This is a genomic window from uncultured Jannaschia sp. (genome assembly GCF_947494025.1).
GTDB lineage: Bacteria > Pseudomonadota > Alphaproteobacteria > Rhodobacterales > Rhodobacteraceae > Jannaschia.
Window position 1 is genome coordinate 1 of the sequence record NZ_CANLTQ010000004.1, and the last position, 224,947, is coordinate 224,947.

Here is a 224,947-nt window from a genome sequence, read left to right on the forward strand (position 1 = left end):
CATGGTTCTATAGAACCGTCCTGACATACTCGACGCCGGCCGGCTCCAGGGGCGGGGGCATCCACCACATCAGTTCACTTCTCATCTCGGGGCTGCCGGTGACCATGATGTGGTGGTTCTGGCTCAGATGCCACAACCTTGCTGCGGCCGTCCGATCATCCATCACGTCCACATCGGACCAGTCCCGCAGGCTTGAGCGGTCGGCCGTGCCGATCCGCAGTGCAAGAAGCTGAGCATCATCTTTCGCCCTCCGTATACGACAGGCGCCGAGATTTCCCTGGCCGTCGAGGATCACTTCGACCCGAGCAATGGTTTCCGGCATAAGCGTGCAGTCCGCGATGACCGAGTGCTTGCGCACGCGTGACTGCATGATTCGAAGCCCGAAATCCGCGCTGTCGAGCAGCTGTTTCAAGCGCGCCATGTCCCTGTAGATGTAGTGCTCGCCAACTGTCGTGTGGGAGACATGCCCGATGATCTTCTGGACGTTGTCTTCGCTGACTCCGGCGGCCCACAGGGCGGACGAGAAGGTTTTTCTAAGGGCATAGAAATCCTGGCTCGTGTCGTCGATGCCGAGCCCAATAAGCACGGTCCGTATCCTCCCTCCGAAAATCGAGCCCGGGTCGCTCGGCTTCGCGTTGACGATCTCGGGGAACAGGTAGGCGTCGGAGCGCCCGAGCCGCATGATCCAGTCCAGAAAACCGAGATCGATCAGCATCTGGGAGATCGGGACGATCCGCGTCGCGTCTTGCGTCTTCCCCCGCTGGTCGGCATCCCAGCACAGCCGCAGGCAATGGACCCCGTTCTTGAGAACCAGATCCCTTCGCCGCAGTTGCAGCACCTCGGTCACACGGGTGCCCATGGTCAACAGAACCAGAGGGACCCAGTAGAGCGCGTCGCGCGCGAGAAACTTGCCGGGCATGGCGCGGCGACCCCTTAAAGATCCGCGGTAGAGTGGCGAAGTTAGAAGCGTTTTCAGGTGCGCATCGTCCCAGCGATCGCGCTCCTTGGGCTGGGTGGCGCGCAGCAAGACCGGATTTTCTTTCTGGCGCTCCTCGGTGTCGCGCGCCACGAGACGGTCGAGGGTCCGGTATCCCATGATCTTGGTTTTGCCGGTGTAGCCAAGTTCCCTTTCCGCTGCGCGAAGGATTCTGTGTATGCCATCCAGATGGCGCTTCAGGTTGGTGACCGTCACCCTCGGAACGAGGAGGTCGTTCACACGGGCCCGCCGGTCGGCTTCCGAGAGGTCCGGATCGGCGGCAAGTTCGTCGAAGACGTGCTGGTCTCGCTCGTCGGCCTCGCGGATCTCGTCGAGCTTCGACTTGATCGCCCCCCCATCGGATGTGAACCTGTTCTTGCCATGCGCCTTGCCGTGTGCCTTCGGCAGCCGACTGAGGGTCCGCATCAGGTCGGGAAGCTGTCCTTCGAGATCGTCGAGCGGGACGTCGCCGAGAAACTCCGCCACCAGGCGCCCGGTGGTTTCGGTTTTCTTCCGCATCTCGGGCGTCGCGTGTTCACAAGCGGCCCTGACACCGTCCGACAGCCGGATGAGCGGGGCGACCTCGCCGTTCGGCTTGGTGGCGACGCCATGCCGGCGCAGCGTTTCGGCAACGGCAATCCGAGGATCTTCGCCGAGTTCGTGCACTTCGAGCTCGGCCTCGCGCAGCTTTACCAAGGCCGACGTCGCCGAGCGCGCGAGGGCCAGTGGCGTTGGGCCCGCGACGGGGACACCGAGCGTGTCGGCGGCCCCCTCCCCACGAGCTTCGACCTGCGTGAAGGACCTCTGTCGGATCTCATCGCGCGGGGACTGAAGGCCATCGTGAAGCGCCCGGATCGGGCACTCCGGATCTGGCGAGGGCGCGTCGGCATCGGCGATAATCCGCGCCGCTTCCTTGCGCACCAGCTCGCCACGATGCGCCCGGCATCTGCGTTGGGTTGACCGAGCCGTTCGTGCTTCACCTGCGCTTCCAGATCGGTGATGGCCGATACCAGCCGGACACCGCGCCGGTGCGCGACGCCGGGGTCTGAGGTTCGCAGTGAGAAGGCCCAGAACCCCGGGGCGCCTTCATGCACGAGCTCTGTTAACGCCCACTTTCTGAAATGGAAAAAGCGGCCGCGGAGCTGGATGCAGTAGCCGGTTCCGGCACGCCGCGCGCGGCGTCGGACAGGGGGCGCGGACGACCGCGTGCGACGGGCTTATGATACAGGCTGTGATACACACCGGGAGGGGGTGTGGCTACTCGAGCCCGATGAACAGGGACATTTGTTGATTTCAATGGGTTTTTTTGCGGTCATTGGCTGGGGTGGTAGGATTCGAACCTACGGTACACGGTACCAAAAACCGCTGCCTTACCACTTGGCTACACCCCAACCGTGCGGCGTGGGATAGGCGAGGTGGAAAAGCGTCGCAAGTCAAAAATCCACGTTTCTTCGCCCGTGTCGCGGCCCGTCACTGCGCATTCCGATCCGAGTGGCGTGCGGCGCGGACGAGGGCGAGGATGTCTTTCGCGGCGGTCGGTATGTTCGTCCCCGGACCGAAGATCGCGGCGACGCCTGCTTCCTTCAGGAACGCGTAGTCCTGCTGCGGGATGACGCCGCCGCAGACCACGAGGATCTCGTCCGCCTCCTGCGCGCGCAGCGCCTCGACGAGCTTCGGCGCAAGGGTCCGATGGCCCGCGGCCTGCGACGAGATGCCGATCACATGGACGTCGTTGTCGATCGCGTCCTGCGCGGCCTCTTCCGGCGTCTGGAAAAGCGGGCCGACATCGACGTCGAATCCGATATCGGCGAAGGCGGTGGCGATGACCTTTGCACCGCGGTCATGGCCGTCCTGCCCCATCTTGACGACGAGCATGCGGGGGCGCCGCCCCTCCTCCTCCGCGAAGGCCTCGACGTCGCGCTGGATCGCGGCGAAAGCTTCGTCGCCCTCGTACGCCGCGCCGTAGATGCCGGCGAGGGTCTTCACCTCGGCCCGATGGCGGCCAAAAACCTCCTCCATCGCGAGACTGATCTCACCCACCGTGGCGCGATGGCGCGCGGCCTCGACCGCCGCCTCGAGGAGGTTGCCCCCCTCGGTCGCCCGCCTCCGAAGCTCAGATAGCGCCGCGTCGCAGGCGGCCCGGTCGCGCGAGGCACGGATGCGCTCGAGCCGCGCGACCTGTCCGGCCCGGACCCGGTCGTTGTCGATGGCGAGGATGTCGATCGCCTCCTCGGTCTCCCGGCGGTACTTGTTGACGCCGACGATGACGTCCTCGCCGCGGTCGATCTTGGCTTGCCGCGTGGCCGCGCTCCGCTCGATGCGGAGCTTCGGCATGCCCGAGGCGACGGCCTTGGTCATCCCGCCCATCTCCTCGACCTCCTCGATCAGCGCCCAGGCCGCCTCGGCCAGATCGTGGGTCAGCCGCTCGACGTAGTAGGATCCGGCAAGCGGATCGACGACGTTGGTCACGCCCGTCTCCTCCTGCAGGATGAGCTGCGTGTTCCGCGCAATCCGGCTCGACGTCTCCGAGGGGAGCGCCATCGCCTCGTCGAAGGAGTTCGTGTGCAGCGACTGCGTACCGCCGAGAACCGCGGACAGCGCCTCGTAGGCGGTGCGGACGACGTTGTTGTAGGGATCCTGCTCCTGCAGGCTGACGCCCGAGGTCTGGCAATGGGTGCGCAGCATCGAAGATTTCGGGTTCCTCGGCTCGAATTCCTGCATGATTCGGTCCCACAGCAGGCGCGCGGCGCGTAGCTTGGCTGCTTCCATGAAGAAGTTCATACCGATCGCGAAGAAGAAGCTGAGCCGTCCGGCGAAACGGTCCACATCCATGCCGCGCGCGATCGCCGTGCGGACGTATTCGCGTCCGTCGGCCAGCGTGAAGGCCAGTTCCTGCACGAGGTCGGCGCCGGCTTCCTGCATGTGGTAGCCGGAGATCGAGATCGAGTTGAAGCGCGGCATCTCCTCGGCGGTGTACTCGATGATGTCCGCCACGATCCGCATCGAGGGTTCGGGCGGATAGACATATGTGTTGCGGACCATGAACTCCTTGAGGATGTCGTTCTGGATCGTCCCCGAGAGCCTGGACCGGTCCACGCCCTGCTCCTCGCCCGCGACGATGAAGGCCGCGAGGATCGGGATCACCGCGCCGTTCATCGTCATCGAGACCGACACCTCGTCCAGCGGAATGTCATCGAAGAGGATCTTCATGTCCTCGACCGAATCGATGGCGACACCGGCCTTGCCCACGTCGCCCACGACGCGCGGGTGGTCGCTGTCGTAGCCGCGATGGGTGGCGAGGTCGAAGGCGACCGAGACGCCCTGCTGGCCTGAGGCGAGGGCCCGGCGGTAGAAGGCGTTCGATTCCTCGGCGGTCGAAAAGCCGGCATATTGGCGTATCGTCCAGGGCCGGCCGGCATACATGGTCGCCTTCACGCCGCGCAGATACGGCGCCTCGCCCGGCAGGCTGCCGAGATGATCGAGCCCGGCGAGATCGTCCGGCACGTAGATCGGCGCGACCCCGATCCCTTCCAGCGTCCGCCAGGTAAGGTCCTCCGGCGTGCGGCCCTTCAGTTCGGTGGCGGCCAGCCGTGCCCATTCGGCCTTTGCGTCGGATCGTGTCATTCGCAGGTCCCCCCTGTCTGTCCGGTTGTTCCGACACGCCCGCGCCTGGAATGGGTCACATCCGTGGCATCGTCCGGATCGGTCCTTCGCAGACCGCCATTTTGTCCTATATTCCTAGTGTAACGGACGAAAGGTCGAGATGCGCAAGCTGTTCACTCTCCTCGCCGCCATGTCCCTCGCTCCCGGGGCCTGGGCGGCGGATGCCGGCTCCCTCGAAGCGGCCTGGCTTGCGGATCCCTCGCGCATCTTCGAAGCGGAAGGCGTCGATCTGGCCGAGTTGCAATGGCTGGCGCGACCGGTGGTCGTCTTCGCCAATTCGGCACGCGACCCGAACTTCATCGAGCAGATGGAGGAGATCGAAGCGCGCATGGCCCAGCTCGTGGAGCGCGACGTGATCGTCGTCGTGGACACCGATCCCGAAGCGCGCACCGCGCTGCGCGACAAGCTGCGCCCGCGGGGCTTCATGATGGTGCTGATCGGCAAGGACGGACAGGTGAAGCTACGCAAGCCCCTGCCCTGGTCTGTCCGCGAAATTTCCCGGTCGATCGACAAGATGCCGACGCGCCGCCGCGAGCGTCACGGGAGTGGATAGTTGCGAAAATCAACGAAGCACCCCATATTATGGTCAAGGGCAATCAAGGGGCCTTCGATGGAACGCGACGAAGACATTCCGCTCATGCCGATCCCGGGCCTTCCGGGCCGATCCGGTCCGAGACCGGGTTATTGATCGGCAGACGGCGCTTTCCGGCGCCCGACGTGGCGGCAAAGCGTTCCGCCGCCTCCGGCCCCGCATCCGCGTAGATGCGGATCAGCTTCAGGACATATTGCCCCATGGCGAAGGCACGGAGCCGCATTGCCATGAAATCCTCGTAGAGCGCGATCCGGCGATCCGCGGGCAGGCGCGCGTAGCTCTCTCCCCGCATATCCTGCGCTAGCGCCATGATGGCGGCGATGTAGCTGTAGAACGCCACGATCGCGTCGATCGTCTGACGCGGCAGCACCTCGATGTCGGGAATCAGCGCGGTGAAGACGCGGTCGTGCACCTCGTGGGGGACGAAGGGCACGAAGTCCGGATCGGCGCGCATCCGGGCGATCAGGTCCGCCGCGTCCTCTTCCGCCCGTCCCTCGCCGTAGAAGACCGACAGCGTGTTCTGGATTTCCGCGAAGAGCGCCTTGTGGACGTCCCGCGTGCGCGAGCGGCGCTGCCGCCGGGCCTCCGCCCTTTCCCGCGCGCCGTTCACGATCCAGCCGAGCGCCACCACTCCGCCCGCGATCACCGCCTGCCAGATGCGCGGGTCGATCGTGTCGATCAGGCTCGAGGCGTCCACCTCATTCGAACTCCAGGATCACGTCGTCGACCGCGAGGCTGTCGCCCGGCGCCGCGTTGACCTTGGACACGACACCCTTGCGCTCGGCCCGGAGGACGTTCTCCATCTTCATTGCCTCGACGACGGCGAGCGCCTGACCCTGCTGCACCTCGTCGCCCTCGGCCACGTCGATCCGCACGATCAGGCCCGGCATCGGGCAGAGCAGCATCCTGGATGTGTCCGCCTCCGCCTTGACGGGCATGAGCGCAGCGAGTGCCGCCTGCCGCGGTGTGCGGACATGGACGGTCAGGTCGGCGCCCCGCGTCCGGATGCGGAACCCGTGCGTGATCTTTCCAACCTTCAGAACGAGCGCCTGTCCCCCGACGGACAGGCGCGCAAGCGGCTGGCCCGGTGTCCAGTCGCTCTCGACCCGCAGCACCTCCTCGCCGATCCGGACATCCGCCCCGTGCCGGTCAGCCTCGATCACGGCTTCGAGACGCGTCGTCCCTTCGGGTCCTGCCAGCGTCACGACCCAGTCGGCGCCGACCTTGCGCTCATGATTGTCCATCCGCCCCGAGACGCGGGTACGCCGAATTTCGGCAACTCGGTGCATCGCGGCGCAGGCGGCAGCGATCCGGGTCAGATGCTCCGGCGGCAGCGTCGCGCCCCCGAAGCCGTCGGGATATTCCTCGGCGATGAAGGCGGTCGTGATCTCCCCCGAGACGAAGCGGGGATGGTCCATCACCGCGGACAGGAACGGCAGGTTGTGGCCGATTCCCTCGACCTCGAACCCGTCAAGCGCGTCGCGCATCGCCTCGATCGCCCCGGCACGGTCCGGCGCCCAGGTGCAGAGTTTGGCGATCATGGGGTCGTAGAACATGCTGATCTCGCCGCCCTCGAAGACGCCGGTGTCGTTGCGGACCTTGAGCGCGTCCCCCGCGACCTCCTGGGGCGGGCGATACCGGGTCAGACGTCCGATCGACGGCAGGAACTCGCGGTACGGATCCTCCGCGTAAAGACGGCTCTCGATGGCCCAGCCGTTCAGGGTGATGTCGTCCTGTCCGATCGACAGCCGTTCGCCGTTCGCGACACGGATCATCTGCTCCACGAGGTCCACGCCGGTCACGAGCTCCGTCACCGGATGCTCCACCTGCAGGCGCGTGTTCATCTCGAGGAAGTAGAAATTGCGGTCGCCGTCCACGATGAACTCGACCGTGCCGGCGGAGGTGTAGCCCACGGCCTGCGCGAGCGAGAGAGCCTGCGCGCCCATCGACGCTCGGGTTCCGGCGTCGAGAAAGGGCGACGGCGCCTCCTCGACGACCTTCTGGTTGCGCCGCTGGATCGAGCATTCCCGCTCGCCCAGATAGACGCCGTTGCCGTGGCTGTCGCACAGGACCTGGATTTCGATATGCCGGGGCTGGGTGACGAACTTCTCGATGAACATGCGGTCGTCGCCGAAGCTCGACGCGGCCTCGTTCTTCGAAGCCTGGAAGCCCTCGCGGACCTCGTCCTCGGACCAGGCGATCCGCATTCCCTTTCCCCCGCCCCCGGCACTGGCCTTGAGCATGACCGGATAGCCGATCTCGCCCGATATGCGAACGGCCTCGTCCCCGTCCGCGACAAGCCCCATATGGCCCGGCACGGTGGAGACACCGGCCTCCGCGGCGATCCGCTTGGACGTGATCTTGTCGCCCATCGCCTCGATCGCACCGACCGGCGGGCCGATGAAGGCCACCCCCTCGGCGTCGAGCGCCTGCGCGAAGCGCGGGTTCTCCGATAGAAAGCCATAGCCCGGATGCACAGCCTGCGCCCCGGTCGCGCGGATCGCCTCCATGATCCGGTCGATGACGATGTAGGACTGGTTGGCCGGGGCGGGCCCGATATGCACCGCCTCGTCCGCCATACGGACATGCAGTGCGTTCCGGTCCGCGTCGGAAAAGACCGCCACCGTCCGTATGCCCATGCGCCGCGCGGTCTTGATGACACGACAGGCGATCTCGCCCCTGTTGGCGATCAGGATCTTGTCGAACATTGTCCCCCCGGGCTTGATCGTATGCACCTCAAAACAGAAAGGGCCGCCCGGTCGCAAGACCGGACAGCCCTTCGATCGCTCCGTTGCCCCCGTGCGTCGGGGCGGGCGCTCAGAAGTCGTTCGACAGGGCGCCGCCGGCCGCGCCGATCGCACCGCCCGCGAGGCAGTCGCCATCGCTGAGAATCTCGCCGGCCGCGCACCCGACGGCGCCGCCGATCGCGGCGCGTTCGAAGTCGCTTCCCTGCTGGCAAGCCGACAGGCCGGCGACGAGAGCGAGGGCGGGAATGATGAATTTGCGGTGCATGGTGGTCCTCCGTTCAGGTTGCAAGGTGCGAACGCGGCGAGGTCCGGGCCGGTTCCGGACATGGTCGATCCCTAGTAGCCGCGGTTCAGGGTTGCGAAGTCGTCCGCAAGCGCCCCCACGAGGACGCCCGCGACCGCCCCGCCCGCGACGCTGCCACTGATCGCGGAGGCCCCGAGCGCACCGACGACGGCCCCGCCAAGCGCGCGCTCGCCATCGGTTCCATAGCAACCGGAAAGGGCCAGAACGACGGCGATTCCGCCGGCCCGGGCGATGAGGGTCTGCATTGTCCCGCTCCTGCGTCTTGTCTTCCTGTTCCCGGGCACGGCCATCGCTTCGCCCTCATGTTGCGGGACGAGTGCTATAAGGTTCCGGACCGGGGCGCCACCTCGTGGTTCCGCCTATGTCTCGACAGGATGAGGTGTGCATCCGGAGTCCGAACGGTGATGCGCTCTCACGACACGTTGGTTGCGATGATGAAGTCGATTCCACCCGGACGTATCGGAGCCATCCAAGGAGCATAAACGGACGTCTTACTCGAGATCGTCCATATCCGGCATGTCGAATTCTTCGTCACCCTCGAAGAGTTCGGGAAATCCCGCCGTCGCGCGGTTCAGATCCACGCGCAGCCTTGCCTCATAATCCGTGGGGTCGAACGGATCGTCCACGGCAACGACCTCCCGACCGAAAAGCCAGGAAAGCCGCCCGGCATCGAGATTGCCGCGCTCGAACGGTCGGTCCTCGAAATGATCGATCAAGGCAGTCAGGAACGCCCGGTCGGCGGCGCGGTCGACGGCTTTGCGATCGCGGTATCGTTCGCGTCGTGTAATCGGCGTCGCACCCTTCGGGTTGGCGCGGCGTATGACGAATTGCAGATCGGTGCCCGGCAGACGGCCCGGGAATCCGCGATGCTTCAACACGTGGCATCTCCATGGCGACGGCGGATCGAACAGCGACGCCCTCGCACGAAGAAGCCGACACGGCGCAAGCGCACGATGCCGGCTTCGATCTGATGCGAACGTCCGGAACGGAACCGTTCCGAATGCGCGCCGCCTCAGTACTTCGTGGTGACGGGTTCCGGCTCAACGGGAACGTAAACCACCTCCTGTTGCTCTTCGGTACGGCCCGAACAGGCCGCGATCGCAGCAGTGAGGCCCAGAACGGCGACGAGGTTGACGGCTTTGCGCATGAATATCTCCTGTCTCTCTACCGGGGCGGGTGAATTGATGGTCGCCCCTCGGTCCTGAACACGTTTCACGTCCCCGGAGTTCCCGCAATCGTGATCTTTCGCGAACGGGCGCGACCGTTGCCGTGGCGGCAGACAACCGCCAGTCCCAAGTCTCCCGGACGCCGTTGCAATGACCGTCCATCCGGGGTGGAACGCGAAAGGCGCCGCGCTCAACTGTTCCGCAGAGCGTCGATCAATTCGTCCTTCGTCATGTCGGAACGGCCCTCGATCCCGACTTCCTGCGCCCGTCCGTAGAGGTCGTCCTTGGACCATTCCTCGTAGGACGGCGACTTGCCTCCCTTCTTGGAAGGATGCATCTCCTCGTTCGCTTTCGCATTGGCGATCCGGGCGGCCTTCTGCTCGGACGCGCCCTGATCCCGCAAGGCTTCGTAGGTCTCGTCGTCCTTGATGTTCGGTCCGTGATCCTTGGTCATGGTTCGGCCCTCCGTTCGATGCGCGGCTTGCCGACGGAACCCACGACCGGCCCCGGGTGTTCCCGGCCGGCCTACAGCGGAATGGTATCGTGCTTTCGCCAGGGCCGGTCCTGCCGCTTCGTACGCAGGCTCGCGAAGGCACGGGCGATCCGCTTGCGCGACATGGCAGGCACGATCACCTCATCAATGAACCCTTTTTCCGCGGCGACGAAAGGATTTGCGAAGCGGTCTTCATAATCCTTCGTTCGCGCGGCGATCTTTTCCGGATCGTCGAGTTCCGAACGGTAAAGGATTTCCACCGCGCCCCTCGCGCCCATGACCGCGATCTCCGCTGTGGGCCAGGCATAGTTGAAATCGCCGCGCAGATGCTTGGACGCCATGACGTCGTAGGCTCCGCCATAGGCCTTGCGCGTGATGAGCGTCACCTTCGGCACCGTCGCCTCCCCGTAGGCGAAGAGAAGTTTCGCCCCGTGCTTGATGACTCCGCCGTATTCCTGCGCGGTTCCGGGCAGGAAGCCCGGGACATCCACGAGCGTCAGCAGCGGGATCGAGAACGCATCGCAGAACCGCACGAACTTCGCCGCCTTGCGGCTTGAATCGATGTCGAGACAGCCGGCCAGCACCATCGGCTGGTTCGCGACGACGCCGATCGTGCGCCCTTCGATCCGGATGAAGCCGGTGAGGATGTTGCGCGCGAATTCGGATTGCAGCTCGAAGAAGTCGCCCTCGTCGGCGAGCTTCCCGACCAGCTCGGCCATGTCGTAGGGGGCGTTCGGGTTGTCCGGGATCAGCGTGTCGAGACTTTCCTCCACCCTGTTCGGATCGTCGAAGAACGGGCGGACGGGCGGGATCTCCCGGTTCGAGAGCGGCAGGAAATCCACCAGCCGCCGCGTCTCGGCGAGCGCCTCGACATCGTTCTCGAAAGCCAGGTCGGCCACGCCGGATCGCTTGGTATGTGTGCTCGCCCCGCCCAGCTCCTCGGCCGTGACGACCTCGTTCGTCACCGTCTTCACGACGTCCGGGCCGGTCACGAACATGTAGCTCGAATCGCGGACCATGAAGATGAAATCAGTCATCGCGGGCGAATAGACGGCCCCCCCGGCGCAGGGCCCCATGATCACGCTGATCTGCGGAATCACGCCGGACGCGTCGACGTTGCGCTGGAACACCTCGGCATAGCCCGCGAGCGAAGCCACGCCTTCCTGGATGCGCGCCCCGCCAGAATCGTTGAGCCCGATGACCGGCGCACCGTTCTGCAGCGCCATGTCCTGAATCTTGCATATCTTCTGCGCGTGTGTCTCTGACAGCGAGCCGCCGAAAACCGTGAAATCCTGTGAAAAAACGTAAACGAGGCGACCGTTGACCGTGCCCCAGCCGGTCACCACCCCGTCGCCCGAGGGGCGGTCCTCGGCCATGCCGAAATCCGTCGCGCGATGGGCCACGAACATGTCGAACTCCTCGAAGCTGCCGGCGTCGAGCAGCAGCTCGATCCGCTCCCGCGCCGTGAGCTTGCCTTTGGCGTGCTGCGCGGCCACCCGCCGCTCGCCGCCGCCCGCTTGTGCCCGTGCGCGACGGGATGCCAGTTCCTCTAGGATGTCCTTCATGCGTATTCCTTTCCCTTGCCGCCCTGCTTAGCCCGCGATACCCGCGTCGGGAAGCCCGGCACGGGAGGCCGAGCATTCGCGTGTCACGCCGAATGCACATACGGGTGTGCGCAGGCGGCACTACCCCCTGCCGGGGGCGGGCTATAACGCCCATTCATGGCCATACTGACAGAGCAGCCCCTTCCGCCGGTGCGACATACGCGGACGCCCCCCCATATCCTCACGCTCGTCGCTCTGGTCAGCGTTTCCACGCTTGCCATGAACGTGTTCCTGCCTTCGCTCCCGGCGATGGCGGAATATTTTCAGGCCGATTACAATGTCGTGGCCCGTGCCGTGGTCCTGTTCCTCGGCGTGAACGCGATCTTGCAGGTCTTCATCGGGCCGATCTCCGATCGCTACGGGCGACGCCCGGTCATCCTCGTCGGGATCGCCCTGTTCATGCTCGCGACGTTGGGATGCATCTTCGCGCCGAACGTCGAGACCTTCCTCGCCTTCCGCATGGCGCAGGCCTGCGTCGTGGTCGCAATGGTCCTCGCCCGCGCGATCGTCCGCGACCTTTACGCACAGGATCGCGCGGCCTCCATGCTCGGCTACGTGACGATGGGGATGGCCGTCGTGCCGATGATCTCACCCGCGATCGGGGGCTGGCTCGACGCGCATTACGGCTGGCATTCGAATTTCTGGCTCATGCTCGCGGTCGGCGCGGCGCTCTGGCTCGTCACGTGGTTCGACTTGGGCGAGACGGCGCCGATGTCGGGCGGCTCCTTCCGGAGCCAGGTGCGGCAATATCCCGAATTGGTCACCTCGCGGCGGTTCTGGGGCTATTGCCTCGCCGCCGCTTTCGCGTCCGGCGCCTTTTTTGCCTATCTCGGCGGGGCGCCGTATGTCGGCAGTGTCGTTTACGGCATGCCGCCCGAGACGCTGGGACTGTTCTTTGGCGCTCCGGCGGTGGGCTACATGATCGGCAACGGGATATCGGGACGGTTCTCGCAATCGGCGGGCGTGGACCGAATGATCTTGATCGGGGCCATTGGACAGGCATCGGGCCTTGGCATGCTCCTCGTGCTGACGCTTCTCGGTTTCATCTCGCATTGGGTGTTCTTCGGCTTCATCACCTTCGTCGGGCTGGGCAACGGCCTCGTGATTCCGAACGCGACGGCGGGAATGCTTTCCGTACGCCCGCATCTCGCCGGAACGGCCTCGGGCCTCGGCGGCGCGATCATGATCGGCGGCGGCGCCGTGCTGGCGGAGGTCGCCGGGCATATCCTTCCGCTCGGCGGCGGCGCCCTGCCCCTGATCGCGCTGATGGCCTTGTCCGGCTGGGCCGCGATCGCGTCGATCGTCGTCACCATCCGCCGCAACCGGCAGATCGCCTCCTGACAGGCGTATCGTCCAGGCCGCCGACCGCCCCGGCTTCGATACGACTTGTCGCAGGCCCGCCGGTGCGCGATCATCGGCACGACCCTCAGAGGAGATCCCATGGAACTGACCGGAACCCGAACCATCCGCGCCCCGCGCGAGACCGTCTGGGCGCGGTTGAACGATGCTGAAACGCTGAAGGCTTGCATTCCCGGCTGCGAGGAACTGACTGGCTCCCCCGAGGACGGGTTCGAGGCGGTCGTGAAGCAAAAGGTCGGACCCGTGAAGGCGACGTTCAAAGGGACGGTGACGCTGAGCGACGTGAACCCGCCGGAAAGCTACCGCATTTCCGGCGAGGGCAAGGGCGGCGTCGCGGGCTTCGCCAAGGGCGGCGCGGATGTGAGGCTCGCCGACGTGCCCGAAGGGACCGAGCTCAGCTACGCGGTCGACGCCAAGGTCGGCGGCAAGATCGCGCAGCTCGGCTCGCGCCTGATCGACAGCTTCGCCTCCAAGATGGCGGATTCGTTCTTCGAGAACTTCAAGGATCGCGTCGAGGGCGAGAGCGTCGCGCCGCAGGATCCGGTCACTTGATTCGAAGCGCGTCGCGCAAGCGTCTGTAGAAAAACGAATTACCTCACGGGCCGCCAGCCGGCGGTCCGCGCTTCCGCCTCGGAACAGAACCACCGCTCGCCCTTGCTTTCGGCGATACGCGTGTTCGCGTAAAACCGGCTGCCCGGCAAATGATAGATTTGCCCGTTCTCGCTGATGTTGCCCTTGATCTCACATCCGTCCGGCGCGGTATCGGACGTGCTCGTTCGCTGCTGCCCGCGCATCGCCGCGCGCCAGACGCTCGGATCGTCCATTTCGTAGGCCCAGAGGCCGCGCGAAAGGAGCGCGGCTTCCTTCTCCTCCTCTGCGTAGGTCGTGTCGCTGCGATAGGTTCGCGCGAGGCCCGTGCGGACGAGCTCGGCGCCGATATCGACCCCGCCTGCCCGGCAGGTGGCGAGGACGCGATCGTAACGGTCCCGCCCCTCCACCTCGCAGGTCGCGGCGCGGCCGGAGAAAAGCTCCACCGCGCCCTCGGTCGCAAGCGCCCCGCAATCGACACCTTCGCCCGACACGGCCCGGCAGGTCTGGCCCATTTCGGCAGCGTCGATACCGACGAGCCGGATGTTGGCCGCGGCGCCGATATCGATTGTGTCGGCGTCGATGACGCGGACCGGCCCCCGCAGGGTTTCGGCGGCGAGTGGTGTGGCGAAGGTCAGGCAGAAGAGAAGCGTTCGGATCATGCCGAACCAATGCACGATCATCTGTGCCGGTTGCGAACGGAATAAGGCGAAATCGCCGGAATTGTTTCTAGAACTTCGCCGCGCTCGAGGGCGGCGTAATCTCGCGCTTGCGCCGCGACTCCCGCCACGCGATGAACGTCACCGACAGGATGATGATTGCGGCGCCGACGATCACCCACAGGTCGGGCGATTCGTCGAAGAAGGCCCAGCCCAACAGCACCGCCCAGATAAGTTGCAGGAACGTCGCCGGTTGCGTGATCGAGACCGGAGCAGCCGCGAAGGCCCGCGTCATGCTGTAATGCCCGGCCGTGGCGAAGACCGCGACGACGCCCATCCAGAATACTTCCGTCATCGTCGGCGTCACCCATACCGCCACGGCGAAAGGCAAGAGCCCCAGCGTCGTGAAGAGCGACAGCATCGCGACGACGATCATGGCCGGGTACCGGTCGGACATCGGTTTTGCCAGAAGGTAGGAGGCACCGAACAGTACGGCCGTCACCAGCATGGTCAGATGGCCCGTCTCGATCTCGCGCAGCCCGGGCCGCAGGATGATCACCGTCCCGGCCAGCGCGGCGAACACCGCAAAGAGCCGCGGCCAGGCGAGCCGTTCGCCCAGAAACAGCGCCGCGCCGAGCGTGACATAGACGGGATTCAGGTAATTCATCGCCGTCACTTCGGCGATGGAGATCTGCGTCATGGAGTAGAACCAGCACATCACTCCCACCGCGTGGACGAGCCCGCGCGCGGCGAAGAATCCGACCTGTCGCGCCGGCATCCGCGCCGTCAGGAGCGTGCGCGTCATGGGCACGAGGAAGACGAACCCGATGAGATAGCGCAGGAACGCGGATTCCGCGGCCGGGAGATTTGCGCCCGCGAACTTCACGACCGCTGTGACCATGACGAACAAGACACCCGTCAGAAGCATCCAGAGGATGCCTTGCAAAGGTCTGGACGGCCGGTTCATCCACCTGCCTTGTACCGGACGCAACCCGGCCGCAAGATCCCGTCCCGGCATCCCGGCGGACGATCAGGTGGAAAGCAGGCTTGCGGCAATCGTCCACATCACGAGAGCGATCCCCGCGTCGAGCGCGCGCCATGCCGCAGGTCGTGCGAAGACCGGCCGCAGGAACGCCGCGCCGTAGCCCAGCGTGAAGAAAAAGACGAAGGACGCGGTCATCGCCCCAAGCGCGAAGAGTGCTGGCGCGTCCGTTTGCGTCGAGACACCGCCGAGCAGGACCAGCGTGTCGAGATAAACATGCGGGTTGAGCCAGGTGAGCGCGAGACAGGTCGCGACCGCCCGGCGAAGCCCGCCGGCCGCCGCGCCCGGATCGAGATGCCCGCCGCCCCGCCAGGCCGCCCAAGCCGCCCGCGTGCCATAGAAGATCAGAAAGGCCGCTCCGCCCCAGCGGAAGAGCGGGACGATCCACGGCGCCCCGGTCACCATCGCCCCGAACCCCGCCACCCCGGCCGCGATCAGCACCGCGTCCGACAGCGCGCAAGCCAGCACGATCGGCAGGACATGCTCCCCGCGCAGCCCCTGCCGCAGGACGAAGGCGTTCTGCGCGCCGATGGCGAGGATGAGCGAAAGGCCGAGCCCGAACCCGGCGACGAGGGAGGTCACGTCCGACCGTGCGGGATGCTCACTGAAGCTGCGCCATCACCTCGTCGCTCGCCTCGAAATTAGCCGTAACGCTTTGCACGTCATCGTCGTCCTCCAGCGCGTCGAGCAGCTTCATCAGCGTCTGCATCCCCTCGAGGTCGAGCTCGGTCGTGGTCGTCGGGCGCCACACGAGCTTGGCCGAGTCGCTTTCGCCGAGTTGTTCCTCGAGCGCGGAGGAGACGGCGGCCAGATCGGTGTCCGCGCACCAGACGACGTGGCTTTCCTCGTCGGACTCGACATCCTCGGCCCCCGCCTCGATCGCCGCCATCAGGACGTCGTCCGCATCGCCCGCGGCGGCGGGATAGACAACCTGGCCCTTGCGGTCGAACATGAAGCCGACGGAACCGGTCTCGCCGAGGTTGCCGCCGTTCTTGGAGAAGGTGGAGCGCACGGAGGAGGCGGTGCGGTTGCGGTTGTCGGTCATCGCCTCCACGATCACGGCGACGCCGCCCGGACCGTAGCCCTCGTAGCGGATCTCGTCGTAGTTCTCGCCCTCGCCGCCGGACGCCTTGGCAATCGCGCGCTGGATCACGTCCTTCGGGACGGACTGACCCTTGGCCTCCTTCACCGCGAGGCGCAGCCGCGGGTTCTTGTCAGGATCGGGGTCGCCCATCTTGGCAGCCACGGTGATCTCCTTGGAGAGCTTGGAGAAGAGCTTGGCGCGAATCTTGTCCTGGCGGCCCTTGCGGTGCTGGATGTTCGCCCATTTGGAATGGCCCGCCATCGGGGGTGCCTCCGGTCTGTTCTGAATGATGTCTCGGTCGCGACGCTATAGCGGCTCGCCCCCGGCCCGCGCAATCCCGGCCCCGTTCGCGTTGCCCCGTTAGCGTTGCCCCGTTCGCGTTGCGTTGTGGCGTGCGATGCCATTAGAGGGGCCGGACGCTTGCGGGGCCCCAGATGACGACCGACCAGATCATCCTCTTCGCGCTCTTCGGCGGCGTGTTCGTGTTCCTGCTCTGGGGACGCCTCCGCTACGACATCGTCGCGTTCTCGGCGCTGCTCCTCGGCGTCGTGCTGGGCGTGGTCCCGAAGGAGGAGGCCTTCGCGGGGTTCGGCCATCCGGCGACCATCGTCGTCGCGCTCGTTCTGATCGTCTCCGCAGGCCTTGTACGCTCCGGGGCGGTCCTGCTCATCACCCGCACCATGATCGACGCGGGCCGCGGTATCGGCAGCCACATCTCCATCCTAGGCGGCATCGGCGCCGTGCTTTCGGCGTTCATGAACAACGTGGCCGCGCTCGCGCTCCTGATGCCCGTGGACATCGCGACCGCACGAAAGGCCGGCCGCCTGCCGAGCGCCACCCTAATGCCGCTCAGCTTCGCCACGATCCTCGGCGGGATGATCACGCTGATCGGCACGCCTCCCAACATCGTCATCGCGGGCATACGACAGGACCGTCTGGGCGAGAGTTTCGCGATGTTCGACTTCGCCCCCGTGGGCATCGTCACGGCCGCGGCGGGCCTCCTTTTCGTGGCGGCGTTCGGCTGGCGGCTCATTCCGGGCACGGGCGAGGCGCAGGGCGGCGGCGAGAAAGACCTGACCCGCTACGTGGCCGAGCTCACCGTGCCGAAGGAACACCCCCGGATCGGCAAGCCCGTCTCGGATTTCAACGACGTGGCGGAGGAGACGGGCGTCCATATCATCGGACTGATCCGCGACGGCCGGCGCATGTTCGGCAGCGCACGCCATGTCGGGCTGGAGGCCGGGGATTCGCTTCTTCTCGAGGCGGAGCCCTCGGCGCTCGACGAGTTCCGCGCCTCCGAGGATCTAGACTTCTCCGACGACCGGCGGATGACCCTGCTCGAGGCGGCCGAACAGGGATTGAGCCTCGTGGAGGTGGTCGTCACCGAGAACAGCCGTATCAATGGCCGGACCGCGCAGGCGATCGGGATGACCTGGCGACAGCGGACGGTGCTCATGGGCATTTCCCGCAAGGGCCGGCGCATCACCGAACGGGTGCGCGGCACCCCGGTCCGCGGCGGGGACATCCTTCTTCTCCTCACACCGACGGAGCAGGTCGAGGAGGTGGTGACCTGGCTCGGCGCGCTACCGCTGGCCGACCGGGGCCTTGCCGTGACGGAGAACAGAAAGATCTGGCCGGCCGTCGCGCTGTTCCTCGTGGCCGTCCTCGGCGCGAGCTTCGGTCTTGTCGACCTGACGGTCGCGCTCGGCGCGGTGGTGCTGGGCTATGCGCTGACGCGGATCGTGCCGCTGCACGAGATCTATAGCCATGTCGAATGGCCCGTCGTCGTATTGCTGGGCTCGATGATCCCGCTCGGCGCGGCGCTCGAATCCTCGGGTGGAACGGAGCTGATCGCGGGATGGCTGAACGGCGCGACCACGGGACAGCCCGCCTGGGTCGCGCTGCTTCTGCTGATGGTCGTGACGATGATCCTGTCGGCGATCCTCAACAACACCGCCACCGCCATCGTGGCGGCCCCCGTGGGGATCGAGATGGCCGCCGCGCTCGACGTCGATCCCGACAGCTTCTTGATCGCCGTGGCCGTGGCCGCCTCCTGCGCGTTCCTCACGCCGATCGGACACAAGAACAACACGCTGATCCTCGGGCCGGGGGGCTACAGGTTCGGCGATTACTGGCGGATGGGTTTGCCTCTGACGGTGGTGATCCTGGTCGTGGCGCTGCCGGCGACGCTTTTCTTCTGGCCGTTGCGCTAGAGGCGACGGCCGGGACCCTCGGCGGGGATATTCGGGAAGCGAAGACGGAGGCGCGCCGACGGATGCGCTTGCCCCTTCTTCGAGCGCGGCGCATGAACGCGCCATGGCTTTCCTGCGATTTACCATCCTCGGCTGCGGGTCCTCCGGCGGCGTGCCCCGGCTCGGCGGTCACTGGGGTGATTGCGACCCCGGCGATCCGCGCAACCGCCGCCGACGCTGCTCGCTTCTCGTGGAACGGATCGGCGATGCGGGAACCACGCGCGTCCTGATCGACACGTCGCCCGACATGCGTCAACAGCTTCTGGACGCGGAGATCGGCACGCTCGACGGCGTCGTCTGGACGCACAGCCACGCCGATCACGTGCACGGGCTCGACGATCTGCGGATGATCGTCTTCAACCGTCGGCGGCTGCTCGACGTCTGGGCCGACGCCGACACGTTCGCGGCCCTGCAGATGCGGTTCGGCTATGCGTTCGAGACGCCGGACGGGTCGAGCTATCCGCCGATCCTCGCGCGGCACGAGTTGGCCGGGCCGATCGAGATCGAAGGCGCGGGCGGAACGATCGCCTTGGCCCCGATCCCGGTGGAACACGGGGACATCCAGGCGCTCGGGATCAAGATCGGCGGGTTGTGCTACATGCCCGACGTGTCCGCCATTCCCGAAGCGGCGATCCCGCTTCTGGCGGATCTCGACATCTGGATTCTCGACGCGTTGCGGCGCAGTCCGCACCCGACCCATTTCAGCCTGAGCGAGGCGCTCGACTGGTTCGCGCATCTCCGGCCCGCGCGCGGGATCCTGACGAACATGCATGTCGATCTCGACTGGGCCACGGTCGAGGCGGAGACGTCTGCGCATGTGACGCCGGCCCATGACGGAATGGTGCTGGAACTGCCGTGCTAGACGTCCTGGCCGTCACGGTCCCCGTCTTTCTGATCATCGGCGCAGGCTACCTGTCCGTCTGGCGAAAGGTTTTCAAACAGGGCCACGTCGATGGGCTGATGGTCTTCACCCAGCACTTCGCCATTCCCTGCCTGCTGTTTCTCGCGATGGTCGACCTCGATCTAGCCGAGGTGTTCGACTGGCGACTCCTCGTGGCCTACTATTCGGGCTCGCTGGTCAGCTTCGCGGCCGGGGTGCTCGGCACCGTATTCTGGCTCAAGCGGGGCGGCGAGGATGCGGTGGCTGTCGGGTTCGCGGCGATGTTCGCCAATACCGTCCTGCTGGGCCTGCCCATCGCGGAGCGGGCGTTCGGAACGGAAAGCCTCGGGTCGATCTACGCGATCATCGCGCTCCACGCGGCCTTCTGCTACTTTGTCGGCGTCACAGGGATGGAACTCGCGCAGGGCGGCGGACAGGGTCCGCTTGGCGCCGCGCGGGCGGTCGGCTGGTCGATGACGCATAATCCGCTGATGCTGGGCATCGCGCTCGGCCTCCTCGTGAACCTGACCGGGTTGCCGATTCCCGACCCCGCACTCGAAGCGGTACGCCTCGTCGCGCGCGCCGCCTTGCCGGCCGCGCTCTTCGGTCTCGGCGGGGTATTGGTGCAATACCGGCCTGAAGGCGACGCGCGCGGCATCCTCCTCGTCTGCGGTATCGCGCTGATCCTGCATCCGGTCTGGACCTACGGCGCCGGGCGCGCGCTCGGCCTCGAGACGGAGCAGTTCCGGGCCGCGGTGATCACCGCCGCCATGGCGCCCGGCGTGAACTCCTACCTGTTCGCCGCCATGCACGGCCGCGCGATCCGGATCGCCGCATCCTCTGTCCTGCTCGCGACGGCCGTCTCGGTCCTTACCGTGTCGGCCTGGCTTCTGGTACTCTGAGACGACGGCTCCGGCGATCGTGCCGGAGCCGGGTCGGACCTTGCCATCGATACCCGTGGATCAGCCGTCCACGGCGGCGGGCCAGACCGGCGCGCGCTGCTGGGCGAAGTAGTCCTTGTCGAGTTCCCACGCGACGAAGAGCGGCACCTCCTCGCCGTCGGTCGGCGCCCCGTTCCAGTCGGGACGCTGTACCGGCCGCATCGAAGCTTGCAGGCCGCTGCAGAACGGCTGCCGGGCGAGCCATTGCCGCATGTCCTCGCGCTTGCGGCTCGAATGGAACGGGCCCCAATCGGCGGCCACGCCGCGCATCCCGCGGGAAATCACGTCGTCGCGCGGGACCGTGACGTTCATGATCCGCACGGCGCAGGCCATGTTCAGCGCGCCGTCCTTCAATGCCGCGCCGGACCGCGCCTTGCAGCCGTAACCACGGGCCGTCGCCGGAAGGATCTGGACGAGACCGTACCAAAGTCCGCCACCGCCCACGGCCGTGGGCCGGTAGGTGCTTTCGTGCTTGGACAGCGTCGAGAGGAGCCCGGCCCAGAACGCCTTGCGGCCCCATTCGTCGGCCTCCGGATAGGCCGGACACCACTCGCCGATGTCGCGCGGGACGGTCTCGATCAGGCGGGCGCCCTGCGTGTCGAGCGCGTGCATCACGGCCCGGGTCCAGCGGCCGGAGCCGTTCACGTGATCCCAACGCAGATCGGGCAGTTCGACCGTCGCGGCGCGCGGCGCGGGACGATCCGATTCCCCCGGCGCGAGAGACGGACCGGCCCCTGGCGTCAAAGCGGACATGGTGCTCGGCACCGTCGTGAGGACGCGCTGCGACGCGGGCTCCGCGCTCGCCGGTCCGGACAGAATGGGACCGAAAGCGGCCAACACGCCCGCCATCAGCGCGCGCTTCAAAGGTTTCGTCATGAAGTTCCCCCGAACGTTCATCTATGGACGCCGCGAAGGCCGTGCGAAGGATCGCGGCGGGCATCGCGGTTTCGCGCCACCCCTTGTCCGAACTCCGATGGCAGTCGGAACGGACACCGGTCGGATAGCATCGTCCGGCCCTTGCGCAAATCTCCGCCCCCGGATCGCCCTCCGATCGGCGATCTCCCGCCTTCGACCTGCCGTCTTGCCCCGCCTCCGGACCGGCCCTAAACCCGGTTGCGACCCGACCAGCCGACCGGAGGCCCCCATGCTCGACCTGACCTACGACACGCCGAAACCCCGCGTGATCGCGGGGGAGACCGATGATTGGGAGGTGGTGATCGGCATGGAGGTCCACGCCCAGGTCGCCTCGAACGCCAAGCTCTTCTCCGGCGCCTCGACCCGCTTCGGCGCGGAGCCGAATTCGAACGTGGCCTTCGTGGATGCCGGGATGCCGGGCATGCTGCCGGTCATCAACGAGTTCTGCGTGGCGCAGGCGGTGCGGACGGGCCTCGGCCTCAAGGCGGCGATCAACCTGCGCTCGGCCTTCGACCGGAAGAACTATTTCTACCCCGACCTGCCGCAAGGTTACCAGATCAGCCAACTCTACCACCCGATCGTCGGCGAGGGCGAGGTGCTGGTGGAGATGGGCGACGGCACGGCCCGCATCGTCCGCATCGAGCGCATCCACCTCGAACAGGATGCAGGCAAGTCGATCCACGACATGGATCCGACCATGTCCTTCGTGGATCTGAACCGCACCGGGGTCGCGCTGATGGAGATCGTCTCCCGCCCCGACATCCGCGGGCCGGAGGAAGCCGCGGCCTACGTCACCAAGCTGCGCCAGATCATGCGCTATCTGGGAACCTGCGACGGCAACATGCAGAACGGCAACCTGCGCGCCGATGTGAACGTATCGATTTGCCGCCCCGGCGCCTACGAGCGCTACCAGGAGACGCAGGACTTCGGCCATCTCGGCACGCGTTGCGAGATCAAGAACATGAACTCGCTGCGCTTCATCCAGCAGGCGATCGAGGTCGAGGCGCGGCGCCAGATCGCCATCGTGGAGGCCGGCGGCAAGGTCGTGCAGGAGACGCGGCTTTACGACGTGGAGCGGGGCGAAACGCGCTCGATGCGTTCCAAGGAGGAGGCGCACGATTATCGCTACTTCCCCGATCCGGACCTCTTGCCGCTCGAACTCGAGCAGGAGTGGGTGGACGATATCGCCGCCGCCCTGCCCGAGTTGCCGGACGCGAAGAAGGCCCGCTTCATGGAGGCGTTCGGCCTGTCGGACTACGATGCCGGCGTGCTGACCGCGGACACCGCGAACGCCGCGTTTTTCGAGGAGGTCGTGGCCGCGTCCGGCAACGGCAAGGTTTCGGCAAACTGGGTCATCAACGATCTGTTCGGACGGCTGAAGAAGGACGATGCCGGGATCGAGGCGAGCCCGGTGAGCCCTGCGCAGCTTGGCGGGATCATCGCGCTGATCGAGCGGGGCGACATCTCCGGCAAGATCGCCAAGGATGTCTTCGAGATCGTCTATACCGAAGGCGGCGACCCGGCGGAGATCGTCGAGGCGCGCGGCATGAAGCAGGTCACCGATACCGGGGCGATCGAAGCCGCGGTGGACGAGATCATCGCCGCCAACGCGGCGCAGGTCGAGAAGGCGCGCGCCAATCCCAAGCTTGCGGGCTGGTTCGTGGGTCAGGTGATGAAGGCCACCGGCGGCAAGGCGAACCCCAAGGCGGTCAACGAGATCGTGAGCGCGAAGCTCGGGCTCTAGTCCCGACCCCAGCGCCTTCCGACCCGCGAACGGTCAGGAGACGTCGTCGAGATCGAGCGAGAGCGCATGGATCCGCGTCATCACGTCGCCCAAAGCGGCGTGGACCATCCGGTGCCGGGTCAATCGGGACTTGCCCGCGAACGCGCCGGCGGCCATCGCGACATGCCAGTGGCTCTCGCCGGAGCCGTCGTCGCCGGCATGTCCGCTGTGTTTCGCGCTTTCGTTGCTCACGGCCAGACGTTCGGGGGCGAACGCGTCGTTCAGACGCGCCTCGATGATCGACTGCATCCGCATGAATAATCCTTCCGAAAGGTCTTCCCTCTGACGGCGCTATGGCTAAACTCTGGCGCCTCAGGCCGGAAGGGGTGCAGATGACCAAAAGTAACCCGTTCAACTTCGACATGCGCGTCTCCACCGCGAAGAAGCGCAACCCGCGCGGACGGCGGGGCATGTCGGGCGCGGTCGAGACCTCCACCCGCGTGTGCGATCACGAGGGCTGCGAGGAGATGGGAAAGTTCCGCGCGCCCAAGAGCCGGGATTCCACGGACGACTACTACTGGTTCTGCAGGGATCACGTGCGCGAGTACAACGCGAAGTGGTCCTTTTTCGACGGCGCGACCGAGGCCGAGCTCCAGCGGCAATCCGAAAAGGACGCGCAGACCCGTCCCTTCCGCAAGTCGGTCGAGGAACGCGCCTGGGCGCGCCTCGGGATCGAGGATGCGCATCAGGTCCTCGGCGGCAACGCCACGCGCAATCCCGGCCGCGGCGTGGTCGGGCGCAAGCTGCCGCCCACCGAGCGCAAGGCGCTCGAAATCCTCGAGGCCAAGGACGATTGGGACAAGGCCTCGATCCGCAAGGCCTACAAGGGCCTCATCAAGGTGCTGCATCCCGACATGAACGGCGGCGACCGCAGCCAGGAGGAGCAGCTCGCCGAGGTCGTCTGGGCCTGGGACCAGCTCAAGGACAGTCGTAACTTCAAATGACGCGTTCGTCCCGTTCGGCCTTCCAGGCCCTGAGTTCCGCCACGCGCGGATCAAGGGGCGCGGGACGGTAGGGCGACGCCCCCTCCGGATCGTGCGCCCAGCGGTGACGCGCGGCCTCGCTCACTTCCTCCCAGAAACCGACCGGATCGCGCGGACGCCCGAACCGGCGCAGGACCTGCGCGAACAGGCCGCCCCTCGGCGGATCGGAGCTGACAAGGCGGCCGAGCGGATCACCCTCCGCCGCGATCCTGCTTCGCACCAGCGGATCGAACCCAAGGCCCGCATCCTCCGCCCCGTCGATGATCCAGTCGAGCGCGACCGCGCTCTGATCCCTGATCGCGCCGCCCCCGCCGACGGCGCCGTGGTCGCCGGGAAAGTATTCCTGCCGGTAGGGCCGCCCCTCGCGATCCGCATTCAACTCGTCGAGATTGTCCCACAGGGTCGGACGGAATGGCCGCCGGCGTTCGTCGATGGCGACGGCGTGCCGGGCGGCCCGCACCATGGGGCCGAGCGTGGTGTTGTGGAACGCGTAGCGCCGATGGATCACCGTTCCGGGGGTCAACACGCCCGGAATGCCCAGCGCGCCCACCGTATCCCAGACCCCGAGATAGGCGATGTCGAATGGGATCGCCTGATCCGCTCCGAACTTCGCGTAAACGGAGGCATCCGTCGGATCGGTCATGATCCAGGGCGAATGGAGGGCGCGCCATTCGGCGTTGCGCATCTGGCCGCGTGACGCGCTCCCGTGCCGCCGTCCGGTGTAGCGGGCGACGGCCTCGGGAAGACGGGTCAGAGCGTCCCGGCTCAGAAGACCGGTGAAGCGGATGAATCCGACGAGCGACCGCGCGGTGAAGGCCCCGCGCGAGAAGCCGAAGACATGGATTGCGTCGCCCGGCTCGTAAAGGAAGACGAGATGGCGATAGGCCTCGACGACATTGTCGAGAAGCCCCAGGCCGAGCAACCCGCCCAGCACGCGATCGCTCGTCCGGGCAAGCCACGTCACGCCGCGCCGCCCTGAACCGACGCCCTCGACATAGATCGGAACCTGCGCCTGCCCGTCGTCGCCCTGCGGCGCGACCGCTTGCGCGAGACGGACCACATTGGTCGGATGCGGATGTTCGGCGACGTTCCAGGTGCCGTCGCAAAGGATGACGATGCGCTTCATGCACGTGACCATACCACGCGTCGACGCGAAACACCCCCGGCCCACCATTGGGACCGGAGGCGTTCGTTTCGGGCGTCCGATCCCATGGGGGCGGATCGGCGGCCCGTCAGCCCGTCTGGCGGACAGGGCAGATGCAGCGCGAAATCACTGCTGCGGCAGGAGAACGCGGTCGATCACGTGGATGACGCCGTTCGATTGCTGCACGTTGGCGATGGTGACCGTGGCGGTGCGGCCATTCTCGTCGGTTAGCATGATCTCATCGCCTTCGTAGGTCGCCTGCAGGGTGCAGCCGCCGACGGTCGGGACCGGATGCGTGCCGCCGTCGTCGTCGATCATGCCGCGGATCGCCATGGCGTCGGCATCGGCCGCCACGACGTGGCAGGAAAGGATTTGCGCGAGTTGCGCCTTGTTCTCGGGCATCATCAGCTGCTCGAGCGTCTCGTCGGAGATCATGTCGAAGGCGTCGTTCGTCGGTGCGAAGACGGTGAACGGACCTTCGCCCGACAGCGTCTCGACCAGACCGGCGGCCTGCACGGCGGCCACGAGCGTGGTGTGATCGGCGGAGTTCGCAGCGTTCTCGACGATGTTCATGTCGGCCATCATCGGCGCGCCGCCCACCATCGGGTTCTCGGTCGTCGTGTCCTGGGCGAAGGCGGCGCCGGACAGGGTCAGCGCCGCGGTGGCGGCAAGTGCGATGTAGTTCATTTCGGTCTCTCCCGTTGGGATCGTGGGGCCGGGCGTCCTCGCCTCGGTTGCTCACAGTCACGGGATTCTCCGCCGCAAAGTTTCACACGTCGCGGCGGAAACGATTCATATCTCGAAAAGCGGCTCGGCCGCCAATATCTCGCCGGTCGGCTGTCCGGTGGGCGAGCCGCCCTCGGGTTCGTCGGAGACCGCGAAGACCACGCCCACGTCCAGACCCTCGGGGCGCGGGATATCGATCTGCCCGCTTTCGGGCACGAGTCCGAGCGAGACGGGATCCGCATCGCCCGCGATCAGCCAGAGCTCGAGGGACCTGCCCGGCGCGGCGGCACCCTCCTGCAGGATGATGCGCAGCGTATCCTCATCCGCCCCGGCGGCGACGAGCAGTCCCGCCTGCGGGGCCGCGAGGTCGACATGGAGAGTCGGATCGAAGGGATCGGCCGGCTGCAACAGGAAGAACGCCGCAGCGAGGGCCGCGACGGGCACGCCGACGATTGCGCCCCACCCCGCCCAGCCGCGCCGGGATTCGTGCGGGAACAGGCGCGCCTCGATCTGCCGTTTCAGCCGCGCGGGCGGCACCTTCTCCTCGGTTCCGAGAAGCGTCGCGAGGTCGGCCGCCCATTCCGCGTGCAGCGCCCGGAGCCGCGGCTCCTGCGAGAGCCGCCGCTCAAGTGCTGCGGCATCGTCGCGATCCAGAAGGCCCAGCACGTATTCGCCGACGAGGGCGACGTCATCATCGTTGGGACGTTCGGGAGGGCGGTCGGGCGCGTCGATCATCGGGAGATACACTCCCGCAGCGTGATCAGGCTTCGACGAAGCCAGGTCCGCATCGTGTTGAGCGGCACGTCGAAACGCGTGGCGAGTTCCGCATAGGTCTGGCCCAGCAGATAGGCACCGCGAACGGCCTCGGATCGCTGCGCCTCGAGTTCGCCCAGGCATTGAGCAACCCGCTTGGCCTGACCCCTGGCCACGGCATGCGCCTCAGGGCCCGGCGCGGCGTCGCGCAGGGTGTCGTCCGCGGGCATATCGACGCGACCGCTTTCACGGCGGCGGGATCGCAGGATGTCGATGCAGTGATTGCGCGCGACCGTCGCCATCCAGGTGATGGGCGACAAACCGTTGACCCGATACCGGTCGGCGTTGTTCCAGATCTTGACGTATATGTCCTGCACGGCGTCTTCGGCCTCTCCGCGATCACCGAGGACACGCAGCGCGATCCCGAACAGTTTCGCCGACGTTGCGTCGTAGAGCCGGCCGAACGCGTCACTGTCCCCGATCGCCGCGCTGGCGAGCCAGCGCTCGATCTCATCCAATGTAGCCAAGAATCCCTCCGAGCGACCTCGGAGACCGGCAGGAGCCACCCCCGCCTTTCCCTTGCGGTCCCCTCCCTTATGTTGCATCCGAACACGCGGCTGCAAGGAGAGTAACGAGATGGCGGATGGCGGTCTGGAGATGAAGTTGAAGCCGACCCGGGACGTCTCCGTCCGGGAGGCGTTCGGGATAGACTCGGACATGACGATCAAGGGGTTCGAGGATCCGGGAGAGCGCACGCCGGCGATCGACACGACCTACAAGTTCGACCCCGACACCACGCTCGCCATCCTCGCGGGTTTCGGCTGGAACCGCCGGGTAATGATCCAGGGCTACCACGGCACTGGCAAGTCCACCCATATCGAACAAGTCGCCGCCCGGCTCAACTGGCCCTGCGTGCGCGTCAACCTCGACAGCCACATCTCCCGCATCGACCTGATCGGCAAGGACGCGATCCGGTTGCGCGACGGGGTGCAGGTGACCGAGTTCCACGAGGGGATCCTTCCCTGGGCGTTGCGCAACCCGGTGGCGATCGTGTTCGACGAGTACGATGCCGGTCGCGCCGACGTGATGTTCGTGATCCAGCGCGTCTTGGAGCATGACGGCAAGCTGACGCTGATGGACCAGAACGAGATCATCACGCCGCACCCGTCCTTCCGCCTTTTCGCGACGGCGAACACGGTGGGCCTCGGCGATACGACGGGCCTCTACCACGGCACGCAGCAGATCAACCAGGCGCAGATGGACCGCTGGTCGATGGTGGCGACGCTGAACTACCTCAGCCACGACGCGGAGACGATGATCGTGCTGGCGAAGAACCCGCATTACAACAACGAGAAGGGCCGCCAGACCGTGTCGCGCATGGTCACCGTCGCCGACCTGACCCGGACCGCCTTCATGAACGGCGACCTGTCCACCCTCATGTCGCCGCGCACGGTGCTGGCCTGGGCTCAGAACGCGGAGATCTTCCGTGACATCGGCTATGCGTTCCGGCTGACGTTCCTGAACAAGTGCGACGAGCTGGAGCGGCAGACGGTCGCGGAGTTCTACCAGCGCTGCTTCGACGAGGAATTGCCCGAGAGTGCCGCAAGCCTGTCGCTCGGCTGATCCGCCTTCGACAGTTCGCGTAGCTCGGGTGCAGGAACAGATTCTGCACGGCTCGCATGACCGAACCGTTTCGATGGACGCGTCGTGCGAGGCTGGACGTGCGCTGGAAACGCTTGCGGAAGCCAGTGGCGAGTGGAAACGCGTTTCGGCTCTGACCTTATGGACCGGACGGTTGCAGCCCGGTTCAACGAGACCGGCCGTTCAGGCCGTCGCTTCGGAAGGACCGGGATGCGAATTGGACCCGATCCGCATGCCGTCGCCGACGCGACGTCCCCCTGTCTAAGTGTTCGGCAGGCCCGATCGCTCCGCGTGTGATCCTCGCGAACGACACGGGCGAGATGCGGTACGAAGACGATGTCGAACGGGCATGTCGCTCCTCGCTCCGGACACAGGTGGCCGGTCGCAGGCAGCCGCGGTTTCACCAGGGAACGCCGCGACGCCCCCTGAGACAGACCCTTCCGTAGTTCGACGGGGCAAGCCGATTTAGTTTGCGGACAGCCAAAAAAAAGGCGGCCCGAGGGCCGCCCTTCGCATCCTGCCGCGAACGATCAATTTCCGGCGGGTTCCGTCGTTTCTTCCGTTGCGGCATCGCCGGCCGGGGCCATTCCGGCATCGCCCGCAGGCGCCATTCCGGTGCTGTCTGCCGGAGCCATCCCGCCGGTACCGGTCGTGCCCATCGTGTCGGCCGCCGGCTGGTTCGCCGCGGCTTCCTGGTCTTCCATGCTGACGAATTCAGGGGCGGCTTCGAGATCCTCGCGCGTGGCAGCGGTCTGCAGGCGGGTCTCGCCGTTCTCGTCCGTCATCACTTCAAGCTGCCCCATCTCGATCGCCACGGCCTTCTCACCAAGGCCGAGGAAGCCGCCCACGCCGATCACCACACCCTCGACGGTGCCGTCGAGGTTCACGATCATGTCGCTGATGTCACCGATGGACTCGCCGTCCATCGAATGGACGGGGCTTCCCATCAGGTCGCTGGCGAGGGCGGTGTTCTCGCCCTGCATGACGATCTGCCCCTCGACAGGCTGCGCGGGCTCCTCCATCTCGGCCGTCTCGCCCGTCTCGGTCGTGCCCTCGATCTCGACGGGGACGGTCTCGGTCGTGGTATCGTCCATCGTGCCTTCGGTGGCCGGCTCCATGTCGGTGCTGTCCTCCGCGGGAGGCGTCGCGGTCGTGTCCTGCGCGTAGACGGCCGCCGGGCCTGTTGCCAGCATGGCGATAAGGGCGAGCCGGCTGATTCCCATAGTATTGGACATGTCGGGTACTCCTGATCCAAATCCTGTTCACAGCGTCGCGCCAAGATCTTTGCGGAATGTCCTCCCGCGTGACGCCGGTACGATGCGGTACAATCTGAACGACGCTGGCCCCCGATCCGTTCCCGCGACCTGTGCGATCGGCTCGGCCCCCGTGTACAAAGCGCGACGCCAGGATCAGCCGCGCGTGGCGATCCGGTTCAGGAGCAGGTCGATATGGAGCCGCGCGTTGTAGGCGTAATCGCGATAGGCCAGCGGGAGCTTGAGTCGCGCGATCTCGCCGTCGATCTCGCGCAGCTCCGTCCGCAGATCCTCGAGCTGTGCGGCGTCCGTCGCCCGCGCCGCCTCCGCCTCGATCCGACGGATCCGGGCGTAGTGCCGGAACACCCGGGAGCGGACGCGGAATGCGTAGAGACCCGGCAACGCGCGGAGCAGCGGCAGGAGCAGAAACACGATCGGCAGGAGCAGGATCGCGAAGCGGTTGATCTGTGCGACGATCCAGTAGGGCAGGATGTCGGCGAACACGGACGGCCCGTCGGCGAGAAGGTCGCGCGCATAGCTGTCCTGTGGCAGCGCCGTCTCGTCCATCGACGGATAGGTGCCCGCCGGGGTCAGCACGTCGCCCGGCCCGTGGAGGCGGATCGCGGCCTCCACGATGCGATCCACCGCGGCCGGATGCAGACCGGGCAACGCCACGATGCGCGCGACAAGGCCAAGCAGGCGCAGATCCTCGGCCGGCAGGGGCGGATCGAGCGAGAAGGTGCCCGAGGGGACATCGACGATCCGCGCCTGCTCCATCCGCCGCGACAAGGCCGCGACATGCGCCAGCGGCAGAAGCGTCACGCCCGGATCGGCGAGGATGGGCTGGAGATAGGGCGCGGAGAGCGGAGCGACGAAGACGGCCACGTCCGCCTCCCCCGCCGCGAGCGCCCGCGCGGCGTCCGCGCCCCCGAGCGGAAGCAGCGCGTTGTCCGCCTCCGGCACGCCCGCCGCCGCGAGGAGACCGCGCACCGCCGCGCGCGTTCCCGACCCCTCCCCGCCCGCCGCGATGCGCAACCCGGCCCATTCCGCCACGTTGCGGGGGATCGGGACGGGCCGATCCGCGACCGATGCGCCGGCCGCATCCCCGCCTGACGGATTCACGCGCGCGAAGACGAGAAGCGGCTCCGTGAAGACCGCGCCCAGCGTCTCGACGGTGGCGTCCGGCTCGATCCCGCCCTGCAGAAGCGCCGCGTCGACCGCGCCCCGCGCCAGCAATTCGGCGTTCTCGACCGATCCGGCCGTGGCCACGAGGTCGAGCGTGATGCCGTCCCGGGCCAGAATGTCACGATATCGCTCGGCGATGCGCCAGTACCCGTTGCCCTCCACCCCTGCGGCGAAGCGCACGCGGTCCGGCGGCGGCAAGTCGCGCGCGAACCAGAGTGTGACGCCGAGAACGCCCACCACGAGAAGCGCATAGCCGAGAATACGGATCATGGTCGGATCGAACGTCGCATCACGCCCGGGATAAGGCCGCCTTCCGGGCGTTCGCGCAACCCTCGCGCCGTGCGACGCCTTGCCTTTCGACCCCACGGGCGCAATCTAGCCGGTATGAGCAAGCCAACCGACAATCCCGCCGATCCGTTCAAGAAGGCGCTGGCCGAAGCCACCAAGACTATGGCGGACGATTCCGAACTGTCCGTCACCTTCTCGGTCGATCCGCCGGGGCGGACCGGCGACAGCATCCGCCTGCCGCAGGTGAGTCGGCGGATGACGCGGGACGAGGTGCTGCTCGCGCGCGGCACGGCGGACGCCTTCGCGCTCCGCCACCGCCATCACGACGCCGGTGTGAACGCCCGCTACATGCCGCAGGGCAACATGGCGCGCGACCTTTACGACGCGATGGAGACGGCACGTTGCGAAGCGGTGGGCGCGCGGGCCATGCCCGGCACCGCCGGCAACATCGACGCCAAGATCGGCGTGGAGGCGGCGCGCAAGGGTTATGCCGACGTGTCGGACAAGGCGCAGATCCCGCTCGCCACCGCGGCCGGCTACTGGATCCGGCAGATGGCCACCGGCCGCGACCTGCCGCGAGGGGCGGACAACGCGTTCGAGCTCTGGCGCGGCTATATCGAGGAGCAGACCGGCGACCGGCTCGACAACCTGCAGGACGTGCTGGCCGACCAGCGCGCCTTCGCCCGCCTCGCCCGGCAGCTGATCGAGGATCTGGGCTATGGCGATCAGCTCGGCGACGACCCCGACCAGGAGGACGAGAACGAGGAGGAGGACGGCCAGGCCGAGGAGGAGGAACCCGATTCCACCGGCAACGAAGAGGAGGAGGACGAGGCCGACGCCTCGCCCGAGCAGAGCCAGGACCAGCAGGACGATCCGAGCCAGGCCGAGGTGTCGATGGACGACATGGCCGACCAGGAGGCCGGCGAGGAAGCGGAGATGCCCGAGGCCGACGAGTCGGCCGAGCCGCCCCCGCCGCCACCCGTCTCCGACGCCGATCCGAACTACACCGTTTTCTCCGACCGGAACGACGAGATCGTCATGGCCGGGGAGCTGGCCGAGGTGGCCGAGCTCGAGCGCCTTCGCGCCTATCTCGACCAGCAGCTCGAACCGCTCAAGGGCGCGGTCTCCCGGCTCGCCAACAAGCTGCAACGGCGGCTGCAGGCGCAGCAGAACCGCTCCTGGGAGTTCGATCTGGAGGAAGGCATTCTCGATGCCGGACGCCTCGCCCGCGTCGTCGCCAACCCGACCACGCCGCTCAGCTTCAAGATGGAGCGCGACACCGAGTTCCGCGACACCTGCGTGACGCTGCTTCTCGACAATTCCGGCTCCATGCGTGGGAGGCCCATCTCCATCGCGGCGATCTGCGCCGACGTGCTGGCCCGGACGCTGGAGCGCTGCGGCGTGAAGGTGGAGATCCTGGGCTTCACGACCCGCGCGTGGAAAGGCGGAACCGCGCGCGAGGAATGGCTGAAGGCCGGTCGTCCCGCCGCGCCGGGGCGTCTGAACGACCTGCGCCATATCGTCTACAAGTCCGCCGACGCGCCCTGGCGGCGGGTGCGACCCAATCTCGGCCTGATGATGAAAGAGGGCCTGCTGAAGGAGAACATCGACGGCGAGGCGCTTGAATGGGCGCATCGCCGCGCGGTCGCGCGGCACGAGGCGCGCAAGATCCTGATGGTGATCTCCGATGGCGCACCGGTCGACGATTCCACGCTTTCGGTGAACCCGGCGAACTATCTGGAGAAACACCTGCGCGACGTGATCGCGATGATCGAGAAACGCCGCGCGGTAGAGCTTTTGGCCATCGGGATCGGGCACGACGTCACCCGGTATTACGACCGCGCGGTCACCATCACCGACGTGGATCAACTCGCCGGTGCCATGACCGAGCAACTCGCCGCCCTCTTCGACGCCGATCCGCGGGCCCGTGCCCGCGTCATGGGGATGCGCCGGGCCTCCTGACGCCTTCTTCCTGGCGTCAATACTCCGGGGCGCGCGAGGGGCCGGTCCTCGCTCCACCCCGAGCGGTGGATCCCTGTGATCCATGATCGAATGACGGCGGGTCACCGTTGCCGACCGTCCCCGAATGGTGCGGTTTTGCGCATCCCTCGATGCGCCGTAGTCGCACGGTCCCCGCGCGCTCCCCGGATCATCGTGCCCCGCGGGCTTTCGCCTGTTCCGGCCTGCGACTATGCCGGGCGCGAAGGAGACCGCCCATGTTCCAGAGTTTCGACGTCACCGCCCGCCCCGATGCCGCTCCGCCGCGTGTGGCGCGGCTCCGCGCGTGGATGGCGGAGGAGCGGCTGGATGCCTTTCTCGTCCCCCGTACCGATGCCTGGCAAGGCGAGTACGTCGCGCCTCGCGACGAGCGGCTGGCCTGGATCACGGGGTTCACGGGGTCGGCGGGCTTCGCGGCGATCCTTGCCGACCGCGCCGCGATCTTCACCGACGGACGCTACACCGTGCAGGTCGCCGCGCAGACCGACCCCGACACGTTCGAAACCGTGGACTGGCCCGCGACCGGACTGGCCGACTGGCTTCCCGACGCGCTGCCGGAGGGGGGACGCGTGGGCTTCGACCCGATGCTCCACCCCGTTCGCGAAATCGCGAAGCTGCGCGAACTCGACGGGGTGGAGATGGTGCCGGTGGCGAACGGCGTCGACAGGATCTGGGAGGATCGTCCCGCCGCCCCCGCAGCGCCGATGCGGCCCTATCCCGACGCACTGGCGGGGCGCACGGCCGCGGAGAAGCGCGCGCAGATCGGTACGGCGATCGAGGCGGCAAGCGCGCAGCAGTTCGTGACCAACCAACCCGACGCGATTGCCTGGCTCCTCAACATCCGTGGCGGCGACATCGCGCGCATGCCCGTCGCGCAGGCCTTCGCGGTGATCCATGCCGACGGATCGGTCGACCTGATCTGCGATCCCGCCAAGACCGGACCGGTGGCCGACCACCTCGGCAGCGAGGTCCGCGTCGTGCCGCTGGACGACCTGATCCCGCTGCTCGAGTCCCTCGCCGGCCCGACCGGCTTCGACCCCGCCGCCTGCACCGTGGCGATGCACGCGACCCTGCGCGAACCGCTGGAAATGGATGACCCGGTCGCGCTCCCGAAGGCCCGCAAGACGGACGCCGAGATCGCGGCCACGCGGGAGGCGCATCTGCGCGACGGGGCGGCGATGGTCCGGTTCCTGCACTGGCTCGACACGGAGCGCGCGCCCGGGACGACGGAGATCGACGTGGTCCGCGCGCTGGAGCGTTTCCGCCGCGATACGGATGCGCTGCGCGACATCAGTTTCGACACGATCGCGGGATCCGGCCCGAACGGCGCCATCGTCCACTACCGCGTCAACGAAGAGACGAACCGGGTCCTCGACACCGACAATGTTCTCCTTGTCGATTCCGGCGGACAGTACGAGGACGGCACGACCGACGTGACCCGGACGATCCCCCTCGGCCGGCCACCCAAGGCGGTCGCCCATGCCTTCACCCGCGTCCTGCAAGGCATGATCGCCGTCAGCCGCGTACGCGTCCCGAAAGGCGTGACCGGGGCCAATCTCGACGCCCTCGCCCGCGCGCCGCTCTGGGCCGAGCACCGGGACTACGACCACGGCACCGGACACGGCGTCGGCGTCTATCTCGGCGTCCACGAAGGCCCGGCGCGGATCAGCCGGGCGAGCCACGTCCCGCTCGAGCCGGGCATGATCCTGTCGAACGAGCCGGGCTACTACCGTGCGGGCGAATACGGCATCCGGATCGAGAACCTCGTCACGGTCGTGGCGGCCGAGCGTCCCGACGGCGGCGACGCGCGGGCGATGCGGGCCTTCGAGACGCTGACCTTCGTGCCCATCGACCGCCGCCTCGTCCTCTCCCCGCTCCTCTCGTCCGACGAGCGCGCCTGGATCGACGGCTACCACGCCGAGGTCCTTTGTCGGATCGGGCCGCGTCTCGACGCCGGACCCCGGGCCTGGCTCGCGGCGATGTGCGCGCCGCTCTGAGGCTTTCCAGCATCCGGTACGCAGGATAGGGTCCGCGCGAAACGTGAGGAGACATCGCGAATGACCAAGATCGACGTGACACCGGCGACCGGCAACTGGACCGTCCGGACGGAAGACGGCATCCTCGTGGAAAGCCGCAACGCCCTGGCGCTCCGCGAGGGCGACCGCGCGCCGGTCATCTATTTCCCCCGGGCCGACGTCGCCATGGCGCTTCTGGAACGGACCGGGACGGAAACCGAATGCCCGTTCAAGGGAACGGCGAACTACTACGCCTTCGTCGGCCAGTCGGCCCGCATCCCCGACGTGGCCTGGACCTACGAGAACGTCGAGAACGCGGATGCCAAGGCGATCGAGGGACATCTCGCGTTCTACGGAGACAAGGTGACGGTCGAGCAGATCTGATCCCGCCGCGCCTCGGGCGGCTCCCCCATCGCTGAAACCAACGGCGCGCCCTCCTCGGGCGCGCCGGGTTCGTCAGCCCCGGCGGGTCCAGGGCGCGCTCGACCGCACCCATCACGACCCGCGCCTGCCCATGCTCCACCGCCGTCCGGTGCCGCTCGCCGAGACCGACCCGCGCTCGCGCGCCGGAGGTCCGCCGCGCAGGCGCGACCATCGCGTTCGAAAGCCGCTTCGCTTCCGCGATCTCCGCCCCGGTTCACCATCAGGATTGCGTAGTCGTTGCGGTCGCCCGCATTACCCAGGATCGACCTGCCCGACCGGCTCGCAGGTGCGGTGCCGCATCGGCTGAAGGGGCGTGTGGTTCTTCAGCTGCGCGGCCCAGCGACAATCGCGCCCGCCCCGGTTTGCGGCGATCCCTCGAATCACGCGGCTTCCGCAGAAACGCCGGTCCCCGGTACCGTGGGATGTCAGGAGAAGGTGTGCCTCAGGTCGGCCTGCATCGTCTGCCGCGTTCAGGATGCGGATGGCGGCAACGCCCGCATATCAAATCCGCGCCTCGAGGCCCATCTGGACAGCGAGGGATCACCCGCCGATCGCCCCTCGCGCACCCCGATCCGGTCGCGCATCACGCCGCAACGGACGACCGTGGTCACCGACGCGCAAATGGAGGTGATGCCGCCGAGCGGGACATCGGCGCCGGGATCGGTAGGCGACGGCGTCGGGGGCATCTCGGGTTGTCGGATTCCGGCCCCGTGCAGGCGGAGATCGCTCTTCCCCGTCGATAGCCGTTCGCCTAGCATTCATGGCAATTCGTCGAGCGTGTCGTTCGGGATCATCGATCCTCCCCTTCGGCGCCGTGCCCGCGCGAGGGGCGTGAGAAGGAGAAGGATTGACCGACGCGCCCTCCCGCAAGGCGAATCCGTCCCGGCCGGCGGGCACGACCCTCGCCACGCTGCGCCGCTCCTGGCGGATGATCCGTCAGCAGGGGCCTTCCAAGGTCCAGTTCTGGTTCATCGCCCTCGTCGTCGGCATCGCATCGGGCTACGCCGCGGTCGCGTTCATGCTGTCGATCGAGTGGCTGCAAACGCACCTGTACGGCACCGACGATCCCCGCCGCCTGCACAGCTTCGCGCGGACGATGCCGTGGTTCCGCGTTCTGATCCTGCCGGCGATCGGCGGGCTGATCGTCGGCTGGCTGCTGACGCGCTTCACGCCGGACGCGCGGGTCCGGGGCCCGGCCGAGGTGATCCAGGCCTCCGCGATGAAGGAGGGCCGGGTGGAGCGGCGTGCGGGCCTTGCCTCGGTCGCGGCCTCGCTCATCACATTGTCGGCGGGCGGCTCCTCGGGGCGGGAGGGGCCGGTCGTCCACATGGTCGGCATGATCGCGGGCTGGGTGTCGAACCGCTTGAACGCCGACGGGATCACGGGACGCGACCTCCTCGGCTGTGCGGTGGCCGCGGGCGTCGCGACGAGCTTCAACGCGCCGCTCGCCGGGGCGCTCTTCGCGATGGAGGTCGTGCTGCGGCACTTCGCCGTCCATGCCTTCGCGCCGATCACCATCGCCGCCGTCTCCGGCGCGGTCATCAGCCGCATCCATTTCGGAGACCGGACGGAGTTCGCGCTTCCGCAGGAGGGAGCGCTCGCCTTCTACCTCGAGCTTCCGGCGTTCCTGCTGCTCGGGATCGTCGCCGCGTTCGTCGCGGTCGCGCTGATGCGCTCGGTCTTCGTGGCCGAGGACGTGGCGACGCGCTGGCAGGCCCGGCTGGGGTTGCCGCCGATGCTGCGCCCGGCCGTCGCGGGGCTAATGCTCGGTATCACGGCCATCTTCTTTCCCCATATCATCGGCGTCGGCTACGAGACGACCTCGGCCGCGCTGTCCGGGCACCTCACGCTTGCCGATGCGATCATCTTCACCGTCGTGAAGGTCGCCGCCACGAGCATTACCATGGGCGGACGCATGGGCGGCGGCATCTTCTCGCCCGCGCTGATGGTCGGCGCGCTGACCGGACTCGCCTTCGGAGGCATGGCCACGGCCTTCCTTCCCGATATCTCCGGATCGGAGACGCTTTACGCACTCGCGGGGATGGGGGCGGTGGCGGGCGCGGTGCTGGGCGCGCCGATCTCGACCACGCTCATCGTGTTCGAAATGACGGGTGACTGGCAGACGGGGATCGCGGTGATGACGGCCGTCTCCGTCGCCTCCGCGTTGTCGGGGCGTCTCGTCTCCCGGTCGTTCTTTCTGACGCAGCTCGAACGGCGCGACATCCATCTCGCCGACGGACCGCAACGCTACCTGCTGGCGATGTTCAAGGTGTCGGCGGTGATGAAATCGCCCGAACACGCCAAGGCCCCGTCCGAAGACCGGGTCCGGCGGGCCCTGAACGAAGGTCTGTTCGTCTCCCCCGGCGACACGCTCGAGGCGGCGATGCCGCTCTTCGAGACGTCGGGAGCGGACTTCCTCGTCGTGGTCCGCGCGGAAGACAAGGCCGAGACGCCCGACATCGTCGGCGTGATCCTCCACATCGACGCGCTCCGCGCCTTCAATCGTGCGCTGGCGGCCACGGCGAAGGAGGAGCATTCCTGATCCGGGAGGTCAGCGATCCCCGTCGTCGATCAGCGGGTCGACGATGTCCGCGCCCTCCACCCGGTTCGAGTTCACCCTGGTCGCGACGCGATGCCGCGCCAGCCGCCGTTCCGGCGCGGCGCGCATCAGCGTCGCCGCGCCGTGCCCCGCCTCGCCCAGCCAGAGCGACCAGTCGTCCGGGTGAAGCGTGACCGGCTCCCGGTGATGGATCTCCGACATTGCCGTGCCGGCGGCGCAGGTGACGATGGCGCAGCTGGGCAGATCCTCCGGGCCCCAATCCTGCCAAAGCCCGGCGAAGGCCAGCGCCCCGCCCTCGCGCGGATGAAAATACCACGGAAGCCGCTGCCCGTCCGCTTTTGTCCATTCGAAGAACCCCGTCGCGGGGATGAGGCAGCGCCGCGCGCGGATCGCGGCGCGGAAGGCGGGTTTCTCCGCCACCGTCTCGGCGCGCGCGTTGATCAGAAGCGGGCCGTCCGTCGGGCTCTTGTACCAGTGCGGAAGGAACCCTCAGCGCATCGGCCGCAGCCGCCGCCCCGCGTCGCCTGCCGTTACGACCGGCACTTGCGTCGTGGGGCAGACATTGTAGCGCGGCCCTTCCGGCAGATCGTTCGACGGCACGGCGGCGAAGAGGTCCACCATCGCCCCGTGCGGCAGCGTCAGGGCATAACGGCCGCACATCGCCCGCCCCTCATCGCGCGTCGAGCGGAAACTCGAGCTCCACGCGGTGCCCGCGCTCCATCGCCGCGACGTGCAGATACCCGTCGAGCTGCGAAGCCGACGCCTCCATGATCCGCTGTCCGAGACCGGCGCCCGCATTCGCGCTGCCGACGCCGTCGTCCTCGCAGGACAACCGGTACCGCCCGTCGCCTTCCGCCGTTCCGTGCAGGACGACGCGACCGGTGCGGCCGTCGGGAAACGCATGCTTGCACGCGTTCGAGATGAGCTCGTTGACCAGGACGCCCAACGCCGAAGCCCGCTTGTTCAGAAGCTCCAGCGGTTCGAGATCGACGTCGATCTCGATGTTCGGCGGCGCTATGTTCTCCAGATAGGAGACGACGCGACGCAGATAGTTCGAGATCTCGATGGGGGCATCCGGATTGTCCGCCTGGTAGAGGTCGCTGTGCAGCTCGACCATGACGTTGATGCGCTGCTCCACCTCCAGAAGCGCCGCGCGGACTTCCTCGCTCGCACGTCGCGCCGTCATCCGCGTCATCGCGGCGACACCCGCGAGGCTGTTCTTGACGCGGTGATCGACCTCCCGCCGCATCGCATCCTGCTGGCGCAGCGCCTCGTGCAGCTCCAGCCGCTGCATCACCTGGTCGGCGAGGATGCGCAGGGCGCGGCGTTCTGAATCGCCGAGCCGTCGCGGCCGGTGATCGAGCACGCAGAGCGTTCCCAGCACGACGCCGGTGCGCGTCTTGATCTGCGCGCCAGCATAGAACAGCATCGGCGCGTCCGGATCGGTGACCAGCGGGTTGTCCTGCGTCCGCATGTCCAGCCGGGTGTCCGGTATCTCCAGGATCTCGTCCTGCAGGATGGCATGACTGCAGATCGAGGATTCGAGGCCCGTCCCGTCAAAGGCGATCCCGCACCGCGTCTCGAACCTCTGGTCGTCGGCATGGACGATGGAAACCATCGCGACCGGGCAATGGCAGGTCTGAGCAGCCAGCTCGACGATGCCCTCGAACGCACCACGGTTCGAATGCGTGTCGAGCTCGTACCGGCGCAGGGCGGCAAGGCGTTCAGGCTGGTTGATCGGCTTCTGGGCCAGCATGCAGATCTCCCCGGTGGCAACGCACGGGACGGACCGCGGAACCGGACGCCCGGCGCGGTCTGCACTCCTGCGGTATCGTTCGCGGCATGTAGGATGCGTCGCGATCCCATGTAAAGGCGGCTCCACGCGTCACGTGGAGCCGACCTCATCGCCCCCGGTTTCGTATCCGGGCCGGTGGCGTCGTGTTTACTTGACGGTAATCCGGTCGTCGGTCGTCGGCGTGTAAGGCCCCTGCCCGGCCAGGTACTCGGCCAGCACCTCCGCGACGTCGGGTCCGTAGTCGTACGCATCGGCCGCATCGGTGAACATGGCATAGCCGTCGCCACCGTTGCGGACGTAGTTGTTCGACACGACGCCGTACATTTTCTCGGGGTCGATCGGCTCGCCATCCACCATCACGTCGCTGATACGGCTCCCGGGCTCGGCGTCCGGATCGAAGGCAAAGGACATGCCCGCGACCTGCGGAAAGCGGCCCGCGCCCTCCTCGATCTGGCTCACGCCGTTCTCCAGCGCCTTCACCAGGGTCGCGCCATCGACGCGAAACGTCGACAGCGTATTCTGGAATGGCAGAACGGTGAGCACCTCGCCCATCGTGACCTCGCCGGCGTCGATCGAGGCGCGGATACCGCCACCGTTCTGGATCGCGACGTCGATCCCCTGATCCTTCACGCGGTCGAGCATCGCCTCGGCGATCAGCACGCCCATCTCGCAGACCTCCGCCCGGCAGGTTTCGCGACCGCCGTCGATTGGCGCCTCGCTCTGCGCGACGACCTCGTTGCGGATTTCATCGAGCGGCAACGCCATCTCCCGAATCCGGGCAACGGTGGCGTCGTCTTCCAGGATGGTGCTGTCGATGATGATCGGCTGCCCCATGGCGGCGATGATCTCGCCGTTGTCGTCGAAGACCACGTCGAGCGCGCCAAGGAACTTGCCGTAGGCATAGGCCTGCACGATGGCGGTCCTATCGACCATTGTCGGATAGGGCCCCTCCGCCCCCTCCATGTCACCCAGCAGCGTGTTCGTATGACCGCCGACGATCACGTCGACACCGGTCGTGTTCGCCGCGACCGCCTTGTCGGTCTCGTAGCCGGAATGGCTCAGCACGACGATCTTGTTCACGCCGTCCTCGGTCAACCGGTCGACCTCCGCCTGCACCGCCTCCGACGGGTCGGTGAAGGTCACGTTCGGCCCGGGGCTGGCGAGTTCGTGGGTGTCCTGCGGTGTCAGGCCGATCAACCCGATCCGCTCGCCCCCCTTCTCGATCACCACCGATTTCTGGATCGCGTCCGCGAGCTCGGGCTCCCGGCTCACGTCGGCGTTCGACATCAGGATCGGAAAATCGAGCGCGTCCACGAACTCCCGCAGCACCTTCGGGCCGTCATCGAATTCATGATTGCCGACGGTCATCGCGTCGTAGCCGAGCTTGTTCATCATCTCGGCCGACATGGCACCCTTGTAATAGCTGTAGAACAGCGTTCCCTGGAACTGATCGCCGCCATCCACGAGGATGTAGTTCCCCGTATCCGCCTTGGCGTCCGCGATCGCGTTCACGAGTCGAGCCGTTCCGCCAAAGCATTCGCCGGCTTCGTTCTCCTCGGCCGCGCAGGGACCGTCATAGGCGCTGATCGGCTCGAATCGGGCATGGAAGTCGTTGGTGTGCAGGATCGTGAGTTCGTATTCGGCCTTCGCGAGGGTTGTGGTCGCGGCGACGATCGCGGTCGCGGTGAGAAGTCGGTTCATTTTGTCGATACCCCCTGAATGGTTCCGCGCGATGGTGCGCGGCTCGCATGGGCATGTCAAAGGCATATGACGCGACGCGGTCTTGACGCAGAGGGGCAGCCACGCCATCGGAGGGCGATGATCTACAAGCTCTTCCGCACCCCGGAATGGAACGCGTTGCAGGCCGACGGCACCACGCTCGGCGCGCCGGTCGACGTGGACGACGGCTACATCCATTTCTCCACCGCCGCGCAGGTGGCGGAGACGGCGGCAAAGCATTTCGCGGGCGTCGAGGGTCTCTGGCTCGCTGCGGTCGAGGAGGCGGCGGTCCGCGACAACCTGCGCTGGGAGGTGTCGCGCGGCGGCGCGGAGTTCCCCCATCTGTACGCCCCCCTCCGCCACGACCAGGTCGCCTGGGCGAAACCCTTGCCGCTGGACGAGGACGGTCACCACGTCTTTCCGGACGACCTCGAATGATCGAACGGGCGGCGCTCGCGGCGCTCCATCGCCTGGACCCGGAACGCGCCCATACGCTTGCCCTCGCTGCCCTCCGCGCCGGGCTCGGTCCCCGCTCCGGGCCCGTCACGACGCCGCGTCTGGCGACGCGCCTCGCCGGCCTCGACCTGCCGAACCCCGTCGGGCTCGCCGCGGGATTCGACAAGAACGCGACCGCGCTCGGTGCCATCGCCCGTTGCGGCTTCGGCTTCTTCGAGGCCGGTGCCGTCACCCCCCGCCCGCAGGCCGGCAATCCCCGGCCACGTCTTTTCCGCCTGACCGAGGACCGGGGCGCGATCAACCGGTTCGGCTTCAGCAACGAAGGGCTCGAAATCGTGGCCGGGCGCCTGCGCCGCCGGCCGAAGGGCGCCGTGATCGGGATAAATGTCGGCGCCAACAAGGACAGCGCGGATCGTGCCGGCGACTTCGCCCGCGTGATCGAGGTCTGCGGGCCGCATGTCGATTTCGCCACCGTTAACGTCAGCAGTCCCAACACCGAGCGCCTGCGGGACCTGCAGGGGGCGGAGGCGCTCGCCGCGCTGCTCGCGGGCGTGCTCGCGACGCGCGACGCCCTGCCCCGCCGGATCCCCGTCTTCCTGAAGATCGCACCCGATCTCGACGCGTCCGCCCTCGCGGCGCTCGCGGCCGCCGCCACGGGCGTCGACGCGATCGTCGCGACCAACACCACCCTCGCGCGCGAAGGTCTCGTCTCGCGCCATGCCAGCGAGACCGGGGGCCTGTCCGGCCAGCCGCTCTTCGATCGCTCGACGCGCATCCTCGCCCGCCTGTCGGCACTGACCGACCTGCCGCTCGTCGGCGTAGGCGGCGTGGCCACTGCGGAGCAGGCCTATGCGAAGATCCGCGCCGGCGCCTCGGCGGTGCAGATCTACACCGCGCTCGTCTTCGAAGGGATCGGCCTGCCCACCCAAATCGCGCGCGATCTCGACGCCCTGCTCGCACGCGACGGCTTCGCGAATGTCGCCGAGGCGGTCGGCATCGATCGCGACCGCTGGCTCTGACCGGGACTCACGTCTTTGCTTCGCAAATATCCCGGGGGTCCGGGGGCCGGCCCCCGGCCGTCGCGGCGCGCACCAGCGCCGGGTAGCGCAACCCCAGCGTGATCCCGCGCACCGCGAAGGAGATCATCAGCGCCGCCCAGAGCCCGTGGTTGCCGAACACCGGGACGAGCGCGGCGAAGGCCGCGACGTAGCAGGCGGCGCTCATAAGCATCATGTTGCGCATGTCGCGCGTCCGCGTGGCCCCGATGAAGATGCCGTCGAGCATCCAAGCCGCGAACCCGACGAGCGGCGCCGCAACCATCCACGGCAGGAAGTCCCGCGCCGCCCCGCGCACGTCCGGCGCCGTCGTCATGACGTCGACGAGCGTGCCGCCGAACGCCGCGAAGGCGAGCGCCAGCGCGGCCACCGTTCCAAGCCCCCAGACGCTGCACATCGCCACCGCCCGCCGCAGCCGCGGCCGGTCGCCCGCACCGAAAAAGCGCCCGACCAGCGCCTCCACCGCGAAGGCGAAGCCGTCGAGCGCGTAGGACGTGATGTAGAGGAACTGCAGCAGCACCTGGTTCGCGGCGAGCGCCACCGTGCCGAACAGCCCGCCGCCCAGCAGAAAGGAGGTGAACGTCGCTTGCAGGAGGACCGACCGGATCAGGATATCGGTGTTCACCGCGATCATCCGCCGGAGGCGGACGGCGTCGAAGATCTGCGCCCGGTCCCGCCAGGCGGCATCGGTGAACGCACTACGGCATAGCCAAAGCGCCAGCGTCAGGCCCGCCCATTCCGACAGGAACGTGGCCCAGGCCACACCCGCCACCCCGAAGCCCAGACCGAGCACGAACCACAGATCGAGAAGGATGTTCGCGCCGTTCATCGCGACCTGCACGACGAGCACCGCCCCCGTCCGTTCCTGCGCGATGAGCCAGCCGGTCAGGCCGTAGATCGCGATGGCCGCGGGGGCCGACCAGATGCGGATGCCCATGTAGTCGCGGGCCAGCGCCTCCGTCTTGGGACTCGTGGGCGCGAGGCGGAACGCGCCGGCGAAGATCGCCCATTGCAGCGCGATCAGGGCGCCGCCCGCCACCCCCGCGATGAGCAGCGCGCGGGTGAGGAGTGCGATGAGTTCCGCGCGATCGCCCGCGCCGAGCGCCTGCGCGGCGAGGCCCGTCGTGCCCATCCGCAGAAAACCGAAAATCCAGTAGACCGAGGAAAGGATGATCGCCCCCGCCCCCACCGCCGCGATCGGGGCGGCCTCGCCCAGTTGACCGACGACGCCGGTATCGACGGCGCCGAGGATCGGCACGGTCGCGTTCGACAGCACCACGGGGATCGCCACGCGAAGGATGCGGCGATGCGTCAGATCCTGCGCGTCGCCCGCGCTCATTCGCGCGTCGGCATGAGGAAATGCCCCGTCGCCTGCGCGAAGAGCCGGTCGCGGTTGTCCTGCCAGCCCCCCACATGGACGCTGGCGTAGCGGCGCCCCGAACGGTTGACCCGTGCCCGCGCATAGGCGTCGCGCGGCAGGCCCGGCCGGAGGTAGTCCACCGAGAAGTCGATCGTCTTCGGCAGATGCGCGGGTGCCCCCTGTGCCAGTCCGCCCATGTCGAGCCGCCCGCGTTCCATGTCGTCCCAGAGCATCGCCCAGGACAGCGTCATCATCGCCGTGACTTCGAGGAACGCAGCCGTCGCGCCGCCGTGAAGTGCCGGCAGCAGGGGGTTGCCGACGAGCTTCTCGTCGTAATGCAGCACGCCGGTCAGCTCGTCCCCGCGCCGATCGAAGGTGATCCCGAGGAACCGGATATAGGGCACGCCTTCGACCAGCGCTCGGAGCGCCGCGTCGCGCCGCTGCTTGACCACCTGTACGGGCTCGGGCGGCCTCATTCCCCGGAGGCCCGTTCCAGCGTGAAGGCGCCGTTCGCCACCGCGACCGGTCCCTTGTCCGACGCCTCGTCGCAGGCCTCCGCGCGCACGAAGGCAACGCTGCGCGTGACGTGATGGCAGATCGCGCGGGCGGTGATGCGCTGCCGGGGCTCGGCCGCGCGCATGTAGTCGATGCGCAGGTCCATCGTCGCGGTCGTCAGCGCCCCGGTCGGGTGCGACATGACCGCCGCGCCGCCGCAGGTATCCATCAGCGCGGATATTGCGCCGCCGTGGATCACCCCGGTCCGGGGGTCGCCGACAAGGGCCTCCGACCAGGGCATCGACATCGTCACGCTCCCCCCGCCCGCGGCCTCGACCTCCATGCCAAGGGCCCGGCAATGCGGAAGGGCCGCGATGAACTGCCGCGCCGCCTCTGTCGCCCTGTCGTCATGTCCGCTCATCTGCGGAGCCATGCCGCGAAGCCCCGGAAGCCGCAACCCCGTCCGATGGACAGGCGGGCGGCGAACGTGCGATCATCGGAGCCGGAGGTGCGGTATGGCGGAACGGCTCGATTTCAAGGCGATGTGCGCCCGGTTCGACGTGACGCCACGGACGCTTCGACATTACGAATATATCGAGCTTCTGGCGCCCGCGCGGGTCGGACGGACCCGGTATTACGGGCCGCGGGAGATCGCCCGGATGACGCTGATCCTGCGCGGCCGCAAGTTCGGCTTCTCCCTCGAGGAGATCCGCCAATGGCTCGCGCTCTACGACGCCGACCCCGAAGGGACCACGCAGAAGCAGGCTTGGATCGACCTCGCCGACCGGCAGCTCGACGAGCTTCTGGAGCGCAGGCGCCATCTGGAGGCCGCTATCGCCGAGCTGACCAGCCTGCGAGACGGCGTGCGGGACGAGCTCGGGAATCGGTCCTGATCCATCCTGCGGAGACAATCGGCCGAAGCGAGCGTCTCTGTCGCGTCGATGGGTAAAAATGAACTAAAAACCGCCGGTCCTGGCCCAAAGTTGACGTAACGTCCACATTACGTAAGCGTCAAACGGTCCTGTATCGAATTCCTCGAATTTGAACCTCATCCGTATTTTGGGTGGGCTATAACGAGGGAAGTTATTATGGCAGAAGAATTTCTTACCATCCGCCAGATGTGCGACGCATTCGACGTCACGCCGCGGACGCTGCGTTTTTACGAGCAGAAGGAGTTGCTGTTCCCCCGTCGCGAGGGTCAGAAGCGGTGGTTCACCCGCCGCGACCGGGCGCGTCTGAAGCTCATCCTGCGCGGCAAACGGTTCGGCTTCTCGCTTGAGGAAATCCGGCAGCTTCTCGACCTTTATGACCTCGGCGACAGCCAGTACACGCAGATTTCCCGCGCCCACGAGATCGGAAGCGAGCGGCTGACCGCGATGAAGAAGCAGCGCGACGAGCTCGACGCCGCGATCAGTGAATTGTCCGAACAGCTCCGCTGGGGCGAGAAGATGCTGAACCAACTGCAATCCCGGCAGATCGTCTGAACCGACGAGCCCCGGGATCGCGCAACCGCAAACGCGATCGAGGAGACGCAGAATGCCAACCTACACCGCGCCCACGAAGGACATCCAGTTCGTCCTGCACGACGTTCTCGGCATCAGCCGGCAGGACGTGCCGGGCTACGCCGATCTCGACCGGGACTTCACCGGCGCGATCCTCGAGACGGTGGGGCAGCTCGCCAGCGAGGTGATCGCGCCGCTCAACATGGTGGGCGACCGGCAGGGCTGCCGGCTGGAAAACGGGGTCGTGCGCACGCCGGACGGCTTCCGCGCCGCCTTCGACCAGCTCCGCGACGGCGGCTGGACCGCGCTCGACGCGCCCGAGGCCTATGGCGGCCAGGGCCTGCCCTACATCACCTACACGATGGTGGGCGAAATCCTGTCGGCGGCGAACATGGCCTTCAACATGTATTACGGCCTGACCCACGGCGCGGCCTCGGCCATCGCCGTGCACGGGACGGAGGCGCAGAAGGCGCTCTGGCTGCCGAAGATGTACGGCTGCCAATGGACCGGCACCATGAACCTGACCGAGCCGCATGCCGGCACCGATCTGGGCCTGATGCGCACCCGGGCCGAGCCGCAGGCGGACGGCACCTACAGGATCACCGGGCAGAAGATCTTCATTTCCGCGGGCGATCACGACATGGCCGAGAACATCGTCCATCTCGTCCTCGCCAAGATCCCCGGCGGGCCGGACGGCACCAGGGGCATCTCGCTCTTCATCGTGCCGAAATTCGTCGTGAAAGCGGACGGCACGCTCGGCGCGCGTAACGGCGTCTCCGTCGGCAAGCTCGAGGAGAAGATGGGGATCCACGGCAACTCGACCTGCGTGATGAATTACGACGGCGCGACGGGCTATCTGCTGGGCGAGACGCACAAGGGCATGCGCGCGATGTTCACGATGATGAACGAGGCCCGGCTCGGCGTCGGCCTGCAGGGCTACGCGCAGGCGGACGTGGCCTACCAGAACGCGCTGGCCTATGCCGTCGACCGGCTGCAAGGGCGCGACGTGACCGGCGCAAGGAATCCGGGCGGGCCGGCCGATCCGCTGATCGTGCATCCCGACATCCGCCGCAACCTGATGGACCAGAAGAGCTTCGTCGAGGGCGCCCGCGCCTTCACCTTCTGGAGCGCCATGCTGATCGACCGTGCGCAGGAGGGCGGCGACAAGGCCGCGGACGGGCTGGTCTCGCTCCTCACGCCGGTCGTGAAGGGGTTCCTTACCGACAAGGGCTTCGAGAACGCCACGGCCGCGCAGCAGATTTATGGGGGTCACGGCTATATCGAGGAATGGGGCATGTCGCAGTTCGCCCGCGACGCCCGCATCGCGATGATCTACGAGGGCGCGAACGGGGTGCAGGCGCTCGACCTCGTGGGCCGCAAGCTCGCCACCGATGGCGGCCGCAACGTGATGGCGTTCTTCGAGATCGTGAAGACCTTCGTCCGCGAGAACGCGGAGGACGAGCCGTTCAGGACCGGCTTCCTCGACCCGCTCAAGGCCGCCTCGAAAGACCTGCAGGAGGCGGCGACCTTCTTCATGCAGGAGGGAATGAAGAACCCCAACGCGGCGCTGTCGGGTTCGTACGATTTCATGCACCTCTTCGGTCATGTCTGCCTGGGGCTGATGTGGGCCCGAATGGCGAAGGCCGCCGACGCGGCGCTGGAGCAGGACGGCGCCGACCGCGACTTTCTCGCGGCCAAGATCGCGACGGGTCGGTACTACATGGCCCGCCAGCTGCCGGCGACGGCCATGCACCTTGCACGCATCAAGACCGGGGCGGATACCATCATGGCCCTCGATTCGACAGCGTTCTGAACGAAGCGCGAAACGCCGGCGACCCGGATTGCCGGGGGCCGGAGCACATGGAGCTGCATATGTCTCAAGCACGATCGCAATTACCTGACGTGAATGCCGAAATGTCGGAGGTAGGCTATCGCCGGCTTCGGCAGTTCGTCGAGGAAACGGGGCTCGAACAGGGCGACGCGCTGTCGTTCCTGTTCGAGGCATTCGACGTCGTCACGCATCACGAGGCGCTTCGCCACCGCCTCGGTCTCTACAAGGCGGTGACGAATGCGTCGTCCGCCCGTGATCCACGGTAACCGACCGACACATCCCGTGACGCTTGCACGCCGCGCGGATTGCTCCATCCTGAGCACATATCGGCCGGGCGACAGGTCCGTCCGGACGCCGCACCGAAAGGAGGTTCGATGACGATCAGGCTGCATTGCTTCGGCGAAAGCGGGAACAGCTACAAGGCGGCCCTCGCCCTGGAGCTGTCCGGTCTCGACTGGGAGCCGGTCTTCGTCGACTTCTTCAACGGGGCGGCGCGGCAGGAGGCCTTTCGCGGCGCGAACGTGATGGGCGAGGCACCGCTCCTCGTTGACGGCGCGTTCCGGTTGAGCCAGTCGGGCGCGATCCAGCAATGGATCACGGACCGGACGGGACGCTTCGGCGGCACGGACGCGGAGCGCTACGAGGTTCTCCGCTGGGTGCTGTGGGACAACCACAAGCTTTCGAGCGTCGCCGGGGTCACACGGTTCTTGATGAACTTCCTGCCCGAGGCGAAGCGCCCGGCCGAGGTGATCGCGTTCCAGCAGGGTCGCCTCCGTGGCGCGTTCGACGTTCTGAACGCGCATCTGACGGATCGCGACTGGATCGTCGGCCGTAACGTCACGAATGCGGATCTGAGCTGCTGCGGTTATCTCTACTACCCGGAACCCTTCGGCTTCGACCGGACGGAGTGGCCCGCCATCGACGCCTGGCTCGACCGGATCGCCGCCCTGCCCGGTTGGAAGCCCCCCTACGACCTGATGCCCGGTCGCCCCTCCGACCGTGGCCTATGAGGAAGCTCGCATGACAGACGCCTTTATCTACGACGCCGTCCGCACGCCCCGCGGCAAGGGCCGCCCCGACGGCAGCCTTCATGAGGTCACGGCCGTCCGCCTGTCGGCGACGGTTCTCGACGCCCTCAAGACGCGCGCGGGCTTCGAGGGGCATGCCGTGGAGGACGTGATCTGGGGCAACGCCACGCAGGTCATGGAACAGGGCGGATGCCTCGCGCGGACCGCGGTTCTTGCCTCCGACCTCGACGAGCGCATCCCGGGGCTCAGCATCAACCGCTTCTGCGCCTCCGGCATGGAAGCGGTGAACCTCGCGGCGAACCAGATCCGCGCGGGTGCCGGCGACGGCTACATCGCCGGCGGCGTCGAGTGCATGAGCCGCGTGCCGATGGGCAGCGACGGCGCCGCCATCGCCGTCGATCCGAGCGTGGCGATGGAGACCTATTTCGTCCCCCAGGGCATCAGCGCCGACATCATCGCCACCGAATACGGGATCAGCCGCGACGACGCGGACACCTATGCGGTCGAGAGCCAGCGCCGGGCCGCCATGGCCTGGGAGGAGGGCCGGTTCGATCGCTCCATGCTGACCGTGCGCGACGTGAACGGGCTGCCGATCCTCGCGCGCGACGAGTACATGCGGCCGGGCACCGACATGCAGTCGCTCGGCGCGCTCAACCCCGCCTTCCAGGCGATGGGCGAGACCATGCCCGGCTTCGACAAGATCGCGCTCCTGAAATACCCGCATCTCGAACGGATCAACCACATTCACCACGCCGGCAATTCCTCGGGCATCGTCGATGGCGCCGCGGGCGTCCTCGTCGGCTCGAAGGCGTTCGGCGAAAGATGGGGGCTCATCCCCCGGGCCCGTATTCGCGCCACCGCCAAGATCGGCTCCGATCCGACGATCATGCTGACGGGACCGGTTCCCGCGACCGAGAAGATCCTCGCCGACAGCGGCATGAAGATCGGCGACATCGACCTCTTCGAGGTGAACGAGGCGTTCTCCTCCGTGGTGCTGCGATACATGCAGGCCTTCGGCGTCGATCACGACCGCCTCAACGTCAATGGCGGGGCCATCGCGATGGGCCATCCGCTCGGCGCCTCGGGCGCGGTCATCATCGGCACGCTTCTCGACGAGCTGGAGCGGTCCGATAAGGAGTTGGGGCTCGCCACCCTCTGCGTGGCGAGCGGCATGGGCGCGGCCACCATTCTCGAACGCGTTTGATGCCGGAGGCGGCCGAGATCTATCAGCGGCTTGCCGATGCCACGTCCCGGGCCGCATGGGACCGGGACTTCGACGCGCTCGGGCAGCTCACGGATTACCCCTACACCTTCACCAGCGACCGTGGCACCCGCGTCACCCATACCTTCGAGGAGTTCCGGGCCGACGTGGAGGCGTTCCGCCAGAGCCTCGCGACGCTCGGCGCGACGGCCTACCATCGCGTGTGCCTGAAGGCGGAATACGTCGAGGGCAGCCCAGACCGGATCGATGGAACGCATCGCAGCTACGTGCTGCGCGGCGGAAGCTACCTGGTCGACCCCTACGAGTGCGCGATGGAACTGGTCCGCCGGAACGGCCTGTGGCTCACGCGGCGCATCTCGCTCATCACCTTCGACGAGCGGGTCCAGGACTTCATGCCCCAGCGCTATTTCGGACGCTTCGACGCGCTCGAAGCGGGCAAGCCGGCGCAAGGCCACGGCAAAGGAGACGAAAGATGACGGATTTCACCTGGTCCAGGGACGACGACGGCATCGCCACGATCGTCTGGGACGTCGCGGACAAGTCGATGAACGTGCTGAGCCTGGAGGGCTGGGACGCGCTCGAGAGCTGCTTCGACGCGGCGCTGGCCGATGCGGAGGTGCGCGGCATCGTGATCACGTCGGCCAAGGACAGCTTCGCCGGCGGCATGGATCTCAACGTCATCGCGCGCATGAAGGCCGAAGCGGGCGACGCGCCGGCGCAGGGCCTGATGGACGGTCTGATGCGCTGCCACGGTATCCTGCGCAAGATCGAGCGCGCAGGGATGGACCCGAAGACGCTGAAGGGCGGCAAGCCGGTGGCCTGCGTCCTTCCGGGCACCGCCCTCGGCATCGGATTCGAAATCCCCCTCGCCTGCCACCGCGTCTTCGCCGCCGACAATCCGAAGGCGAAGATCGGCCTGCCCGAGATCATGGTCGGCATCTTCCCCGGCATGGGCGGCACGACGCGGCTCGTGCGCAAGCTCGGCGCGATGGGCGCCTCGCCCTTTCTGCTCGAGGGCAAGCTCAGCGACCCGAAGAAGGCGCGCGCGGCGGGCCTTGTCGACGGAGTGTCGGACGACCCGATGGGCGATGCGCGCGCCTGGATCCTTTCCGCGAAGGATGCCGACCTCGTGAAGCCCTGGGACCAGAAGGGCTACAAGATGCCCGGCGGCACGCCCTATCACCCGGCGGGCTTCATGACCTTCGTCGGTGCCTCCGCGATGGTGAACGGCCGCACGCAAGGTGCCTTCCCGGCCGCGAAGGCGCTGCTGTCGGCGGTCTACGAGGGTGCGATGGTGCCCTTCGACACGGCGCTCAGGATCGAGGCACGGTGGTTCGCCCACGTCCTGATGAATCCCTCCTCGGAGGCGATGATCCGGTCGCTCTTCATCAACAAGGAGGCGCTGGAGAAAGGCGCGAACCGACCGGAGGCGCCCGACCAGCGGGTCGCGAAGCTCGGCGTTCTCGGCGCGGGCATGATGGGCGCGGGCATCGCCTATGTCGCGGCGAATGCCGGGATCGAGGTCGTCCTGATCGACCGGGAGCAGGCCGCCGCCGACAGCGGCAGGGCCTACTCCGAAGGGCTGCTCGACAAGGGCATCTCCCGCAAGAAGGTGTCGGAGGAGAAGAAGGCGGAGGTGCTGGCCCGCATCCATGCCACCACCGGCCTCGACGCGCTCGCCGGCTGCGACCTCGTGATCGAGGCGGTGTTCGAGGACGCGGACGTCAAGGCGGAGATGACCCGCGCGGTAGAGGCCGTGGTCGGCCCGGACTGCATCGTTGCCACCAACACCTCCACCCTGCCGATCACCGAGCTCGCCCGCGCGAGCGCCCGGCCCGGGCAGTTCATCGGCATCCATTTCTTCTCGCCCGTCGACAAGATGATGCTGGTCGAGATCATCAAGGGCACGGAGACCGGCGACCGCGCCGTCGCCAAGGCGCTCGATTTCGTCCGCCAGATCCGCAAGACGCCGATCGTGGTGAACGACGCGCGCTTCTTCTACGCCAATCGCTGCATCATCCCCTATATCAACGAGGGCATCCGCATGGTCGCGGAGGGCGTCGCGCCGGCGCTGATCGAGAACGCGGCCAAGCAGCTGGGCTTCCCGCTCGGGCCGCTGCAACTCGTCGACGAGACCTCGATCGACCTCGGCGTGAAGATCGCGAAGGCGACGCGCGCGGCGATGGGTGACGCCTATCCCGACGGCGCGGTGGACGAGGTGCTTTTCGCCATGGCCGATGCCGGGCGCCTGGGCCGCAAGGCGAAGGCGGGCTTCTACAGCTACGACGAGGCGGGCAAGCGGCAGGGCTTCTGGTCGAAGCTCGACGCGCGCTACCCGGTCGCGGAGGCGCAGCCGGACCTGCACGAGGTGCAGAACCGGCTGATGCTGGTGCAGGTGCTCGAGGCGGTCCGCGCGCTGGAGGACGGCGTGCTCGAGGACATCCGCGAGGGTGACGTGGGCGCGATCCTCGGCTGGGGCTTCGCGCCCTGGTCCGGCGGACCGTTTTCCTGGCTCGACATCGTCGGCGCGGAATGGGCGGTCGCGACCTGCGACGCGCTTGCCGAGCGGCATGGCCCCCGTTTCACAACGCCGGACCGGCTGCGCCGCATGGCGGCGGAGGGCGCGCGCTTCTACGCCGCCACGGGCCCGAAGGCCGCCTGAGCGATCAGCGGAGGGTCCGCAGCCGCGGCTCCCCCTCCGCGTTCATTGCCATGTATGCGGCGCGGGCCGCGTCACGCTCGACGATTGCGGCGTCGCCGGCCTGTATCTCGCAGGCGACGCCCTCCGCCACCACCACCACCGGGCGACCGAAATCCAGAATCGTGTAGTGCAAATCGGCGATCGGCCGCTCCACGATCAGGCCGCGCAATCCCACGAGGTCGCGGATGCTCACGGAGATCTCGGGCATGCCAGCGACGCGCTCCACCGTCGGCCCGTCGAGCACCACGCGCTGCGCCGGAGACAGGCGAAGCGGCCCCGGATTGCCGAGCGACCCCACGGGAACGCGGACGGGCCAGTCGTCCCGCCGGTAGATCAGGTCGAGGCGTCGCATGATCGTCCGCTCGATCCGCGCGATCTCCAGCGGTCCCGCCGTCGTGCGCACGCGGTCGCCGACCTCCAGCATCTCCACGTTGCGCATGTCGTCGGCGGTGGCGACGCGCGTGCCGATCAGAAAGGCGCAGGGCGCGTGATCGTCGCGACCGGCGGCGGACATGCTTCGCTTGGAGGGGACAGGCTTGGCCATACGCTGCTCTCGCACGGACGCGGGCGGAACGGCAAGAGCCGCCCCGCGCGCCAGGCGGCCTGCCCGAGGCCGGGATCCGGCAAAATGTCAGCCTTCCCCGAACCGGTAGCCGAAGCGGGCGATATCCTCCGCGCAGATGTCGGCAACTTGCGCGCGCGTCTCCGCGCCGTAGGCCGCACGCCAATCCGCAGGCCGGTCGGATCGATTGACGTGCGGCAGGTCGAGGCGGAAGCCGAGCAGCGCCTCGAACGGCACGAGGTCGGTCGGCAGATGCTCGATCCGGATAAAGATCGGCGCCGTCCCACCCGCCACGTAGCGGGTATAGGGAGTGCGGCGGACGGCCTCCGCCACGGTCGGGTGCGCGACGAAGCCGGCGAAGTCCGTGTCGCGCGCCACCGCGACCGCCGGATGGTCGAAATCCTGCCCCCGCGACCAATGGTAGTAGCTCACCATCCGTGCCCAGGGATTGCGGACCAGCATGACCGGACGCAATGCGTCCATCACCGCGTCGGGGAGGAGGCCCCGGGCATCGGCGAGGGTCGAATGCTTCCACACCCGCCCCGCGGCGCGCGCGCCCTTCACGCGCCCGCGGCGGCGAACGGCCTTCGGCGTGTCGCCGATCAGGATGTCGTCCGCCATCGCCCGTGCTTCCAGCGCCAGTGCCATCGAGGTCCCGCCGGTCTTCGGTGCATGGACGAAGGCGTATCCGCGTCCGGGCGACAGGATCACGCGACCCGCGCCCGCCGGCCCCGAACCACGATCAGCGAACCCGCCGTGGCGATCAGCCCGAGGCCGAGGATCGAGACGGGCGAAAGCGCCTCGCCCCAGAGCAGCAGGCCGAACAGCGCAGAAAAGCCGAGTACCGAATATTCGAAGACCGACACGAGCGATGCCTCGGCCAGCTGGTAGCCGCGCGTGACGCAGACGACGGCGAACAGGCTCCCTCCCGCCTGCAGGACGCACCACGCGAGCACGTTCGCGTCCGGCCAGACCCAACCCCGCGCGAGGAACCCGTCGCCCGGCCCGAGCGCCGCGATCGCAGCCAGTCCCAGAAGCCCCCAGAGCCCCTGCGCGGTGAACGAGCCCAGCGCGACGACCAGCGCCGATTCAGCGCCGAGCCATTCGCGCGTCGCGATCGCGCCCATCGCGTAGAACGCGCCGCCGAGCACCGGCACGAAGACCAGCGGCTCGATCCTCGCCGGATCGGGCGAGAGCACCATCACCACGCCCGCGAAGCCGAGAGCCACCGCCGCGATGCGGACGGGGCCGACCCGCAGGCCGAACATCGCGACCGAAAGGATCAGCACCCAGATCGGCGCGGTGAAGAGCCCGGCCGCCGCCTGCGCCACCGGCAGAAAGCCCAGCGCGCCGAAATAGATCATCAGCGCCGTCGCCATGATCCCCGACCGCAGGAGGAGGCCGCGCCAGTTCGACACGCGCAGCCGCCGGCCCGAAAGCGCCAGCCATCCACCGACGAGGATCCAGATCATCGCCGTGCGGACGACGTGGAAGGTCCACAAGCTCGACGTTTCCGCGATGATCCGGATGAACTGGTCGATGAAGCCGATGGTGAGCGTCGAGGTCAGGATGAAGCCGGCCGCGGCGACGGGTCTGTTTTCCATGTGCGCCCTTGTCCTGCTCCGCCGCGTCGGCGCAGTATTGCGACCCGGACGAGGAGGAGCAACGGCCCGATGCGCCGCATTGACGACAGACAGCGACGCGCCGCGAGGTCCGGTTGACCGCACTCCACGGCATCGAACGTCTCGAGACGACGGGGCTCTGGCGCCCCGATGCGGGGGCCGACCGGCGGGAGGTCTACGTCACGCTGGGCGAGGCGGAACTGGTCCTGCAGGATTTCGGCGGCACCGCGCTGAGTCACTGGTCCCTGCCCGCGCTCGTCCGCCGCAATCCCCGCGAGGCGCCCGCCCTCTACGCGCCCCACGAAGAGGCCGGCGAGGATCTGGAGATCGCCGAGCCCGAAATGATCGCCGCGCTCGACCGTGTCGTCTCCGCCGTCGAGATGGGGCGCCGCCGGCCCGGCGCGCTCCGCCGGGCGCTCGTCGGACTGGCGGTCGGCGTCGCGCTCGGCGCGCTGGCGATCTGGCTGCCGGGCGCGCTCCGGCGGCATGCGGCGAACATCATTCCGCCGGCGCAGGCGCGGGACATCGGCGACCGGATGCTCGACGTGCTTGCCCGACGCGCGGGCCCGGCCTGCAGCTCGATCCCCGGAAACGAGGCGCTCGCGAGGCTTCGCCAGCGTCTGGCGCCGACGCGGCCGCTCCGGCTCGCCGTGCTGCGCGATCTCGAAGTGCCCGCGCTGGCGTTGCCCGGCGATCTGATCGTCCTGTCGAACCGCATCCTCGAAGCCCGCGACGATCCGGACGTCGCGGCGGGACATCTCCTGGCCGCGATCCTGACGACGCGGACCCAGGCGCCCCTGAACGGCGTCCTGCAGGATCTCGGCCTCGGCGATCTGCTCCGTCTGCTGGCCTCGGGGCGCGTTCCCGACCGGGCCATCGCCGGCCATGTCTCCGAACGTGCCGCCAGGCCGCCCGCCTTGCCGCCGGAAGAGCGGCTCCGCGCCGGCTTCGACGCGGCCCAGCTCGCCTGGACGCCCTGGGCCGGAGCGACGGGGCGGGCGACGACCGGCGCGGCCCCCTCCGACATGCCGCCTTCGCTCGAGGACACCGTCTGGCTCGCCCTGCGCGACATCTGCCGCTGAGATCAGTGCCGCACCGTCTCGACGGGCTCGACGGTGAAGAAGAAATCGGGCGGATGGTCCGCGAACGTCACCGCGTCCGGCACGGAACCAGGCCCGGCGAGGAAGACGTTCGCGCCGAAATGCGCGTGCATCCGGCTCAGCCGGTCGAGCCGCGGGCCCGTGATCTCCGCCAGAAACGCCGCGTTCGCCGGAACCGCTTTCAGCGCGGCGATCCGCGCCCGGTGCGCCCGGACGCAGGCGTCGTGGGCGGCCGCCACGCCCGGCAGCGCACGAAGCTCCGCGATCCCGTCCGCGAGCGCCGCCGCATGGGCCTGCATCCGCAGATCCCGCTCGGCGTTGTTGTTCATCCGGAACCAATAGCCGAGCCCCTGATCGCGTTCGACATGGTTCACCCGGCCCCGGTCGCGCTTCACGAGAAAGCTTTCGGCGTCGCGCACGGCATAATGCTTCAGCGTCACCAGATCGTAGCCATAGGTCTCCGCCGTGGAGCGCCAGCTGTTGCGCAGCATCTCCCGCGGCATTGGTCGTCCGGACCCGTTGACCCAGTCCACCTGCCGCCAGAGGTCGGGACGCAGGCCCTTCGGCCGATGCACCCCCATCTTGCGGAAGATCGCGTTGCGGCGGAACAGCGTCTTGAACCCCCAGGCCTGATGCGGCTTGCGGCAGAATTCCGGCGCGCAGGCGGTGAAGCGTTGCGTCACGGGGACGTCCTCGAAGGTCGCGCGTCCGTCGTTCCCGAACAGCCGCCACGTCATCGAGATCATGTTCGCGTCGCCCACGGCGGCATAGAGATCCGCGAGCCGCCCCTGGCCCGCATGCACGTCGATGAACTCGTCCACGTCCATGCAGATCGCCCAGCCCGCACGGGCCAGGATCGCCTCCTCCTCCGCGGCGGCGAGCGCGGCATGCTGCGGCTTGAGGCCGGTGCCGGGGAACGGGTTGTCGCGTCGCGTGACGATGCCGGCGGCCGCGAGCGCGTCGAGCAACTCGACCGTCCCGTCGGTGCAGTCGTTGGTGTAGATCAGGATGTCGTCCACGCCGATGCCGCGATGATGGGCGATCCATTCGAGGATGAACGGCCCCTCGTTGCGCATGCAGGTCACGATCGCCGTCCGGCCCGGAAGCGCGGCGGGCAGGCGAGGCACCGGGGCGGCGGAGACCGGGGGCAGGACGGGGTCGTGGCCGAACCGCTCCCGCGACAGGTGCAGAAGCGCGTCGCTCCGCACCAGCCCGGATTTCGGCGCGAGCGGCCGGTCCCCCGCCTCGTTGCAGCGGAGCGCCATCGCGCGGTGGAACGCGGCCGCCCCGCCGGTGTCGGATTGCAGACGTCCGATCCGCGTCAGCCGGAACGGCGCGTCGGCCGGCAGCCGCGCGGGCGCGGCGATCCAGCGGCGGTGGCCGCCCGCTGTATCGAAGAGCGTGCAGACGTGGTCGCCGAACCCGACGGCGCGGCCCTTTCGCAAGCGCCACGGATAGATGCGTCGGCCGTGAAGCGGCAGGATTCCGGCCTCCGTCGCGTCGATCCGCGCGAAGGCGCCCCGCCCCGGCGGCGCGGGCGCGAGCAGGTCCGAGACATCGAGGAACGCGACCGCCCGCGCCGCCGTCAGGAACCGCCAGCGCAGCGCCTCGAGCACGACGAGCTCCGCCAGCGGGGCGGTCCACGGGTCCGGCGCGGGCACGTCCATGCGGTCCTTGCCGGGGGCGTCGGGCGCCTGCAGCGGATGCCGCTCGCTCGCCTCCGCGCCGCCGAGCGGGACGGGCGAGGTGACAACGATCACGCGGGTCAGCCCCGCGACCGGCCGGTCCGACAGGGCCGCCCCCAACGCGGGAGCCAGCGGCGACTCCCCCGGGCGGGTCCGGTCGAGGATCAGAGCCGCGTCCGCCCCCTGCCCGGCATGCCAGTCGAGCCAGTCGCGGACATTCCGCACGCTTTCCCCGTTGCGACAGCCCAGCATCACGCGGAGCCCCGCGAACAGATCGGGCTCGGGCGCGGCGACCGGAACGCGCGCCTCGCAGCCCGCAACCGGCACGGCAACTTCCGTGCCGCCCGCGACGCGCGCCATGACCGAGCCGTTTACCGAGACGAGCGCCCCGTCGATCCGCACGGGGTCGAGCCCGCGCCCGAGGAACACGCGCGCACCGTCCGGGTCGCCCACGGCGTCGAGCACCGTCACGTCGCCGACGACGCGGCCGTTCAGGATCCGGGTTTCAAACATACGCCCGAGCCATCCCCAGAAGCGCCCGGCCGAGCCGTGGGGACGGCGCGAGCGAGCCGCCCGCAAGCACGAGCCGCCCGCAAAGCCGCAAGCCGTCTTCCGTCGCGAGCACGCGGTCGCGCGTCGCCCGGTGCCAGTCGCGCGCCGCCGCCTCGGCCGCCGCCACGCCCGGGAGGTCGCGCAGCCGCGACGCCTCGGCACGCATCACCGGCAGTTGCGGTCCGATCATCCCGCAGGTCGTCTGGTTGAAGTTCCGCTCCACCCAGTATTCGAGCCCCGGCACCTTGCCCGTGTGGTTCGGCAGTCCCCGCGCGCGCTTGAGCAGGAACTCGTGGATCGAGCGGACCGCGTAGTGATTGAGCTGCACCCGCCGTCCCTCCGGCGCCATCCCGCCGCGCCAGAGGAGGATGCGCTTCGGATCGGCCGACAGCGCGTCGTCGCGACCCCCCGTGTCGTCGAAGAAGACGGGCGGCGCGGATTGACGGGGCCGGTGGATGCCGAAGCCGGTGAAGGGTCCGGCCCGGCGGAAAAGCGTCTTGAAGAAGCTGGCCAGCGCCGGATAGGCGAGGCCGGGCGGCGCGGCGCGGTCGAAGCGCTCGGGCACGGACCCCGTCCCCGCCTCGAGCCGTCCCGCCGAGCCGAAGAGCCGCCAGGGCAGCGCGATCGCCTCCGCCCCCGGCATTCCGCCGACGAGTTCGGGAAGCGTCGCGGCGCCGTCGAGCGCCACGAACTCGTCCACGTCAAGATGCAGAAGCCAGTCCGCGCCCGTGCAGACCTCGTGCGTCCAGGCCGCCGCCATCGCGCGCCATTGCGGCGCGGGCCCGTCCCTGCCCAGCACGTCCCCCTGTGGCACGTGCACGACACCGACGGGGGCCAGCGCGTCGAGGAGCGCCCCGGTTCCGTCGCGGCAATCGTTGGTGAAGGCCAGCACACGACCGACGCCCAATGCGCGCAGATGGGCGAGCCAGTCCACGACATAGGGCCCCTCGTCGCGCAAACAGGTGACGACGGCGATGGACGTGGAAGACGGATCGGGCATCGGCCCCCGGGGGATCGGTCGGATGCGGCCGTTAATGAATCGTCAACCTTGCCGAAAGGTTAACGACGAAGCCAAGGGTTGAGAATGTCCTGACGGCGCCTCAGACCGGCGCGGGCGGCGTCGTTTCGAACCGGACGTCGTCGCCGAGCGGGGCCACGAAAAGGCGGCGCACGCCGTCCACGTCGGTCACGTAGACTTCCGCCCGCGGGCCGCTGCCGCCCAGCGGCGCCTCGATGGTGAAGCGCTCGGGCCGGGGCGCGGGCTTGTAGGCGACGGTAAAGGGCAGCGCGTAGCCGCAATCGGTGGTGACCCCTGACCAGTTGCCGGTCACGCCCTCCGGCCGTTCGGCCGAGCAGCGGGTGCCATCCGAGAGCCTGAGCGTCACGCGGGCGGCGTCCGCCGTCGCGCGCGTCACCCGCACCTCCCCCTCGGGCACGTCGAACATGTCCTCGCCACGCGGGAGCCCGAGCGTCTGGCAAGCGCAGAGGGCGAGGGGCAGAAGGAACAGAATGCGCATCGAAGCCTCCGCGGGGATCGGGTCAGAGCGGCCAGATCAGCGGGATCAGGGCCGACGAGAGGAGCGCCACGACCACGTTCATGCCGATTCCCACCCGTGCGAAATCGGTAAACCGATATCCGCCCGGACCATAGACCAGCATGTTCGTCTGATAGCCGATGGGTGTCGAAAAGGCACAGCTCGCCCCGACCATGACCGCGACGACGAGCCCGCGCGGATCGACGCCCAGCGTGTCGCCCAGCGCGATGGCGATGGGCGTGACGACGACGGCGACGGCGTTGTTGGACACGAGTTCGGTCAGCGTCGAGGTCAGCGCGAAGACGGCGAACACGAGGAGCGGGGCCGGCAGATTGCCGAGGAACGGCGCGATCGCGCCCACGATCATCTCCACCGCGCCCGACGCCTCGAGCGCGGCGCCAACGGCGAGCATCGCGAAGATCATCGCCAGCAGACGGCCGTCCACGAAGCCGAAGGCCTCGTCGGCATCGACCGAACGCGTCAGCAGGACGATCACCGCGCCCATGACGGCGAGCGCGAAGATCGGCGCGAGGCCCAGCGCCGAAAGCGCGACGATCCCCGCGACCACGGCCACGGGGATCCAGCCGCGTTCGCGCCGAAAGGCCTTTTCGCGCGGCTGGTTCACCTCCACGAGGTTCAGATCCTGGCTGAGCCGGTGGATGTCCTCGGCCGCGCCTTCCAGAAGAAGCGTGTCGCCCACCCGCACCGTCACGTCGTCGAGCTGCCCCGAGATGTTGCGGTCGCGGCGGTGCAGCGCCAGCGGATAGACGCCGTAGCGCCGCCGGAGGCGCAGGTCGCCGAGTCGCCGTCCGACCATCCGCGCGTCGGGCGTGATGAGAACCTCCACCGTCGTCGTCTCTACCGCCCCGACCTGATCCAGGCGCTTCAGGTCCGGGTTCCGCTGCAGCGTCAGCAGCTCCGCGATCTCGGTGCGCAGGATCACCCGGTCGCCGAGCTGGAGGACGACGCCCTTCAGGTTGCGCCGCAGCGAGGCGTCGCCCCGCACGACGTCGATCAGCCGCACGCCCTCGCGCTTGAAGAGCTGCACATCGGTCGCCTCCCGACCGATCAGGTTCGATTCCGGCGGGATCACGGCCTCGGCGAAGAACTTGGCGGCGCGGCGCTGGCCCAGCATGGCGGCCATCGAGCTCCGCTCCGGCAGGAGGTGGCGGCCGACGAGATACAGATAGGCCATGCCCGCCAGAGCGACCGGAACGGCCAGTATCGAAACCTCGAAGATGGAAAACGGCGCGAGCCCGCGCGTGCGCGCGACGCCGTCCACGAGAAGGTTCGTCGAGGTCCCGATGAGCGTGATCGTGCCGCCGAGGATCGAGGCATAGGAGAGCGGGATCAGGAGCTTCGACGGCGCGAGCTTCATGGTCCGGGCGAGCTGCACGAAGACCGGGATCATCACCACGACGACCGGCGTGTTGGCCACAAAGGCCGAGGCGATCAGCACCACGCCAAGCAGCATGCCGATCGCGAGGCGCGGACGCTGCCCCACCTGCCCCTCCGCGAAGCGCGTGAACCAGTCGAGCGCGCCGGTCCGCACCAGCGCGCCCATCAGGAGGAACATCGCGGCGATGGTCCAGGGCGCCGGGTTCGCGAGTACCGCCACGCCCGCTTCGTAGGGCAGGATGCCGAGCAGCAGCAGGACCACGGCGCCCGCCATCGCCACCACCTCGGTCGGATAGGTCTCGCGCACGAACAGGCCGAGCATGGCGAGGAGGACGGCGATCGTCACCCAGGCCTGCATGGCCTGGGGGATCTCGATCCACGTCACAGGGCGGGCCCCGATTGCGACAGCCGCCCGCCCTGGCGCACCTGGACGACCTCGCGGGCGAGGCCCGTCGCGTCGTCGGTCTCCACGAAGAGGCCGCAAAGCGTCGCCTCGCCGTTCGCCGGCTCGAAGCGTTCGCGCGACATGCCGGTCACGAAGCGGCGCATGGGCTCCGTCTTTTCCATCCCGATCACCGAATCGTAGTCGCCGCACATCCCCGCGTCGGACTGGAAGGCGGTGCCTTGCGCGAGAATCCCGGCGTCGGCGGTGGGCACATGGGTATGGGTGCCGACCACGACGCTGGCGCGGCCGTCGCACCAATGACCCATCGCCATCTTTTCGGACGTGGCCTCGCAATGCATGTCCACCAGCGTCGCCTGCACCGCGCGACCGAGCGGATGGGCCTTCAGCACCGGCTCCACGGCGGAAAACGGATCGTCGTAGGGGCGCGACATGAAGACCTGCCCCAGCACCTGCATCACGAGGAGCTTGCGCCCCGCCACGTCGAAGACGCGCCAGCCGCGACCGGGCGCGGCCTTGGCGTAGTTGATCGGACGCAGGATGCGGGGCTCGTGCTCGACGGCCTGCATCATGTCCTTCTGGTCGAAGGCATGGTCGCCCAGCGTGACGACGTCCGCCCCCGCCTCGAACAGGCCCTTCGCCTGCGCGGCGTTGAGGCCGCGCCCGGAGGAGGCGTTCTCGCCGTTGACGACGACCGCGTCGAGGCGCCAGCCGACACGGAGCGCGGGCAGTCGTTCGGTGATGGCGCGCCGGCCCGCGCGGCCCATGACGTCGCCGAGAAAGAGAATTCGCATGGGCCGGGGTTACGCGGGGCGACCGCGGCGTGCAACGGCGATGCGGCGTCGATCCGGGGTCCGGCGCCCGCCGGGCCATTGCAGCCGGACACCGCGCCGCGTATCCCTGTTCCCGATACGGAGGGACGCTCATGACCACCGCAGTTTTCATCGACGGCGAGGCCGGCACGACCGGCCTCCGGATCCGCGACCGGCTGTCCGCGCGGGGAGACATCCGCCTGATTTCGCTGGGCGAGGCGAACCGAAAGGACGAGATCGCCCGCCGCGACGCCTACGCGGAGGCCGACGTGGCGATCCTGTGTCTGCCCGACGACGCCGCGCGGCAGGCGGTGATGATCTCCGGTGGCACGCGCCTCATCGACGCCTCCACCGCGCACCGGGTGAACGCCGAATGGACCTACGGGATGCCCGAATTGCCGGACCAGCGCGCGCGCATCCGCACGGCGCAATGGGTCGCCAATGTCGGCTGCTACGCGACGGGTGCCATCGCCATGCTGCGGCCGCTGACCGATGCCCGGATCGTGGCGCACGACCACGGCGCCGTGCTGACCGGAATCTCGGGCTACACCGGGGGCGGCAAGTCGCTGATCGCCGAATACGAGCGCGGCGAGGCGCCCGACTACTACCTTTACGCGCTCAAGCAGGGGCACAAGCACCTTCCGGAGATCATGAAATACGGCGGATTGACGCGCCGTCCGCTGTTCCAGCCCGCGGTCGGGCGGTTCGCGCAGGGCATGGCGGTGCAGCTTCACCTGCATGCCGACCTCCTGCCCGGCGGCGTTCCCGGACATGCCCGGATCGAGGCGGCGCTCCGCGAGGCCTACCGCGACGAGCCGTTCGTGAGCGTCGCGAGCGCGGACGAGCGGATCGACCCGCAGGCGATGAACGGAACGAACCGCATGGTCCTTTACGTCAATGGCGACGGAACGGGACGGGTCACGGTGATCGCCGTGCTCGACAACCTCGGCAAGGGGGCTTCGGGAACGGCGGTGCAGAACCTGAACCTGATGATCGGCGCGGAGGAGGGCGCGGGCCTCGATCCGGTCTGAGCGCAACCGCATCTTAACCCTCCGGGGGGCATGACGAATCGACTGTCACACCCTACGGGATCCGCGCCTTGTCCGACTTCGCCTTTCCCTCGCTCGACGCCCGGCCGCGGCTGACCAAGCGCCAGAAGGCGGCCGTTCTCGTCCATCTGCTGATTTCGGGCGGCGTCGATTCCGGCCTCCGGGAACTGCCGCCGGAGCAGCAGCGCGCCATCGTCCGCGAGATGGCCCGACTGCGCTTCGTGGACCGCGAAACGCTGGCCGAGGTCGTGCAGGAATTCGCCGCCGAGCTCGACAGCATCGGCCTGCACTTCCCCCGCGACCTTGCCGCCGTGGTCGAGACGATCGGCGGGCACCTTTCCTTCGATGTGGTCGAGTCCCTCGCCGCGGAGATCGGACCGGACGCACCCGCGGGCAACGGACCCTGGGCGGTGATCGGGGAGCTCGACGTGCCGTCGCTCCTTGCCTTCGCGGAGGGCGAATCCGACGAGGTCTGCGCGATCGTGATGTCGAAGCTGCCCTCGGCACGGGCCGCGGAACTCATGGCGGAACTTCCTCCCGAGCGCGCCGAAGCCGTGGCCGCCGCCTTCGCACGGACCGAGGACGTGACCCCCGGCGCCGTGGGCCGGATCGGCATGGCGCTCGGCCGCGAGAACGCCAGCCGCGTCGCCCCGGCCTTCGAGACGGATTCGGTGCTCCGTGTGGCCGGCATCCTCAACGTCGCGACGTCGCGGGTCCGCAACGCGGTGCTCGAAAGCCTCGACGCGAGCGACGCCGCCTTCGCGGCGCGGGTGCGCAAGGCCGTCTTCAGCTTCGAGAACATCCCGGAACGGATCGAGTCCCGCAGCATGCCGAAGATCCTCAAGGAGGTCGACGCGCTGGTGGTGGTCAAGGCGCTTTCCGGGCTGTCCGACGAGATGCGCGAGGTCGGGACCTTCATCCTCGGAACGATCTCCAGCCGTCTGGCCGATCAGTTCCGCGACCAGATCGCCGAGGCCGGCACGATCCCGGCGGACGAATCCGAGGCGGCCCGATCCGAGCTCGTGGCGGCGATCCGCCGACTGGAGGACGCCGGCGAGATCACGTTCCTGACGGGGGACTGATCGCGCCGAATGCGGGGGTCGCTGGTCCCCGCGTCGGCCGGGCCCTAGATAGGGGCTCATGGTTCTCGAATTTCGCGACGAAGGCATCTACTGCCCCGCCGGCCGCTTCCACATCGATCCCTGGCGGCCGGTGGACCGGGCCCTGGTCACGCACGGGCATGCCGACCACGCCTATGAGGGACACCGGCACTACCTCGCCACGCACGCGGCCGCGCCGGTGATGCGGCACCGTCTGGGCGAGATCGACCTCGAGGGCGTGGCCTATGGCGAAGTGCGCGACATCCACGGCGTCCGCGTGAGCTTCCACCCGGCCGGGCACGTCCCCGGGAGCGCCCAGATCCGGATCGAGCACCGGGGCGAGGTCTGGGTCGTCTCCGGCGATTACAAGACCACGCCGGACGGGCTGAGCGAGCCGTGGGAGCCGGTGCGCTGCGACGCCTTCATCACCGAATGCACCTTCGGCCTGCCGGTCTTCGATTGGCTGACCGACGCCGAGCTCGCGGCGCAGATCGACGATTGGTGGCGGGCCAACCGGGCGACCGGGCGGCATTCGGCGATCGGCGCCTATGCGCTCGGCAAGGCGCAGCGGGTCATGACCATGGTCGATGCCTCGATTGGCCCGATCCTGACCCACGGCGCGGTCGAGAACACCAACGCCGTCCTCCGCCGGCAGGGCGTGGCGCTGCCCGACACGATCCGGATGACGCCCGAGACCGACCTGAAGGCGCATCCCGGCGCGCTGGTCGTGGCGCCGCCGTCGGCGCTCGCCGGGCCGTGGCTCCGGCGGTTCGGTCCCGTCTCCACCGCGATCGCCTCGGGTTGGATGGCGCTGCGCGGGGTGCGGCGGCGGCGGGCGGCCGACCGGGGCTTCGTCGTCAGCGACCACGCCGACTGGGCCGGGCTCAACATGGCCGTGCGCGAGACCGGGGCGGAGCGCGTCTTCGCCACCCACGGCTACACGGCCGTGTTCCGGCAATGGCTGGAGGAGCAGGGCTACGACGCGCAGATCGTTTCGACCGAATACGGCGACGAATTGCTCGAGACCGAGGAAGCGGAGGTGTGATCTCCGGCGCCCGCTTCGACCGGATGCGCCGCGTCACCGCGCCCTGGGTAGAGCGGCCGTTCTTCGCACTGGCCCTGCCCTTCCGGCTCCAACGACGGATCTTCGAGATCGCCAACCGGCTCCTGCGCGCGCGCGTTGCGCTGCGGATCGAATGGCGGGAGGCGGGCGGCATCCGCTGCCGCGTGGCGATCCCCGACGGCGCGACGGGCCGGGCGGTCTGGCTCCACGGCGGGGGCTTCGTGATGGGTTCGCCCGAAAGCCACGCGGGCCTGACCGACCGCTTCGCCGCGAGCGCGGGGCTGGAAGTCTGGGTGCCGGATTACCGGCTCGCCCCCGAGCATCCCTTTCCCGCCGCGCCCGACGATTGCCTCGCCGCGCTCCGCGCCGTCCCGAGGCCCTATCACCTGTTGGGCGACAGCGCCGGGGCGACGCTCGCGCTCGCGGCCCTGCAGGATCTTCTGCCCGACGCCGCGCCGCAAAGCCTCACCCTGATCTCGCCGGGCGCGAACCTGATCCCCGTGCGCGAGGTCCACGACCATTCCGAGATGGTCTTTTCCGGTCCCGCCCTGCGGCGGTTCCAGCGCGCCTATGTCGGCACGGCCGATCCGAACGCTCCACGCGTCTCGCCGCTCTTCGGCCATTATCGGGGGGCGCCGCGCACGCTGATCGAGCTGAGCCGCGGCGAGTTCCTCGAGGTGGACGGGCATCGCCTGGCGGCGCGCATGCGCGAGGACGGGGTGCCGGTCACGGTGCATGTCGAGCCGGACGTGCCGCACGACTACCACCTTTTCGCCGGGCGTTCCGCCGCGGCCGACCGCGCGCTTCACCGGATCGCCGCGCATCTGCGCGGGGCGGATGCGGCATGAAACGCTTCGCCGACCTCTTCACCGCGCTCGACCGGACGACCAGGACGCTGGCCAAGACCGCCGCGCTGACCGCCTATTTCGAGGAGGCGCCGGATGCCGACCGTCTCTGGACCATCGCGCTCCTGTCGGGGCGGCGGCCGAAACGGACGGTGAACGCGACGCGCCTGTCGGAATGGGCGGCGGAAGTGGCGGGGCTGCCGATGTGGCTCTTCCAGGCGAGCTACGACGTCGTGGGCGACCTCGCGGAGACGATCCACCTCGTCCTGCCCGACGCGGAGGCCGCGCCGGACCGGAGCCTGTCCGAGTGGATCGCCGACATCCGCGCCCTTGCCGCGCAGCCGGAGCCCGATCGGAAGGCCTGGATCCTCCGGTCCTGGACCGAGCTCGACGGCGCGGAGCGCTTCGTCTTCAACAAGCTCATCACCGGCGGCTTCCGTGTCGGGGTCAGCCAGAAGCTGATGACCCGCGCGCTGTCGAGGGCCACGGGGGTCGAGGAGGCCGAGCTCGCCCACCGCCTGATGGGAAACTGGACGCCCGAGACGACAAGCTATGCCGCGCTCATCACCGCGCCCGATCCCGAGGCCGATCTGAGCCGCCCCTACCCGTTCTGTCTCGCCTACGGGTTGGAGGGCGGCCCGGCGGAGCTGGGACCGGCGGAGGACTGGATCGCCGAATGGAAATGGGACGGCATCCGTGGCCAGCTCATCCTGCGCGGCGGGCAGCACCACCTCTGGAGCCGCGGGGAAGAGTTGATGACCGACCGCTTCCCGGAATTCGCGCGCGCGGCCGACTTCCTGCCGGACGGGACCGTGCTCGACGGCGAGATCCTGGCCTGGGACGCGGAGACGCGGCGGCCGATGGGTTTCTCGGCCTTGCAGACCCGGATCGGCCGCAAGACCGTGTCGAGGAAGGTGTTGGCGGAGGCGCCGGTCATCCTGCGCACTTACGACCTTCTGGAAGAGGATGGCGCCGACCTCCGCGCCCTGCCCTTCGCGGAGCGGCGCGCGCGGTTCGTGGCGCTCATCGCCGCTCTGCCGCCCGAGGCGCCTGTGGCGCTTTCCCCTGTCGTGGACTTCGCCGCTTGGGACACGCTCGCCCCGATCCGGGAGACGGCGCGGGCGGCACAGGCCGAGGGGCTGATGCTGAAGCGCAAGACCGCGCCCTATCATGTGGGCCGCAAGAAAGGCGACTGGTGGAAGTGGAAGCTCGACCCGCTAACCATCGACGCGGTGATGGTCTATGCGCAGGCGGGTCACGGACGGCGGGCGAACCTGTATACCGACTTCACCTTCGCCGTCTGGAAGGGCGAAGAGCTCGTCCCCTTCACCAAGGCCTATTCCGGCCTGACGGATGCCGAGTTCCGCCGCATCACCCACTGGGTCCGACGCAACACGCTGGCGCGGTTCGGCCCGGTGCGGCAGGTGCCGCCGGAGCATGTCTTCGAGATCGGCTTCGAGGGTATCCAGAAATCCACCCGCCACAAGTCCGGCGTCGCCCTCCGCTTCCCGCGCATGCTGCGCTGGCGCGACGACAAGCCGGTGGCGGAGGCCAACACCCATGCGGACCTGCTGCAAATGCTGGAGCAGTACGGATGAGGCCAACGGGAGACGTCCGACGCCTCGAAGCCCTGTTCGGCTCCGGGACACGCCGGGCAGCCCGACGCCATAGCGGAGCGCCGTTTCATGTCGGCACGCCGAACGGGCTGCAAGCGTCAATCGCGCCGCCTCAGGCCGTCTTGCGCAGGGGCGCCTGACGACCGGCGCGCCAGGCGCGGCAGGCATCGCCGAACGCCTCGAAGAGCGGACGGGAAACCGGATCGAGCGCGGCGTTCCATTCAGGGTGCCATTGCACCGCGAGGGCGAAGCCCGGCGCGTCCGCGATGTCGATGGCCTCGGGCGTGCCGTCGGGCGCGCGGCCGTCGATGACGACGCGCGGCCCCGGCTCGTCGATCCCCTGTCCGTGCAGCGTGTTCGTCATCACCCTGGCCGACCCCATGAGCCGCGCGAAGGGCCCGCCGACGGTGAAGGTCACCTCGTGGCGCAGCGCGAACTTCTCCTCGATCGTTCCGTCGGGGGGCATCCGGTGGTTGTCGCGGCCCGGCAGTTCCCGGATCTCGGGGTGCAGCGTCGAGCCGAAGGCCACCGCGACCTCCTGAAACCCGCGGCACAGGCCCAGGACCGGCTGCCCCCGCGCCACGGCCGCGCGGATAAGCGGCAGCGCGACGCGGTCCCGGTCGCGGTCGAACGCGCCGTGCGCCTCCGTCTCGGGATGACCGTATTCCTCGGGGTGGACGTTGGGCCGGCCGCCGGTGAACAGGAAGCCGTCGAAGGTCTCCAGCAACTCCTCGACATGCGAGACCGCCGGATCGGCCGGAAAGCAGACCGCCATGCAATCCGAGACCTTCGCCACCGCTTCGGTGTTCATGGTCCCGTTCGCATGGGCGGGGTACTGGTCGTTGATCAGGATGTAGTTCGAGATGATGCCGACGATCGGACGCATGAAGACCCTCCTGTTGGTCCTACATTAGTCGTCATGCCACGGTCACGAAAGGTTGCGTCGGGCACAGGTCCGACGGCACCACCGCACGAAGGGCTTAGGCCTCGCCGACGAGTCCCGCCTTCTCGAGCCCGGCGAGCCCCGCCTCCGCATCGTTGTCGGAGGTGTCGCCCGTCACGCCGATCGCGCCGATCACGGCGCCCTTGTTGTCGCGTACGAGGATGCCGCCGGGAACCGGGACCACGCGCCCGTCGAAGGCGCCGTTCATCGCCGCCATGAAGTAGGCCTGGCTCTCCGCCCGCTCCATCTGCGCCCGGCCCGCCATGCCGAGCATGACCGCGCCGTAGGCCTTGCCGAAGGCGACCTGGAACCGTCCCGGAGCGGCGCCGTCCTGCCGCTCGAACGCCTTTACGTGGCCGCCGGCGTCGAGCACCACGACTGTGAGCGGCTTCAGCGACATCTCGGCGCCCTTGTCGAAGGTGCCCTTGATGACCTGCCGCGCGCGACGAAGATTGATTTCGTTCATATGTCTCTTCCTTGTATCCGGGATCCGTCCGACGGTGAGCCGGGGCGCTATTGCGCCTTCAGCTCGAGCCGCCGCCGGTGCAGGACCGGCTCGGTGTAGCCCGACGGCTGCACCCGTCCCTCGAAGACCAGATCCTGCGCCGCGCGGTAGGCCACGCCATCGAACTCCGGCGCCATCGGGCGGTAGCCGGGCGTTCCCTCGTTCTGCGCATCGACCTTTGCGGCCATCTTCCGCATCGCCGCTTCCACCCGTTCGCGCGCGACGACGCCGTGATGCAGCCAGTTCGCCAGCGCCTGGCTGGAGATGCGGCAGGTCGCGCGGTCCTCCATCAGACCCACGTCGTTGATGTCGGGCACCTTGGAACAGCCGACCCCCGCGTCGATCCAGCGGACGACGTAGCCCAGGATGCCCTGCGCGTTGTTCTCGATTTCCGCGTCGAGCTCCGCGTCGGAAAGGTTGCGGCCGTGCATGAGCGGGATCGTCAGCAGGTCGTCGAGCGTGCCCCGCGGCCCGCCGCGCGCGAGCTCGTCCTGCCGCGTCATCACGTCCATTTCGTGGTAATGCGTCGCATGCAGCGTTGCCGCCGTGGGCGACGGCACCCAGGCGCAGGTCGCGCCGGCCTCGGGGTGGCCCGACTTCTGCGCCAGCATGTCGGCCATCCGGTCGGGCATCGCCCACATTCCCTTGCCGATCTGCGCACGACCCTTCAACCCGCAGGCGAGGCCGATATCGACGTTACGATCCTCGTAGGCCTTGATCCAGGACGTCGTCTTCATCTCACCCTTGGGCAGCATCGGCCCGGCTTCCATCGACGTGTGGATCTCGTCGCCGGTGCGGTCGAGGAAGCCCGTGTTGATGAAGGCGACCCGGTCCTTGGCGGCGCGAATGCATTCCTTGAGGTTCGCCGAGGTCCGCCGCTCCTCGTCCATGATGCCGAGCTTCACCGTGTTGGCCGGCAGTCCCAGGAGCCGCTCGACGCGCGTGAAAATCCGGTCGGCGAAGGCGACCTCCTCGGGGCCATGCATCTTGGGCTTCACGACGTAAACCGATCCGGTGACGGAGTTCCGGGGGCCTCCGGTCTTCTTCAGGTCGTGCATGGCGATCAGCGTGGTGATCGCGGCGTCCATCAGCCCTTCGGGGATCTCCATCCCGCCTTCCATCAGGATCGCGGGATTGGTCATCAGATGGCCCACGTTGCGGACCAGCATCAGCGCACGGCCCTTCACGGCATGGACGGTACCGTCCGGTGCGTTGAACTCCATGTCGGGGTTGAGCGTGCGGGTGAAGGTGCGGCCGTCCTTGGTCACGTCCTCGGTCAGGTCCCCGCGCATCAGGCCCAGCCAATTGCGGTAGGCCAGCACCTTGTCCTCCGCATCCACGCAGGCCACGGAATCCTCGCAATCCATGATCGCGGAGACCGCGCTTTCCAGATGGATCGCGTCGAGGCCCATCGGGTCGGTCTTGCCGATCGCCCCGTCCCGCGCGAGGACCAGCACGATGCCGAGGCCGTTGTTGCGCAAAAGGACGCGGATCGTCTCGCCGTCCCGGACCCAGCCGCGATAGGCGTCGGGATCGGCCAGCTCATGCCCACCCGGCCGCCCTTCCGTCCAGAACCGCGCCTCCCCGCTTTCGGCGGTGAGGTGCCCGTCGGTCAGGTCGAGACCCTTCACGTCGCCCCAGGATCCGTGCGCGAGCGGGACCGCTCGGTCTAGAAACGCCTTGCCCCAGGCGATGACGCGTTCGCCCCGTGCCGGATCGTAGCCCCCGCCCCCGGGCAGGTCGCCGATGGCATCGGTGCCGTAGAGCGCGTCGTAGAGATTGCCCCAGCGCGCGTTCGCCGCGTTGAGCGCGTAGCGGGCATTTGTGATCGGCACCACGAGCTGCGGGCCGGGCATCGCCGCGATCTCGGGGTCGGTATCGGCGGTGCCGATCGTGAAGTCGCCGCCCTCGGGGACGAGGTAGCCGATCTCCTGTAGAAAGGCGCGGTACTCGGCGGGGTCGAGCGCCTGTCCCTTGCGCTCGCGGTGCCAGGCGTCGACACGCTCCTGCATGGCGTCGCGCGTGGCGAGCAGCTCCGCGTTGCGGGGCGCGAGGTCGGACGCCAGCTCGGCGAAGCCGGTCCAGAACGTGTCGGCATCGATCCCCGTGCCCGGCAACGCCTCGGTCTCGATAAAGGTCGCGAGCTCGGGCGCGACGCTCAGGGATGATTTCTCGATACGCGACATGATGCGTCCCCGCTTGTGTTCGCGGGACGCTAGCCGCTGGGGACGGCACGGGCAACCAGATCGCGCAGACCCGCGACGCCCGGGCCTAGCGGGAGTCCGCCGCCCCCTCGCGGCACCGGCGGGAGCAGTAGCGGACCGCGTCCCAGTCCTTCGCCCATTTGCGCCGCCACGCGAAGGGCCGTCCGCAGCGGGCGCAGACCCTGGTTGGCAGATCGCCCTTCCGCACCATCTTGGCCATGACGCCCTCCTGCACGTACCCGACGCCATCTAGCCGCGCGGGGTCGCGCGAACAGGGGTGGCCACCGACCCGCCCCGGACCTAGCGTCCGGCCCGCACCAAGGAGACCACGATGCGCGACGACGCCCCCGCCCAGAACGACCGTGTCCACCTGAAGGATTACGCCCCGGTTCCCGTGACCGTGACGCATGTCGACCTGCATTTCCGCCTCGACCCGCTGGCCACGCGGGTGCAGGCGCGGCTTTCCTGCGAACGGCGGGGTCCCGGCGACATGGTGCTCGACGGCGAAGGGCTGGAAACGCTTTCCGTCACGGTGGACGGGGTCGACCCGGAGGCCCGCATGCGGATCGAGGGCGACCGCATGATCCTGAGCGACATGCCCGACAGCTTCCTTCTGGAGACGGAGGTGCAGATCGCGCCGGAGCGGAACACGTCGCTGTCCGGCCTCTACATGTCGGGCGGGATGTATTGCACGCAATGCGAGGCGGAGGGGTTCCGCCGCATCACGTGGATGCTGGACCGGCCCGACGTGATGGCGACCTACGACGTCGAGATCGAGGCAGAGCTTCCGATTCTGCTGTCCAACGGCGACGAGGTCCAGCCCGGAAGCTGGCGCGACCCCTGGCCGAAGCCCACCTACCTCTTCGCACTGGTCGCCGGGAACCTCGTCGCGACTTCCGACCGGTTCGCGACCATGGACGGCCGCGAGGTCGCGCTCAACGTCTGGGTGCGGCCGGGCGACGAGGGGCGGACGTCCTACGCGATGGACAGCCTCAAGCGCTCGATGGCCTGGGACGAGCGCGTGTACGGGCGGGCCTATGACCTGTCGGTCTTCAACATCGTCGCCGTGGACGACTTCAACATGGGCGCGATGGAGAACAAGGGGCTCAACATCTTCAATTCGCGTTACGTTCTGGCCTCGCCGGAAACGGCGACCGATTCCGACTACGCCAATATCGAGCGCATCGTGGCGCACGAATACTTCCACAACTGGACCGGCAACCGCATCACCTGCCGCGACTGGTTCCAGCTTTGCCTGAAGGAAGGGCTGACGGTGTTCCGCGACCAGCAGTTCAGCCAGGATGCGCGCGGCTTCGCGGTGCAGCGCATCGGCGACGTGATGAACCTGCGCGCGCGCCAGTTCCGCGAGGATGCCGGCCCCCTCGCCCATCCCGTCCGGCCCGAGAGCTTCGTGGAGATCAACAACTTCTACACGGCCACCGTCTACGAGAAGGGCGCCGAGGTGATCGGCATGCTCAAGCGCCTCGTGGGCGACGAGGGCTATGCCGCGGGCGTCGCGCTCTATTTCCGCCGTCACGACGGCGAGGCCTGCACGATCGAGGACTGGCTCGGCTGCTTCGAGGAGGCCTGCGACCGCGACCTTTCGCAGTTCAAGCTCTGGTACAGCCAGGCCGGCACGCCCCGCGTCACCGTCGAGGAACGGTTCGAGAACGGCACCTTCCGCGTCGACCTGAAGCAGGTCGTCCCCGACACGCCGGGCCAGACCGACAAGGCGCCGATGCATATTCCCCTGGCCTTCGGCCTCCTCGACCGGACGGGTGCGGAGATCCGGGAAACGGAGGTCTTCGAGCTTCGCGAGGCGCAGGCCACCATGACGTTCGAGCTTTCCGAGCGGCCGGTCCTGTCGATGCTGCGCGGCTTCTCCGCCCCGGTGATCCTCGAGTTCGAGCAGTCCGACGCCGACCGGCTGACGCTTCTTGCGCACGACACCGCGCCCTTTACCCGCTGGGAGGCCGGGCGCGCGCTCGCCAAGGACCGGCTGATGCGGGCCCTTACCGAGGACGGGGGGTTCGACGCGGCCTGGCTCGACGCGGTCGCGGCGGTGACGACCGATGCCGAGGCCGAGCCGGCCTTTCGCGCCCTGACTCTTTCCCTGCCCTCCGAGGACGACCTTGCCGGCTCGCTCCACAGCGCAGGCTACGCGCCGGACCCGGATCGGATCTACACCGTCCGCCGTGCCGCGCAGATGGCGATCGCCGAGCGGCTGGCGGGCGAACTCGCCCCGCTCCGCGACGCGGCGGCCGTGCCGGGCCCCTACGATCCACGCGCGGAGGATGCCGGACGACGCGCGCTCGGCGCGGCGCTTCTGCGCCTGCAGACCTATCTTGACCGCGGCGAGGCGGCGCGGGCCGCTTACGACGCCGCCGACAACATGACCGACCGCATGTCGGCCTTTGTCTGCCTGCTCGAGGCAGGCGACGAGAGCGTGGCCGGTCGATTCGAGGCGGATTGGCGTCACGACCGCCTCGTGATGGACAAGTGGTTCATGGCGCAGGTCGCCCATGCCGCGCCTCGCGACGCGGTCGGCACGGCCGAGCGGCTCACGACCCATCCCGACTTCGACGCGCGCAATCCGAACCGCCTGCGCTCCGTGATCGGCGGGCTGACCGGCGGCAACCCCGCGGGCTTCCACGCCGCGGACGGGTCGGGCTACGCTTTCCTGGCGACATGGCTCCTTCGCGTGGACGCCGCCAACCCGCAGCTCTCCGCCCGCATGTCCCAGGCCTTCGACGGCTGGACCCGCTATGACGCCGACCGTCAGGCGTTGATGCGCGGCGAGCTCGAACGCATCGCCGCGACCGGTCGCCTCAGCCGCGACCTGTCGGAGATGGTGGACCGGATGCTGGGATGAGGCGGCGGGTTCGTACCGTTCCGCGCCAGTCGTTAATTTGGCGTGGATTTGTTCGCTGGCTGACTATATTTCCGCTCAGACCATCCGGGCCGTCACCGGCCTGACATCCTTGACCGGTACGGACCTGCCATGCGTGACCGCCTTGACCCGATGATCGCCGAACGGGCGCCCTGGCTGGCTCGGGGCTCGGTCGCCGCGCGGGCGGCGCGCGTCGTGCTCGACCGTCTGCTGGCCTACGAGCGGACCGTCGAGATCGGGACGCATTACGTCGATCTGCCCGTCGACAGAATCATGGCCGACCTCGCCCGCCGCATCGCGCGGAGGGTGACGGCGACCGGCCTCGAACACATCCCGCAGCACGGCTCGGCCCTCGTCGTGGCCAACCACCCGACAGGCATCGCCGACGGAATCATCCTCCAGGACCTGCTCGTCCGGCGCCGGACAGACGCGTTCATCTACGCCAACAGCGACATCATCCGGGTCCTGCCGCAATTCGCGGACCTGATCGTTCCCGTCGAATGGCGCCCCGAGTTGCGCACCGTGACCAAGACGCGGGAAACGATGGCGTTGACCCGCGCCGCCTTCGAGAAGGGGCGGATCGGCGTGATCTTCCCGGCCGGGCGGCTGGCGAAGCGCCGGGGATTGCGTCTGCACGAACGACCCTGGATGGCCTCGGCCGCGATGATCGCGCGCAAGTTCGATCTGCCGGTCATTCCCGTGCATATCCGGGCGCGGAACTCGGCGATGTTCTATGCCTTCGACGCGATCCACCCGACGCTTCGCGACATCACGCTGTTCCACGAGACGCTGAACAAGGACGTGCAGCCGTATCATATCACCTTTGGCCGGCCGCTCGACGGAGGCACGCTGCCGAAGGATGCCGCGGCGGGGATCGAGATGCTGCGCGACGCGACCCTGCGCCTCGGTTCCGAGCGTCATGGCGAGATCAAGCTGACCGAGACGCGCCCGGCCGGCCGCCTTCGGGGGCCGCGCGCGGCCTGACCGGGCCAGCCTGCCGTCCGAGACCTTCCTCCTAGGGGGGACCGGGCGACCCTGCGCCTATGACAGTCCGTCGGCGTCATCTTTCGTATTGTTTTCATCAGATCGGAACGAAACGGGTCATCCGGCGAAACCCTTTCTTCGCCCCTCTCGTGTCAGGAACCGGGCGCGAACAGAGGTCATGTGGCGGCCCCGCGCCGTCGTGCGAAGGACGATGAGACCCGAATGGATCACGATAGCTCGAACCGCATCGCGCTGGCGGGTGCCGTCGCGCTGGCCCTCGCCCCCGCCGCCGCCCCGGCCGTCACGCTGGACGCGCTGACCACGCGCGACGAGCTCGGCTATACCTGCATCCCCGAGATCCTGCTGGAGATGGCCTACCGGGCCGAGAGCAAGGGCGTGGTACTGCCGCAGACCTGCCTGCCCGAACCCTGCAAGCGCCAGATCTCCGGCGAGGAACTGGCGATGCTTATGGGCCGGATGCCCGACGGGCCCGAATGGGGTCGCTACGTCGCACGCTACGCGGATCGCTGCGTGGCCGAGACCGGCGGCGCCTGGGAAGCGCATGGCATCGAGGACATCCGCGACGCGTCCTTCGACGGCGATGACGGACTGAGCTTCTGGGCGCCCTTCGTGTTCCGTTCGGCAGTGCTCGTGGTCCCGGCAGGCGTCGAGACCTCCCCGAACGGTTCGGGCCGCGAATCGGATGCGGCCGCGCCGCCGTTACCGATCTTCTCCCGGACCGGGCGTCCGGAAGCGCAGGTCGAGCCGACGCCCGGCTCCGACGACCCTGACGGATCGCTGCCCGTCGTCCCCTTGCCGCCGGCGCTCTGGCTTCTGCTCGGCGCACTTGGCCTCGGTGCTTCAATTCGCTGCTTCGCCGGCCGCGAAACTTCGAACGCCTGAGATCAGAAGATGAACTCGTCGGCCGTTCCCGGGTAAACCTCGTCGAACGTCTCGTCGTCAGGGGTTTGGGCCTGCGGTCCGACGGAGGGTGAAGCGTCGCGCGTGTCGAAACCCGCGCCGAAATCGACCGCGCGGAACAGGTTCAACGCTTCGTCCTGTTCCTCCGCGAAGGCGCGGATGGGCTCGGGCAAGGCCGCGTCGTCGCGGGCATCCAGAAGGAACGTACTCGGGGCCGTGATCGGCGCATCGTCGCCGCCGGAAAACGCGAGGCGCACCCCCCGATCGATCCCCGCGACGATGATGCAGGCGACCTTGTCGTTGCCGTCGAGATCGCAGAGAGAACGGGCCACGGTCGACACCCCGCAAAGAACACGTGATGCCGTTCTCATGCCCCCCGGCCGCGGCCCCGGTCCGACCCGAATGGGGCCTGGTCGGGGCGAACGAGGACAATCCGACGGATCGGTGCCAGGTGTTTTGGAACGCGAAACGCCGCCCCGTTCGGGGCGGCGTTGCGTCAAGTCCGATTGGTGCGGTCGAGAAGACTCGAACTTCCACGGGTGTTACCCCACAGCGACCTCAACGCTGCGCGTCTACCAATTCCGCCACGACCGCCAAGGCCAACCGGACTGGCGGGGGGATAGCGGCGGCGCGGGGCCGCGGCAAGGGGGTCCGCGCCCCTCCGAAGCAAAAAAGGCCCGCCGGGTCGGGCGGGCCTTTCGAATCGTACTGCCGGTCAGTCCGCCGCGGGCACGGGGAACGCGGGCAGCGTCGCCGGGATCGGCGTCGTGGCCTCCGCCGCCTCCGTCCCGCCGAGGCCGGCCGCCCAGACGAGCAACTCCGTCCGGTTCGGCTGGTTCGGCGCGAAGACCGGCGCCGCCCCGCCCTCGAGAGCGTCGGTCGCCGTGGCGTACCAGTCCCGCGCGAGGTCGGGCCGCTCCGCGGTGCCGAACCCGTCCTGCAGGTGGTGGCCCAGAAGCTCCGCATGCGGGGCCGAGCCCATCGAGACGAGAAGCAGCGCCGAGCCGAGCGCGACATCCATGTTGTCGCTGGCATAGCCCGCCGAGAGGCAAAGCCTGGCGGTTGTGCGCAACTGATCGGGGGTCATTCCGGTGGAGCCGGCGAAGGCGTCGACCGATTCCATCACCGCCGCCTGCGGCTTCGCCGACAGGCCGGCGATCTGAGCGGACATGGCGGGGCCGAAGCTCGCGCATTGCGCCTGCACCATCTCCATCGTCGTTCCCGGCATCGCCGCGACCATCTGTTCGCCCGTGTCGACCGCGAAGTTCCGGGCAAGGCAGAACTGCTCGGCCAGAGCCACCGGCGCGTCGCCGCCCGCCGAGGCGAGGACGAAGCCGCCGCGCTGCGCCGTCAGCAGGTTCACCTTGCCGCAATGGCTGGCCAGCGAATTGGCCACCAGCACGGGCGCGGCGAAGGAAGGCAGCGCCGGTGCGGCGGCCAGCCGGGTGTCGGGCAGCCCCGGCAGTTCGGGCGCCTCGGGCGCGGCAGCCAGGGTCGTGCCCGGCTCGTCCGCCAACCGGCATCCGTCGCCGTAGCACTCGAAGCTCGCCGGGGTCGGCGAATGCGCGAGCAGATCGTTGCGCGCATAGCCCGACGGCGTGGAGACGAAGACGAGCGCCTTGCATTGCTGCGCCGAGCACCAGAACGACGATCCCGAATAGGACGTGTCGAGAATGAAGTCGTTGTTGCCGTCGCCGTTCAGATCGGCGAGCTGCACGAAGCCCGCGCGCTGCAGCAATTGCTCGGGCGATGGATCGGAGGAGGCCGCGATCTCGTCCACCGCGCGGCTCACTTCGAGCGGCAGGCCCGGATAACCGACCACGCGCTCCTTCGGCTCGGCCGCGACAGGCGCGCCGGTCATCAGCGCGTATTGCGCCTTCAGGGCCGCCCGCGCGCCGAGCGGCGAGGTCGAGATCAGCCGCAGCGTGTCGGGATTGCCGGAGATCGCGCGGCTATGGGCGGCCGTCAGGACGCTGCGCTCGAACTCGGTGAGCGTGCCGTCCGCGGGAAGCGCCAGAAACGCCTGCATGGCGGAAACGGCGGACCGCGATCGCGCGCCCAGAACACCGTCCGCACCGCCCGCATCGAAGCCGAAATAGTTGAGCGCGGTCTGCACCTCGCTGTTCTGCTGGCGCTGCGCCGAACTCACGGACGGCGTGGAGCGGCGGAGCGTGGTCGTCCGATAGACCGTGCGTGGCCGCTGCGCCTGATTGGCGATGGCGCCCCCGATGATTCCGCCGATAATGCCCCCGGCGATATCGTCGGCGCCGGCAACGGCCATCGGCGCGGGGAGGCAAAGGGTGATCGCGGTGGCAGCCGCGACAAAGCGATTTGTAAACATGAACTCGTCCCTCCAGGTAACGGGCGAAAGAATGCCACCGATTCGGCCTTCCGCCTAACGAATAGTTACCGGGCGGGAAGGTTTCGCCCCCGGAGTCCGCCGATGCAGCCTGACTGGATCCTGTCCGACAAGCTCGTGCCCTACGCGCACGCCATCGCGGAGATGGAGGCCCGCGTCGCCGCCATCCGGGCCGGAACGGCGAACGAGGCGATCTGGCTCCTGGAGCATCCCCCGCTTTACACGGCCGGCACGTCGGCCCGCATCGACGATCTGCGCGATCCCGGCCGCTTTCCCGTTTTCGAGGCCCGGCGTGGCGGGCAATACACCTATCACGGCCCCGGCCAGCGTGTGGTCTACACCATGCTCGATGTCGCCGCGCGCGGCCGCGACGTGCGCGCGTTCGTGCAGACGCTCGAAGTCTGGGTGATCGACGCGCTGGCCGAGTTCGGGCTCCGCGGCGTGATCCGCCCGGGCCGTGTCGGCGTCTGGATCGAGCGGCCGGGGAAGCCCCCCCTGCCCGACGGCACTCCGCGCGAGGACAAGATCGCCGCCATCGGCATCCGCCTGACGAAATGGGTGAGCTTCCACGGCCTGTCGATCAACGTGGAGCCCGATCTGCGGCATTTCGACGGCATCGTGCCCTGTGGCATCTCCGGGCACGGGGTCACGTCGCTCGTGGATCTGGGACTGCCGGTGACGATGAGCGATCTCGACGACGCGCTGAAGCGAACCTTCCTGCGGCACTTTGCCTGACGGCACGGCGAATTGACGCGTCCCGGCCGCGCGCCATGTGCTGCGCGAGGCCGGGGCTTGCCGGCCACGGAGGGGGAAGCGCATGGACGTCACGATACACGGGCTCGCCACCGCGCTCGCGCCGCACGATCTGCCGCAGGATCTGGTTCAGGCACGGGCCGAGGCGATCCTGGGTCCGCGATACCCCCAATTCGCGCGCATGATCTCCTCCTTCGTGCAGGCCGGGATCGAACGTCGCCGCTCGGTCGCCCCGCTCGAATGGTTCGACGCCGGCACGCATGGCTGGGCCGAGCGCAACGCGATCTGGCACGCCGGCGCGGTCGCGATGTTCCGCGACGCCGCTTGTGGCGCGCTGGCCGAGTCCGGGTGGCGCGGGGACGAGGTGGACGTGGTGGTCACCGTTTCCTCCACTGGCGTCGCCACGCCCACGCTGGAGGCGGTGAACTGGCGCGAGATGGGGTTCCGGCAGGACGTGATGCGGGTGCCGGTCTTCGGCCTCGGCTGCGCGGGCGGCGCGAGCGGGCTTTCCATCGCGGCGCAGCTCGCGCGCGGGCGGCCGGGGGCGAAGGTTTTGCTCGTCGTCGTGGAAGCCTGCACGCCGTCGTTCCGCACCGACCGGCTGGAGAAGTCCGACATCATCGCCACGATCCTCTTCGGCGACGGGGCCGCCGCCGCCTGCCTTTCGACGGATGGCGCGGGCACGGTGACCTGCACGCCGGGGGTGCAGCATATCTGGCCGGATACGCTCGGGATCATGGGCTGGGATGTCGACGATTCCGGTCTGGGCGTCGTGTTCGACCGCTCGATCCCGGATTTCGCCACCCGCCACATGGCCGAGGCGACGGAGGACGCGCTTGCCGCAATGGGCCGCAGCCGCGCGGAGTTCGACCGCATGCTCTGCCATCCCGGCGGCGCCAAGGTGATCGTCGCGCTGGAAACCGCGCTTGGCATCGAACAGGGCGCGCTCGACCTCGAGCGCGACGTTCTGCGCGAGCATGGCAACATGAGCGCGCCGACCGTGCTCTTCGTCCTCGACGCCGCCCGCAAGGCGGGCCGGCGCGGACGGATGCTGATGTGCGCGCTCGGCCCCGGCTTCACCGCCTCCTACGTGCCCCTCGAGATCGCCGCGTGAGGACGGTGTGAGCGGCGCAACAGCCTTTCTCGTCTTCCTCGTTGCACAGCGGCTGGGGGAGCTATGGATCGCGCGGCGCAACACGGCGCGGCTCCTCGCGCGCGGCGCGGTCGAGCACGGGGCGAAACACTATCCCGCCATCGTCGCGCTGCACGCGACATGGCTCGCCGCGATGGCCTGGTTCGGCTGGGACAAACCTGTCCATCCGGGCTGGCTCGCCGCCTTCGTCGTGCTTCAGGTGCTGCGCGGCTGGGTTCTGACGACGCTGGGCGAGCGCTGGACGACGCGGATCATCGTCCTGCCGGAACCCGTTGTCATGCACGGGCCGTTCCGCCTGATCCCCCATCCGAACTACGCGGTCGTCGTCGCCGAGATCGCGGTCGCGCCGCTCGTGCTCGGCCTGTTCTGGGTCGCGCTGGTATTCTCCGTCCTGAACGCCGCGCTTCTGTTCGGCATCCGTATCCCTGCCGAATCGCGCGCTTTGGCCCCGTGTCGCCGGTGACGCCTGCCGTCGCGGCAACGTTCCCGGCCGACGCGACCTCTTGTGCCGTTGCCGCCGCGCGACGCGATTGCTAGAACGCGGCACGAACGCTTCGGGGTGACGCCCCGGCGCGGGATTCGCATTTCACGTTCACGGGGAGCGACCGCATGGCCGACGCCGCACATACGGGACACGAGGCGCACGGGAAGCCCGGCTTCTTCACGCGCTGGTTCATGTCCACGAACCACAAGGATATCGGGATCCTCTACCTGCTCGTCTCTGGACTGGCGGGATTCATCTCGGTCGCCTTCACCGTCTACATGCGGCTCGAGCTGATGGACCCCGGCGTCCAGTACATGTGCATGGAAGGAGCGCGGATCACCGCGGCGGCGGCCGGCGAGTGCACCCCGAACGGGCATCTGTGGAACGTGATGATCACCGGCCACGGCATCCTGATGATGTTCTTCGTGGTCATTCCGGCGCTCTTCGGCGGTTTCGGCAACTACTTCATGCCGCTGCATATCGGCGCGCCCGACATGGCGTTTCCGCGTCTGAACAACCTCAGCTTCTGGCTCTTCGTGGCCGGCACCTCGCTCGCCGTCACCTCGGTCTTCGTGCCCGGCGGCAACGGCCAGCTCGGCTCCGGCATCGGCTGGGTGCTGTATCCGCCGCTCTCGACGACCGAGCAGGGCCTGTCGACGGATATCGCGATCTTCGCGGTCCACGTCTCCGGCGCCTCCTCGATTCTGGGCGCGATCAACATCATCACGACCTTCCTCAACATGCGCGCGCCGGGCATGACGCTGCACAAGGTGCCGCTGTTCGCCTGGTCGATCTTCGTGACCGCCTGGCTCATCCTGCTGGCGCTGCCCGTGCTGGCCGGCGCGATCACCATGCTGCTGACCGACCGCAACTTCGGAACGACCTTCTTCGACCCGGCGGGCGGCGGCGATCCGGTGCTCTACCAGCACATCCTGTGGTTCTTCGGACACCCGGAGGTCTACATCGTCGTGCTTCCGGCCTTCGGCATCGTCAGCCACGTGGTCGCGACCTTCTCCAAGAAGCCGATCTTCGGCTACCTGCCGATGGTCTACGCGATGGTGGCGATCGGCGCGCTCGGCTTCGTCGTCTGGGCGCACCATATGTATACGGTGGGCATGTCGCTGACGCAGCAGAGCTACTTCATGGTCGCCACGATGATCATCGCGGTGCCGACGGGGGTGAAGATCTTCTCCTGGATCGCGACGATGTGGGGCGGCTCGATCGAGTTCAAGACGCCGATGCTCTTCGCGATCGGGTTCATCTTCCTGTTCACCGTGGGCGGCGTCACCGGCATCGTGCTGAGCCAGGCCGGAATTGACCGCGCCTATCACGACACCTACTATGTCGTGGCGCACTTCCACTACGTGATGTCGCTCGGCGCCGTGTTCGGCATCTTCGCCGGGATCTACTACTGGATCGGCAAGATGTCGGGGCGGCAATACCCTGAATGGGCCGGCAAGGTGCATTTCTGGGCGTTCTTCATCGGCGCCAACCTGACCTTCTTCCCGCAGCATTTCCTTGGGCGTCAGGGCATGCCGCGGCGCTACATCGACTACCCGGACGCCTTCGCGCTTTGGAACTATGTCTCCTCCTGGGGTGCGTTCCTGAGCTTCGCGTCGTTCCTGTTCTTCATCGGCGTGGTCTTCTACACGATCTTCGCCGGTCAGCGCGTCCGGACCCCCGCCTATTGGGGCGAGCACGCCGACACGCTGGAATGGATCCTGCCGAACCCGCCGCCGGAGCATACGTTCGAGACGTTGCCCACGCGCGAGATGTGGGACCGGCATCCGCATCACTGATGCCGTTCCGGGTCACCAAGAACATCGAGGGGGCCCCGGCATCTGCCGGGGCCTTTGCGTTCGAGGTGGAACTCTGGCCCCACCAGTCGCTTACCGGGACAGGTTTCGTGTGGGTGATCGGGATCGCGTTCGGTATGGCCTGCATCCCGCTGATCGGCTTGCTCGGAACGGTCGTTTTCCTCGCCATCCTGCCGTTCGCGATGATCTCGGTCGGGGGGCTCTGGTGGTCGATCCACCGCAACTGGCGCGACCGCGACATCCATGAGACCTTCGCGATGACGCGCGACAGCGCCCGCCTCGTCCGCGTCGAGCCCGACGGGCGACGCCGCGACTGGGAGGCGAATCCCTACTGGATACGGGTCGATCGCCACAAGAAGGTGGGGCAGATCGAGGATTACCTCACCCTCGCCGGCGGCTCTCGCGAGGTCGAGATCGGCGCCTTCCTTACGCCCGCCGAACGACGCGACCTCGAACGCTGCCTGCTCGTGGCCCTCGGTCGGGCAAAGGCGGCACCGGACGAATAGGGTTTATCGGGGGCGGATGGTCCGCTGCCGCCGCGTCGAACGCGTCAGTGGCGTTCCATGCCTGCGGCGACCACCCCCGATCGGCAGAGGCTGCTGCCCGTGCTCAGACCTGACGTTACTGTACCGGTGTTCGTCCAGCCGTCGGAACCCTCCGCCCGCTTGGGGAAGCCTGCTCTACGCTGCGGCGTCGAGCAGGGCGCGTGCCGCGCCGCGCGCCGCATCCGTGATGCTGTCGCCGGCCAGCATCCGGGCGATCTCGTCGATACGGTCGGCCGCCGCCACCGGCGTGACGGTGGACAACGTCGCATCGTTCGCGACGCGCTTTTCCACCCGCCAGTGATGCGCGCCAAGCGCCGCGACCTGCGGCGAGTGGGTCACGACCAGCACCTGCCCGCCATCGGCCAGCGCCTTGAGCCGGCGCCCGACGGCATCCGCGGTCGCCCCGCCGACGCCGCGGTCGATCTCGTCGAAGATCAGCGTGCGCGACCGGTCGCCGCCCGTCAGGCACACCTTGAGGGCCAGCAGGAACCGACTCAGCTCCCCCCCCGAGGCGATCTTGTCGAGCGGGCCGGAGGGCGCGCCGGGATTGGTCGCCACCTCGAAGGCCACCGCGTCGGCACCGTCTGGTCCGGGCGCGGCATTGGCGACCCGGGTCGTGAAGGTCGCGCGGTCCATGCGCAGCGGCGCGAGCTCCGCCTGCATCGCCGCGTCGAGCCGCGTCGCCGCCGCCCGACGCAGGCTCGACAGCTCGGCCGCGGCCGCGTCGTATTCCGTCCCGGAGACCTTCGCCGCCTCCGCCAGCCTGGCCAGCCCGCCCGTGGAGGCATCGAGCAGATCGAGCCGTCCGCGCAGCTCGATCGCGAGCGCCGGGAGATCGTCAGCGAAGACCCCGTGCTTCCGCGCCAGTGCCCGGATCGCGAAGAGCCGCTCCTCCGTGACCTCCAGCTCGGAGGGATCGAAGGACAGCGCGTCGAGGCAAGTCTCGACGCCCGCCTGCGCCTCGCCCAGCTCGATCATCGCGCGGTTCAGCGCGTCGAGCGCGCCGCCCAAAGCCTCCCCCGCCCCGTCGGCGGCCCCGTCGAGCCAGCGGGTCGCGTCCATCATCATGCCCTCCGCGCCCTGCGGTCCGATCGCCTGCAGCGCCTTGGCCACGTCGTCGCGAATTCGCTCGGCCCCCTGCATGAGGCGCCGCCGCGTGTCGAGCTCCTCCTCCTCCTTCGGCTTCGGATCGAGAAGCTCGAGCTCTTGGACGGCGTGGCGCAGGAAGTCCTCCTCCGCGCGGGCTTCGTCGCGCTTGGCTTCCGCATCGCGCAACGCCTTCCGGGCCGCTGCGAGACGGGTCCATGCCTGACGCACCGCCGAGAGGTCCGCGCCGGCAAAGGCGTCGAGCAGCGTGCGGTGTCCGTTCACGTCGAGCAGGCCCCGGTCGTCGTGCTGCCCGTGCAGTTCCAGCAGCGTGTCGGACAGGGCCCGCAGCACCTCCCCCGTGACCCGTGTGCCGTTAACCCACGCGGTCTTGCGCCCGTCCGGCGTGTTGACCCGACGAAGAAGCAGCTCGCCATCCTGCGCCGCGATCCCGTGCTCGTCCAGAACCGCCTGCGCGGCATGGTCCGCCGGCAGGTCGAACGCCGCCGTGACCTCGCCCTGCGCCGCCCCCTGCCGCACGAGCTCCGCGCGCCCGCGCCAGCCCAGGACGAACCCGAGCGAATCGAGAAGGATCGACTTGCCCGCACCCGTTTCCCCGGTCAGCACGTTGAGCCCGGCTCCGAACTCGAGCGAGAGGCGGTCGATGATGAGCATGTCACGGATGTCGAGGGATCGGAGCATGTCCGTTAACTACATCCGCCCGGCCCCGTTCCGCCAGAGCGCGTCGCGCGTCATCCTGATCGGGCCATTCAGAGCCAGTTCCCGCGGACGGTACGACGGTAGACGTCGACGAGCCAGTTGCTGCCCGCCGCCTCGGGCGCAAGCCCGCGGCCGGTCAGCTGTCGATAGGCGTCGTCATAAAAGGGCGAGGACTGGAAATTGTAGCCGAGGATCGCGCCGGCCGTCTGCGCCTCCTCCGTCAGCCCGAGGGAGAGATACGATTCCACCAGCCGCATCAGCGCCTCCGGCGTGTGGGTCGTGGTCTGGAACTCCTCCACGACGGCCCGGAACCGATTGATGGCGGCGGGGTAGTGCTTCCGCTTCAGGTAGTAGCGTCCGATCTCCATCTCCTTCGCGGCGAGATGGTCGAAGGCGAGGTCGAACTTCAGGATGCTCGATCGGGCGTATTCACTGTCAGGATATTGCTCGATCACGGTGCGCAAGGATTGCAGCGCCTGAAAGGTCAGGCCCTGATCGCGACCGACCTGATCGATCTGGTCGTAATAGCTGAGCGCGAGGAGGTACTGCGCATAGGCCGCGTCCTCGTCGGCAGGATAGAAGTCGATGAAGCGCTGCGCGGCGGCGCGCGCATTCTCGTAATCGCGGCTCCGGTGATGGGCGAAGGCCTGCATGATGAGGCCCCGCTTCGCGAATTCGGAATAGGGATAAAGCCGTTCCACCTCCCCGAAGAGGCGCGCCGCGTCCTCGGGATCGCCCTCCGCGAGGGCGAGCTCCGCCTGCTGGTAGATGGCGTCCGGGGCCGTATCCTCAAGCGCGACCGTATCGCTGCCGCAGGCCGCAAGAAAGGCGAGGGTCGCGAGCGTCGTCAGAGATGTGCCAAGCCGCGCCACGCGCCGTTCCGTCATGCGTTCTTTTCCCTGCCGTGCCCGTCCGGATCTAGCGGCACCATAGTCGAGCCGCCGGAGGCTGTGAAGCGCAAGCGCGGCACAATACCCCGGTCCGGACAGGCCTAGAGATGCGCGAAGACGTCCTTCTCAAGCCCGGCCCCGGGCAGAAGGCGTGCCTCGGACGGCGCGAGCGTGCGGATCCGATAGGCCAGCGGATCGGCGAACAGCGCGCGCAGGAGACGGTTCGTGGTCGCATGACCCGAGCGGATGCCCGTGTAGCGTCCGAGGATCGGTGCACCGGCCAACGCGAGGTCGCCCAGTGCGTCGAGCATCTTGTGGCGCACCGCCTCGTCGTCGTGACGGAACCCCTCGGGGTTTTCCACACGCTCGCCATTGACGACGACGGCATTCAGCAGCGAGCCGCCGAGCGCCTTGCCCGCCGCCTGCATCGCATCGACATCGGCGCGGCGGCAGAAGGTCCGGCTGTCGCAGAGCTCGCGCACGAAGGTTCCGTTCGACAGACGCAGCACCTTGTGCTGGTGGCCGATGGCCGTGTCGGCAAACTCGATCGAGACGTCGATCTCTAGCTCCTCGGCGGGCGTCAGCATGGCGGAGGCCGGGCCGTCGACGACATGAACGCGGCGCAGCACCTCGATGGCGTGCACCGGGGCGTCGAGACGACGGGTGCCGGTGCGCAGGATGGCACGCACGAAGTCGGCAGCCGACCCGTCGAGGATCGGCACTTCGGGGCCGTCGATCTCCAGGATCGCGTTGTGGACGCCGCAGCCGGTCAGCGCGGCCATGATGTGTTCCACGGTCGAGACCGACACGCCGGCCTCGTTCACGAGCATCGTGCAAAGGGGCGACAGTTCCACCGCGTCGTGGCGGGCGGCGATCATGTTGTTGCCGTCGATATCGGTGCGGCGAAACCAGATGCCGTGATGCGGGGGGGCGGGATGAACCGACAGGCGAACACTGCGGCCCGAGTGAAGGCCGATACCGGAGAACCGAACGATGTTCCTGACCGTCGTTTGCATGAGACTGCTCCGTATCGTTGCCACCGCGCCGCTTCAGGGGCGCTTCCATGACGGTGAGCTACGCATGCCCTCCCGTCCGTTCAATTCAACGGTGGTTACGGAGTGAAACAGGATTGCGGCGCGTCTTGGCGGAATGCCGCCGATATGGCCATATACTAACTTTTTTTCAGCGATCCGAAGCATTTACACGCCCGCGTACCTGCTCGGACCGGCTCTCGAACGTCCGGACCTTGTGATCGTTTCGTGAGGTCAGCCGCAGCCCGGAAACGGAAAACGGCGGCCACCGGGGCCGCCGCTTCCTGTTCCGTGGGAATCGCCCGGGCTCAGTTCGCCTGCCGCCGCAAGAAGGCCGGAATCTCGATGCGCTCGTCCTCCGGGTCGGCTTTCGGCGCAGGGGCCACGGCCGCCGAGCGCTGCGCCGGCATGTCGGCGCCAGTGCCGGTCATCCGGTGGATAAGCGATCCGAAGCCGAAGCGCGCGTGGTTCTCGGCCGGCGCCGGCTGCCGCGGCTCGGGGTTCGGGCGACGCTCACCGTTCAGGACGGCGGCGCGCAGGCGCTCCATCGTCTCGGGCGACGGCGTGGCTGCCGGACGCGAGGGGCGGAACGGGACCGCGGCTTCGGCCGCTTCCGCGACGGGGGCGACAGGAGCCGGCCGGTAGGCGGGCGGCGGAAGATCGTCGGCCCTGTCGGAGACGAACGCCTCGGCGACCTCGGACTCCTCCGCCTCCTGCTGGTCCACAGCGTCGAAAAAGCTGGGCTTCGACGGCTCGGGCTCGGCGGAGGCCGCGACGGCCGGCGCTTCCGGCTCGTGCGCGGGTTCGGCTTTCGCCTCGTGGCGAGCAGTCGGCTCCGAAAGGCGACGGCGCGGCAGCGGGTCGGCATCGCGGGAGGCAATGGCGTCGATCCCGGTCGCGACGACGGACACACGCATCACGCCTTCCATCGCCGGATCGAGGGTGGAACCCACGATGATGTTCGCGTCCTCGTCCACCTCCTTACGGATGCGGTTCGCGGCCTCGTCCATCTCGAAGAGGGTGAGGTCGTGTCCGCCGGTGATGTTGATGAGCACACCCTTCGCGCCCGACAGGCTGAGCTCGTCGAGAAGCGGGTTTGCGATGGCCTTCTCGGCGGCCTCGACGGCGCGATCCTCGCCCTCGGCCTCGCCGGTGCCCATCATGGCCTTGCCCATCTCGTCCATGACCGAACGGACGTCGGCGAAGTCGAGGTTGATCATGCCCGGCCGGACCATCAGGTCGGTCACGCCCTTGACGCCCTGATAGAGCACGTCGTCGGCCATCGAGAAGGCCTCGGTGAAGGTCGTCTTCTCGTTGGCCAGCCGGAACAGGTTCTGGTTCGGAATGATGATCAGCGTGTCGACGACCTTCTGGAGCGCGTCGACGCCCTCCTCGGCCTGCCGCATCCGCTTGGTGCCTTCGAACTGGAACGGCTTGGTGACGACGCCGACCGTCAGGATGCCGAGCTCGCGCGCGGCTTGCGCGATGATCGGCGCGGCGCCGGTTCCCGTGCCACCGCCCATACCGGCGGTGATGAAGCACATATGCGCGCCGGCCAGCCGGTCCACGATCTCCTCGATGGATTCCTCCGCGGCGCTCGCTCCGATGGTCGGGCGGGCGCCAGCGCCGAGACCCTCGGTCACCCGAACCCCGAGCTGAACCCTGGCTGGCGCGCGGTTCTGCTGCAGCGCCTGCGCGTCGGTGTTCGCGACAACGAACTCGACGCCTTCGAGATCCTTCTGGATCATGTTGTTGACCGCATTGCCCCCGGCACCGCCCACACCGAAGACGGTGATGCGCGGGCGCAGGTCAACTTCCCCGGTCACGGCCGGCGTCGTCAGATTCAATGTCATGTGCTATGTCCACCTGTATTGTTCGGCCTGCTCGGCCATCTGCCGCGTTTTCCGCTTATTGTTGTCGAAAGGTAACGGCTTTGCGCGGAGCCGTCATCAGAAAAAAGACACTGATTCCCTGATTGCGGCGAAAAGGTGTCGGCGCTCACCAATTGTCCCGGAACCACCGCAGCGCGCGGGCGAACGAGCGGCCGGACGTGTATTGCGGCACCGGGTCGAAGTCCCAGAACTCGTCCTGCGGCTCCGCGCCCTGCATGCAAAGGCCGACCGACGCCGCGAAGGCCGGCCCCTTGGCCGCGTCGGGCAGCCCGTGCACGCGGAGCGGCCGGCCGAGACGGACCTGGTTTCCGAGGATGCGCTGCGCCATCTGGTCGAGGCCGGGTAGCTGCGAGGCGCCGCCGGTCAGCACGATCCTCTGGCTCGGCAACTCGCTGAAGCCCGCATTGTCGAGCGTGGTGCGCACCTCCACGAGGATCTCCTCCACGCGGGGCCGTATGATCCCGATCAGCTCCGTCCGCGTGACCTCCCGCCGGTCGTGGTGCCAGTCGCCGGTATCCGCCTCGAGCGAGATCATCTCGCGGTCGTCCATTCCGGTCGCGTGCACCCCGCCGTAGCGGGTCTTGATCGTTTCCGCCGTGGCTGTCGGGATGCGCAGGCCCTGGCTGATGTCGGAGGTGACCTGGGCGCCGCCGAACGGCACCGTTTCCGCATAGACCATGTGCTTGCGCATCCAGATCGAGATACCGGTCGTCCCGCCGCCCATGTCGATGCAGGCCGCTCCGAGCTCCTTCTCGTCCTCGACCAGCGCGCTCGTCGCCGCCGCGTAGGATGCGTTGGCGAGTCCCGCGAGCTCCAGATCGCAGCGATGGATGCAGGTGAGCAGACTTTCGATCGCATGGGCGTCCACCGACAGCAGGTGCATGTCGGCACGCAGCATCTCCCCGGTCTGTCCACGTGGATCGCGCAGCGTGGTCCGGTGATCGATGCCGAAATTGACCGGCTGCGCGTGAAGCACCTCCCGCCCGGGCCCCAGATCCGGCGTGTCGACCGAGGACAAGACCCGGCCCACGTCGTGCACGGTGCAGGGCCCCGCCTCGAGCATCACCTCGCCCGACAGCGGATAGGAGGCCGGCCGCCCGCCGGAGAAGCAGGCGATGACGTGGTCGACACGCATGTTCGCCATCCGTTGCGCGCCCTGCACGACGGTGCGGATCGCGCGCTCCGTCTCGGGCATGGCGTCGACCTCGCCCTGCCGGATGCCGCGGGAGCGGGTCGTCGCCGCACCGATCACGCGAAAGTTCGACTGCCCGGCCATGTGGCCCACGCCCTCGCCCTGCGGCGTGTTCTCCTCGAAGCGCAGAACGAGGCAGGAGGTCTTGAAGGTGCCCACGTCGAGGATGGCGATCACACCACGCTGCAGGGCGGCCTGCCGCGTGCGGCGCATCGCCCGCTGGGCTCGGAACAATCGGCTCATTCTTTTCTCCCGGCATAGGACAGGCGTTCGAGATCCCGCAGGCGGCGCAGCTCGGCGCGGGCCGTCTCCGAAAGCCGCAGGACGGGGCGGTGCGACAGGCGGAGGTCGACGACCATCACGTCGCGATTGAGCACGTCCCTGGCGGCATGCATGGCGAGCGCCCGGTCGAGCGCCGCGGCCGGCGCCTCCTCGGGCAGCGCGATCCGCTGGTCGCGCGTCAGGATCAGGTCCCAGCGACGGTTGCCGACCCGCGTCAATCCGACCAGCCGGTCGGCGATCGGGGCGGCCGCCTCGATCAGGGCGAGCGCCTCGGGCACCTTGCGGTCGGCCCCCTCCCCCGCGATGAGCGGCAGCGAGCCGGCTTCCGACAGGTGGTCGAGCGTCGCGACGCGATGGCCGGTCGCATCCAGAAGCTCCACCCCGCGCGGGCGTCGCCAGGCCACCGCCGGATCGCGCTCCGTCACCTTCAGGAGCAGGACGCCCCCGGACCGGATGCGAACCTCCGCGTCCCGCACCGGATCGAGGTCCAGAAGCAGGGCGCGCAGGTTCTCGATGTCGAGCTGGAACTGCGACAGCGGCAGGTCGATGGGCAGCGCCTCCTCGATGTCGGAGCGCAGATCCGCGGACGCGCCCTCGACGCGCAGCTCGTCGACCATGAATTCCGGGCGGTTCTGCACCTCCTTCACGAAGGCGCTCCAGCCGTCGAGGATCGCCGCGACGCGGGCGTCGTCGTTGATGTACCAGGTGAACAGCGCGACAAACGCGAGGCTCGGGATGCCGGTGCGGATGAGTGCGCGGAAAAGCGGCGTGAGCCAAAGCCGCTCCCAACGGTAACGCCATTTCGACGGCGCGGGATCGGCCCGCTCGACATCGGCCTGCGCTTTCACCGGTCGCACGAGGCGTCCTCCACGAGTTCCGCGCAAAGCGCCGCGAAGGAGATCCCGCAATGCGCGGCCTGCTCCGGCGCGTGTGAAGTCGGCGTCATGCCGGGCTGCGTGTTGGTTTCGAGCAGGATCAGTCCGTCCAGGCCGCGACGTTCGTCCCAGCGGAGATCCGACCGACTGATCGAGCGGCAGCCGAGCGCGCGATGGGCGCGCACGGCGTAGTCGTGGCAGGCGGCGGTGATCTCCGCCGGCAGGTCGGCCGGAATCGTATGGCTGCTACCTCCGACCTCGTATTTTGCGGCGTAGTCGTAATCGCCCTCGAAATGGATGTCGGTGATCGCGAGCGCCCGCTCCGTCCCGGGGGCCCCCAGCACGGTGCAGGTCAGCTCGCGGCCTGGCGCGTAGCTCTCCACCATCACCTCCGCCGGCATCGTATCCGCGAGGCGCGGCGGCGTGTTCGCCCCCTCGCGTACGATATAGATGCCGACGGAGGAGCCCTCGGCGTTGGGCTTCACGACATAGGGCGGCGGCAGGACATGCGCGGCCATCGCCGCGGCCTTCGGGACGATCCGGCTTTCCACCACGGGCAGCCCGACCGCGCGGAACACCGCCTTGGCGCGGGTCTTGTCCATTGCGGTGGCCGAGGCCAGCACGCCGGAATGGGTGTAGGGCAGCCTGAGCCAATCGAGCAGGCCCTGAACGCATCCGTCCTCGCCCCACCGGCCGTGCAGCCCGTTGAAGACGACGTCGGGGGCCACGGCGTGCAAGCGCTCCACCAGGTCGTCGCCCGCGTCGATCTCGCTCACGCGGTAGCCCGCCGCGCGCAACGCAGCCGCGCAGCCGCGCCCGGAGGAAAGGCTGACCTCACGCTCCGCCGACCTGCCGCCCATGAGGACGGCGACATGCTTGGGTGTCCTGCCCGACATACCCGTTCCTGCGCCTCGTGCCCGGAGCGTTGCGCCCGCGCCTTCTTGTCGTCCCCGGCCTCTTGCGGGCCTTACGGGAACGCGGGTTCTCCGACCCGCATGATTTCCCACTCTAGCGTCAATCCGCTATGCGCGGAAACCCTTTTCCGGACCTCCTCGCCCAGACCCTCCAGATCGGCGGCCGTTGCGTTGTCCCGATTGACCAGAAAGTTGGGGTGCTTCGGCGACATGATTGCGCCGCCCCGCATTGCTCCGCGCAGGCCGGCCTCGTCGATCAGCGTCCACGCCTTCAGGTCGTGCACGTCGTCGTCGCGGCCCGTGCTGCTGTAGCCGGCCGGATTGCGGAACGTGCTGCCTGCACTGCGGTCCTTCGTCGGCTGCGTCTCGTCGCGACGGGCGACCTGCTCGACCATGCGCGCCTCCAGCACCTCCGGCGCGCCGGGATTGGCGCGGAAGGTGGCGGCGGTGATGATGTGGCCGTCCGGCAGGTTCGAGGACCGGTAACCGAAGTCGAGCTCGGCCGCCGGGATCACCACCGCCTCGCCCTCGCGCGTCACCGCCTGTATTTCGAGAAGGTGGTCGGCGGTGTAGCGCCCGTAGCAGCCGGCGTTCATCCGAACGGCCCCGCCGATCGTTCCGGGGATCGTGCGCAGGAAGGTGAGGTCGAGCCCCGCCTTCGCCGCCACCCGCGCGACCTGCGCGTCGAGCGCCGCCGCGCCGACTTCGACGGTGTTGATGCCCGTCTCGATGCGATTGAACCCACGGCCCAGCCGGACGACCACCGCGCGGAGCCCCCCGTCCCGCACGATCAGGTTCGAGCCGACCCCCATCGGAAAGATCGCCACCCTCGGGTCGAGCGCCGCGAGGAAGTCGCGCAGGTCGTCGAGGTCGGCCGGCTGGAACAGCGCGTCTGCCGGGCCGCCCACGCGCAGCCAGGTCAGGTCCGCGAGGTTTCGGTCCGGCGTGAGCGTGCCGCGGACGGGCGGATAGGTGACGGGGATCGTGGCCACGTAACCGGATCAGGCCGCGAGGCGCGCGGGCAATGCGTTGGCCCAGGCCGAGATCGTGCCTGCGCCGAGGCAGACGACGATGTCGCCCTGCCGCGCCTGCTCCCGCACGAGCCGCTCCAGGTCGGCCTCGTCGGTCACCGCGCGGGCATGGCGATGCCCGGTGCGGATCAGCCCCGCCACCAGATCGTCCCGGCCCGCGCCGGGGATCGGCTCCTCGCCCGCGGCGTAGACCTCAGAGATGCCCACCACGTCGGCCTCGTTGAAGCAGCCGCAGAACTCGTCGAACAGCGTGTGCAGCCGCGAGTAGCGGTGCGGCTGATGCACGGCGATGACGCGCCCGGTATCGCCGATGGACTGCCGCGCCGCCTTGAGGACGGCGGCGATCTCGACCGGGTGGTGGCCGTAATCGTCGATGATCGGCACACCGTTCCATTCGCCCACGCGCGTGAAGCGCCGGTTCACGCCGCCGAACGCGCCGAGCCCGTCGCGGATCACGTCCCGGGGCACGCCGAGCTCGCGCGCGACCGCGACGGCGGCGAGCGCGTTCGAGACGTTGTGGTCCCCGGGCATCGGCAGGCGGCACCCCTCGATCAGCGCGTCCTCGCCCTGAAGCTGGATGTCGAACCGCGCCGACCCGGCCTCGTAGCGCAGGTTGATCGCGCGTACGTCGGCCTGGGCATTGAAGCCGAACGTGACCACGCGCCGGTCGGTGACGCGGCCGACGAGGGCGCGCACCTCGGGATGGTCGGTGCAGCAGATGGCGAGGCCGTAGAACGGGATGTTCGACACGAAATCGGTGAAGCCCTGCCGCAGCCGCTCGATCGTGCCCCAGTGCTCCATATGCTCGGGGTCGATGTTGGTGACGATGGCAATAGTCGCGGGCAGACGGTTGAACGTGCCGTCGCTCTCGTCGGCTTCCACCACCATCCACTCGCCCATGCCCATCCGCGCGTTCGAGCCGTAGGCGTGGATGATGCCGCCGTTGATCACCGTCGGGTCGAGCGCCCCGGCGTCGAGGAGCGCGGCCACCATCGTCGTCGTGGTGGTCTTGCCATGCGTGCCCGCGACCGCGACGTTGGACTTCATCCGCATGAGTTCCGCCAGCATCTCCGCGCGGCGCACGATCGGCAGGCCGCGGGCGCGCGCGGCATCGAGCTCGGCATTGCCCGGCTTGATCGCGGAGGAGATAACGACAACCTCGGCCCCCTCCAGGTTTTCCGCCGACTGGCTCGTGAAGATGCGCGCGCCGAGCCGGGCCAGCCGCTCGGTGATGGGCGAGGCCTTCAGGTCCGAGCCCTGCACCACGTAGCCGTAGGACATGAGGACCTCGGCGATGCCCGACATGCCGATTCCGCCGATCCCGACGAAATGGACGGGGCCCATCTGCTGGGGCAGCTTGGTGGGGTTCATGCGGCCTCCTTCGAGACGTATTCGGCGAGATCGGCGAGGCGCGCGGCCGCGTCGGGTCTGGCGACGGACAGGGCGGCGCGGCTCATCTGCAGGGCGCCGTCGGGGCTGGTGAGGATCAGCTCGACCTGCTCGGCGAGGCTTTGGGGGTTGAGCTTGCGCTCTGGAACGAGGATCGCGGCGCCCGCCTCGCTCAGCGCGCGGGCATTCACCGTCTGCTCGTCGCGGATGGCGCTGGCGAGCGGGATCAGGATCGAGGGCCGGCCGATCACGCTCAGATCGGCGACGGTGGAGGCGCCGGAGCGCGCGATCACGAGTTGCGCGTCGGCCATGCGGCGCGGCACGTCGTCGAAGAAGGGCCGGATGTCGGCGTTGATCCCGGCGTCGTCGTAGAAGGCCGCGACGCGGTCGTGATCCTCCGGCCGCGCCTGATGCGCCACGCGGATCCGCGTCCGGATGTCGTCGGGCAAGCGCGAGATCGCCTCGGGCACGACGTCGGACAGCACGCGCGCGCCCTGAGAGCCGCCCATGACGAGAACGCTCATCGGGTAATCGCCCGGCGTGATGTAGGGCGCGGCCGCGCGGGCGAGGATCGCGCCGCGCACGGGATTGCCGACATGGAGTGCCTCGACCCCGTCCGGCAGCTCTGTGGGCCAGGTCCCGCAGGCGACCGCGTTCACACGGGTGGCGAAGATCTGGTTCACCCGGCCCAGCACGCCGTTCTGCTCGTGCAGAAGGCGCGGCAGCTTCAGCATCACCGCCGCCGCCATGGCGGGGATGGCCGGGTAGCCGCCGAACCCCGCGACGAGCGCCGGACGGTCGCGGCGGAACGCCGCCAACGCCCGGAACGTGCCGCTCGTCAGCGTCAGCGGCACGCGGGCCTTCGCCACGAGCCCGCCCCGCGCGAAGGTCGCAGAGGGAACCACGCCCACCTCCACCTCGTCGGGGAAGCCGCCGGCATAGCGCGCGCCCCGCGCATCTGTGGCGAGCTTCACGCGCCAGCCGCGGGCGAGCATCTCCTCGGCGAGGGCCTGGGCGGGAAACATGTGCCCGCCGGTCCCCCCGGCGGCAATGACGATGAGTGGTGTCATCGGTATCCGTTCGACAGCAGATGGTCCCCGATCTCGGACTGGGGCCGCGTCCGGGTGAAGCAGAGAAGCATCCCCGTCAACAGCCCCATCGCAATGAGCGAGGACCCGCCGTAGCTGACGAACGGAAGCGTCATGCCCTTGGCCGGCAGGAGCCGGACGGCGACGCCCAGATTGATGAAGGCCTGACTCGCGAAGAGCACGGTAAGTCCCGTTCCGGCGAGACGGATGAACAGATCCCGCTCCGCGCAAAGGCGCATGAGGCAACGCGCGGCAACGAAGCCGAAGAGGCCGACGATGCAGAGCACCATGACGAGGCCGTATTCCTCGGCGGCCACGGCGATGATGAAGTCGGTATGCGCGTCCGGCAGGATCCACTTCACCCGGCCCTCGTTCACGCCGGTCCCGAGAAAGCCGCCCTCGCGGATCGCGTCGATGGCATAGCCCATCTGCGTGCGGGGATCGACCTCGGGCGACAGGAAGCCGTCGATGCGGCGGGCGAAGTGCTCGGAATTGTGGTACGCGACCACGCCGGCGCCCCCGACCGCCGCCACCACCCCGGTCAGGAGCAGGATCGGCGCGCCGGCGACGAAGTAGATCGCCGACCACGCGACCACGGTCAGCATCGCCTGCCCGAAATCGGGCTGCAGCGCGAGAAAGGCAATGACGAAGACGAGGATCGCGAAACTGATCGTCTTGCCCGGAGGGCCGTCGGGCTCCGCCGCGGACGCCATGAGCCAGGCGCACATGATGACGAAGACGGGCTTGAGGAACTCCGACGGCTGCAGCGCGGCGAAGCCCAGCGAGTACCACCGCGTCGCGCCCTTGCCGAAATCGGTGCCGAGGACCGGCAGGAGCATCAGCGCCACGGCCGCGAGGAAGAACCCGATCACGCCCAGCCGCCGGATGGTCTGCGGCGACAGCATGGAGGTGACGAGCATCACCGCGAAGGCCATGCCGCCAAACAGCGCCTGCCGATAGACGTAGTGGAAGGACGGCAGGTTGTTACGCTCCGCCAGGGGCACGCTCGCGGCGAAGCCCAGAAGAAGCCCGATCGCGAAGAGCAGGACCAGGGCGCCGAGCACGCCCTTGTCGAGCGTCCGCCACCAACGGGACACGATGGCCTCGCCCGGAAGGACGACGACCGCGCCATGCGCGATTTCTGTCATTTATCCGCCTGTAACTTGAACTGCCCGCCCGGTTTTCCGGGTCTGATGCCGGCAGCCTAGCCCAGCTTCGCGCCTGTGGCCAGCGTTTTACCGCCTATCGCAGCACCTTTGCGATCTTCGCCTTGGCCTCCTCCGCATCCGCGCCGTAAGCGATCAGATCCGAGACCCGCCCGGCCTCGTCGAGCACGAAGACCGACGCGAAATGGTCCAGCGTGTAGTCCCCGTCGCCCAGGGGCCGCTTCTGCCAATAGATGCGCCAGCTTCGCGCCATGTCCCACACGGCCTCGGGCTCGCCCGTGATGCCGGTGATCCGGTCCGACTGGGACGCAAGGTAGTTCTGAAGGTATTCCACGGTGTCGCGCTCGGGATCGACGGTGACGAAGAACGTGCCGACCTCCTCGGGCGTCGCGCCGAGGTCGTCGAGCCAGGCATCCATCTCGTAGATCGTCGTGGGGCACACCTCCGGGCAATGGGTGAACCCGAAGAAAAGCAGGCTCGGCCGGCCGGTGAAAGCCGCCTCCGTGATGGACGCGCCGGACTGATCGACGAGCTCGAACGGCGCGCCGAGCTCGGTGGCGACGACGGGCGTCGCGCGATCCGTCAGAAGCAGTCGCAATGCGACGCCGGCTGCGAGCGCGAGCAGCGCCACGAGGGCGGCAAAGAGGATCGTGCGGGTGCGAATCATCGAACGCGTCCTTTCGCGGCAAGCGGTCCCGGCCCGCGGGTTGCCTGCCATCGGATCGGCACAAACAAAACCCCCGGGAGGGCACGTTTCGGTGACGTCGAACCCCGCGGCAAGCGCCCCTATTGTCACGACGTCCGCAGGGAACCGCCAGGGCCACGATTTCCCGCGGAAACTGCGCCCCCCTGAAACGGGCAGAGCACCGAACGGATCCGGATAAAATTGTCGGCAAGAATGGCGTGACGAAACCGGGGCCGATCGGCCAATACCCTTCTCGAACGAGTCGTCGGGTCACGCAGCAGAAGGCGAAGCGATGCGAGAGCAGGATCTGGAGATGGAAGTCCTCGAAGCGCTCCATGCCGGGCCGGAGGGCTACCGCGCGCTCGTCCGCGAGATCGCCTCGGCCTGTCCCGAATATCCGGCCGAACGTCTCGTGGCGGCCCTGACCCGTGTGGCGCAGCAAATGGATGCGCTGCTGCACCATGCCGGTCATCCGACCGACGAGGCGCGCCACGCCCGCGAGCTCGCGCGGAACCTGTCCGACTGCATCGCCCGGACCGGGAACGAAAAGACGAAGTTTACGATCGCCGACATTCCGGCGCTCTAGACACCATCAGGAACACCGGGGCGAAGTCCCGGCGACACAGGCGGCGAAGTCCGCCCCGACATATCGGTCAAAGACCATTAACCTCTGGGGGCAGAATGCACCTGACTCGAACCAACGAACGCCGGACGCCCACGTGGAGCGAAAGCCTGCTTCTCGCGACGCTCCTTCTTGCCGCCGTCGCGACGACGGTTCCGGTCGGGCCGGCGGTGCGGTCGACACCCTTAGCCGCCTATTCGGAGCGGGCCTCGTCCTGCGCCACGCCCTGCGAACGGGACCGCATGCCCGGCAGGCCGGACGCCCGGATCTCGGCGATGTGGCGGCCGTAGGCGGACGGCTCGGCCGCGCTGCCACCCTTGAAGACCGCCGAGCCGGCGACGAGGACGTCGGCGCCCGCCGCCGTCGCAAGCGGCGCCGTATCCACGTCGATGCCGCCATCGACCTCGAGATGGATCGGGCGGTCGCCGATCATCGCGCGTAGGGCGCGGATTTTCCCGAGCTGCGCCTGAAGGAATTTCTGGCCGCCGAAGCCGGGATTGACCGTCATGGCGAGGACGAGATCCACATCGTCGAGAAGCAGCCGGACCGCCTCGATCGACGTTCCGGGATTGAGCGCGACCCCCGCCCTGGCGCCGCCCGCGCGAATCGCCTGCAGCGTCCGGTGGATATGCGGTCCGGCCTCCACATGGGCGGTCAGGATGTCGGCCCCGGAATCGAGGAACGCGTCGAGCAGCGGATCGACCGGCGCGATCATCAGATGCACGTCCATCACGCCCGAGACATGCGGGCGGAGGGCGCGGCACATGGCCGGACCGAAGCTGAGGTTCGGCACGAAGTGGCCGTCCATCACATCGACATGCACCCAGTCCGCCCCCTGCGCCTCCAATGTGCGGCATTCCGCGCCGAAATCGGCGAAATCCCCGGCGAGGATGGAGGGCGCGATCTTCAGGCTTCGGTCGAACGGGCGGGTCATCTGGGCCTCCGGCGGGACGTGCCCGCGCTCTACACGCGCGTCGCCGCGCCGAAAACCCCCGCCTCTGTGACGATCAGGGGCAATTCCATGTCGTGCGCGCCGCGCGGAACGGGGTCAAGACGCTGCGCTTCCAGCGCGAAACCGATCGCCATCGCCTGCGGCAGCCCGGCCAGCGTTCGGTCGTAGAACCCCCCGCCATATCCTAGCCGGCCGCCCGCATCGTCAAAGCCCACCATCGGGACGATCAACAGGTCCGGCACGCGCCAGCCGCCGTCCACGGGGACCATCACGCCGAACACGCCCTTTTCGAGCGGGCAGCCGGGCCACCACTCGCGAAACCGAAGCGGGGCGCCTTTGGCCGTCACGACCGGAACGCAGATGCGGTTGTCCTTGCCGAGAACGCGCATCGCCCCAAGGGGGCTCGCCTCCGAGCCGATGGGCAGATAGCCCGCGATCGTGCGTCCGTTCAGTCCGCGAAGCCGCGCGTAGAGCCGCGTCGCGGCGGCGGCACGCGCCCGCTCGCCCACGCCCGCCCGCGCCCGCAGGCAGGCCGCGCGCGATTGCGCCTTGATCGCAGTCAGATTAGCGTCGTCCCCCATGATCATCTTTGACCACCTCGCCGTGTCCGCCGCAACGCTGGAGGCGGGCGTCGCCCATGTCGACCGCGCGCTCGATCACGGAATGGGGGCGGGCGGCGCGCATCCGCGAATGGGGACGCATACCCGGCTTTCGGGACTCGGACCCGGTGAATATCTGGAGGTGATCGCCGTCGATCCCGACGCGCCCCCACCGGACCGGCCGCGATGGTTCGACCTCGACCGCCGATCGGGTGCGCCGCGCCTCGCGAACTGGGTCGTGCGGACCGACGACCTCGACGCGCTGGTGAGGGACCATCCCGCAGCGGGCACCCCGATCAGTTTGGCGCGGGGCGCCTATCGCTGGCGCATGGCTGTCCCGGACAACGGCGTCCTGCCCTTCGACGGCTGCTTCCCGGCCTTTATCGAATGGCTCAGCGCCCCTCCGGTATTCGAGGATAGGGGCTTGCGGATGACGGCGCTGCGCCTGCGCCACCCGAACGCGGACGCCCTCGTCGAGATCCTGTCCGGCCTCATCGACGACACGCGCATCCGGGTCGAACGGGGCACCCCCGGCCTCGTCGCGACCATCGACACGCCCCGAGGATCGCGGGAATTGGCGTGACCGACCTTCTGGCTCCGAGCCTCGACCGGATTCGCCGGATCGCCGAGCAGACCCGCAGCACGCTGCCTGCCCCGTTCGCCGGCCTCGCCGCGGAAGTGCGTCTCATCGTCGAGGACTGGCCCGATGCGGCACTGCTCGAGGATATGGAGATCGAGAATGACTACGACCTGACAGGTCTCTACGAAGGCGTGCCGTTGACCGAACGCTCCGCCGACTGGCCCGAGCCGCCCTCGACGGTCACGCTGTTCCGCCGACCGATCCTCGACGAATGGGCAAGTCGCGGCGACGTCACGCTGGAGGCGTTGGTGGGCCACGTCACCGTTCACGAATTCGCGCACCATTTCGGCTGGTCCGACGACGAGATCGCGCGGATCGACCGCTGGTGGGACTAAACCGGTCTGCGCTTAATCGGGTGCGCGTCCTGCGGCGCCAACGACGTTCCGGCACGCCCCGGGATCGAACGGGCCGCAGTTGTCGCCGAGGGCATGGAGAAGGGGATCGCAGGCGCCCCTGTTGACCCGTGCTGGAACGAAACGGGCGCCCGAGGGCGCCCGATCCGACAATTCTGGTTCGCTGCCCGCGCCTTAGGCGGCCGCGCGCGACATCAGGATGTCGTCCACGGCCTTGAGCGCCCCGTCCTCGTCCATGTCGTCGTTCACCGCCGCAAGCTCGCGCGTGAGCCGATCGAGCGCAGCTTCGTAGAGCTGACGTTCGGAGTAGGACTGCTCCCGCTGCTCGTCGTTGCGGTGCAGGTCGCGCACGACCTCGGCAATGGCGATCAGATCCCCGGAATTGATCTTGGCCTCGTATTCCTGCGCCCGGCGGGACCACATGGCCCGCTTTACCCGGGCCTTGCCCTTAAGCGTGGCCATCGCCTTGCTCACGACGTCGGGCGACGACAGCGAGCGCATGCCAACGTCCTGCGCCTTGTTGGTCGGAACTCGCAGCGTCATCTTGTCCTTGGCGAAGGAAATGACGAACAATTCCAGGTCCAGCCCTGCGACCGACTGCTTCTCGATGGACAGGATCTGGCCCACGCCATGGGCCGGATACACGACGTAGTCATTGGGGCGAAACTCGGATTTCTTGGACATGGACATCCTCTCGTCATGTAGCGCCACCGTTGGACGGCGGCACGAACGGACGACGCCGGAACCGATCCGGGTCGACCAGGTGGCACATCTGGACTCGGTCCTGTTCACGACCGACAGCGCGGATCGAACAAGGTGTCACCGCGCGAACGCCACAATGTATCACAAAAATCGGTTGCGCGAAAGTGTCACCATTTCCGACCCCGCTGACCCGGCGAACACGTTCGCGAGGTCAGCCGCCCTCGCCCGGCGCTTCGGAGAAGAGTTCCATCTTCCCTTCCTTGCCGTCCATCTCCTCGGCATCGGGAAGCGGATCCTTTTTGGTGATGATGACCGGCCAGATCTCGGAGTACTTGCGGTTGAATTCGACCCACTTCTCCGTGTCCGGCTCGGTATCCGGGCGGATCGCGTCGGCGGGGCATTCCGGCTCGCAGACGCCGCAATCGATGCATTCGTCCGGATGGATCACCAGCATGTTCTCGCCCTCGTAGAAGCAGTCCACGGGGCAGACTTCGACGCAATCGGTATATTTGCAGGCGATGCAGGCGTCGTTGACGATATAGGTCATGGCGGTTGTCCTTCCGAACGCGTCCGTGGGGCGATCTAGACCCGGCGCGACCGGGGTTCAAGGCACCCCGGCCGGAACCTCCGACCCGGAACCACCTGCCTCAGCTTCGCCTCGCGGCGCCTAGTCGGCGCCGAAGCCGCCCCGCTCGGCGTCCATCTTCCGCCGATCCCGGCCGGTGGGCCGCGGTCCGGCGCGCGGCTCAGGTGGCGGCGTGTGGTCGGCATAGAGGGCATGCGCCTCAAGCGCCGGCCCCCGCCGGTCGCCGAGGGCCACGATCTCGACCACGCGGATCCGGTCGCCCTGTGGAAATGTCAGGCTGTCACCGGGCGCGACGCCATGCGACGGTTTCGTCAACCGCGTTCCGTTGGCGCGGATATGCCCTTCGGACACGACCTTGGCCGCCAGCGTTCGCGTCTTGAAGAAGCGGGCCTGCCACAGCCACTTGTCGACGCGCAGGCGCGCGGCAGGTTCGCTCACTTGCCCTTCAGCGCGGCGAGCGCGGCGAAGGGATTGTCGGGGTCGATCGCCTTTTCCCGGGCTTTCGCGGCTGGTTTCGACTCGAACGTCTTCGGTTCCTTCGGCCCCCGGGGTTTACCCTTCGGTTTGCCGCCGGGCTTGCCCTTGCCGCGGGGCGGCGCGTTGCCCTCGCGGCGTGGACCGCGGGTCTGCTGCCGGCGCGGTGCCCAGGTGAAGGAATAGAAGACCTCCGTTTCGGTCGCCGCTTCCGTGGCGTCGGCGGAGACGTGCTCGGGCGGCGCCTCCGTCGGCGGATCCCCCGCCGGCGGCATGTCCGAAGGCGGCAGGTCGGGCTCCTGGTCCGGCGGCGACGGCGGCGTTTCGTGGGGCGGCGCGTCGGGGCGGTCGGGAACCTGGCACGGCTCCTCGACCGGGGCATCCGGCTCTTCCCCCGGCGGGATGTCCACCGGCGGCGTGTCGCCGGGCGGCAGGTCCGCGGGCGGCGTCTCGTTCGGGGGAACGTCCGACGGCGGCATGTCGGACGGCGTTTCCTGCGGCGGAACGCCGGGGGGCGGAACGTCGGCCGGCGGATCGGAGGGAGCCGGCTCGGGGGCCGCGTCCTTGGCCGGCCGAGCCTTTGGCCGCTCGCCCTTTTCGGCGGCGTAGCCGAGCCCACCCATCAAATCGGCGAACTGCTCCAGCGTCATGCCGGTGATCGACAACATGTCGGGCGTCGCCTCGAACCCGCCGCGCGTGTCGGCCGCGCGCAACAGGTCCGCTAAGCGTTCCAGCATGTCGATCCGGATCGCGCGTTCGCCCGCCAGACGGTAGCCCGCCATCGGGTAATAGCCTTCGGGCGCGCCCCGCATGGCGGGCACGGTGACGAGGCCGGGCGGCGGCGCCTCGGGGAACTCGTCAAGCCCCCGCGTCAGCGACCACAGGACGAGGCGCAGGCGCGTCGGCGCGGGCTTCAGCAGAAGCTGCTGGAAGACCGTGAACTGCCCGAAGCGCACGCCGTGGCGGCGCAGTTGTCCCCGCGCCTCCTGATCGAGCTCCTTCACCTCCTGCGCGACCGCCTGCCGCGTCAGGACGCCGAGGCTTTCGACGAGGCGGAACGCGAAGCCGCGGGCGAGACCGGTCACGCCCTCGTCGCGCTGCATCGCGACGAGCGGCTCCATCGCGGCGGCGATACGGCGGTCGATGAAATGCTGCAGGCGTCGCTGCACCTTCTGCAGAACTTCCGGCCCCGCCTCGTCGTCCACGAAGGGCTCGACCCCGGGCTTCAGCGGCTCGGAACCGCGGACGAGCTTGCCCACGGCCTGATCGCCCCACATCAGACCACCCTGTTCGGTGAAGTCCATCTCCGTGTCGGGCGCGTTGTAGAAGCGGTCGGCACGCAGGTGGAACTCCGGCCGAAGCGCCTGCGCCGCGGCCTGACGCACGGTGCGGGCCTCGTCCGGCGAAGCCGTTCCCGTCTGCCTGAACCGGAATCCTTCGAGATGACCGAGCGTCTCGCCCTCGACGATCACCTCGCCCTTGTCGTTGATGTCGGCCAAAAGGCCCTCCTTCATCTTCAGCCGCCGGAGCAGCACCGAGGTCCGCCGGTCGACGAACCTGTTGGTGAGCGCCTGATGCAACGCATCCGACAATCGGTCTTCTACCGCGCGGGTGGCTCCCCGCCAATGGGCTTCGTCGTCCACCCAGCCTTTCCGCTGCGCGACATAGGTCCAGGTGCGGATGTAGGCGAGGCGCTTCGACAACGTGTCGATATCGCCCTCGGTCCGGTCGATACGCTTGATCTGCCGCGCGAACCAGTCGCCGGGAACCCGCCCCGCCTCGTGCAGGAAGCCGAAGATCCGCGCGAGAAGATTGGTGTGCTCGCCGTGCGAAATTCCCTGAAAGTCGGGAATACGGCAAACGTCCCAGAGCAGGCGCACGTCCCGCGCGTCGCGCAGGCGGACGGCGACCCCTTCGAGCGCGCCGAGCGTCTTCAGCGATTGAAGGTCGTCGGCCTCCCGCCCGCGGACGAGGATCTGCTCGGGGCTCGGCGTCTCCAGCGAGGCGATGAGCGCCTCCGCGCTGCCGAATTCGAGCCGGTCGGCACGCCACATCAGACGATCGATCGGCTTGAAGCGGTGGCTCTCGATGGCCTCCACGACGCCCTCCTCGAGCGGCCCGGCCTCGCCGGTGACGCCGAACGTGCCCGGCTGCATGTAGCGCCCGGCCCGGCCGGCGATCTGCGCCAGCTCGTGCGGCATGAGCGAACGGATGCGGCGGCCGTCGAACTTGGAGGTGGCGGAAAAGGCGACGTGCTTGATGTCGAGGTTGAGCCCCATCCCGATCGCGTCCGTCGCGACGAGGTAATCGACGTCACCGTTCTGGTACATCGCGACCTGCGCGTTGCGCGTTCGGGGCGAAAGCGCGCCCATGACGACGGCGGCACCGCCCTTCTGACGGCGCAGAAGTTCCGCGATCGCGTAGACGTTCTCGACCGAGAAGCCGACGATCGCGGTGCGGCCCGGCATGCGGCTGATCTTCTTGCCGCCGGTATAGGTCAGCTCCGAAAAACGCTCGCGCCGCGCGAACTGCGCCCGGGGGACGAGCTGCGCCATCGCGGGCCGCATCGTGTCGGAGCCCATGAACAGCGTTTCGTGGGTGCCGCGCATGTTCAGCAGACGGTCCGTGAAGACGTGACCGCGCTCCGGATCGGCGCAGAGCTGGATCTCGTCGATGGCCACGAAGTCGGCGCCCATGCCCTGCGGCATCGCCTCGACCGTGCAGACCCAGTAGGCCGCGCGCGGCGGCACGATCCGCTCCTCCCCCGTCACCAGAGCCACGACGGACGGACCGCGCAGCGCGACGAGCCGGTCGTAGACCTCCCGCGCGAGAAGGCGCAGCGGCAGGCCGATGATGCCGGTGCGATGACCCAGCATCCGCTCGATGGCGTAATGCGTCTTGCCGGTGTTCGTCGGCCCGAGGACCGCCGTCACCCGCCCGAGGGGGCTGTCCATCAAAGGATCCGTTCGCCGGTCTGCTGCTCGAGGCGATCGATCGCGCCCTCGATGTTGGGGTCGGCGGGATAGATCGCGCGCGCCGCCTCGAAGGCCCGAAGCGCCGCTTGCCGCTCGTCGAGTCGCTCGAGGATGACGGCCAGGCCCGTCAGGGCGCCGAAATGCCTCGGTTCGAGGATCAGCACCTGCTCGATGTCCGACAGCGCCTCGCCGTAGCGGTCCGACAGGAAGAAGGCCGTGGCGCGCTGGTTCCAGCCCTCCGCGAATTGCGGGGCGTGATCGGTCAGCGCGGTGAGATGGGCGATGGCGCGCGCGTAGTCACCCTCGGTGATGGCATCGCGACCGCGCCGCAGGAGCAGATCCATCGTCGCGCTGCCCGAATGTGTCCAGCGCTCCCGTATCTCCGCGGCAAGCCGACGCGCCTCGCCCCCCTCCTCCTCCCCGGTGAGGGTCGCGAGGCGGTCGAGCAGGACGTTGGCCTCCCGCGCGATCTCCCGCGTCGTCTCCTGCGGGGGCGCCAGCCCGGTGCGGGGCGCTTCCGGCAGCCCGTCGGGGAACGGTGCGGTCTCCTGCGCGTTTGCCGACGTCACGTTACACAGGACGAACACGAGAGCCGAAGTCTTGAGCGTTCCTCTCGCGTCCACCATCGTGTGCCGTATCCAATCCCGCCGTTTCCGGCGATCAGGTCCAAGGGTATTCCATGAGCGACATCATCAACGAAGCCGTCTCGCAGCTTTCCTCGAAGATTGGCACCTTCGACGGCAGCGTCAAGTTCGTGGTCGAGGATGAGGGGACAATCATGCTCGACGAGGCCGGCGTCCGCGCGGGGGACGAGGCGGCGGATTGCACGATGACCGCCGACGCGGAGACGTTTCGCGGCATCCTGGACGGCGACGTGAACCCGACGGCGGCCTTCATGTCCGGCAAGCTGACGGTGGACGGCGACATGGGGCAGGCGATGAAGCTCGGGGCGGCGCTGTCCTGAGGCGGCCGCGCCGCCGATGACGCCTCCGACGGCACCCTATCACGCCGATGTCGCCGTGGACGTCCCGGGCGCGCGGCCGGCCTGGATCGACGCCGCCGACGGCGTGCGCCTGCGCGCGATCACCTGGCCCGAAGGCGAACGCGGAACGGTGCTTCTGTTCCAGGGGCGGACGGAATACGTCGAGAAGTATTCCGACGCCGCCCGGCAGCTCGGGCTGCGCGGCTATGCCACGGCCGCGATCGACTGGCGGGGCCAGGGGTTGTCGCCGCGCTCCTCGCGGGATCCAAGACTGGGTCATGTCCGGGACTTCAGCGAGTTCCAGGACGACGTCGACGCCTTGTTATTGCATTGCGACGCGCTCGGCATGCCGCGGCCGTGGCATCTGCTCGCCCATTCGATGGGGGGATTGATCGGTCTGCGGGCGCTTCATCGCCGCCCGGATTTTGCGCGTGCGGTGTTCTCGGCGCCCATGTGGGGCCTGCCGCTCGCGCCGCACCGGCGCCTTCTCGGCTGGATCGCCTCGGCCGCGGCGTCGGGGATCGGCCTGGGCGAGCGTATGGCGCCGGGCGCCGCCAAGGTGGCCGATCCCGCCGCCGCGCCGTTCGAGGGCAACCTCCTCACCACCGATCCCGACATGTTCGCCTGGATGAAGCGGCAGATCACCGAGCACCCGGAACTGGCCTTGGGCGGGCCCTCGCTCGGGTGGGTCTGGGCGGCCCTACGCGAGATGCACCGCATGGCGCGTGAGCCCGCACCGGCCGTGCCCTGCCTGACCCTTCTCGGCACCGATGAGGACATCGTGTCGCCCGACGCGATCCACGTTCGCATGGGCTCCTGGGCGACCGGAACACTCGAAATGGTGGAGGGCGCACGTCACGAAGTATTGACCGAAGGGCCGGGGATCCGCGAACGACTCTACGACCGGATCGCCGCGCATCTAGGCTAGACGGCCGTTCTCCAACCGCAGGGTCCGGTCCATGCGCGCAGCGAGGTCGAGATTGTGCGTCGCGATCAGGGCGGCCATTCCCGTGTCCCGCACCAGCCCCATCAGCGCGGCGAACACCGTATCGGAGGTCGCCGGATCGAGGTTGCCCGTCGGTTCGTCGGCAAGCAGGAGGCCTGGCGCATTCGCCAGAGCCCGGCAAAACGCCGTCCGCTGCTGCTCCCCGCCCGACATCTCGGCCGGGCGATGGTCCGCGCGGTGCCCCAGACCGACGCGCGCGAGAAGGTCGAGCGCCCGGGCGCGGGCCGTCGCGGGTGCGGCGCCGGCGGCAAGCTGCGGCAGGACGATGTTCTCGGCCGCCGTGAACTCGGGCAGGAGGTGGTGGAACTGGTAGATGAAACCGATGCGTTCGCGCCGGGCCCGGGTTCGCGCGCGGTCGCCCTGCCCCGTCAGGTCGTCGCCATCCATCCGCACGGTCCCGGCATCCGGCGTGTCGAGCAATCCCGCGATATGCAGAAGCGTGGATTTACCCGCGCCGGACGGCGCGACCAGCGCGCAGACCTCGCCGGGCGCGAGCGATAGGTCCACGCCGTTCAGCACCCGAATCTCGTTGGGTCGGCCCAGATGGTAGCCCTTCTCGATCCCGCTGAGCGCCAGCGCCTTACTCATAGCGCAGGGCCTCCACCGGGTTCATCCGCGCCGCGCGGCGAGCCGGAAAGATCGTGACGATGAAGGAGAGCGTGAGCGACAGCGCGACCGCGGAGAGCACATCGCCGACCTCCAGCCGCGCCGGAAGCTCGGAGATGTAGCGCACCGACGGGTCCCATACCCCGCCGCCGGCAAGGTAATTGACAAAGTTGAAGATCGGGTCGATCCAGATCGCGAAGGCGCATCCGGCGACGACCCCGATGATCGTGCCCACCACCCCGATCAGCGCGCCGCACAGGAAGAAGACACGCAGGATCGTCCCCTCGCCCAGACCCATCGTCCGCAAGATGCCGATGTCGCGCCCCTTGTTCTTGACCAGCATCACCAGACCGGAGGTGATGTTGAGCGTGGCGATCAGGACAAGAATGGAGAGGATGACGAACATGATGTTGTCCTCCATCTGCAGTGCACGCAGGAACCCGCCCGCGCTGTCCTTCCATGTCCAGAGGTAATGCCCGTCGCCGGCGGCCCGCACCAGATCGGGGCCGACCGCGTCCACCGCCTCCGGGTCGGTGATCGAGACCTGTATCTCGTCGGCCAGCCCTTCGCGGTTGAAGTAAAGCTGCGCCTCCTCGAACGGCATGTAGATGCGGATCAGATCGATGTCGTAGCGGCCGACCCGGAACACGTAGGCTACGCGATAAGCCTTTACGCGCGGCGAGGTGCCGAACGGACCTTTCACCCCGTCGGGCGAAATCAGGCGGATCGTGTCGCCCGCCGTCACGCCGAGCTTGTCGGCGAGGTACCAGCCGATGGCGATCCCCTCGCCTTCCCCGGTTCCGAAACTCCCGATGTCGCCCTGACTGGCTTCCGGCGCCGCGACCCGGGGAATGTCGAGAAGGTCCGCTTCGCGGATGCCGACAACCTGCGCCCCCGTATTCGCGCCCGGCACCGAAGCCATGACCTGCCCGGTCACGACCGGCACGGCATGCGTCACCTCCGGCACCGCGGCGAGTCGCTCCGAAAGAGCATCGTAATCGGCAATCGTACGCGTGAGCCCTCCGTTCGGAAGGGTCTCGCCATAGGTCAGGACGCTGGCATGGGGGTTCGCACCGACGATCGTATCGACGAACTCGTAGCGAAAGCCCGATCGAACGGCGAGCGTCACGATGAGCGCGAAGACCGCGAGCGCGATCCCGGCGAGGCTGATCCAGGTCATCACCGAAATCCCGCCTTCGGACCGCCGGGCGCGCAGGTAGCGCCAGGCGATCATCCATTCCATGCGGGAAAAGGGGGCGGAACCTGCGGCCATGTGGGAAAGACGGCGGCGCGTCAGACGCCCGCGTAGATTTCCTTGAGGCGCAAGATGGCGGATTCTGGCGACATGTTCTCGCTCTCGCCGGTACGCCGGGAGGCCAGCTCCACCTGCCCGCTCGCGAGCCCGCGCGGCCCGACGGTGATCCGCCACGGCAGGCCGATCAGGTCCATCGTCGCGAACTTCGCCCCGGCCCGCTCCTCCCGGTCGTCGTAGAGCGCGGTAAGCCCGCTCGCCTCCAGTTGCCGATAGATGCCGTCGCACGCGGAATCGGTGCTCGGATCGCCCTGCCGCAGGTTGACGATGCCTGCGTGGAACGGGGTCACGCCCTCGGGCCAGACGATGCCGCGGTCGTCATGGCTCGCCTCGATGATGGCGCCGACGAGGCGGCTCACCCCGATTCCGTGCGAGCCCATGTGAAGAGGCGCCTGCTTTCCGTCCGGACCCTGCACCGTCGCGCCGAGAGGCTCCGAATACTTCGTTCCGAAATAGAAGATCTGCCCGACCTCGATCCCGCGGGCCGAGCGGCGTCTATCCTCGGGGATCGCCGCGAACTCGCCCTCGTCGTGGGTCTCGTCGGTGCGCGCGTAGAGCGAGGTGAACTCCTCCAGCACGCCGCGGCACTGATCCACGTCGTCGTAGTCGATGTCGCGGTCGCCCAACCGGATGTCGGTCACGGCGCTGTCGTAGAAGACCTCGGACTCGCCCGTCTCGGCCAGGACGAGGAATTCATGCGTGTCATCCCCGCCGATCGGCCCGCTGTCGGCACGCATCGGAATGGCTTGCAGCCCCATCCGCTCATAGGTCCGCAGATAGGTCACGAGATGGCGGTTATAGGCGTGGAGCGCATCGTCCTTCGTCAGGTCGAAGTTGTAGCCGTCCTTCATCAGGAACTCGCGCCCGCGCATGACCCCGAACCGCGGCCGCATCTCGTCGCGGAATTTCCACTGCACGTGGTAGAGCGTCAGCGGCAGATCTCGGTAGCTCGACACGTTGGCGCGCACGATGTCGGTGATCAGCTCCTCGTTCGTCGGCCCGTAAAGCATTTCCCGGTCCTGCCGGTCCCGAAAGCGCAGCATTTCCGGCCCATAGGCGTCGTAGCGCCCCGATTCCCGCCACAGATCCGCCGATTGCAGCGTCGGCATCAGCATCGGGATGTGCCCCGCCCGCTGCTGCTCCTCGTGGACGATCTGCTCGATCCGCCGCAGGACGCGGTAACCCAGCGGCAGCCAGGAATAGATGCCGGCGGAGGCCTGCTTGATCATACCGGCCCGCAGCATCAGGCGATGACTGACGATCTGCGCCTCGGCGGGCGTCTCCTTGAGGACGGGGAGGAAATAGCGGCTCAGGCGCATGCAACAGGCTCCGGCAAGTCTGGGACGCCGCTACCAATGCGGAACGTTCGGGGCAAGCGCCCCTGTCGGCGTCCGGACGCGAGACCATCGGCGCATCAGGATCGTGAGACGTTCGCGAATGGCTTATGTCTCGGCCGGTTCGGCCCGAACTGTTTCCGCAATTGGCCAAAGCGGGCCAATCCGGAGGAATTGAGCAGAAAACCGTTAGTTGACGATAGGTTAAGTCTCCGAGGTGATTGACGGATCCCAAGGAATCGGATCTATGTCCGGGCTTATTGAAACGTTCGCAGTTGCAGCGAATGCGTGTGTTTGAGAGGAATTTTAATGATTCAGGCAAATTGGACCCGACTCGCAGGCGTATCCATGACGTGCTGCGCGATTTCGATAGGTGGCGCCGCCCAGGCGGTGACGTTCGACGCCATCCAGATTTTCGGGGACAGCTTCTCCGACACTGGAGCCAACGTCACCTATACGAATGGTGGAACCGCGGCGAGCTACCTTGCCGAAGCCTTTGGCAATCCCGTCGTGCTTCCAGGCGCGTCGTCGCCGGGGACGCAATCGATCAACTTCGCGGAAAGCGGTGCGAAGGTCGTTCAACAGAACCGCAACAGCCCCACGAGCGTGAGCAACCAGGTCATCGCCTATACGGATTTGGTAAATAGCGGAGCGGCGTCCTTCGACACTTCGTCGACCCTATTCTTCCTTGCGGGCGGATTGAACGACCACAAGGCGCCGGCCGGTCCCATCGCCGATGCGGTTCGCAAGCAGGTTTCGGACCTAGTCACGCTTGGCGCCAGCTATATCCAGCTCGCGCTGTTGCCGACGGCAATTCCCGAATTCAAGGACAGCGCGGACAATCTGAATCCGGTGTACCGGTCGCTCGTGACCGAACTGAGCGAGACTTATGGCGATATCAGCATCACGCTGAACAACTGGGGCAGCTACTACGACGACATCATCCTCGATCCTGCGACCTACGGCTTTTCGAACGTCACGGATTCCTGCACGCAACGTCCGGAAACCAAGAACAAGACGTTCTGTGACAACCCCGACGAATACTTCTACTACTTCACGAAGCATCCGTCAGATGCGGCACACCGTGTCGTAGCCGATCGTCTCTTCGCAGACTTGCAAGCGCTGAAACCGGTCGGAAGCGAAACCGTGCCGCAGCCGGGCTTGAACCCCGTTCCGCTTCCCGCCTCAGCGATCCTGCTGTTCGCTGGCCTCGCCGGCATAGGCGCGCTTCGAGCACGTCGAAGCTGACCGGCATGCGTCGGAACGTCGTATCATTGCATGGCTCCGTTACACGAGGCACATGAAGGCCGAGCTTCCTCATTGCCCCGTGGGGTCAGCCGACGGTTGCGTGACGGGGAGGCCGAAGTTGATGTAGTGCTCGAGGATGGCGATGCGGATCTGAAGTTCGGCGGTTTATCTGTCGAAGTCTCGTGTCGTGAGCTTTTGGCCGAGCAGCTTCATGCGGGTCATCCCTTGGCCGGCAGGGTATTGCGGAAACCAATGTCCCGAAAGGCGCGGCCGCGACGATGGCCGCCGCTCCACCGTCGCCAGGTGGTTCGGCCAAGACGCCCGATGGCACGTTGCGCCCCGGTCCAGCCTGCCGCCCCGGCAACCGTGGGTGTCGCAGGCGCCGTCCATTGCCCGGCAGGGTCGTGCGAAGCATGATCCCGAAAGGGGCGGTGACCGATGCGATCCGCCCGCCGTCCGGGATCGGCCAGGCAGGTCAGGCCGCACGGGGGCGTCCCTTGCCCGGCGGGCGAGTGCGAGGCGATCTGCCGGAAGGATCGTCCGACGAAGGGCACTGGCCGGTCGAGCCCCGCGAGCCTCGGTCAGCGGGTGACGACGCCGGTGGTCCGCCGCGGCGATCCGAACAGCACCTCGATCCCTTTCGGGACATCGCCGCAGGAGGCCCTGCTGGGCAGTGGTCAGACACGCCTGACCTTCGCCGGCCAGGCCGAGACGTTTCGAGAAGCTGTATTGTCATCGAAGATATCTCTTTCAGCCCTTTATCACATGGACCCTCGGCGCCGCGTCGAGAGAGGAGGCAAGCGATTTGAAACGAGCTTGCGCGACCTCGCCATAGAGAGCCTCGCCGTCGTCAGCCGGTAGTCGAAGCTCGAGTTCGCGCTTCTTGGGATAGAACTTCAGATCTCCCATCAGTGACGGATCCTGGGCGGAAAACATCGCGCCGAATCGCATGGCCTTGCCAACGACCTCCGCCTGTCGCGTGTCGTCGTCGTCCAGAAGGGGCGCGAGGGCCTCGAAGGGCGTGCCCTCGCGCTTGTTGCGGTAGCGGTGAAGCAGGGCGAGGCCCAGATAGACGCGCTCGGAATGCGTCAAGCCGCCTAGATTGGCCCGGGTCGCGTTGTCAAAGCAGATTTCGGCGCGGTAGTCCGGATGCGCGCGCCAGCTCACGTCATGCAGGAGGCAGCAGGCCCGGATCAGGCGCAGCCGCTTTTCGTTGGCACGCGAAAAAAGTGGCGCGATGAAGCGGTAAAGGACGCGGCCGAACCCCGGCAGCCGCGCCGAGGCCGCCTCGGAAGCACGGCAACTCTCGATCAGCGGATCGCGGGCGCGCAGGATCTCCGGCATCTGCTCATAGAGTAGCCCTTCGCGGATGCCATAGCTCGAGATCGCGATCTCCTTGGGTCGGAACGTCCGGACGACGCGCGACAGGACTTCGGCGGCAAGCGGCACGAGCGACATACGTGCCTGACTTGTATTGGTGGCGCGGCCAAGCTCAACGGGATTGGCCGCGGCGATGTGCTCGAACGTCGCGCGTAGGTCCTTTTGCGTCATGGTGTACTCGTGGAGCACATGGAGCGGGTAGCCGCGCCGTTCCATGTCGACCCTGGCGATGGCCCGCCAGCTTCCGCCGACGAGATAGAGCCGGTCGTAATGTTCGCGGCTCAGCACGGTCTTCATCTCGGCCAGACCGGCCGCGATCTCGTCGCGCCGCGCGGTCTTGCTGTCGAGCCCTTGCAGCTTCAGCGGACCGAGCTTGCCGGACACCGTCGCGCCGACGGCGCCGGCCGAAAGCTCCGACAGCTCCATCGACGACCCGCCGATGTCGCACATGAGGCCTTCCGCCTCCGGCCAGCCGAGCAGCACGCCCTGCCCCGACAGCCGCGCCTCCTCCGTGCCGTCGATGACCCAGAGGCGCAGACCCGTCGCCTCCCGAACCTCTGCCTCGAAGGCCGGGCCGTCGGTCGCCTCCCGGACCGCGGCCGTCGCGACTGCGGTCAGCGAATTGACCTCCATCCCGCGTGCGAGGATCGCAAAGCGCTTCAGTGCAGCCATCGCCCGATCTCGCCCCTTCGGGTTCAGCACACCGCTCTCGGCAAGACCGGCGCCGAGACCGCATAGGATCTTCTCGTTGTAGAAATAGGCCGGCGACCGCGCGGCCCCGTCGAAAACGACGAGGCGGACCGAATTCGATCCAACGTCGATCACGCCGACCCGGCGCAGCCCACGCGCTTCCGGACCATCGAAAAGCGGCGCACCGAAGCGGCCGAACTCTTCCTGCTCGTCGGCTGACGCTGTCATAGAACCCCCTGTCTTGCGACGGGTTTGCCCCGTCAACACAAAGCGGTCAATGCGCAGCTTGGTCCTCTAACCCGCCGATCCGGGACGACCCCCGCCGCCGGAACGGAGACCGTTTCGGTGGCGGGGCATCTTGCGAGTGCATGGTGTCTTGAAGGTCCGCGTTCATAATCCTGAACGCCCTATGGCCTGCCAGGTGAGCATTGTCTGGAATGCGCGCGTATCGGGCGGGAATTAACCCCGGCGGAAAAAGTTCAGGCGAATTTGTGCCGGTCCCTGTCCCGCCATGCACGTCATTCCGCCGATCACAGGCAGGAAACACCTTCAATCGCTGGAATGTGTCAATTCCGGCACGTCCTTCGCGCCCGCCGAGCCCCGGCCGGAAAGGGACGGATTCTCCATAAAGAATCGGTGGCAGTTGAATGGCTTGTCCAGGCCGGACAGATCGGGTCGCGTCCATTCCCCTTCCGGTCCAAGCATCCAGCTCTGCGCGACGTCGGCAAGGTTCGCCGCCATGATCTGCCGGACGATCTGCGCCTTCACGGTCGGGTTGATGCATTCCACCAGAGTTTCGACCCGGCGGTTCAGGTTCCGGCCCATCCAATCAGCGGAGGAAATATAGACCCGCGCCTTCTTCGACGGCAGCCCGGCCCCGTTGCCGAAGCAGACGATGCGCGAATGCTCGAGGAAGCGTCCGACGATCGACTTGACCCGGATGGTCTCGCTCAGGCCCGTCACGCCGGGTCGGAGGCCGCAGATCCCGCGGATCACGAGATCGATGCGTACGCCGGCCTGACTTGCCCGGTAGAGCGCGTCGATCACGTCCGGTTCGATGAGCGCGTTCATCTTGGCCCAGATCGCGCCGGGACGACCGTTGCGGGCGTGCTCGGCCTCGGCCTCGATCGAAGCCAGCAGATGTTTCTTCAAATGGCCGGGCGACACGGTGAGGGTCTTCAGACCGTCGGGCGGCGCGTAGCCCGAAATGTAGTTGAATACCTTCGTCGCGTCGTGCGCGAGCGAGGCCTCGCAGGTGAAAAGCGACAGATCGGTATAGACGCGCGCGGTGATCGGATGGTAGTTGCCGGTCCCGAAATGCGAATAGGTCACCAGCCGGTCGCCCTCCCGGCGGACGACGGTGCTGATCTTGGCATGCGTCTTGAGACGCGTGAAGCCGTAGACGACATGCGCACCGGCGCGCTCCAGCCGGCGCGACTGACGGATATTGGCGGCCTCGTCGAAGCGCGCCTTCAGCTCCACGAGCGCGGTGACGGTCTTGCCCGCCTCCGCCGCCTCGCAGAGCGCGGCGACGATCGGGCTGTCGCGCGAGGTGCGGTAGAGCGTTTGCTTTATGGCAAGCACGTTCGGGTCGTTCGCCGCCTGATGCAGGAAGCGGATGACCATGTCGAAGGTCTCGTAGGGGTGGTGCAGCAGCATGTCCTTCTGACGGATCGCCGCGAACATGTCGCCGTCGTGGTCCTGTACCCGTTCGGGGACCCGCGGCGTAAAGCTCGGCCATTGCAGGTCCACCCGATCGTCGGTCACGAGCTCCTTGAGCTGCGCGAGCCCGATCAGCCCGTCCACGACGATCACCTCGGACTCGTCCACGCCGATCTCGTCGACGATGTCGCGGTAGAGCCCCCCCGGCGCGTCCCGGGTGATCTTCATCCGAACGATCTCGCCGCGACGCCGGCGTTTCAGCGCGGTTTCGAATTCGCGGACGAGATCCTCGGCCTCCTCCTCCACTTCGAGGTCGCTGTCGCGCAGGACGCGGAAGATACAGTGCCCCTTCAGCGCGTATCCGGGGAACAGCTGGTCGATCTGCATCAGAAGCAGCTCTTCCAATGGAAGGAACCGGACCCGGCCGTTCCCGTCCGCCAGACGGATGAAGCGCGCGATCTGTGCCGGAATCGGCAGAAGCGCGCGAAGCAGGCGCCTGTCGGAGCGCCGCTCGAGCTCCACGGCGAGCGCCAGCCCCTCATTGGCGAGGAACGGGAACGGGTGCGCGGGGTCGATGGCGAGCGGCGAGATGACCGGAAAGACGTCCCGCAGGAACGTCTCGGCCATCGCGCGACGCTCCTCCTCCTCGAGGTCGGCCGCCCGCAGGAGGCAGATGCCGACATTTTCCATCTCCGCGCGGAGGTCTTTCCAGACACGCTGCTGATTGGCGAGCAGACGCTCGGCATCCTCGTCGATCATCACCAGCTGCTCGGCGGGCGTGCGCCCATCGGCCCCGGGCGTGCGATTGTCGGCGCGGGCGAGTTCCCGCAGGCCGGCCACGCGCACGGTGTAGAATTCGTCGAGATTGGCCGCGGAAATCGACAGGAAACGCAACCGCTCCAGAAGCGGGACGCGCGGGTTCTCCGCCTCGTCGAGCACGCGCCAGTTGAAGGCCAGCCAGCTGCGCTCGCGGTTGAAGAAGCGCTGCGGCCCGTACATGCGCAACTCGTCCAAGGGCACCGGCGGCGGCAGCGGCGCATTCAGGAAATCGACGGCGGGGGCGTTCTTGTCGAGCATGTCAAAAGCCCTGACAGTCTGGGGTAACGTGGACGTGACACGCTAGGGTCGGCTTCGTGCCGTGTCCAGACGGCGTTCCGCCGGGCGTCGCTCAACCTTCCAGGATCTCGCGCGCCAACGCCTGATTGATCGGCCGGCCGCGGGCCAGCGATTCCGCGTCGAGCCGGTCCACCATCGCCCGCGCGGCGACGTAGCTTCGCTCCATCCGGCCCATCAGATAGCCGATAAGGGCCGGTTTGACGACGAGCTGACGGTCGGCGAACAGCTTCAGGAGCACGATCGAAAGGAGCGCGTCGTCCGGGTCGCCGATCCGCGCCGGCGTGAGCGAGGACAGCCGGCTCGCCAGATCGGGCAGCGCTACTTTCCAGTCGGCGGGCGGCGCGCGGCCGGTCATCAGGAGCCCGCGTCGTTCGCCCGCGCAGGCGTTCCAGAGATGGAACAGCGCGTCCTCGTCGACGCCGCGGTCGGCATCCTCGATCACCAGCGGTCCTTCGGCCAGCTCCGGCGCGGCCTCCGGCGTCAGCGCGTTCGCCGCGATCGTGCGGGCCTCCGTTTCCTCGGCCCAGATCGCGGCGAGGTGACTCTTGCCGGAGCCCGCCGGCCCGATCAGCGCGAGTCGCCCCTGTGGCCAGTCCGGCCAACCGCCGACGAGCGCCATGGCCTTGGCGTTGGAGGAGGAGACCATGAAGTCCTCGCGTCCCCGCGCCTCCGCCCAGGGCAGGTTCATCGAAAGCTGACGCACGCTCAGTCCGACCGGCGGTGCGTGGTCAGATCCTCGAGGATCGGCGGCGGCGCCTCGGGCTGGCCGGTGTAGAGCGCGCTCTCCTTGTAGTTCCGCAGCGCGTGCCGCGCGAGCACGCCGAGCGCGGCGGCGACGGGCACCGCGACCAGCATGCCGACGAAGCCGTAGATCGCGCCGAACGCCGCCAGCGCGAAGAGGAGCCAGACCGGATGGAGCCCGACCGAGGAGCCGACGAGGTTCGGCGTCAGGATGTTGCCTTCGAAAAACTGCCCCAACATGAAGATGCCGGCCACTGCGGCGATCCACCACCATTCCCCCCAGAACTGAAACAAGGCCAGCCCGATGGCGAGCGCGCCCCCAACGATGGCGCCGACATAGGGAATGAAGGTGATGAGGCCGGAGACAGCGCCGACCACGAGGCCGAATTGCAGGCCGACGAGCATCAGCGCGACCGAGTAGAACGTCCCCAGGATCAGGCAGACGGTCAGTTGCCCGCGCACGAAGCTCGCCAGCGTCGCGTCGATGTCGCGGGCGATCTCCCGCACGCGTCCGGCATGCTCGCGCGGAAGCAGGTCGTCGATCCGCGCGACCATGTTGTCCCAGTCGAGCAGAAGGTAGAACGCGACGACCGGGACGACGACGAGGAAGACGAGCGCGTTGACCACGCCGAAAAGGCCGGCGACGAGCCGCTGCGCAAGCTCACCACCGCGCGCGCTGACCGCCTCGCCCAGATCCGAAAGACCGCGGCGTACGAACCCGTCCTCCCCGACGGTTTCGGGGAAGCGGGTGCCCAGCCAGTCGCGCAGCGCGGCGAAATAGTCGGGCGCCGCCTTCACGAGCGCGGTCAGCTGCTGGATCAGGAGCGGGATCAGGAACGCCACCGCAAGAACGAGAAGCGTGACCCCGACCAGCGTGATCACCGTGGTCGCGGCGGCGCGCGGCAGGCCCAGCCGTTCCAGCCGGTCGGCCAGCGGATCGAGGATGTAGGCGATCGCCCCGCCCACGAGGAACGGCAGCAGCACCTGCCCGAGATACCACAGCACGACCAGGAACGCGGCACCGGCAATGCCCCAATAGACCGCCTGTCGCCGATAGGGCAAAGCCATGCACGTTCCTCCTGCTGGGTGTCTTGATGCCCGTGCGCCGGGGGCGGTTCAAGCGCCCACGGAGTGCGGCGCCGCGTCAGCTCTAGGCCGTCCGCTCGATCAAATGCAGGCCGAAGCCGTCCGCGTCGTCGAGCGGCGTGCAGGACCAGATGCGCGCGACCTTCGCGTCGGACCGGCGGCCCAGCACCCGCGCCACCACGGCAGCATTCTCCTCCTCGAACATCGAGCAGGTCATGTAGGCCACCCAGCCGCCGGGCCGCGCGAGGGCGAGGGCACGGTCCAGGATCCCGACCTGAAGGTCGGCGAGTTCCGCCAGCCGCTCGGGCGTCAGCCGCCACTTCGCGTCCGGCGTACGCCGCCAGGCCCCGCTGCCCGAACACGGCACGTCGGCGATCACTCCGTCGAAGGGGGCGATCGCCTCCGGGGTCTCGATCCGTTCGATCGTCACGCCCGCGCGCGCCGCGCGGCCGGGAATGTCCTTCATTCGCCGGGGATCCGCATCGTGCGCAAGGACGCGCGCGCCCTTCGCCGCCAGCGCCAGCGCCTTGCCTCCGCCCCCAGCGCAAAGGTCGAGGATCGGCCCGGGCGTCGGAGGCAGCGCGTCCACCAAGGCCTGAGAACCGGCATCCTGAAACTCGAACAGGCCGTCGCGGAACAGGGGTGACGCGGCGAGCCCCCGCGCCCCCGACGGCACGCGGATGGCGCAGCGGGCGAGCGAATGCCGGCGCGCCTCCCAGCCCGCCGCCTGCAGGGCGACGATCAGGTCGTCGCGGGTGATCCGCCCGGCATTCGCGCGCAGCACGACGTCCGCCCGGTCTCGCATCGCGCCGAGCACGGCGTCGCGCTTTGCGCCGAGCGCCGCTCCGAAATGCGGCAGTACCCAGTCGGGCACGTCGAGCCGCACGCCCTCCGGCGCCTCGTCCGCCACCTTCGAAAGCGAGATCGCCGCGGGCGCGTGGCCCTCCCCGGTAAAGAACGCGGCCGGGTCCTCTCCCCGGTCCCGCAGAAGTCCGGCCAACACGACGCGCGCATCCATTTCATCCGGGGGAACGTCGCCGCCGCCGCCCGCCCGGTTCGCGGATCGCAGTCGGCGCAAGGCGTCGAAGACGTGATCACGCACGGCGGCCCGGTCCTTCGAGCCCGCATAGCGCGCGCCGCGGGCCCAAACCGTCAATTCCCGCTCGGCCGCCCCGCCGCGCAGAACGCGGTCCAGAACGTCGATCGCGGCCTGAAGACGCGCGCCGGGGGTCACGGCCGGATGGAGCTGGCGATGGTGCGACCCGCGTCAGGCGCGGGCCGACCAGTCGACAGGGAGAAATGACGTCCACAATACCGAGTGCACGACCGGGGGAGGAGACCGGTCGGACCCGGCGCAGAGGATGCCACCCAAGGAACGCTCGGCTCCATTTGTGGCCTGAATGCGGCCATCCGGTGACCGGATGGCGACAATCCGAGCCCCGTGGCGCATTGTTGCCCCGCAGGAAACGTCATCGCAGGTCCGGCGGTGTCGCCTCCGCTCCGATCTCGCCCGCAGCCTCGTCGAGCGAAACCACCCGCGTCGTCTTTTCCCCCAGGCGGCGGAGCGTGACGGTGCGATTCTCGACCTCCTGCCGGCCGATGGCGAGGATCACCGGGACCTTTCCGACGGAATGCTCGCGAACCTTGAAGTTGATCTTCTCGTTGCGCGTATCCGCCTCCGCGCGGACGCCCGCGCGCCGCAGCTTCTCGACCACCTCGGTGACGTAGTCGTCCGCGTCCGACACGATGGACGCGACCACGACCTGCCGCGGAGCGAGCCAGAACGGCAACCGCCCGGCCGAGTTCTCGATCAGGATACCGATGAACCGCTCGAAGGAGCCCAGGCAGGCACGATGCAGCATGTAGGGCCGGTGCTTCTCTCCGTCCTCGCCCACATAGGTCGCGCCCAGCCGCTCGGGCAGGTTCGGGTCCACCTGGAACGTACCGCATTGCCAGACCCGCCCGATCGCGTCGGTCAGGTAGAAGTCGAGCTTCGGCCCGTAGAAGGCGCCATCCCCCTCTTCCACCCGATAGGGATTGCCTGTCGACCTGATCGCCGCCTCGAGCGCGTTCTCGACATGGTCCCAGCTCTCGTCGGAGCCCACGCGCTTCTCGGGCCGGGTGGCGAAGGCGATGTCGAAGCGCTCGAAGCCGAGGTCGTGGTAGACGGAGGCGAGGAAGTTGATGAAGCGCGCGCATTCCGCCTCGATCTGTTCCTCCGTGCAGAAGATATGCGCGTCGTCCTGCGTGAAGCCGCGTACGCGCATGATGCCGTGCAGCGCGCCGGACGGCTCGTAGCGGTTGCAGGAGCCGAACTCCGCCATCCTGAGCGGCAGGTCGCGGTAGCTCTTCAGCCCGGCATTGTAGACTTGGACGTGGCAGGGGCAGTTCATTGGCTTGAGCGCGTTCACCGCCTTCTCGCGCGCATGTTCCTCGTCCACCTCCACGATGAACATGTGGTCCTGGTACTTGTCCCAGTGGCCCGAGGCCTCCCACAGCTTGCGGTCCACGACTTGCGGCGTGTTGACCTCGACATAGCCGTCGGCGCGCTGCTTGCGGCGCATGAAGTCCTGCAGCACGGTATAGATGGTCCAGCCATTCGGGTGCCAGAACACCTGCCCCGGCGCCTCCTCCTGCATGTGGAAAAGGTCCATCTCGCGGCCGAGCCGGCGGTGGTCGCGCGCTTCGGCCTCCTCGAGGAACTTCTGATGCGCCTTGAGGTCGTCGCGGTTGCGGAACGCGATCCCGTAGATGCGCTGCAACTGCGGACGCTTGCTGTCGCCCAGCCAGTAGGCCGCCGAGACGCGGGTCAGCTTGAAGGCGTCGGCGGGGATCTGGCCCGTGTTCTGAAAATGCGGTCCGCGGCAGAGATCCTGCCAGCCGCCGTGCCAGTACATCCGGATCGGCTCGTCGCCCGGGATGCGGTCGATGAGCTCCACCTTGAAGGGCTCGCCCGCCGCCTCGTAATGGGCACGGGCGTCGGCGCGGGACCAGACCTCGGTGCGCACCTCGTCGCGCGCGGCGATGATCTGCTTCATCCGCTGCTCGATCTCGCCCAGATCCTGGGGCGTGAACGGCTCCGCCCGGTCGAAGTCGTAGAACCAGCCGAAATCCCGGACCGGCCCGATCGTCACCTTCACGTCGGGCCAGATCTCCTGCACCGCGCGGGCCATCACATGCGCGAGGTCGTGACGGATGAGCTCGAGCGCCGGCGCCTCGTCCTGCATCGTGTTGATGGCGATCGTCGCGTCATGCTCGATCGGCCAGGCGAGGTCGTGATGCGCCCCGTTCACCTGCGCGGAAATGGCCTTCTTGGCGAGCGATTTGGAGATGCTCTCGGCCACCATCCCGGCCGTCGTGCCGGCCTCGACGTTGCGGGTCGCGCCATCGGGAAAGGTCAAGGTGATCTGGGACATGCGGTCCTCCGTCGTTTCGGCGCCCACGGAACGCCCGGTTGCGGTCTTTGCGCCGCTCGATGCCCCGTCCCGCGACCGGACGCAACCCGGCACGCCCCTTGCCCCTGTTCCGCAAAGGTGAGACAGGGACGCGCCAACCGATATCGCCCGACGGAGGAAGTCATGGAGATTCGCGAGGCCCTCACCTTCGACGACGTTCTGCTGGTTCCGGCCGCCAGTCAGGTCCTCCCGGGCAGCGCCGACACGCGTACTTGGGTCACGAAATCCATCGCGCTCAACATTCCCGTCCTGTCCTCGGCCATGGACACGGTGACGGAGTCGCGCATGGCCATCGCCATGGCGCAGGCCGGGGGCATGGGCGTGATCCATCGAAACCTCGACCTCGACGCGCAGCAGAAGGAAGTGCGGCGGGTGAAGCGTTTCGTGAGCGGCGTGGTCTACAATCCGGTGACGCTACGCCCCGATCAGACGCTCGCCGACGCGAAGGCCCTGCAGGAGCGCTATCGCGTCACCGGCTTTCCGGTCACCGACCCGACGGGGCGCGTCCTCGGCATCGTGACCAACCGCGACATGCGTTTCGCAAGCGACGATTCCACGCCGGTGGCGACGATGATGACGAGCGACGGGCTCGCCATGCTGCGCGCGCCCGTGGATCTCGCCGAGGCGAAGTCGATCATGCACGCGCGCCGGATCGAGAAGCTGTTGGTGGTCAACGACAAGGGCCATCTGACCGGCCTGCTCACGATCAAGGATATCGAACAGGCGGTTCTGAACCCGCAAGCCTGCAAGGATCAGCTCGGCCGCCTGCGGGTCGCGGCGGCGACCACGGTGGGCGATGCCGGGTTCGAACGGTCCGAGGCGCTGATCGATGCGGGCTGCGACCTCATCGTGGTGGATACGGCCCATGGACATTCCGAAGGCGTGGGACATGCGGTCAACCGGATCAAGCGGTTGTCGAACGACGTTCAGGTCGTGGCCGGCAACGTCGCCACCGCCGACGGCACGCGCGCGCTGATCGACGCGGGCGCGGACGGGGTGAAGGTCGGGATCGGCCCTGGCTCGATCTGCACCACCCGGATCGTCGCGGGCGTCGGCGTGCCACAGCTCACCGCGATCATCGATTCCGCCTCCGCCGCGGGCGACGTGCCGGTGATCGCCGATGGCGGGATCAAGTATTCCGGCGATTTCGCCAAGGCGATCGCGGCCGGCGCGTCCTGCGCGATGGTTGGCTCGATGCTCGCCGGCACCGACGAGAGCCCGGGCGAGGTCGTCCTCTACCAGGGACGGAGCTTCAAGTCCTATCGCGGCATGGGTTCGCTCGGCGCGATGGCGCGCGGCTCGGCCGACCGCTATTTCCAGAAGGACGCGGCCTCGGACAAGCTCGTGCCCGAGGGGATCGAAGGTCAGGTGCCCTACAAGGGCTCGGCAAGCGCCGTCGTCCATCAGCTCGTCGGCGGCCTGCGGGCGGCGATGGGCTATACCGGCTGCGCCACCGTGGGCGACATGCGCCAAGGCTGCCGCTTCGTGAAGATCACCGGCGCGGGTCTGAAGGAAAGCCACGTCCACGACGTGCAGATCACGCGGGAGAGTCCGAACTACCGGACCTAGGCTAGCGCGCGATCCGGATCACCTCACGCTGCCGGCGCGGTGTCTCGACCGTCCAGATGCCGCGCGTCTGTTCGTCGCCCAGCAAGGTCCGCGGCCCGCGATACGGGTTGAGCCGTCCGTCATCCCAGGCCGGCTCGTAGCCCGCGGGCGCCCGCGCGAAATCGAAAGTCGTGCGCGCGGGCGGAACGAGCACGGTGCCGTCGGGATAGTCGCCGCCCGTCAGAAACGGGCTCGGCATCCCCGGATCGACCAGCGTCGCGCCCGGCGGCGGCGTGACGGCGACGACGCGCGGCTTGGCGCCCTGTGTCTGCGCCGTCGCGGGAATGGCCGCGAATGCGAGCGCCAAGGCCGCGAAGCCGGTTCGAAAATGGGTCATGGGGGCCTCCGTTCGCCGATCGCGGGCCCGCCGTCGCCGCGGCCCCTCACGGAAGAATGAGGGACCGGCCTATTTCGTTCCGAACATCCGGTCGCCGGCATCGCCCAGACCCGGCACGATGTAGCCGTCTTCATTCAGCCGCTCGTCCACCGCGGCGGTGACGATCGGCACGTCCGGATGCTTCGCCTTCATCTGCGCGATCCCCTCCGGCGCGGCCAGAAGGCATAGGAACCGGATGTCCTTCGCCCCCTTCGACTTCAGGAGGTCGATGGCGGCGGCGGAGGAATTGCCCGTGGCCAGCATCGGGTCGACCGCGATGACCAGACGCTCGTCAAGCTGGTCGGGCGCCTTGAAGTAGTACTGGACCGGCTGCAGCGTCTTCTCGTCACGATACAGGCCGACGAAGCCGACGCGCGCCGAAGGGACGAGCTCGAGGATGCCGTCCAGCAGGCCGTTCCCCGCCCGCAGGATCGAGACCAGCGCCATCTTCCGACCGGCCAGCACTGGCGCCTCCATCGGCTGCATCGGCGTCTCGATCGCACGCGTCGTCATCGGCAGGTCGCGCGTCACCTCGTAGGCCAGCAACTGACTTATTTCGCGCAGGAGTTGCCGGAACACGGCCGTCGACGCCTCCCGGTCGCGCATCAGGCTCAGCTTGTGCTGCACCAGGGGGTGCGTGACGACGGTCAGGTGGTCCATCTCAGGGCTCCAGTCTCTTGAGCAGATCCTCGCGCGTGGCCGCGTCGCAGAAGGCGGCGCGGGCGGCGGTCTGGTTGATGACGCGGAACCGGTCCTCGTCCCAGCCGAAGACCCGTTCCAGCGCGTCGTACTCGCTCCGCATGGTGGTGTGGAAGAACGGCGGATCGTCGGTCGACACGGTTACGTCGATGCCCTCGGCCATGAGAAACTCGATGGGGTGCGCGTCGATCTTCGCGTACAAACCCAGCGCGACGTTGGAGCCCGGACAGATTTCGAGCACCACCCCCTCGCGCGCCAGACGCTCCACCAGCGTCGGATCCTCCGCCGCGCGGACGCCGTGGCCGACGCGGCTCACGCGCAAATGGTCGAGCGTGTCGCGGACCGAGGCCGGCCCGCCGAACTCGCCCGCATGCGAGGTCAGGCCCAGCCCCGCCTCCCGCGCGCAATCGAAGGCCCAGACGAAATCGCGCGCCGTGCCCCTGGCTTCGTTGCCGCCCATGCCGAATCCGGTGACGAAGCCCCCGGCCGTCTCGGCCGCGCAACGCGCGGTCTCTCGCGCCTTGTCGGCTCCGAAATGCCGGATGCAGGTGACGATGCCGCGCATCTCGATGCCCTCGACCGCACCCGCCGCCTCCTCGATGGCTGCGAGGTATTCGCGCCAGGCCGAAAGGTCGCGGCCACCGCAGAAGTCGGGGCTGAGGAAGATCTCGGTATAGATCACCCCCTCGTCGCGCGAGCGTTCCAAGACCTCCCGCGTCAGCCGGGCGTAGTCCTCCGGGGTCTTCAGAACCTGCGTCGCCGCTTCGTATGTCTGAAGGAAGCCTTCGAAGTCCCTGTATGTGTAGGATCCGCGCTCGTCGAAGACGCGGCTCAGGTTCATCCCCTTCTCGCTCGCAAGACGGCGCACGAAGTCGGGCGGCGCCGCGCCTTCCAGATGGAGGTGCAGCTCGATCTTCGGCGAAAAGCTCATAGGATGCTCCGTCCCGGCCCGATGACGGGCATGCCCAGATGGTCGCAGATCGTGGCCGCGACGTCGACGAAGCCGATCTGCCCGGCCGCGCCGCTCGCACCCGCTGCGACGACCGGCACCCGCTCCCTCGTGTGGTCGGAGCCGCGCCAGGTCGGGTCGTTGCCGTGATCGGCGGTGAAGACCATCAGGTCGTCCGCCCGCAGCGACCCGATGATATCGGGCAGGCAGGCGTCGAACCATTCCAGATGGCGGGCATAGCCGCTCACGTCGCGGCGATGCCCGTGGACCGCGTCGAACTCGACGAAGTTCGCGAAGGTCAGGCTGCCGTCCGGCATGTCGCGCACCGACGCCGCCAGATGCTCCATGAGCCGGACGTCCTTGCCCTTCGCGACGCTGTCGATACCCCGCATGGAGAAGATGTCGCCGATCTTGCCGATCGCGTGGACATGCCGCCCCGCACCGGACACCGCGTCGCAAAGCGTCGGCGCGGGCGGCGCGATCGCGTAGTCGCGGCGGTTCGCCGTCCGCTCCCACGGGCCATCGCCAGTGAAGGGTCGCGCGATGACCCGCCCGACCCGCATCTCGTGCAGCGCAGGCGCAAGCGCCGCGCAAAGGTCGAGCAGGCGGTCCAGCCCGAAATGCTCCTCGTGCGCCGCGATCTGGAACACGCTGTCGACCGATGTGTAGCAGATCGGCCAGCCGGTGCGGATATGCGCCTCCGCCTCTTCCTCGATGATGAGCGTGCCGGAGGCGTGGCGGTTCCCGAGGATGCCGTCGGTCCCGGCCGTCCGGCAGACGAGGTCCACGAGGTCCGGGGGAAAGCACGGATCGGTCTTGGGAAAATAGGTCCAGTCCCACGGCACCGGCAGGCCGGCGAGTTCCCAATGCCCCGAGGGCGTGTCCTTGCCCTGGCTGATCTCGGTCGCCGTACCCCACAGGCCCTCGGGCTCCGCCAGGAGGCCCGGCGTCGCGACGCCGGAGGCCAGCCGGATCGCCGCGCCGAGGCCGAGCCGGTCGAGATTGGGCAGGCGGAGCGGCCCGGACCGCCCCTCCTCCGCCCGGCCCGCCGCGCAGGCCGCGGCGATATGGCCGAGCGTGTTCGCGCCTTCGTCTCCGAACGCCGTGGCATCCGGCGCCCCGCCGCAGCCGACGGAATCCAGCACCACGAGAAAGGCGCGGCTCACCGGATCGTCTCGCCGATAAGGGCCGGCGGGGTGACCGCCCCGCCCTCGAGCCGGATGGCGTGCGCGACGCGTTCCGCCGCCCCGGCCGCCGCATCGCCGTCGGCGGCGTGCACGCGGGCGAGCGGCTGCGTGTCGGTGACGACCGCGCCGAGCTGTGCGAGGTGGCTGATACCGACGGTCGGGTCGATCCGGTCGTCTTCCCGCCGCCGTCCGCCTCCGAGCTCGACCACGACCTCCCCCAGGACGCGCGTGTCGATCTCGGCCACGACGCCCGGCGCCTCCGCGCGCAGCTCGGCCACGACGGGCGCCGCCGGCAGGCGGTCGCGCCAGCGTTCGAGGAAGTCGGACGGCCCGCCCTGCGCCTGCACCATGCGACCGAACACCTCCGCCGCCGCCCCGCTTTCGAGCGCCGCACCGATCTTCTCCGCGCCCGCCGCCGCGTCCGCGACCAGCCCGCCGAGGGCCAGCGCCTCGCCGCCGAGCGCGCGGACGAGCGCGACCAAGCGGGCGGAGCGGCGCGTCCCCGGCTCCGTCAGCGCCTCCATCGCGGCGATCACCTCCAGCGCGTTGCCGCAGGCGGGCGCGGCCGGCTGGCTCATGTCGGTGACGATGGCCGAGGTCATCACGCCGTTCGCCTGGCTCGTTTCCACCAGCGCCCGGGCGAGCGCGCGGGCATCTGCCGGATCGGGCATGAAGGCGCCGGAGCCGGTCTTCACGTCGAGAACGAGCGCTTCAAGCCCTTCGGCGAGCTTTTTCGACAGGATCGACGCCACGATCAGATCGAGGCTCTCCACCGTCCCGGTCACGTCACGCACCGCGTAGAGACGTCGGTCGGCGGGGGCGATGTCGGCCGTCGCGCCGACGATGGCGCAGCCGACACGGGACACGATGCTCTGCAGTTCGTCGGTCTGCATCTCGGTGCGGAAGCCGGGGATCGCGGCGAGCTTGTCGAGCGTGCCGCCGGTATGGCCGAGGCCCCGCCCCGAGATCATCGGCACGAAGGCGCCGCAGGCGGCGAGCGCCGGGGCGAGAACGAGCGAGGTGCAGTCGCCCACGCCGCCCGTGGAATGCTTGTCGATCACCGGGCCGTCGAGACTCCAGTGCAGGACCTCCCCGCCGTCCCGCATCGCCCGCGTCAGCGCCGCGCGTCCCGCCGCGCCGAGCGGCGTGCGGCAGACGCCCATCGCGAAGGCCCCGGCCTGCGCGTCCGAGACGGACCCGTCGGCGAGCCCTTCCGCGAACGCGACGAGCGCCTCGGGCGCGGGCGCGCGGTCGCGGCGCAGGTCCGCGAGGATGTCGCGCGGCCCGCTCACGCCATGTGGCCCGCGTCGAAGGCGCCCGGCAGCAGCGCGGCGATCGTCGTGGCCTCCTCCGCGCCGGCGACCGTGGCGAGCGTGACCGGAACCTGGCCGCCCGCGAACTCCGCGAGCTTCTGCCGGCATCCGCCGCAGCAGGGCACGGGCCGATCCGAGGCGGCCACGACGTAAACCGCCGCGATCGCGGTGTCGCCGGCCGCCACCATCGCCGCGATCGCGCCGGCCTCCGCGCAGGTGCCCTGCGGGTAGGCGACGTTCTCGACGTTGCAGCCGCGATAGACCGCACCGGACGCGGCGCGGATCGCAGCGCCGACCTTGAACCGGCTGTAGGGCGCGTAAGCCTTCTCGCGCGCGGCAAGCGCGGCCTCGCGCAGGTCTGACGTTTCGCTCATTGAGGATCTCGCGCTGTCGGGTCGGACATGTGCTAGGCCCCGGCCCGGGGGGGACGCAACCCCGAAGCGGCGCCCCGCGCCCCTTGCGCACGGGTGGACAGCCCCCGGCCCCGGTGGCAAACGCCAAGCCGAAAGGATTTCCGTCATGCCCGACACGAACATCGTCACCCGCTTCGCCCCCTCGCCGACCGGGCGGCTGCATGTCGGGAACCTGCGCGCCGCGCTGATGAACTGGATGATCGCGCGAAAGTCCGGCGGCACGTTCATCCTGCGTCTCGACGACACGGATCCGGAACGCTCGCGCGAGGAATATGTCGACGCCATCCGGCGGGACCTGGAATGGCTCGGCCTCGACTGGGACCGGGAGGAGCGGCAATCGGCCCGGATCGACCGCTACATGGCGGCGGCCGACCGGCTGCGCGCGGACGGCCGCCTTTACGAGGCGTTCGAGACGCCGACCGAGCTCGACCTGAAGCGCAAGAAGCAGCTCAACATGGGCCGCCCGCCGGTCTACGACCGCGCCGCGCTGCGGCTGGGCGATTCGGAGCGGGACGCGCTTCGCGCCGAGCGCAACGGTCACTGGCGGTTCCTTCTCGACCACGAACGGATCGAATGGGAGGACGGCATCCTCGGTACGCTCAGCATCGACGCTGCCTCCGTCTCCGACCCGGTCCTGATCCGGGGCGACGGGCAGGTCCTTTATACGATCGCGAGCGTGGTGGACGACACCGAGATGGGCGTGACCCATGTCGTGCGCGGCTCCGATCACGTCACGAACACGGCCACGCAGATCCAGATCATGGCGGCGCTCGGACACGATCACCCCGCCTTCGCGCACCATTCGCTCCTGACCGGACCGCAGGGCGAAGCGCTGTCGAAACGGCTTGGCACGCTGGCCCTCCATGACCTGCGCGAGGCCGGGATCGAGCCGATGGCGGTCCTGTCGCTGATGGCGCGGCTCGGATCGAGCCAGCCGGTCGAGCTGCGCGCCACCCCGCGGGAGCTGGCCGACGCGTTCGAGCTGTCGCAGTTCGGCAGCGCGCCCACCAAGTTCGACGTCGAGAACCTGCGCCCGCTCACCGGGCACTACCTGCAGACCCTGCCCTACGATGCGGTTGCGGCCGACATCGCCGCGCTCGGCGTCCCCGAGGCCGACCGGACGCGATTCTGGCAGGTCGTGCGGGATAATATCCAGACCCGCGCGGAAATGGCGGATTGGTGGCACCTGATGACGCAAGGCGCCGCGCCCAAGATCGCCGACGAGGATGCCGCCTTTGTGCGCGAGGCGCTGACCCGCCTGCCCGAGCCGCCCTTCGCGGACGACACCTGGAAACGCTGGACGGCCGAAGTGAAGGAGGCGACGGGGCGCAAGGGCAAGCAGCTTTTCATGCCGCTGCGTCACGCGCTCACGGGTCGCCATAACGGGCCTGACATGGGCGACCTGATGCCGCTCCTGCAGCGCAAGCCGAGCCTGTAGGTTCCCCGGCATACGACGAGCAGCGACGGGACGCCGACACGAACGGCGAACGTCCCGTCTTGTCCGTTGCGCGGGCCCGGTCGGTGCCGAACCGCACCCGAGCACGGCCGGACCCGTCCGCGCCGCGCCGGCTGCCCATCGTCGAAGCGAATGTTCTCGCCAGAATCTCCGCCGTTCCCGGTGGACCTGAGAGGGCGATGACGCACCGCTGATACCGTTCATCCGGTGTCAGGACGACGAGCGCACCTTCCGGATCACCCTCGCCCTTCCCCGCCCTCGTGCAGGAGATCGGCCCTCGGCAGAGCCCGCCGCAGCTCCGCGAGACGCGCGAGGCAGACCCTGCCCGCGTTCCGCATCGCCCCGACGGGCCTGGCCCGGGCGATCTCGTTCAGGCGGCGCGTCGCGGCCTCTGTCGGAAGCGCGCCGACCGCCGTCGACAGCGACAGCAGGATGTGGGTTTGCGCCTCGACCTCCAGCGCATCGTCGCCCTCCAGCGCCTGCTCGAGGTCGATCTCCACCCGCGCCAGATCTTCCCGCAGCCGGGCGAGCAGCTGATCCTGATGGTCGGGGCCCGCAGCCTGCATCAGTTCCGCGAGCGTGATCGCCGACAGCGCGGGCGCCCGATCCGGGGTCCAGTCCGATGCGTCCGGCCGGATGTCGAGGTAGTGTCGGATGGCGCGGCCGAACGACTCGATCCCGTCGAGCGGCTTGGCGAGGATGCCGTCCGCCCCCGCCTCCAGGATCGCCTCCCCGTTGTCGCCCAGAACATAGGCCGTCATCGCGACCATCGACATCGGCGGCGCGATGCCTCGGGCCTGGCGCAGCCGTTCGGAGCGCAGCACCTCGAGCCCACCCAGCGCCGGCATCTCTATATCGACGATGGCGAGGTCGAACCGCTCCCGCGCCAGCCAGTTCAACGCCTCGATCCCGTCGACCGCCAGTTCGCATTCCGCGCCCATCCGCGTCAGCATCGCGTTGACGAGCGTGCGGTTCGTGCCGGAATCGTCGGCGACGAGGACACGGACCCCCCGCAAGTCGGGCAGCCCGGCGATGCTTTGACCGGGTCTCTTCCAGACCTCCCGCGGGAACCGGACGGTGAGCTGCGCCCCCCCGGTCTCGCGGTTGGCGGCCTTGATCTCGCCCCCCATGTCGCTCACCTGCGCGGCGGCGATGTGCAGCCCCATCCCGGTGCCCGCCGCGCTTCTGGAGCCGCGCGTGGCCGGCTCGAAGATCCGCGGCATGAGATCGGCGGGAATGCCCGGCCCGTCGTCGCTCACGCAGATGCGCAGATGGTCCCCGTCCGTGAGGTCGGCGGCCAGGCGGATCTGGCCGCCCTCGGCGTGGCGCAGGGCGTTGCCCATCAGGTTGGCGAGCACGCGGCGCAACGAAAGGAGGTCGAGCCGCACCACCCGCGGCAGATTCGGCGCGAGCTCCAGCGTGACCCAGGTTCCCGATCCGTGGGTCGCGCCGTGCCAGCGACGGAACTCGTCGGTCAGGAACCGATGGAGGTCGAGGTTGCCGACATGGCCCCTGGCGACGCGTGGCGTTCCGCCAAGGAGCTCCTCGACCAGCCGCGCGAGCAGCTCGGAGGCTGCCTGGACCCGTTCGTGCTGCACCAGCGCCGCCTCGGGCAGCGTTTCCCGGTTCATCAGGCGCAGGCCGCCGATCACGTCCGAGACGGCCGAGCGGATGTCGTGCGCGAGAAGTTGCATCGCGTCCGGTCGGACCGCGCGATCGCGATCCTCCGCGCCACTCACGACGGCGGCACCCCGATGCGGGCCAGCGCGGCGCGAATTTCGTCGAGGATTGCGGGGTCGTCGATGGTCGCGGGCACCTTGACCTCGACGCCGTCCGCGACCTGGGCCATCGTCGCGCGGAGCGTCTTGCCCGAGCGTGTCTTGGGCAGGCGCTCGACGACGCAGGCATGCCGGAAGGCCGCGACCGGACCGATGCGCTCGCGCACGATGGCCACGCATTCCGCCGTGATCTCCTCCTGCGGACGGGTCACGCCGCGCGTCAGGCAGAGCAGGCCGAGCGGCACCTGCCCTTTCACCTCGTCCGCCATGCCGACCACGGCGCATTCCGCGACGTCCGGATGGGTTGCGAGCGCCTCCTCGATCGCGCCGGTGGACAGGCGATGACCGGCGACGTTGATGACGTCGTCCGTCCGCGCCATGATCCAGACATAGCCGTCCTCGTCGATCATCCCGGCATCGCCGGTCTCGTAGAAGCCGGGGAAGGTCGAGAGGTAGCTTTTCACGAAGCGTGCCTCCGCGTTCCACAGGCCGGGCAGGCAACCCGGAGGCAGCGGCAGGCGGATCGCGATGGCGCCGAGCGTTCCCGGCGCGACCTCCCGGCCCCCCTCGTCGAGGATGCGGATGTCGTAGCCCGGCATCGGAACCGAGGGTGAGCCGACCTTGACCGGCAAAAGCTCGAGACCGATCGGGTTGCCGGCGATGGTCCAGCCCGTCTCGGTCTGCCACCAATGGTCGATCACCGGCTTGCCGCTCACGCGGGCAAGCCATTCGATCGTGTCGGGATCGGCCCGCTCTCCGGCGAGGAAGATCGTCCTGAGCCTCGACAGATCGTGACCCGCCATGAGCCGGGCCTCCGGATCCTCGCGGCGGACCGCGCGAAAGGCCGTGGGCGCGGCGAAGAACGCGGCCACCCCGTGCTCGGCCATCACCCGCCAGAAAGTGCCCGCATCCGGCGTGCCGACCGGCTTGCCCTCGAACAGGACCGAGGTGCAGCCGTGGATCAGCGGCGCGTAACACATGTAGCTGTGCCCCACGACCCAGCCCACATCCGACGCGGCCCAGAACACCTCGCCCGGCGCGACGCCGTAGACGTTGGTCATCGACCATTCGAGCGCGACGAGATGCCCCGCCGTGGGACGCACCACGCCCTTGGGAGCCCCCGTCGTGCCCGAGGTGTAAAGGATGTATGCGGGATGGCTGCCGGCGACCGGCACGCAATCGGCACGCTCGGCGGCGGCCGTGGCCTCGCGCCAGTCGACATCCCGCGGCCCCATCTCGGCCCGCAGCGCGTCGCGTTGCAGGATCAGGCAGAACTCGACCTGGTGCGAGGCCATCTCGATCGCCGCGTCGAGGAGCGGCTTGTAGGCGACGACGCGCGACGGCTCGATCCCGCAGGATCCGGCCAGCACGGCGACCGGTTTGGCATCGTCGATCCGCACCGCAAGCTCGGAAGCGGCGAAGCCCCCGAAGACGACCGAATGGATCGCCCCGATCCGCGCACAGGCGAGCATCGCCTCCACCGCCTCCGGCACCATCGGCATGTAGACCACGACGCGGTCGCCCGCCGCGACGCCCCGCGCCTCGAGCGCGCCGGCAAGCCGGGCAACGCGGTCTTGCAGGTCCGCATATGTGATCCGCGCGACCGTGCCCGTCACCGGGCTGTCGTGGATCAGGGCCAGGCGGTCGCCATGGCCCGCCGCGACATGCCGGTCGACCGCGTTCCAGCAGGTGTTGACCTCCCCGTCGGCAAACCATTCCGGCACCGGTCCGCCGAGATCGTGCAGCGCCCTGGTCGGCATCCGGACCCAGTCGATCGCGCTCGTCTGTTCCATCCAGAACCCCTCCGGGTCGGATCGCGCACGCTCCCATTCCGATTTCCAGCCCATGCCCTGTCGCCCTCCCGTTCCCCGTCACGTTTCTAGGGTCGCGCCGGCCGCCTGCGCAAGCAAGCGCAGCAGCGTTCGCGCCGGAACGTCGGGCCCGGCCTTACGTGCCCGGGCCCGTGGGAGGATTGCGGTCCGGCTTTACCTCTCGGGGGGCGACAGGCATGCTCCGCGTGAGACAGGAGCCGCAGGGAGGCATCGGTATAGACCTCAGACCCCTGGACGAAACCACGTCCGTCGCGCCGCAGCTCGATCCCGCCGACATGGCCACCCTGGCCGCGACGGGGGTCACGACGATCATCTGCAACCGGCCCGACGCGGAGGTTCCGCCCTCGCACCGGGCCGCCGCCATGCAGGAAGCGGTCGAGGCCGCGGGCATGGCCTTCGTCTACAACCCCGTCGCCGGTCAGGCGCTGACGATGCAATCCATCGAGGAACAGGCGGATGCGATCGACGCGGTCGAGGGCGGCACGGTCGCCTATTGCGCCTCCGGCACGCGCTCCGCGATCCTCTGGGCGCTCGCCATGGCGGGCCGGATGCCGGCTGACGAAATCCTCGCTGCGACGCGCATGGCGGGCTACGACCTCGAAGGGCTGCGCCCGCAGATCGCCGCGCTCGAGGCACAGCGCTAAAATCGGTTTGCCCCCATCCCGACTCACCGGGGATTCCTGCAGGGTCGTTCGTCCAATTCGCCTTCGGGGCGCCGGAGGCGGCGCGGAGGCGGGCCGGCGCGGCGCTCCCCGATCCACCGGTCCGGGCCAGGGTTTCATGCAAAGAAAGGCCCGGTCGCGCGGGGGCGTCCGCGGGCTGGTATCGGGCCGGTCGGCCGGTCTCCCTCCCCTCCTGGCAGATCGCGACGCACTCGCCGGCCGCGATGCGTCGATCGCGCCCCATGGCGATCGGGGGCGCGATGGACCGGGCCGCGTTCGGCATCCGCGTCGAGACCCGGCTCGCCCCGGCCCGGTCGCGCGGCACCGCGTGATCCCCGATAACCTCTCCACCCGCGAGGGCCCGAAAGCGGCCGGGATCCGGAACGGTCAGGGATGCCGGATGTCGGTCCGGCCCGCTTGTGCCAGACCCGAACCCGATCGAAACGGCCTTCTCCGGACCGAAGGCTCATCTCCGGCGCATCGGCGCCCGCGCCTGCGATCCCCCGTCTCCAAGCCCTCGGCGACATCGGGGGCCTGTTCGATCCCGGGGCGGGCCAGACCGTCTTCGGCGCCGCGGGATACGCGCCCGATTGAAAAAAATCGGTTTGGACCGGACGTCCGGCCCTCCTGCGGATCAGGTTTCCGCCTGCCGCGTCAGTTTTGGAACGATCCGTTGCCGAAGGCGACCTCGACGCGCTGCCGTTGGCCTCGCGCCTGGGTCGGAACGCAGCGCGGCTCCATGCGCGCGAGGCTGTCGACCGTGACCGCCCGGGCGAGCCCGGTCAGGCTCCGGCGCACGGCCTCGCCGATGAGAAAGACCTTCGCGCGTTGCAGGACCTGCCATGCGCCGGGGCGCATCCGCATGTTGCCGAGCGCCCGGAGGCCACGGATTAGGACTGCGCCGGCAGCCGCCGGACCAGCCGGTCGAATGGATACCGATTTCGTCCGGGCCGTGTCGGGACCTCTCGGCCGAGCCGACAAGGGGAAGCAGGGCAAGAACGGCCGCGGGGAGGAGGAGACGAAGAAACCGCCTGCGAACACGTCCAGAACGTTGTGAAACGCCCGCGTCTCGGAGGGGGCACGATCCGTGTGAGGCCTGAAGTTCCGGAACAACGGGTTTCCCGCGACCTTGTCGCGATACCCCGGCGTTCAGGCCGCCGGCATCCGCCGTTCCACAACCTCCGCCCACCAGGAACAGCCGGCGGGAATGGCCTCGTCGGCAAAGTCGTATTCGGGATGGTGGACCGGCGCCGTGTCGCCGTTGCCGACAAGGATATAGGCCCCGGGGCGTTCCTCGAGCATGAAGGCGAAATCCTCGCCGCCCATGACGAGTGGCGCCTCTCCGCAATCGCCGGATACGGAACGGGCGATGTCGGCGGCGAAGGCGGTCTGATCCTCGTGATTCACCATCACCGGGTAGTTCCGCTGGTAATCCACATCCGCCGCGCCGCCGAAGGTCGCGGCCACGCCGGCGCTGATCGCCTTGATCCGCGTCTCCGCCAAGTCGCGCATCGCGGGGGACATCGTGCGGACGGTGCCTTTCAGCTCGACGCGCTGCGGGATGACATTGAACGCCTTGGAGGAGGATTCCATCGACGTGACCGAGACGACGATCTGGTCCACCGGGTCGGCATTGCGCGAGACGATGGATTGCAGCGCCGTGATGAGATGCGCGGCCATCAGGCCGGTATCGACGACCTCCTGCGGCTTGGCCGCGTGGCCGCCGCGCCCTTCAAGCTGGATGTTGAACACGTCCGTCGCCGCGAAGAACGCCCCCGGACGGATCGCGAAGGCGCCGACCGGCATGCCGGGCCAGTTGTGCATGCCGTAGACCTCCTGGACGTTCCAGCGGTCCATGATGCCGTCCTCGCACATTTCGCGCCCGCCGCCGCCGCCCTCCTCGGCGGGCTGGAAGATCAGGACGACGGTGCCGTCGAAGTTCCGCGTTTCGGCCAGGTACTGCGCCGCGCCGAGGAGCATCGCCGTATGGCCGTCATGCCCGCAGGCGTGCATCGCGTTCGCCACTTTCGAGGCGTGCGGCAGGCCCGTCTGTTCGTTCATCGGCAGCGCGTCCATGTCGGCGCGCAGGCCGATTGCCTTGCCGGAATCGGTCTTGCCGCGGATCACGCCGATTACGCCGGTGCGGCCGATCCCCTCCACCACCTCGTCGCAGCCGAACGCACGCAGACGCTCGGCGACGAGGCCGGAGGTGCGCTGCGTGTCGAACAGGATCTCGGGATTCTCGTGCAGGTCGCGGCGCCAGGCGGTGATCTCGGGAAGCAATTCGGCGAAGCGGTTCTTGACGGGCATATGGCTCTCCTTTTCGCGGCGGACCCTGCGCCCGGTCTCGGAGGAGTTCAAGCGTCTCCGCCGGTCGCCGTCTCCGAGCGCGGCAGGGCCGTCGACCGATCGCCGCGATCGCCACCCGTTTCGGTACCGGTCCGGTCGTGCAGATAGAGCGTGCGTGTGGGGAACGGGATCTCGATGCCGTTCTCCCGGAACGCATCCTCCACGGCGAGCATGACGTCGGACGCGACATGGACCACGTCGGCCTGCGTCGATTTCGTCCACCAGCGCAGGCGCACGACCTTGGAGAAATCGCCCAGATCGACGGACAGGGCCACGGGCGGAGGGTCGGCCATCACGCGCTCGATCCCGACGACCGCGTCCACCGCGACCTTCATGGCGAGCTTGGTGTCGCTGCCGTGGGTGATGCCGAAATCGTATTGCGACCGACGGGCCGGGAAGGCCGTGTTGACGGTGACCGCGTCGGTATAGACATCCGCGTTCGGGATCACGACGCGGCGGCCGTCATAGGTCTTGATGAGCGTCGCGCGCGTCTGGATATGCTCGACCGTGCCCTCGTAGTCACCGACGACGATCTGGTCGCCCACCGCGAAGGGCTGCCGGATCAGAAGGAGGATGCCGGATAGCAGGTTCTGCAGGATGTCCTTGAAGGCGAAGCCGATCGCGACCGTACCGATGCCGAGCCCTGCGATCAGGTCGCCGGGGCGGATCGAGGGCGTCAGGATCGTCAGCGCCAGCATGCCCCCCGCGATCCAGATCGCCCAGCGCACCACGCTGCCGATCACGGCACCAAGATCCGCGCGCCGCCGGTTGCGCGCCATGCGCCGGATGCCGAGACCGACCAGGATGCCGAGCGTGACGAAGATCACCGTCACCGCGATGGCGACCGCGATGTTCGGGATCAGCCGGAAGAGACCGTCGAGCCAGCTGTCGAGCTTCGCGACGATCAACCCGGGATCGGCGTGGATCTCCTGCGGCGTCGTGTTCCCTTCCATGCCACGCCCCCCGCCGTCTCAGACCAGCGTCTGGACCACCCGGCGCAGGAGCGCCTCGCCCTTCTCGAACTGGTCAACGGCGATCCATTCGTCGGGCTGGTGCGCCTGCGCGATGTCGCCGGGACCGCAGACGACGGCGGAGTAGCCGCGTTCCTGGAACTGGCCCGCCTCCGTGCCGTAGGTGACGACATGCGTGCCGTTGTCGCCGGTCAGGCGCCGGATCAGGCCCTCGGCCGCGCCGTCCGGTTCCGGTCTGAGGGCGGGAACGCCGTGCGTCGTCTCCCAGGTCACGCCGGCCTGCGGATGGCGGGCGCGGAGTTCGGCGTCGAGCTCGGTCAGGTAAGCGCCCATCGCGCTGCGGTGCCGCTCGATGTCGTCGCCCGCGGGCACCCGGAAGCCCAGTTTGAAGGTGCAGTCCTTCGCCGTGATGTTGTGCGCCGTGCCGCCCTGGATCATGCCGACATGCGCGGTGGTGTGCGGCGGGTCGAAGGCGGCGGAGACGGGATCCGGCGCTTCGGCCCAGATCGCGGCGTTGCGCTCGTTGACCCAATGGAGGATGCGGCCCGCCTCGTGCACGGCACTCACCCCCTGCGGCAGCTTGGACGAATGCACCTCGTAGCCGTGGACGTGGATGTCCGCGATGGTGGAGGCATTGTGTCCGGTGACGGGGCGCAGCATCGAGGGCTCGCCGATGATGGCGGCGGCGGCGCGCGGCAGGTGGGCCGCCATCTCGTCGATCATCGGCGGCGCGCCGATGCAGCCGACCTCCTCGTCGTAGGACAGTGCGATCTGAAGGGGCCGCGATACGCCGAGCTCGAGCGCATAGGGCACCATCGCGAGCGCGAGCGCGTCGAACCCCTTCATGTCGGCGCAGCCGCGGCCGTAGAAGCGACCGTCGGCCTCCGTCACTGCGAAAGGCTCGTAGTGCCAGTCCTGACCGTCCACCGGCACGACGTCGGTATGGCCCGAAAGCACGATGCCGTCCTTCACCTCGGGCCCGACATTCGCGTAGAGCGCGGCCTTCGTGCCGGTCGCGTCGTAGACCCGGCGCGCGGTGACGCCGTGGGATGCGAGATACTCCTCCACCCAATCGATCAGGTCGAGATTCGAGTCCCGGCTCACGGTGGGAAAGGACACCAGCCGCTCCATGATCTCGCGGGCGGACAGCTTTGCTTGGGACATCGGGGCACCTCCGGCGCCATCCGTGCTGCCCCTCCGGGCGAAGGTCAAGCACGCTGCCCGAAAACCGGGCGCTCCGGTGCCTGTGTTCGAAAAGCGGGTAAATCGCTTGCGGGGCGGCAAGCATGTGCTAGCGTGTGCGGCGGAACGGAGGGCGGCAACGACCTTTCGGCGAAGAAACGGGGGGTGGTGGATGCCGCAGGGCGACACCGGGAGCGAGGCCCAGAACGTACTGGACGTGCGCGATCTTCATACCGTGTTCCGGACCCGTTCGGGCGAGGTCCATGCGGTCAATTCCGTGAATTTCAGCGTCAAGCCGGGCGAGTTGCTGGGCGTCGTGGGCGAGAGCGGTTCCGGCAAGTCGGTCACGATGATGTCGCTGATCGGCCTTCTTCCCAGTCCGCCCGCGGAGGTGCGGTCCGGCGAGGTGCTGCTCGACGGGGAGGATCTGCTGAAGGCGTCGCCGGCGCGGTTGCGCGATGTGCGGGGCGGCGAGATCGGGTTCATCTTTCAGGACCCGATGACCTCGCTCAATCCGGTCTTCGACGTCGGCTTCCAGATCATGGAGCCGATCCGCCGCCATATGGGGCTCAACAAGCGGCAGGCGCGCGACCGCGCGATCGAGCTTCTGGACCTCGTCGGCATTCCCGGCGCGGCGGGACGGCTCGGGGACTACCCGCATCAGTTCTCCGGTGGCATGCGGCAGCGGGTGATGATCGCCATCGCGCTGGCCTGCGACCCGAAGGTGCTGATCGCGGACGAGCCGACCACCGCGCTCGACGTGACGATCCAGGCGCAGATCCTCGAGATCATCGAGGATCTGCGCCAGAAGCTCGGCATGGCCATCGTCTGGATCACCCACGATCTGGGGGTGGTCGCGGGCATCGCCGACCGCGTCCTCGTGATGTATGGCGGCCAGATCGTGGAGCAGGCGCCCGTGCATCCGCTCTTCAACGATCCGCGCCATCCCTATACCCGCGCGCTCCTCAAGACCGTGCCATCGGTGTCGGGCGCACGGGCGGCGAAGCTGCAGGTCATCGCCGGGCAGCCGCCGATCCTCGGCGCGGCGCCCTCGGCCTGCCCGTTCCGCGACCGCTGCCCTCTGGTTTTCGACCGCTGCCATCAGCAGAACCCGCCGCGGGAGATCGTGGCCCCCGGCCATGACGCGGCCTGCTTCCACCCCTCCGCCCGGACCGGGCGCGAAGTGGCGGAGGCCTCCGCATGACGCGCCCGCTGGTCGAGGTGCGGGACCTGAAGATGCATTTCCCGATCTATTCCGGTCTGCTGCGCCGTCAGGTGGGGGCGGTGAAGGCCGTGGACGGGGTGAGCTTCGACATCCTCGAGGGCGAGACGCTGGGCCTCGTGGGCGAGTCGGGCTGCGGCAAGTCCACCTGCGGGCGTGCCGTGCTGCGGCTCTACGACATCACCGGCGGCGAGATCGTGATCGACGGCCGCGCCATCGGGTCCGATCCACAGGACCGGCTGCGCGACATGCGTCCGACGATGCAGATGGTGTTCCAGGACCCTCAGGCCTCGCTGAACCCCCGCATGACGGTGGGCGCGATCATCGGGGAGCCGTTGTCCGAGCACACCAGGATGTCGCGCTCGGAACGCCGCGAGCGGGTCGAGGAGCTGATGGATCAGGTCGGGCTCAACCGCGCCTTCGTGAACCGCTACCCGCACGAGTTCTCCGGCGGGCAGCGGCAGCGGATCGGGATCGCCCGGGCGCTGGCGCTGAACCCGAAGTTCATCGTCTGCGACGAGCCCATCGCCGCGCTCGACGTGTCGATCCAGGCGCAGGTCGTCAACCTGCTCGAGGAGCTGCAGGACAGGCTCGGGCTCACCTACCTCTTCATCAGCCACGACCTGTCGATGGTGCGCCACATCGCCGACCGCGTGGCGGTGATGTATCTCGGCAAGGTGGTCGAGCTCGCCCCCCGTGACGCGCTTTATTCCGAGCCGCTGCATCCCTACACGCAGGCGCTCCTTTCCGCCGTGCCCGAGCCCGACCCGATGCTGGCCGGGCAGAAGAAGGACCGGATCGTGCTTCAGGGCGACGTGCCCAGTCCCGCCAATCCCCCCGCCGGTTGCAACTTCTGCACCCGTTGCCCGAAGGTGATGGAGGTCTGCCACCGCATCGACCCCGCCTTCCTCGAGATCGCGCCGGGGCACTGGTCGGCCTGTCACCTGCACGACCCCGCCCATCGCGGAACGGTGGAGGCGGGTCCGGAGGGAACCGACAACGAGAACGCGGGCCGACCCGCGCGACGAGAAGCCCCCGCGAACGGGGCGAGCATCCAACAAGGAGACGCAACATGAAGACGAAGTCAGCCCTGCTCTGCGCGGTCGCGAGCTTCGCCATGGCCCCCCTGGCGCATGCCCAGGACGCCGGAGGCGAGCGCGGGCGCGACGGCCAGCTCAACATCCTCTACTGGCAGGCCCCCTCGATCCTGAACCCATACCTGTCGAGCGGCACGAAAGACGTGGAAAGCGCCTCGCTCGTCATCGAGCCGCTGGTGCGGTTCGACGAGAACGGCGAGATGGTGCCCTGGCTCGCCGAGGAGATCCCGACGGTCGAGAACGGCGGCGTCAGCGAGGACCTGACCTCGATCACATGGAAGCTGAAGCCCGGAATCCTGTGGTCGGACGGCACGCCGCTCACCGCCGAGGACGTCGTATTCACCTGGGAATACTGCACCGATCCGGAAGGCGGCTGCGCGCAGGCGCAGTATTTCGACAACGTCACCAATGTCGAGGCGGTCGACGACGAGACCGTCAAGATCACCTTCAACATGCCGAAGCCGTTCCCCTACACCGCCTTCGTCGGCTCCGAGTCGCCCATCATCCAGAAGGCGCAGTTCGAGAATTGCCGGGGCGCGGCCGCGCCGACCTGCACGGACGCGAATTTCGGCCCGATCGGCACCGGCCCGTTCATGGTCGAGGATTTCCGGCCCAACGACGTCGTCACGCTGACGGCCAACCCGAACTACCGCGAGGAGGGCAAGCCGGCCTTCGCGTCCGTCAACTTCAAGGGCGGCGGCGACGCGGCGGGCGCGGCGCGGGCCGTGTTGTCGACGGGCGAATACGACTACGCCTGGAACCTGCAGCTCTCGCCCGAGGTGCTCGACCAGCTCAGTGCCGCGGGCCTCGGCACGGTGGTCGCGGCCTACGGAACCTCCGTCGAGCGGATCGAGATCAACCAGACCGATCCGTCGGCGAGCCTCGGCGACGAGCGATCCACGGTCGCCCATCCGCACCCGTTCCTCACCGACCCGGCCGTGCCGGCCGCCATGTCGAAGGCGATCGACCGGCAGCTTCTGGTCGATATCGGCTATGGGCCCGGCGGCCAGCCGACCTGCAACATCCTGCCCGCGCCGGAGGCCTACGCCTCGACCGCGAACGACGATTGCCTGAACTACGACCCCGAAGCCGCCAAGGCGATGCTCGAGGAGGCCGGCTGGGTCGACGAGGACGGCGACGGCATCCGTGAAAAGGACGGGGTTCGGCTTTCGGTGCTGTTCCAGACCTCGGTCAACGCGGTGCGCCAGGACGTGCAGGCGCTCATCAAGGAAGACTGGGAAAACATCGGGATCGAGACGGAGCTCCGCTCGGTCGACGCCTCGGTCTTCTTCGGCGGCGATCCCTCCTCGCCGGACACGTTCCAGAAGTTCTTCGCCGACGTGGAAATGTACACGAACAACTTCGCCGGCGTGGACCCGCAGGCCTACATGGCCGGCTGGCGGTGCAGCGACATCCCGTCCCCCGAGACGCAGTGGCAGGGCCAGAACGTGCCGCGTTTCTGCTCGGAGGAATACGACGCGCTCGTCGACGAACTCGGCGATACCGCCGACATCGAGGAGCGGGGCGAGATCGCCAAGCGGCTGAACGACATGCTCGTGCAGAACTACGCCATGCTGCCGCTGATCCACCGCGGCAACCCGGCGGCGCATGCCAATACGCTGGGCGGCATCCGCATGAACGACTGGGACAGCGAGCTTTGGAACATCGCGGACTGGTACCGCATCTCCGAATGACCGGCCACGGGGCGCGCGTCGCGTCCTGAGCGAAACCGGGGCCGGCAACCCAGCCGGCCCCGACACAGACGGCCCGTCCAAGCGAAAGTCGCCGCATGCTGACCTTCACCTTCCGGCGATTGCTGTATGCGATCCCGACCCTGCTGTTCATCAGCCTCGTGATCTTCCTGCTCCTCGACCTCGCGCCGGGCGATCCGATGGCGCAGATGCCGCTGACCGTTCCCGACGAGGTCAAGGCGCGGATGCGGGAGGCGCTGGGTCTGGGCGAGCCGATCCACATCCGCTACTGGAAATGGCTGGTCCAGTTCTTCTGGGTCGAGCCCTTGCACATGCTCGACAGCCTGCTCGGCACCGGTTTCGCCGAGGGCAGCCAGCGCATCCTCTCGTGGCAGACGCGCTCCCCCGTCGTCGACATCGTGATGCAACGCATGCCGCAGACGCTCTGGGTCGTCGGCACCGCCTACGTCGTGGCCATCCTGATCGCCATTCCGGTCGGCATCTATTCGGCCTACCGCCAGTATTCGCTGTTCGACCAGGCCGGGACCTTCGTCACGATGGTCGGCTTCTCGGTGCCGCCCTTCTTCTCGGGCGTCCTCGTGATCATCATCTTCGCCTCGCAACTCGGCTGGTTCCCGTCGATCTACGACACACGCCTCGTGGTGGATTCCTGGTCCGATTTCGGCCTCCAGGTCCGGCAGATGTTCCTGCCGGTGATGGTGCTGGCGCTGCAGATCACCTCGCAACTCAGCCGCTTCATGCGCGCCTCCATGCTCGACAACCTCAATCAGGACTACGTCCGCACCGCCCGCGCCAAGGGTCTGCGGGAGAAGACGGTAGTGCTCGTTCACGTGCTGCGGAACTCGATGATCCCGGTCGTCACCGTGATCGCGCTCGGCGTGCCGTCGATCTTCGGCGGCGCGATCATCACGGAGCAGGTCTTCAAGGTGAACGGGATCGGCCAGCTCCTGATCACCGCCATCCAGGGCAACGACCTGCCGATGGTTCAGACGCTGACCTTCATTTTCGCGGTGCTGATCGTGCTTTTCAATCTGATCGCCGACGTCCTCTACGGCATCCTCGACCCCCGGATACGCTATGACTAACGCCCACGCCCCCGAGACCCCGGTCGGCGCGGACCGGGGCACCGTCGCCGCCTCCGCCCCCGTCGCCGGGTCCGAGCCGATCCTGCTGACGCAGGCACGCAGCCAGTGGTGGGATGTGTGGGACCAGTTCCGCAACCACAAGGGCGCGATGGCGGGCGCGGCCGTGTTCCTGCTGATCGTCCTAGTCGTCGTCTTCGGGCCCTACGCGTGGCCCTTCGATCCGACCGAGACGAATATTCGCAGCCGCAACCAGGGGATGAGCCTGACGCATCCTCTGGGCACCGATCAGCTCGGCCGGGATGTCTTCGCGCGGATGATCCAGGGCGGGCGCGTGTCGCTCGCCGTGGGCATGACCGCTATGGCGCTGTCGCTTGTGCTGGGGACGTTGATCGGGGTGCTCGCCGGCTACTTCCGCCGGCTCGACGGGCCGCTCATGCGCCTGACCGACCTGTTCCTCGCGCTGCCGCTCCTGCCGCTCCTCCTCGTCATGGTGCTTTTGTTCCGGGAGCCGCTGACGGCCGCGTTCGGGATCGAGACGGGAATCTTCATCCTGATCGTCTCCGCCATCGGCATCACCTCCTGGATGCAGACGGCGCGGATCGTGCGCGGCGACGTGCTGGCCCTGAAGGAGCGCGAGTTCGTCCTCGCCGCGCGCTCGATCGGAACGCCCGCGCGGCGGATCGTGACCCGCCACGTCCTGCCGAACGTGCTGTCGCCGATCATGGTTTCGGCCACGCTCGGCATCGCCACGGCGATCATCACCGAAAGCGCGTTGAGCTTCCTCGGCCTCGGTTTTCCGCCGGACTTTCCGACCTGGGGGCGGCTTCTGAACGACGGCGTGCCGTATCTGGAGCTATATCCGGGGCGGGCCTTCTGGCCGGGGCTGGCGATCTCGCTCGTCGTGCTGTCGATCAATTACGTGGGCGACGGCCTGCGCGACGCGCTCGATCCCCGCATCCGCGGCCGCTGATCCGGTCGCTATCGCGGTTTGTGTTTATATCGGGTGCGTATCTTGCGGCGCCGAAGACGTTCCGGCCCGCCCCGGGATCGAACAGGCCGCAGATGTCGCCGAGGGCTTGGAGAAGGGGATCGCAGGCGCGTGCGCCGATGCGGCGGGGGTGAGCCCGGCTTCCCGCGTCCGACCGGCACGAATGACCTGCGGCGATGCGGCCGAGGATCCGCTCGCGACGATCCTTCGCGTGGAATGCGCCCATGTTCCACTTTACATCGAAAGCGAACCGGACGAACGACCCCGCATGAATTCCCCGTAAGTCAGGATGGGGGCAAACGGCTTTAGCGCCGGATCAGCACGACCGGATGCAGGCCTGCGAGCGGCAGGCCGAGCGCCTGAAGCGCCGAAAGGGATATCTGCGCGCCGCCCTCCGAGCCGAGCGGGCGGAGCGTCACTGCGATCGCGTCGCCCGCGCCGGTCCGCACCGTGCCGGGCACCTCTTCGGCCACGAGATCGGACTTGACCCAAAGGCCCCCATCCGTGGGATCGCCGAGGGAGACGGTGACCTGTCCCAGTTCCCCGCCCGCGGGCGCTGCCTGCGCGGCCGCACGCGCTTCGGCCTTTTCGCTGTCGGAAACCGTGTCCAGCGCCGCGGCTGATGTGGAGGGCCCCCGCATCAGCGGCGATGGACGGCGCTGCGGCGCGGGTTCGGGAACCGCTTGCGCCCCTGCCCCCTGTGGCCCGGCGGGGAAAAGCTGGCTGCACCCGGCCACGAGGGCGAGGGGCAGGATTGGAAGCAGGCGCATGGTTTCGGTCCCGATTGGCGGCATCGTCCTGCATCCTAGCGCCGCCCCGCCTGCTGTCAGCCCCACTTGTTGCCCCCCGTCCCCGGGCCTAGGTTGCACGGTATGAACGCGCCCCTCATCGACCCCTTCGCCCGCAGAATCGACTACCTCCGCGTGTCGGTCACGGATCGCTGCGATTTCCGCTGCACCTATTGCATGGCGGAGCATATGACGTTCCTGCCCAAAAAAGAGCTTCTGACGCTCGAGGAGCTGGACCGCCTTTGTTCGGCCTTCGTACGGATGGGGGTCCGCAAGCTGCGGATCACCGGTGGCGAGCCGCTGGTGCGCAAGGGGATCATGACCTTCTTCGAGGGCATGTCGCGACATCTGGGCGGCCTGCTCGACGAACTTACGCTGACCACGAACGGAAGCCAGCTCGAGCGCTTCGCGCAGCCGCTGGCGGATGCCGGCGTGCGGCGGATCAACGTGTCGCTCGACACGCTCGATCCCGAGAAATTCCGAGCGATCACCCGCTGGGGCTCGCTCGACAAGGTCCGGCGCGGCATCGCGGCCGCGCAGGCGGCGGGGCTCCGGATCAAGATCAACACGGTCGCACTGAAGGGCTTCAACGAGGCGGAGCTTTTCGACCTTCTTGCCTGGTGCGCGGCGGAGGAAATGGATCTGACCTTCATCGAGGTCATGCCGATGGGCGACATGGGCGAGGTGCAGCGGCTGGACCAGTACTGGCCACTGAAGGACCTCCGCGCGCGTCTGGCGGAACGCTACACCCTGACCGAACTCTCGCACCGCACGGGCGGCCCCGCCCGTTACGTGCGGATCGAGGAGACGGGGCAGCAGATCGGCTTCATCACGCCGCTCACGCATAATTTTTGCGAAAGCTGCAACCGCGTCCGCGTGACCTGCACCGGCGAACTCTACATGTGTCTGGGTCAGGAGGACATGGCGGACCTCCGGGCCCCCTTGCGCATGTCGGAGGCGGACGCGCCCCTTGAGGATGCGATCCGCCGGGCCATCGCGCGCAAGCCGAAAGGCCATGATTTCGACTATTCGCGTCAGGCTGTCGAAGGCCAAGTCACGCGGCACATGAGCCATACCGGCGGGTAAGGTCCGGCTGTCGCGTGACGTGACCACTCGACCGCGCAGGCCTTGTCGAACTAGGATGACGCGATCCCCATGCGAGGCGAGCCCGGCCAGATGAAACTGATTCTCCTGCGACACGCGAAGTCCGACTGGTCCGATCCCGCAAAGGACGGTCGCGACCGCCCCCTGAACGAGCGAGGCCGCGCCGCCGCGGAGAAGATCGGATCCTGGCTGAAATCCCGGCACTACCTGCCCGACCTCGTCCTGTGCTCCGACGCCCTGCGCACGCGGCAAACGCTTTCCAGCCTCGACCTGCCTGAAACCGCGACCGAGTTCCGCGCCGACCTTTACGAGGCCGAGGCCGCAACGATCCTCGAGATCGCGACAGGCCAGAACGCGGAATGCGTGCTCGTCGTCGGGCACAATCCGGGCATCGGCACCGCAGCGGCCGACGCATGCGCAACGCCGCCGTCCCATCCGGACTTCCTCCGCTATCCGACCGGCGCCTGCACCGTGATCGATCTGGCCGACGGCCTGCCGGGACGCTGCCTCGACTTCACGACGCCGCGCGCGCCCTAGGTCGGCAGCGCCGTCTCCGACTTGATCTCCTCCATCGAAATGAGCGCGGTGACGTTGAACACACGCACTTCCGAGATCAGCGCCTGGTAAAAGGCGTCGTAGGCGCGGGCATCGGCGACGCGAACCTTGAGGATGTAGTCGATCTCGCCCGCGAGCCGATGCGCCTCCTGCACCTCCGGACGGGCGCGGAGCGCGGTAAGGAAGCGCTGCTGCCATCCGGCCTCGTGCTCCGAGGTCCGGATGAGGACGAAGAAGCAAGTGTTGAGGCCGAGCGCCTCCGGGTTGACCAGCACGGTGGATGGCCCCATCACCCCCGCCTCCCGCATCTTGCGGATGCGATTCCAGACCGGCGTCTTGGAGGAGCCGACCTGACGGGCGATCTCGTCGAGGGATTGCCCGGCATCCGCCTGGAGGGCGCGGAGGATCTTTCTGTCGAGCTCGTCCAATCGGGCGGCCATTCCGTTTCCCCTCACACAGCGGAACATCGTTAGCGAAAGTCGCCGCACGGCGGGGCGAACGTTCCTCTTCTACCCCACCCCCTGTGTCGAAGCCAGAACGATGTTCTATATATCGGGTCATCCGGATGGAGCCGATGCAATGAATCACTTCCCCGTTTTCCTCGCGCTCGAAGGGCGGCGCGTGCTGGTCGCCGGCGGTGGCGACGCGGCTGTGGCGAAGCTGCGCCTGCTTTTCAAGACGACGGCGCGCATCACCGTGGTCGCCGAGGATCCCGCGCCGGAGATCGAGAGCTGGGCCGCGGAGGGCAAGCTGTCGCTCATCCGTCGCAGGCTGGAGCCCGGAGACGCGACGTGCTGCGTCGTGGCCTACGGCGCGCATGAGGACGATGCGCTCGACGCACGGACGCTCAAGCTCGCGCGCGCGGACGGCGCTCTCGTCAACATCGTCGACAACCTAGAACTGTCGCAATTCATCACCCCCGCGATCGTCGATCGCGATCCGGTGGTCGTCGCCATCGGGACAGAGGGCGCGGCCCCCGTCCTTGCGCGCAGCATCAAGGCCGATCTGGAAGCGTCGCTTCCGGCGCGGCTGGGTCTGCTCGCGCGGATCGGCAAGACGTTCCGCAAGGCCGCCGACGCCCTGCCCTTCGGCGCGCCGCGCCGCCGGTTCTGGACCGAATACTACGCCGAGGCCGGCCCCCGCGCCGCGGAAGCGGGTGAGGAGGCCGTGCGAGAGGCCCTGGACACGCTCCTCGACGACCATCTGTCGGCCGAGGCGCGCTCCGGGCATGTCGATCTCGTCGGCGCGGGCCCGGGCGATCCGGAACTGCTGACGCTGAAGGCGCGCAACGCGCTCGACCGGGCCGACGTGGTGATCCACGACCGGCTGGTCGCGCCCGCGATCCTGGAGCTCGCGCGCCGGGAGGCGACGCTTATCGAGGCCGGCAAGGAGGGGTTCGGCCCGTCCACCGCCCAAGACGACATCAATGCGATGATGGTGAACCACGGACTGAAGGGCCATCACGTCGTACGGCTCAAATCCGGCGATCCGACCGTGTTCGGTCGGCTCGACGAGGAGATCGAGGCTCTGGACGCCGCAAGCCTGTCCTGGTCGATCGTTCCGGGCATCACCGCCGCCTCCGCCGCCGTGGCCGGGATCGGACAGAGCCTGACGAAGCGCGGGCGCAACGGCTCGGTGCGCCTGCTGACGGGACACGACGTGAAGGGCTTCGCCGATCAGGACTGGCGCACGCTGGCCGAACCGGGCGCGGTCGCGGCCATCTACATGGGCAAGCGGGCCGCCCGCTGGATGCAGGGTCGTCTGCTGATGCACGGAGCGGCGCCCGCCGCGCCGGTCACCATCGTCGAGAACGCGAGCCGTCCCGACCAGGAGGTCCGCGCCGCCACGCTCGCCACCCTGCCCGACGCGCTTGCCGATCTCGAGGGACCCGCTGTTCTTCTCCTCGGCCTTGCCCCGCGCGCCGCCGCCCAAGCCATCGCCAGCCGGGAGATCGCGCTATGAGCCGCCGTCCCTTCACCCCCAAGGTCCTCACCGCCAACCTTCTGCGCGAAGGTGACGTGGTCTATCTCGATGCGACCGACGCATGGGTCGCCGACCTGCACCGGGCCGAGCTTATCGAGCACGAGGCCCGCGCCGCGGATCGGCTGGCCTTCGCCGAGGCGCAGTCCAGCCGCGTCGTCGGCGCCTATCTGACCGACATGAAGGCCGGACCGAACGGACCCGAGCCCGTCCATTTCCGCGAGGGGTTCCGGGCGACCGGCCCCTCGAACTATCCGCACGGCAAGCAGGCGGGGGCCTGACATGTATCATTACGACGATTTCGACCGCGCCTTCGTGGCGGAGCGCAACGCGCAGTTCCGCGCCCAGGTGGAGCGTCGCCTCGACGGCTCGTTGACCGAGGAGGAGTTCAAGCCGCTGCGCCTGATGAACGGCGTCTACCTGCAACTGCATGCCTACATGCTGCGCGTGGCGATCCCCTACGGCACGATCTCCACGCCGCAAATGCGTGTGCTGGCGGAGCTCGCGGAGCGTTGGGACAAGGGCTACGGCCATTTCACCACGCGACAGAACATCCAGTACAACTGGCCGAAGCTCGTCGACATTCCCGACATGCTCGACCGGCTGGGCGATGTCGGCATGCACGCCATCCAGACGAGCGGCAACACGATCCGCAACGTGACGGCGGACCATTTCGCCGGCGCCGCGCGGGACGAGGTCGCCGATCCGCGCCCCTATGCGGAGCTGCTCCGGCAATGGTCGACCGACCATCCGGAGTTCCAGTTCCTGCCGCGCAAGTTCAAGATCGCCGTCACCGGCGCGCCGAACGACCGCGCCGTCACCCGTGCCCACGACATCGGGCTGGTACTGAGGGAACGGAACGGCGAGATCGGCTTCGAGGTGCTGATCGGCGGCGGGCTCGGCCGGACGCCGATGATCGGCAAGACGGTACGGGATTTCCTCCCCGTGGCGGACCTGCTGCCTTATTGCGAGGCGATCGTGTCGGTCTACAACCGGCTCGGCCGCCGGGACAACAAGTACAAGGCGCGCATCAAGATCACCGTGCACGAGACCGGCATCGACGAGATGCGCCGTCAGATCGAGGCAAGCTTCGCCGAGCTGCGCCCCCTCTTCGACGACACGGCGATGGCCGCGCTCGACCGGATCAAGGCGCAGTTCGCGCTGCCGTCCTTTCTGAACGGGCCGACCGAGATCGATCTGTCGGACCCCGTGCTCCGCAGCTTCGTCGACACCAACGTGACGCCGCACAAGCGCGACGATCACGCCATCGTCACGATCTCGCTCAAGGCTCACGGGCGCACGCCCGGCGATGCGAGCGCCGAGCAGATGCGGGTGATGGCCGATCTGGCCGAACGCTACGCCTACGGTGAGCTGCGCATCAGCCATGAGCAGAACGTGATCCTGCCGCATGTCCGGCGGGGCGACCTCGCAGCGCTCCATGCGGCGCTCGGGGCCGTCGGGCTCGGAACCGCCAATGTCGGGCTGGCGAGCGACATCATCGCCTGCCCCGGCATGGATTACTGCGCTCTGGCCACGGCACGGTCGATCCCCGTCGCCCAACAGATCGCCATGCGGATCGACGAGATGGGGATCGAGCACGACATCGGCGCGCTGAAGATCAAGATCTCCGGCTGCATCAATGCTTGCGGGCATCACCATGTCGGCCATATCGGCATTCTCGGTCTCGACCGCGCCGGCGTCGAGAACTACCAGATCACGCTGGGCGGCGACGGGACGGAGCGTGCCGCGATCGGCGAGCGCGCCGGGCCGGGCTTCGCCTACGACGAGATCGTGCCGGCGGTCGAGCGTCTGGTCCTCGCTTACCTCGACGTCAGGGAAGATGCCGGGGAAACCTTCCTCGACGCCTATCGCCGTCTGGGTCCTGCTCCATTCAAAGCCGCCCTTTATCCCGAGGAGAAGCGCGATGCCGCTTGACGCCCATGCCCTGCTCGCCGCGCGCGCCGCGAAACTCAATACGGAGCTGGCGGAGGCTTCCGCCGAGGCGGTCCTCGACCGCACGCTGCGCGACGCCCGGATCGGCGACCTGGCCCTCGTTTCGTCGTTCGGGGCGGAATCGGTCGTCCTGCTGCACCTCGTCGCGCAGGTGGACGCCGCCACGCCGGTCCTGTTCCTCGAAACGGGCATGCTGTTTCCGGAAACCCTGCGCTACCAGCAGCAGGTCGCGGAGACGCTCGGGCTGAGCGATGTCCGGGTGATCCGACCGGACAACGCAGATCTGTTCCTGCACGATCCGGACGGCGACCTCCACGTGCGCGATCCGGAGACCTGCTGCGCGCTGCGCAAGGTGAAGCCGCTCGAACTGGCGTTGCAACCTTTCGAGGGTTGGATCACGGGCCGCAAACGTCACCAGAACACGGATCGCACCGCGCTCGATCTCTTCGAGGTCGATGCGGGCAAGCTCAAGGTGAACCCGCTCGCACGGTGGAGCCGGGAGGACGTGTCGGCCTACATGGACGCCCACGACCTGCCGCGGCACCCGCTGGTCGCGCAGGGCTACGCGTCGCTCGGCTGCGCGCCCTGCACCACCAAGGTCGCGCCGGGCGAGGATCCCCGCGCCGGACGGTGGCGCGGTCACGAGAAGACCGAATGCGGCATCCATTACGCCGGGGGGCGCTTCTGGCCCGCGAACCGCTGAGGAGACGACCATGCCCATCGTGACCGATACCGGCTTCGCGCCGGACGATCTGGATATGCGCTTCGCCACGCCCGAGGAGATGCCCGCCGGCGGCCCGTTCGGCGTCGACCTCGCGTCCGATACCGATCTCGACCCGGTTCTCGCGCGCCTGTCGGAGATCGCCGCGATCCGCGTCGCCTTCCCGAGCTTCTCGGACGGACGCGGCTTCACGATCGCCCGGACCCTCCGCCGGGCGGGTTTCGCCGGCCGCCTGCGCGCCGCGGGACACGTGATCGCGGACCAGTACGCCATGGCCCGGCGCAGCGGTTTCGACGAGGTCGAGATCGGCGACGACCTCGCTGCCCGACAGCCCGAGGCGGAATGGCTCGCGCGGGCCGACTGGCGCGCGCACGATTATCAGCGGCGCCTCGGCCGCCGGCCCGACCTCGAGTCGGCCTAGACCCCTGCAACAATTCGAACGAAAGGTGCGGCATCCGCCGCATGAGACGTTATGAACGAGATGACCCAGACCCCTGCCCAAGCCACGCCCGTCCTGCCCGATGCCCAGACCGTTACGAAGGTGACGCATTGGACGGACGAGCTTTTCTCCTTTCGCGTGACGCGGCCCGCTTCGCTGCGCTTCCGCTCGGGCGAATTCGTCATGATCGGCCTGATGGGCGATCCGGACCCCAGGACGGGACGCGCCAAGCCGATCCTGCGGGCCTATTCCATCGCCTCCCCCGCCTGGGACGACGAGCTGGAGTTCTATTCGATCAAGGTGCAGGACGGCCCGCTCACCTCCCGCCTCCAGCACGTGAAGCCCGGTGACCAGATCATCCTGCGCCCCAAACCGGTCGGAACGCTGGTCCACGACGCCCTGCTGCCAGGAAATCGGCTGTGGTTCTTCTCCACCGGCACCGGGTTCGCCCCCTTCGCCTCGCTCCTGCGCGAGCCGGAAACGTGGGAGAACTACGACGAGGTGATCGTCACCCATACCTGCCGCAACGTCGCGGATCTGGAATACGGGCGTCGGACGGTGGAGGCGCTGCGGGCGGACGAGCTGATCGGCGAGCTGATCGGCGACAAGCTCAAGTACTATCCCACGACGACGCGCGAAGCGTCCCCCACGGTCGGGCGGATCACGGAACGGCTGCGCGACGGCTCGGCACTGGCCGATCTGGGCATCGACGGCATCTCGCCCGGGACCGACCGCGCGATGGTCTGCGGCTCTCTGGCCTTCAACCACGAAATGAAGGAAGTGCTCGAAGGGTTCGGGCTCGAGGAAGGCGCGAATTCCGATCCGAAGCATTACGTGATCGAGAAGGCCTTCGTCGACTGAGGGCGGCGGAAGCCGGAAACGGAAAAGGCCGCGCGGGAAATGCCGCGCGGCCTTTTCTCGTTCACGAAAGCGGCGTCACTCGACGTCGAGACGGGTGCGCAGCTCGTCGATGACGCCCGGCACGAGATCGCGGTCATCTTCCGCGTTCTCGATCTCCGTCCGCAGACTGGCTTTGTCGGCATCGCTCAGATCGGACTGGTCGACGACCACGATCAGGTCCTCGGCGTTGAAGCCTTCCGGCGTCAGCAGCGTATCGAGATCGGTTTCCGCCGCGGCGGCCGTTTCGATCGCGTCCTCCGTCGCGTTGGCGGTTTGCTCGTCAACGGCCTCCACGTTCGGATCGACCGTATCGGTTTCCGTAGCGTCGGCTTCCGTGGTGTCGGCGTCGTCCGTCGCGGCCGCCCCGTTCGTAGCGCTCCCGTCCGTTCCCGTCGTCGCATCCGCGTCCGTCCCGTCGGCGGCGGATTCGTCGTCGGTCGCGGCCGCGTCCGTTCCGGTATCGGCGGCAGGGGCTGACGTGCCGGCCTCCGCATCGACCGCCTCAGCCTCGGCCGCGTCTTCCGCGACGACATCTTCGCCGCCATTCGCGTCCGCGGCCGCCTCGGCCTCTTCGGCGGTGTCCGGCATCTCGTTCGCCGGCTCCGCCTCGGCCGTATCGGCGATGGCCTCCTCGACGGTGGGTTCCGCTTCGGCGCCCCCTTCGACGAATTCCGCATCGCCCTCGATGACGATCTCGGTCTCCTCGTCCTCGGCGACGTCCAAATCGGCCGCCGGAATGCCCTCTTCGGCGATGACGGCGTCCGGCGTCTCGACGACGTCGTCGGTTCGAGTGATGACGATCCAGGCCAGGACAGCGACCACCAGGACGGCCAGCCCGACGATTACGTTGCGCGACATAACGAAACTCCCATGCGATGTGGACCGCCCAAGACGGCGGACGGCCTTGCATGGCTCAATCCCTCACCGGCGACCTTGTTCCCTGTCCGTCCATCGGCGGGGTCCGCGTTGCCGTCTTGAAGAAAAGCGCATCCAAAGCTATGTCGAATCCTTATCAACAACGTCCCTGAAAGGACTACGACCATCGCCCGCAGACCACACAACGCGCCTCCGCAGCGCGACACAGGCCCCCGCATCAATGACCGCATTCGCGCCGTCGAGATCCGCCTGATCGGCGCAGAAGGCGAGAATGTCGGGGTCGTCAGCCCTTCCCGCGCCCGTCAGATGGCGGAGGATGCCGGGCTCGACCTCGTCGAGATCAGCCCGAACGCGACCCCGCCCGTCTGCAAGATCATGGATTTCGGCAAGTTCAAGTACGAGAACCAGAAGAAGGAATCCGAGGCGCGCAAGAAGCAGAAGACGATCGAGGTGAAGGAGGTGAAGTTCCGCCCCAACACCGACACGCACGATTACGACGTCAAGATGCGCAACGTGTTTCGCTTCCTCGAATCCGGCGACAAGGTGAAGGTCACGTTGCGCTTCCGCGGTCGCGAGATGGCGCACCAGAACCTCGGTCGCGAGCTGCTCGAACGAGTCGCCAAGGATACCGAGGAAGTCGGCAAGGTCGAGAACTTTCCGAAGATGGAAGGCCGGCAAATGGTCATGATGATCGGGCCGACGCAACGCTGACGAATCGGCCTCCGCATCGGAAGCTTCGGTCCCGGGCCGGGGCTTCACATTCGAGGCGCATCGCTGTCGGGGCCATGCGGTTTCGCGCAGAGATCCCCTGGAACGCTTTTGAGCTGAAACAGGCTCCGGCTACGAGAATGGCCCGGAATGCCCGGCCGGGCGGGCGTCCACTCTCGACCGGTCCGCCTGACGTTTTCTCACCGGCATCCGACGAACGTATCCACACGGGCGGCTCTGTCGGCCTGAAAGCACGCATCCCCGCTCCGCGGTCGCGTCACTACGCGGTCGCTTCGACGCTTCCGTAATCCATCAGGCTCGTGACATCCGCCCCGTGCGGGAATGCGACGTTTCGGTGTCGCAGAAGACGAGTGGCGCGGTTGACGGGGCTCGAACCCGCGACCCCCGGCGTGACAGGCCGGTACTCTAACCAACTGAGCTACAACCGCGCATCTCGTCGTCCGGTCGCCCGGACTTGGCGCGGTGTATGGGAGGCCCCGAGGGGCGTCAAGCCGCAATGGCTGAAAACAATCGCCGATTTGGCGACCTCTCGGAACCGCCCCGGCGCATGAAAAGGATCGGGAGCGATGGTGGGTGGTGAGGGGCTCGAACCCCCGACATCCTCGGTGTAAACGAGACGCTCTACCAACTGAGCTAACCACCCGCCCGGCCGGGAGTAGCGCGAAGCGACCGCCGCATCAAGTCACGCGAGGATCGTCTCGCGCCCCTCCGCGACACGGTGGACGACGCCCTGCGGATCGGTGAGCATGTCCCAGTCCGACGCCCCCAGAAGCATGGCCCGGAGGCCGATCGAGACGACGCCATGGGTCACGACGATCGTCGGGCCGTCGAGCGTCCGCAGGAACCCGGCAAGGCGTGCCAGAAGCGCGCCGCGCGTTTCCCCGCCCGGCGCGGCGAACTTCCAGGTCACGCCCGGGGGCGGCGCGATCTCCGCCAGGCTCCGGCCTTCCCACTCTCCCAGCCCGATCTCGGACACGGCGACCTTGGACGTCGCGGCGAGACCGGCGAGCATGGCGGACATCCGGGCCCGGCGCGCGGGGCTGGCAAACGCGGGAAGCCCCACGACACCGTATGCCCGAAGGATCGCCCCCTGTCGCGCGGCCTGGATACGGCCGAGCGCGGTGAGCTCGCTGTCGCGACCACCCTGAAGGCGCCCCTCGCGGTTCCACACCGTCTCGCCGTGCCGAAGGATCAGCAGTGGCGGCATCGCTATCCCGAAAAAGGAGAAATGGTGGGTGATGAGGGATTTGAACCCCCGACATCTTCGATGTGAACGAAGCGCTCTACCACTGAGCTAATCACCCGACCTTCGCCCGGCATCTAGACAAGGCGCGGATCGGGTTCAAGACCGATCTTGCGACGCTTGCGGCGGCTCGTCCATCGGGCAAACATGCGCCACCGTCCAAAGGAGGCCCGCATGCCCGCCAGACCGATCGCCGTCGCCCTTTTCCTCGCACTCCCGGAGGCGGCCCTGGCCGACCGCATCGCCGTCATGTCGGCGTTCGAGCCCGAGTGGATCGCCCTGCAGGACGCGATCGAGACGCCCGAAACGCGCACGATCAACGGCAACCGCTTTGTCAGCGGCACGCTCGAGGGACAGGAGGTCGTGCTGTTCCTGTCGGGCATCAGCATGGTCAATGCGGCGATGACGACGCAGCTCGCACTCGATCATTTCGATATCCGCGCCATCGTCTTTTCGGGCATCGCGGGCGGAGTCGATCCGTCGCTCGGGATCGGCGACGTGGTCGTGCCGGCGCAATGGGGCGGCTACCTGAACGCGATCCTCGCACGGGAGACGTCGGACGGCTACGCGATCCCGCCCTGGATGAACTCCGACTTCGCGCCGTTCGGAATGATCCATACGCGGACGGAAGCGGTGCAATCGGCACGGATGGAGACGCCGGAGGAGAAGTTCTGGTACGCCGCCGATCCCGACCTCCTCGCCACGGCGGGGGCGCTCGAGGTCGAGCTTCCCGCCTGCAACGCCGAAGGCACCTGCCTGAGCCGACCGCCCCAGATCGTGACCGGCGGCAACGGCGTGTCGGGCGCGGCCTTCGTGGACAATGCGGAGGTGCGCGAATGGGCCTTCGCGACGTTCGACGCGCAGGTGCTCGACATGGAAAGCGCCGCGGTCGCGCAGGTCGCCTATGCCAACGAAGTGCCGTTCATCGCCTTCCGCTCGCTCTCCGATCTGGCCGGCGGGGGCGAGGGCGCGAACGAGATGGGCACGTTCCTGTCGCTCGCGGCCGACAATTCCGCCGGCGTCGTCCGCGCGTTTCTCGCCGCGCTGGACTGACCGGGACCGCCGAAGACGAAAAGGGCGCCCCGCGGGCGCCCTTTCCTTCGTCATAGGTCCGGATCAGTGGGCGACCGCGCCCTGCTCGCGGGCCTGGTTCGCCCGGGCGGCCAGGGCTGCGGCCTCCTCGGCCGCCTCGTCCCACTCGATGGGCTCCGGCTCGCGCACAAGGGCCAGCTTGAGCACTTCGGAGACGTGCTTGACCGGGACGATCTTCAGCCCCTCCTTCACGCTGTCGGGCAGCTCGGCCAGGTCCTTCTCGTTCTCCTCGGGGATCAGCACCGTCTTGATGCCGCCCCGAAGCGCCGCCAGGAGCTTCTCCTTCAGCCCGCCGATGGGCATCGCGTTGCCGCGAAGCGAGACCTCGCCCGTCATCGCGATGTCGCGCCGCACGGGGATCTGCGTCAGCGTGGAGACGATGGAGGTCACCATCGCCAGACCGGCCGACGGCCCGTCCTTCGGCGTCGCCCCGTCCGGCACGTGGACGTGGATGTCCATCGTGTCGAAGCGCGGCGGCTTCACCCCGATCTGCGGCGCGATGGAGCGCACGTAGCTCGAGGCCGCGTCGATCGACTCCTTCATCACGTCGCCGAGCTTGCCGGTGGTCTTCATCCGGCCCTTGCCCGGCAGGCGCAGCGCCTCGATCTGGAGAAGGTCGCCGCCAACTGAGGTGTAGGCGAGTCCGGTCACCACGCCGATCTGGTCCTCCGCTTCGGCCAGGCCGTAGCGGTATTTCTTCACGCCGAGGAAGTCGTCGAGGTTGTCGGCGTCGACCCGGATCGACGTGTCCTTCTTGCCGACGATCCGCGTGACCGCCTTCCGCGCCAGCTTCGCGATCTCGCGCTCGAGGTTCCGCACGCCCGCCTCGCGGGTATAGGTGCGCACCATCTCCGTGAGCGCGTCGTCGGTCACCTGGAACTCGCTCTTGCGGAGGCCGTGGTTCTTCACCTGCTTCGACAGCAGGTGCTGCTTGGCGATCTCGACCTTCTCCTCCTCGGTATAGCCCGCGAGCGAGATGATCTCCATCCGGTCCAGAAGCGGCGACGGCATGTTGTAGGAGTTCGCCGTCGTCAGGAACATCACGTTCGACAGGTCGTATTCCACTTCGAGATAGTGGTCCACGAAGGTCGAGTTCTGCTCCGGGTCCAGCACCTCGAGCATGGCGGAGGCCGGGTCGCCCCGGAAGTCCTGGCCCATCTTGTCGATCTCGTCGAGCAGGATGAGCGGGTTCGTCGTCTTGGCCTTCTTCAGCGCCTGGATGATCTTGCCGGGCATGGAGCCGATATAGGTCCGCCGATGGCCGCGGATCTCGCTCTCGTCGCGCACGCCGCCGAGCGAGATGCGGATGAACTCGCGCCCCGTGGCCTTGGCGACCGACTTGCCGAGCGATGTCTTGCCCACGCCCGGAGGGCCGACGAGGCAGAGGATCGGCCCCTTCAGCTTGGCCGAACGCGCCTGCACGGCGAGGTATTCGACGATCCGCTCCTTGACCTTGTCGAGACCGTAATGGTCCTGGTCGAGAACGTCCTGCGCCTTGAGGATGTCCTTCTTGGTGCGGGACTTCGTGCCCCACGGGATCGACAGGATCCAGTCGAGGTAGTTGCGCACCACCGTCGCCTCGGCCGACATCGGGCTCATGTTCTTGAGCTTCTTGAGCTCGCCCTCGGCCTTGTCGCGCGCTTCCTTGGAGAGCTTCGTCTCCTCGATCCGCCGCTCGAGCTCGGCCACCTCGGACTGTCCGTCCTCGCCGTCGCCCAGCTCCTTCTGGATCGCCTTCATCTGCTCGTTGAGGTAGTACTCGCGCTGCGTCCGCTCCATCTGGGATTTCACGCGGGACTTGATGCGCTTCTCCACCTGCAGGACCGACATCTCGCCCTGCATCAGGCCGTAGACCTTCTCCAGACGCTCGGACACGGTGAGGATCTCCAGAAGCTCCTGCTTCTGCGCGACCTCCACGCCGAGATGCCCGGAAACGAGATCGACGAGCTTCGCCGGATCGCGCGCCTCCGCGACGGAGCCGAGCGCTTCCTCGGGGATGTTCTTCTTGATCTTCGCGTAGCGCGCGAACTCCTCGGCCACGGCCTTCACGAGCGCGTCGACCGTCGCCTCGTCGCCGGTGGCTTCCTCCAGCGCCTCCGCCTCGGCCTCGAAGAACGACGCGTTGTCGAGGAAGCGGGCGATCCTTACGCGCGAACGTCCCTCGACCAAGACCTTCACGGTCCCATCAGGCAGCTTCAACAGTTGCAACACGTTCGCAAGCACGCCGACGCGGTAGATGCCATCGGCATCGGGCTCGTCGACGGCGGGGTCGATCTGGCTGGAAAGCAGGATCTGCTTGTCGTCCGCCATCACCTCCTCGAGGGCGCGGACCGACTTGTCGCGCCCCACGAAGAGCGGCACGATCATGTGCGGAAACACCACGATGTCACGCAGCGGCAGCACGGGATGGGTGGATGTGGTCATGTCTCACTGTCCTTTCGCAAAGACCTCGGCCCCGACCCGGCAGCGTGTGAGGTCTTCCGTCATCGACACCCGATGTGGGGCCGCGACGTGGCCTGTTCAATGCGCGGGCCGCGTTCCCGCCCTGCCTTCGACCTTGGCCCCATACGCCGACCTCCGCAAGGCCGCGCCCCCCTGCCGCGCCGCATGCATCGTGGCGTATTCAGCGGTCAGAGGGGTTCGATATCACCCTCGATACGAGCGGCATGGAATGCGCTTTGCCATGCTTCGAACGACCCTGCCGCGATGGCCGCGCGCATGCCGGCCATCAGCTCCTGATAGTAATGGAGGTTGTGCCAGGTCATCAGCATGGAGGCGATCATCTCCTTGGCGCGGCTGACATGGTGCAGGTAGGCCCGCGAGTAGCCGCGGCAGGCTGGGCAGGTGCAGGCCTCGTCGAGGGGGCGCGGGTCGTCCGCGTGGCGGGCGTTGCGGATATTGACGACGCCGTGCCGGGTGAAGGCCTGCCCGGTTCGACCCGACCGCGTGGGAAGGACGCAGTCCATCATGTCGACGCCCCGTGCCACGGCGCCGACGATGTCGTCGGGCTTGCCCACGCCCATCAGGTAGCGCGGCCGGTCGGCGGGCAGTTGGCCCGGCGCGTAGTCGAGGACGTCGAACATCGCGGCCTGCCCCTCCCCCACGGCGAGGCCGCCGATCGCATAGCCCTCGAAGCCGATGGCCTGCAGCCGCTCGGCGCTTTCGGCCCGGAGATCCGGCTCGAGACCGCCCTGCTGGATGCCGAAGAGCGCGTGGCCCGGCCGGTCCCCGAACGCCGCGCGCGACCGCGCCGCCCAATCCATGGACAGGCGCATCGAGGCGGCGATCCGCTCGCGCTCCGCCGGCAGCGCCGGGCATTCGTCGAAGCACATCACGATGTCGGAGCCGAGCAACCGCTGGATCTCCATGCTGCGCTCCGGCGTCAGGCGGTGACGGGAGCCGTCGATATGGCTGCGGAACGTCACCCCGCCGGTGTCGAGCTTGCGCAGCTCGCCTAGCGACATGACCTGGAACCCCCCGGAATCGGTCAGGATCGGCCCGTCCCAGTTCATGAACCGGTGGAGCCCGCCCATCCGGTCCACCCGCTCCGCCGTGGGGCGCAGCATCAGGTGGTAGGTGTTGCCCAGCAGGATGTCCGCGCCGGTCTCGGCGACCTGTTCGGGCAGCATCGCCTTTACCGTGCCGGCCGTGCCAACCGGCATGAAGGCCGGGGTGCGGATCCGCCCGCGCGGGGTGGAGATCACGCCGGTGCGCGCCGCGCCGTCGGTCGCGCACAAGTCGAACTGAAACGCCTGCGTCATCGGTCCTCCGCGTCGCCCGGTCGGGGCCGCACGCCCCTAGCATTCCTGTCCGCGCACGGCCAGCGCCTCCCGGGGGTCACGAAACCTCCGGCGATTGCAGCGGCGGTGTAACAGAATGTGTCTGGCAAATCGGAACGCGAATGGTCTAGCGACGTTCCGTAACCTAGTGGACCGAGACCCGTTCAAGGGTCCATCAGGCATGAACAGGAGATAAATCGATGCAGCGTGTTCTCGCTTCCCTCGCCGCCATGGCGCTCGCGGCCCCCGCCTTCGCCGGCAACATCGCCCCGGCCCCGGTCGAGCCCGCCCCCGTCTTTGCCGAACCGGCCCCCGTCGGCTACGACTGGACCGGCTACCATGTCGGCGCGCAGATCGGCTACGCGGACGCCGAAGGCAACAACGGGGACGGCGACGACTTCGACGACGACGGCTTCCTCTACGGCCTCGGCTTCGGCTACGACTACGATCTGGGCAACTACGTTCTCGGCGTCGCCTTCGACTACACCCGTCCCGACCTCGACCTCGGCGGCGTGGAAGTCGACGAGATCGCGCGTCTCGGCGCCCGTGCTGGCTACGGCGCTGGCCGGAACCTGTTCTACGGCACCGCGGGCTACGCGCTGGGCGTCACCGACAGCGTGGGCGATTCCGATGGCTACTTCGCCGGTCTGGGCTACGAGGTCTTCGCGACCGAGAAGCTGACCGTCGGCACCGAGGTCATCTACCACAAGTTCGACGACTTCAGCGACGGCGCCGATGCCGAGGGCACGACCGCCGAGGTTTCGCTGAACTTCCGCTTCTGATCGCCGGTCCGGCACAATCGTCGGGAATTGCGAAGGGGGGTGCCGCTACGGCGCCCCCCTTTACGTTTCGGAGCGCAATCCCTATTCTTTTGGTCGTCAAATCAGGGGCAGTTTCATGACAGCCGAGCCGACCGAGCGTCTCGAGGGTGCACCCCTCATTTCTCCGTCCACGACGGAGCATCCGCTGCACGAGCCGATCGTCGATGCCTGCCGGTCGGTCTTCGACCCGGAGATCCCGGTCAACATCTACGATCTGGGTCTGGTCTACACGATCGATATCGGGGACGAGAGCGACGTGCGGGTCATCATGACCCTCACGGCCCCGGGCTGCCCCGTCGCGGGCGAGATGCCGGGCTGGGTCGCCGATGCCGTGTCCGCCGTGCCGGGCGTGAAGAATGTGGACGTCGACCTCACGTGGGAGCCGCCCTGGGGCATGGAGATGATGTCCGACGAGGCCCGCCTCGAGCTCGGCTTCATGTAGGCGCCGTTACCATGGCGGCGGCCGCGGCAGGGCGGTTCGCCCGTTTCCTCCTCATCGTCCTCGCGATCCAGCTGTCGGCCCTGCCGGGCTGGACGCAATCCTCCTCTTTCTTCGAGGTCGAGGAGTTCGACCCCGGCCTCGGCGAAACGCCCGACGCCATCGATCGCAGCACCCCGCGATCCGCGATGGTGTCCTTTCTTCAAGCCGGGGAGGCCGGTCGCTGGGACGCGGCCGCCCATGTTCTCGACCTTTCCGAATTTCCGCCGGCCGAGCAGCCCGCGCGCGGCGCCGCCCTCGCGGAACGGCTTCATGCGATCATCGAGCGCAAGGCGCTTCTGGACTGGACCCTGCTGAACGACCGCCCGGACGGCCTGCAGGCTTCGGCCAGCCAGGAGGCCCCGCAGGCGGGGGAGCCGCGCCGGTCCCTGCTTCTGCGCGAATTGCCGGCGAACATCGCCCCGGCCGCCATCCGTCTGAACCGCGTCAAGCCGGGCGACGCCGATCCGATCTGGGTCTTTCCCCCGGAAACCGTCGCCAACATCCCCGCGCTCTACCGTCGCTACGGTCCCTCGCGCTTCGAGCAGGCCCTGCCCGAGCCTTTGCGGATGCAGGCGTTCTGGGGCCTGATGTGGTGGGAGCTTCTCGGCCTGCCGCTCCTCGCCATCGCGGCGATGGGTCTCGCCGCCTTTCTCCATCGCACGCTGCAGGCGATCGGCCATCGCCTGACGAACCCGCTCGCCACGTCGATCCTGCGGGCGACGCGGATGCCGACCATCTTCGCCGTGGTGACCATGCTCGTCTGGTTCGTGACGCACCGCGTCTTCGTCTTTTCGGGCAATATCGACGTCTTCGTCACTCCGCTCATCGCCATCGGCTTCGTCACGGCGCTGCTGATGCTCATCGTCAACGTGGTCGAGGCGCTGCTGGACGCACTGATCACGCCCGGGGTGGATGTCGATCTCACCAAGGAGGAGGAGGCGGAGAAGCGCACGCTCGCCACCCGCATCAATGCGGGCAAGCGCATCATGGTCGTCGTCGTCTTTCTCGTCGGCGTGGGGATCGTGCTTTCCACCGCGCGCGTCTTCCAGGGGATCGGCATTTCCTTCCTCGCGTCCGCGGGGGCCTTCACCGTCCTTCTGGGCTTCGCCGCGCGCAACGTGCTGGGCAACATCCTCGCCTCGCTGCAGATCGCGCTGAACCAGTCCGCCCGCGTCGGCGACCGGGTCGTCTACAAGGGCGAGCTCTGCCATGTCGAGCGCATCCACCTCACCTACGTGCAGCTGCGCGACTGGGACGGGACGCGGCTGGTCGTGCCCGTGGCGGAGTTCATCTCCGAGACCTTCTCGAACTGGTCGCTGCAGGATCCGGCGATGCTGCGGATCCTGCAGCTCAAGCTCGATCCCCGGGCGGACGTGGAGGAGCTCCGGCGCGCTTTCCACGACATCCTGCGCGACCTGTCCAATGGCGAGCTGGGCGCGGAACTCGGCGACCTTGGCGAGGCCGTCGTGAACGTCGCGGGACAGGACGTGTTCGGCATCGACGTTTGGTTCAGCACGCCCTGCAAGGATCCCAATACCTCCTGGGAGGTGGCCTGCACCGTGCGCGAACGCCTCGTTGCCCGCGCCGCCGAGATCGAGCGCGATGGCGACAGGCCGGTCTTTCCGGCCACGGTGCCCGCGCAGGCCGCCTGACGCCGAGTCCGCCGGGCCTGGACCTTGCCGTCATGCGTTCGTCACGGCACTGTAACATTCTCGTCACCCGCCTGCGCGAAATCCGCCCAGACCAACCCGAGAAGAGAGACATGCCATGACTCACCGCCCCCTTCTGACCCTGCCCTGCCTCGGTCTCGCCGTTCTCGCCGGCGTGCCGGCCCTCGCGCAGGATGGCACCGGGATGCTGACCTACGGGCCGCGCCCGGCCTATCTGATCGACCAGATGGACGAGGGCGAGCTGAAGACGAAGCTCGAATCCTGCCTCGGGCAGACACCCGCGCGGACGGACTTCTCGATCGGCCATCGTGGTGCGCCGCTCATGTTCCCCGAGCATACCGACGTCTCGAACAAGGCCGCCGCGCGGATGGGGGCGGGCATCCTCGAATGCGACGTGACCTTCACCGCGGACCACGAACTCGTCTGCCGCCACGCGCAGAACGACCTCCATACCACGACCGACATTCTCGTGACCGACCTCGCCGAGACCTGCGTCACGCCCTTCACCCCCGCATCCGAGGACACGGACGCGACCGCGGAATGCCGGACCTCGGAGATCACGCTGGAGGAGTTCAGGACGCTCACGCCGAAAATGGATTCGAGCCTCGCCGCCGCGACCACCGCCGAGGAATACCAGGGCGGCACGGCCGACTTCCGCACCGACCTCTACGTGGAGGGGGCGCAGCTCCTCACCCACGCGGAATCGATCGAGCTGTTCCGCGACCTCGGCGCCAAGTTCACGCCCGAGCTCAAATCCGCCTCCGTCGAGATGCCGCATGAGGGTTTCACGCAGGAGGACTACGCGCAGAAGCTCGTGGACGAATACAAGGCCGCGGACGTCCCGCCCTCCGACGTCTGGCTGCAGAGCTTCGATCTGTCCGACATCCGCTATTGGATCGAGAACGAGCCCGAGTTCGGCGAACAGGCCGTTTATCTCGACGACCGCTACGAGGCCTTCGACGAGGACGAGGGCGAGATCGACCCGATGGACGCCTCCACCTTCGAGCCGAGCATGCAGGAGCTGGCCGACATGGGCGTGAACTACCTCGCGCCGCCGCTGTGGATGCTGGTGACCAGCGAGAACGGCGAGATCGTCCCCTCCGTCTACGCCGAGGAGGCGCGCGCGGCCGGGCTCAACCTGATCGCGTGGTCACTGGAGCGCGCCGGGACGCTGACGGATGGCGGCGGCTTCTACTTCCAGTCGATCGAGGAGCTGACCGATGGCGGCGGCACCAACTTCGAGCTGCTCGACGTGCTGGCGCAGGATGTGGGCGTCGTGGGCGTGTTCTCGGACTGGCCGGCGACGGTGACCTACTACGCGAACTGCATGGGTCTCTGAACGCGGAGCGGCGCCGCCCTCGGGGCGTCCGGGATATTCCGGAGGCAACGACGGGGGGCGCGCGCAAGCCCCTTACCAGACGTGTTGGTGAACCAGGCGGAATCCCTCCACAAAAGGGTCGAGACCACGTGACGCCCTCGCGGATTTCTGCGAGGGCGCCGCCTCTTCCGAACATCAGCCGCGCGGACGATGGACGCTTTGAGTGTCAGACCACCGCTGCGACCAACACCCACAGAGCCATTACGATCACCACGGCGGAGCCCACCGAGAAGAAGGTGGCCCTTATCTCATGGTTCTGCGCTGTGGCGTAAGCATAGGTGTGTGCGAGACGCGACAGCACGAAGGTGGCGAAGAGAAGCACCGCCACCCAAAGGGGCGGCTGCGCGGTGACAAAGACAAGTCCGGCGGCCAGGAAGGCCGGAATGCTCTCAAGGTCGTTCCGCTGCATGCGGCGCGAGCGCTCGACCTTCTCGTTTGGGTCCAGCTGCTCGGGCCGGGGGTTCCGGTTGGCTACCGTGGCACGAAGATCTTCGGTATTGAGAAGGCCCGCGTCGGTTTTCACCATCAGCGCCACGGTCATCCACCCCTGACCCATGAGCTTGAGTATCATGATCGCGGCCGCAGCCGCGTAAGCTGCAAAGACCGGGTTCTCCATCGTGAGGGCAGAGCTCATATGAGGAATTCTCCTGCGGAGGGCTTCCGCGAGACCACCTTATCACGACTCGCGACATGAAGTTGCGAGAGTGTTTTGCCGACCGTATAGCCGCCCGATCCGCTGGCACGGGACAACCTCATCGAGTGCGGTCTTCAACACATCCGATAAGGGGCTTGCGGCGCGCGGCGGCCCCCTTTTATGTCAGCCGGGCCGTCCCGAACGGATGCGTCGCGCGCACAGGATACCGCCCGGCCCCTTGAGCGCCGGGGATGGCGGGCTTACGTTCGGGGTCGAGGAGACATACCCATGTTCGCCATACCCGGTCAGCCCCCCGTCACCGTCACCCCGGCCGCCGCCGCGCAGATCGCCAGGCTCATGGCGCGGCAGGATTCGGCCGGCCTTCGCATCGGCGTCAAGAAGGGCGGCTGCGCGGGGATGGAATACACCATGGATTACGTCGCCGCCGTCGAGCCGAACGACGAGGTCGTCGAGGTGGGCGAAGCTCGCGTGCTGATCGCGCCGATGGCGCAGATGTTCCTGTTCGGGACCGAGATCGACTACGAGACGTCGCTTCTTGAATCCGGGTTCCGGTTCCGCAATCCGAACGTCGTCGATGCCTGCGGCTGCGGCGAGTCGATCAAGTTCGACGAGGCTCTGGGCAAGACCGGCTGACGTGATATGCCTCCCGCCACATGCAGGGAGGGCCTTATGCCGAAGAAGATCGCCGCCGGAAACTGGAAGATGAACGGCCTGCGCGCCGCGTTGGGCGAGGCGCGGGCCATCGCGGAGGGCGCGCCCTCGGGGATCGTCACGCTGCTCTGCCCCCCCGCGACACTCCTGGCGGCGATGCCCGAGGGTCTCGCGACGGGCGGCCAGTGCTGCCATACGAACGAAACCGGCGCCCATACCGGCGACGTTTCCGCCGAGATGCTGGCCGATGCCGGCGCGACCTACTGCATCACGGGCCATTCCGAGCGCAGGGCCGACCACGGCGAACGCGATGCGGACGTGCTCGCGCAGACCGAGGCCGCGTGGCGGGCCGGACTCACGGCGATCCTTTGCATCGGCGAGACGCTGGAACAGCGCGAGGCGGGGCGGACGCTCGACGTGCTATCGGCACAACTGGCCGGCTCCCTTCCCGAGGGCGCCACGGCGGAGAACACCGTCGTCGCCTACGAGCCGGTCTGGGCCATCGGTACCGGCAAGGTAGCCTCCCCCGAACAGGTGGCGGAGGTGCACGACGCGCTGCGCGCGCAGGTCGGCCCTGACATGTCGCTTCTCTACGGCGGGTCGGTGAAGGCCGCGAACGCCGCGGATATATTCGAGCTCGGGAACGTGGACGGCGCGTTGGTGGGCGGCGCCAGCCTCCGCGCGGCCGACTTCCTGCCGATCGCGGAGGCGCTCGCCGCGCGCTAACGGATCACGGGCTTCGGCTCCGTGACCGGCATTCCCAGGCGCGTACCCTGCTTGTACCGGGCCGGTTTTCGATCCCCGCCCGAATACCGGAGGAACGACGCCTTCGACGAGAGTCGTTCCGCCGGAAAGACGCGGCCGGGGATCACGTCGGGGCTGCGGCGCGCCCCGGCCGCGGTCACTCCGCCGCGACCCGCCGCGCCTGAAGCATCGGCTTCAGGTAGCGGCCGGTATGGCTTGCCTCGATCGCCGCGATCTCCTCCGGGCTGCCGGTCGCCACGACCTCGCCGCCGCCGTCGCCCCCTTCGGGGCCGATGTCGATCACGTGGTCGGCGGTCTTCACCACGTCGAGGTTGTGCTCGATCACCACGACCGAGTTCCCCTGGTCCACCAACTCGTGCAGCACCTCGAGGAGCTTCTTCACGTCCTCGAAATGCAGGCCCGTCGTCGGCTCGTCGAGGATGTAGAGCGTCCGCCCGGTGGAACGGCGCGACAGCTCCTTCGACAGCTTCACCCGCTGCGCCTCTCCGCCCGACAGCGTCGTCGCCTGCTGGCCCACCTTGATGTAGCCGAGGCCGACCCGCATCAGCGCGTCCATCTTCTCGCGGATCGAGGGCACCGCCTGAAAGAACGTCTGCGCGTCCTCCACCGTCATGTCGAGCACGTCGGCGATGCTCTTGCCCTTGAAGTGGATCTCCAGCGTCTCGCGGTTGTAGCGCTTGCCGTGGCAGGTCTCGCATTCGACATAGACGTCGGGCAGGAAGTGCATCTCGATCTTGATGAGCCCGTCGCCCTGGCACGCCTCGCAGCGGCCGCCCTTGACGTTGAAGCTGAACCGGCCGGGCTTGTAGCCGCGCGCCTTCGATTCCGGCAGGCCCGCGAACCAGTCGCGGATCGGGGTGAAGGCGCCGACATAGGTCGCCGGGTTGGAGCGCGGCGTGCGCCCGATGGGCCGCTGGTCGATGTCGATCACCTTGTCGAGATGGTCGAGCCCCTTCACCGTCTCGCAGGGCGCGGGCGTCTGCCGCGCGCCGTTCAGCTTCATCGACGCCGTCTTGAACAACGTCTCGATCGTGAGCGTGGACTTGCCGCCCCCCGACACGCCGGTGACCGCCACGAATTGCCCGAGCGGATAATCGACGGTCACGCCCTTGAGGTTGTTGCCCGTGGCCTTCACCACGGTCAGCTTCTTCTTGTTGCCCTTGCGCCGCGTGTCGGGCACCGCGATCTCCCGCCGGCCGGCGAGGTAATCGCCGGTGACCGAGGCGGGGTTCGCCTGCAACTCGTGCGGTACGCCGTGGGCCACGACGCGACCGCCGTGGATGCCCGCGCCCGGCCCGATGTCGAAGACGTAATCCGCCTCGCGGATCGCCTCCTCGTCGTGCTCGACCACGATCACGGTGTTGCCCTGGTCGCGCAGGTTCTTGAGCGTCGTCAGCAACCGGTCGTTGTCGCGCTGGTGCAGGCCGATGGAGGGCTCGTCGAGGACGTAGAGCACGCCGGTCAGGCCCGAACCGATCTGGCTCGCCAGACGGATGCGCTGGCTCTCGCCGCCCGACAGCGTGCCGGCGTTCCGGCTCAGCGTCAGGTATTGCAGGCCCACGTTGTTGAGGAACCCCAGCCGCTCGCGGATCTCCTTCAGGATGGCGCGGGCGATCTCGTTGTTCTGCCGCGAAAGCGCGCCGGGCACCTCGTCGCACCACGCCAGCGCCTCGGCGATCGACATCTCGACCACCTGCCCCACATGCAACCCGCCGATCTTCACGGCCAGCGCCTCGGGGCGCAGCCGGTAGCCTTCGCAGGCGCCGCAGGGGCGGTTGTTCTGGTAGCGCTCGAACTCCTCGCGGACCCAGGCCGAATCCGTCTCGCGGTAGCGGCGCTCCATGTTGGGGATCACGCCCTCGAAGACGCGGCTCACCTCGTAGATGCGGCCGTTCTCGTCGTAGCGGAAGGAAATCTTCTCGCTCCCCGAGCCGCGCAGGAAGACGCGCTGCACCGTCTCGGGCAGGTCCTTCCACGCGGTCTTGGTGTCGAAGCCGTAATGCTTGGCGATGCTGTTGATCGTCTGGGTGAAATAGGGCGACTTGGTCTTGCTCCACGGCGCGATGGCGCCCTTGGCGAGCGACAGCGTGACGTCGGGCACGATCAGCCGCTCGTCGAAGAACAGCTCCATCCCCAGCCCGTCGCAGACCGGACAGGCCCCGAACGGCGCGTTGAACGAGAACAGCCGCGGCTCGATCTCGGGGATCGTGAAGCCCGAGACCGGACAGGCGAACTTCTCGGAAAAGGTCGTCCGCTCCGGCTCGCCCTCTTTCGGTGCGGTCTCGAGAATGGCGATCCCGTCGGCAAGGTCGAGGGCGGTGCGGAAGCTGTCCGCGAGCCGCGTCTCGAGTCCCTCGCGCACGACGATCCGGTCCACCACCACATCGATGTCGTGACGGAACTTCTTGTCGAGCGCGGGCGGCGTGTCGAGGTCGTGGAAATCGCCATCCACCTTCACGCGCTGGAAGCCCTGCTTGCGCAGCTCCAGCATCTCCTTGCGGTACTCGCCCTTGCGATCCCGCACGATGGGGGCCAGCAGGTAGCCGCGCGTCCCCTCCTCCATCGCCATGATCCGGTCGACCATGTCCTGCACCTGCTGCGCGGTGATCGGCTCGCCGGTCGCGGGCGAATAGGGCGTGCCGGCCCGCGCGAAGAGAAGGCGCATGTAGTCGTAGATCTCGGTCACCGTGCCGACAGTGGAGCGCGGGTTCTTGGAGGTCGTCTTCTGCTCGATCGAGATCGCGGGCGAGAGGCCGGAAATATGGTCCACGTCCGGCTTCTGCATCATGTCGAGGAACTGCCGGGCATAGGCCGACAGGCTCTCCACGTAGCGGCGCTGACCTTCCGCGTAGATCGTGTCGAAGGCCAGCGAGGACTTGCCCGACCCCGACAGCCCGGTGATCACCACCAGCTTGTCGCGGGGAATGTCGACGTCGATGCCCTGCAGATTGTGCTCGCGCGCGCCGCGCACCTCGATGAACTTCTGGTCGGCCATTCTGCCCCCGGATCTCGTGCAAGTTCTCGACATAGGAGATGCGAACCCGCATGCAATCCGGGCCGGCCGATTCCCGTGCGAACAATCCGCGAACGCCTATCACGTCCACGGGCGGGGCGCCAGACGCGCGGGCGCGCGATGCCCTCCGCTCGGAACCGCAAGACGGCGCGCGGCGCCGGGCTCCGCGTCTCGAAATCGACCTCGCGCTCCCGGTCCAGGCCGGCCGCGCGACGGCGGCCGGCCGGTCGCCTGTCAGTCGCCCGTCAGTAGTGGATCGCCCGTCCGTCCGCGTCGAGCACGCTTTCGTGCATCATCTCCGACAGGGTCGGGTGCGGGAACACGGTATGGGCCAGATCCTCCTCCGTCGTCTCGAGCTGCCGCCCCACGACGTAGCCCTGGATCAGCTCGGTCACCTCCGCGCCGACCATGTGCGCGCCCAGAAGCTCGCCCGTGGCCTTGTCGAACACGGTCTTCACCATCCCCTCCGGCTCGCCCAGCGCGATGGCCTTGCCGTTGCCGATGAACGGGAAATGCCCGACCTTGATGTCATGCCCCGCATCGCGGGCCTGCGCCTCCGTCAGCCCGACGCTCGCCACCTGCGGATAGCAGTAGGTGCAGCCGGCGATGCTTTCGGGACGGACGGGATGGACGTCGTTCCGGCCCGCGATCAGCTCGGCCACCATGACGCCCTCGTGGCTGGCCTTGTGGGCGAGCCACGGCGCGCCGGCGATGTCGCCGATGGCGTAGACGCCCTCGACCCCCGTGCGGCAATACTCATCCACGACCACGTGCGACTTCTCGACCTTCACCCCGGCTTCCTCGAGGCCCAGCCCCTCGACATTGCCGACGATGCCCACGGCGGAGATCACGGTGTCGAACTCGTAGCTCTCGGCCTTGCCCTTCGACTCGATCTTCGCCACCACCCTGTCGTCCTGCCGGTCCAGCTCCTGCACGATGGCTTTCTGCAGGATCGTCATGCCCTGCTTCTCGAACTGCTTCTTGGCGAATTTGGAGATTTCCTCGTCCTCCACCGGCAGGATGCGGTCCATCACCTCGACCACCGTCGTGTCGGCGCCGAGCGTGTTGTAGAAGCTCGCGAACTCGATCCCGATGGCGCCCGAGCCGATCACGAGGAGCTTCTTCGGCATGTGCGGCGGCTGCAGCGCGGTCTTGTAGTTCCAGACCCGCTTGCCGTCCGCTTCCAGCCCCGGAAGGTCGCGGGCGCGCGCGCCGGTGGCGACGACGACGTTGCCCGCCTCGTAGGTCTCCTCGCCCTTGTCGGTCGTGACCGTGACACGACCCGTTCCGGCGAGCTTCGCCTCGCCCATGATCGTGGTGATCTTGTTCTTCTTGAACAGGTGCCCGATCCCGCCGGACAGCTGCTTGGCCACCCCGCGGGAGCGCTTGACCACCGCGTCGAGGTCGTAATCGATCCCCTCCGCCTTCAGGCCGAACTCCTTGGCGCGGTGCATCAGGTGGAACACCTCCGAGGAGCGCAGCATCGCCTTGGTCGGGATGCAGCCCCAGTTGAGGCAGATGCCGCCCAGATGCTCGCGCTCGACGCAGGCGACGCTGAGGCCCAGCTGCGCGGCGCGGATCGCCGCGACATAGCCGCCGGGACCGGCCCCGATCACGATCAGGTCGAAGGATTTGGCCATGTTCATGCCTCTCGCGTGCTCAATCGGTCAACGTCGGCCTAGCCTGCGCAGCGCCCGGAGGAAAGGCAAGGGTCCGCGGGGTCCGGCCTAGGCGGCGCGCAGGGCGCGGACCACCTCGCCGTAGCCGCCCGCCTCGAGAAAGGCCCGCTCGGCCCGGGTCGAGCGGCGGCCCAGCGCCTCGTTGCGGTAGGGGAAACGGCCGTGATCGCGGATCACCTGCCGGTGCGCCCGCGCGTGGAGCAGGCTTTCCGGCGCGTCCATCCGCCGCGCGAACATCCGGCAGGACCGGTCCTGATGCGCGAGGCATTCCGAATGCATGAACGGCAGGTAGAAGAACTGCCGCGCCGGCCCCTCCACCGCGAGGTCGTAGCCGGCGTCGATCGCGTGCCGGGCGGCGTCGCGTGCCGGCGCGTCGGTCGCGAAGGCGCGCGCGTCGCCGCGGAACATGTTGCGCGGGAACTGGTCGGTCAGGACGATGAAGGCGAGGCTGCCGCGCGCATTGCGCTGCCATTCGGTCAGGCCGCCCGTCCGCGCGTCCGTCCAGGCCGCCTCGAACCGCGCCCGGATCGCCGCGTCGAGCGCGTCGTCCTGCTTGTACCAGTCCTCGGGCGTGCACGCCTCGAGCCAGAATTCCAGAACGTCCCCGGCCCCGACCCGCACGTCGTCGCTCGTTTCCCGCTTCATGCCGCCTTCTCCGTTTCCTCCGACGTGTCCGCGTCGTCGCTTCCGCTTTCCCAGGTCTCGACCGCCGAGCCGATCGTGACCGGCGTGACCCCCATCGGGGAAAGTACGACATAGTCGGCCGACTCGTCGACGACCTGCACCGCCCGGCGGCGCATCCGCCAGATCGCGTAGCCCGCCAGCGCCGCCATCAGCGCGCCGATGAACAGGAAGAACCCGCCCGGCCCCGCCACCGACATCAGCCATCCCGTCAGGATCGGACCGCCGATCGCGCCCACCCCGTTCACGAACAGAAGCCGCGCGGAGGCCGAGGCCATGTCGTCGGCCTCCAGGTAGTCGTTCGTATAGGCCAGCAGCAGCGCATAGAGCGGGTTCGCCATGCCGCCGATGAAGAACGCGGCGATCATGAGCCCCGTCACGCCACCGAAGCCGGAAACCCCCAGCCCGCAGGCCAACCAGCCGATCACCGCGCCGATCGCCACCATCACTCGCCGGTCGTAGCGGTCCGAGGCCCAGCCGATCGGGTATTGCAGCAGGAGCCCGCCGGTATACATCGCCGACACGAACAGGGCGATCTGCGCCGAGCTGAGCTGCGCCTGCGCCCCGAACACGCCCGCCATGCCGAACATGGCGGAGAACACCGCGCCCATCAGGAAGATGCCCACGAAGCCCAGCGGCGAAACCTGATAGAGCTTGCGGAACGACATCGGTTTCGCCTTCTCGAAGGGCGGCATCGGCGTGGCCGAAAGCAGGATCGGCGCGAAGGCGAGGCTCACGAGCACGGAGACCACGATGAAGAGGTGGAAATCCGCCGGGTCGCCCAGCACGAAGATCGCCTGCGCCGCGACGATGCCGACCATCTGCGCGATGATGTAGAGCGACAGCGCCCGGCCCCGCGTCTCGTTGGTCGTGGTATTGTTGAGCCAGCTTTCCGAGACGATGTAGACGCCGCAGAAGCAGAACCCCAGAAGCAGCCGCAGCAAGGTCCAGGCGGGCGGGTTCGTCAGCGCCGGGTAGAGGATCAGCCCCGCGCTCGCCAGGGAGCCCAGCGCCGCGAAGACGCGGACATGGCCGACCCGCCGGATCATCCCCGGAACGAATTGCGAGCCCAGCAGGAAGCCCACGAAATAGGCCGACATCACGACGGAGATCGCCGTGGTCGAGAAGCCCTCGATATCGGCGCGCACGCCGAGCAGCGTGCCCTGCATCCCGTTGCCCACCATCAGGAACACGATGCCGAGCAGCAGGGCCCAGGAATTGCGGATGACGGACAGCATGGGGCGGCCTCGGGACGGTGCGGATTCCCCCGCCGCCTACGCCGGAGAGTGCGATGCGTCCATGCACATTCCGCTCGATTTGGCTGCAAACACGCCCCTGCGCGCGGCATCCGGCCGATCCCCGCGAACGATGGCCCCGAAGGGGCGCGCTCGTTCCGCCCGGCCACGCGGAAGGACGAGAACCTCGCCCGCGCGGGCGACTGGTATCCGGGCGAGCGCAGCTTCGCGGACGCCTATCTCGACACGCTGGTCCGCTGGCTGGATCTCGTCCCGCTCCCGCTCGGCGACTACCCGGCGCTCCGCGCGCATCGCGACCGGATGGAGACCGATGACGGCGTCCGCCACGCCCTCGCCCGGCAGGGGATGACGCCGCAGACCTGACGCCGCGCCCGTGTGGGTCGGCTGTGCCACGCCCGTAACACAGGCATAACACAGCCGTAACACGCCGCCTCAGCCCCCCGGCAGCAGGAGCGAGGCGTCGCCGTAGCTGAAGAACCGGTAGCGCGCCGCGACCGCGTGGGCATAGGCGCGTCGCATCCGTTCCCGCCCCATCAACGCGGAGACGAGCATCAGCAGCGTGCTCTGCGGAAGGTGGAAATTCGTTATCAGCCCGTCGGTTACGCGGAACTCGTAACCGGGGTAGATGAAGATGTCGGTTTCGCCCCGGAACGGCGCGATCCCGCCCTCCGCCGCCGCGCTCTCGATCAAGCGCAGCGCGGTGGTCCCGACCGGAATGACCCGCCCCCCCACCGCGCGCGTTTCCGCAATATCGTCCGCCGCTTGCGGCGTGACCTCGCCCCATTCGGCGTGCATCCGGTGGGTCGTCACATCCTCCACCTTGACCGGCAGGAACGTCCCCGCCCCCACATGCAGCGTCACCTCGGTGAAGGCAATTCCGTGATCGCGAAGCGTCTCGAGCAGTTCCGCGTCGAAGTGCAGGCTCGCCGTCGGCGCCGCCACCGCGCCCGCATGCCGCGCCCAGATCGTCTGGTAATCGTCCCGGTCCGCCGCGTCCGGGGCGCGCTTCGCGGCGATGTAGGGCGGCAGCGGCATCTGTCCCGCTGCATCGAGCGCGTCCTGCAAGTCCCTGTGGCCGCTATCGAACGCGAGCGTCACGTTGCTCTCGTCCTTTGCCGCGACGCGGGCCGTGAGGCCGGTGGCGAACTCGATCCGGTCGCCCTCGCGCAGCTTGCGCAGCGGCTTGCCGAGCGCCTGCCAGCTTCCGTCGGGCCGCGCCCCCGTCAACGTGAACTCGACCTTCGCGCGGCCCGAGCCGTCGGCCGTCCGCCGCACCCGCTCGCCGTGGAGCCGGGCCGGAATCACCTTGGTGTCGTTGAGGATCAACCGGTCACCGGGCCGCAACCAGCACGTCAGGCCGCGGACATGCGCATCCGTCAACCGGTCGCCTTCCGCCACCAGCATCCGCGCCGCCGAACGCGGCCGGACGGGCCGCGTGGCGATCAGCTCCTCGGGGAGGTCGAAGTCGAAATCGCTCAGTTTCATGCCCGCCGCCTATCAGGAGGGCGGCGGCTTGCGGAAGACGTCGCGAAACGCGCCCGGCGTGAGGATCGAGAGCGGATTGACCGATACGTCCGGATCGGCCGCCGGCCCGGTCAGACGGTAGGTGAAGCCGAAGAGTCCCTCGTCGCGCTGCCCGAACAGCGCGCCGAACAGGCCGTTCACGAGATAGATGGGCGAAACGACGCCCTGCATGTCCATCCGCATCGTACCGAGGTCGTAGGCACCGTCCGCCGTGATCGACATGCTGGGCCCCACCGCGCTCGCCCGCCGGACGAGGATATCGTCGGGCCGGAGCGTGAAGTCGGTTTCCACCGTCTCGAAGTAGAGCCCCTCGCCCGTCAGCTGCTCGAGGATGCCCACGACCGAGAGCGTCTGCAGGAGCGAGGCGAGCGCCGGGGCGTTGCGGACGCGCAGCCGGCTCATGCGCACCTGCCCGGCATATTCCCCCGTTCGCGGGGTCGGACGGAGCGTCATGGTGATCGTGCCGCCCCGCGCGTCCTCGAACAGGCCGGCGGATTGCAGGACGCCGCCCGCGTCGTTGCCCGAGATCTGCACGGCCGAGCCGCCCGCATCCGGCGCGATCCGCCCCGCGATCGCCGCGCCCCCGTTGATCCGGCCGGTGAAGCTGCCGCTGCTATCGGGAAGCGAGGCGCGCAGGTCGGTCAACGCGATGCCTTCCGAGATCGTGAGCCGCGAGAGCGCGATGTCGAGCGGCCCGCCCTCGCCCGATCCGCCCCCGGCGCTGAGCAACGCCTGCCGCAGATCGGCCGTGCCGCCCTCGATGGCGATGGCGGGCATGGCGCCGGGCCCCCGGCCGGTCAGTGTCACGGGCCCCCGGAACCAGCCGGTATCGACGCGATCGAACCGCGCGCGGTCGAGGCTTCCGTCTGCGCGGAGCGTCACTTGGCCCGTCGCGTCGAGCCCCGGCGCGTCGAGCCGCATCGACGTCACCTCCGGCACCGCGCCCAGCGTCGCCTCGAGCGCGAAGGGCGCCGCCCGCCCCCGCGACTTTCGCCAGCCGATCGCAGGCAGCGCGGCCGACAGTCCCGCGAGGTCGCTTTCGACCCGTATCTCCGGCTCCCCGCCTTGCGGCAGCGTCACGTCCAGGCGCGCCTCTGTCGCCCCGTCGAGTTCCAGCGCCGCGATCGAGATGCCGAGGCGGTCGAGCCCCGCGGGATCGATCCGCGCCACCCCGGTCACGCGTCCGGGCTCCGGCAGGGCCCGCGGCGCCTCGTCTTCCGAAGCGGAAGCGGAGGTGGCCGGGGGCGGCAGGGCCTGCCGCCAGCGTCCGGTGAAGGGCACGCCCTCGAATGTCGCGTCGCCCGCGATCTCGACCCGCTCCGCGTCGACCGACAAGCGGAGCCGCTCCGCCGCGATCGCCCGGCCGGGGACCAGCGCGCGGCTTTCCACATCGGTCAGGGTCGCGGACACGTCGTAGGAGATGTCCGCCGGCGCGTTCCCCGCCCGCAGCGGCAGGCGCACCGAGACGTCCGCCGTGACCCGGCCGTTCGCGAGGTCCGGTCCCTTGCCCAGACGCTCTAGAAGCTCGAAGGGCGGGTTGTCGAGAACGGTCAGCAGGTCACCGATCTCCCCCGTGGCCCGCAGCTCCAGCTCTCCCCGCGGGGGACGGGCGCGGGTGTCGTCGATCACGAAGGTGGTCCCCGCGACGTCGATGCGTCCCGTCGCCGGATCGCGCGGGCTCTCCGGGCCGAGCGCGGGAATCACGCCCGCGTCCAGCCGCAGGGTCAGACGGTCGCCGTCGAGTTGCGCCGCCCCCGACACCTCCTCGGCCGGCGGCATGTCGCGCATGTAGCGGAACCGCGCCGCCTCGACACCGAAGCTCGCCGCCACCTCCGGCGGCCTCCCGGGCTCAAGTCGAAGCAGACCCTGCGCCTGCGTCGCGGTGCCCGCGAGCATGTTCGTCGTGAACCATTCGCGCGAGCCGGACATCAGGTCGCGCGGCCACAGAGCCGCCAGATCGCCCACCGCCATGCGCGGCACCGACAGCGACAGGCTTCCGGCGATGCCCTCGGGCGGAAAGGTCAGCCGCCCCGAGGCGCGCGCTGTGCCGGACGGTCCGGACACGACCGCCTGCCCGAGATGGAGCGAAAGCGGGCGCTGCGTGATCCGCGCCTCGAGCGCGCCGCTGGAGAAGGCCACCCGACGGTCGAACAGGCCCTCGGGGTCGAACACCGTCTCGCCGAGGCGCAGCTGCACCTGCACCGGGCCGACCAGACCTTTCTCGAGAAGGATCTGGCCCGAAGCCGCGAGCGACATCTCGTCGGAGGTCCCCGCGATCTCCGACAGGCCGATCCGTCCCGAACCGGGGAGCCAGTCGAAGGCCAGCACCGCGCGGTCGAGCGCCAGTCGCGGCCGGTCCGTCGCCGAGACGTCCGACACCTCCACCCGGCCCGTGAGCGGTCCCGGTTCGCCCGCCCCGCTGACCCGCATCTCGGCGGTCGCCGCCGCTTCGCCCCGGACCAGCGTCAGCGCGGGAACGCCCGGCAGCGCCTCGGCCAGCCCGCCGAGCGACAGGCCGGAAAGCGCGATGCGCGCCCGCGCCCCGCCCGCCGTTTCGTCCGGGTCGCGATCCAGCGCGGCGGTCACCCGGGCGACGCTTCCGCCCAGACGCAGCGCAGAGGCGAGCGACAGCCGGACCGCATCCCCGTCGCGGCGCCATTCGAGATGGCCGTCCTCCACGACCTGCGACAGGCCCGTCACCGCGTCCTCGAACCGGACCCGCACGTCCTCTACGTCCACATCCGTCAGGCCCGCGACGATCGGGGTGGCAAGCGCGGCGTCGAGTGTGTCCAGCGCCTCCGGCCAGCTGCCCGGCAGCGCGCCGCCGCCCTGCCCGAAGGCCAGCGAAAAGCGCCCGTCCGCGTCGCGCGACACGTCGAGCGCGAGGCCCTCCACCGCGACCTGTCGCGGCCGCACCTCCCCGCGCAGGAGCGCGGCGCCGTCCAGCGCGACGCGCGCCTCGGGCAGCGACACGATCGCCCGCCCCCCCTGCAGCAGCGCCGCGTCCAGAAGGCGGAGGCGGAGCGCCTGCGCCTCGAGGTCGTAGGCGAGCGCAACCTCGCCCAGCGTCACCGCATGCGACGCGAGACCGCCGCCGATCCGCGCCTCCACGCGCGCGACGACCCAATCCGGCAAAGCGATGGGATCCCGCGTCAGGCGCAGGGCCGTGCCGACGAGGAGACCGAGCACGACGATCAGGAGATAGAAGGTCGCCTTTCCGACCGCGCCGCGGCGACGGCGCCGGCCTTCCGCCCGAGCGGTCGTCTTCCTCGATACATCGTCTGGCAAGGCGGTCTCCGGCGCTGGCCCGCCATCTTGACCCGCCGTCCGGCGGGTTCCAAGTCCGATGGAAGTCAGCTTCACGGAGTCGCGACATGGCAGAGGACATCATTCCCGGTACACCGGCCCCCGGCTTCACGCTGCCCCGAAGCGGAGGCGGAACGGTCGCGCTGTCGGACCTGCGCGGTCGGACGGTCGTGCTCTATTTCTACCCCAAGGCCGACACGCCGGGTTGCACGAAGCAGGGAATCGCCTTTTCCGAGGCGCAGGCGGAGTTCGAAGCGGCGAACGCGGTGATCGTCGGCATCTCGAAGGATCCGGTCGAGAAGCACGACAGGTTCGCCGCCAAGCACGGCCTGTCGATCGTTCTCGCCTCCGACGCGGACGGCACGACCTGCGAGGATTACGGCGTCTGGCGCAAGAAGAGCATGTACGGCAAGACCTTCATGGGCATCGAGCGCTCCACGTTCCTGATCGACGCGGAGGGCATGGTCCGCGAGGTCTGGCGCAAGGTTAAGGTCTCGGGCCACGTCGAAACGGTCCTCGCCACCCTCCGCACCTGACCCCCGACGCCCGCTGGGCGGGATCCCGCCCGCCGCCCCCGGATCGGCCGGCGATTCGTTGCGCCTGTGTTTCCAGTTCCCTAACGATCTCCCAAAATCTTGAGCTCCTGTGACACGGGAGCCACGAGGCAATGAGGCAACGAGATCGTGACGTCACAAAGACGCGCGGCGACAGTTTACGGGGAACGCGCGTGAAGCAACGCCTGTCGGACAGACTCAACGTCAAGCTGGAGCGGCATCTGCCGGAGCAGCGGCTCTTCCTGAAATCCGAACAGGGTACGCGTTTCGTCCGCATGCGTCCGATGACGCAGGCCGGCATGCTGCTCGGCGGGGCGGTCGTGGTCGGCTGGACAGCGGTGGCCACGTCCTTCTTCGTGATCGGCTCGATCACCGTCGGATCCGTTCGCGACGAGACGGCCCGCGCGCAGACCGCCTACGAATCGCGCCTCGCGGCCCTCTCGACGGAGCGCGACACCCGCGCCGCGGAGGCCGAACAGGCGCTGGAGCGCTTCTACGCCGCGCTCGACGAGGTTTCGAAGATGCAGGGCACGGTCCTCGCCTCCGAGCAGCGCGCCCACGAACTCGAAACCGAGATCGAGGTCATCCAGACGACGCTGCACCGCACCGTCGCCGAGCGCAACGAGGCCCGAAACACGGTCGAGACGCTGCAGGCCCGGCTGGAGGATGCGCCGGAAGCGGCCGTCCTGGCCGCGCGTTTGGCCTCGGATCGCAGCGCCACCGTCACGGCGCTCGCCGAAGCGCTCGACGCCGTCGCGCTCGCCCGCGACGAGGCGCTCGTCGTGGCCGACGGCGCCGAGGCCGAGTTCGAGCGGATGCAGGATCACGCCGATCTGATGGCCGACCGCAACGACCGCATCTTCTCACGGCTCGAGGACGCGCTGGAAACCTCGATGGAACCGCTGGAACAGGTGTTCGACAAGGCGGGCATCTCGTCGGACGCCATTCTCGACTCCGTGCGTTCCGGTTATACCGGCCAGGGCGGGCCGCTCGAGCCGGTGGTGCTGTCCACACGCGGCGGGCCGGTCCTGCCGGACACCGACACCGCCCGGGCCAACCGCATCCTCGACCGGCTCGAGGATATCGACCTCTACAGGCTGGCCGCCGAGAGCCTGCCGCTCGCGAACCCGCTCAAGGACGGCTACCGCCAGACGTCGGGGTTCGGCCCGCGCTGGGGCCGGATGCATTCCGGGCTCGACTTCGCCGCTCCGAAGGGCACGGCGATCCATGCGACGGCGGAGGGCAAGGTCACCCATGCCGGCTGGATGTCGGGCTACGGCAAGATGGTCGAGATCCGCCATCCGCTCGGCTTCACCACGCGCTACGCGCATCTGAACTCGATCGAAGTGAAGGTCGGCCAAAGGGTCTCGCGCGGCGATAGCATCGGTGGTATGGGAACAACCGGACGCTCGACCGGCGTGCATTTGCACTACGAGGTGCGCAGGAACGGTCAGGCCCTGAACCCGGAAACCTTTCTTAGCGCAGGTCAGGATGTTTTCTAAATCGAAGCTGAACCAGCAGCCCGGCGGTGACGCCGAGCATTCCTCCAAGCCGCAGCAGCCCAAGGGGCAAGGTTTCTCCGAAGCTCCGGCCAAGATGGAACTCGGCGCCGGTCCCGCCGCGATGAAGCCGAAGGTCGCCCCCTCGACCCTGTCCTCGGACCTGGTCATCAAGGGCGACATCAAGACCTCCGGCGATATCCAGGTCGACGGCGAGGTCGAGGGCAACGTCACCGCGCATCTGCTGACGGTGGGCGAGAACGCGGTGGTGCGGGGCGAGGTGATCGCGGACGATATCGTGGTCAACGGCCGCGTCATCGGCCGGGTCCGCGGCCTCAAGGTCCGGTTGACCTCCACCGCGCGGGTCGAGGGCGACATCATCCACAAGACCATCGCCATCGAGTCGGGCGCGCATTTCGAGGGTGCGGTCCAGCGTCAGGACGATCCGCTCGGCGGCGGCTCCCGGCAGCCTGCCCCGGCGAAGCGTCCGGAGCCTTCACAAACCCAAGGCTGATCCCCGTCGAGACGCCCACCGGGTCAGAGCGAGAGCCGCCTTTGGGCGGCTTTTTCGTCGCTAACAGGCAGACCTAGCCGTCATATACATCTGGTTTTGGCTACCGGAGGCGATTAACATTCAGTTAAGAAACCGTTCGCGTTTTGGGTTGGATCGGGTACGGTTCGACCGACCAGGAAAATCATGAATACGGGCGATCCTCATGAAAAACGTTCTCCTCGCTGGCATTGCGTCGCTCTTCCCGGTCGTGGCCGCCGCGTCGACGATGCCCCAAACTTTTATCTATGACCTTACGATAACTACCGGACGGCCCGACTTTCAATCGCTGTTGGTCGAATCATATTCGTACGACTACGCTGACCTCCCTGCGTCGGACCAAGCTAACTGCGAAGACTGGATGCCCGGAGTATCCTGTCCGAACTATATTCCAAGCATTCTCGACGTCTCTGGAACGGACTTAAATCCGTCTCCAGTGACGGAAGCTGTACAACTCGTGTTAAGGACTGACGGCACAGGTTCCTGCAATTCCGATCTAATTTACATCTGCAATAGTGCCTTGCCACAGATCGGCTCCGGTAACGAAATGCGAGACATCACGTTCGACATCTTCGCCAACGCGAAGGGCTTCGTGATCGACGCGTTGGACGCATCTTTTCAGACGATGATATCGTTTTCCTCCGCGGCTTATGCCGAAACGAGTGAGTATGTGCTGCAGGTGGAAAAGGATGGTTTCTTTATCAGAGAAAACCCCACGTCCCTACGAACCTTGAACTTTGTGGTGGCCTTGAATGGCGTAACGGTCGTTGCAGCGGATAACATGGTCGCGCCCGTGCCACTTCCCGCCGGTTTGCCCCTGCTCGCCGCCGGACTTGGGGGGCTGGCGCTCCTGCGCGCACGCAGGAACACCTGACGGTTACTCCATCGACGCGTCCGCACGGCTCTTGCCGGACGCGTCGGAGGCCAGCACGCTTGCCATGACGCCGTCGAGCGCGCCATCGAGAATGCCCTGCGTGTCCGACGTCTCGAACCCGGTCCGCAGGTCCTTCACCATCTGATAGGGCTGCAGCACGTAGGACCGGATCTGGTTGCCCCAGCCGGCATCGCCCTTGGCCTCGTGCGCCGCGTTGATTTCCGCATTCCGCCGGTCGAGCTCCATCTGGTAAAGCCGCGACTTCAACGCCTTCATCGCGATGTCGCGATTCTGATGCTGCGACTTTTCCGAGGATGTCACCACGATCCCGGTCGGGATATGGGTGATGCGCACGGCGGAATCCGTCGTGTTGACATGCTGCCCGCCCGCACCGGACGAGCGGTAGGTGTCGATACGAATGTCGTTCGGGGCGACCTCGATCTCGATGTTGTCGTCCACGACGGGATAGACCCAGACCGAACTGAAGCTGGTATGCCGTCGGGCGCTCGAATCGTAGGGGCTGATCCGCACCAGGCGGTGGACGCCGCTTTCGGACTTGAGCCAGCCATAGGCGTTCTTGCCGCTGATCTTGTAGGCGGCGGACTTTATACCCGCTTCCTCGCCGTAGCTTATCGATTGCAGCTCCACGTCATAGCCGCGCTTCTCGGCCCAACGGGTGTACATCCGCGCGAGCATCGCCGCCCAGTCGCAGCTCTCGGTGCCGCCCGCGCCCGAGTTGATCTCCAGAAACGTGTCATTGCCGTCCGCCTCGCCGTCGAGCAGGGCCTCGAGCTCCTTCGCAGCGGCGACCTTCACCAACGCCGCAATGGCCGCCTCGGCTTCGGAGACGACCTCGGCATCCTCCTCCATCTCGCCCAGCTCGATCATCTCGAGATTGTCGGCCGTATCGCGCTCCAGCGCTTCGATCCCCTCGATCGCGTCGATCAGGCCCTGACGGTCCCGCATCAGCTTCTGCGCGCGCTCGGGATCGTCCCAGAGGGTCGGATCCTCGATCATCGCATTGAATTCCTCGAGGCGGTGCGATGCCGTCTCCCAGCCGAGGCGACGCTTCAGGAGCGCGACGGACTTGCCGATCGCCTCGACGTTGTTCTGGACTTCTGCGCGCACGACTGGCCTCCGGATTCAGCGATCGACGGGTGACCTAACCCCTGCCCCGCGCCCGGGCAAGGCGGGGGGTCAGTAGAGCCCGCCCGAACTGAGCGTCCCGAAGGTCGCGCGACCCGGTACGGTGACGCGTCGTCCGGTCGAGGTCTCGACCTCGCGGGAGGGGGGCGCACCCTCGTCGTCGCCCTCCCCCTCCGCGAAGAGCGGCAGATCGCCCGCCATCGCGAAGCCGCCGTCGATGACCGTGCTGCCGTAAAGCCCGGCGAACGCGTCCTCGCCCTCCCGGAAATACTCGGACACCACGTTGTCCCCGCTCGCCGAAGCCGGCAATCGCGCGCCGGTCGTGCGGTCGATCTTGGCGAAATAGCCGCCTGGCGGCACTTCGAACGGACCGCCGCCGTATTTCTCGATGGCCTCCTGCATGAACTCGTTGAAGACGGGTCCGCAGATACCGCCGCCGCTCGCGCTGCCCCCGAGCGTACGCGGCTGGTCGTAGCCGATGTAGCAGCCGGCGACGATCGTGGAGGAGAAGCCCACGAACCAGACGTCCTTCGCGTCGTTCGTGGTGCCGGTCTTGCCGGCGATCGGCACGGGGAGGTTCACCGTGCGGGATGCGGTGCCGCGTTCGACCACGCCGCGCATCATCGAAGTGAGCTGATACGCGGTGATCGCGTCCATCACCCGCTCACGGTTCGAGACGATCCGCGGCCCGAGACCCGGCTCGAGGTCGGCGAAACGCTCGCAATCGGCGCAATCACGCTGATCGTGGCGATAGACCGTGCCGCCGTAGCGGTTCTGGATGCGGTCCACGAGCGTCGGCTCCACCCGCTCGCCCCCGTTCGCGAACATCGCGTAGGCGGCGACCATCTGGTAGAGCGTCGTCTCCTGCGAGCCGAGCGAATTCGCCAGAAGCTCGCTCATCCTGTCGTAGACGCCGAACCGTTCGGCATAGCCCGCGACGATGTCCATGCCCACGTCCTGCGCCAGACGCACGGTCATCAGGTTACGCGACCGCTCGATGCCCGTCCTGAGCGGGGCCGGTCCGTAATAGCGGTTCGACGCGTTCTTCGGGCGCCAGATCTGGCCGCCGGACTCGATCTCGATCGGCGCGTCCAGAACAATCGTATTGGGCTGATAGCCCGAGTCGAGCGCGGCGGCGTAGACGAAGGGCTTGAAGCTGGAGCCGGGCTGCCGCGTTGCCTGGGTGGTGCGATTGAACACCGAATGCTGGTAGCTGAAGCCCCCCTGCATCGCGAGGACGCGGCCGGTATTGACGTCCATCGCCATGAAGCCGCCCTCGACCTCCGGCACCTGCCGCAGGGACCAGCCTTCGGCCCCGTCACCGCCCCGGCGGACATGCACGACCTCGCCCGGCTCGAAATTGTCGAAGAAGTCCCCGCGCATCCACTGGATGTCCTCGCGGGGCACGTCGACCGTCCCCTCCACCGCGTCCACGCCGAGGCCGAGAGACTGCTCGCCGACCGACAGGACGACCGCCGGATACCATTCGCCTCCCAGGTCGATGTCGCGGGCCACGTCGGCCTTCGACAGCGCATTGCGCCACGCATCCTCGCTGTCGAGCGCTTCGACCGGAATCGTCTTGCCGGTGCCGCGCCAGATGCCGCGGCTTCGGTCGTATTGCTCCAAGGCGCGGCGCAGGGCACGGGCGGCGACGGCCTGCATCTCCGCGTCGATCGTGGCGCGGACGGTGAAGCCCTGGGTGAAGAACTCCTCCTCGCCGAAATCGGAGGTCAGCTGCCGTCGGATTTCATCGGTAAAGTAGTCGCGCGGCGGAAGCGCGGCGCGGAACGGCGCGAAATGGCCCGATTGCACGGTGAGAAGGGGTTTCGCCGTCGCTTCCTCCATCTCCGCGCGGGTGATGTGGCCGTTCTGGAACATCTCGCGCAGGACGTAATTGCGCCGCTCGATCGCGCGCTCGGCCTGCCGGACCGGGTGGTAATCCGACGGCGCCTTGGGCAGGATCGCGAGGTAGGCCGCCTCCTCCAGCGTGAGGTCGGCCAGCGTCTTATTGAAATAGGTCTGCGCGGCCGCGGCCACGCCGTAGGAGTTCTGCCCGAGGAAAATCTCATTGAGATAAAGCTCGAGGATGTCCTCCTTGCCCAGCGTCTCCTCGATGCGCGAGGCGAGGATGATCTCCTTCACCTTGCGCTCGGCGGAGCGGTCCGAGGAAAGAAGGAAGTTCTTCATTACCTGCTGCGTGATCGTGGAGGCGCCGCGCAGGCGGCCGCCTTGCGCCGCGTCGACAGCGGCGGCGACCATGCCCATCGGGTCGTAGCCGGCATGGCGGTAGAAGTTCTTGTCCTCCGCCGAGATGAAGGCCTGCTTCACCAGCGGCGGAATCTCCTCGGCGGGCGCGAAGAGACGGCGCTCGCGGGCGAACTCGTCCATCAGGCGGCCTTCGCCGGAATAGATGCGGCTGATCGTCGGCGGCGTGTATTGGGCGAGCTGTTCGTAGCTCGGCAGGTCGCGCCCGTACATCCAGAGCACGCCGCCGATCATGATCGCCGCCGCGATGATGCCGAGCGTGATGGCGGAGAACACGCCCCCGATCATCGACAGGACGAACAGGAACGCGCCCTGAATCGCCCGCCAGACGGTCCGCCCCACGCGTCCCGTCGCCTTCGTCGCCGTCGTGTTCATGTGCCTGTCCCGCCCATTCAGGGTCGCTCCCGCTATACGCCCGGCACGATGTTCCGTCAAAGCGACCCGGGGCGGCGAAGCGGTCTCCCGCCCGTCGCAAGGGGGCACCGACGATCACGTCGTCGTGAGGATCGGGCGCTGGTTCGCGCCGCCTAGCGATCGGCCATGAAGGCCGCGAGCCGCGTCAGTCCCGCCTCGATGTCGGCCGTTGCCCGGGCATAGCTGAAGCGCAGGGTGCCCGCGCCACGCCCCGGGTCGAAGTCGAGGCCGGGCGTGACGGCGACACCTGCCTTGTCCAGGATTTCCGCGGCGAGGCTCAGGCTGTCATCCGTCAGGTGCCCGACATCGGCATAGACGTAGAAGGCCCCGTCGGGCGGGGCGATCCGGTCGAACCCGGCCGCGGGCAGGCCGTCGAGCATCAACTGGCGGTTGCGCGCGTAGACGGCGAGATTCGCGCCGAGCTCTGCCTCGGCATCCATCGCATGCAGCGCGGCGATCTGGCTCGCATGGGGGGCGCAGATGAACATGTTCTGCGCCAGACGCTCCACCGTCCGCAGATGCGCCTCGGGCACCACCATCCAGCCGATGCGCCAACCGGTCATGCTGAAGTATTTGCTGAACGAGTTGATGACGTAAACGTCGTCGGACACTTCCAGCGCGCTAACCGCCCGACCACCATACTGGATACCGTGGTAGATCTCGTCGGAGACGAAGGCCGTGCCGTTCGCCTGCGCGGCCTCGATCAGCGCGGACATCGCGTTGCGGTCGAGCATCGTGCCGGTTGGGTTCGCGGGGGAAGCGACGATGAGGCCAGCGAGGTCGGCGGGAAGCTCCTTCGCGACGGGCTGGTAGCGGTTCGCGGCCTGCGTCTCGATCCCCACGGCCTCGAGGCTCAGCGCCCGCAGGATTTGCCGGTAGGACGGATAGCCGGGCAGGCCGAGCCCGACCCGGTCGCCGGCATCGAAGAGCGCGGTGAAGGCAAGAAGGAACGCGGCCGAGGATCCGGCGGTCACGACGACGCGTTCGGGATCGAGTTCGAGGCCGTACCAGTCCCGGTAGAGCCGCGCGATCCGGGCACGCAGCGCGGGCAGGCCGAGCGCCACGGTGTAGCCGAGCGCGCCCGCCTCCATCTCGCGCGCCAACGCCTGTCGCGCAATGGCGGGGGCCGGCGTTCCCGGCTGCCCCACCTCCATGTGAACGATATCGCGCCCGGCGAGCTCGGCCCGCCGGGCCTGCTCCATGACGTCCATGACGATGAACGGGTCGACCTGCGACCTGATCGAGACCTTGGTTGCGGGCATCGGCGCCTCCTTCAGGGTTCGGGCCAGATGCGATACCGGGAGGACCGACGTCAATGCGCCATCCACAACGAAGAAGGGCGCCCGCCGGGCGCCCTTCGGGATCGTGTCAACGGCGGTCAGCCACCGAAGGACCACCAGCCGCGCCGCTTCGGCTTAGCCGGCTCTTCGGCCTGCACCTCCGCCGAAGGCTCGCTCGCGGCATCTCCGGTATCGGGCGCGGGCGTCGCCTCCGCTTCGGGCAGGGCTTCGGCCTCCGGCTCGTCCGCGCTGGCTTCGTCCGGCGCGGGGACCGCCTTGGCCGGCGTCTCGACCTGCGCGTCCGCCGAAGGCTCGGCCGGCACGTCCGCGTCGGGTTGCGGCTCCGGTGCGATCGCGTCGATCGCTTCCGCGACCTCGGCCACCGGGTTCGTCGGCGCCGGGGCCTTGGCACGCGCGCGGGATTTCGGCTTGGACGGCGTCGACTCGGGAATATCCCCCGCCGCGCCTTCGGGCGCTTCCGCTTCCGTCATCGTGACCGCATCGGCGGTGGGTGCGTCGTCGGGGCGTCCGCCGTCCGTCGAAGGCTCGACGTTGGCTGCCGGAGCGTCTCCGTCATTCACAGCGTCCGGCTGCGTCGCCTTTCGGGAGCGCGAGCGGCTTCGCGAGCGGGACCGGGACTTGGGCGCCTCGTCGGACGTGGCCTGCCCGGCCTCCGGTGCATCCGTCGCCGTTTCCGCGGCACCGGTTTCCCCGGGTGCGTCCGCCTCAGGTCCCGCAGCCTTCGCCTCATCGTTTTCCGCACCGGACCGATCGTCGGTCTGGCCGGACTTCTTGCGGCGCGACCGGCGGCGGCGCTTCTTTTTTGGCGCATCCTCCCCGTCCGGACGTTCGCCGTTCTGGGCTTCGGCGCGGGTCTCCTCCTGCGCCTCGTCCTGCGCCTCGTCCGGAGTCGTATCCTCCTGCGGAGCCTCGTCCTCCTCCGCTTCGGCTTCGACCTCCGCGTCGGCCTCGACGACATCGTCGTCGTCCTCCTCCGGCGTCCAGGACGTGTCCGTGCCCACGACGTTCGAGACCTTCGGAACGACCCGCGTGGCGGTCTTGAACTTCTCCATCGCGAAGTCCGGCGCCACGAGCGTCGGGTCCGCGACGACCCGGACGGCCATGTCGTAGCGCGTCTCGATCCCCGCGAGGTGTTCGCGCTTCTCGTTCATCAGGTAGTTGCTGATATCGACCGGCACCTTGAGCAGGACCTCGCGGGTCCGCGTCTTGACGCCCTCCTCCTCGACGGCGCGCAGGATCGACAGCGCGACCGAATCGTCCGAGCGGATCATCCCCGTGCCGTGGCAATGCGGGCAGGCCTGCGTCGTCGCTTCCAGCATGCCGGGCCGCAGCCGCTGCCGCGACATCTCGAGCAGGCCGAAGCCGGAAATGCGGCCCACCTGGATCCGGGCACGGTCGTTCTTGAGCGCGTCCTTCAGGCGCTTCTCGACGGCGGCGTTGTTCTTGCGCTCGTCCATGTCGATGAAGTCGATCACGATCAGTCCGGCCAGGTCGCGCAGGCGCATCTGCCGCGCCACCTCGTCGGCCGCCTCAAGGTTGGTCTTGACCGCGGTGTCCTCGATCGAGCCCTCCTTGGTGGACTTGCCCGAGTTGACGTCGATCGCGACCAGCGCCTCCGTGATGCCGATGACGATGTAGCCGCCCGACTTCAGCTGCACGGTCGGGTTGAACATGCTGGCGAGGTAGCTTTCCACGCCGTACTTCGCGAAGAGCGGCTGGCCGTCGCCGACATGCGCCTTCACGTTCTTGGCGTGCGACGGCATGATCAGTTTCATGTAGGCGCGGGCCTCGCGATAGCCGGCCTCGCCCTCCACGATGACCTCGTCGATATCGCGCGAATAAAGGTCGCGGATCGAACGGTGGATCAGGTTGCCCTCCTCGTAGATCGGCGCGGGGGCGATGGACTTGAGCGTCAGCTCGCGCACCTGCTCCCATTGCCGCTGGAGGTATTCGTAGTCCCGCTTGATCTCGGTCTTGGTCCGCTTGGCCCCCGCCGTCCGCACGATCAGGCCCGCGCCCTGCGGCACGTCGATCTCGGAGGCGATTTCCTTGAGCTTCTTGCGGTCGGCCGCATTGGTGATCTTGCGGGAGATGCCGCCGCCCCGCGCCGTGTTCGGCATCAGCACGCAATAGCGCCCGGCGAGGCTCAGATAGGTCGTGAGCGCCGCGCCCTTGTTGCCGCGCTCCTCCTTGACGACCTGCACCAGCATGATCTGGCGGACCTTGATGACCTCCTGGATCTTGTATTTCCGCATCCGGGCGCGCGGCGGACGCGGCGGCTGGAGATCCTCCGGCGCGTCGTCGTCGGCCACGGTCTCCACGCCGGAATCCTTGTCCGAAGGCTCTTTGGGCCTGTTCCGGCCGCGCGCGCGGCCGGTCGGCGCAGGGGGCTCCTCCGCAATTTCGTCCTCACCGAGGTCGAGGGTCTCCATTCCGGCGGGCTCCGTCTGCGCTTCGCGCGCTTTCGGTTCAGGCCGTGGGTCGTCTTCAGGCTCGCCAGCGCCCGAGCCGTCGTCGGTCACCTGCTCGTCCTCAAGCCCGGCGCTCTCGGCGATGGTCCTGTTCGGACCGTCCTCGTCGCTGTCGTTTCCGTCGGTGTCCGCATCGTCCGACGCTTCAACCTCCCTGCCTTCGGTGGCGGCCTCGGAAATCTCGGCAGGCATACCGACAGTCACGCCGGAACTTTCGCTCTGGCGCTTCTGGATCTCGACCTCGGCGGACGGCTCCTTCTCCAAGGTCGGAACAGCGTCGGCGCCATTCGCGTCATCGGCAGCCTCGACCTTCTTGCGGGACCGCGAGCGCGAGCGGGAGCGAGAGCGCTTCTTGGGCTTCTGCGTGTCCTCCTCGCCGGTGGCCTCGTCCGAATCCTGATCCTCGTCGGCATCGTCCTCGGACGCATCGACGGAACGGGCAGCCGTCTGGCCACGGGACGCGTCGTCCTCCGCTTCCTCCGCCTGCGCCATCGCGCGTTCCTCGGCGAGGATCGCGTCGCGATCCGCCTTGGGGATCTGGTAGTAGTCCGGGTGGATCTCCGAGAATGCGAGGAAACCGTGCCGGTTCCCGCCGTAATCGATGAACGCGGCCTGTAACGACGGCTCGACGCGCGTCACCTTCGCCAGATAGATATTGCCTGCAAGCTGCCGCCTGTTCAGGCTCTCGAAGTCAAATTCCTCGATCCGGTTTCCATCCGCCACCACGACCCGGGTCTCTTCCGGATGGGTGGCGTCTATCAGCATTTTCTTCGCCATGTGACTTTCCGCGACACGGGCTACGGGCCCCAGGGGGCGCCTGCCTGCGTCGACTTGACTGGGCGTGCGCAGCCGGCAGCATCGGGGCGCGGTCCGGCCGCATTCCCTCTTCCGCTGTCATGTGTTGCGTCATCGCGGCTCTCATTCCAACCCTGTCCGGTGACCGCGACACGCGGCCGGGAGGGTCCGTTCCTTGCCCGACAACTCCGGCCGGGCATCATTTCGGGCGGCGCACGGCCGTCCCGCAAACTTTACCCGCAGCGCGGGTCACGTGGCGACGCCGTCGATCTACGGGAAAGAATCTCGACCGGTCCCGACCGCCGACCTTCCGACGGCACGACCGTGTCACCTGTCTGTGACAAAAGCAGGCGGAAGACAATGCCCTGCGGTCATGTCCGATCGTCGGCTTGACCTAGAGGTAGTTCGACCGGCTCAACCCGTATTTCGCCATCTTCTCGTTCAACGTGCGCCGCGGCAGGCTCAACTCCTCCATAACGCTGGCGATAGAGCCGCGGTGCCGCCGCATGGTGTTGTCGATCAGCATCCGCTCGAACGCCTCGACATATTCCTTGAGCGGCTTGCCCTCTGTCGTGACCTGCGCCGTCTCGCCCTGCTCCTGCGTGTCCGACATCAAGAGCGAGGATATCGAGCCGGTACCGCGCCGCTGCTGCAGGACGGCGCGCTCCGCGAGGTTGATGAGCTGGCGGACGTTGCCCGGCCACGGTGCCTGCAGGAGCTGGGCGGCCTCCTGCGCGGAAAGCTGCGGCGGGGCGGCGCCGTATTCCTCGCCGAAGCTCTCGGCGAAATGCGTGAAGAGCGTCAGCACATCCTCACCCCGGTTCCGGAGCGGCGGCAGCACCAGCTTCATCGCCGCCAGGCGGAAGAACAGGTCAGGTCGAAGCGAATCCTCCAGCGTCCGTTCCGGATCGGAGCCGTTGTAGATCGCCACGATCCGCGTCTCCGCAGGCGTACCCTGCTCGTTGATGAACGTCAGCAACCGTGCCTGCAGCGGCAGCGGCAGCGCCTCGATATCCTCGAGCACGAGCGTCCCGCCCCGCGCCTCCTCGACGAGCGGCAGGCCGCCCTCCGTCACCGGGCCAAAGAGTTTCGCGCCGAGCTCTTCCTCGCCGAGCGCGGCGCAGGAGGTCATCGCGAAGGTCTTGCCGGCGCGCGGACCCACTGCGTGCAAGGCGTGCGCCACCAGCGTCTTGCCGGTGCCCGTCTCGCCGTCGATCAGAACATGCGTGTCGGCCTGCCCGAGGTCGAGGATGTCCTCGCGCAGCCGCTCCATCGCCGTGCTCGTGCCGATCAGCTTGCGCATCAGCACGGTGCCGTCCGAAAGCTCCCGACGCAGCGCGCGATTGTCGAGCGTGAGCTTGCGGGCCTGGCTCGCCCGGCGGGCCAGATCCGTCAGGCGATCGGGATTGAACGGCTTCTCCATGAAGTCGTAGGCGCCGAGCTGCATCGCCTCGACCGCCATCGGCACGTCGCCGTGGCCGGTGATCATGATGACGGGCAGCGACGAATCGGCGCTCATCAACCGCTTCAGAAAGGTCATGCCGTCCATACCGGGCATCCGGATGTCGGAGATGATCACGCCCGGATAGTCCGGGGTGATCTTCTTCAACGCATCCTCCGCGCTTCCGAACGTCTCGGTCGCGAAGCCCGACAGGGCCAGCCATTGGCTGATCGATTGCCGCATGTCCGTTTCGTCGTCGACAATCGCGATACGAGTCTGTTCCACCATCGTCTCCCTACTCGGCTGCATCGAGGGCCTTCTGCATGACGGGCAGGCGGACCTCGAAGACGGCCCCGCCCTTCATGGCGTTCCGGGCTGTCAGTCGCCCACCCATGTCATTCACGATTCCTGAGGAGATGGCGAGCCCGAGGCCCACGCCTTCTCCCGGCTTCTTGGTCGTGTAGAACGGCTCGAAGAGCTTCTCGGGATCCTGCAGGCCGTGCCCCGTGTCGCGCACGGCAAGCACGACCTCCTCGCCTTCCGACAGCAGGATGTCCAGCTCCCGGTCGTCCGTTCCATTCATCGCGTCGAGCGCGTTGCGAACGAGGTTGATGACGACCTGTTCGAGACGCAGCCGATCGGCCGTCACCATGACGGGCCCGTCGGGCACGATCTGGCTCAGCTGAACCTTGTCCTGACGCAGCTGCGGCTCCATCAGGGACAACGCGGAGGAGATCACATCGCGCATGTCCACCGGCTCGAACGCCTCGCCGCCCTTGCGGGCGTAGGATTTCAGCTGCCGCGTGATCGCGCCCATCCGGTCGATCAGGTCGTCGATGCGCTGGAAGCTCGACAGCGCCTCGTCGGAGCGCCGCCGCTCGAGAAGAAGCCGTGCGCCGGCCAGATAGGTCTTCATCGCCGCGAGCGGCTGGTTCAGCTCGTGGCTGACCGCGGCCGACATCTCACCCAGAGCCGCGAGCTTGGAGGATTGCGCGAGGCTCAGTTCGGTCTCCTTCAGCTCCTCCTGCACCCGCTTGCGCTCCGCCACTTCACGCCTGAGCCTGTCGTTGAGTTGCCGCAGCTGGAGTGATTCCCGCTGGAACAGGATCGAACGCAGCGTCGCGCGACGGTTCAAAAGGTAGAAGCCGAGCGCGAGCAGAAGCGCGAAACCCATGATGATGAGGGCCAGCACGCCGTTCACGCGCTCGCGGACGTTCTCGTAGCTCGTGAAGCTGACCAGCCGCCAGCCGCGGAACGGAACCCGCGTCTCCATCTGGATCAGCGCCGAACTGTTGTAGCCGTCCTCGGCCGGTTGCCCGAAGGCGCGCGTCGTGGCCAGCGCCCGCTGCAGGGCCGACGGCACGGAGGTCGCGGCGATCGCCTCCTCGAGCGGCATGCCGCGCCAGCGCGGCTCCGTCGACAGGATCACCGTGCCCGCCGCGTCGGTCACGGCCACCGCGGCGGTGGTGCCGCGCCAGCGGGTCTCGAACTGCGCGAGGTTGACCTGCACCTGCAGCACCCCAACCTGCTCCTCGCCGTCCTGCACGGTACGGCTGAAACTGGCCTCATAGGCCCCCGAGGACCGCGGCGACAGCGTGAAGACCGTGTCCTGCGACGCGACCGCGTCCGTGAAGAACGGCCGATCCGAATAGAACTTGCCCAGCTCCTCCTGGTCGGTCGCAGCAACGGTGCGCCCGTCCATGTCCATGAGCAGGATCGAGGCCGCGCCGATCTCGTCTACGTAGGAACTCAATCGCTCGCTCGAGGTCGAGAAATCGTCGGCCTCCAGCGCATCGATCAGGGTCGGATCGCGCGCCAGCAGAAGCGGCACCACCGAATTGCGCTGCAGTTCCGACAGGATCGCCCCGGCATAAAGCGACTGCCGCAGTTCCGCGCGGAGCCGCGTGGTCTGAACGAACCGTTCGGTCAGAAGCGTGTTGGCGACCCAGATCGCGACGCCGGCGGCGAGGATCATGCTGACGATCATGACCCGCACGATCCACGACAGACGCGGTCTGGGGCGGTCGGACACAACTCCGCCGCTCGCTCGATGGACAGGCCGCCCCGGGATCAGGTCATGCAAACGCATGGACCGTGTGTAAACGTCACCGGCCCGTGGCTCAATGGCGGTGGTTCACAAGGCCGTCGGCACCAGCGCCCTTATGCCGCAACCAGCGCCTGCGCGAGGCCCCGGAACAGGGCCGCACCGTCGGAACCGCCTTGCAGCGGGTCGATCGCGCGCTCCGGATGCGGCATCATCCCCAGCACCCGGCGGTTCTTCGAGAGAACCCCCGCGATCCCGTCCTTCGCGCCATTGGGCGTCGCGACGTAGCGGAAGGGGATGCGCCCCTCCGCGTTGAGCCGCCGCAAGGTCTCGTCGTCCACGGTGTAGTTGCCGTCGTGATGCGCGATGGGGATGTCGATCACCTGGTTGCGCGCGTAGCCTGCGGTGAACGCGCTTTCGGTCTCCTCCACCCGAAGCGGCACCGTGCGGCAGATGTATTTCAGACCCGCGTTGCGCAGCAGCGCGCCCGGCAGGAGCCCCGCCTCGCAGAGGATCTGGAAACCGTTGCAGGGCGCGAACACGTAGCCCCCCCGTTCGGCATGCGCGACAAGCGCCCGCGCGATCGGCGAGCGGGCGGCGATGGCACCGCATCGAAGGTAATCGCCGTAGCTGAATCCCCCGGGCACGCCCACGACGTCGACCCCTTCGGGGAGCGCCGTCTCCTTGTGCCAGACCATCTCGGTCACGAAGCCCGCGGCGCGAAAGGCCACAGCGAGGTCGCGGTCGCAGTTGGATCCGGGGAAGACGAGAACGGCGGCTTTCATGGCGAACCTGTCGAATGGATATGCCCCGCAAATCGCACAATCCGCGGGCCGAAGCCAGAGCGCGGGTCCGCTTCCGCCGCCCTCACATCTCGATGCGGTAGCTTTCGATCACCGTGTTCGCGAGGAGCTTCTCGCACATCGCGATCACGTCCGCCTCGGTCGTGCCCTTCGCGAGGTCGAGCTCGATCAGCTTTCCCTGCCGCACACCCTCGACCTCATCGAAGCCCATCGCGCCAAGCGCATGACGGACGGCCTCGCCCGGCGGATCGAGCACGCCGTCCTTCAGCATCACCGTGACCTTCGCCTTCATGCCCGCCCCCTCAATTGATGAGCGTTGGCCGCGTGACCGGCCCGGAATTGGCCGGCAGGACGCCGAGCCGGCGCGCAACCTCGGTATAGGCGTCCGATAACGACCCCAGATCGCGGCGGAACACGTCCTTGTCGAGCTTCTTGCCCGTCTCGATGTCCCAAAGGCGGCAGGAATCGGGGCTGATCTCGTCGGCGACGATCAGGCGCTGATAATCGTTGTCCCAAATCCGGCCGATCTCGATCTTGAAGTCGACGAGCTTGATGCCGACCGCGAGCATGCAGCCCGAAAGAAAGTCGTTCACCCGCAAGCTCAGCGCGATAACGTCGTCGAGATCCTGCTGGCTGGCCCAGCCGAAGGCGAGGATGTGCTCCTCGGAGACGAGCGGGTCGCCCAGCTTGTCGTCCTTGTAGCAGAACTCGATGATCGGGCGCGGCAGGGCCGTCCCCTCCTCGATGCCGAGCCGGGTCGAGAGCGAGCCGGCCGCGACGTTGCGCACGATCACCTCGAGCGGGATGATCTCCACCTGCCGGATCAGCTGCTCGCGCATGTTGAGCCGGCGTATGAAGTGCGTCGGCACGCCGATCGCGTTCAGGCCGGTCATGAAGAACTCCGACAGACGGTTGTTCAGAACGCCCTTGCCGTCGACCACGTCCTTCTTTTGCGCGTTGAACGCGGTTGCGTCGTCCTTGAAGTATTGCACGAGCGTTCCGGGCTCGGGCCCTTCGTAGAGGATCTTGGCCTTGCCTTCGTAGACCTTCTTGCGCCTGGCCATGCTCTCTCCGGGGGATCGTGGGTGCGTATCGTGGCGGCACATATGCCCTCCACCCCCCTTTGCCAAGGGAAGCGACTTGCGACAGCGACGTCCTGACCGCATATCCATACGGAAAGCCAGTTCGGGGGAGACGCGAAATGACCAACATGGACGATCGAAGGAAGGGCTTCGAGAACAAGTTCGCTCATGATGCCGAGTTGCAGTTCAGGGTCGAGGCGCGTCGCAACCATCTGCTCGGCGAATGGGCGGCGGATCTCCTGGGCAAGGAAGGCGAGGAGAAAGCCGCCTATGCGCGGGATGTCGTGAGGTCCGATTTCGAGACAGCGGGCGACGACGACGTCATGCGCAAGGTGTCCGGCGATCTGGCGGAAAAGGTCCCGGCGGCGGAGATCCGCGCGAAGATGGACATGCTGATGGAGCAGGCGAAGTTGCAGATCATGCGGGAACAGACGTCCTGACCGACCGCTCGCCCCACCGCCCGCCCACGCCACCGGAGCCATTCATGCCCGACGCCCTTTCTTCCCTGCTCCGGTCGCGCGGCTGGCTTCTGGCCGACGGCGCGACGGGAACGACGCTCTTCAACATGGGCCTCGAGTCGGGCGACGCGCCTGAGTTCTGGAACGAGACCGAGACCGACAAGGTCCGCGCGCTTTACCGCGGGGCCGTCCAAGCCGGATCCGATATCTTCCTGACCAACACGTTCGGCGGCAACGCCGCGCGGCTGAAGCTGCACGGCGCCGAGGCGCGGGCGGGCGAGCTCTCGCGGATGGGCGCCGAGATCGGACGCGAGATCGCCGATGCCGCCGGCCGCCCCGTCGTCGTCGCCGGCAGTATGGGCCCCACGGGGGAGATCATGGCCCCGATGGGTCCGCTCAGCCACGAAAGCGCTGTCGAGATCTTCCATCAACAGGCCGAAGGGCTGAAGGCTGGCGGCGCGGACGTGCTCTGGATCGAAACGATCTCCGCCCCCGAGGAGCTGCGGGCGGCCGCCGAGGCCGCGGCGCTCGTCGACATGCCCTGGTGCGTCACCATGAGCTTCGACACCGCCGGACGCACGATGATGGGCACGATGCCGCCCGACATGACGCGCCTGATCGGCAAGCTGGACCACAAGCCCCTGGCTTACGGCGCGAATTGCGGCGTCGGCGCCTCCGACCTGATCCGGACCGTGATGGGGTTCGCGGCGTCCGATACGCCGATCATCGCCAAGGGCAATGCCGGCATTCCCAAATACGTCGACGGCCATATCCACTACAACGGAACGCCGGAGCTGATGGCCGATTACGCCGTCATGGCGCGGGACGCGGGCGCGACCATCATCGGCGGCTGCTGCGGAACCACGGCGGCGCATCTCGAAAAGATGCGGGAGGCGCTCGAGACCCGACCGAGGGGCGCGGCGCCCCCGCTCGACGAGGTGTCCGCCCGGCTTGGCGGCTTCTCGTCCGAGAGCGACGGCCTCGATGGCAAGGGTCCGACCCGCGACCGCTCCGCCACGCGGCGACGGCGTGACCGGAGCTGACGCCGGCGCATTCTCTGCATCCGGCGCGGTGGCCCGGCTGGGTCCGCCGGCGCTGACGCTCGCGGCAGCCATCGTGGGCGCCGCTCTCCTGGCCCGGCTCCACCCGGCCCTGGACGCCATCGGCATCGGCCTTCCGGTCGGCCTGCTCGGCGCGGCCTTCGCGGCGTTCGCGTTTCTCCGACGCCGGGCTTGGGTTCCGGCGGCTCTGGCGGGGCTCGTCCTGTCTGCCGGCCTTGTGGCGATCCGCCCGATCCTCGGAGACACGGCGCCGGTCGGCGATCCGGGGTTCCGGCTACTTCAGCATAACCTTCTCACCAGCAATTCGGCCGCCGATCTTTCCGACCGGCTGATCGGTGTGGATATCGCGACATTGCAGGAAGCCCATGCCGCGCACGACGCGATCGAAGCGTTGCCGCCTGAATGGGGTCGCTTCACCTGCGGCAAGGGGCGATCGCGCACCGGCACGGCGATCGTCTCGCGCTTCCCGATCGGGTCGACGAACTGCATGCCCGACGGCGCCTGGGCGATCGTGCGAACACCGGACGGTCCAGTCACCGTGGTCTCGCTGCACCTGCCCTGGCCCTGGCCGTTCGGCCAGACCGAGCAGATCGAGGTCATTGGGTCGATCCTCGCGACGCTGCCCGGCCCGTTCGTGGTCGCGGGCGACTTCAACCAGACGTCTTGGTCCGCCACCGTCGCGCGGATCGCCGAAATGACTGGCACGCGGCCGATCCCGGGCTGGCGGCTGACCTATTCCGGCGCTGGCGGATTCATGCAGCTGCCCATTGATCACGTCCTCGTTCCGCCGGGCTGGCGGGCGGAGGCGACGGTCGGTGGACGTCACGGTTCCGATCATTCCGAGGTGATGGCGCAGATCGGTCCGGTTTGACGGGGGCTCGACAACCCCACGCTCTCGTTCGTCCGCGGTCGGGATAACGAGACGCGCCCCCCGCGTCGAAAGCGATAGCCTTCGCAGCGGAGCCGATGGATCCGTCGCTCTGCACGCGAATTCCGGGCGAGCCGCCCCGAAGCTGCCGCCCACCGCCTCAGAACAGCGACATCTGCGTCCCCGGCACGCGGAACAGATCCGTTCGAAGCGACGGCAGCCGCTTTGCCAGGCCAAGCGACTTGCAGGCGCGGTCGAAGCGGCGCTGAAGCAGGTCGGCTTGCACCCCCGTGCCCCGCATCCGCGTCCCGAAACCGGCATCGTAAAGCTTGCCGCCGTGGAACTCCCGCACCCGGTTCAGGACCTTCCGAGCCCGGTCCGGGGCGTGCGCCCTGAGCCATTCCTCGAAGAGCGGCGCGACCTCGAGCGGCAGGCGCAGCGGGATCATGCTCGCGGCCTCCGCCCCGGCATCGCGCGCCGCCGACAGGATCGCCTCGACCTCATGGTCCGTCAGGCCGGGAATGACCGGCGAGACCATCACGCGCACCACCACGCCGGCGGAGGCCAACCGCTCGATGGTTCGCAGCCGCCGCGAGGGAACCGGCACCCGCGGTTCCAGCTTCCGGGCCAGCCTGTCGTCAAGCGTCGTCACCGAAAGGCCGACGCGCGCAAGCTCCGGCCCCATCTCCGACAGGATGTCGACATCGCGTTCCACCATCGTGCCCTTCGTCGTGATGGCGACGGGATGAGCGTGGTCGCGCAACACCTCGAGCAGGCCCCGCATGATCTTCCGATCGCGTTCTATGGGCTGGTAGGGGTCGGTGTTGGTGCCGATGGCCAGCATCTTCGGCGCGTACCCCTTCGCTCCGAGCTCCTGCCGCAGGGCATCCGCCGCGTTCGGCCGCGCGATCAGACGGGTCTCGAAGTCGAGCCCTGGCGACAGACCGAGCCAGGCATGTGTCGGCCGCGCATAGCAGTAGACGCATCCGTGCTCGCACCCGCGATACGGATTGACCGAGCGGTCGAAGCCCAGATCCGGCGAGCGGTTCGTGGAGATCACCCGGGTGACCGTCTCCTCCCGCACCTCGGTCGCCTGCGCGACCTCGCCCGAACCCGGATCGGCCTCGTAGGTATGGCGTTCGTATCGTCCGGCCCGATTGCTGAGCGCCCCCCGGGTGCGGATCACGGCAGACGTATCGGAGTGGAGGCCGGACACATGGGTCATGGCCACATCAACTAGAACAAATTGCGAACATTCGCAAGAGACGTTCCCCGTATGAGTTATCGGACGGCGGCTCGCATGCAGACGATTGCCTTCGCATCGGTCGCGACGCCGGAAACGGAGAGAAGCACGCCTGCCGCCCCGTTCGACGCACTTTACCTTGGGTTCGTAACGTTCGGCGAAAGCCTGCGCGACGATGGAAACCTGTTCGTTCGGATCGGGATGCGTCGGCCTCCTGTCGGGAGAAGCGGCTCTCGAACGGTCCGCCCGGGCGAAAGGCATCGCGGCCCGCTTCGCGATCTCCGAAACGTTCGCGTTCGGCTTGCGGGCGGCGACCGACGACGACGCGCATCCTGATTTTGCCGCACAGGTCGCGACCTGTCTGGTCTCCCCGCTCCCGACGCTGATCGGTCCACGGCCGCCGGCTTCGGTCTGGTCTGGTCTGGCGCCGGCGGCGCTCTCGGAAGCATCGCGGCCGGAACCGCACCCGAGGCCATCGGCGAGATACGGACGGGGTCGGCGGGCCTCCGCGTCGACAATGTGAAAGAATTCGCCCTGTTCGAGTTGCCCGACCCAGGCGCGCGACGCCACGCAACGACCTCGTCCTCCCGTAGGCTTCCGACGGCGCCTCCGACCCGGTCCCGGTCATTCCCGCGCCCCGCCGCTGCTGCCCCTCGTCGGCGCGCTCGCCCCGGTTGGGCTGGTCCATCGCCGCGTCGCTCGCTAGACAGCGAATGTCGGTTCCGCAGCCATGACCTCGCGGCTGTGACGGTTATCCTGGGTTGCAGACCGACGAATCACGCGCCGACGACAAGGACGCACATCCAGATGGCCGACGACGACATCATCCTTTCCGAACTCGACGACGACGAACTCGTCCAGCAGATGTTCGACGACCTTTATGACGGTCTGAAGGACGAGATCGAGGAGGGCGTGAACATCCTGCTCGAACGCGGATGGGAGCCCTACGACATCCTGACCAGGGCGCTGGTCGGCGGCATGACCATCGTCGGCCAGGACTTCCGCGACGGCATTCTGTTCGTCCCGGAAGTGCTTCTGGCCGCGAACGCCATGAAAGGCGGCATGGCGATCCTGAAACCGCTGCTGGTCGAGACCGGCGCGCCGCGCATGGGCAAAATGGTCATCGGCACCGTCAAGGGTGACATCCACGACATCGGCAAGAACCTCGTATCAATGATGATGGAGGGCGCGGGGTTCGAGGTGGTCGATCTCGGCATCAACAACGCGGTGGAGAAATACCTCGACGCGCTGAAGAGCGAGGAGGCCGACATCCTCGGCATGTCGGCGCTTCTGACGACGACGATGCCCTACATGAAGGTCGTGATCGACGCGCTGAAGGCCGAGGGCATCCGCGACGACTACATCGTCCTCGTCGGCGGCGCGCCCCTGAACGAGGAGTTCGGCCGCGCCATCGGGGCCGACGCCTATTGTCGCGACGCGGCAGTCGCGGTGGAGACCGCGAAGGACTGGATGGCCCGCAAGCACAACCAGATGTCGGCCTGATCCGGCGGGGCCGGTTATCGGCACCGCTTCCGGTGCCGACCATCGACGCAGATGACGGATCACGCACCATCGCTGCGGGGGATCGCGGTTTGCAGGCATCCCGGATCCAGAAAGCGACAGAACGGCGCGGATCCTTCCGCCGGGTTTTCGCGTTTGTGGGCAACCGCAACAAAGACACGGAGCCTGCCCATGCGATCCCTGACCCTAGCCCTGCCCTGCCTCCTGCTCGCCGCGCCTGCTCTGGCGCAGGACGAGACCGGCGCCCGCGTCACCGGCGAGCTGTTGAATGCCGAAGGTAGCAATATCGGTTCCGTCTCCATCTTCGAGACCCCCTCCGGCCTTGTCCGCGTCAACGTCCAGGCGACGGAACTCGGCGCGGGCGGCCACGGCATCCACATGCACGAGACCGGCGAATGCGAGGGCGACTTCAGCTCTGCCGGCGGCCACGTCTCGGGCGACATGCAGCACGGTCTCGTGGAAGGCGGCCCCCATCCGGGCGACCTGCCCAACGGGTTCGTCGAGGAGGACGGAGTGCTTTCCTACGAGGCGTTCTCTGACTGGACCTCCGTCGAGGACCATCTGCTCGACGACGACGGATCGGCGCTGATCATCCATTCCAACGAGGACGATTACGAAAGCCAGCCCAGTGGCGAATCCGGCAGCCGCGTCGCCTGCGCGGTCCTGTCCGAAGCGCCGTCCTGACGCGCGGACGGCCTCAGCCGGGGCGCCGGCCGCGCAAGCGGTCGAGCACCTCGGCGACGAGACGCCGCGGCGGCCGGTCGGCCGAAACCACGATCGGCCGCTCGTCCGCCGTAGGTGGCTCCAGCGTCTCGAGCTGGGAATCGAGCAACGAGGCCGGCATGTAATGACCGGTCCGCTGCTTGAGCCGCTGCTCGAGCATGTCGCGATCGCCCGCGAGATGGACGAGCGACACAAGTCCGGTCCGTGCGCGGATACGATCCCGGTAGGCGCGCTTCAGGGCAGAGCATGCGATAACCGTGGTCCCGCGACGTTCGGCCAGAGTGCGGCCGACGTGGTCGAGCCATGGTGCGCGATCCCGGTCCGTCAACGGCTCGCCGCGCGCCATTTTCCTGACATTGCCACGTGTGTGCAGGTCGTCCCCGTCGACGAACCGCCCCCGCAAAGCCTGCGCGAGCTCGATCCCGAGCGTCGTCTTGCCGGTGGCGGTCACGCCCATCACGAGTATCTTCAAAGCCAAGCCGCCTCCCCCGTGCCTTGATGACGCAGCGACGCACGCTGTCAATCCGTATTGGCAGCGGCGCCCTGCCTTCCCATTATCGGGGAAGACCATAAGGATTGCTCGCCATGCCGCTCGACCGCTTCGCACTCATTCTCGTCGTCGTGGTCCTCGCCGCGGGTGCGACGATCTGGCTGGCCGCCATCGTGAAGGCCAGCGCCGTGGCCCCGTTGGCCTCGGTCGCGCTCCTGCCGGTGCTGCCGGTCGCATACCTGGTCTGGCGGGTGATCTCCGAGCGACGCGCAAACCGCGAGGACGATCGCTACGACCGGATGGACCGATGAGCGGCCAGGAGGCGAGACGCGTCATCCTCACCACCACGGACGGCGTGCCGGGGCGGGAGATCGCGCATTGCATCGGTTTTGTGCGCGGCTCCACCGTGCGCGCGAAGCATATCGGCTCCGACATCGTCGCGGCCTTGCGCAACCTCGTTGGAGGCGAGATGCGCGAATACGCCTCGCTTCTGGCCGGCGCACGGGAACAGGCGATCGACCGCATGGTCGCCGAGGCGCGGGCGCAGGACGCGGACGCCGTCGTCGCCGTCCGGCTCGAAACCTCCACGATCACCCATGCCGCCACGGAGGTCGTGGCCTACGGTACCGCGGTGAAGCTCGCGTGATCCCCGACGCGGACCTCACGCGCGACGGGCTGTCCGCCGCCGGGACCGGGCGCGTCCTCGTCGTCGCCTGCGGCGCGCTCGCCCACGAGATCGTCGCGATCCGTGCGGCGAACGGGCTCGACCACATCGACCTGCATTGCTTGCCCGCGATCCTGCACAACCACCCCGAGCGCATCGTCCCGACCCTGTCCGAGGCGATCGACGCGCGCGCCGATCGTTACGACCGCGTCTTCGTCGCCTATGCCGATTGTGGCACCGGCGGCGCGCTTGCCCGGTTCTGCGCGGAACGCGGGATCGAGATGATCGCCGGGCCGCATTGCTACGCCTTCTTCGACCGGCTCGACCGGTTCGTCGCGCGCGACGAGATCGACGCCTTCTACCTCACCGATTTTCTCGCCCGGCAGTTCGACGCCTTCGTCACCCGTCCCCTCGGCCTCGACCGGCATCCGGAGCTGCGAGAGATGTACTTCGGCCATTACGCGAAAGTCGTCTATCTGGCGCAGACCGACGATCCCGCATTGACGGAACGGGCCCGCGCGGCGGCGGACGCGCTCGGGCTCGACTTCGAGCGGCGCCGGACCGGCTATGGCGACCTGACGGCGGCGCTGACGCGCGCCTGACGCCGGATGCAGGCGGGCAACACCGCGGCGCCGCGCACCTTTCCCCCAGCCGTCCCCTCCGCTAGACAACCTCCGCAATCTCCCGGAGTTCGCCCATGCAAGAGCCCGCCATCACGCCGGACCTGATCGCGGCCCACGGGCTGAAGGACGACGAATATTCCCGTATCGTCGAGATCATCGGCCGCACCCCGAGTTTTACGGAACTCGGCATCTTCTCGGCGATGTGGAACGAGCACTGCTCTTACAAATCCTCGAAGAAATGGCTCCGCAAGCTTCCGACCGAAGGTCCGCAGGTCATTTGCGGACCGGGCGAGAACGCGGGCGTGGTAGCCATCGGTCCGGGCCCCGACGGCCGCGAGCTCGCCGTGGTCTTCAAAATGGAAAGCCACAATCACCCCTCCTATATCGAACCCTATCAGGGCGCCGCGACCGGCATGGGCGGCATCCTCCGGGACGTCTTTACCATGGGCGCGCGCCCCGTCGCGGCGATGAACGCCCTGAGCTTCGGGGACCCCGCGCACCCGAAGACGCGACGCCTGGTCCACGGCGTGGTGGAGGGCGTGGGCGGCTACGGCAACTGCTTCGGCGTCCCGACCGTCGCGGGCGAGGTCCGCTTCCACGCAAGCTACAACGGCAATTGCCTCGTGAACGCCTTCGCCGCCGGCATCGCGGAGGCCGACGCGATCTTCTACTCGGCCGCCTCGGGCGTCGGCCGCCCGGTCGTCTATCTCGGCGCCAAGACGGGACGCGACGGCGTCGGCGGGGCGACGATGGCCTCCGCCGAGTTCGACGACACGATCGCGGAAAAGCGCCCCACGGTGCAGGTGGGCGATCCCTTCACCGAGAAGCGCCTGATGGAAGCCTGCCTCGAACTGATGGCCACCGGCGCCGTCGTCTCCATTCAGGACATGGGTGCCGCCGGCCTCACCTGCTCCGCCGTGGAGATGGGCGACAAGGGCCGCCTCGGCATTCGCCTCGACCTCGACCGCGTGTCCGTGCGCGAAGGTGGCATGAGCGCCTACGAGATGATGCTGTCGGAAAGTCAGGAGCGGATGCTCATGGTCCTCGACCCCGCGCGCGAAGACGTGGCGCGCGCGGTTTTCGAGAAATGGGATCTCGACTTCGCCATCGTTGGCGAAACAATCGCCGAAGATCGTTTCCTGATCGTGCACAATGGGGAGACGAAGGCCGATCTCCCCCTGTCCATCCTCGCCTCCTCTGCCCCTGAATACGATCGTCCCTGGGTGGCGTCGCCCCCGGCGGAGCCGCTCGACCCCGTGGCGGAAGTCGATCCGATCGAGGGTCTGCGCGCCCTTGTCGGCAGCGCGAATTATTGCGCCCGGGACTGGGTGATCGAGCAGTACGACACCCAGGTCATGGGCGACACCGTCGCACGCCCCGGCCTCGACGCCGGCATCGTACGCGTCCACGGTACCGAGCGCGGCCTCGCCTTCACCGCCGATGTCACCCCGCGCTACGTGAAGGCCAACCCCGTCGAAGGTGGCAAACAGGCCGTGGCCGAGGCCTATCGCAACCTCGTCGCCAAGGGCGCGCGGCCCCTCGCCGCGACCGACAACCTCAATTTCGGCAATCCCGAAAAGCCCGGGATCATGGGTCAGTTCGTCGGTGCGCTCGACGGGATCGGCCAGGCCTGCGCGGCGCTCGACATGCCGATCGTGTCGGGCAATGTCAGCCTTTACAACGAGACGGACGGCACCGGCATCGACCCCACGCCCACGATCGGGGCGGTCGGGCTCATCGACGATCTGTCCCGACGGATCGCGTGCCCGGTCGAGACCGGCATGCTGGCGCTCCTTCTTGGGGAAAGCGGGACGCATCTTGGCCGTTCCGCGCTTCTGGCCGAGCATCTGGACCGCGACGAGGGCGACGCGCCGCCCGTCGACCTTGCCGCCGAGCGGGCGCGGGGCGAATTCATTCTCGCCAACCTCGCGTCGATCCATGCCTGCACCGACATCTCCGACGGCGGCCTCGCGCTCGCCGCCTTCACGCTGGCCGAGGCGAACGGGGTGGGCGTCACGCTCGACGTCTCGGGCACGGCCGCGCTCTTCGGAGAGAATCAGGGCCGCTACCTCATCGCCTGCACCTTCGACGCCGCCGAGGCGCTGATGGTCGCGGCCGGGCGCGCGGACGTGCCGCTGACGATGGTTGGCCAGTTCGGCGGAACCGTGGTCAGCCTCGGCGGGGCGGAAGCGCAGTTGACGGAGCTGTCCACGCTCTACCGCACGACCTTCGCGACCCTGTTCGGCTGATCGCGGGCGGCCGGAGCGCCGCGGGCGGGTTGCCCCGGCGACCCGGCCTGCCTAGCTAGAGGAAAACCGCGAAAGGATCCAACATGGCGATGCAGTCGCACGAGATCGAGGCGCTCCTCCGCGAGAGCTTCCCGGAGGCGAAGATCACGATCACCGACCTTGCGGGCGACGGCAATCACTACGCCGCCGAGGTCGTGGATGCTTCGTTCAGGGGTAAGTCCCGCGTCGCCCAGCAACGCGAGGTCTACGCCGCGCTGAAGGGTCGGATGGACGGCCCCGCGGGCGAGTTGCACGCGCTGGCGCTGACGACACGGGCGCCGGAGTGACGACGCTCTCGGCATGTCTCGCGCTCTTCATCGTCCTCCTTCTCGCGGGGCGGGCGATCTGGGTGCTGCGGTCGGAGGCGCGGCAGGACGACGGTGGCCGCCCCCGCGGGATCGTGCCAGGCAGGGGATATACCGAGATCCGGAGCGACTACTTTTCGGGCCTGGGCGGCGGCAGTCAGTCCGTCACCCGCGTTCCGAAGGATTCCCAGGAATACGCGCGCGCATTCGTCCCCGGGCGGCGCGGCAAACACAGGAGTTGAGGCGATGGCCGATACCAAGACGACGATCGACGAGATGGTGAAATCCAAGGACGTGGTCCTGTTCATGAAGGGCACCAAGGCGATGCCGCAATGCGGCTTCTCCTCCAAGGTCGCCGGCGTGCTGAATTACATGGCCGTGGACTACGCCGACGTGAACGTGCTCGAGGATGCCGAGATCCGGCAGGGCATCAAGGACTACTCGGACTGGCCGACGATTCCACAGCTTTACGTTAAGGGCGAGTTCGTGGGCGGCTGCGACATCATCGTGGAGATGACCCTTTCGGGCGAGCTCGATACGATGCTGGAGCAAAACGGCGTGGCCTACGACAAGGACGCCGCCAAGAAGATCCGCGAAGCCAACGCGTGATCCCGCATGGGCGCCCCCCCGGGGGGGCGCCTGCCGCCTCAATCGGCGCGGCGCCCGTGCGTGTGCTTGCGCAGGCGCGACGGTTCGGCCCGCTTGCGGCCCCGGTAGGGGTTCGCGTCGCTCTGGCCGCGCATATAAAGGCGGATCGGCGTGCCCGGCATGTCGAAGTCGAGCCGGAGCCCGTTCACCAGATAGCGCGTGTAGCTCTCCGGGATCGCCTCCGGATGCGAGCACATCACCACGAATCCCGGCGGCCGCGTCTTGGCCTGCGTCATGTAGCGCAACTTGATGCGGCGGCCCTGCGGCGCGGGGGGCGGGTGCTGCTCCAGCATGCCGGTGAGCCAGCGGTTGAGCGCCGCCGTGGGCACCCGCCGGTTCCACGTCTCGTGCGCCTTGACGATGGCCGCGCGAAGCCGGTCGAGCCCCCGTCCCGTCCGCGCGCTCACCGTCACGAGAGGCGCACCGCGAAGCTGCGGCAGCAGGCGTTCGAACTGCTCCTTCAGATGCGCGAGCTTTTCCTGCCGATGCTCCTCCAGATCCCACTTGTTGACGGCGACGACCACCGCCCGGCCCTCGCGCTCGGCCAGGTCGGCGATCCGCAGATCCTGCGTCTCGAACGGAATCTCGGCGTCGAGAAGAACAACGACCACCTCCGCGAACTTGACCGCGCGCAGTCCGTCGGAGACCGAGAGCTTTTCCAGCTTCTCGACGACCCTGGCCCGCTTGCGCATCCCCGCCGTGTCGAAGAGCCGCGTCGGCACGCCGTCCCAGTCGAAATTGAGCGAGATCGAGTCCCGTGTGATCCCCGCCTCCGGACCGGTCAGCAGGCGCTCCTCGCCGATGATGCGGTTGATGAGCGTGGACTTGCCCGCGTTCGGCCGTCCGACGACGGCGATCTTGAGGGGGCGCTTCGCAGTCGGCGCCCAGTCGGCCTCCTCGCCCAGATCGTCCTCTGTCATCTCGACATCGGCCTCGGCCTCCTCGGCGGGCGCGGCGTCCTTCGCCTCGATCAGCGGGCGCAGCATCGCGGCCAGGTCGGCCATCCCCTCGCCGTGCTCGGCCGAAATGCCGACAGGCTCGCCCAGGCCGAGGGAGAACGCCTCGAACATGCCCGCCTCGCCCTGACGCCCCTCGACCTTGTTGGCCGCGAGCAGGACGGGATGGCCCTTGCGACGCAGGATGTCGGCGAAGACCTCGTCGGCCGGCGTCACCCCCGTGCGGGCGTCGACGACGAAGAGCGCGGCATCGGCCATGTCCACCGCCCGCTCGGTCAGGCGACGCATGCGCCCCTGAAGGCTGTCGTCGGTCGCCTCCTCGAGCCCCGCCGTGTCGATCACCGTGAAGCGCAGGTCGCCCAGCCGTGCATCCCCCTCGCGCAGGTCGCGCGTCACCCCCGGCTGATTGTCGACGAGCGCCAGCCGTCGCCCGACGAGGCGGTTGAACAAGGTGGACTTGCCGACATTGGGTCGGCCGACGATGGCGAGGGTGAACATGGACGCGCTCCGATGGTTCAGGGGCGGCGCCTAGCGCATCCCGCCCTCAACGGAAAGCGTGAAGCGTCCCTGCACGGTCCACAACGTAGAGGGCGTTGCCGAACGCGATCGGCCGGGAGGCCGCGCCGTCCGGCAACTCGATGCTGTTCGCGAGCGCACCCGTGACCGGATCGAAGCCGCGCAGCGCCCCGTCGGAAGACGCGACCCAGAGCCGCCCTCCCGCGAGGACCGGGCCGAAATGGGCATGAACGCCCCGACGTCGCTTCAGCCGCGCGGTGCGGTAGAACGGCAGGTCGGACCGCCAGATCACGGCGCCCGTGGCCGCGTTGACGCGTAGAAGCTGCGCCCGGTCGGTGACGACGAAGAGCGATCCGCCAGCGAGCACAAGGGGCGACATCGCTCCCTCGCCCGCCGTCCAGAGCCGTTCGCCCGACGCCTCCGACAGCGCGACCAACCGGCCGGCCGAGGTGCCCGCGTAGATCGTGCCGTCCGCGACGAGCGGATCGCCGGTGATGTCGCCGACCGTGTTGTAGGCCACACCGCGCCGCGCGCCGGCGATGCTGGCGCCCCAGAGGCGGATGCCGCTTTCGCGCAAGGCATTGACGATCTCCCCCGACCCGAATGGCAGGATCACGGAGCGGTCGGTGATCGCGGGCGCGGGCGAAGTCGCCATGACCGAGGGGGCGGACGCGGCCGGAAGCTCCCAGCGGATGCGCCCGTTCCGTGCGTCAAGGGCCCAGGCGCGGTTGTCGCGACTAACGACGTAGACCATTCCGCCCGCCACCTTCGGGGTGGTGATCGGCGCGTCAAGACGTTGCACCCAACGGGTTCTCCCGGTCGCGGAGTCGAGCGCATGCAGCTCGCCATAGCCCGTCGTGACATAAAGCGTGCCGTCCACCACAGCGAGGCCGCCACCCGACGCGTCGTCGTCGCGCTCGAGCGGGGGGACGAGGCTGCGCATCCAGACCCGCGCACCGGGGGTCGCGGTGGCCGTCACGCCGGCCTTCGCGTCGAGCGTGTAGATGCGCCGCCCGTCGGAAACGGGATCGGTGGTCAGACGCTGCCGGCGGGTGTCGCCGGCGCCGATATCCGTCGACCAGATGCGCCGGGGCGCGGGGGAAAGGGTCGCGTGATCCGGATGATTGCGCGCATTGCCGACGCGCATCGGCCAGTCGGCGAGCGTGCGCGGCGCCGGAAGCGCGAGCGCCGGAACGCTGTCGTCGGCGCTATCGGACGCGGCGGCGATCACGCCCAGCCCGTCGAGCCCGCCCGTCCGGACGGGCAGCCGCTCGCCCGGCAGGATCGCCTCGTCGTCGCCGCAGCCCGCCAGGGCGAAAGCGGCGCCGAGGAGGATGCCCGCGAATGCTCTCATCATGGCGATTCCGCCCCAAGCCGTTGCGCTGCGCGATTCACGCCGGCTCCGGCGTCGCACCGAGGGCGACGATCAACTGCGTGGCCCTGCGGCGCAAGGATTCCGTCGCCTCGGCATCTTCGGTCAACGCCCGCAGCAGTGTCAGCGCCGTCGCCTCGTCACCGGCCTCGAGGGCCATCAACGCCTGCAGCTCCACCGCCATCGGGCGGTAGGGCGCGCCGGGCGCGGCGAGCGTTTCGAGGAGTTCGGCGTCCCGCGCCGTGTCGCCGGTCCCGCCGGCCAGCATGACCTTCAGCCGCGCAAGGTCGCGGTACGCGGCGGGCAGGTCCGGCATCACCGCCACGTCCAGAAGCTGCGAACGGGCAGCGTCGAGGTCGCCCTCGCCGGCATTCAGCGCAGCGGTCGCCTGCAGGAAGGACAGGATCGCCGCCTGCCCCTCGTCCGAGGGCGCGACCCCCTCCAGCGCCGCGCGCCGGGCCGCAAGATCCTCGGCATCGAGCGCGTCGAGCACGGCGGCGCCGAACGTCCTTGCGCGCGCCTCGGACTGGGACCGGCGCCATTCGGCGAAGGCCGCGCCGCCGACCAGAAGGATCACGACGAGAATGGCGAGCCAGCCCCAGCGACGCATCACGCCATAGAGGCGGTCGCGGCGCACCTCCTCGGTGACCTCGTCGATGAAGCTTTCCGGGTTGGACATCGCCGCCTATCCTCGTCGCTCGCGTCGGCGCTTCCTAGCGCAGGGCGGCAAGTGGGCCAACCCGCAATAGCGCGACAGCCGCTCGGCTTGTTTTCGAAGCGTGGCTCCGTTAAAAACGCGTCGTTGCAATATTCGACATATTATCGCGCCGATCCACCGGGACGCCTGATAAGAGGGCTCTTGATGCGCCTGTTCCCCATGATCACCGCCATCCTCGTCTGCGTGGCCCTCTATGCCGTGGTGCTGGACCGGGATGCGCTGCTGGGATTCGCCTACGGCATAACCGGCGACGCACCGCCCGCCCCGCGGGAGACCAATGCCGGGCAGCGTCCCGCCGCCATCGTCGAGGCCGCGGCGGCCGCAGCCGATCCGGTCCATGTCGTCGCGATCCGGTCGCAGGCACGAGAGGTGGCGGACGGCGTTCTGGTCCGCGGACAGTCGCAGGCGGCGCGCGAGGTCACCGTGATGTCGGAGACGACCGGTGCCGTCCTGTCCGAGCCGCTGCGCAAGGGGACGTTCGTCGAGGCCGGACAGGTCCTCTGCGAGCTCGACCCCGGTTCGCGCGAAGCCACGCTGGCGGAGTCCGAGGCCCGCCTCGCGGAGGCCGGCGCGCGCGTACCCGAGGCCGAGGCGCGCCTGCCCGAGACCGAAGCCCGGATCGCCGAGGCGCAGGCCCGGCTGGAGGAGGCGCGACTCAACCAGAACGCGGCGAGCCGCCTGTCGGAGCGCGGCTTTTCCTCGGAGACGAGCCTCGCCAACGCGCAAGCCGCATTGCGCGCCGCCGAGGCCGGGGTGACCGCCGCCACGACGGGTCGCGAGACGGGGCAGGCAGGGATCGAATCGGCTCGGGCCGGGGTACAGGCCGCCGCCGCCGCCGTGGAACGCGCGCGGCTCGATATCGAGAAGCTGACGATCGAGGCGCCCTTCGCGGGCCTTCTGGAAAGCGACGCCGCCGAGATCGGCACGTTGCTGCAGCCGGGCTCGCCCTGCGCCGACATCGTGCAGCTCGACCCGATGAAGCTCGTGGGCTTCCTGCCGGAGGCGCAGGTCGACCGGGTCACGACCGGCGCGGCGGCCCGCGCGCGGCTCGCCTCCGGTGGCAGGACCGAAGGCCGGGTGACGTTCCTCAGCCGCTCCGCCGACGAACTGACGCGGACGTTCCGGGTGGAAGTGACCGTGCCCAACGAGGATCTCGCCATCCGCGACGGCGAGACCACCGAGATCGTGATCGCGACAGAGCCGACGGTGGCCCATCTCGTCCCCGCCTCGGCCATGACGCTGAACGACGAGGGCCGTCTCGGCGTGCGGATCGTGGAGAACGGGCATGCGGGCTTCGTCGAGGTCGCGCTCGTGCGCGACACGACGGATGGCGTGCTGCTGGCCGGGTTGCCGGCGGAGGTGGAGATCATCACCGTCGGGCAGGAATACGTGACCGACGGCGTGCCCGTCCGGGTGACCTTCGCGCAGGACGCGCAATGATCGGCATCGTCGACTGGGCCGCGGGTCGCGCCCGCATGGTGCTGGCCTTCGTCGCGCTGTCGCTCCTTGCCGGCGGGCTCGCCTACTGGACGCTCCCGAAGGAGGGGGAGCCGGATATCGACATTCCGGGGTTGTTCATCTCCGTGCCCTTCCCCGGCATCTCCGCGTCGGATTCCGAGAAGCTTCTCGTCAAGCCGATGGAAACCCGCCTGAAGGAAATCGACGGGCTCGAAACGATGCTGGCCACGGCGGCGGAAGGGTATGCGGGGCTGTTCCTCGAGTTCGAGTTCGGCTGGGACAAGAACGCGACCATTGCCGATGTGCGCGACAAGATGGGACAGGCCGAGGCCGAGTTCCCGGACGGCGCGGAGCAGTACACGATCAGCGAGATCAACTTCTCGGAATTTCCGATCCTGATCGTCTCGCTGTCGGGCTCCGCGCCGGAACGCACCCTGCTGCGTCTGGCCGACGACCTGCAGGACCGGCTGGAGGCAATGCCGTCGATCCTTGAGGCGGGTCTGGCCGGGCATCGCGATGAGATGCTGGAGGTGCTGATCGACCCGCTGGCGCTCGAGGCCTACAACGTGACGGCGGGCGAACTCGTGCAGGTCGTCACGAACAACAACCTTCTCGTCGCGACCGGTGCGGTGGAGACCGCCTCGGGCGCCTTTCCCGTCAAGATCCCGGGCAGTTTCGAGACCACCGCCGACGTCTATGCCCTGCCGGTCAAGACCGACGGCGACCGGGTCATCACGCTGGGCGACCTCGCAGAGGTGAACCTGACCTACCAGGACCGGGAGGGCACGGCGCGCTACAACGGCGAGACCACCGTGGCGCTTCAGGTCGTCAAGCGGAAGGGCTTCAACATCATCGACACGGCGGCTGCGGTTCACGAGGAGATCGCGGCCGAGACGGCGTTCTGGCCGGACGAGTTGCGACAGGCCGTCAATGTCACCGTGACGCTCGATCAGTCGAAGACGGTCGAGTCGATGGTCCAGCAACTCGAAGGGTCGGTTCTCACGGCCATCGCGCTCGTCATGGTCGTGGTGCTGGGCACGCTCGGAACCCGCTCGGCGCTCTTGGTGGGCTTCGCGATCCCGACCTCGTTCCTGCTCAGCTTCGCGATCATGGCGGTGGTGGGGATCACCATCTCCAACATCGTCATGTTCGGCCTGATTCTGGCGGTGGGAATGCTGGTCGACGGGGCCATCGTCGTGGTCGAATACGCCGACAAGCGCATCTCCGAAGGGTCCGGCCCGATGTCGGCCTACACCGAGGCGGCGCGGCGGATGTTCTGGCCCGTCATATCCTCGACGGCGACCACGCTCTGCGCGTTCCTGCCGATGCTGTTCTGGCCCGGTATCGCGGGCGAGTTCATGGGGATGCTGCCGCTCACGATCATCTTCGTGCTGTCGGCATCGCTCGTCGTCGCCCTCGTCTACCTGCCGGTCCTCGGGGGCGTCGCGGGGCGTATGACGCGCGCCTTCGCCCGGGCCTCGGGCAGCCTGCGCCGCACGTTCGGCCTCCCGGTCCGCCTCGTCCTCGTTTGTTGCGCCGTGCTGCTTCTCGGGGTCGCGCTTCTGCAACTCCTGAACCCGAACCTCCTCCTTCCCGCCGCGCCCGCCGCGGCGCCGGGCCCTTTGTCCGCCGCGAGCGCCGTCGCGGTGGTGGCGGGGCTCGTCGCCGTGTCGATCACGCTCGGCGCGGTCACCCGACCGGAGGGCGCCCGGCGCGTGCGCTCAGGTTACCGGCGGCGGCCCTTCGGGCGGTTCATCCACCTCATCGTCGGCAACCCCGTCGGGCCGATCGTCGCGATCGTTACCGTGGCCGCGACCGTTTTCGGGGTCTTCAGCTATTACGGGACCCACAATACCGGGGTCGAGTTCTTCGTGGAGAGCGAGCTCGAACAGGCGAACATCTTCATCCGTGCGCGAGGCAACCTGTCGCTCGACGAGAAGGACGCCCTCCTGCAACAGGCGGAGCGCATCGTACTTGAGACGCCGGGCATCAAATCCGCCTTCGCCTTCGCGGGCGACGGTGGGCTGTCCTCCGGCGGCCCCGCGGATGGCCCGCCCAATGACACGATCGGTCAAATCCAGATCGAGATGGTCAGGTGGGAGGAGCGGCCGACGGTGTCGGAGCCTTGGTTCACGATGTTCGACCATACCTTCCGTCGCGACTTCGTCGATCCGGCCTTCGACGGCGACGAGATCGGCAAAGCGCTTCTGACGCGCCTTCGCGCGCTACCGGGCATCAAGGTCGACCTGACGCAGCAGGAGCGCGGCCCCGGCGCGGCCAAGCCGATCCACCTGCGCCTGACGGGCGACGACTGGGACGACCTGCTCAGGGCGACGGCGGACATGCGCGCCCGGTTCGAGCGCATGCCGGGCCTGATCGACGTCGAGGATTCGCTGCCCCTGCCCGGCATCGACTGGGAGGTGGAGGTCGATGTCGAGAAGGCGGGCCGCTTCGGCGCGGACGTGGCGACGGTGGGCGCGATGGTGCAGCTCGTCACCCGCGGCATTCTTCTCGACACGATGCGGGTGGACAGCTCCGACGACGAAATCGACATCCGCATGCGGCTGCCCGAATCCGACCGCCTGCTTTCGACGCTCGACGACCTGAAGGTGCGCACCACGGACGGCCTCGTGCCCCTCGCGAACTTCATAACCCGACGCGCGGTCCCCCGGCTGGCGCAGATCGACCGGGTCGACGGCCAGCGCTTCTTCGATGTGAAGGGCGACGTGGCGCCGGACCTGTACGCCGCATCGACAGCGGACGGCACGCCCCTCGGCGTCCTGCGCGAACTCGGGGCGGAGGACGCCGCAGGCCAGTCCGCCCTCCGTGGCACGGACGGGACGGTCTACGCGATCATCTCTGCGGACGCGCCCCCGGCGCTGGCGGAGGCGGTCGCGGACGGGCGGGCGACGATCCTTCCGGTCACGGCCGACGAGCGTATCGACGCCCTGAGCCTCGCGATCGAGGCGGAGAACCTCCTGCCGCCGACCGTCGCCTGGGAATGGACCGGCGATCAGGAGGAGCAGGCCGAGAGCATGGCCTTCCTCGGCCAGGCCTTTCTCGGCGCCCTCGGGCTGATGTTCGTGATCCTGCTCGCCCAGTTCAACTCGTTCTACAATTCCGTGCTCGTCCTGATCGCGGTGATCCTGTCGACCACGGGCGTGCTGATCGGAATGCTCGTGATGGACCAGCAATTCTCGGTCATCATGACCGGTACGGGCATCGTCGCGCTGGCCGGGATCGTGGTGAACAACAACATCGTCCTGATCGACACCTACCAGGATTACGCGCGTTACATGCCAAGGCTGGAAGCGATCACGCGGACCGCCGAAGACCGCATCCGCCCGGTCCTGCTGACCACGCTGACGACAATGGCGGGACTCGCACCGATGATGTTCGGGCTCAGTTTCGATTTCGTCGGGGGCGGCTACACGATCGGATCGCCGACCGCGCTGTGGTGGATTCAACTCGCAACCGCCGTTGTGTGGGGCCTCGGGGTGGCGACCGTGCTGACGCTCGTCCTCACGCCGGCCCTGCTCGCTGCCCGCGTCTGGCTTGCCGTTTACCTACGGGCCGTCTTCCGCCTGGCCGGGCGGATCGGGCTCGGCCGGGCCAGCCGGACCGGCGCGGACTGGATGCTGCGACGGGAGGCGCGCAGGATCGCCATGCCGACGCTGCTCTGGGCCGAGGACGGCGCGGATCGGTCGGACGTCTCCGGTGCGGGGGACTCGACGTTCGCGTTGATCACCGACCGTCGCGGCCCCCCGCCGCTTCGCGCCGCCGAATAGCCATGTGGCGAATTTGATACGGCTCCCGCGGGCCTGCCCCGCTTTCGACGAAATTAAGTCTCGGAAAACTCCGAGTCGCCACGCATCTACGCGTCGCCCCCAGTTGGAGTCCTCCCATGACGCAGCCCGCCTCCGCCCAGCCGATCGTTCCCCCTCTCCCGCCGCGCAGGCCGCGCCCGACGACGGTCCGCTTCACCGACTGGGCCTCGATCTAGCCCAGCGTCCGGCGTTTCGATCCATAAAGTGAACGCGTTCGCCCCGGTCGTTACATGCTTGCGATCGGGGATCATCCCGTGATGCCGTTCCACCGGCATCAAAGCCGGCACGTCGAGCGCGACGAGCCGGCCATCGGCGAGCGGCCCCTGCTCCCGTCGCGGTGCAGGACTGGTCCTGCCGAGGCGGTCGTCCTAAGCGAGCTCGGCCATCCCACTAACGATGGACCCACAACCTGAACGGCGCGCTCGTCCCGCATCTAGGCGTCGATTTCGCGTGCGACCTTCATCACCGGGAGCCGTTCGCACGGCGCAATGTCGATAGCGTCCTCTATGCCTGCTCATTGGGCGACCCGTCCGCGGATATCGACGAACCCGCGCATGTGATGGCGGCTCGCGCCCTGCGACCTCGCAAACGCGAAGCTCGCTCTCGAGGCGGACGTCGTCGAACAAGACAACCCGGAACTGACGATGGAGAACAACCGCGAGTGCTATCGCACCGGACCATCGGCGGCTCACGTTGTTGTTTCACACCGCCAGTTTCCGCTGCGACTTCGCGGGGCTGAACGAAAGCGCGCAGGCCGACGATCCATGATGGGCGGCACGCCTCGCTGGAGCATAAACTCCTTGAACCACGTCATGTCCGACCACGCCGCGATTATCGCAGCCTGTGCGATCGCGCCGGACCGGACGCTCGTCCACTCGGGCCTTCGAATGCGCCGAAACGACGATCATCTTCAGCGTCGTCCAGAGGGTGAGCCTGCCGCTGCCGTCGTCCCGCGCGCGGGCATGCGCGGAACCTGTAAGACCTTCGAGCATCCGAACGAAGTCACGATGGACCATGACGGCGACATCCGTCAGCCCGAAACCGACCGTGGCTCCATCCTGCCCCGCGTGAGCGGAGCGCGGACCGATATCGTGCCCGAGGGCGAGGCGCCCGGCGGCCTCCCGACGTCCGGGCCCGTCTTTCGCGGCTCACCCGAGGGCGTAGCCGACGCCTCGAACGGTCCGGATCGGGTCGTTCGCCTCGCCCGAGCTGCGGAGCGCCTTGCGCAGGCGTCCGACGTGAACATCGACCGTCCGGCTGTCGACATAGATGTCACGGCCCCAGACCCGGTCGAGAAGCTGATCGCGGGACCAGACCCGTCCGGGCCGCTCCATGAGCGTGGTCAGGAGGCGGAACTCGGTCGGTCCGAGATGCAGCTCGCCGCTGGCGCGGAACACGCGGTGCCCGGCCGTGTCGACCACGACATCCTCGAATTCCAACCGTTCGCCCATCGAGGCCGGACGGACGCGCCGCAGCTGCGTACGGATGCGCGCCATCAGCTCGACCACCGAATACGGCTTCACCATGTAGTCGTCGGCCCCGATCTCAAGACCGCGAACCCGGTCCACCTCCTCCGAACGGGCGGAGATCATGATGACCGGGATCGCGCGCGTCTCGGCGGCGGCCTTCAGCCGGCGGCAGACCTCGATCCCGGAGACTTCGGGCAGCATCCAGTCCAGCAGGACCAGATCCGGATGATCCTCGCGCGCGAGGTCTAGCGCCGCGCCGCCGGAGGTCGCCTGACGCACATCGTAGCCTTCGGCCTCGAGGTTGTAGACCAGGACTTCCCGTTGGGGCGCTTCGTCCTCGACGACGAGAACGGACGGTCGCGCGGTCATGTCAGCGCGCCTGACCGCCTGCGGCCGTCGACGTCAGATCGGCCTTGGCGCGCTCGTCTTCGGGCATCTCGCCAGTGACGAGGTAGACGACCTGCTCGGCGACGCCGGTGATAAGGTCGCCCATCCGTTCGATGTTCTTCGCCATGAAATGGAGATGCATGCAGGAGGTGATATTGCGCGGATCCTCCATCATGTGCGTCAGGTATTCGCGGAACAGTCCGTTATACATCTGATCCACCTCCGCGTCCCGCGCGCGGACGTCCCGCGCGAGGTCGACGTCCCGCTGGATATAGGCGTCCAGCACGTCCTTGAGCATCGATTGGACCGCCTTCGACATCCGCCGGAGAGAGGCCGTCCCCCCCTCGACCTGATGGAGGTCCGACAGGATTTCCGTCCGTTTCGCGATGTTCTTCGCGTAGTCGCCGACCCGCTCCAGCGCGGCGGAAATGCGGAACACCGACAGCACCGTCCGAAGGTCGGAGGCGATCGGCTGGCGAAGCGCGATCACCCGGGCCGCCTCCTCGTTCACGTGCTCCTCGAGCTCGTCGATCGCGGCGTCCTTGGCGCGGACCTTTCCAGCGAGGTCGGCGTCATTCTCCATGAGCGCAGTCGTCGCGTTGTCGATCGCCTCCTCCACCATGCCGCCCATCTTCATGATCAGCGCCTGGATCGCCTCGAGGTCGCGGTCGAAGGCATTGGAGATGTGGGGTTTCTGGTTCATTGCCTTATCCAATCCTTCCGGTGATGTAGTTCTCGGTCCGCTCATCCTGCGGATTGGTGAAGATCTGGCCGGTCTCGCCGTATTCGACCAGCTCGCCCAGGTGGAAGTAGGCGGTCTTCTGACTGACCCGGCTGGCCTGCGACATGGAATGCGTGACGATCACCACAGAGTAGTTCTCGCGCAGCTCGTGGATCAGGTTCTCGACCTGATCCGTGGCGATCGGGTCGAGCGCGGAGCACGGCTCGTCCATGAGCAGCACCTCGGGCGAGGTCGCCACGGCGCGCGCGATGCACAGGCGCTGCTGCTGGCCACCCGACAAGCCGGTCCCGGCGGCGGACAGACGGTCCTTCACCTCCGCCCAGAGCGCTGCCCGACGGAGCGCCTTCTCGACGATCCCGTCGAGATCGGCGCGGTCCCTGGCGAGACCGTGAATCCGCGGCCCATAAGCCACGTTGTCGTAGATGGATTTCGGGAACGGGTTCGGCTTCTGGAACACCATGCCGACCTTGGCGCGAAGCTGAACTGGGTCGACGCGGCGGTCGTAGATGTCCTCGCCGTCGATCTCGATCCGTCCCTCGACCCGCGCGACGGAGATCGTGTCGTTCATCCGGTTCAGACAACGCAGGAAGGTCGACTTGCCACAGCCCGACGGGCCGATAAACGCGGTCACCGTCTTGTCGGGGATGTCGACGCTCACGTTCCTGATCGCGTGCGTGTCCCCATAGAAGACCTGCACGTCGCGTGCGGTTATCTTTGTCGTGTCTACCCGCACGGTTCTCTCCACGTGTCGCATGTCGTTCATGGGATAACCCCTTACCAGCGGCGTTCGAACCGGCGACGCAGGAAGACCGCCGTCAGGTTCATCAATAGCAGGAACGCGAGGAGGACGATGATCGCCCCGCTTGCGCGTTCCACGAAGGCCGGGTCCGAACGCTGCGTCCAGTTGAAGACCTGCACCGGCAGCGCGGTCGCCGGATCGAAGAAGCCGCCGTCGAGCGGCGTGTCCGGATATTCCCGCACGAAGGCCACCATACCGATGAGGAGCAGCGGCGCGGTCTCGCCCAGGGCCTGCGCGAGGCCGATGATCGTCCCGGTCAGGATGCCCGGCATGGCGAGCGGCAGCACATGGTGAAACACGCTCTGCATCTTGGAGGCGCCGAGTCCGAGCGCGGCGTCGCGGATCGACGGCGGCACGGCCTTCAGCGCGGCGCGCGTGGCGATGATGATCGTCGGCAGCGTCATCAGCGTCAGGACCAGCCCGCCGACGATGGGCGCCGATTGCGGCAGGCCCGCGAAATTGATGAAGATCGCGAGGCCTAGAATGCCGAAGACGATGGAGGGCACCGCCGCGAGGTTCGAGATGTTCACCTCGATCAGGTCGGTCCAGCGGTTCTGCGGCGCGAACTCCTCGAGATAGATGCTGGCCGCCACACCGATCGGCAGAGCCAGGACGAGCACGATCAGCATCATGTAGGCCGAGCCGAGGATCGCCACGCCGAGACCGGCGGCCTCGGGCCGCGTGTCGGAGGCGTCGGGCGCGGTCAGAAAGCGCCAGTCCAGCCCGGTCCGGAGTGCCCCCCGCTCCTCTAGCGCCTCGGCGAGCCGCAGCTGTTCGGGGCTGACATTGCTGTCCAGCTCCGCGCTCGCATAGGAGACGCGGCCCTTGTAGAAGCCGTCGATCCGGCCGGAGGCCAACACGGTCAGGTCGATGGTCTGCCCGACGAGATCCGGGTTGTCGAGGACGCGGTTGCGAAGCTGCGCGATGGATTCGTCGGAGATCAGGTCCATCGCGTCCCCCGGATCGAGGTCGGCCTCGATCCCCGCCGCGGCGATCGTCGCCTGCAGGCCGTCGCGCAGGAGCGGCGCGTAGCCGAATGTCGTGACCCGCGCCATCTCGTCGTAGTCGCGCGCGCCGGACGGATCGAGCCGCTCCTCGTCGAGCGTCACCTGCATGTCGATGGTGGTCTGCCGGAACGCGGACAGGCCGCTCGTCAGGATCGAGGTCAGGAGCACGATCAGCGCGGCGATGCCGATGCAGACGGCAACCAGCCCGTAGATCTTGAAGCGCCCCTCGGCGGCGTTGCGCTTCGCCGTTCGGGTGTCCCGAGCCAAGAGGCTTCCCTGCCCGGCCCCGGACGGCACGGCGCCCGGTGCGGTCGCGTCGGTCATTCGTACTGCTCCCGATATTTGCGGACGATGAAGAGGGCGAGAACGTTGAGCCCCAGCGTGATGACGAAGAGCGTCAGCCCGAGCGCGAAGGCGACCAGCGTCTCCGGGCTGTTGAAATCGGTATCGCCGGTCAGCTGGCTCACGATCTTCACCGTGACCGTCGTCATCGCCTCGAACGGGTTGAGATCGAGGCGGGCCGCGGCGCCCGCGCCCAACACCACGATCATCGTCTCCCCGATGGCGCGCGAGGCGGCAAGGAGCACGGCGCCGACGATGCCGGGCAGCGCTGCGGGGACGATGACCATCCGGATGGTTTCGGACTTGGTGGCGCCGAGGCCCAGCGAGCCGTCGCGCATCGCCTGCGGTACGGCGTTGATGATGTCGTCTGACAGCGAGGAGACGAACGGGATCAACATGATCCCCATGACGAGCCCGGCCGTCATCACCGAGGAGGCGGAGTTCCCGAGGCCGAGCGGCGAGGCGATGGCGTCGCGCAGGAGCGGACCCACCGTGATCAGCGCGAAAAGACCGTAGACGATGGTCGGGATGCCGGCGAGGATCTCGATGGTGGGCTTGGCGACGGACCGGAAGGCGCGGCCGGCATATTCCGACAGGTAGATGGCCGAGAACAGGCCGATCGGCACGGCGACGATCAGCGCGATCAGCGAGATATAGAGCGTGCCCCAGAGAAGCGGCAGGATGCCGAGCTCGGACGCCCCGCCGCGACCCGAGAAGCTCGGCTGCCAGGTCGTGTTGAAGAAGAATCGCGTGAACGGGTATTGCGAGAAGAAGTTGGCCGTCTCGAACAACATCGACATCACGATGCCGAGCGTCGTCAGGATTGCGATGGAGGCGGACACCATCAGCAGCCCGAGCATGCCGGTCTCCACCACGTTGCGGGCCCGGTAGCTGCCCTCGCTGCGGTGAATGGCGACGGCCGCGCCGATCACCGCGACGGCGAGGACGGCTATCCCCATGATCCAGCGCAGCGTGCGGCTCGTCGTACGGTATTCCATGGCGGCGTCGAGCACCGGCCGGGTCAGCGGCGCGCCGAGCGCGGTGCCGCCCCGGACCAGCATCCTGCCGACCTCCTCGGGCGTGGCATCGGCGAAATCGCCGGCGATGAAGGATTGCGCGAGTGGCCCCGACTCGAGCCCTTCGGCGACCCGCCGGACGTCGGAAACGACGAGGCCCATCGCCGAGCCTTCGGGCAGCACGGAATCGGACAGGTCGCTGCGGATCGCGCCATCGAGGAACAGCGGCTGCACCAGCATCCACGCGACGAGCAGCGCCAGCGCCGGGACCAGCGCCATGATCGACCCGTTCAGACCGTAATAGATCGGCAGGCTGTGCAACCTGCGCGCATCGCCCCCGACCGACGCGATGGCCCGGTGTCGCGCGGTGACGAACGCCAGGGCGCCGATGGCCGCGAGGGACAGAAGGATGAAGCTGACTTGCATCTGGGTCTCCGAGACGTCGAAGGGATGGGCCGGGGTCGCCCCGGCCCGGGCCGATCAGTTCATTACCGCTTCGGAGGCAACCTTCTCCTGGGTCTCGGCCAGTTCCGGGTCGGGCACGAGGCCGTAATCCGACAACGGCCCGCCGGGACCGGCGACGTCGTTCGAAACGAAGAACTCGGCGAATTCCTTCAGGCCCGGAATGGCCGCGAGATGCGCCGCCTTGATGTAGAAGTAGAGCGGCCGCGACACAGGGTACTCGCCGGAAGCGATGGTTTCGATAGAAGGCTCGACGCCGCCCATTGTGGCGACCTTCAGCTTGTCGGTGTTGTTCTCGTAGAACGACAGGCCGAACACGCCGACGCCGTTCGCGTTGCTCTCGACGCGGGCGAGCGTCTCGGTGTAGTCGCCGTCGATGTCGACGCTGCGGCCGTCGGATCGGACCGACATGCAGGCTTCCTCGACCGCATCCTCGTCCATCCCGGCGGACATCATGCGCTCCATCGCGCCGGTGTCCTCGCAGCCCTGCAGCATGACCTTCTCCTCGAAAACCTCGCGCGTGCCGTGTTTTGTGCCGGGGATGAAGGCCAGGATTTCCGCATCGGGCAGGCTCTCGTCGATTTCGGTCCAGCTCGTGTTCGAATTCGTCTTCATCGTGCCGTCTTCGCCCGGGATTTCGGCGGCGAGCGCATGGTACCACTGGCCGGGGGTGAACTCCGCGAAGTCGGGACCGTTTTGCTGGCTGGCGAAGACGATCCCGTCATAGCCGATGCGCACCTCGATGATGTCGGTCACGCCGGCATCGGCGCAGGCCTGCACCTCGCTGTCGCGGATCGCGCGGGATGCGTTGGCGATGTCTATGGTGTTCGCGCCCACGCCCTCGCAGAAGCGCTTCAGGCCGGCCGAGGAGCCGCCCGATTCGACGACCGGGGTCGGGAAGCCGAAATTCTCGCCGAAGGCTTCCGCGACGATCGAGGCATAGGGCAGAACGGTCGAGGATCCGGCGACCTGCACCTGATCCCGCGCCGCCGCGGCGGTGGCAGAAGCGGCGGCGAGCGCCATACCCGAAATGGCAGTCCTGGTGAGGGACATGGAATGCTCCTGATGTTCCGTACGTGAGGCGGACGCCCCACGGTATCCGTTAATGCCAGCAGCTAGATGCGGGATGCTGGCCTTTTGTGACAGCTACGTAACGGTTTCATGACAACGGGCCGGTCGAGCCGATTTCGGCGGGAAGCGTCACCGTGACCCGCGTGCCGCGCCCCGGCTCGCTTTCGATCCTGAGACGGCCCCGATGGCGGTTGACGATGTGCTTCACGATGGCGAGCCCCAGCCCGGTGCCTCCGGTGGCGCGACTGCGCCCGGTATCGACGCGGTAGAAGCGCTCCGTCAGGCGCGGGATGTGCTCGGGCTGGATGCCCGGCCCCTGATCGCTGACTACAACGCGCCAGGCCGGGCCGCGGATCACCGGCTCGCGCGCGATGCGGTCGATGACGACCTCCACCGCGCCGGGTCGCGTGCCGTACTTGATCGCGTTCTCCATCAGGTTCGCGAAGACCTGAATGAGCTGGTCGCGGTCGCCCGGCGCCGGAGCGGCCCCGGGCGCGCGCAGGGCGATCGTCACCCCCTCGGCCTCGGCTCCGGGGCGCAGCGGGTCGATGGCCTCGCCAAGCACGACGGCCAGATCCAGCCGGTCGGTCGGCCGGCGGCGCGACTGCCCTTCGAGCCGACTGAGCGAGAGAAGGTCGGAGACCAGCCGATTCATCCGCGACGCCTCGTTCGCCATGAGCGCGAGAAACCGCGCTCGCCCCTTCGGATCGTCGCGGGCCGGGCCCTGCAACGTCTCGATGAAGCCGAGGATAGCGGTGAGCGGCGTCTTCAGCTCGTGGCTGACATTGGCGACGAAATCGCGCCGCATCGATTCACCGGCGCGCAATTCGGACACATCACGGAACACCAGAAGCACCTGCCGTTGGCGCCCCGCGACGGGCAGCGGGCTCACCCGCACCTCGTAGAGCGTCTC

General features: G+C 68.2%; 202 protein-coding genes, 5 tRNA genes and 2 pseudogenes (1 of these 209 cut by a window edge). 86 read left to right on the forward strand and 123 right to left on the reverse strand.

The annotated features are described in order from the left end of the window. Positions 1-7: 7 nt before the first annotated feature. The 3 genes from Q1B08_RS08020 to scpA all read right to left on the reverse strand — a co-directional run bounded on the left by Q1B08_RS08020 (position 8) and on the right by scpA (position 4,600). Entirely contained in the window at positions 8-1,897 is a 1,890-nt protein-coding gene (locus Q1B08_RS08020) for a tyrosine-type recombinase/integrase (RefSeq protein ID WP_299816947.1), read from the reverse strand. Between the two features lie 395 nt (positions 1,898-2,292). Then, a tRNA-Gln gene (locus tag Q1B08_RS08025) sits at positions 2,293-2,367 on the reverse strand. 79 nt (positions 2,368-2,446) lie between these two features. Then, positions 2,447-4,600 (reverse strand): methylmalonyl-CoA mutase, encoded by a 2,154-nt coding sequence (gene scpA, locus Q1B08_RS08030; protein WP_299816949.1) that lies wholly within the window; start codon positions 4,598-4,600, stop codon positions 2,447-2,449. 139 nt (positions 4,601-4,739) lie between these two features. On the opposite strand from scpA, the gene Q1B08_RS08035 reads away from it, so the two are divergent. Further along, positions 4,740-5,192, forward strand: coding sequence for a DUF4174 domain-containing protein (locus Q1B08_RS08035; RefSeq protein WP_299816951.1), 453 nt, complete (start codon positions 4,740-4,742; stop codon positions 5,190-5,192). An 82-nt stretch (positions 5,193-5,274) separates the two neighbouring features. On the opposite strand, the gene Q1B08_RS08040 is transcribed toward Q1B08_RS08035, so the two are convergent. The 8 genes from Q1B08_RS08040 to Q1B08_RS08075 all read right to left on the reverse strand — a co-directional run bounded on the left by Q1B08_RS08040 (position 5,275) and on the right by Q1B08_RS08075 (position 11,506). Then, positions 5,275-5,928 carry a hypothetical protein gene (locus Q1B08_RS08040; protein WP_299816953.1) on the reverse strand — a complete coding sequence of 218 codons (654 nt, stop codon included), beginning with the start codon at positions 5,926-5,928 and terminating at the stop codon, positions 5,275-5,277. A gap of 1 nt (position 5,929) precedes the next feature. Beyond that, positions 5,930-7,939, reverse strand: coding sequence for an acetyl/propionyl/methylcrotonyl-CoA carboxylase subunit alpha (locus Q1B08_RS08045; RefSeq protein WP_299816955.1), 2,010 nt, complete (start codon positions 7,937-7,939; stop codon positions 5,930-5,932). A gap of 109 nt (positions 7,940-8,048) precedes the next feature. Beyond that, positions 8,049-8,243, reverse strand: a complete 195-nt coding sequence (locus tag Q1B08_RS08050; protein WP_299816957.1) for a hypothetical protein — start codon at positions 8,241-8,243, stop codon at positions 8,049-8,051. Between the two features lie 71 nt (positions 8,244-8,314). After that, a complete protein-coding gene (locus tag Q1B08_RS08055; RefSeq protein ID WP_299816959.1) occupies positions 8,315-8,527 on the reverse strand; it encodes a hypothetical protein in 213 nt (70 codons plus the stop codon). A 246-nt stretch (positions 8,528-8,773) separates the two neighbouring features. Beyond that, positions 8,774-9,160: a hypothetical protein gene (locus Q1B08_RS08060; protein ID WP_299816961.1), complete on the reverse strand. Its 387-nt coding sequence runs from the start codon at positions 9,158-9,160 to the stop codon at positions 8,774-8,776. Between the two features lie 134 nt (positions 9,161-9,294). Further along, positions 9,295-9,429 carry a hypothetical protein gene (locus tag Q1B08_RS08065; protein ID WP_299816963.1) on the reverse strand — a complete coding sequence of 45 codons (135 nt, stop codon included), beginning with the start codon at positions 9,427-9,429 and terminating at the stop codon, positions 9,295-9,297. Positions 9,430-9,638: 209 nt separating this feature from the next. Then, positions 9,639-9,902, reverse strand: coding sequence for a Rho termination factor (locus tag Q1B08_RS08070; protein WP_299816965.1), 264 nt, complete (start codon positions 9,900-9,902; stop codon positions 9,639-9,641). Positions 9,903-9,973: 71 nt separating this feature from the next. After that, entirely contained in the window at positions 9,974-11,506 is a 1,533-nt protein-coding gene (locus Q1B08_RS08075) for an acyl-CoA carboxylase subunit beta (RefSeq protein WP_299816967.1), read from the reverse strand. A 156-nt stretch (positions 11,507-11,662) separates the two neighbouring features. Between Q1B08_RS08075 and Q1B08_RS08080 the strand changes: the two genes are divergently transcribed. Together Q1B08_RS08080 and Q1B08_RS08085 are read left to right on the forward strand one after the other, a co-directional pair. Next, positions 11,663-12,886 carry a multidrug effflux MFS transporter gene (locus tag Q1B08_RS08080; protein ID WP_299816969.1) on the forward strand — a complete coding sequence of 408 codons (1,224 nt, stop codon included), beginning with the start codon at positions 11,663-11,665 and terminating at the stop codon, positions 12,884-12,886. 99 nt (positions 12,887-12,985) lie between these two features. After that, a complete protein-coding gene (locus Q1B08_RS08085; protein ID WP_299816971.1) occupies positions 12,986-13,456 on the forward strand; it encodes a carbon monoxide dehydrogenase subunit G in 471 nt (156 codons plus the stop codon). A gap of 38 nt (positions 13,457-13,494) precedes the next feature. Here the strand turns inward: Q1B08_RS08085 and Q1B08_RS08090 are convergent, their stop codons facing one another. The 4 genes from Q1B08_RS08090 to Q1B08_RS08105 all read right to left on the reverse strand — a co-directional run bounded on the left by Q1B08_RS08090 (position 13,495) and on the right by Q1B08_RS08105 (position 16,538). Beyond that, positions 13,495-14,154 (reverse strand): thermonuclease family protein, encoded by a 660-nt coding sequence (locus Q1B08_RS08090; RefSeq protein ID WP_299816973.1) that lies wholly within the window; start codon positions 14,152-14,154, stop codon positions 13,495-13,497. Positions 14,155-14,221: 67 nt separating this feature from the next. Next, positions 14,222-15,118 (reverse strand): DMT family transporter, encoded by an 897-nt coding sequence (locus Q1B08_RS08095; RefSeq protein WP_299816975.1) that lies wholly within the window; start codon positions 15,116-15,118, stop codon positions 14,222-14,224. A 63-nt stretch (positions 15,119-15,181) separates the two neighbouring features. Continuing rightward, on the reverse strand, positions 15,182-15,775 hold the full coding sequence (locus Q1B08_RS08100) for a LysE/ArgO family amino acid transporter (RefSeq protein WP_299816976.1): 594 nt from the start codon (positions 15,773-15,775) through the stop codon (positions 15,182-15,184). A 19-nt stretch (positions 15,776-15,794) separates the two neighbouring features. Then, a complete protein-coding gene (locus Q1B08_RS08105) occupies positions 15,795-16,538 on the reverse strand; it encodes a YebC/PmpR family DNA-binding transcriptional regulator (protein WP_299816978.1) in 744 nt (247 codons plus the stop codon). A gap of 173 nt (positions 16,539-16,711) precedes the next feature. Between Q1B08_RS08105 and Q1B08_RS08110 the strand changes: the two genes are divergently transcribed. The 3 genes from Q1B08_RS08110 (at position 16,712) to Q1B08_RS08120 (ending at position 20,311) form a co-directional block, all read left to right on the forward strand. Continuing rightward, entirely contained in the window at positions 16,712-18,490 is a 1,779-nt protein-coding gene (locus tag Q1B08_RS08110) for an SLC13 family permease (RefSeq protein WP_299816980.1), read from the forward strand. A gap of 103 nt (positions 18,491-18,593) precedes the next feature. After that, positions 18,594-19,391, forward strand: a complete 798-nt coding sequence (locus tag Q1B08_RS08115; RefSeq protein WP_299816982.1) for an MBL fold metallo-hydrolase — start codon at positions 18,594-18,596, stop codon at positions 19,389-19,391. Then, complete coding sequence (locus Q1B08_RS08120; protein ID WP_299816984.1) at positions 19,385-20,311, forward strand: AEC family transporter; 927 nt, start codon at positions 19,385-19,387, stop codon at positions 20,309-20,311. The genes Q1B08_RS08115 and Q1B08_RS08120 overlap by 7 nt, the downstream gene beginning before the upstream one ends. 60 nt (positions 20,312-20,371) lie before the next feature. On the opposite strand, the gene Q1B08_RS08125 is transcribed toward Q1B08_RS08120, so the two are convergent. After that, positions 20,372-21,226, reverse strand: a complete 855-nt coding sequence (locus Q1B08_RS08125; RefSeq protein WP_299816986.1) for a transglycosylase SLT domain-containing protein — start codon at positions 21,224-21,226, stop codon at positions 20,372-20,374. A 268-nt stretch (positions 21,227-21,494) separates the two neighbouring features. Between Q1B08_RS08125 and gatB the strand changes: the two genes are divergently transcribed. Next, positions 21,495-23,009: an Asp-tRNA(Asn)/Glu-tRNA(Gln) amidotransferase subunit GatB gene (gene gatB / locus Q1B08_RS08130; RefSeq protein ID WP_299816988.1), complete on the forward strand. Its 1,515-nt coding sequence runs from the start codon at positions 21,495-21,497 to the stop codon at positions 23,007-23,009. A gap of 33 nt (positions 23,010-23,042) precedes the next feature. On the opposite strand, the gene Q1B08_RS08135 is transcribed toward gatB, so the two are convergent. Then, complete coding sequence (locus Q1B08_RS08135) at positions 23,043-23,303, reverse strand: BolA family protein (protein ID WP_299816990.1); 261 nt, start codon at positions 23,301-23,303, stop codon at positions 23,043-23,045. Positions 23,304-23,380: 77 nt separating this feature from the next. On the opposite strand from Q1B08_RS08135, the gene Q1B08_RS08140 reads away from it, so the two are divergent. Then, entirely contained in the window at positions 23,381-23,992 is a 612-nt protein-coding gene (locus Q1B08_RS08140; RefSeq protein WP_299816992.1) for a J domain-containing protein, read from the forward strand. Here the strand turns inward: Q1B08_RS08140 and Q1B08_RS08145 are convergent. The 4 genes from Q1B08_RS08145 to Q1B08_RS08160 form a co-directional block, all read right to left on the reverse strand. Further along, the gene (locus tag Q1B08_RS08145; protein ID WP_299816994.1) at positions 23,985-25,157 is read right to left on the reverse strand and encodes a DUF2235 domain-containing protein; all 1,173 of its coding nucleotides are present in this window, start codon (positions 25,155-25,157) and stop codon (positions 23,985-23,987) included. The genes Q1B08_RS08140 and Q1B08_RS08145 overlap by 8 nt on opposite strands. A 144-nt stretch (positions 25,158-25,301) precedes the next feature. Beyond that, positions 25,302-25,862 (reverse strand): fasciclin domain-containing protein, encoded by a 561-nt coding sequence (locus Q1B08_RS08150; RefSeq protein ID WP_299816996.1) that lies wholly within the window; start codon positions 25,860-25,862, stop codon positions 25,302-25,304. A gap of 105 nt (positions 25,863-25,967) precedes the next feature. After that, positions 25,968-26,636: an anti-sigma factor gene (locus Q1B08_RS08155; RefSeq protein ID WP_299816998.1), complete on the reverse strand. Its 669-nt coding sequence runs from the start codon at positions 26,634-26,636 to the stop codon at positions 25,968-25,970. Beyond that, the gene (locus Q1B08_RS08160; RefSeq protein ID WP_299817000.1) at positions 26,633-27,181 is read right to left on the reverse strand and encodes a sigma-70 family RNA polymerase sigma factor; all 549 of its coding nucleotides are present in this window, start codon (positions 27,179-27,181) and stop codon (positions 26,633-26,635) included. The genes Q1B08_RS08155 and Q1B08_RS08160 overlap by 4 nt, the downstream gene beginning before the upstream one ends. 109 nt (positions 27,182-27,290) lie before the next feature. Here Q1B08_RS08160 and cobS point away from each other — a divergent pair, with 109 nt between their 5' ends. Continuing rightward, the gene (gene cobS, locus Q1B08_RS08165) at positions 27,291-28,277 is read left to right on the forward strand and encodes a cobaltochelatase subunit CobS (RefSeq protein WP_299817002.1); all 987 of its coding nucleotides are present in this window, start codon (positions 27,291-27,293) and stop codon (positions 28,275-28,277) included. A gap of 548 nt (positions 28,278-28,825) precedes the next feature. Here cobS and Q1B08_RS08170 read toward each other — a convergent pair. Together Q1B08_RS08170 and Q1B08_RS08175 are read right to left on the reverse strand one after the other, a co-directional pair. Further along, positions 28,826-29,530 carry a PRC-barrel domain-containing protein gene (locus Q1B08_RS08170; RefSeq protein ID WP_299817004.1) on the reverse strand — a complete coding sequence of 235 codons (705 nt, stop codon included), beginning with the start codon at positions 29,528-29,530 and terminating at the stop codon, positions 28,826-28,828. A gap of 174 nt (positions 29,531-29,704) precedes the next feature. Continuing rightward, the gene (locus Q1B08_RS08175) at positions 29,705-31,003 is read right to left on the reverse strand and encodes a TAXI family TRAP transporter solute-binding subunit (protein WP_299817006.1); all 1,299 of its coding nucleotides are present in this window, start codon (positions 31,001-31,003) and stop codon (positions 29,705-29,707) included. Positions 31,004-31,117: 114 nt separating this feature from the next. Between Q1B08_RS08175 and cobT the strand changes: the two genes are divergently transcribed. The 4 genes from cobT (at position 31,118) to Q1B08_RS08195 (ending at position 37,999) form a co-directional block, all read left to right on the forward strand. Next, positions 31,118-32,983: a cobaltochelatase subunit CobT gene (gene cobT / locus Q1B08_RS08180; protein WP_299817008.1), complete on the forward strand. Its 1,866-nt coding sequence runs from the start codon at positions 31,118-31,120 to the stop codon at positions 32,981-32,983. Between the two features lie 254 nt (positions 32,984-33,237). Continuing rightward, the gene (locus Q1B08_RS08185; protein WP_299817010.1) at positions 33,238-35,016 is read left to right on the forward strand and encodes an aminopeptidase P family protein; all 1,779 of its coding nucleotides are present in this window, start codon (positions 33,238-33,240) and stop codon (positions 35,014-35,016) included. Positions 35,017-35,076: 60 nt separating this feature from the next. Next, the gene (locus Q1B08_RS08190; protein ID WP_299817012.1) at positions 35,077-35,418 is read left to right on the forward strand and encodes a DUF427 domain-containing protein; all 342 of its coding nucleotides are present in this window, start codon (positions 35,077-35,079) and stop codon (positions 35,416-35,418) included. Positions 35,419-36,385: 967 nt separating this feature from the next. Further along, on the forward strand, positions 36,386-37,999 hold the full coding sequence (locus tag Q1B08_RS08195; protein ID WP_299817354.1) for a chloride channel protein: 1,614 nt from the start codon (positions 36,386-36,388) through the stop codon (positions 37,997-37,999). 9 nt (positions 38,000-38,008) lie between these two features. Here Q1B08_RS08195 and Q1B08_RS08200 read toward each other — a convergent pair. From Q1B08_RS08200 to Q1B08_RS08210, 3 genes and pseudogenes are all read right to left on the reverse strand, one after another. Further along, positions 38,009-38,677, reverse strand: a pseudogene (locus tag Q1B08_RS08200) (SOS response-associated peptidase). 10 nt (positions 38,678-38,687) lie between these two features. Next, a complete protein-coding gene (locus Q1B08_RS08205) occupies positions 38,688-39,773 on the reverse strand; it encodes a histidine kinase dimerization/phosphoacceptor domain -containing protein (protein ID WP_299817015.1) in 1,086 nt (361 codons plus the stop codon). A 186-nt stretch (positions 39,774-39,959) separates the two neighbouring features. Continuing rightward, positions 39,960-41,513, reverse strand: a complete 1,554-nt coding sequence (locus tag Q1B08_RS08210; RefSeq protein ID WP_299817017.1) for a bifunctional metallophosphatase/5'-nucleotidase — start codon at positions 41,511-41,513, stop codon at positions 39,960-39,962. Between the two features lie 117 nt (positions 41,514-41,630). On the opposite strand from Q1B08_RS08210, the gene Q1B08_RS08215 reads away from it, so the two are divergent. Beyond that, positions 41,631-41,969, forward strand: coding sequence for a DUF952 domain-containing protein (locus Q1B08_RS08215; protein WP_299817019.1), 339 nt, complete (start codon positions 41,631-41,633; stop codon positions 41,967-41,969). Beyond that, on the forward strand, positions 41,966-43,006 hold the full coding sequence (locus Q1B08_RS08220) for a quinone-dependent dihydroorotate dehydrogenase (protein WP_299817021.1): 1,041 nt from the start codon (positions 41,966-41,968) through the stop codon (positions 43,004-43,006). Before Q1B08_RS08215 ends, Q1B08_RS08220 begins: the two co-directional genes overlap by 4 nt. 7 nt (positions 43,007-43,013) lie before the next feature. On the opposite strand, the gene Q1B08_RS08225 is transcribed toward Q1B08_RS08220, so the two are convergent. Genes Q1B08_RS08225 through Q1B08_RS08235 form a run of 3 tightly spaced genes read right to left on the reverse strand, consistent with a single transcriptional unit; the run spans position 43,014 to position 45,318 of the window. Continuing rightward, a complete protein-coding gene (locus Q1B08_RS08225; protein WP_299817023.1) occupies positions 43,014-44,381 on the reverse strand; it encodes an MATE family efflux transporter in 1,368 nt (455 codons plus the stop codon). Further along, positions 44,378-44,878 (reverse strand): PaaI family thioesterase, encoded by a 501-nt coding sequence (locus tag Q1B08_RS08230; RefSeq protein ID WP_299817025.1) that lies wholly within the window; start codon positions 44,876-44,878, stop codon positions 44,378-44,380. Before Q1B08_RS08230 ends, Q1B08_RS08225 begins: the two co-directional genes overlap by 4 nt. Further along, positions 44,875-45,318, reverse strand: a complete 444-nt coding sequence (locus Q1B08_RS08235; RefSeq protein ID WP_299817027.1) for a PaaI family thioesterase — start codon at positions 45,316-45,318, stop codon at positions 44,875-44,877. The genes Q1B08_RS08230 and Q1B08_RS08235 overlap by 4 nt, the downstream gene beginning before the upstream one ends. A 94-nt stretch (positions 45,319-45,412) precedes the next feature. On the opposite strand from Q1B08_RS08235, the gene Q1B08_RS08240 reads away from it, so the two are divergent. The 8 genes from Q1B08_RS08240 (at position 45,413) to Q1B08_RS08275 (ending at position 53,142) form a co-directional block, all read left to right on the forward strand. Next, complete coding sequence (locus Q1B08_RS08240; protein WP_299817029.1) at positions 45,413-45,790, forward strand: MerR family DNA-binding transcriptional regulator; 378 nt, start codon at positions 45,413-45,415, stop codon at positions 45,788-45,790. Positions 45,791-45,985: 195 nt separating this feature from the next. After that, positions 45,986-46,381: a MerR family DNA-binding transcriptional regulator gene (locus Q1B08_RS08245; protein WP_299817031.1), complete on the forward strand. Its 396-nt coding sequence runs from the start codon at positions 45,986-45,988 to the stop codon at positions 46,379-46,381. A 52-nt stretch (positions 46,382-46,433) separates the two neighbouring features. Continuing rightward, entirely contained in the window at positions 46,434-48,212 is a 1,779-nt protein-coding gene (locus tag Q1B08_RS08250; protein ID WP_299817033.1) for an acyl-CoA dehydrogenase C-terminal domain-containing protein, read from the forward strand. Between the two features lie 59 nt (positions 48,213-48,271). Beyond that, a complete protein-coding gene (locus Q1B08_RS08255) occupies positions 48,272-48,496 on the forward strand; it encodes a hypothetical protein (RefSeq protein ID WP_299817035.1) in 225 nt (74 codons plus the stop codon). 108 nt (positions 48,497-48,604) lie between these two features. After that, positions 48,605-49,240 (forward strand): glutathione S-transferase, encoded by a 636-nt coding sequence (locus Q1B08_RS08260; RefSeq protein ID WP_299817037.1) that lies wholly within the window; start codon positions 48,605-48,607, stop codon positions 49,238-49,240. Positions 49,241-49,250: 10 nt separating this feature from the next. Continuing rightward, positions 49,251-50,462 (forward strand): acetyl-CoA C-acetyltransferase, encoded by a 1,212-nt coding sequence (locus Q1B08_RS08265; RefSeq protein WP_299817039.1) that lies wholly within the window; start codon positions 49,251-49,253, stop codon positions 50,460-50,462. Further along, positions 50,462-50,956: a hypothetical protein gene (locus Q1B08_RS08270; RefSeq protein WP_299817041.1), complete on the forward strand. Its 495-nt coding sequence runs from the start codon at positions 50,462-50,464 to the stop codon at positions 50,954-50,956. The genes Q1B08_RS08265 and Q1B08_RS08270 overlap by 1 nt, the downstream gene beginning before the upstream one ends. After that, complete coding sequence (locus Q1B08_RS08275; RefSeq protein WP_299817043.1) at positions 50,953-53,142, forward strand: FAD-dependent oxidoreductase; 2,190 nt, start codon at positions 50,953-50,955, stop codon at positions 53,140-53,142. Before Q1B08_RS08270 ends, Q1B08_RS08275 begins: the two co-directional genes overlap by 4 nt. Positions 53,143-53,146: 4 nt before the next feature. Here Q1B08_RS08275 and Q1B08_RS08280 read toward each other — a convergent pair whose 3' ends face one another. From Q1B08_RS08280 to Q1B08_RS08290, 3 genes are all read right to left on the reverse strand, one after another. Next, the gene (locus Q1B08_RS08280; RefSeq protein ID WP_299817045.1) at positions 53,147-53,725 is read right to left on the reverse strand and encodes a Hint domain-containing protein; all 579 of its coding nucleotides are present in this window, start codon (positions 53,723-53,725) and stop codon (positions 53,147-53,149) included. An 87-nt stretch (positions 53,726-53,812) separates the two neighbouring features. Beyond that, on the reverse strand, positions 53,813-54,454 hold the full coding sequence (locus Q1B08_RS08285; RefSeq protein ID WP_299817047.1) for a Type II secretory pathway, pullulanase PulA: 642 nt from the start codon (positions 54,452-54,454) through the stop codon (positions 53,813-53,815). After that, positions 54,451-55,347: a DMT family transporter gene (locus tag Q1B08_RS08290; protein WP_299817049.1), complete on the reverse strand. Its 897-nt coding sequence runs from the start codon at positions 55,345-55,347 to the stop codon at positions 54,451-54,453. The genes Q1B08_RS08285 and Q1B08_RS08290 overlap by 4 nt, the downstream gene beginning before the upstream one ends. 113 nt (positions 55,348-55,460) lie before the next feature. On the opposite strand from Q1B08_RS08290, the gene Q1B08_RS08295 reads away from it, so the two are divergent. Continuing rightward, on the forward strand, positions 55,461-56,447 hold the full coding sequence (locus Q1B08_RS08295; RefSeq protein ID WP_299817051.1) for a hypothetical protein: 987 nt from the start codon (positions 55,461-55,463) through the stop codon (positions 56,445-56,447). Between the two features lie 2 nt (positions 56,448-56,449). On the opposite strand, the gene Q1B08_RS08300 is transcribed toward Q1B08_RS08295, so the two are convergent. From Q1B08_RS08300 to Q1B08_RS08320, 5 genes are all read right to left on the reverse strand, one after another. Next, positions 56,450-58,663 (reverse strand): glycosyltransferase family 2 protein, encoded by a 2,214-nt coding sequence (locus tag Q1B08_RS08300; protein ID WP_299817053.1) that lies wholly within the window; start codon positions 58,661-58,663, stop codon positions 56,450-56,452. Beyond that, the gene (locus Q1B08_RS08305; protein WP_299817055.1) at positions 58,656-59,702 is read right to left on the reverse strand and encodes a glycosyltransferase family 2 protein; all 1,047 of its coding nucleotides are present in this window, start codon (positions 59,700-59,702) and stop codon (positions 58,656-58,658) included. The genes Q1B08_RS08300 and Q1B08_RS08305 overlap by 8 nt, the downstream gene beginning before the upstream one ends. A gap of 100 nt (positions 59,703-59,802) precedes the next feature. Then, positions 59,803-60,219 (reverse strand): hypothetical protein, encoded by a 417-nt coding sequence (locus tag Q1B08_RS08310; protein WP_299817057.1) that lies wholly within the window; start codon positions 60,217-60,219, stop codon positions 59,803-59,805. A 22-nt stretch (positions 60,220-60,241) separates the two neighbouring features. After that, positions 60,242-62,020: an SLC13 family permease gene (locus tag Q1B08_RS08315; protein ID WP_299817059.1), complete on the reverse strand. Its 1,779-nt coding sequence runs from the start codon at positions 62,018-62,020 to the stop codon at positions 60,242-60,244. Next, a complete protein-coding gene (locus Q1B08_RS08320) occupies positions 62,017-62,832 on the reverse strand; it encodes a TIGR00282 family metallophosphoesterase (protein WP_299817061.1) in 816 nt (271 codons plus the stop codon). Before Q1B08_RS08320 ends, Q1B08_RS08315 begins: the two co-directional genes overlap by 4 nt. A gap of 131 nt (positions 62,833-62,963) precedes the next feature. On the opposite strand from Q1B08_RS08320, the gene argC reads away from it, so the two are divergent. The 5 genes from argC (at position 62,964) to Q1B08_RS08345 (ending at position 68,505) form a co-directional block, all read left to right on the forward strand. Continuing rightward, positions 62,964-63,881: an N-acetyl-gamma-glutamyl-phosphate reductase gene (gene argC, locus Q1B08_RS08325; RefSeq protein ID WP_299817063.1), complete on the forward strand. Its 918-nt coding sequence runs from the start codon at positions 62,964-62,966 to the stop codon at positions 63,879-63,881. A gap of 68 nt (positions 63,882-63,949) precedes the next feature. Next, positions 63,950-64,981: a FliG C-terminal domain-containing protein gene (locus tag Q1B08_RS08330; RefSeq protein ID WP_299817065.1), complete on the forward strand. Its 1,032-nt coding sequence runs from the start codon at positions 63,950-63,952 to the stop codon at positions 64,979-64,981. A 58-nt stretch (positions 64,982-65,039) separates the two neighbouring features. After that, on the forward strand, positions 65,040-66,044 hold the full coding sequence (locus Q1B08_RS08335) for a ligase-associated DNA damage response exonuclease (protein ID WP_299817067.1): 1,005 nt from the start codon (positions 65,040-65,042) through the stop codon (positions 66,042-66,044). After that, a complete protein-coding gene (locus tag Q1B08_RS08340) occupies positions 66,041-66,910 on the forward strand; it encodes an alpha/beta hydrolase fold domain-containing protein (RefSeq protein ID WP_299817069.1) in 870 nt (289 codons plus the stop codon). Before Q1B08_RS08335 ends, Q1B08_RS08340 begins: the two co-directional genes overlap by 4 nt. After that, positions 66,907-68,505, forward strand: coding sequence for an ATP-dependent DNA ligase (locus Q1B08_RS08345; protein ID WP_299817071.1), 1,599 nt, complete (start codon positions 66,907-66,909; stop codon positions 68,503-68,505). The genes Q1B08_RS08340 and Q1B08_RS08345 overlap by 4 nt, the downstream gene beginning before the upstream one ends. Positions 68,506-68,635: 130 nt before the next feature. On the opposite strand, the gene Q1B08_RS08350 is transcribed toward Q1B08_RS08345, so the two are convergent. From Q1B08_RS08350 to Q1B08_RS08365, 4 genes are all read right to left on the reverse strand, one after another. After that, on the reverse strand, positions 68,636-69,409 hold the full coding sequence (locus tag Q1B08_RS08350) for a gamma-glutamyl-gamma-aminobutyrate hydrolase family protein (RefSeq protein ID WP_299817073.1): 774 nt from the start codon (positions 69,407-69,409) through the stop codon (positions 68,636-68,638). Between the two features lie 94 nt (positions 69,410-69,503). After that, the gene (locus Q1B08_RS08355; protein ID WP_299817075.1) at positions 69,504-69,932 is read right to left on the reverse strand and encodes a heme-binding protein; all 429 of its coding nucleotides are present in this window, start codon (positions 69,930-69,932) and stop codon (positions 69,504-69,506) included. 47 nt (positions 69,933-69,979) lie between these two features. Continuing rightward, entirely contained in the window at positions 69,980-72,157 is a 2,178-nt protein-coding gene (locus tag Q1B08_RS08360; RefSeq protein ID WP_299817077.1) for a malate synthase G, read from the reverse strand. Positions 72,158-72,242: 85 nt separating this feature from the next. After that, positions 72,243-72,395: a DUF2256 domain-containing protein gene (locus Q1B08_RS08365; RefSeq protein WP_299817079.1), complete on the reverse strand. Its 153-nt coding sequence runs from the start codon at positions 72,393-72,395 to the stop codon at positions 72,243-72,245. A gap of 111 nt (positions 72,396-72,506) precedes the next feature. Here Q1B08_RS08365 and pepN point away from each other — a divergent pair, with 111 nt between their 5' ends. From pepN to Q1B08_RS08380, 3 genes are all read left to right on the forward strand, one after another. Next, on the forward strand, positions 72,507-75,047 hold the full coding sequence (pepN, locus tag Q1B08_RS08370) for an aminopeptidase N (protein ID WP_299817081.1): 2,541 nt from the start codon (positions 72,507-72,509) through the stop codon (positions 75,045-75,047). A 129-nt stretch (positions 75,048-75,176) separates the two neighbouring features. Then, positions 75,177-76,049 carry a 1-acyl-sn-glycerol-3-phosphate acyltransferase gene (locus Q1B08_RS08375; protein ID WP_299817083.1) on the forward strand — a complete coding sequence of 291 codons (873 nt, stop codon included), beginning with the start codon at positions 75,177-75,179 and terminating at the stop codon, positions 76,047-76,049. Between the two features lie 222 nt (positions 76,050-76,271). Next, positions 76,272-76,952, forward strand: coding sequence for a hypothetical protein (locus Q1B08_RS08380; RefSeq protein ID WP_299817085.1), 681 nt, complete (start codon positions 76,272-76,274; stop codon positions 76,950-76,952). 2 nt (positions 76,953-76,954) lie between these two features. Here the strand turns inward: Q1B08_RS08380 and Q1B08_RS08385 are convergent, their stop codons facing one another. The 3 genes from Q1B08_RS08385 to Q1B08_RS08395 all read right to left on the reverse strand — a co-directional run bounded on the left by Q1B08_RS08385 (position 76,955) and on the right by Q1B08_RS08395 (position 79,311). Then, on the reverse strand, positions 76,955-77,302 hold the full coding sequence (locus Q1B08_RS08385; protein ID WP_299817087.1) for a hypothetical protein: 348 nt from the start codon (positions 77,300-77,302) through the stop codon (positions 76,955-76,957). 175 nt (positions 77,303-77,477) lie between these two features. Beyond that, positions 77,478-77,564, reverse strand: a tRNA-Leu gene (locus Q1B08_RS08390). 121 nt (positions 77,565-77,685) lie between these two features. Continuing rightward, entirely contained in the window at positions 77,686-79,311 is a 1,626-nt protein-coding gene (locus Q1B08_RS08395; protein ID WP_299817088.1) for a peptidoglycan-binding domain-containing protein, read from the reverse strand. 102 nt (positions 79,312-79,413) lie between these two features. Between Q1B08_RS08395 and lipB the strand changes: the two genes are divergently transcribed. The 5 genes from lipB (at position 79,414) to Q1B08_RS08420 (ending at position 84,042) form a co-directional block, all read left to right on the forward strand. Further along, positions 79,414-80,064, forward strand: a complete 651-nt coding sequence (lipB, locus tag Q1B08_RS08400) for a lipoyl(octanoyl) transferase LipB (protein WP_299817090.1) — start codon at positions 79,414-79,416, stop codon at positions 80,062-80,064. 82 nt (positions 80,065-80,146) lie between these two features. Continuing rightward, positions 80,147-81,196, forward strand: a complete 1,050-nt coding sequence (locus tag Q1B08_RS08405; protein WP_299817092.1) for a type III polyketide synthase — start codon at positions 80,147-80,149, stop codon at positions 81,194-81,196. 7 nt (positions 81,197-81,203) lie between these two features. Continuing rightward, the gene (locus Q1B08_RS08410; RefSeq protein WP_299817094.1) at positions 81,204-81,698 is read left to right on the forward strand and encodes an isoprenylcysteine carboxylmethyltransferase family protein; all 495 of its coding nucleotides are present in this window, start codon (positions 81,204-81,206) and stop codon (positions 81,696-81,698) included. 146 nt (positions 81,699-81,844) lie between these two features. Beyond that, positions 81,845-83,518 carry a cytochrome c oxidase subunit 1 gene (locus Q1B08_RS08415; protein ID WP_299817096.1) on the forward strand — a complete coding sequence of 558 codons (1,674 nt, stop codon included), beginning with the start codon at positions 81,845-81,847 and terminating at the stop codon, positions 83,516-83,518. Next, positions 83,518-84,042: a DUF2244 domain-containing protein gene (locus Q1B08_RS08420; RefSeq protein ID WP_299817097.1), complete on the forward strand. Its 525-nt coding sequence runs from the start codon at positions 83,518-83,520 to the stop codon at positions 84,040-84,042. Before Q1B08_RS08415 ends, Q1B08_RS08420 begins: the two co-directional genes overlap by 1 nt. A 174-nt stretch (positions 84,043-84,216) precedes the next feature. Here Q1B08_RS08420 and recN read toward each other — a convergent pair whose 3' ends face one another. From recN to Q1B08_RS08480, 12 genes are all read right to left on the reverse strand, one after another. Beyond that, positions 84,217-85,869: a DNA repair protein RecN gene (gene recN / locus Q1B08_RS08425; RefSeq protein WP_299817099.1), complete on the reverse strand. Its 1,653-nt coding sequence runs from the start codon at positions 85,867-85,869 to the stop codon at positions 84,217-84,219. A 68-nt stretch (positions 85,870-85,937) separates the two neighbouring features. Further along, a complete protein-coding gene (locus tag Q1B08_RS08430; RefSeq protein ID WP_299817101.1) occupies positions 85,938-86,774 on the reverse strand; it encodes an outer membrane protein assembly factor BamD in 837 nt (278 codons plus the stop codon). Between the two features lie 104 nt (positions 86,775-86,878). After that, entirely contained in the window at positions 86,879-87,793 is a 915-nt protein-coding gene (lpxC, locus tag Q1B08_RS08435) for a UDP-3-O-acyl-N-acetylglucosamine deacetylase (RefSeq protein WP_299817103.1), read from the reverse strand. A 323-nt stretch (positions 87,794-88,116) separates the two neighbouring features. Further along, positions 88,117-89,661, reverse strand: coding sequence for a cell division protein FtsZ (ftsZ, locus tag Q1B08_RS08440; RefSeq protein WP_299817105.1), 1,545 nt, complete (start codon positions 89,659-89,661; stop codon positions 88,117-88,119). Positions 89,662-89,806: 145 nt separating this feature from the next. After that, positions 89,807-91,135: a cell division protein FtsA gene (gene ftsA / locus Q1B08_RS08445; protein WP_299817107.1), complete on the reverse strand. Its 1,329-nt coding sequence runs from the start codon at positions 91,133-91,135 to the stop codon at positions 89,807-89,809. After that, the gene (locus Q1B08_RS08450; protein WP_299817109.1) at positions 91,132-92,031 is read right to left on the reverse strand and encodes a cell division protein FtsQ/DivIB; all 900 of its coding nucleotides are present in this window, start codon (positions 92,029-92,031) and stop codon (positions 91,132-91,134) included. The genes ftsA and Q1B08_RS08450 overlap by 4 nt, the downstream gene beginning before the upstream one ends. Continuing rightward, entirely contained in the window at positions 92,019-92,945 is a 927-nt protein-coding gene (locus tag Q1B08_RS08455) for a D-alanine--D-alanine ligase (protein ID WP_299817110.1), read from the reverse strand. The genes Q1B08_RS08450 and Q1B08_RS08455 overlap by 13 nt, the downstream gene beginning before the upstream one ends. A 71-nt stretch (positions 92,946-93,016) precedes the next feature. Then, a complete protein-coding gene (gene murB / locus Q1B08_RS08460) occupies positions 93,017-93,946 on the reverse strand; it encodes a UDP-N-acetylmuramate dehydrogenase (protein WP_299817356.1) in 930 nt (309 codons plus the stop codon). Positions 93,947-93,964: 18 nt separating this feature from the next. Beyond that, complete coding sequence (murC, locus tag Q1B08_RS08465; protein ID WP_299817112.1) at positions 93,965-95,365, reverse strand: UDP-N-acetylmuramate--L-alanine ligase; 1,401 nt, start codon at positions 95,363-95,365, stop codon at positions 93,965-93,967. Further along, on the reverse strand, positions 95,362-96,453 hold the full coding sequence (gene murG, locus Q1B08_RS08470) for an undecaprenyldiphospho-muramoylpentapeptide beta-N-acetylglucosaminyltransferase (RefSeq protein ID WP_299817114.1): 1,092 nt from the start codon (positions 96,451-96,453) through the stop codon (positions 95,362-95,364). The genes murC and murG overlap by 4 nt, the downstream gene beginning before the upstream one ends. Continuing rightward, positions 96,450-97,619, reverse strand: a complete 1,170-nt coding sequence (locus Q1B08_RS08475) for a putative peptidoglycan glycosyltransferase FtsW (RefSeq protein WP_299817116.1) — start codon at positions 97,617-97,619, stop codon at positions 96,450-96,452. Before Q1B08_RS08475 ends, murG begins: the two co-directional genes overlap by 4 nt. A 94-nt stretch (positions 97,620-97,713) precedes the next feature. Next, the gene (locus Q1B08_RS08480) at positions 97,714-98,304 is read right to left on the reverse strand and encodes an SCO family protein (RefSeq protein WP_299817118.1); all 591 of its coding nucleotides are present in this window, start codon (positions 98,302-98,304) and stop codon (positions 97,714-97,716) included. Between the two features lie 310 nt (positions 98,305-98,614). Here Q1B08_RS08480 and Q1B08_RS08485 point away from each other — a divergent pair, with 310 nt between their 5' ends. Continuing rightward, a complete protein-coding gene (locus tag Q1B08_RS08485) occupies positions 98,615-98,908 on the forward strand; it encodes a hypothetical protein (protein ID WP_299817120.1) in 294 nt (97 codons plus the stop codon). Between the two features lie 229 nt (positions 98,909-99,137). On the opposite strand, the gene rpe is transcribed toward Q1B08_RS08485, so the two are convergent. Both rpe and Q1B08_RS08495 read right to left on the reverse strand, forming a co-directional pair. Further along, positions 99,138-99,878: a ribulose-phosphate 3-epimerase gene (gene rpe / locus Q1B08_RS08490; protein WP_299817122.1), complete on the reverse strand. Its 741-nt coding sequence runs from the start codon at positions 99,876-99,878 to the stop codon at positions 99,138-99,140. Positions 99,879-99,907: 29 nt separating this feature from the next. After that, positions 99,908-100,477, reverse strand: a complete 570-nt coding sequence (locus Q1B08_RS08495; RefSeq protein ID WP_299817124.1) for a 5-formyltetrahydrofolate cyclo-ligase — start codon at positions 100,475-100,477, stop codon at positions 99,908-99,910. Here Q1B08_RS08495 and Q1B08_RS08500 point away from each other — a divergent pair. Beyond that, positions 100,476-101,078, forward strand: coding sequence for a VOC family protein (locus Q1B08_RS08500; protein ID WP_299817125.1), 603 nt, complete (start codon positions 100,476-100,478; stop codon positions 101,076-101,078). The two genes, Q1B08_RS08495 and Q1B08_RS08500, sit on opposite strands and share 2 nt — an antisense overlap. Further along, complete coding sequence (locus Q1B08_RS08505) at positions 101,075-101,470, forward strand: metallopeptidase family protein (protein WP_299817128.1); 396 nt, start codon at positions 101,075-101,077, stop codon at positions 101,468-101,470. The genes Q1B08_RS08500 and Q1B08_RS08505 overlap by 4 nt, the downstream gene beginning before the upstream one ends. Before the next feature lie 192 nt (positions 101,471-101,662). On the opposite strand, the gene Q1B08_RS08510 is transcribed toward Q1B08_RS08505, so the two are convergent. The 5 genes from Q1B08_RS08510 to Q1B08_RS08530 form a co-directional block, all read right to left on the reverse strand. Next, positions 101,663-102,178, reverse strand: a complete 516-nt coding sequence (locus tag Q1B08_RS08510) for a CarD family transcriptional regulator (protein WP_299817358.1) — start codon at positions 102,176-102,178, stop codon at positions 101,663-101,665. Between the two features lie 223 nt (positions 102,179-102,401). Then, positions 102,402-102,737: a ferredoxin FdxA gene (gene fdxA / locus Q1B08_RS08515; RefSeq protein ID WP_299817130.1), complete on the reverse strand. Its 336-nt coding sequence runs from the start codon at positions 102,735-102,737 to the stop codon at positions 102,402-102,404. Positions 102,738-102,857: 120 nt separating this feature from the next. Next, positions 102,858-103,214, reverse strand: a complete 357-nt coding sequence (locus Q1B08_RS08520; RefSeq protein WP_299817132.1) for an RNA-binding S4 domain-containing protein — start codon at positions 103,212-103,214, stop codon at positions 102,858-102,860. Then, a complete protein-coding gene (locus Q1B08_RS08525) occupies positions 103,211-106,204 on the reverse strand; it encodes a helicase-related protein (protein ID WP_299817134.1) in 2,994 nt (997 codons plus the stop codon). The genes Q1B08_RS08520 and Q1B08_RS08525 overlap by 4 nt, the downstream gene beginning before the upstream one ends. Then, complete coding sequence (locus Q1B08_RS08530; RefSeq protein ID WP_299817136.1) at positions 106,204-106,851, reverse strand: tetratricopeptide repeat protein; 648 nt, start codon at positions 106,849-106,851, stop codon at positions 106,204-106,206. Before Q1B08_RS08530 ends, Q1B08_RS08525 begins: the two co-directional genes overlap by 1 nt. Before the next feature lie 53 nt (positions 106,852-106,904). Between Q1B08_RS08530 and Q1B08_RS08535 the strand changes: the two genes are divergently transcribed. Together Q1B08_RS08535 and Q1B08_RS08540 are read left to right on the forward strand one after the other, a co-directional pair. Then, positions 106,905-107,189, forward strand: coding sequence for an SCP2 sterol-binding domain-containing protein (locus Q1B08_RS08535; protein WP_299817138.1), 285 nt, complete (start codon positions 106,905-106,907; stop codon positions 107,187-107,189). A gap of 16 nt (positions 107,190-107,205) precedes the next feature. After that, the gene (locus Q1B08_RS08540) at positions 107,206-108,135 is read left to right on the forward strand and encodes an alpha/beta hydrolase (protein WP_299817140.1); all 930 of its coding nucleotides are present in this window, start codon (positions 107,206-107,208) and stop codon (positions 108,133-108,135) included. Here the strand turns inward: Q1B08_RS08540 and Q1B08_RS08545 are convergent. From Q1B08_RS08545 to proS, 3 genes are read right to left on the reverse strand one after another with little or no spacing between them, the layout of a single operon-like run. After that, the gene (locus Q1B08_RS08545; protein ID WP_299817142.1) at positions 108,127-108,801 is read right to left on the reverse strand and encodes an ABC transporter ATP-binding protein; all 675 of its coding nucleotides are present in this window, start codon (positions 108,799-108,801) and stop codon (positions 108,127-108,129) included. The genes Q1B08_RS08540 and Q1B08_RS08545 overlap by 9 nt on opposite strands. Further along, positions 108,794-110,092, reverse strand: coding sequence for a lipoprotein-releasing ABC transporter permease subunit (locus Q1B08_RS08550; protein ID WP_299817144.1), 1,299 nt, complete (start codon positions 110,090-110,092; stop codon positions 108,794-108,796). The genes Q1B08_RS08545 and Q1B08_RS08550 overlap by 8 nt, the downstream gene beginning before the upstream one ends. 20 nt (positions 110,093-110,112) lie before the next feature. After that, positions 110,113-111,450, reverse strand: a complete 1,338-nt coding sequence (gene proS / locus Q1B08_RS08555; RefSeq protein ID WP_299817146.1) for a proline--tRNA ligase — start codon at positions 111,448-111,450, stop codon at positions 110,113-110,115. Positions 111,451-111,774: 324 nt separating this feature from the next. Between proS and Q1B08_RS08560 the strand changes: the two genes are divergently transcribed. Then, positions 111,775-112,713, forward strand: a complete 939-nt coding sequence (locus Q1B08_RS08560; RefSeq protein ID WP_299817148.1) for an SGNH/GDSL hydrolase family protein — start codon at positions 111,775-111,777, stop codon at positions 112,711-112,713. A gap of 69 nt (positions 112,714-112,782) precedes the next feature. Here Q1B08_RS08560 and Q1B08_RS08565 read toward each other — a convergent pair. From Q1B08_RS08565 to thrS, 7 genes and pseudogenes are all read right to left on the reverse strand, one after another. Next, positions 112,783-113,033: pseudogene (locus tag Q1B08_RS08565) on the reverse strand (hypothetical protein); the annotation flags it as partial. A 430-nt stretch (positions 113,034-113,463) separates the two neighbouring features. Next, complete coding sequence (locus Q1B08_RS08570; protein WP_299817150.1) at positions 113,464-115,011, reverse strand: Ppx/GppA family phosphatase; 1,548 nt, start codon at positions 115,009-115,011, stop codon at positions 113,464-113,466. 321 nt (positions 115,012-115,332) lie between these two features. Then, positions 115,333-117,522 carry an RNA degradosome polyphosphate kinase gene (locus Q1B08_RS08575; protein ID WP_299817152.1) on the reverse strand — a complete coding sequence of 730 codons (2,190 nt, stop codon included), beginning with the start codon at positions 117,520-117,522 and terminating at the stop codon, positions 115,333-115,335. A gap of 91 nt (positions 117,523-117,613) precedes the next feature. After that, a complete protein-coding gene (locus Q1B08_RS08580) occupies positions 117,614-118,264 on the reverse strand; it encodes a chromosomal replication initiator DnaA (protein ID WP_366139996.1) in 651 nt (216 codons plus the stop codon). 2 nt (positions 118,265-118,266) lie between these two features. Beyond that, positions 118,267-119,370: an AI-2E family transporter gene (locus tag Q1B08_RS08585; RefSeq protein ID WP_299817154.1), complete on the reverse strand. Its 1,104-nt coding sequence runs from the start codon at positions 119,368-119,370 to the stop codon at positions 118,267-118,269. An 82-nt stretch (positions 119,371-119,452) separates the two neighbouring features. Then, complete coding sequence (locus tag Q1B08_RS08590; protein WP_299817156.1) at positions 119,453-120,622, reverse strand: RsmB/NOP family class I SAM-dependent RNA methyltransferase; 1,170 nt, start codon at positions 120,620-120,622, stop codon at positions 119,453-119,455. 235 nt (positions 120,623-120,857) lie between these two features. Beyond that, positions 120,858-122,804, reverse strand: coding sequence for a threonine--tRNA ligase (gene thrS, locus Q1B08_RS08595; protein WP_299817158.1), 1,947 nt, complete (start codon positions 122,802-122,804; stop codon positions 120,858-120,860). A 162-nt stretch (positions 122,805-122,966) separates the two neighbouring features. Here thrS and guaB point away from each other — a divergent pair, with 162 nt between their 5' ends. Next, positions 122,967-124,412, forward strand: a complete 1,446-nt coding sequence (gene guaB / locus Q1B08_RS08600; RefSeq protein ID WP_299817160.1) for an IMP dehydrogenase — start codon at positions 122,967-122,969, stop codon at positions 124,410-124,412. A 1-nt stretch (position 124,413) separates the two neighbouring features. On the opposite strand, the gene Q1B08_RS08605 is transcribed toward guaB, so the two are convergent. The 6 genes from Q1B08_RS08605 to Q1B08_RS08630 all read right to left on the reverse strand — a co-directional run bounded on the left by Q1B08_RS08605 (position 124,414) and on the right by Q1B08_RS08630 (position 129,349). Continuing rightward, the gene (locus Q1B08_RS08605; protein ID WP_299817162.1) at positions 124,414-124,788 is read right to left on the reverse strand and encodes a hypothetical protein; all 375 of its coding nucleotides are present in this window, start codon (positions 124,786-124,788) and stop codon (positions 124,414-124,416) included. A 69-nt stretch (positions 124,789-124,857) separates the two neighbouring features. Beyond that, positions 124,858-125,487: a uracil phosphoribosyltransferase gene (gene upp / locus Q1B08_RS08610; RefSeq protein ID WP_299817164.1), complete on the reverse strand. Its 630-nt coding sequence runs from the start codon at positions 125,485-125,487 to the stop codon at positions 124,858-124,860. A gap of 1 nt (position 125,488) precedes the next feature. Next, the gene (locus Q1B08_RS08615; protein ID WP_299817166.1) at positions 125,489-126,457 is read right to left on the reverse strand and encodes an adenosine deaminase; all 969 of its coding nucleotides are present in this window, start codon (positions 126,455-126,457) and stop codon (positions 125,489-125,491) included. Further along, positions 126,454-127,641 (reverse strand): phosphopentomutase, encoded by a 1,188-nt coding sequence (locus Q1B08_RS08620; RefSeq protein WP_299817168.1) that lies wholly within the window; start codon positions 127,639-127,641, stop codon positions 126,454-126,456. The genes Q1B08_RS08615 and Q1B08_RS08620 overlap by 4 nt, the downstream gene beginning before the upstream one ends. After that, positions 127,638-128,936: a thymidine phosphorylase gene (locus Q1B08_RS08625; RefSeq protein ID WP_299817362.1), complete on the reverse strand. Its 1,299-nt coding sequence runs from the start codon at positions 128,934-128,936 to the stop codon at positions 127,638-127,640. The genes Q1B08_RS08620 and Q1B08_RS08625 overlap by 4 nt, the downstream gene beginning before the upstream one ends. Positions 128,937-128,950: 14 nt before the next feature. Beyond that, positions 128,951-129,349, reverse strand: a complete 399-nt coding sequence (locus tag Q1B08_RS08630; RefSeq protein WP_299817170.1) for a cytidine deaminase — start codon at positions 129,347-129,349, stop codon at positions 128,951-128,953. Positions 129,350-129,494: 145 nt separating this feature from the next. On the opposite strand from Q1B08_RS08630, the gene gltX reads away from it, so the two are divergent. Continuing rightward, on the forward strand, positions 129,495-130,826 hold the full coding sequence (gltX, locus tag Q1B08_RS08635) for a glutamate--tRNA ligase (protein ID WP_299817172.1): 1,332 nt from the start codon (positions 129,495-129,497) through the stop codon (positions 130,824-130,826). 254 nt (positions 130,827-131,080) lie between these two features. Here gltX and Q1B08_RS08640 read toward each other — a convergent pair whose 3' ends face one another. After that, positions 131,081-132,538 (reverse strand): ATP-binding protein, encoded by a 1,458-nt coding sequence (locus Q1B08_RS08640; RefSeq protein WP_299817174.1) that lies wholly within the window; start codon positions 132,536-132,538, stop codon positions 131,081-131,083. A 41-nt stretch (positions 132,539-132,579) separates the two neighbouring features. Beyond that, on the reverse strand, positions 132,580-134,469 hold the full coding sequence (locus Q1B08_RS08645) for an AMP-binding protein (RefSeq protein WP_299817176.1): 1,890 nt from the start codon (positions 134,467-134,469) through the stop codon (positions 132,580-132,582). Positions 134,470-134,630: 161 nt separating this feature from the next. Here Q1B08_RS08645 and Q1B08_RS08650 point away from each other — a divergent pair, with 161 nt between their 5' ends. After that, positions 134,631-135,098 carry a TIGR01244 family sulfur transferase gene (locus Q1B08_RS08650; RefSeq protein ID WP_299817178.1) on the forward strand — a complete coding sequence of 156 codons (468 nt, stop codon included), beginning with the start codon at positions 134,631-134,633 and terminating at the stop codon, positions 135,096-135,098. Between the two features lie 672 nt (positions 135,099-135,770). On the opposite strand, the gene Q1B08_RS08655 is transcribed toward Q1B08_RS08650, so the two are convergent. The 4 genes from Q1B08_RS08655 to argE all read right to left on the reverse strand — a co-directional run bounded on the left by Q1B08_RS08655 (position 135,771) and on the right by argE (position 139,600). Then, positions 135,771-135,980: a hypothetical protein gene (locus tag Q1B08_RS08655; protein WP_299817180.1), complete on the reverse strand. Its 210-nt coding sequence runs from the start codon at positions 135,978-135,980 to the stop codon at positions 135,771-135,773. A 285-nt stretch (positions 135,981-136,265) separates the two neighbouring features. Beyond that, positions 136,266-137,426 (reverse strand): M20 aminoacylase family protein, encoded by a 1,161-nt coding sequence (locus Q1B08_RS08660; protein WP_299817182.1) that lies wholly within the window; start codon positions 137,424-137,426, stop codon positions 136,266-136,268. A gap of 47 nt (positions 137,427-137,473) precedes the next feature. Further along, entirely contained in the window at positions 137,474-138,418 is a 945-nt protein-coding gene (locus tag Q1B08_RS08665) for a mechanosensitive ion channel family protein (protein WP_299817183.1), read from the reverse strand. Between the two features lie 18 nt (positions 138,419-138,436). After that, positions 138,437-139,600 carry an acetylornithine deacetylase gene (argE, locus tag Q1B08_RS08670; protein ID WP_299817185.1) on the reverse strand — a complete coding sequence of 388 codons (1,164 nt, stop codon included), beginning with the start codon at positions 139,598-139,600 and terminating at the stop codon, positions 138,437-138,439. A 190-nt stretch (positions 139,601-139,790) separates the two neighbouring features. Between argE and Q1B08_RS08675 the strand changes: the two genes are divergently transcribed. The 5 genes from Q1B08_RS08675 to Q1B08_RS08695 all read left to right on the forward strand — a co-directional run bounded on the left by Q1B08_RS08675 (position 139,791) and on the right by Q1B08_RS08695 (position 145,704). Beyond that, positions 139,791-140,822, forward strand: a complete 1,032-nt coding sequence (locus Q1B08_RS08675; RefSeq protein ID WP_299817187.1) for an ABC transporter ATP-binding protein — start codon at positions 139,791-139,793, stop codon at positions 140,820-140,822. Continuing rightward, entirely contained in the window at positions 140,819-141,916 is a 1,098-nt protein-coding gene (locus tag Q1B08_RS08680; RefSeq protein WP_299817189.1) for an oligopeptide/dipeptide ABC transporter ATP-binding protein, read from the forward strand. The genes Q1B08_RS08675 and Q1B08_RS08680 overlap by 4 nt, the downstream gene beginning before the upstream one ends. Further along, the gene (locus tag Q1B08_RS08685; protein WP_299817191.1) at positions 141,913-143,631 is read left to right on the forward strand and encodes a peptide ABC transporter substrate-binding protein; all 1,719 of its coding nucleotides are present in this window, start codon (positions 141,913-141,915) and stop codon (positions 143,629-143,631) included. The genes Q1B08_RS08680 and Q1B08_RS08685 overlap by 4 nt, the downstream gene beginning before the upstream one ends. 95 nt (positions 143,632-143,726) lie before the next feature. Then, positions 143,727-144,734, forward strand: coding sequence for an ABC transporter permease (locus tag Q1B08_RS08690; protein ID WP_299817193.1), 1,008 nt, complete (start codon positions 143,727-143,729; stop codon positions 144,732-144,734). Then, positions 144,727-145,704, forward strand: a complete 978-nt coding sequence (locus tag Q1B08_RS08695) for an ABC transporter permease (protein ID WP_299817195.1) — start codon at positions 144,727-144,729, stop codon at positions 145,702-145,704. The genes Q1B08_RS08690 and Q1B08_RS08695 overlap by 8 nt, the downstream gene beginning before the upstream one ends. A gap of 323 nt (positions 145,705-146,027) precedes the next feature. Here the strand turns inward: Q1B08_RS08695 and Q1B08_RS08700 are convergent, their stop codons facing one another. After that, complete coding sequence (locus Q1B08_RS08700) at positions 146,028-146,516, reverse strand: hypothetical protein (protein WP_299817197.1); 489 nt, start codon at positions 146,514-146,516, stop codon at positions 146,028-146,030. 78 nt (positions 146,517-146,594) lie between these two features. On the opposite strand from Q1B08_RS08700, the gene moaA reads away from it, so the two are divergent. Beyond that, positions 146,595-147,596, forward strand: a complete 1,002-nt coding sequence (gene moaA / locus Q1B08_RS08705; RefSeq protein WP_299817199.1) for a GTP 3',8-cyclase MoaA — start codon at positions 146,595-146,597, stop codon at positions 147,594-147,596. Positions 147,597-147,686: 90 nt separating this feature from the next. Then, the gene (locus tag Q1B08_RS08710) at positions 147,687-148,151 is read left to right on the forward strand and encodes a histidine phosphatase family protein (RefSeq protein WP_299817201.1); all 465 of its coding nucleotides are present in this window, start codon (positions 147,687-147,689) and stop codon (positions 148,149-148,151) included. On the opposite strand, the gene Q1B08_RS08715 is transcribed toward Q1B08_RS08710, so the two are convergent. Beyond that, complete coding sequence (locus Q1B08_RS08715; protein ID WP_299817203.1) at positions 148,148-148,609, reverse strand: Lrp/AsnC family transcriptional regulator; 462 nt, start codon at positions 148,607-148,609, stop codon at positions 148,148-148,150. The genes Q1B08_RS08710 and Q1B08_RS08715 overlap by 4 nt on opposite strands. A gap of 139 nt (positions 148,610-148,748) precedes the next feature. On the opposite strand from Q1B08_RS08715, the gene cysG reads away from it, so the two are divergent. The 6 genes from cysG to Q1B08_RS08745 are packed head-to-tail and all read left to right on the forward strand — an operon-like array spanning position 148,749 to position 154,123. Further along, complete coding sequence (gene cysG, locus Q1B08_RS08720; protein ID WP_299817205.1) at positions 148,749-150,131, forward strand: siroheme synthase CysG; 1,383 nt, start codon at positions 148,749-148,751, stop codon at positions 150,129-150,131. Next, positions 150,128-150,430 (forward strand): DUF2849 domain-containing protein, encoded by a 303-nt coding sequence (locus Q1B08_RS08725; RefSeq protein ID WP_299817207.1) that lies wholly within the window; start codon positions 150,128-150,130, stop codon positions 150,428-150,430. The genes cysG and Q1B08_RS08725 overlap by 4 nt, the downstream gene beginning before the upstream one ends. A gap of 1 nt (position 150,431) precedes the next feature. Continuing rightward, a complete protein-coding gene (locus Q1B08_RS08730) occupies positions 150,432-152,084 on the forward strand; it encodes a nitrite/sulfite reductase (protein WP_299817209.1) in 1,653 nt (550 codons plus the stop codon). Continuing rightward, positions 152,074-152,805: a phosphoadenylyl-sulfate reductase gene (locus tag Q1B08_RS08735; RefSeq protein WP_299817211.1), complete on the forward strand. Its 732-nt coding sequence runs from the start codon at positions 152,074-152,076 to the stop codon at positions 152,803-152,805. The genes Q1B08_RS08730 and Q1B08_RS08735 overlap by 11 nt, the downstream gene beginning before the upstream one ends. A gap of 55 nt (positions 152,806-152,860) precedes the next feature. Beyond that, complete coding sequence (locus Q1B08_RS08740) at positions 152,861-153,244, forward strand: DUF934 domain-containing protein (RefSeq protein WP_299817364.1); 384 nt, start codon at positions 152,861-152,863, stop codon at positions 153,242-153,244. Between the two features lie 51 nt (positions 153,245-153,295). After that, on the forward strand, positions 153,296-154,123 hold the full coding sequence (locus Q1B08_RS08745) for a ferredoxin--NADP reductase (RefSeq protein WP_299817213.1): 828 nt from the start codon (positions 153,296-153,298) through the stop codon (positions 154,121-154,123). A 75-nt stretch (positions 154,124-154,198) separates the two neighbouring features. On the opposite strand, the gene Q1B08_RS08750 is transcribed toward Q1B08_RS08745, so the two are convergent. Further along, positions 154,199-155,020 (reverse strand): hypothetical protein, encoded by an 822-nt coding sequence (locus tag Q1B08_RS08750; RefSeq protein WP_299817215.1) that lies wholly within the window; start codon positions 155,018-155,020, stop codon positions 154,199-154,201. Positions 155,021-155,203: 183 nt separating this feature from the next. Here Q1B08_RS08750 and infC point away from each other — a divergent pair, with 183 nt between their 5' ends. Continuing rightward, entirely contained in the window at positions 155,204-155,749 is a 546-nt protein-coding gene (gene infC / locus Q1B08_RS08755) for a translation initiation factor IF-3 (protein ID WP_299817366.1), read from the forward strand. Positions 155,750-156,118: 369 nt separating this feature from the next. Here infC and Q1B08_RS08760 read toward each other — a convergent pair. The 4 genes from Q1B08_RS08760 to Q1B08_RS08775 form a co-directional block, all read right to left on the reverse strand. Continuing rightward, positions 156,119-156,195 (reverse strand) — tRNA-Asp (locus Q1B08_RS08760). Positions 156,196-156,334: 139 nt separating this feature from the next. After that, a tRNA-Val gene (locus Q1B08_RS08765) sits at positions 156,335-156,410 on the reverse strand. Between the two features lie 39 nt (positions 156,411-156,449). Beyond that, on the reverse strand, positions 156,450-156,974 hold the full coding sequence (locus Q1B08_RS08770) for a histidine phosphatase family protein (protein WP_299817216.1): 525 nt from the start codon (positions 156,972-156,974) through the stop codon (positions 156,450-156,452). A 22-nt stretch (positions 156,975-156,996) separates the two neighbouring features. Next, positions 156,997-157,071, reverse strand: a tRNA-Val gene (locus Q1B08_RS08775). A gap of 113 nt (positions 157,072-157,184) precedes the next feature. Here Q1B08_RS08775 and Q1B08_RS08780 point away from each other — a divergent pair. Further along, positions 157,185-158,063, forward strand: a complete 879-nt coding sequence (locus tag Q1B08_RS08780) for a 5'-methylthioadenosine/S-adenosylhomocysteine nucleosidase (protein ID WP_299817217.1) — start codon at positions 157,185-157,187, stop codon at positions 158,061-158,063. A 63-nt stretch (positions 158,064-158,126) separates the two neighbouring features. On the opposite strand, the gene lon is transcribed toward Q1B08_RS08780, so the two are convergent. After that, entirely contained in the window at positions 158,127-160,526 is a 2,400-nt protein-coding gene (gene lon, locus Q1B08_RS08785) for an endopeptidase La (RefSeq protein ID WP_299817219.1), read from the reverse strand. A gap of 206 nt (positions 160,527-160,732) precedes the next feature. Beyond that, positions 160,733-161,863: a tRNA guanosine(34) transglycosylase Tgt gene (gene tgt, locus Q1B08_RS08790; RefSeq protein WP_299817221.1), complete on the reverse strand. Its 1,131-nt coding sequence runs from the start codon at positions 161,861-161,863 to the stop codon at positions 160,733-160,735. A gap of 218 nt (positions 161,864-162,081) precedes the next feature. On the opposite strand from tgt, the gene Q1B08_RS08795 reads away from it, so the two are divergent. The 4 genes from Q1B08_RS08795 to Q1B08_RS08810 all read left to right on the forward strand — a co-directional run bounded on the left by Q1B08_RS08795 (position 162,082) and on the right by Q1B08_RS08810 (position 166,192). Next, positions 162,082-162,663 (forward strand): outer membrane beta-barrel protein, encoded by a 582-nt coding sequence (locus Q1B08_RS08795; RefSeq protein ID WP_299817223.1) that lies wholly within the window; start codon positions 162,082-162,084, stop codon positions 162,661-162,663. A gap of 115 nt (positions 162,664-162,778) precedes the next feature. Continuing rightward, positions 162,779-163,144 (forward strand): SUF system Fe-S cluster assembly protein, encoded by a 366-nt coding sequence (locus Q1B08_RS08800; protein WP_299817225.1) that lies wholly within the window; start codon positions 162,779-162,781, stop codon positions 163,142-163,144. A gap of 11 nt (positions 163,145-163,155) precedes the next feature. Continuing rightward, positions 163,156-164,835 carry a mechanosensitive ion channel domain-containing protein gene (locus Q1B08_RS08805; RefSeq protein WP_299817227.1) on the forward strand — a complete coding sequence of 560 codons (1,680 nt, stop codon included), beginning with the start codon at positions 163,156-163,158 and terminating at the stop codon, positions 164,833-164,835. A gap of 115 nt (positions 164,836-164,950) precedes the next feature. Then, the gene (locus tag Q1B08_RS08810; protein ID WP_299817229.1) at positions 164,951-166,192 is read left to right on the forward strand and encodes a glycerophosphodiester phosphodiesterase family protein; all 1,242 of its coding nucleotides are present in this window, start codon (positions 164,951-164,953) and stop codon (positions 166,190-166,192) included. 205 nt (positions 166,193-166,397) lie between these two features. Here the strand turns inward: Q1B08_RS08810 and Q1B08_RS08815 are convergent, their stop codons facing one another. After that, the gene (locus Q1B08_RS08815) at positions 166,398-166,865 is read right to left on the reverse strand and encodes an MAPEG family protein (protein ID WP_299817230.1); all 468 of its coding nucleotides are present in this window, start codon (positions 166,863-166,865) and stop codon (positions 166,398-166,400) included. A gap of 288 nt (positions 166,866-167,153) precedes the next feature. Here Q1B08_RS08815 and Q1B08_RS08820 point away from each other — a divergent pair, with 288 nt between their 5' ends. Next, positions 167,154-167,519, forward strand: a complete 366-nt coding sequence (locus Q1B08_RS08820; protein ID WP_299817232.1) for an iron-sulfur cluster assembly accessory protein — start codon at positions 167,154-167,156, stop codon at positions 167,517-167,519. Between the two features lie 36 nt (positions 167,520-167,555). After that, positions 167,556-168,263, forward strand: a complete 708-nt coding sequence (gene tpiA / locus Q1B08_RS08825; protein ID WP_299817234.1) for a triose-phosphate isomerase — start codon at positions 167,556-167,558, stop codon at positions 168,261-168,263. A 175-nt stretch (positions 168,264-168,438) separates the two neighbouring features. Here tpiA and uvrA read toward each other — a convergent pair whose 3' ends face one another. From uvrA to Q1B08_RS08845, 4 genes are all read right to left on the reverse strand, one after another. Continuing rightward, positions 168,439-171,297 (reverse strand): excinuclease ABC subunit UvrA, encoded by a 2,859-nt coding sequence (uvrA, locus tag Q1B08_RS08830; protein ID WP_299817236.1) that lies wholly within the window; start codon positions 171,295-171,297, stop codon positions 168,439-168,441. Positions 171,298-171,560: 263 nt separating this feature from the next. Then, entirely contained in the window at positions 171,561-172,955 is a 1,395-nt protein-coding gene (gene lpdA, locus Q1B08_RS08835; RefSeq protein WP_299817238.1) for a dihydrolipoyl dehydrogenase, read from the reverse strand. An 87-nt stretch (positions 172,956-173,042) separates the two neighbouring features. Continuing rightward, entirely contained in the window at positions 173,043-173,639 is a 597-nt protein-coding gene (locus Q1B08_RS08840) for a DUF924 family protein (protein ID WP_299817240.1), read from the reverse strand. After that, on the reverse strand, positions 173,636-174,913 hold the full coding sequence (locus tag Q1B08_RS08845; RefSeq protein ID WP_299817242.1) for an MFS transporter: 1,278 nt from the start codon (positions 174,911-174,913) through the stop codon (positions 173,636-173,638). The genes Q1B08_RS08840 and Q1B08_RS08845 overlap by 4 nt, the downstream gene beginning before the upstream one ends. Positions 174,914-174,961: 48 nt before the next feature. On the opposite strand from Q1B08_RS08845, the gene Q1B08_RS08850 reads away from it, so the two are divergent. After that, positions 174,962-175,294: a hypothetical protein gene (locus tag Q1B08_RS08850; RefSeq protein WP_299817244.1), complete on the forward strand. Its 333-nt coding sequence runs from the start codon at positions 174,962-174,964 to the stop codon at positions 175,292-175,294. Between the two features lie 69 nt (positions 175,295-175,363). On the opposite strand, the gene queA is transcribed toward Q1B08_RS08850, so the two are convergent. Both queA and Q1B08_RS08860 read right to left on the reverse strand, forming a co-directional pair. Then, positions 175,364-176,416 (reverse strand): tRNA preQ1(34) S-adenosylmethionine ribosyltransferase-isomerase QueA, encoded by a 1,053-nt coding sequence (queA, locus tag Q1B08_RS08855; RefSeq protein ID WP_299817246.1) that lies wholly within the window; start codon positions 176,414-176,416, stop codon positions 175,364-175,366. 12 nt (positions 176,417-176,428) lie between these two features. Beyond that, positions 176,429-179,743, reverse strand: a complete 3,315-nt coding sequence (locus tag Q1B08_RS08860; protein WP_299817247.1) for an AsmA-like C-terminal region-containing protein — start codon at positions 179,741-179,743, stop codon at positions 176,429-176,431. Positions 179,744-179,829: 86 nt separating this feature from the next. Here Q1B08_RS08860 and bcp point away from each other — a divergent pair, with 86 nt between their 5' ends. The 4 genes from bcp to Q1B08_RS08880 all read left to right on the forward strand — a co-directional run bounded on the left by bcp (position 179,830) and on the right by Q1B08_RS08880 (position 183,238). Beyond that, on the forward strand, positions 179,830-180,297 hold the full coding sequence (bcp, locus tag Q1B08_RS08865) for a thioredoxin-dependent thiol peroxidase (protein ID WP_299817249.1): 468 nt from the start codon (positions 179,830-179,832) through the stop codon (positions 180,295-180,297). A gap of 191 nt (positions 180,298-180,488) precedes the next feature. Next, complete coding sequence (locus Q1B08_RS08870; RefSeq protein ID WP_299817251.1) at positions 180,489-181,817, forward strand: M23 family metallopeptidase; 1,329 nt, start codon at positions 180,489-180,491, stop codon at positions 181,815-181,817. Then, on the forward strand, positions 181,807-182,328 hold the full coding sequence (locus Q1B08_RS08875) for a polymer-forming cytoskeletal protein (protein ID WP_299817253.1): 522 nt from the start codon (positions 181,807-181,809) through the stop codon (positions 182,326-182,328). Before Q1B08_RS08870 ends, Q1B08_RS08875 begins: the two co-directional genes overlap by 11 nt. Positions 182,329-182,530: 202 nt before the next feature. Beyond that, positions 182,531-183,238, forward strand: a complete 708-nt coding sequence (locus Q1B08_RS08880) for a VPLPA-CTERM sorting domain-containing protein (protein ID WP_299817255.1) — start codon at positions 182,531-182,533, stop codon at positions 183,236-183,238. 3 nt (positions 183,239-183,241) lie between these two features. Here Q1B08_RS08880 and prfB read toward each other — a convergent pair whose 3' ends face one another. The 9 genes from prfB to purC all read right to left on the reverse strand — a co-directional run bounded on the left by prfB (position 183,242) and on the right by purC (position 196,982). Then, on the reverse strand, positions 183,242-184,366 hold the full coding sequence (gene prfB / locus Q1B08_RS08885) for a peptide chain release factor 2 (protein WP_299817256.1): 1,125 nt from the start codon (positions 184,364-184,366) through the stop codon (positions 183,242-183,244). A gap of 69 nt (positions 184,367-184,435) precedes the next feature. Further along, on the reverse strand, positions 184,436-186,937 hold the full coding sequence (locus Q1B08_RS08890; RefSeq protein ID WP_299817368.1) for a PBP1A family penicillin-binding protein: 2,502 nt from the start codon (positions 186,935-186,937) through the stop codon (positions 184,436-184,438). A 239-nt stretch (positions 186,938-187,176) separates the two neighbouring features. After that, positions 187,177-188,325 (reverse strand): aminotransferase class I/II-fold pyridoxal phosphate-dependent enzyme, encoded by a 1,149-nt coding sequence (locus Q1B08_RS08895; protein WP_299817258.1) that lies wholly within the window; start codon positions 188,323-188,325, stop codon positions 187,177-187,179. 116 nt (positions 188,326-188,441) lie between these two features. Continuing rightward, a complete protein-coding gene (locus tag Q1B08_RS08900) occupies positions 188,442-191,612 on the reverse strand; it encodes an Rne/Rng family ribonuclease (RefSeq protein WP_299817260.1) in 3,171 nt (1,056 codons plus the stop codon). 412 nt (positions 191,613-192,024) lie between these two features. Beyond that, positions 192,025-193,359 carry a sigma-54 dependent transcriptional regulator gene (locus Q1B08_RS08905; RefSeq protein WP_299817370.1) on the reverse strand — a complete coding sequence of 445 codons (1,335 nt, stop codon included), beginning with the start codon at positions 193,357-193,359 and terminating at the stop codon, positions 192,025-192,027. Between the two features lie 7 nt (positions 193,360-193,366). Continuing rightward, positions 193,367-195,058 (reverse strand): ATP-binding protein, encoded by a 1,692-nt coding sequence (locus tag Q1B08_RS08910; protein ID WP_299817261.1) that lies wholly within the window; start codon positions 195,056-195,058, stop codon positions 193,367-193,369. A gap of 173 nt (positions 195,059-195,231) precedes the next feature. Then, positions 195,232-195,900 (reverse strand): phosphoribosylformylglycinamidine synthase subunit PurQ, encoded by a 669-nt coding sequence (gene purQ, locus Q1B08_RS08915; protein ID WP_299817263.1) that lies wholly within the window; start codon positions 195,898-195,900, stop codon positions 195,232-195,234. Positions 195,901-195,982: 82 nt separating this feature from the next. Continuing rightward, positions 195,983-196,210, reverse strand: coding sequence for a phosphoribosylformylglycinamidine synthase subunit PurS (gene purS / locus Q1B08_RS08920; protein WP_299817265.1), 228 nt, complete (start codon positions 196,208-196,210; stop codon positions 195,983-195,985). Between the two features lie 10 nt (positions 196,211-196,220). Next, the gene (gene purC, locus Q1B08_RS08925; protein ID WP_299817267.1) at positions 196,221-196,982 is read right to left on the reverse strand and encodes a phosphoribosylaminoimidazolesuccinocarboxamide synthase; all 762 of its coding nucleotides are present in this window, start codon (positions 196,980-196,982) and stop codon (positions 196,221-196,223) included. A 137-nt stretch (positions 196,983-197,119) separates the two neighbouring features. On the opposite strand from purC, the gene Q1B08_RS08930 reads away from it, so the two are divergent. Genes Q1B08_RS08930 through Q1B08_RS08940 form a run of 3 tightly spaced genes read left to right on the forward strand, consistent with a single transcriptional unit; the run spans position 197,120 to position 199,390 of the window. Further along, on the forward strand, positions 197,120-197,440 hold the full coding sequence (locus Q1B08_RS08930; protein WP_299817269.1) for a DUF1476 domain-containing protein: 321 nt from the start codon (positions 197,120-197,122) through the stop codon (positions 197,438-197,440). A gap of 44 nt (positions 197,441-197,484) precedes the next feature. After that, on the forward strand, positions 197,485-198,501 hold the full coding sequence (gene bmt / locus Q1B08_RS08935; protein WP_299817271.1) for a betaine--homocysteine S-methyltransferase: 1,017 nt from the start codon (positions 197,485-197,487) through the stop codon (positions 198,499-198,501). Beyond that, positions 198,488-199,390 (forward strand): endonuclease/exonuclease/phosphatase family protein, encoded by a 903-nt coding sequence (locus tag Q1B08_RS08940; protein ID WP_299817273.1) that lies wholly within the window; start codon positions 198,488-198,490, stop codon positions 199,388-199,390. The genes bmt and Q1B08_RS08940 overlap by 14 nt, the downstream gene beginning before the upstream one ends. Positions 199,391-199,547: 157 nt before the next feature. Here Q1B08_RS08940 and Q1B08_RS08945 read toward each other — a convergent pair whose 3' ends face one another. Beyond that, positions 199,548-200,612, reverse strand: a complete 1,065-nt coding sequence (locus Q1B08_RS08945) for a PA0069 family radical SAM protein (protein ID WP_299817275.1) — start codon at positions 200,610-200,612, stop codon at positions 199,548-199,550. An 825-nt stretch (positions 200,613-201,437) separates the two neighbouring features. Here Q1B08_RS08945 and Q1B08_RS08950 point away from each other — a divergent pair. Together Q1B08_RS08950 and Q1B08_RS08955 are read left to right on the forward strand one after the other, a co-directional pair. After that, a complete protein-coding gene (locus tag Q1B08_RS08950; protein WP_299817277.1) occupies positions 201,438-202,133 on the forward strand; it encodes a B12-binding domain-containing protein in 696 nt (231 codons plus the stop codon). Positions 202,134-202,322: 189 nt separating this feature from the next. Further along, the gene (locus Q1B08_RS08955) at positions 202,323-202,835 is read left to right on the forward strand and encodes a superoxide dismutase family protein (protein WP_299817279.1); all 513 of its coding nucleotides are present in this window, start codon (positions 202,323-202,325) and stop codon (positions 202,833-202,835) included. Positions 202,836-202,848: 13 nt separating this feature from the next. Here the strand turns inward: Q1B08_RS08955 and Q1B08_RS08960 are convergent, their stop codons facing one another. Further along, positions 202,849-203,352, reverse strand: a complete 504-nt coding sequence (locus tag Q1B08_RS08960; protein WP_299817281.1) for a gluconokinase — start codon at positions 203,350-203,352, stop codon at positions 202,849-202,851. Positions 203,353-203,459: 107 nt separating this feature from the next. On the opposite strand from Q1B08_RS08960, the gene Q1B08_RS08965 reads away from it, so the two are divergent. The 7 genes from Q1B08_RS08965 to grxD all read left to right on the forward strand — a co-directional run bounded on the left by Q1B08_RS08965 (position 203,460) and on the right by grxD (position 207,853). Next, entirely contained in the window at positions 203,460-203,675 is a 216-nt protein-coding gene (locus tag Q1B08_RS08965; RefSeq protein ID WP_299817283.1) for a hypothetical protein, read from the forward strand. After that, a complete protein-coding gene (locus Q1B08_RS08970) occupies positions 203,672-204,010 on the forward strand; it encodes a YbjQ family protein (RefSeq protein WP_299817285.1) in 339 nt (112 codons plus the stop codon). Before Q1B08_RS08965 ends, Q1B08_RS08970 begins: the two co-directional genes overlap by 4 nt. Continuing rightward, positions 204,007-204,630: a DUF1638 domain-containing protein gene (locus Q1B08_RS08975; protein WP_299817287.1), complete on the forward strand. Its 624-nt coding sequence runs from the start codon at positions 204,007-204,009 to the stop codon at positions 204,628-204,630. Before Q1B08_RS08970 ends, Q1B08_RS08975 begins: the two co-directional genes overlap by 4 nt. Positions 204,631-204,725: 95 nt before the next feature. Further along, positions 204,726-206,900, forward strand: coding sequence for a phosphoribosylformylglycinamidine synthase subunit PurL (gene purL / locus Q1B08_RS08980; protein ID WP_299817289.1), 2,175 nt, complete (start codon positions 204,726-204,728; stop codon positions 206,898-206,900). Between the two features lie 83 nt (positions 206,901-206,983). Further along, the gene (locus tag Q1B08_RS08985; protein ID WP_299817291.1) at positions 206,984-207,226 is read left to right on the forward strand and encodes a BolA family transcriptional regulator; all 243 of its coding nucleotides are present in this window, start codon (positions 206,984-206,986) and stop codon (positions 207,224-207,226) included. Next, complete coding sequence (locus tag Q1B08_RS08990; RefSeq protein WP_299817293.1) at positions 207,223-207,486, forward strand: hypothetical protein; 264 nt, start codon at positions 207,223-207,225, stop codon at positions 207,484-207,486. The genes Q1B08_RS08985 and Q1B08_RS08990 overlap by 4 nt, the downstream gene beginning before the upstream one ends. 4 nt (positions 207,487-207,490) lie before the next feature. Beyond that, the gene (gene grxD / locus Q1B08_RS08995) at positions 207,491-207,853 is read left to right on the forward strand and encodes a Grx4 family monothiol glutaredoxin (RefSeq protein ID WP_299817295.1); all 363 of its coding nucleotides are present in this window, start codon (positions 207,491-207,493) and stop codon (positions 207,851-207,853) included. 38 nt (positions 207,854-207,891) lie between these two features. Here grxD and der read toward each other — a convergent pair whose 3' ends face one another. Genes der through Q1B08_RS09010 form a run of 3 tightly spaced genes read right to left on the reverse strand, consistent with a single transcriptional unit; the run spans position 207,892 to position 211,415 of the window. Next, positions 207,892-209,346 carry a ribosome biogenesis GTPase Der gene (gene der / locus Q1B08_RS09000; protein ID WP_299817297.1) on the reverse strand — a complete coding sequence of 485 codons (1,455 nt, stop codon included), beginning with the start codon at positions 209,344-209,346 and terminating at the stop codon, positions 207,892-207,894. Between the two features lie 46 nt (positions 209,347-209,392). Further along, a complete protein-coding gene (locus Q1B08_RS09005) occupies positions 209,393-210,721 on the reverse strand; it encodes a PQQ-like beta-propeller repeat protein (RefSeq protein ID WP_299817299.1) in 1,329 nt (442 codons plus the stop codon). A gap of 34 nt (positions 210,722-210,755) precedes the next feature. Then, a complete protein-coding gene (locus tag Q1B08_RS09010; RefSeq protein ID WP_299817301.1) occupies positions 210,756-211,415 on the reverse strand; it encodes a hypothetical protein in 660 nt (219 codons plus the stop codon). Between the two features lie 183 nt (positions 211,416-211,598). On the opposite strand from Q1B08_RS09010, the gene Q1B08_RS09015 reads away from it, so the two are divergent. Continuing rightward, positions 211,599-212,894 carry an efflux RND transporter periplasmic adaptor subunit gene (locus Q1B08_RS09015; RefSeq protein WP_299817302.1) on the forward strand — a complete coding sequence of 432 codons (1,296 nt, stop codon included), beginning with the start codon at positions 211,599-211,601 and terminating at the stop codon, positions 212,892-212,894. Beyond that, positions 212,891-216,700, forward strand: a complete 3,810-nt coding sequence (locus tag Q1B08_RS09020) for an efflux RND transporter permease subunit (RefSeq protein WP_299817303.1) — start codon at positions 212,891-212,893, stop codon at positions 216,698-216,700. Before Q1B08_RS09015 ends, Q1B08_RS09020 begins: the two co-directional genes overlap by 4 nt. Positions 216,701-217,440: 740 nt before the next feature. Here the strand turns inward: Q1B08_RS09020 and Q1B08_RS09025 are convergent. The 8 genes from Q1B08_RS09025 to Q1B08_RS09060 all read right to left on the reverse strand — a co-directional run. Next, entirely contained in the window at positions 217,441-217,755 is a 315-nt protein-coding gene (locus Q1B08_RS09025) for a hypothetical protein (RefSeq protein ID WP_299817305.1), read from the reverse strand. A 132-nt stretch (positions 217,756-217,887) separates the two neighbouring features. Then, positions 217,888-218,577, reverse strand: coding sequence for a phosphate regulon transcriptional regulator PhoB (gene phoB, locus Q1B08_RS09030; RefSeq protein WP_299817307.1), 690 nt, complete (start codon positions 218,575-218,577; stop codon positions 217,888-217,890). Position 218,578: 1 nt separating this feature from the next. Continuing rightward, positions 218,579-219,298 (reverse strand): phosphate signaling complex protein PhoU, encoded by a 720-nt coding sequence (gene phoU / locus Q1B08_RS09035; RefSeq protein WP_299817309.1) that lies wholly within the window; start codon positions 219,296-219,298, stop codon positions 218,579-218,581. Between the two features lie 4 nt (positions 219,299-219,302). After that, positions 219,303-220,100: a phosphate ABC transporter ATP-binding protein PstB gene (gene pstB / locus Q1B08_RS09040; protein ID WP_299817311.1), complete on the reverse strand. Its 798-nt coding sequence runs from the start codon at positions 220,098-220,100 to the stop codon at positions 219,303-219,305. An 11-nt stretch (positions 220,101-220,111) separates the two neighbouring features. Next, complete coding sequence (pstA, locus tag Q1B08_RS09045) at positions 220,112-221,467, reverse strand: phosphate ABC transporter permease PstA (RefSeq protein WP_299817313.1); 1,356 nt, start codon at positions 221,465-221,467, stop codon at positions 220,112-220,114. Next, a complete protein-coding gene (gene pstC, locus Q1B08_RS09050; protein ID WP_299817315.1) occupies positions 221,464-222,927 on the reverse strand; it encodes a phosphate ABC transporter permease subunit PstC in 1,464 nt (487 codons plus the stop codon). Before pstC ends, pstA begins: the two co-directional genes overlap by 4 nt. A gap of 54 nt (positions 222,928-222,981) precedes the next feature. Further along, the gene (locus Q1B08_RS09055) at positions 222,982-224,016 is read right to left on the reverse strand and encodes a substrate-binding domain-containing protein (protein WP_299817317.1); all 1,035 of its coding nucleotides are present in this window, start codon (positions 224,014-224,016) and stop codon (positions 222,982-222,984) included. Positions 224,017-224,122: 106 nt separating this feature from the next. Then, a protein-coding gene (locus Q1B08_RS09060; RefSeq protein WP_299817319.1) for an ATP-binding protein crosses the window boundary here: on the reverse strand, positions 224,123-224,947 show its 3' portion. The gene runs 228 nt beyond the window's last position; the window shows 825 of its 1,053 coding nt (coding positions 229-1,053); its start codon lies off the right edge, out of view — the gene reads right to left on this strand; it ends in the stop codon at positions 224,123-224,125.

What these genes read in the sequence shown, in the direction of transcription:
- proS (WP_299817146.1), bottom strand. Translation starts at nt 111,450, where the DNA reads ATGCGCCTGAGCCGCTATTTCCTCCCCGTCCTCAAGGAGACGCCCGCC.
- Q1B08_RS08630 (WP_299817170.1), bottom strand. Translation starts at nt 129,349, where the DNA reads ATGAGCGAAACGTCAGACCTGCGCGAGGCCGCGCTTGCCGCGCGCGAG.
- cobT (WP_299817008.1), top strand. Translation starts at nt 31,118, where the DNA reads ATGAGCAAGCCAACCGACAATCCCGCCGATCCGTTCAAGAAGGCGCTG.
- phoU (WP_299817309.1), bottom strand. Translation starts at nt 219,298, where the DNA reads ATGAACCAGAAACCCCACATCTCCAATGCCTTCGACCGCGACCTCGAG.
- Q1B08_RS08375 (WP_299817083.1), top strand. Translation starts at nt 75,177, where the DNA reads ATGCGTGACCGCCTTGACCCGATGATCGCCGAACGGGCGCCCTGGCTG.
- Q1B08_RS08525 (WP_299817134.1), bottom strand. Translation starts at nt 106,204, where the DNA reads ATGGACAGCCCCCTCGGGCGGGTGACGGCGGTCCTCGGGCCGACGAAC.
- Q1B08_RS08780 (WP_299817217.1), top strand. Translation starts at nt 157,185, where the DNA reads ATGCCCGCCAGACCGATCGCCGTCGCCCTTTTCCTCGCACTCCCGGAG.
- Q1B08_RS08930 (WP_299817269.1), top strand. Translation starts at nt 197,120, where the DNA reads ATGACCAACATGGACGATCGAAGGAAGGGCTTCGAGAACAAGTTCGCT.
- Q1B08_RS08335 (WP_299817067.1), top strand. Translation starts at nt 65,040, where the DNA reads ATGGTTCTCGAATTTCGCGACGAAGGCATCTACTGCCCCGCCGGCCGC.
- Q1B08_RS08770 (WP_299817216.1), bottom strand. Translation starts at nt 156,974, where the DNA reads ATGCCGCCACTGCTGATCCTTCGGCACGGCGAGACGGTGTGGAACCGC.
- Q1B08_RS08405 (WP_299817092.1), top strand. Translation starts at nt 80,147, where the DNA reads ATGGACGTCACGATACACGGGCTCGCCACCGCGCTCGCGCCGCACGAT.
- Q1B08_RS08815 (WP_299817230.1), bottom strand. Translation starts at nt 166,865, where the DNA reads ATGAGCTCTGCCCTCACGATGGAGAACCCGGTCTTTGCAGCTTACGCG.
- murG (WP_299817114.1), bottom strand. Translation starts at nt 96,453, where the DNA reads ATGACACCACTCATCGTCATTGCCGCCGGGGGGACCGGCGGGCACATG.
- Q1B08_RS08575 (WP_299817152.1), bottom strand. Translation starts at nt 117,522, where the DNA reads ATGCTCGACAAGAACGCCCCCGCCGTCGATTTCCTGAATGCGCCGCTG.
- Q1B08_RS08495 (WP_299817124.1), bottom strand. Translation starts at nt 100,477, where the DNA reads ATGGGGGACGACGCTAATCTGACTGCGATCAAGGCGCAATCGCGCGCG.
- Q1B08_RS08155 (WP_299816998.1), bottom strand. Translation starts at nt 26,636, where the DNA reads ATGATCGACGCGCCCGACCGCCCTCCCGAACGTCCCAACGATGATGAC.
- Q1B08_RS08430 (WP_299817101.1), bottom strand. Translation starts at nt 86,774, where the DNA reads ATGACGGAACGGCGCGTGGCGCGGCTTGGCACATCTCTGACGACGCTC.
- cobS (WP_299817002.1), top strand. Translation starts at nt 27,291, where the DNA reads ATGGCGGATGGCGGTCTGGAGATGAAGTTGAAGCCGACCCGGGACGTC.
- Q1B08_RS08170 (WP_299817004.1), bottom strand. Translation starts at nt 29,530, where the DNA reads ATGTCCAATACTATGGGAATCAGCCGGCTCGCCCTTATCGCCATGCTG.
- bmt (WP_299817271.1), top strand. Translation starts at nt 197,485, where the DNA reads ATGCCCGACGCCCTTTCTTCCCTGCTCCGGTCGCGCGGCTGGCTTCTG.
- Q1B08_RS08305 (WP_299817055.1), bottom strand. Translation starts at nt 59,702, where the DNA reads ATGCCCGATCCGTCTTCCACGTCCATCGCCGTCGTCACCTGTTTGCGC.
- queA (WP_299817246.1), bottom strand. Translation starts at nt 176,416, where the DNA reads ATGAAACTGAGCGATTTCGACTTCGACCTCCCCGAGGAGCTGATCGCC.
- Q1B08_RS08805 (WP_299817227.1), top strand. Translation starts at nt 163,156, where the DNA reads ATGGCGGCGGCCGCGGCAGGGCGGTTCGCCCGTTTCCTCCTCATCGTC.
- Q1B08_RS08655 (WP_299817180.1), bottom strand. Translation starts at nt 135,980, where the DNA reads ATGCGGATGCGCCCCGGCGCATGGCAGGTCCTGCAACGCGCGAAGGTC.
- Q1B08_RS08215 (WP_299817019.1), top strand. Translation starts at nt 41,631, where the DNA reads ATGATCTACAAGCTCTTCCGCACCCCGGAATGGAACGCGTTGCAGGCC.
- Q1B08_RS08230 (WP_299817025.1), bottom strand. Translation starts at nt 44,878, where the DNA reads ATGAGGCCGCCCGAGCCCGTACAGGTGGTCAAGCAGCGGCGCGACGCG.
- Q1B08_RS08240 (WP_299817029.1), top strand. Translation starts at nt 45,413, where the DNA reads ATGGCGGAACGGCTCGATTTCAAGGCGATGTGCGCCCGGTTCGACGTG.
- tgt (WP_299817221.1), bottom strand. Translation starts at nt 161,863, where the DNA reads ATGACGCAGGCGTTTCAGTTCGACTTGTGCGCGACCGACGGCGCGGCG.
- Q1B08_RS08455 (WP_299817110.1), bottom strand. Translation starts at nt 92,945, where the DNA reads ATGTCGGGCAGGACACCCAAGCATGTCGCCGTCCTCATGGGCGGCAGG.
- pstA (WP_299817313.1), bottom strand. Translation starts at nt 221,467, where the DNA reads ATGACCGACGCGACCGCACCGGGCGCCGTGCCGTCCGGGGCCGGGCAG.
- cysG (WP_299817205.1), top strand. Translation starts at nt 148,749, where the DNA reads ATGAATCACTTCCCCGTTTTCCTCGCGCTCGAAGGGCGGCGCGTGCTG.
- Q1B08_RS09055 (WP_299817317.1), bottom strand. Translation starts at nt 224,016, where the DNA reads ATGTCCCTCACCAGGACTGCCATTTCGGGTATGGCGCTCGCCGCCGCT.
- bcp (WP_299817249.1), top strand. Translation starts at nt 179,830, where the DNA reads ATGGCAGAGGACATCATTCCCGGTACACCGGCCCCCGGCTTCACGCTG.
- Q1B08_RS08260 (WP_299817037.1), top strand. Translation starts at nt 48,605, where the DNA reads ATGACGATCAGGCTGCATTGCTTCGGCGAAAGCGGGAACAGCTACAAG.
- pepN (WP_299817081.1), top strand. Translation starts at nt 72,507, where the DNA reads ATGCGCGACGACGCCCCCGCCCAGAACGACCGTGTCCACCTGAAGGAT.
- Q1B08_RS08545 (WP_299817142.1), bottom strand. Translation starts at nt 108,801, where the DNA reads ATGAGTAAGGCGCTGGCGCTCAGCGGGATCGAGAAGGGCTACCATCTG.
- Q1B08_RS08035 (WP_299816951.1), top strand. Translation starts at nt 4,740, where the DNA reads ATGCGCAAGCTGTTCACTCTCCTCGCCGCCATGTCCCTCGCTCCCGGG.
- Q1B08_RS08235 (WP_299817027.1), bottom strand. Translation starts at nt 45,318, where the DNA reads ATGAGCGGACATGACGACAGGGCGACAGAGGCGGCGCGGCAGTTCATC.
- Q1B08_RS08725 (WP_299817207.1), top strand. Translation starts at nt 150,128, where the DNA reads ATGAGCCGCCGTCCCTTCACCCCCAAGGTCCTCACCGCCAACCTTCTG.
- der (WP_299817297.1), bottom strand. Translation starts at nt 209,346, where the DNA reads ATGTTCACCCTCGCCATCGTCGGCCGACCCAATGTCGGCAAGTCCACC.
- Q1B08_RS08560 (WP_299817148.1), top strand. Translation starts at nt 111,775, where the DNA reads ATGATTCAGGCAAATTGGACCCGACTCGCAGGCGTATCCATGACGTGC.
- Q1B08_RS08645 (WP_299817176.1), bottom strand. Translation starts at nt 134,469, where the DNA reads ATGGGCTGGAAATCGGAATGGGAGCGTGCGCGATCCGACCCGGAGGGG.
- Q1B08_RS08125 (WP_299816986.1), bottom strand. Translation starts at nt 21,226, where the DNA reads ATGACGAAACCTTTGAAGCGCGCGCTGATGGCGGGCGTGTTGGCCGCT.
- Q1B08_RS09010 (WP_299817301.1), bottom strand. Translation starts at nt 211,415, where the DNA reads ATGTCCAACCCGGAAAGCTTCATCGACGAGGTCACCGAGGAGGTGCGC.
- Q1B08_RS08205 (WP_299817015.1), bottom strand. Translation starts at nt 39,773, where the DNA reads ATGCTGGCCCAGAAGCCGATCAACCAGCCTGAACGCCTTGCCGCCCTG.
- Q1B08_RS08900 (WP_299817260.1), bottom strand. Translation starts at nt 191,612, where the DNA reads ATGGCGAAGAAAATGCTGATAGACGCCACCCATCCGGAAGAGACCCGG.
- Q1B08_RS08220 (WP_299817021.1), top strand. Translation starts at nt 41,966, where the DNA reads ATGATCGAACGGGCGGCGCTCGCGGCGCTCCATCGCCTGGACCCGGAA.
- Q1B08_RS08740 (WP_299817364.1), top strand. Translation starts at nt 152,861, where the DNA reads ATGCGCTTCGCCACGCCCGAGGAGATGCCCGCCGGCGGCCCGTTCGGC.
- Q1B08_RS08250 (WP_299817033.1), top strand. Translation starts at nt 46,434, where the DNA reads ATGCCAACCTACACCGCGCCCACGAAGGACATCCAGTTCGTCCTGCAC.
- Q1B08_RS08615 (WP_299817166.1), bottom strand. Translation starts at nt 126,457, where the DNA reads ATGAGCTTTTCGCCGAAGATCGAGCTGCACCTCCATCTGGAAGGCGCG.
- Q1B08_RS08395 (WP_299817088.1), bottom strand. Translation starts at nt 79,311, where the DNA reads ATGTTTACAAATCGCTTTGTCGCGGCTGCCACCGCGATCACCCTTTGC.
- Q1B08_RS08810 (WP_299817229.1), top strand. Translation starts at nt 164,951, where the DNA reads ATGACTCACCGCCCCCTTCTGACCCTGCCCTGCCTCGGTCTCGCCGTT.
- Q1B08_RS08145 (WP_299816994.1), bottom strand. Translation starts at nt 25,157, where the DNA reads ATGAAGCGCATCGTCATCCTTTGCGACGGCACCTGGAACGTCGCCGAA.
- murC (WP_299817112.1), bottom strand. Translation starts at nt 95,365, where the DNA reads ATGAACCCCACCAAGCTGCCCCAGCAGATGGGCCCCGTCCATTTCGTC.
- phoB (WP_299817307.1), bottom strand. Translation starts at nt 218,577, where the DNA reads ATGACCGCGCGACCGTCCGTTCTCGTCGTCGAGGACGAAGCGCCCCAA.
- pstC (WP_299817315.1), bottom strand. Translation starts at nt 222,927, where the DNA reads ATGCAAGTCAGCTTCATCCTTCTGTCCCTCGCGGCCATCGGCGCCCTG.
- Q1B08_RS08710 (WP_299817201.1), top strand. Translation starts at nt 147,687, where the DNA reads ATGAAACTGATTCTCCTGCGACACGCGAAGTCCGACTGGTCCGATCCC.
- Q1B08_RS08140 (WP_299816992.1), top strand. Translation starts at nt 23,381, where the DNA reads ATGACCAAAAGTAACCCGTTCAACTTCGACATGCGCGTCTCCACCGCG.
- Q1B08_RS08970 (WP_299817285.1), top strand. Translation starts at nt 203,672, where the DNA reads ATGAGCGGCCAGGAGGCGAGACGCGTCATCCTCACCACCACGGACGGC.
- Q1B08_RS08945 (WP_299817275.1), bottom strand. Translation starts at nt 200,612, where the DNA reads ATGACCCATGTGTCCGGCCTCCACTCCGATACGTCTGCCGTGATCCGC.
- Q1B08_RS08800 (WP_299817225.1), top strand. Translation starts at nt 162,779, where the DNA reads ATGACAGCCGAGCCGACCGAGCGTCTCGAGGGTGCACCCCTCATTTCT.
- Q1B08_RS08895 (WP_299817258.1), bottom strand. Translation starts at nt 188,325, where the DNA reads ATGCCCGCAACCAAGGTCTCGATCAGGTCGCAGGTCGACCCGTTCATC.
- Q1B08_RS08875 (WP_299817253.1), top strand. Translation starts at nt 181,807, where the DNA reads ATGTTTTCTAAATCGAAGCTGAACCAGCAGCCCGGCGGTGACGCCGAG.
- Q1B08_RS08840 (WP_299817240.1), bottom strand. Translation starts at nt 173,639, where the DNA reads ATGAAGCGGGAAACGAGCGACGACGTGCGGGTCGGGGCCGGGGACGTT.
- Q1B08_RS08955 (WP_299817279.1), top strand. Translation starts at nt 202,323, where the DNA reads ATGCGATCCCTGACCCTAGCCCTGCCCTGCCTCCTGCTCGCCGCGCCT.
- Q1B08_RS08080 (WP_299816969.1), top strand. Translation starts at nt 11,663, where the DNA reads ATGGCCATACTGACAGAGCAGCCCCTTCCGCCGGTGCGACATACGCGG.
- Q1B08_RS09020 (WP_299817303.1), top strand. Translation starts at nt 212,891, where the DNA reads ATGATCGGCATCGTCGACTGGGCCGCGGGTCGCGCCCGCATGGTGCTG.
- Q1B08_RS08535 (WP_299817138.1), top strand. Translation starts at nt 106,905, where the DNA reads ATGAGCGACATCATCAACGAAGCCGTCTCGCAGCTTTCCTCGAAGATT.
- Q1B08_RS08695 (WP_299817195.1), top strand. Translation starts at nt 144,727, where the DNA reads ATGACTAACGCCCACGCCCCCGAGACCCCGGTCGGCGCGGACCGGGGC.
- Q1B08_RS08185 (WP_299817010.1), top strand. Translation starts at nt 33,238, where the DNA reads ATGTTCCAGAGTTTCGACGTCACCGCCCGCCCCGATGCCGCTCCGCCG.
- Q1B08_RS08715 (WP_299817203.1), bottom strand. Translation starts at nt 148,609, where the DNA reads ATGGCCGCCCGATTGGACGAGCTCGACAGAAAGATCCTCCGCGCCCTC.
- argE (WP_299817185.1), bottom strand. Translation starts at nt 139,600, where the DNA reads ATGTCCCAAGCAAAGCTGTCCGCCCGCGAGATCATGGAGCGGCTGGTG.
- Q1B08_RS08985 (WP_299817291.1), top strand. Translation starts at nt 206,984, where the DNA reads ATGGCGATGCAGTCGCACGAGATCGAGGCGCTCCTCCGCGAGAGCTTC.
- Q1B08_RS08570 (WP_299817150.1), bottom strand. Translation starts at nt 115,011, where the DNA reads ATGACAGCGTCAGCCGACGAGCAGGAAGAGTTCGGCCGCTTCGGTGCG.
- Q1B08_RS08700 (WP_299817197.1), bottom strand. Translation starts at nt 146,516, where the DNA reads ATGCCGCCAATCGGGACCGAAACCATGCGCCTGCTTCCAATCCTGCCC.
- gatB (WP_299816988.1), top strand. Translation starts at nt 21,495, where the DNA reads ATGCTCGACCTGACCTACGACACGCCGAAACCCCGCGTGATCGCGGGG.
- Q1B08_RS08150 (WP_299816996.1), bottom strand. Translation starts at nt 25,862, where the DNA reads ATGAACTACATCGCACTTGCCGCCACCGCGGCGCTGACCCTGTCCGGC.
- tpiA (WP_299817234.1), top strand. Translation starts at nt 167,556, where the DNA reads ATGCCGAAGAAGATCGCCGCCGGAAACTGGAAGATGAACGGCCTGCGC.
- Q1B08_RS09005 (WP_299817299.1), bottom strand. Translation starts at nt 210,721, where the DNA reads ATGATGAGAGCATTCGCGGGCATCCTCCTCGGCGCCGCTTTCGCCCTG.
- purQ (WP_299817263.1), bottom strand. Translation starts at nt 195,900, where the DNA reads ATGAAAGCCGCCGTTCTCGTCTTCCCCGGATCCAACTGCGACCGCGAC.
- fdxA (WP_299817130.1), bottom strand. Translation starts at nt 102,737, where the DNA reads ATGACCTATATCGTCAACGACGCCTGCATCGCCTGCAAATATACCGAT.
- Q1B08_RS08690 (WP_299817193.1), top strand. Translation starts at nt 143,727, where the DNA reads ATGCTGACCTTCACCTTCCGGCGATTGCTGTATGCGATCCCGACCCTG.
- Q1B08_RS08070 (WP_299816965.1), bottom strand. Translation starts at nt 9,902, where the DNA reads ATGACCAAGGATCACGGACCGAACATCAAGGACGACGAGACCTACGAA.
- Q1B08_RS08195 (WP_299817354.1), top strand. Translation starts at nt 36,386, where the DNA reads ATGATCCGTCAGCAGGGGCCTTCCAAGGTCCAGTTCTGGTTCATCGCC.
- Q1B08_RS08845 (WP_299817242.1), bottom strand. Translation starts at nt 174,913, where the DNA reads ATGCTGTCCGTCATCCGCAATTCCTGGGCCCTGCTGCTCGGCATCGTG.
- Q1B08_RS08050 (WP_299816957.1), bottom strand. Translation starts at nt 8,243, where the DNA reads ATGCACCGCAAATTCATCATTCCCGCCCTCGCTCTCGTCGCCGGCCTG.
- Q1B08_RS08360 (WP_299817077.1), bottom strand. Translation starts at nt 72,157, where the DNA reads ATGTCGCGTATCGAGAAATCATCCCTGAGCGTCGCGCCCGAGCTCGCG.
- Q1B08_RS08210 (WP_299817017.1), bottom strand. Translation starts at nt 41,513, where the DNA reads ATGAACCGACTTCTCACCGCGACCGCGATCGTCGCCGCGACCACAACC.
- gltX (WP_299817172.1), top strand. Translation starts at nt 129,495, where the DNA reads ATGCCCGACACGAACATCGTCACCCGCTTCGCCCCCTCGCCGACCGGG.
- Q1B08_RS08730 (WP_299817209.1), top strand. Translation starts at nt 150,432, where the DNA reads ATGTATCATTACGACGATTTCGACCGCGCCTTCGTGGCGGAGCGCAAC.
- lpdA (WP_299817238.1), bottom strand. Translation starts at nt 172,955, where the DNA reads ATGGCCAAATCCTTCGACCTGATCGTGATCGGGGCCGGTCCCGGCGGC.
- Q1B08_RS08500 (WP_299817125.1), top strand. Translation starts at nt 100,476, where the DNA reads ATGATCATCTTTGACCACCTCGCCGTGTCCGCCGCAACGCTGGAGGCG.
- purS (WP_299817265.1), bottom strand. Translation starts at nt 196,210, where the DNA reads ATGAAGGCGAAGGTCACGGTGATGCTGAAGGACGGCGTGCTCGATCCG.
- Q1B08_RS08685 (WP_299817191.1), top strand. Translation starts at nt 141,913, where the DNA reads ATGAAGACGAAGTCAGCCCTGCTCTGCGCGGTCGCGAGCTTCGCCATG.
- Q1B08_RS08485 (WP_299817120.1), top strand. Translation starts at nt 98,615, where the DNA reads ATGCGAGAGCAGGATCTGGAGATGGAAGTCCTCGAAGCGCTCCATGCC.
- Q1B08_RS08750 (WP_299817215.1), bottom strand. Translation starts at nt 155,020, where the DNA reads ATGTCGCGCAACGTAATCGTCGGGCTGGCCGTCCTGGTGGTCGCTGTC.
- Q1B08_RS08735 (WP_299817211.1), top strand. Translation starts at nt 152,074, where the DNA reads ATGCCGCTTGACGCCCATGCCCTGCTCGCCGCGCGCGCCGCGAAACTC.
- Q1B08_RS08660 (WP_299817182.1), bottom strand. Translation starts at nt 137,426, where the DNA reads ATGCCCGTCAAGAACCGCTTCGCCGAATTGCTTCCCGAGATCACCGCC.
- thrS (WP_299817158.1), bottom strand. Translation starts at nt 122,804, where the DNA reads ATGTCCCAGATCACCTTGACCTTTCCCGATGGCGCGACCCGCAACGTC.
- Q1B08_RS08665 (WP_299817183.1), bottom strand. Translation starts at nt 138,418, where the DNA reads ATGGAAGGGAACACGACGCCGCAGGAGATCCACGCCGATCCCGGGTTG.
- Q1B08_RS08090 (WP_299816973.1), bottom strand. Translation starts at nt 14,154, where the DNA reads ATGATCCGAACGCTTCTCTTCTGCCTGACCTTCGCCACACCACTCGCC.
- Q1B08_RS08065 (WP_299816963.1), bottom strand. Translation starts at nt 9,429, where the DNA reads ATGCGCAAAGCCGTCAACCTCGTCGCCGTTCTGGGCCTCACTGCTGCG.
- Q1B08_RS08605 (WP_299817162.1), bottom strand. Translation starts at nt 124,788, where the DNA reads ATGACCCATTTTCGAACCGGCTTCGCGGCCTTGGCGCTCGCATTCGCG.
- lpxC (WP_299817103.1), bottom strand. Translation starts at nt 87,793, where the DNA reads ATGCAAACGACGGTCAGGAACATCGTTCGGTTCTCCGGTATCGGCCTT.
- lon (WP_299817219.1), bottom strand. Translation starts at nt 160,526, where the DNA reads ATGACCACATCCACCCATCCCGTGCTGCCGCTGCGTGACATCGTGGTG.
- Q1B08_RS08255 (WP_299817035.1), top strand. Translation starts at nt 48,272, where the DNA reads ATGTCTCAAGCACGATCGCAATTACCTGACGTGAATGCCGAAATGTCG.
- Q1B08_RS08310 (WP_299817057.1), bottom strand. Translation starts at nt 60,219, where the DNA reads ATGCGCATTCTGTTCCTTCTGCCCCTCGCCCTCTGCGCTTGCCAGACG.
- Q1B08_RS08510 (WP_299817358.1), bottom strand. Translation starts at nt 102,178, where the DNA reads ATGTCCATGTCCAAGAAATCCGAGTTTCGCCCCAATGACTACGTCGTG.
- Q1B08_RS08095 (WP_299816975.1), bottom strand. Translation starts at nt 15,118, where the DNA reads ATGAACCGGCCGTCCAGACCTTTGCAAGGCATCCTCTGGATGCTTCTG.
- Q1B08_RS08540 (WP_299817140.1), top strand. Translation starts at nt 107,206, where the DNA reads ATGACGCCTCCGACGGCACCCTATCACGCCGATGTCGCCGTGGACGTC.
- purL (WP_299817289.1), top strand. Translation starts at nt 204,726, where the DNA reads ATGCAAGAGCCCGCCATCACGCCGGACCTGATCGCGGCCCACGGGCTG.
- Q1B08_RS08290 (WP_299817049.1), bottom strand. Translation starts at nt 55,347, where the DNA reads ATGGAAAACAGACCCGTCGCCGCGGCCGGCTTCATCCTGACCTCGACG.
- moaA (WP_299817199.1), top strand. Translation starts at nt 146,595, where the DNA reads ATGAACGCGCCCCTCATCGACCCCTTCGCCCGCAGAATCGACTACCTC.
- Q1B08_RS08910 (WP_299817261.1), bottom strand. Translation starts at nt 195,058, where the DNA reads ATGATCGTCAGCATGATCCTCGCCGCCGGCGTCGCGATCTGGGTCGCC.
- guaB (WP_299817160.1), top strand. Translation starts at nt 122,967, where the DNA reads ATGGAGATTCGCGAGGCCCTCACCTTCGACGACGTTCTGCTGGTTCCG.
- Q1B08_RS08055 (WP_299816959.1), bottom strand. Translation starts at nt 8,527, where the DNA reads ATGCAGACCCTCATCGCCCGGGCCGGCGGAATCGCCGTCGTTCTGGCC.
- Q1B08_RS08820 (WP_299817232.1), top strand. Translation starts at nt 167,154, where the DNA reads ATGTTCGCCATACCCGGTCAGCCCCCCGTCACCGTCACCCCGGCCGCC.
- Q1B08_RS08275 (WP_299817043.1), top strand. Translation starts at nt 50,953, where the DNA reads ATGACGGATTTCACCTGGTCCAGGGACGACGACGGCATCGCCACGATC.
- Q1B08_RS08225 (WP_299817023.1), bottom strand. Translation starts at nt 44,381, where the DNA reads ATGAGCGCGGGCGACGCGCAGGATCTGACGCATCGCCGCATCCTTCGC.
- recN (WP_299817099.1), bottom strand. Translation starts at nt 85,869, where the DNA reads ATGCTCCGATCCCTCGACATCCGTGACATGCTCATCATCGACCGCCTC.
- Q1B08_RS08085 (WP_299816971.1), top strand. Translation starts at nt 12,986, where the DNA reads ATGGAACTGACCGGAACCCGAACCATCCGCGCCCCGCGCGAGACCGTC.
- Q1B08_RS08890 (WP_299817368.1), bottom strand. Translation starts at nt 186,937, where the DNA reads ATGATCGGGGGCGTGTTCTCCGCCATCACGCTCGGCATCATCGCGGCG.
- Q1B08_RS08380 (WP_299817085.1), top strand. Translation starts at nt 76,272, where the DNA reads ATGGATCACGATAGCTCGAACCGCATCGCGCTGGCGGGTGCCGTCGCG.
- scpA (WP_299816949.1), bottom strand. Translation starts at nt 4,600, where the DNA reads ATGACACGATCCGACGCAAAGGCCGAATGGGCACGGCTGGCCGCCACC.
- ftsA (WP_299817107.1), bottom strand. Translation starts at nt 91,135, where the DNA reads ATGAGCCGATTGTTCCGAGCCCAGCGGGCGATGCGCCGCACGCGGCAG.
- rpe (WP_299817122.1), bottom strand. Translation starts at nt 99,878, where the DNA reads ATGACCCGCCCGTTCGACCGAAGCCTGAAGATCGCGCCCTCCATCCTC.
- Q1B08_RS08530 (WP_299817136.1), bottom strand. Translation starts at nt 106,851, where the DNA reads ATGGTGGACGCGAGAGGAACGCTCAAGACTTCGGCTCTCGTGTTCGTC.
- Q1B08_RS08280 (WP_299817045.1), bottom strand. Translation starts at nt 53,725, where the DNA reads ATGGCCAAGCCTGTCCCCTCCAAGCGAAGCATGTCCGCCGCCGGTCGC.
- uvrA (WP_299817236.1), bottom strand. Translation starts at nt 171,297, where the DNA reads ATGGCCGACCAGAAGTTCATCGAGGTGCGCGGCGCGCGCGAGCACAAT.
- Q1B08_RS08365 (WP_299817079.1), bottom strand. Translation starts at nt 72,395, where the DNA reads ATGGCCAAGATGGTGCGGAAGGGCGATCTGCCAACCAGGGTCTGCGCC.
- Q1B08_RS08585 (WP_299817154.1), bottom strand. Translation starts at nt 119,370, where the DNA reads ATGGCTTTGCCCTATCGGCGACAGGCGGTCTATTGGGGCATTGCCGGT.
- Q1B08_RS08345 (WP_299817071.1), top strand. Translation starts at nt 66,907, where the DNA reads ATGAAACGCTTCGCCGACCTCTTCACCGCGCTCGACCGGACGACCAGG.
- Q1B08_RS08475 (WP_299817116.1), bottom strand. Translation starts at nt 97,619, where the DNA reads ATGACAGAAATCGCGCATGGCGCGGTCGTCGTCCTTCCGGGCGAGGCC.
- Q1B08_RS08550 (WP_299817144.1), bottom strand. Translation starts at nt 110,092, where the DNA reads ATGGCCGCAGGTTCCGCCCCCTTTTCCCGCATGGAATGGATGATCGCC.
- Q1B08_RS08355 (WP_299817075.1), bottom strand. Translation starts at nt 69,932, where the DNA reads ATGAACGAAATCAATCTTCGTCGCGCGCGGCAGGTCATCAAGGGCACC.
- Q1B08_RS08045 (WP_299816955.1), bottom strand. Translation starts at nt 7,939, where the DNA reads ATGTTCGACAAGATCCTGATCGCCAACAGGGGCGAGATCGCCTGTCGT.
- Q1B08_RS08640 (WP_299817174.1), bottom strand. Translation starts at nt 132,538, where the DNA reads ATGCAACTTCTCGCGCACGACATCCGCTCGGCCGTCTCGGACGTGATC.
- Q1B08_RS08950 (WP_299817277.1), top strand. Translation starts at nt 201,438, where the DNA reads ATGGCCGACGACGACATCATCCTTTCCGAACTCGACGACGACGAACTC.
- Q1B08_RS08745 (WP_299817213.1), top strand. Translation starts at nt 153,296, where the DNA reads ATGAACGAGATGACCCAGACCCCTGCCCAAGCCACGCCCGTCCTGCCC.
- Q1B08_RS08300 (WP_299817053.1), bottom strand. Translation starts at nt 58,663, where the DNA reads ATGTTTGAAACCCGGATCCTGAACGGCCGCGTCGTCGGCGACGTGACG.
- Q1B08_RS08350 (WP_299817073.1), bottom strand. Translation starts at nt 69,409, where the DNA reads ATGCGTCCGATCGTCGGCATCATCTCGAACTACATCCTGATCAACGAC.
- ftsZ (WP_299817105.1), bottom strand. Translation starts at nt 89,661, where the DNA reads ATGACATTGAATCTGACGACGCCGGCCGTGACCGGGGAAGTTGACCTG.
- Q1B08_RS08795 (WP_299817223.1), top strand. Translation starts at nt 162,082, where the DNA reads ATGCAGCGTGTTCTCGCTTCCCTCGCCGCCATGGCGCTCGCGGCCCCC.
- purC (WP_299817267.1), bottom strand. Translation starts at nt 196,982, where the DNA reads ATGGCCAGGCGCAAGAAGGTCTACGAAGGCAAGGCCAAGATCCTCTAC.
- Q1B08_RS08905 (WP_299817370.1), bottom strand. Translation starts at nt 193,359, where the DNA reads ATGGTGGAACAGACTCGTATCGCGATTGTCGACGACGAAACGGACATG.
- Q1B08_RS08415 (WP_299817096.1), top strand. Translation starts at nt 81,845, where the DNA reads ATGGCCGACGCCGCACATACGGGACACGAGGCGCACGGGAAGCCCGGC.
- Q1B08_RS08320 (WP_299817061.1), bottom strand. Translation starts at nt 62,832, where the DNA reads ATGCGAATTCTCTTTCTCGGCGACGTCATGGGCCGCGCGGGCCGGCGC.
- Q1B08_RS08245 (WP_299817031.1), top strand. Translation starts at nt 45,986, where the DNA reads ATGGCAGAAGAATTTCTTACCATCCGCCAGATGTGCGACGCATTCGAC.
- Q1B08_RS08190 (WP_299817012.1), top strand. Translation starts at nt 35,077, where the DNA reads ATGACCAAGATCGACGTGACACCGGCGACCGGCAACTGGACCGTCCGG.
- Q1B08_RS08650 (WP_299817178.1), top strand. Translation starts at nt 134,631, where the DNA reads ATGCTCCGCGTGAGACAGGAGCCGCAGGGAGGCATCGGTATAGACCTC.
- argC (WP_299817063.1), top strand. Translation starts at nt 62,964, where the DNA reads ATGACCACCGCAGTTTTCATCGACGGCGAGGCCGGCACGACCGGCCTC.
- Q1B08_RS09015 (WP_299817302.1), top strand. Translation starts at nt 211,599, where the DNA reads ATGCGCCTGTTCCCCATGATCACCGCCATCCTCGTCTGCGTGGCCCTC.
- Q1B08_RS08680 (WP_299817189.1), top strand. Translation starts at nt 140,819, where the DNA reads ATGACGCGCCCGCTGGTCGAGGTGCGGGACCTGAAGATGCATTTCCCG.
- Q1B08_RS08480 (WP_299817118.1), bottom strand. Translation starts at nt 98,304, where the DNA reads ATGATTCGCACCCGCACGATCCTCTTTGCCGCCCTCGTGGCGCTGCTC.
- pstB (WP_299817311.1), bottom strand. Translation starts at nt 220,100, where the DNA reads ATGAACGACATGCGACACGTGGAGAGAACCGTGCGGGTAGACACGACA.
- Q1B08_RS08420 (WP_299817097.1), top strand. Translation starts at nt 83,518, where the DNA reads ATGCCGTTCCGGGTCACCAAGAACATCGAGGGGGCCCCGGCATCTGCC.
- lipB (WP_299817090.1), top strand. Translation starts at nt 79,414, where the DNA reads ATGCAGCCTGACTGGATCCTGTCCGACAAGCTCGTGCCCTACGCGCAC.
- Q1B08_RS08110 (WP_299816980.1), top strand. Translation starts at nt 16,712, where the DNA reads ATGACGACCGACCAGATCATCCTCTTCGCGCTCTTCGGCGGCGTGTTC.
- Q1B08_RS08270 (WP_299817041.1), top strand. Translation starts at nt 50,462, where the DNA reads ATGCCGGAGGCGGCCGAGATCTATCAGCGGCTTGCCGATGCCACGTCC.
- upp (WP_299817164.1), bottom strand. Translation starts at nt 125,487, where the DNA reads ATGGACCACCTGACCGTCGTCACGCACCCCCTGGTGCAGCACAAGCTG.
- Q1B08_RS09025 (WP_299817305.1), bottom strand. Translation starts at nt 217,755, where the DNA reads ATGGTCCATCGTGACTTCGTTCGGATGCTCGAAGGTCTTACAGGTTCC.
- grxD (WP_299817295.1), top strand. Translation starts at nt 207,491, where the DNA reads ATGGCCGATACCAAGACGACGATCGACGAGATGGTGAAATCCAAGGAC.
- Q1B08_RS08880 (WP_299817255.1), top strand. Translation starts at nt 182,531, where the DNA reads ATGAAAAACGTTCTCCTCGCTGGCATTGCGTCGCTCTTCCCGGTCGTG.
- Q1B08_RS08115 (WP_299816982.1), top strand. Translation starts at nt 18,594, where the DNA reads ATGGCTTTCCTGCGATTTACCATCCTCGGCTGCGGGTCCTCCGGCGGC.
- Q1B08_RS08265 (WP_299817039.1), top strand. Translation starts at nt 49,251, where the DNA reads ATGACAGACGCCTTTATCTACGACGCCGTCCGCACGCCCCGCGGCAAG.
- Q1B08_RS08135 (WP_299816990.1), bottom strand. Translation starts at nt 23,303, where the DNA reads ATGCGGATGCAGTCGATCATCGAGGCGCGTCTGAACGACGCGTTCGCC.
- Q1B08_RS08105 (WP_299816978.1), bottom strand. Translation starts at nt 16,538, where the DNA reads ATGGCGGGCCATTCCAAATGGGCGAACATCCAGCACCGCAAGGGCCGC.
- Q1B08_RS08675 (WP_299817187.1), top strand. Translation starts at nt 139,791, where the DNA reads ATGCCGCAGGGCGACACCGGGAGCGAGGCCCAGAACGTACTGGACGTG.
- Q1B08_RS08965 (WP_299817283.1), top strand. Translation starts at nt 203,460, where the DNA reads ATGCCGCTCGACCGCTTCGCACTCATTCTCGTCGTCGTGGTCCTCGCC.
- Q1B08_RS08075 (WP_299816967.1), bottom strand. Translation starts at nt 11,506, where the DNA reads ATGAAGGACATCCTAGAGGAACTGGCATCCCGTCGCGCACGGGCACAA.
- Q1B08_RS08175 (WP_299817006.1), bottom strand. Translation starts at nt 31,003, where the DNA reads ATGATCCGTATTCTCGGCTATGCGCTTCTCGTGGTGGGCGTTCTCGGC.